This is a genomic window from Butyricicoccus sp. AM05-1, assembly GCF_003474415.1.
In the GTDB taxonomy this organism is placed as follows: domain Bacteria; phylum Bacillota; class Clostridia; order Oscillospirales; family Butyricicoccaceae; genus Agathobaculum; species Agathobaculum butyriciproducens.
Genome location: NZ_QUDG01000001.1, coordinates 278533 through 504236 on the forward strand (window position 1 = coordinate 278533; position 225704 = coordinate 504236).

The window sequence follows — 225704 nt, forward strand, 5'->3', positions numbered from 1 at the left end:
AGAGTTATACAGCCAAGCGCCGGTAGCGTCAACCTTGAACTGCATCACACCGTCATCATTCGGAGCCTCGATTACCAGACCGTTACCGATAAGCAGCTTGCCGCCGATGATGTCGGCATTTACGCCCCAGTGATCGCCCAGTTCATCAGTTGCAAAGTGCCCGATGGCAACTTTTGCGCTCTGGAAACCGTCGTCGGACATGGCAATCATGCCGTTAATAATGCGAATCTGATACGGAGAGTCGGGCTCGCCGATATGCAGACCAGCGCCGTCAATGCGGACACTCTGGTTCTTTGCGCCGATGATAGAATTGACCGCCGCGTCCAGAGAACTGTTCATGAACTCGGAAACCTTAGAAGCCTGATTCGCCGTCTGATTGTAGGTATACTTCGCCGCGTCAAAACTGCGGCTTGAAGAATAGCTGTTCTCAATCATCTCTTTCAGGTTCGCCACGTTGTCATGACGCTTAAACCTGTTGGAGAAGGTGAGCGACAGCTTTTCCTGATCCTCAAAGTCGAGATCGAATCCAATCAGAACAGGGGTGATAACCTCATCATTGTGCAGACGCAGGTAAACGCCTTTGCCGAGTTCCAGCCCTTTTCGGAACGGCTCGAACTCCTGCGCCCAAATGAAGTTGCCGGTTTCAACGCTGAACTCATAGGTCGGCGAAGCAACGTCGGCGAGCGTCTTGACTGCATGGTCGTAAAGCTCCATCTCGACGGAATACTTCTGGTAGTCCGACACATTGGTTGTCATATAAAGGTCGGCCGCCGTGATATCAAACGACAGAGATGTACCCTCATAGGTAATGACCTCTTTGTCGTTTACCTCGTGAATATCATTCTTAAGGTTGGACAGCGTACCGGTCAGCGTAATCAGACCGCTCGGTGCGGTTTTTTCGCCGATTTTCATTTCGCCGCAGTATAAACTGAGTACAAACTCGTCGCCGGCCTTGTGTTCCAGAGTACCACGGATAATTGAAACGGACATTTTGTTCGCCGCTGTTACTACGGCAGTGCCACCAGCGATGGTGTACATCTTCTTCTTGATCTCGCCGAAGTCAACCTGCGCGATTGTAGAATTAGAAATAGCAATCGCGCCGTTTGTAACCTTTGAACTCTCTCCGGTCACGGCGGTGTCAACATCGGAAGCAACAAATGTATCATCCGAAAGCGGCTGCTCGATAAAGTAGTGCCGTAACAGCGCATACTCGTCTGCGGTAAAGAAAGCCGTCAGCTTCAGCTCGTCATTCACGGCTTTGATTTGCGCCGGATAGGAGTCGGGGTTGGAAGCGTCGAGCGTGGTCTTGATATCTGCTACCACAGCTTCTTGGTCGGCGACCTCTTTCTTTTTCTTCTCCATGTTGGCGTTGATCTCGTCGAGCTTTTTCTGCTGCGAAGCCTTACCGTCCGCGGTCGTTTCCAGAGCCAGAGCCTGAATGGTTACAGACTGCTGATTCGTCAGGTCGTCCAATTCGGATTTTCGGTCAACCAGCTTAGCTTGTTCGGAGAGCAGCCGCGCTGTTGCAGAAGCTCGCAGTCCGACCAAACCCTTGTAGTATTCCTGACGGTTCAGCACGCTTTTCTGCCACTCTGTCCATTTTTCAGCCAGAGCAGAAGGAATATCGCCGTTCTCAATGAAGTACGAGATGTCGTAAATCCAGTTCGTGCCGGTCGGGTTTACTTGTCGTATGTCAAGGTCGTCCGCGCCGCTTGGGGTCATGGCAGTTACTAACTCATCAGTCAGTTCTGTGATATCAAGGTCAGTCACGAGGTTGTCGAACCCGAGGTAAATCGGCAGGGTAGACACATCATCGTCCGCATCATAAGCGTTGATCGTCTTATTATACACGTCGAATACAACCACGCAGCGAAACGTATCCATTGCGTCATCATACAGAAAACTCAGCGCGTAGTCGTCATACTGGTCGAACGTGCGGTAACGTCCAATTAAAGACGGCGCAACATATCCTGCCTTCCAACCCGGAGATACTTCCAGAATTCGCCCCAGAATGGTATCATCCGGCGTTGCGGGATTCCAAAAATTGAACGTGCCTTCCTCAAGGAAGAACTGCTTGTTTTCCAGTTTCTTCTCCAGAGAATATCCGGTCACCGACTTAATCTCTTCAATGCCGTCACCGGAGATTTCCGGCTTCATCAGTAAGAAGATTCCGTAATGTTCGGTGCGAATCACTTTGTAGCCAACCACTTTATCATAGAGCGGCGTCGGCACGCCGTCAGAATAGGCGGGAAGGTCAAAAGAGATTTCGCTTGTCTCGGAAAAGTTAACTGTGATTTTCAGATTCGCCACGTTGGGAAGCGTGCCAATCGTGCGCTCGTCAGCCGTTTGGAGCAGCAGGGTAGGCGGCTCCGGCCGACCAAATTTGTCAAAGGCGATTTGCGTATAATCGAGATACATACACAGACCTCCTTTATGCGCCCACGTTGTACAGCATTCTGCCGCTGATTGTGAGCTTGCCGCTGCCAGTGATTTTCAGGTGATTATCACCGCGAACCAGCCGGAAAAAATTCATATTGAACTTGTCATACAGGTTTGTATCGTGGGATTCGGTGATGATACCAGCGTTGTTATCCACTGTAATGATAGAGTCAGCTGCGGGTACGCCCGTCAGCTTAAACTCGCGCCCATTGTCATCAGCGTTCACGATAGAGAAATCAGCCGCCGTCGGTTCAATGGTCAGCACGGGTTTGATATACTCCCGAACAGAGCTGTTGTTCCGAAAGACGATTTCAGTTTCGTCGACCACTTCGTATGTCTCTGTGAAAGGGAAGCCGTAAGCGTAAGGGCAGTCGCAGGTGACTGTAGCCTCAAATGCGAATGGCAGCCAGCCAACAGAGATTGGCTCGAGGTTTGTAATCAGGCAGCGGTACTGATAGTCTTCCATGTCGGGCTGACAAATGGAGAGCCATTGGTATTCCTGATAGCCGGTCAGCCAGAGTTGAACCTCTTGAAAATCGTAACGGTCGAGCGGCGTTTCCGAACCAAAGACAAGGTTAAACTCCAGAGGCTTCTCGTGGTAGTTTACGCCTTGATGAATTGGCTGAACGCGGCCGGTCGTTCTCGTTTCGATGATACTGGCTTCGTTACCGAACGCCGTGTCTTCGTTGCTTTTGCTGTCCAGATCACAGATAAAAAGGTTATATGCCAGAGACGACTCTCCGGCGAACGTGAATTCGTAGGTGTTAAACAGGTTAAGCACCTCCTATAGAAAGGCGCGGCATGTTTCCATACCGCGCCGGCCATTATTTTTTGATTTTGAGAACTTCGATAATGTCGTTTACCATGCGGCGGGATACAGCTTCATGCTGCTTAACCGTGTCTCCGTCCGCACCCTTGATGATTGTGTCGCCGAAGGTAACGTTCGTGACGTTTTCACGCGGGATCGTGACAACTTCACGGTTTACGCCGGAAACAGGCATCTGAGCGGTCTTGGACAGGTCAGGCAGGGCAGAAGCGGATAAACCGCTGGTAATGGCGGACATTACCTTGAGAATGGAGTCGAGCGACTGCTGTTTAGGCTTGTCGAGCACAATTTCGCCCTTCTGCAGAATCGCCACCATCTCGTCTTGACGCAGGGTAGAGGCATCGCCGACAACGCCGCCGGTGTGGTATATACCGAGGTACTTATCATAGATGTTATTGCCATACTTGTCATACCAAACACCAGTGTGGCCATCATAGTGAACACCGAGATCGTACTGGCTGTTGAGTTGACCAGCATAGTCGGCATTCTTTTGATTGAGTGCTTTCTTCTGCTCCGCCGTCATATTGGCAGACCAAGTATCACTGTTTTTCTTCATCTTCGCCACGATTCGAGCGATCCCGGCCACATCTGCGTCCCCAGTGCCGTATTTATTCGAATTACCGATAATGTTGGAGTTGGAACCGCTCGAGGAAGAACCAGAGCCATCTGTGCCGATTGCATCAAGCGCAGCCAAGTAGCTTCCGTAGCGTTTTGCCGCCTCAAGGGCATTGTCCCACGCCGAGCAGATCTGTTTATTGATGACGCTGCCACTCTCAGTATTCCATTCGATGAGTTCGTCGTACAATGTGCTCCAATTTTTCTCAATGTAGTCGCGTGCTTGACGATATAATTTCTCTTGGGATGAAATGGAATCTTGCAGCTTCTTAATCTCCTCGTCCTTCTGCTTTTCATAAGCCTCCTGCAACTTGTCCAAGTTTTCAGTTTGCTTATCATAGGCATAGTCCGCCTGAGAATTTTGCAATTCCTTTTGGAGATCAGCCATTTGTTCCTCGAGTTCTTTACGCTTAGCGATGGACTCGCGGCTGTCGTCCAAAGACAGAGCATTGAGCTTTTCTTGGATTTTTGCAAGTTCCTTGACTTTGTCGGCTACATCTTCCTGATAGTCGTTCTCGTCTTTGGTTAACTGCAGGCTTTCCTTCTTCAAATCAATAATCTCGGCGTATTTATCTTTAAGGTCTTCCAGAGCATCAACCTGCTTGTCGATTTTATCCTTAATCATGTCTTCGACATAACCAAGGAGATCATCCACACCAGATTTCATATCATCAAAGTCGACACCGGTTCCGTCTTTCACGTTGGCCAGAATGCTGCGGTACGCATCTACATTCTTAACAGCCTGCGCATAGCCTTCCTCAGTGAGGTCGAGCATAGCAAGCTGTGCATAGACGGAACCCCACTGAACCTCGGTCAGATCGGCCGTCGCGTTCAGCAGATTATTCAGAGAAACAACGTCGTTCTCCTGCAGAGCCAGACGCAGACGTTCCACATAAGCGGAGGCACTCTCCAACGCCATCTGCTCAGTTTTAGCTTTAATAACACGGTTGATCATTTCCTCATTGATGGTCAGAAGACCATTCTCGTCTTTGAGGTATCCCATGTATTCGACGCCAAGTTTGGAGATTTCTTGGAAGGTATCGACGGAGATAAATCCACCATTTGTCGAGTATTCCTCGGCAGCCTTCTTGAACGTGTCGAGAACGTCCTGAATCGTATCAACAGAGTCGCTTGCCGCATCAACAATATCAGAGAGATAGTCGATAACTTTCTGCTTAACATCCTTAACAGCGTCTTCGTATTCCCACCACTGATCTGAGAGGTCGGCCACTTCGTCGCTAAGGTCGGAATATCCCATGCCACGGTAATACTGCGCTTCCTTGTGCAGGTTCTTCTGAGCTTCGCGATAATGGTCAATGATGCCGTTGAGCGTAGACTCAATTGCGTCGCCATCGATAGACGAGAAGATAGTATCAACAGTCTTGGTTTCGAAACTGTCTGCAATGCCGCCGAAGATGCCGGCCAGAGGATTGCCCTTCTTGGCGACACCGTTCAGAATATTCTGCGACAGCTTTGCCGAATTGAAAATCTTACGCTGAGCACGAGTGAAAGAGCGTTCGAGCTTATCAGTATCGAGCAGACGGTCAAGGCTTCGCTCGGCCAGTTTAACAGCATTTTCATGTTCCGACGTGATCTTGTCGTACATGTCCTTCATCGTGTCGATGATGCTGTCATGCGCTTCCCACCATGTCTTTTGCTGTGACCTCACATACTCTGATGAATCCTTTTGGCCTTGGGCGCGAAATCTATCGGCAGCCTTCTTGGCTTCATTTTGAATCTGCTTATAATATGCAACAATCTGCATCGGGTCGCCACGCTGCTTTTCGACGAGGTAGATCTTATGCTCAATCTGGTCGATAATGTCTTCGACTTCTTCTTTAATCTTGTCGAGAGCTTCCTTTGCAGAATCTGAAAGCTGAGAGGTATCAGCAGAGACTTTGACGGTGGCATTAGATTTTTTAGAGGAACTGGAAGATGTCCAGTTTCTGAATTTACCGCCCGTACCATAGTTCAAATTACTCAAAGGGTTACTTGCGCTAACGCCGCCCCAAGTATTATATGCTTGATGGGGAATACCGCCGTGCATCAGACCAGCAGTCAGATTAGCAGGAACAATCGCGTCACCGGGTTTAGTGTTGATGACTTCCATTCCATGCAAGCCAACAAATTTACTATGCTTGCCGTCTCGAGAAATCCACTGTTCGGGTCCAAGTTCACCGACAAGTGTCTTGCCTCCAATCGCATTGCCACCAGAAGCGTATTGAGCCATTTTGCCAACGTGCCCTGTATAGAACTGTTTTGGATTTCGACGTGGAGAACCAGTAGCGCTTGGATAGCTATTTGATCCACTGTAAACTGGAGCTTTTGGGACGCTACCAGTAGTAAAATTGATAGCATAACTCAGATGGCCTAGTGTACTATCTAACGTTACTTTCAGTGAGTTTATCGCTCGATTAGCGTTTGCCGTCTCAATTTTTATTCCGCGCTCGCGTTCGATAGGAGCGAGCGCTTCATCGATAGCGTTGCCCTTTTGTTCAGCTTCAACGGTGTTTCCCTCAATGGTGAGCTGAACGGGGTTACCAGACTCATCTTGGATTTTAGCCAATGTGTTCAGCACTATCTGCGCTTGCTCGTTCGTAACACCAAGACTACCCGCGAACGCATCCAAGTTGGTTACGTTAATCGACCAGCCGCCGTCGCTAAGACGTTCAACACTTGCCGCAGCTTCACCTGACGCTGTCTTAACACTTTCAAGTGAGGCTTTCAACCCATCGAACGTAGGTGTGTCTCCACCTATACTTGCTTTGAACCGATTCATAGCAGCCACGAGAGAATCAAGTTCGGTTACAGACATATTCTTAACGTCAATGTCCATACCTTCAGTCAACGACTCGAGTGCGACCTTGGCACTACTACTCATGTGCTCCCAAGCCTTAGTGGTTGATTGGTCTGCTTCATTCACAGATTGTTTGATACGATAAGTCTCATTATTCAATGTCTGAATACTTGACACAACAGAACCAACCGTTTTGGGAACATAGTCCGAATAAGTAGAAATTAAGTCGAGAGACTGTTGCAAAGAAGCCGCCGAAATGCCAAAAGCATCGGCTAGGGCGACAACATCATGTTGCGCAACTTGCATGGAACCGGTGTTCCAATCTACGTCCATTAGTCCATCGACGGCTTTTTTCTTGTCAGCACTCAGTTCGTTGTACTTCTTATGAAGGGTATTAAGCGTCCCGGTCAGGTCTTGACCGACATTATCCTCGTCTGTACCTGTCAAGAAGAGACCCTCATTGTCCTTAACCCACTGTTTCGCTTCTTTCAGGCTAACAACCTTGCCGATGAGAAGCTCCATTTGGTTGCGAGCTTCCTCTGTGTTGATTTGTCCTTTATTTACTGATTCTGCGAAATCATCATAAATTGAAACCATGCTCTCGTGGTCTTGAACGTGGTCGGTCACACCTTCCATCGATGTCTCGTATTCTGTAAGAGCGCCGGAAACTGTATTCAATGATTCCGCCTGAGTATCCAACGATTTAGAGATTGCATCCAGAGCTTCAGGAAGAGCTCCTGCTTGAGCGAGGGTCGCGAGACGGACAGCAAATTCTGAAGCCCGTTCACCGGTGTCAATCAGGGCTGAGTTTAGAGCAGAAAGCTGATTCTTAGATAACTTTTCAAGGTCTAACCCATTGAGCAAAGCCTCAAGCGAAGTTCCATCAAATTCTGCACCACTGAGAGCTTCGGTAAAATTACTGCGGATGGCCTCTCGCATTTGCTTCATATCTTCCTCAAATTGAGTAAGCCCGAAAATTTTCGAGAGGTCAACACTTGCCATCTCATTATCTGTCAAATAGTTAGAAAGCTGGGCGCGGATAATATCAAAAAGTTGAGTCGCTTGTCCTTCGAATTGGTCGAACGGCATACTGTCACGTTTATCAAGCAATTTGTAATAAGAATCGATAGCGTTCTTGCCAGCATCAGTTTCGGTTACGACCTTCATCATCGCATTTGCATAATTCAGCGCGGCTTTTTCGCCTTTGCCTTTTAACATAGAAGTGTCAATGCCGGAGACGTAATCAGAAAGAAATGCCTGTTGTGACTGTGAAAGGTCGTAGTATTGAGCGTTTGCCTCAAGAGCTGCTTGCATAACTTGCTTCAGAGAACCGCTCGCGTTATCATAAGTATCCATTGCAGCAGACCAAGTCCGTTCGACATTAACTCCTTCCGAGGCGAGATCTTTAGAAAGCAAGTTGGCATCATTTAATTGATTGATGATGTCTTGAATATTATCTCCAAATTTGTCGCTGTTTCCGAGAATAAAGCCATCCATTCCAACTTTTTTCGAGCCTTTAGCTTTCCAGTAATCGGCATATTCGTTGAACGTCTGACCGGCTGCAGATTCTAATATTTTTTGAAATTTTGATGCTTCACCTGTTCCAGCTTCAGCAGCTTCTTTGTATGCTTTTTTGAGGAAAGAAGCTATGCCACCCTTAGCATTGTCCAGTTCTTGATTTGCCTGATCAATCTGGCCTTCCATGTCGATATAAGCGGCTTCGTAATTTTGTTTGTGGCCATCGTTTGTCGAAGAACCGCCATAAACCGTTTCGTTTGCTTCCTGAATACGCTGTTGCTTGAGTAGATCAATTGTCTGCTGAATAGCTTCGTTCTTATTGATGATAGCTTGCTGTTCATCGTTGTATCCTTGAATAAGAGCTGGGTTGATGGACACAAGCTGGGATACCATATCCTGATATTCCTGATATTGCTCAGCGGAAAGAGAAACGTTTTTGCCGCTTTCGGTTACACCTTTAGACAATTCTTCAAACCGCTCGCGCATATTGTCCACAGACGAAAGATTATTATCAATTTCGGACGTAGCTTTGGAATAGTTACTCAGCACAGTTCCGGTTACTTCCGAGGCTTCTTTTGCGGACATAATCGCTTTATCAATAACAGTTGCAATTCCGGTTATTGCAATTTGAATAGCCATAACTGCTGCCATCGAAACGGCCATACTTGCAATAGCAGACCCAATCCCCTTAAAAGTCGATGTAATCTTAGCTCCGAGGGTTCCTATTTTTTCTTGCTTTGCAGTGAAGTTATCGATTTGTCCGGTAACAACATCATACTCATTCCCAACGGTGTCAAGGGATTTAGCGAACTCACGGCTTTGAATAGTTGCACCAGAAAGAGCTTTTTCAAAATCAGCACCGCGGAGTTTTTGCTTCATCTGAGCGTAGCTTTTCAGAATATCATTTTGTTCCTTCCAGTAGTCGTGATTTTTGGTGTTATAATTTTTAAGCCAACTGAACAAACCACTTCCGTCCAAAGTGTTTTCTCCAGATTCTCCTTTCCCTCCGATAATGCTTTTCCCGTTCATTGACAGAAGCAGGGAAGCTACAGGGGTGATAAGTCCCGGAAGGACGCCAAGTTTATCAATCAGAGTGTTGAAGAACCCGAGAATGCCAGAGCCGGCGTCGATTGTGCCTTTCACAAAGCCTGAGTCAAGAACACTCGTGCTTGCGGACTGGAATTGCGCTTGGAACTGTGCAAGTTTACCTTGAATAGAATCAAGATATTTTGCGTTCTCGGCATCAGCTGAGCCAGTTGCGTTTTTAGTTGACTCGATGACGTCCTCAACGGTCGACCAGTTCTGGATGAGCGCTGAAGTTGTATTCGCCATTCTCTTCGTTTGTGTTTACAAGGTTTGCAAAGCCTTATGTTGTATCTACAACCTCATGTTTTCACATGAGACCCGACTATTTCTTCACCCTTGCAACCAAGGGGCATACCTTTTCCATTTAAGGGATTTTCACCCACGCCTTTGCTTGCGCCGTACTCCTGTTGCTCATAAAGAGCCGAGGGATAGTCTGTGAACCTTCTCCGTGTCATGAGACCGATAGGAGCTTGGCTGCATGATCACCCATTGTTACTGCACTTAGGCTTTTGACCGTATGCAATCCGCACGTTGTTTCTGCTTTCGCACCGTCATAAACTGCTTTCGCGCTTATTGTGGTGTGCGGCTTTAGGGGGTACCTGCAATTAAATATGTTGTTATTGCACATTACTGTACAACCGGGCAAGGTTGATCTACCCGAAATGGTTTTGAGCAAAGCGGCCTGATCCACGTCGCTGAGGCTGTCATAAACTTCTGCAATTTCACGCATAATTTGCGTAGTGCTCTTAAATTGCGTTCCAGCCTCATCAGACATAATGTCCACTTTGTCGTGAGTTAAAGTTTCGATGGTTTCGCGAAGCTCACTTACAGAGTTTGCCATACCATCCGTTTCGATTCCGGCCTCTTCAGCATCGGCTTTAGCGGCACGGAGGTACATACTAAGGGTTTTAGCCCATGTCAATCTGTTACTTTCGGCGGGTCGCCTACTGACCACTTTTGTGGCGGCAAGGCCGTTAAACCTTGCTCTCGCGTTTCGTTGTTAGATTATAGCGCGAGTTCGGACTGTATCTTCACCCCAGAGCGGGGGAATGGCGAAGCCCCGCTTGTTACCAAGCGGGGCTTTACAGTCTCTACGGATTTTGAATTAGCTTAAAGGAATATAGATAGGTTCATTAAGCTCACAAGATTCATGGTTATCATCAAAATATTTTGTTATGGCAAACGCCACAATTTTGTCTCGTTTGTTCCACATATCAAAAGTATCGTCTATATAAACAGCTGTACTAAACTTACGACTTGGCTCAACTGTAGAACCACACGGAGCACCTAATGTAGTCAATGTGCGTCCTTTTTTATCAAGTAAATCAACTAAAAACCCAGCATTCTCTAAGGTATCCTGAGAAATATTTTCTCCGGTAAACCAATATTCAATAGAACCATCGTATGGAGATTTCTGCGAATCAAATTCTATTTTTAGGGGAAAATAACAGTCAGCATTAGCGTCGCCGCTGCCACTTCCGGGTTTAACTCTACTGGAACAACCACATAACACTCCCAACAACATAACGATGAGAGCAATAATACTAATATTCCTTTTCATTTTCATCCACTCCTTTACCTCAATTATACATTAAGATAGAAGAGAATGGAAGCTAAAATTCAATCTTTCCTCGGTCTGAACCGTCTCCGGCCTTTAACCGATATAGCCATTTGCTTGCTCGCATATTACTATGCGGCTGGGCGCATGGATTCACCCACTGTATCAGGATCTTGTCGTTTCTGTTACTTGTTAGCGCTGATATACCACTAATCTGACCGCAAAGCGGCGGCAAGGTCTTTCGGCCTTACTCTCACGTTTCCTTTCATTATTGCGTGAGTCCGGACTGTATATTACACCCTTCCCAGAGGAGTGGGGTGGATTGGTTCAGCTCTGGTGTTACCATCAGAACCCCGCAGTCTCTACGGATATTGCTACCCACGGTCTCTGCTGTCGCCAGCCTTTGACCGTTTTACCAATCTGCTTGCGAACGTATTACTACGCCGCGTGGCAAAGATCTACCACTTCGTTTGCTGCTGTTACGAGGCCCAAACTCTCATCGAGAGAGTTGCCGCCTGCGTACAGAGCTGCTGCTGATCTTTTGAGGGCTTCGCCAAGCCCTTCTGCGTACCTTTAGCGCGGGTCGTTACTCCGCACCGACATAAAGTCCTCCGTCTTTCAACGGAGCCGAGATCATATCTTCACCCCATAGGGTGCCTACCACTTTCAGAGCACTTGCTCCTACTTTGATCGTTGAACCTTCCTCTATTCGAGGCTTGGCTGCTGATTATCCATTGTCACGGCGTTTAGGATTTAACCTTGCGCCATCTCTCATTTTTTTCTGCTTTCGCCGCATTCACGTCTGCGCCTGTTCGGCACTGCGTTGTAGCATGAGAGCTTTAGGACGTCCCAGCAATTCAATAGGTGATTTTACGAACACATTTCTGTGAACGAAGTCCAATGATTAAACTTATCGCGTAGTTGTTTCCGCTGTTTGTTACTTTTTCGCCTTAAAAACGAAAAGAACAGGTCATTTCTGCCTGTTTCTGCAATTTTATTATTCGATTATATTTGCAGACCCGACTATATCTTCACCTCCAGAAAAGGAGGGGATGGCATGACCTCACACGTTACCGTATGAAATCGGTTAGTCTGTACGGATTCTTGTGGTCAAGCACAAGTCTTTCCTCGGTATTGCCCATCTCTGGGTGTTCACCGATATAGCCATCTTTTACGCTGCACATCGCTGTGCAGGGAGGCCGGTCAAAACCTCATTGAAACGGTCTACAACACTTCCAACATCATCAGCAGCAAGATGGAAGCCCTGCAGAGTAGAAACAAGCGACTGTGCCGCGTCCTCAATATTCGTGTACTCCGACACGTTCATATATTTGGTTGCCCAGTCGCCAAGATTGGAGGCATCCTCCAAATTAAATCCGAGTCGGCTAAACTCAGATGTTGCTCCAATTACATCCGTAATCGAAGCGCCGAGGCTCTTCGCGCGTTCACCAGCACTATCAAGATAATTAGCGTAATCCTGACTTGAGCCTTCCGAAACCTTTTTCAGGTCGGTCATCGCCGTGTCAACGTCGATAACATTCTGGAGCGTCTGCTGTAAGCCATTCTGCAATAAGTGCAGTCCTGCCATTGCAATAGCCGTGTTAAAGTGATCTTTGAACAGACGAGTCAGCTTCTGCCCGACAGTTTCAGACGTAAACCCGAGTTCTTCCATACTGGAGCGAACTGCCGCGAGGTCTCTTTGAAGTCCCTCAACGCTATCACCTTCGCCTGGGTTTCTCGCACGGCTCATAATGTTCCGCAGTTCACCTTGAAAATAAGAGCCCGCCGCTTTGGGGTTATTTTTAAGCGTTTCGCTGGCCTGCCGATAAATGTTCGCCAAATGTTCCTGCGATCTCTGAGAACGAACGGTCGCAGTTTGCTTAGCATTAAACAAATCCGCCTGTGCGCTCGCATCAGCCCACGCGGAACGGAGTCCATTCAGGCCCTGCGCCAGCTCATAAGTACCGGCCGCCGCATTCTGGAAAACAGATTTTGCATTCTTGAATGCCGTCCAGTCATAATTCTGCAGCGTCCCTTTATCTTTTAGAGCCTGAAGCTGCGTTATATATTTCTGGCCGGATGCCAAAACATTATCAGTAACCGACTGAGAGTTCTGTCTGGACACTGTAGTCCACATCTTCTTGATGCTTTTCTCAAGCGCATACTTCTCTGGCGTAAAATCCGCCATGCTCTTGTACTGTTTGAGCATCTTATCAAGGCTGGCTACATTCTCCTCACCAAAAAGGTTGCCCTGCTTGAGCTTTCCAAACTTAGAGCGAATCTGCTGAACATCCAACATAGATCGCTCGGCCTTTTCCGCAGCCTTCAAATTGTTGCGAGAGAACGCAATATTGGTCGCCTGCTGTGCCTCTTTCAGCGCGTTAACGCTTTCTACAGTTCCCTTGGTCGTTGACTCAAACTTCTTCATCGCGGTTTCAGCCGCCGAGATAGCCTTTGAATCGATAGGACTCGGCATGTTCTTCAGATACGACATCGTCTGTCTCAAGCCGGTTGCCTGACGCTCCATTGTGCGCAGCTGCCGTTCCGCAGCTTTTTCTGCGTCTGTTTTGCCCGATGTGGAGCTTTTAGACGAGATTCTCTTCGTGGTAGAAGAGCGAGTTGAAGCCGCAGAAGACTTAGCTTTGCCGGAGCTGTTTGTTCCAGTTCCGGCCGCCGAGATAGCCTTTTTAATCTGAGCAGTGATATTGGCAGTATCAACGTTTACTTTCAGCTTGGTTGAGGAAGCGTTTTTGATTGCTGAACTGATACTTTTCTGCAGAGCTGCAGCATCAACTTGAATTGGAAAATCCTTGTAGTTACTGAGGGCGCTTTCGAGTTTGTCAAAATTAGGGATAAGTTCGACAGTAACGCCTAAATCAGCCATAAATTCACCTTCCTTATAGCAAAAAAGCCGCGGAAAGGCGCGGCTAAAATAAAAGAAGCACCACGGAAACGTGGTGCTTGGGAATCTTCTTAAATTTTAGAACTGTTCTTGGGATATTTAATTTCGACCCGAGAAATTTTCGCAGTGTCTAACGCAATTTTTCGAGTGTCGTCTTCTTTGTAATCAAATATCGGTTCATCCGCATGTGATTCGCTACCCTGATATTTTTTGTAATTAGTTAAAACAATCCACTGTCGGCCATCCTCGCTTTTGTGATCTTCTGTAAAATATCCACGATAAGACACATCAGAATCACTTAGATATACGCGGAGCGTAGTTCCTTTTTCGAAGTCGGATATTGCATACCAGACATCTTCTTCGAGCGTTTTATAGAAGAATTGGTCGAGAATACATGATACAAATTCAGAATTGCGGAGAATGCCACCAACGAACCCGAAAGCAAAAGAAAATGCAAGGATTGCTAAAATACTAATTTGAGGATAAACAGAGCGAAGAACGACAGTCAGAACATAGCTCCAAATAATTGTAGTTGCGGAGAAAATATCTCTTTTAGCCGAATAGCGTGCTGTCAGTTTATATGCGAACATAAAAACAGTAGCAGGCACAAAATATACCATTATTTTGTCGAGATTTTCTAAAATATACTCAATGTTCATAGATGCTCCTATTCATCATCGATAGGTTTGCGACGCTTTCCACCACACACAAGGCGTGCGGGCTTTGTAAATCCACGGCGAGCATGTCGTTTGCATTGCCCTTTGAAGCATCCGTAAATACGGATATTGGAAGTCCTGCGATGATTATCGCTCATATACCAACCGTGCATATTGCTGCTGGTTCGAATTCTTCCTCTAACAGTCTTCCGTTTCATAATATCTCCGCCAATCTTTATTTCTGGAGACATTATACATCTTTCCGTTTCGCCTGTCTACTTTATTTGAACAGCTTAGCGAACAGTTTACTTGCGCTGCTTCTTACATCCTCATCAAGGTAAATGCACCCGAAGGACTTCTCGCCGCGCAGTTCATTACACATCTTTACCAGTGGATTGTTCGCAGTTCTGTCCACCAGTGACTGACCATAATCGCCGCTCAAGAAAATACGGCTGTTCTGGCCGAGACGGGTTCCTACAAGTCGAATCTGTGCTTCAGACAAGTCTTCCGCCTCGTCCACAAGCATAATCGTGTCGTTGTAGGTCGTGCCCTTCATATAATATGGGATGTTCGTATCAAGCTGGCCGCGCTGACGAAGAGCTTCAAGCTCAAACTCGCCGCCCTTCAGCTGCTGCTCAATCGGCAGGAAGAAGTTGCGCGTCTTGTCTTCGAGCGTTCCTTTCAAATAGCCGACCGGAGCGCCTTCCCCGGCAGGCTCGCGGATTCCCAACAGCTTGCTCTGGTTTCCCTTTTCGAGCACATGGTACAACCCCATCTGTGTGGTCAGAAAAGACTTGCCGCTGCCGTAAGTGCCGAGAATTGCCACAATGTCAATGTCTCGGTTCATCAGCAGGTCAAGCGCACAACGCTGAAGCGAGTTCTTCCCCTTTAGATAGCCGGAATGCGGCAAGCGCAGTTCAACAAACTTCTCGCCGTCGAATCGCATTTCGCTCGTCTTGCCGGTCTCCGTGTCTGTCAGCAGAAGATACTGATTCGGGAACATAGTAGCAGTGTCGAGCCGCTCCATGTACTGGTTGATTTCATCAGAAGTACCAGCGAACTGAACATATCCGGTATAGACATCATCCTCTACGTCAGAAGATGCTACTTCCATGTGATACAGCCCCCGCGCAATACAGCGACAGGAGAGGTCATCCGTCACGAATACAATCGGCTCTGCCGCGCGGGTTTGTGCCGCATCATAACAAATAAGGTAATCCGGGGAACCGTCATGCAGAGCGATAGATGTGCTCGGGATCACGGTAGCGTGGTTTGCCACCGTGTACATCTCTGGGTGACTATCCAGCAGTCGGGTCACCTTACGAGCCTTATGCTTGACCTCGGCATCCTTGCTGCGGCTGGTCTTGATATTCTCCAGTTCGCGTAGCGTCACCATAGAGATGTAAAAAGGCTCCGCGAACGCACGTTCACCGGCGTTCAGCAGAGCACAAGTGTCATAGAATTTCTTCATGCGCCAATTACCTCATCCACAAGACCATACTTGAGCATATCATCCGAGTCCATGTACCATTCGTAGCGTTCCATGCGCTCGTATTCATCCTCCGTGATTTTGGAATGAGAGAGTGTGTAGTCGCGAAGACGCTGTTCAAAGCGTTCCGTAAACTTAAACGTATCCTTCACCGATGAGCTCGTGCCTTCCATATAACTGGAGCCACCGTGCAGCAGGGCAGTAGAGTGCTTGAAGCACTTCTTGGTTACGTTTGGGTTGCTGTATCCGGCCATCAGAAAATAGCCGCCCATCGAATAGGCGTGGCCGGTCACCAAAATGGTTGTCGGAGTCTTGAGATTGTCAATAATATCACAAAGAGGCATGCCGTCAAACAGAGAGCCACCGCAGGTATTCAGTACAATCGTGATTGGCTTGCCGCTGCCGTCGTTGTCCATCTCCAGCAAGGGAAGCATGACGCTCTCGACAATACGGTCGTCAACCTCATCATTGAATACGATGCGGCGATCCTGCAAACCCTTAAAATACTGATAGATGGTCGGGTCCATTGCGTCTTTTGCAATATTCTCCAGAAAAAGTTCCATTTGGTTTCTCCTTAAATTTTAGAAAATTTGAGCGAATGCTCATTGGTGTGAGGGAACCCCTCAAATGTTGGCTAAAAAGCCGGCGCGAACCACAGAAATAAGCTCGCTGGAACCGTCAAGAGCCTTGACAGTTTCATCATAAAAGCGGCGCGGATGCATCCACGGATAGTCGGCATTATTGAATACGTTCGGCGCACCAGTATCGTTAATCATCTGGGCGAAATATCCTGGGCCCGGAGGATTGCCGCTTCTTTGCGGCGTGTTTGCGGAGTTAATATCAAAGATACGGAGTGTGTAAGTTCCGGGAATTTCCGCAAATACTGTACCCAAACCACCTCGGCGAACATACTGAGTAGGAGAGTAGCTATCATAAACTACTTCCTGTGCCTTTTCTCGTATTTTCTTCTCCACAAGGTCTTTCACTTGATAGTTCAGTGTTTTTCTTGCCGAAGCCTTGGCGGCAGCTTCCAGAGCTGCAATACTCTTAAAAGTCTTCATAGGTCGCCTCCAATCACTTTTCGGCTTTTTCTGCCTCCGCAGCGCGTTTGTTCTCAAAGAACTTGCTCAGTCGCTCGCTAGCTGGCACATCGTTATAAACCTGTACCATCGCGCTATTCGCCCAGCCGACTACATCGGTAATATCACTCTCAGACATACCGTCACGTACCAGATTGGACACGAAAAGATGCCGCATAGAGTGCCAGTAGAACGGCTTAACCGTGAATCGGTCAATCGTCTGTGCCCAGCTGTTCAAAGTCTCGGCCGAAGCTTGCTCGTAACCCTTATCGGTTTTTGTCACGAACAGCCACTCGCTGTTAATGCTGAGGTCTTTACGCTGCTGTAACCAGCGTTTCAGGTACGGGTCAAATCCTGATTTTATAACGTAGCAGTCGATCATCTTAGCACCCTTGGTCAAAACCTTCTCAGGAGTGCAGTAAAAATAGTCAAAAACCACGTTTTCAGGCTTAAACCAGTCCACTTTGAATCGAGTCAGTTCCGCCTTTCGGCGACCGCTGTAGACCGCCAGAGCGAGAGCACAGGCAATCTGAAACTTGCCCGCCTCGGTCAGCTTCTGCAGAATTACCTCCATCTCCTCGGTGGAGAAGACGCTCTTCTCACGGACGGGCGTATTCTGCGGGTTCTCAATCTTGCGGATAATCGGACGGAAGTCCTCGTATTCATCGTCAAGAATGTTCTCGATGTAGTTTGAGAGAGAAGAAAGCGCCGCCTTTACACGGCGCACACGGGCAGGGGAGTTGCCGTTCTCGTTGATAAGCCAGTTCTGGAGAGAAACAATTTCTCGCTTTTTCAAATCAATAAACGACTTATTCCCGCAGTTCTGGAGCACATAAGTGAATACGATAAGCAAGTCGCTCTTGTATCCTTTAATCGTGCCTTCACTGCGTTTCAGAGAACGAAGATACTCCAGAAAATCATTCATCAACTGAATGTTCTCCGGATTTATCTGCTTCGTCAGCTCCGGAGAGGTCAGCTTGTTCATCTGTGTCTGGCGTCCCATCTTCACCCTCCTTTCCGAAAAGGCCGTAGACGAGGTTGTCCGCTGCGGAATCATCCAGTGTGCCGGACAGCAGTGCCTTCGCAGTATCAACATCAATGCCGGTAATCACATTCTTCAGACCACTCATCAGGTCAGTCGCCGCGTCTGCGATGCGGTCAAACGGGTTGGACTGGGTCATTGCCTGCATCAGTACCAATTCGGTATCAATCGCGGCGTTAATCTGCTTGTAACAAGCCTCTTCCAGCTCAGCCAGCTTATCCTCGCCGATAACCTCTGCAATCAGAGCATAGATATCGGTCTTATACAGCAGAGCAGCTTCAAAGCCGCCATCCAGTGAGATATGCAGGTCAGTGCAAACCTTCACGACAGCGGAGCGGAAAGCCCAGTCAACCAGGCCAAAATTGCGGCCGTCACCGTCATCAATATGCTGGCCGACCTCGTTTACAATAGTCGCACGCATCTTCGGGGTAATCAGCGGCTTAATCTTGATTGGAATAATAGTCTCGCCGATAGTGAGATCCTTGGTTACAGACTCTACATACGGAGTCAGAGCCGCCATAATATCAGTCTTCTTGGACATTTTTCTTTTGTTCCTCCAAATTTTTAAGATACGCCAACGCGATGCAAAGCGCGTCGGCTTCGTCCGTCTCCACGGACAGGTTATAGGTTTCGCGAATCAGGTCGATAGCCTGTTGTTTCAGATTTTCGCGAGTGACGCGCCCTTGCTTAAAGCCGAGCACCTTGCGCCACTGAGTAGGCAGGTAAATCGTTACGGGAACCTGAAAAATGTGACAGTATCCCAGAATGACACCCTGCAGTCGGGCAAGAACAATAAGCGCCTGCGCCGACTTCATGTACATAACATCCTCGACAACCACTTGGTCGGGCTTGTATTTTGTGATGACATCACGAATAGCAAGACACATCTCCGTAAAGCGTATACTGCCATCTTTCTGGCTGTGCAAGTCGATCATTCCGTGACGGACATATTCACCGTCATCGAAAACAGCCCAGCCGGTTATCAAGGTTGATTGGTCAAAACTTAATACGCGCATTGGATTCACTCAACCTTTATTCAAAACACGCGCAATGACCGCTGCGAGTTCCTCTCGGGTTACAGCAGCCTTTGGTCGGAACTTCCCGTTCGCGTCTCCCTGCATAATGCCGGATACAACCATCTTCTCAACATAGGGTCGTGCCCAGCTTGCAATCTCGTTCTGGTCGGCCAGCTTCGCGAGCGGGTCTTCTTTCAGATACACACAGAACACATTGTCAACCGGTCGGTTTTCAATCGGCGTATTCACAACCTTGTTCTCGTGCATCTTGCGGACAGAGCCGCCGCCATCGAGGTTCATCGCATACTGTGCATCGTATTCAACGAAGATTTTCGCCATCTCGGCAAACTTCATGCCCGGTTTGTCTACCGTCAGGATGAGAAGCGTTCCATCCTCACGAACACCCACCGCCGATCGCAAGGTTAAGTAGTTGAGGTTAGAAGCATTGCCGTAAACGGTGTTTGCCTTGCCGTTAATAACGAGCATAGGGTATGCGGTCATGAAATATTTCCACTTCCGCGCCTTGTCAGTTCCGTATACCAACTTCGCCGGGTCGCTGCCAAGCACACCCATACCTGTAAAGCCGTTCTGGTAGTTCTGCTCCTTTCCGTCGCAGACAAAGGACATAACGTTGTGCCCGGTGGACATGTTGAAGAGACCGCCGTTAATCATGATCTGCGGTTTCTTTTCCTTACTGGAATAGTAACCGCCGAGTGTCTCTTTCGGGTCAGCGCATTTTTCAAAAGCCACAGCCTCAATCGAGCTGTGCGGCACGATGTCAAGCTGTGTATAGCTGTTGATCTTTACCGTCTGAAACGGTTTATAATCGGTTAAAGCCATTCGCGTTCGCCTCCATTCAAAAAATTTTCGTTTTATTTGCAAAATGTAAAGAAACCGAGGACAAAAACGGTCATTCCTCGGTTGATACACTTACATCCGCGTCATATACATCCTCAGCAGGACGCGAATCCTCATAGGTGATGGTCGGAATCTCTTCGACAACGGGAGTTTCTACGACCGGTTCCTTCGCCGCAGCTTCAGCGGCTTTGCGTGCGCGAACAGTGTCTACCCAGATGTTCCAGCATTCGGGCGAGCATGCTACAGCACGCCAGCTGCCGATCTGTTCACACTTCTCGCAATGGTGATACTTTTTACCGCAGACTTTGCAGACTGCGTTCAGATATTCAGCCATAATAGTTTCCTTTCTTATTTAATGTGGCACGAGTGCTTCGAGTCGAACGAAGATCATACGGTTTTGGAGACCGATAGCGTACCAATTAGCCCACACTCGCATGTATGGCAGAGATGGTTGGATTCGAACCAACGAGCGAGAGCGTTACCTCCCTTGGCGGAGTCAAATTCCGCTGCCTTACCGCTTGGCCACACCTCTGTATAAAAAGGGAGGCTCGAAAGCCTCCCGATGAATCAGATAACTTAGGCTACCAGATAGATGTTCCAGAGGGTCTTATCCTTGGCGCATACGTCGGTCAGAGTCTTAGCGCTGAACGCATGAACAGCCGGCTCGTCGCCGATATCCAGAGTGTAGTTGCCGTCGATCTTAGCCTTCGGAATCTCGAGAATTGCATGGTGCTTGATGTTCTCGTCGCACTTCTCAGCAACGGTGCAGTCAACCAGAATGCGAGCATTCTTCGAGAAGTTGTCTGCGATGTTGGAAATCTTGCGGCCCTCGGTGATCTCGTGGTCGTAAGCAACGTAGATCTCGGAACCCTTCTTCAGGTCATCAGCTGCGAAGGTGATGGTCTTCTCTGCAGCATTAACAGTGAAGGACTTGCCCTTAACCGGGGTGTCAGCAACAACAGTGTACTCAGCACCCTGCGTGCCATCGCTTGCAACCAGCCAGATGCGCTTAACCTCAGCACCCTCAACGCCTACCGGAACGTAGGACAGCTTAGCGGTAGTGTCGGTGTCCAGCTCAACGCGCTCGAAGTTCGGAACCTGAATCTTGTTGTCCTCAGATGCCTCTTCAATGTCGGTACCAGCCTGAGCAGCCAGCAGACCGGCTACGAGGAATGCGTTGTTCCAAGTAATCGTTGCAGCCTTGTTACGGTCGAGGGATGCGAGCAGCATGCCCATCTTACCGGTAACATCGCTGGAATCAACGGTGTTCTCCAGAGAACCATCCTTAATCTGGTCGCACAGTGCGTACAGCTCACCGGTGGTGATGTCGTAGATAGACGCCAGATCGAAGGACTCCAGAAGGAAATTCTCCATATTCATAGTGTGTCTCTTCCTTTCTTTAGTGTAAGTTAGTAAAGGAAACCTCAACTCAGGTTCCCTAACCAGTTCAGAGCGTCATCGCTGATGCTCTTTTTATCCAACGTGCCGGCATACAATCCGGCCGTCAGTTGCCTTGCTTCGGTGATTTTTTGTGTCCGCTTTAAGCTGTCATAAAACACAAAAATCCGCACATCCCAAACCGTATCGGGGTTGTATTTGAACCCCTCATGGTTGCAGAGTGCGGAAATCAAAGGGAACAGGACAGATTCAAAGTGCTGGTGGCGGCGAGCGTACTTTGCAGCACGTCTCTCCTTAGCCAGCATATATTCTCTGTCATGCTCGGTTACCGTCTTGACGATCTTCTTCGTCATCGAATGCATCTGACGAATGAATGACGTGATCTGTTGATAGACCGCATTGTCAACGACGGATTGTGTTTTAGGATTGTATAAGCGAAGCTGACCGTCCTGCGGATTGAGCTGCGGCTCATAAGCAGATAAGTCTAAATCTCCGAGTAAAATACGGGTATCATCTGGTGTTAAGTTGCGAGTGAGCATCAAGAACAGTTGAAAGTCCGTGATCTCCTCGTATCGGATACCCATGTCATCAAGTGCCACCATAAAGTCGCTCGGCGAACCACAGATAGCGGAAAGCATCTGAAAATAACGCTCTTCGCCAAAATCTGCAATCTCTCCGAGTGTCGGCTGCCGCACTTGGATTAAGTCATTGATGACCAAAGGGTCGCCTCGGTACATTTTCAGGTCATTCAATGAATATTGGCCTGCCCCTTCTTCAGGTCATTTCCACGAATTGCAGTGAACTGCAGTGTTCTGAAATAGTATTGCTGGGCAGACATAACGCCTTCCTGCTCATTTACGAGTTTCAAACGGAACATGCCGAGGCTGCGGTTCCAGTTGAGCGTTTCTGAAATATCTCCGGCGAGAATATCAGTGCGCGTACCTTTCTGTCCTTTTACCTGCATATTGGTAATCGGGCAAAAGGCCGTCACTGTTACAAGCAACTGCTTGAATCGGTCGTTCTCCAGCGGGCCATTGGAGTCAATGGTCACACCGATGAAAGTGCCAACCTCCTCCTGAATATTAGCCAGCTTTACATACGGGAAAATACAAACCCATTCAGCGGTATCTGGGCAGTCAGGGTCAACCTGCTCGTTGTCCAGAATTTCAATGATTTCAGGATTGGAATACAGCAGCTTGATGATCTCTCGCTTGAGCTTCGTTACTTCGGACTGCTTGTCTCCGTTTCTCACGAAACCACCTCCACATCCAGACTTCCTTCAATATCGCCATGCTTAGCGATAAGCTGAACCACTGCGCCTTGCAATTCGACAAAATCCATAGCCGCCAGACGAGCAAAAGCGCCGCTCGGTGTCAATGTGAATTTGTCCATTAGCACTCCGTCTACAGCAATACTCCACTCAAACTCAGCATCGAGAATCTCATTGTCCGCACCGTCATACAGATGCGCGGTGAACTTCTTAGCTGAACCACCTTGACGAATCGTTGCGTTACCGTTATAGGTAAACGTAATTTTCCCGTCATCGGCAGGGGATGGTGTTGGGTCTGGCATTTGCGCCGGTTCAACATAATCGCAAAGGAGCAAGTCCTTGCGGTCGGTCTTGGGGTTGTAAAGGTCTTGTGTTAAGTTGAGCACCAAGAATCCGCGAATCTCGCCGCTCTGGTAAGAACGCGCGGTAATGGTATCGACAGCAGTAACCTTGTACGTTTTTGGGCTTTCGCCGATGATTTCGAGCATGAATCGCTTGTCTACGTCGATAAGAGAGGTCTCTTCGTCGAACGTAACCTGAATCTTGTACTCACGACTGGAAACTGTGAGCGGTTTTGACTCATCCAGATTGGAGTAATACGGCTTTTCGGCCGTAATCCAGCGGCGAAGAATCTCGCCGGTATGGCGATTCTGCCAGATAAGCTCGCGGTTGCAGAGCTGCATAATGCCCTTGGTGTATACTTCTTTGTTCTGATCAACTTCTGTGATCAGCCACTTGGCATTAAGTGCATCTACCACATCACCCGCATAAAATGTTTCGCCCGGATAAGCGTAAATACGGCGGGTGTTGGTAACGCTCTTGTTTTTTGCCACAATTAGTTCTTGTTGTTTTCCATTGACCTTCGCTTCCGGCTGATAATCAATCGAATCTTTGAAGTGATTTGCAAAGTCCTTTTGAAGAGCAGCAATACGCGAGTCTTTGGCATAAGTGGCTTCTTTGCCGAAACAAATCCAACGGTTTTTTTCCAGCGCGTTCATCAACTTTCCTCCGTTTCGTAGGAGGTATAGTCAATACTGCGCTGCTTACCGGTCGTTCGGTCTCTGCGAGCATAACGGTCGAGCTTTACCTTGTTCTCCTCTACGACCGTATTGTACATAGCCATAAAGGTCTTTCGGTCATTAGCAGGGGAGAATACCTGAAGGTCGCTCGGCGTATATTGGTGCTGGAATGCACGGAGCTTGGAAATATCTCGCTTCAGATAGCCCTCATACATCAGGTTGGCGAGAAGGTCGATTTCGAAGGGAGTTAAGTCAGCAGTGAAAAACTCCTTTTGTTTGCGCCCTTCGCCTTCCGTATAGGTGTCAGTGAAGTCGATTTCAGCATCGCATTCCATCTGCATTCTGATTGCGGCGTCGCGGAGCAGAGCTTTCGCTCGCTGAAGGGCAAGCATGTAACTCTCTTCATCAGTCGCTTCATAGTAGTTGAAAAAGTCACGATCTTCTTCGATCAGGTCGAAAAAAACATCGTAGACAGATTCACAAGGAGTGGACATTGGGCGTACACCTCCTCGTGCTTACTCAGCGTCGGTCTTTGCAGCCGGAGCAGCCTTCTTGCGAGTGGTCTGCTTCTTCGGTGCGGGCGCAGTCGCAGTCTGCGATGCAGTCTGCATGGCCGCCAGCTGTGCCTGAAGTGCAGCCATCTGCTCCATCATTACCGAGATACGCGGGTCTTCGTCCTGCATTGCGCGTTCTTTGGTCTTGCCGAGGTTGACCTTGGTGTTGCGAACGCCGTGGTTAATCTCATCATAGCGCTGGTCGATCAGGTCGATCATGCGCTTGGAGATATCCAGATTGTCGTCGTTTGCCAGAGCGACCATGTGACCGCGAACACGATGAATCTCAGCAACAGTAGTCAGCTTGAGGAACTTCTCAGCCGCGTCCATATCGTTTTCACGAATAATGCGGTCGATTTCCTCATCGAACAGAACGGTATCACGCCAGTTGTCGAGATACAGCGCACGATAAACATCCTCGCGCTCTGCCTCGCTGAACTGTACCGTGCCGTTGCGGAACACAGGCGAACGAGAGTTGATGTACTCTACATCCGAGAACGGCATCGTTACAACGGTCGGAACACCGCGCGTGCCATCAAGGTAATATGCACGGAACTGACCGGGCAGGTTGATTGGGCTGACGCTGTGGTTATATACCTTTACTGGGGTATCTGCTTTATAAGTCAAGATATTGTCTCCTTGAAAATTTATTTTTTGGGCGGGCTGTTGCCCGCCCTACGCGAGGGCAGATTACTGATTGTAAACTACCTTTGCAGCCTTGGAAATGTCGGTAACAACAGTACCGAAAGAGTAACCGCCGACCTTAATGTGGATCTGCTCGTTGTTGATGTCAGTCTCCTGATAGGTGCGGGTCTCGCCGCGGGTGATGACCTTACCAATCTTGCCAGCAGCTGCGAACAGACGCTTGTCAGGAATGATGAGATTGCCGTTAGCCAGCTTCTTAACACCAGACAGACCGAACAGACGGCAGCCAGCATACATATCCAGCTTGCCAACCTTGTTGTACTGGTTCTTTACAGCATCAGAGAAGCCGTACTGAGCGGACTGCAGACCAGTCATGCCAACGATGTACTTGTTCTGGCCGAAAATAGCCGGGGTCTCGCCGTTGGTTACGTCCATCAGATAGGTAGCCAGCTTGCGGCAGATTTCCTCAGTCGGGGTAGCGCCGGTCTCGGTGAATACGTTCTCGCCGCCAGCCAGAGCCTTGTCGAGGATTTCCAGAATGCGGGTAACGCGAGCCAGCTCGAAAGCCTCGTTGATGTTGGTGATCATGTTTGCAACAGACTTGTAGCCGCCGCGACGGATGTCCTCCAACTTCAGAGAGGTCTCAGCCTGCAGAAGGCAGTAGGTCGGCTTCAGAACCTTGTGGTCAATGAAAGAACGCGGTACGTTGCCGCCGGTGATTGCGTCATATACCTCGATGGTGTTCTTCGGGTCAACGGTTACACGGTAATCGTCAAACTCACCGATGGAATCGGTGTCGAACAGCATATCGATCAGCTCAGACGGAGCAGAAACGGTCTCCGGAGTGAAGGTCTTGGTAATCAGAGCGGACAGCTCGTGATCCTTGTCATAGCCGGTCTTGCCCAGCTCCTTTACCCAAGCGTCGGTAACTGCGGAGATTTCCTTGTCCTCAGCAGACAGCTCAGCCGGGGAATACTTTACAGCATTAGCCCAGTCCAGAACACGGCCAGACTGATCCATAATTGCACTGATTTCAGTGTTCATGTGTATCTTCCTTTCTTTGAAAAATAGAAAAGAGGAGTACAAGACTCCTCAAATGTAGTTGGTTTACAGGGTTTACGCTACGGTAGAAACCTCTACGCGCACGATCTTGCCCATCTTGATACCGGTCGGATCAGAGTAGATGCCGCGGTACTCGTAAGCGTACTGACCAGCAGTTGCCTTTACGAACTTGCCGTCCTTAGCCTGCAGCTTGTCGCCAGCCTGCAGGGTCTCGGTGTCCAGCTCGGAAGTAGCATACATCTCGCCCGGCAGGGTCTGGATAACGCGAACGTGCTCGCCAGCTGCAGCCTTCTCGAACTCGCCGTCGGTCGGCTCAACGATAGAGTAGATGCCCTCGTACTTTGCGTTTACGTCGCACAGCTTGGTGCCAAGACCTTCTGCGGTTGCCTTTACGGTCTGGTCCTCAGAGTCAACGTCTACCGGCGCGCCCTTCTTAACAACTGCGGAAGTCAGAAGCAGCTCAACGGGCTTGCCCTGTACAGTTTCAAGCTCTCGAATCATGTCAATTTCTCCTTTTCTTTTGATTTTAGTGGCGCAGGAACGCACGCATCAGAGATACGCCGTCTGCGGACGGTTCATTGACCGTCAGGTTGGAAGTATTGGACAGCTGAACCTGCGGTGCAGATACAGTTGCCTGAATCTGCTGCGCCTGTGCGGAAACCACACGGTCAGCAATCATCATCTTCAGCGCGGACTCATCCAGTTCGCTGAAAATCTTCGTCATTTCCTCGCTCTGCAGCTCTTCTTCGGTGAACTGCTTGGAATTCTCTGCATAAGCGCGGAGCTTTGCCTCAGCCGCATCGTGTTCTGCCTTCTGAGCAGCTTCACGGTACGGAGTCAGCGTCTCAACCTCAGCCGTCAGGTCATTCACCTTCTGGTTGAGAGAAGCAATCGTATCCGTCAGTTCAGCGACCTTGCTGTTGATTTCTGACACGGAAACAGACAGCTTTACGTCAACCGGGTCAGATACGGTAACGGTATCGTCGTCGTTTACAACGTAAGATACCTGCATATAGGACAGTTCGTCGCTGCCTTCTACGCGCAGAAGTGCCTTGTGCTCCTCCGGGAACAGATAAGCCACCCAGTACCAGCCGTCAATCAGGTCTCGTGCACCCTGATCTACCTTTCGCTGGATATCCCAGTCAGTCAGGGAAGCAACTACCGGCTCGCCCTGCGGCTCTTCCGGCTGCGGTTCTGCAGGCTCTTCTGGCTGTGGCTCAGAAGCGGTTTCCGGTTCTGCGGGCTGCGGTTCTGCAGGCTCAGTCTGTGCCGGCTCAACGGCCGGCTCAACAGGAGCTGCCTGTGCAGGCTCAACAGCAGGCTCGGTTGCCTGCGGGTCAACCTGAGGGTCAACCTGCGGCTCAACCTGTGCAGAAGTCTTATTCTTCTTCAAAGTTTCGTCCTCCTTACTCGATTTTTGGTCGATCAGGTCGCGGCTCAACGCTTCAGCAACCATCAGCTCATCGGTCTGTGACAAAGAAACAACCTTCGCGTCCTTGCCATAAGCAGGGTCGGCAAATTCATAGCCGAGGAAGGTATTGCCCTCAAATTCATAGCCGGTGATGGTCTTTACGCCATCTGCAAAGCTGTATTCATAGCTGGCAATCTCCCACGAATTGTGGAGTTTACCCTCGGCAAATAGCCGTTTTATAGCCGCTACAGCGTTTTTATTGCGCTTCCAGATCTTTTGAGTTGCAAAAAGGCAGGGGAGTGTCTCCAGCTTCCCGTTTACGTCCACCGTGTCATCTTTAATTTCAACAGCTGTGTGAACACCAATCGGAGTCGTGTCGAAGAACAGCTCTCCATCTGCATCCAGTGCAACTTCGTGACTGCCGAATGTCGGCTCGCCGTCTGCGTTCGTGCGGCATTTTGCATATACCGGCATGTCAATCAGCGACTGAGCGCACTCTTCAGCAGTATCGGAGGGAAGCAGAACCGAGTTCAGATTTGGCTCATCGTAGTAGCAGATACGGTTGACAAGCGTAAGAAACTGAGAATTCTCTTCGTCCTCGCTCAGTTCAATCGTGCTACTGGTCAGAAATGTCTTTTCTTTATTCATCGGTCTCGTTCACCTCCTTCGTCACGCCAAACTCCAGGCCGCGCTCTTTCAGCTTTTGTGCGATCAGTTCAGCGTTTTCTTCTTCAAAAAAGGCATCTGCTGGTTTGCAGATGCCTGATTTGCATAATAGAAAGTAGTCCCGCTTGCAATGCGGGCAAACCAGTTTCAGCTTTATTCCCATGGCTTACTCCCGTGTGTCGTTGTAGGTTTCGTCGTATCCCTGTTTGTCCGGGTCATTGGAATCAGCCGGTCGGCCGGGTTCGCTCTCGCCGTCAGCGCTGCCATCAGAATTATACGAGGTAGCATACGGCAGGAAGATATCGCTAAGCCCATCAGCCTCTTCCTTTTCGCGCTTAACCCGTTCATCCTCAAGGTCGATGCCGACCATGCCGAGGGCAGTCTCACGGCTGACGGCAAACGTGCTGTACAGCAGCTTACTAAGCTCCATACGCATATCCATGTCGAGCAGCTCAGAGTCGATAATCTTTACACTCGGGATATACTCGGCACCAATGCCGTTGAGCGACAGAACCTGACGGTAGAAATGCTCCAACATACGCTCTACCTGCTCAGAGATAGAGTTGATGCACTTGAGCAGCTGTGACAGGTTGATGTTAGCCGTAGAAGCCGTCTGGGACTTATCTGCCGCCAGAAAGGCAACACCCAGAGACGAAAGAACTTTGTTGCGGTACAGGTTTACCGTTTCCGCGGAGGTTTCGTTTACCTCCGGCTCAACATACTTGATTTCCTTAACGGATGGACCAGTGGTAACAACAACCGTGCTGGCTTTCCACGCCTGCATCAGGTTGTCATGGTTATATGCCTGCTCTTCAAAACAACGGCGGTCAGCACTGGGGCCAAGACATTTCTCATTCATCACCTGATGGATGATTTTCTTAGCCTTGCTTTTCGCCGTGGTCTCATCTGCGTTGCGGTAAGTCTCCAGCATCAAAACGGAAGACATTGCACGGAAGATAGGGGAAACACCATATTTCTTGCCAAAATTGTTGACGCGAACCATGTAAGTGTAGTTGTTGTCAAGAATAGCATAGGTCTCCTTAGCCTTCATCGCTTCACCGACCTCTTTCGGGAAGGTTGCTTCAACCTCTTCCTGCGTGTCGTTGAAGAACAGAGGCTTGCGCTGCTTGTTCTTGAGCATGGTCTTCTGCAGTGCAGACTTCAGGTTTTCGATGCCCACCAGAAGAACCGGATTGCCATTGCTCTCATAGCCGGAGTTCTCGATGATGTCCAACGGGAGCCAATCAATCTGCCAGTTCTCCGTGTTATTGCGAAGCACAGCCGCGAAGTTGCCCTCGATATATGCCGTGATGATCGCTTCTCGGATAAACTGCTCAACGCGCACCTGAGAGTTGAAATCATTCAGGATAGCCTGTGCCTTTTCCAGCGTTTTGGTCTTGTTGCGGGCACCGTTGAAATTACGGTACGACAGCCGGATATCCGTGTTGATATTGTTCTGGATGGACTGCACGACCATGCCGACAATGTCATCAATGTTGATGTACTTGCGGATAATAGCATTGATGCTCTGGACGCTGGACAGATTGGACTGTGCTCCTTCACCCAGAGAGGAGATCGTGCTGGTAGTCAGCGTACTTGCTGAAGCGCCATCGTTGAGATATGCGCTGTACATGCGATTTTGCGGGTCATATGTCGCAACAGCGTGCTTGTATCGCTCCGCAGTTTCGCGGTCGGCAAATGAGGTGACGATAGTTGCACCATCTTCCGCCTCATCAATCAGCGGCTTTGGATTTTCAGCCATGATGTCACCTCCAAGTTAAAATTCCACGGTCGAAACGCACCGTGGCGCGTATTTGAATTCATCCGTTGACCGTCGGCGCAGGTCGCGCTCTAGTTCGGATGCGATGTAGTTGGCATAAGCCAGACTCGAGTAACGGTCTTTACGCATACCGGATACTTCGTACACCCTGATGTTCTGACCAGCCATCTCGTATTCGAGGTTGATCGTCTCGTTTACAAAGGCGGTAGTCTGGTAGTACGGATGCTGGTATGCAACCTGCTCCTCGACGGACAGCTTGCGGTAAGCCTTGCTCTTTTCGAGCAGCTCAACGCCATCAATTTCGTTGATGAGCAGACGTAGTTTGCCTCGCTTGATGCAGTCTCGAAGGGAAACTGCCATCTCAGAGTTCTTACTAGCACTCGCTTTAATGGAGTACACAACACGCGGCGCATTCGGATTACGGCTGCGGGCAGCCATATTCTCATCGTTAATGCACGACCACGCTTTGTATTCCACTCCTCGGGTCTCGTCATAAAGGTCTTGAACAAGCTGGTCGAAAATTGAGATGCCTACACCATTGGTATCAACTACGACATAATCCACATCCAAATCGTCATAAAGCTGACGGATGCGGATTGCTTGATCTTGACCATGACCACCATCAATGGTCTCCATGTAACACTCATTACGGATATACTGTCCGGAGTTGTTAGGCAGGAGCTGCAACAGGGTGATCGCTGTTGCGTCGTTCTTCGCGCCGCCGGAGGTTGCGATATCGCAGCTCAGCAGGCGAATTTCCCCCGGTTCCTTGCTTGGGTACTTCAGCTTGGGATCGCCAAGTGCCGCATACATAGGCCGCGGATAGATTGGGCGCGTGATGCGCCGTACAGAGTTCAGGTCTGTAAAAGAGAAGAATGCACGTTCAGATTCGCCATAGAATTCTGAGCACATTTCCATGCTCCATGAGATTTCGTTGAAATCATCTTCCTGCATCTCTTCTCGAATCTGTTCCATCGGATAATATCCTGCAGAAACAGGCAACTGATAAGGGAAACCGCACACGATATACGGCTCGCTCTTGATCATCGACTTAAAATAAGCCTTAAATTTCGCCCAGCTGTAATGCCATTTGAAGTATGCCGAGCTGATATAGGTCTCCGTGTTACGTTCCTTTGGATAGTTCTTGTATTTCGGGAAACTGTAAAAGCCCGGGGTACGCTCGCCAGCTTTGAACTTTCTGAGCACCTTATCAATAATATCCTTCGGAATCTGCACGAATTCGTCCGCAATCATCCAGTTTGTACGCGCAGAACGTGAAGAATCACGTGCTGTTACAACTTTGACCACGGAGCCATTTTTGAATTTGATATACGCCTCGCTAGGCGTCACCTTGTAATCTTCAATCTCGTTCGTTAGATTGGGCGAGTCAGGCATGAACTTTTCGACTATCTTGTTCAATAGGTTCGTTGACTGACTTCGGACGCCGGCTGCGACAGTGACTTCCAGACCGGGATACAAAATGCATCGAACACAAATAGCCGCCGCCACGATCATGGACTTACCCATGCCGCGAGAAGCGATAATCATCACATAGGTGTTCAGACAGATTAAGTCCAGTAGAATGCACTGGAACATCGCCAGCCATTTCATGCCGAGATAATCCTGAGCAAAACGATGTGGATTAGCTCGATAGAAACTAACCCACTTGCACATACCTCGTTCAATTTTTTCAGCTTTGGTGGCATCCATCAGGCATCACCGCCGTTCTCTTCTCCGGCTTCCTTTTCTGCCAGAAGGTCAACACCCTCCATAGCGCGATTCATAATGGCGTCAAAGACGTCCTCATCATCGAGATCCTCCAAATCAGGGTCATCGACGCGATATTTGTTCATTTCGTCCTCGTACATCTTGGCGTGTCGGTTCTTAATGCCAAGCATATGGCACAAATGGCCGAGGAAGTAAATGCTGATGAGACGGATGATACCGTCCACATCCTTCCACTCTGGAAGCGGTTCCGGAATCGGGTCGTGATCCTCGAATCGTTTAATCATCTTTCCGAGCGGGATTTCCGACTCTCGATCCTTTGCTTCAACGATTTTCGGCGTCAGAGCAGCACGGTCGAGTGTCTTCTGATAGGTGTCGGTCAATTTCTGATAGACGTCCACCTTGCCGTCCAACAGCATCTTGTTCTGCTGCAGCTTGATGATACAGAGCTCGCGAACCAGAGATTGCTGTGATTTGCCTTTAACGACACACTTCGCCAGCCAGTCCTCATACTCATTCTGCAAGAATTCATACTCGGTGGCGGTAAAGTTAAGCCCCCACTCATTCATCAGTTCCTTGGTTACTTGGAAATCTGTCTGCTGAGTAGGGGTTTCGGTATCTTCATAGGTCTGCAAAGCCAAGTCCTGTTCCTCACGAATCGTCGAATCGTAAGTCTTGCTGTCATAAGCGTTAAGGTTCAGTTTTGCGATATAAGCCGACATACGGCTCTTATGTGCTCCCATCTCTTTGGATGCTTCAACCAGAGTAGGGGAGTAGTATAGATCAAACTTCATGCAGATACGCCGAATCGCCGTGTCTGCATCGAACATTTCCTGATAGCGGTCGAACAGCGCATCAATACAGCCGCGGCAGACAGGAAGTCGGCCGCTGTTGTTGCGATACAGCATTGTGTTCGGTGCATTGTAAAAATCAGTCGCGCGGGAATATTCCGTCCCGCAGCAGACGCATCGCTTAATCTGGTGCGGCTTTACTGCGGGTGTGAGCTTGTCTTCTTTTTTAGGGATGGTGGGAATCTTAGGCACTAATGCCATTAACCCTCACCACCTTCCGCCTCCTGCATCGTAGCGTAGAACTGGTCGGAGGCTTCGTTCAGCTTCGGGAAAGCAGTGAATCGTACCGTGTGCTTAGTCGGTACAATGCGCTTCTTGCCATCAGAACCCGGGAAGTTGTCTACCATCTGGTAGGATTTACGCTCGTGGTTTTCAAACTTGCCGAAATCCGGCAGCGAGAGCACCTCGCATTCCTTGAGAAGCTGCTTAATGCTATCCAGCACGCTGTTTACAACCTTCTTGCTGTCTTCGTAAGCCATCTCATACAGTTCGGAGTGCTTCGAATACAGCGCAGCGTAATACAGCGTGTTCTTATCTTCTTTCTTCTTGGCTCTTGCCATGCTTTAATTTTCCTCCAGTTTGAGATAATACACGGCATCGCGGCCATAGTCCTGCTCGAAAGTCATCAGGAGCTGGCTCGGCTTAGCATAAAGTCGCTTGCCATGTGCATGATTATCCGAACCGCAAAGAGCCGGCGCGATCATGCTGTCCACACCGAATCGGTCAAGCGATTCTGCATGGTGCTTGTCACCCATGATGGCAATATCCACCGGAGTGCCAAGGTCGCGCGACAGCAGCATATTCGCCGTCACGCCAAAGTCTCGAACAGTGTCCAGATCGCCGTGTGTAGAAACAACGGTCTTGCCGCCGATGAAGTCTGTGATGAACTCCTCGCACATCGGGCAGACGTTGATGGTATCGTCATCCTTGAGTCGTGTTGCCAGCCACCAAGGTATGATTTTCTCCATGTTATCGGCGTGGATGCTTTCTTTTTTGTTCTGGACGGTTCGCATATGATTGCCGTAAGTAGAAAACACATCTACACGGTCTACAGCCGCAGAGATCTCATGAATTGCCTCGGCAAGAATTTCTGAGACGCGCATCAGCTGGTCACAGGTGTTCTCGACTGATTCCAGTCGCACCGTAGGATGAATTGCTCCATGAGCAAAATCGCCCAGCAGATGAATGTGCAGGTCGGTGACCTGATGCATCAGCAGACGCTCTACCGTCTCATCAACCAGGCGGCGGACACGCTGAGCGCATACCTCTGGGTTATAGCTATTGAACGGGTTGTCGCATACCATGCCATAGTGCCAGTCGGTCAGGACAAGCAGGGCTTCCGTTCCGAGGCGATGGACTTCTCCCGCTCGAGACAGCGGAACCAGTGGTTTGCTCATATTGAGCTGCTCAGCTGAGCGGATAATACACTCGTGCAGGCTTTCTTCGCGTGCCTTTGCGTTGACTACGCGGGTCAGTGCCTGACGCTGGTCGTAGAACTTGCGCTGTTCCTTGCGGAGCTCAAGCTCGCGCTGTTCAATCTCGTGAAGCTGAACACTGTTATCGGTCAGCTTATCGCGGTTGGCTTCAAAGAGTTTGCAGAATGCCGCATAGTCCTTGCGGTACTTGCTCTCGGTGTACTGGTAGCCAAGCTGATAGTTCAACAGGTCAGCGACGTCCTGCCAAGAACCAATCTGCTCTTTGATGTTACCGATACGATAAATGTAGGCGTACTCGCTCTCATCTTCTTTTCTGAGCCAGTCAGTCTTCACGCATTAGCCTCCTCGGCAAGGGCAGCCAGTCGTGCGCGGCGACGGTCGATAACGTCAAGCAGTGCAGCGGCGTCCTTGTTATGTGGAATAACGCGGAGGTACTTCTCTTCTTCGCACAGCCAATACTTGCCGGTGGCGGTACGCGGAACACGAAGCTCGGGATAAAGTTTGTAGATAGTGGCTCTCTCAGCCTTGGAAATTCGGATCAAATCGTTATGTCTCCTTAATTTTTGATAGGTTAGAACGACGAAAAATCGCTTTCTATACCACTTTGGAGAAAAATAAAAAATGGGGCGATTCCCGAAATTTCGGAATATCGCCCCATTTTTATGTGTCATACTTCTCTCGATTTTTTATGTCAACTTGTCATTTTCTGCTTTTTCTCGATGTTCGCTCGGAGGATCTTCGCAATTTCCTGCATAGTGTGAGGTCGATTTCGTTCTTTGCGACGTTCTTCTTTTTCTGCTTCGTAGAGCTCTTCGAACACACGGCGTTTTGCCTCATACGCCTCAAATGTATAACCGTACAGCTTTACACTACCTGTCAGGCATTCGGTCGCGATCTGAATTGGCTCACGGCTCGTCTCGAGCATCTCGTAGAACGAAGAGTTCGCCGTCCCGAACAAAGAATCGAAGAGCAGCTTACTCACGTCTGAATTTTCTTCTTTCTCCATGTCACGCAAGATAACATACATAGTAGCCGTATTGCATTTGTATTTTCCAACATATTCAATCAAATCTCGCTTAATTTCCTTGATTTCATCCCAGTATGCTTCGTAACGTTCATTGGCATCATGATTATCTCCATCTTTAACAGGAGATGCCAGAGCTCCATAAATGGAAGCTATCTGTCTGCGAGCATCCCGGACAGCTTCGATGAACTTCCGTGCCAGCTCATACCGCGCTCCGGCCGTACCGACCATTACCGGGTCGATTACATAACTAAAGGGCTTGTTTGCTTTGTACGAGCCTCTCCAAAACCGGCAGCGGTTGATTGTGTGCTGAACGTAGTCCATCGTGGTTTTGTGAAACAGATAGGCTTTCTTTTCGCTGTCGTAGTATCCTTTACGGCGAGCCAGCGTCCCGAAGAAGTTCGGTTTAATCGCGCGACCCTTGTCGTCGCGGCGCTCATACTTAGCCTTCAGTCGCTTATACTCGTCGCGGTTGTTTACCACGAATTCTTTTTTTGCTTTGTCAATTTCCAGGCCACTCATGACATCCAGCATAGACGTGTCATAGTAAATCTCAGCCACATCCTCAAAAGCCGCGCCGCTGTTGAGCTTATCCCAAAGCAGACTGTTAAGCTCCTGAGAAAGGTTGATAATCTCGCCGATCATATTTTCGCTAGTTTTGATGTCGAGGTCTGTCTGCTGGGCACTGGTATAAGCACGCTTGGTTTTTTTAGACTCAACCAACGAAGTCGGAACTTTGAAGAGGGAGTAATTCTTCTCAGCCGCTTTAATCAGCATTGGATCGTCAGTCAACATACATGTGTCCGAGTCAAAATCAGCGCCTGACAATCTTTGTAAAATATTTTCGCCGATAGAATTCAAGCATACGATTTCTTCTGTTAAGTTCATATACCGGCGCACTTCAGGCACATACAGGTTGTCCGCCAGCAAGATATTCCCCTGACACACATGCGGACTGCGCGACCCCAACAGACGCTGACCTTCATCAAACCGCAGTGACATCACATGACCGGCCGGGATAGACGACTCGCCGTCGAACTGCCCGATAGACGCTTTCAGCATTTCCAGTGGATTGCCGACCAGAGTCGAATAATTACCGTTGACCAAAACATGTCCGCGACGGATGTTGTTCTGATACGCACGAATCAGCCCGTCTCGGAACTCGGCATACATCTGCGTCTGTGCGAATCTGTCGTTGATACCCAACAGACGGAAGATAATGTCGTTTCTGGTCAGCAGGGGAGATTTCATCTCACTAGCCGCCGACTGCTGTTTCAGATGATAGCGCATAACCGCCGGATTGTTCTTCAGCTGTCGCATGTACTCGATGGACGGCTCGAGGAACTCATCCACCTCTTCCTGCGACATCTGCAGAGTATTCAGCAATTGATAATGGGTAGACACCATACGTCCGTCAAAGAAGTGCGTCTTCTTCTCATGCTTTACCACACCGAACATAGGGTCGGTGCGCTTCAGCCACTCGCGCAGCCGGCCAAACTTCAAATACTTAATGCTGGACGGCGTAGTTATCAGCTTGATGTCCTCTATGGACTTCGCCAACGTGAATCCGTTCAGCTGCTCGATTTTCGTAATCCCGTGGTCAGCAAGGAACTGTTGAATGTTCGCGTTGAAGCAGCAGGACTTGAAAAATCGGTTCCGGAGCAGCAGCATGCCGTACTGCTCGTACTTGGGGCCAAACAGGGACTTGTCCATCAAAGACTGACCGTCCCAGATGCTGTTCGTGATCTCGACGTGCTCGGGGCCAGACACCAGATGACCGTCTTCACGCACTCTGGTCGCGATAACGTCATCCGTAAACGTGCTCTCAAAATCATCGATTACCAGAAAGTTCTCCGGCCGCACCTCCAGCGTGTCCACAATAGAGCTTGCCGTCAGCGCGATATAGCTTTCCAGAGCAGCGAGGTCAATCGCCTGTCCCGGCTGCACTTTAATGCCGCACATCTCCCACTTGTGCATAGCAGGGTAGAGGCGTTCGTCGATGTACAAACATTTGCCGACACGAGAGGAACCGGCCGACCGCTTGTAACGAACATAATGGATGCCGTCACAATAGAAGCCTTTTTCGTAAAGCTCCTCGCGGATGTCAGCAACACTAACCTCAGTGGCAATGTTAATCTTCGCTTTGTACTGGCCGTCTTCCAGATAAAAATACTTGCCGAGTACGGAAGGGGGTAGGGGGTTCTGGACATTCGTGTCACACTGGATGGCAATCAGCTCGCCGTCGACAACATACGCACAGTCATCCATATTCTCGGCAATCTCATCGTATCGCCAGCCGTTTTTGATGTACAGCGTCTTGCGGATACGATTGAATGCCTTGACGGCGTAATGCGCCGTCACGTTGATAACACGGTGGGTGTATTCCTTACCGCCCAGCTCAAAAGAGAAATTCCTGCGGCGGTATACCCGCTCGTAGACATCTCTCAACTTGAGCAGGTCGAGCGAGTAATCCAGCGTGTTTCTGAATCGCTTCAGATTGAACCCGCCGTCCGAAGACCGGATGTTGTATCCGATCTCGGTTGGACGGTCATAGTGGTTTGCGAGGTAGACATCCTTGCCGTCCACACTTGGAATGTATACGGCATTCGTCATTCAGTCACCTCGCCACTGTACTCGGCGCGGAGACGATCACGCATAGACAAGTGCGCGTCAGGGTCGCCCGCTTGGTAGTAACTCATTTCGAGCCAATATTCACTTGGCTCAAGATCTACCTATACAACTGCGTACCCGCAGACATCATCTGCTGTCATGTTGCAGGAGTTGTAGCGCGAGCAATACTCGCAGTCATCGTGGATGCAGTGGTTTTTCTTCATTTGGTTTTCTCCTTTTATTGGTTTTCTGGCGGCAAAAGCGGCCGCCTCGCTCTCCTTATTTGTGTTTGCGTTCATAATATTTTGCACTTCCTTGAAAATTAGTTTTCTGGTTTCTTGCGTCGTTTTTTATATTTGCCACGCTTCCGCACCAGAAACAGAGGTTCAAGCTCGGCGGCTATCGCTTTGTTGCCGGTGTAAAATACGCGGGGGTTTAACATAATGCTTCCGACCGGCAAACCGTGGAACGGTTCTTTCAGCCGGGTCATAATCGTCTCCGTTCCTTTGCTGGTTCGGATGACTTGGTTGTAATAGAGGCTGGTCAACTCTCCGTAACCGCTTCGCTCATAGCCGCCAGCGGCACAAAGCCGAGCGGCGGTAAGAGGAGCCACCAGAAACGGATCATCCTGAAAGGGGTTCAGACAAAACACGTTGAAGTCCTTATGCAGATAAGGAAGCATCGGAAGCAGGTATTTCAGCCCCAGACTCATGGACTCAGTCCTATACATCTGTGCGATAGAGGAGAAATACATCCTCACATACCTGAAACCGCTTTGCTCCGCTTTCGTAGACTCGCGTCGTGTAATCTCACCCCTGCGAAACAGGTCTTGGTTGAACAACCACTCGCCGCGGTCATTCTGCCAGATGAAGTCTCTCTCTCGGAACGTCCTCAGCATCCCTTGAACAACTGGCGCGGTCAGTTGGAACACCTTTGACAAATAGTTCACGATGTCCGGCGGATACACATCAGCCGCAATCATCAGGTGCTTATCCGTAGTAGTCAGGAGCATCATCAGCTTTTGCGCCTCGGTTGGTGTGACGTCATAATAGCTCCCGCCTTCGAGCGGGACGCGTAGCCAGACGAAAGAGCCATAGGCCGGAGTGGCTGTTGAAACATCTCGCTGATAAGGTTTCGCGACTGGATTGGCTCCGATATCTCTAATGCGTGCTTCAAAGAAGTCCGGGTCGAGATAACGGATATCCTTTGGCTCAAGTCTCACCTTGGGGTTGTAGTACCGCAGCACCGAGGTCGGAATATAAGCCCGCTGTCCATTGCCCTCCAGCGTGAAGGGAACAACGGCGGCGAACTCATGTAAATCAGCCCCGGCGTTGGCTATGTCACGCAGGGTCAGCTCGGCCAACTGCGTTTTTTCTGGCTGGGATTTACCCATGTTGCTTCCCGTCCTTCCAAATCGAACTCGCGTCCTTCCAAATCAAACTCGTCGTCCTTCCAAATCAAACTCGTCGTCCTTCCAAATCAAACCCTAATCATAAATACACTAATCATAAATACACTAATCATAAATACATAATCAAAAATACTTAATCATAAATACATAGGCTGAGCTGGGCAGATTTTGAAAATGCCAGCCAGAGAAATGGAGAAATGGAATCACGCGGAATGAGGCTCACTCAGAATGAGGCTCACTCAGAATGAGGCTTACTCAAGAGGAGCGTCACGCTTCGTCTGAACGATTGGTCGGTATATAAATGCGCGGGGTAGAGAACTGACATTGGCTGTGTCGGCGAATCAGATGTGCTTCTTCAAGTTCCTTAAATATCTGCAGCGCTTTCTTCTCTCCACAAGAGATGTCGTTCATAACATCTTTGAGAGAGTAATAGATGAATGGCTCGCCATCTTCGTCAATCCATTCTGGCCGGCTTTTTGATAGCTGCATTCGATAGAGCATGAGAGAATACAGGATCTTCCCAGCCGGAGAGACAGACTTGAGGTCAGGAGTTACGGGGATAGGGATGAAATCGAATCCGCTGCGGCCATCGTAACTGCGGAACTTCGGGTTATTCTATGTCGTGTGGATAGCTGGTCGTTTTGCCATCTGGATACCTCCTCCGCGGGGTAATTGGATTTTTTTGCTTCTATTAACTACTATACAAAAAAGGCGTTTTTGGGACGCGGAGTTGAAGAAAAAGATGCATAAAGATTGAGAATTCTTTTGTGCATGTTGCTTAATGGAAAAATAGCTAGCTGAAGTAGGTCTTCTGGCTGGCTTAGACCTATGCAGCAATACTGAAATAGATAAAGCCGACCATTAGACATTGGCCGGCTGTATTTATGACTGGATACGCCCCTGGGATAGAGTAGGTATGGATAGATGCGCCTGCTGTCGAAGAACCATTTTTGTTCTGGCGGCAGAATTGAGCTGTAATCGCTTTTGACATATTGATGGGAAATTATACCACGAGAATACAAAAAGCCAGTACGGAGCATCCTGAGGCGAATACGGGGCATTGTAGGCAATATGTGGAAATACAGGAGGATAGAAGCAGTGCACAGGCGGCTTATAGAGGGTGTATGCGACGGGTCGCTCGGGGCAATTATTTAGTAGACTGTAAGCTATGGGAATACAAGCGAGTGTGGTGCTGTGTAGGACTACGGTAATAGTATTTCCTTCTGGCGGGAGATAAGGAAGCAATGGGTTAGCTACAGGTTTGTTTAGCAGCTGTATGACAGGAGCTGTGGTAGAGCTTGCGTAGAGCTTCTGCAGAGCTCCAGTAGAGCTTCCTGGCTGGCTATACTCGAGCTGACGGTTACAGCAGATTATAGGAATGCACCTTTTTCGAGTGTTCGGGAAAAGAGAGATGGCGAAAACTCGGGAACAGCGCACGAAATTGAGGAAACGGGGTTTGAAGAAGGGAAAAGGGAGGGGAAGGAGAGCGAAAGTTCGGGGAAAGAGGGGGAAAATATGGGGTAGAGTGAGATGAGGCAACTACCCTTCCTGAAACTGGTAAAATATCTGGAAAAGTGTAAAATATGCCCCCTATGATAAAAAAGAAGCATTTACACTGCTGAAAAGTACCGGAACGCTGTTTTATAGTATACTCGAAAAGTCGATTTTCGGATCAGGCCCGTTCTGTGTATTTTTGTGCATTCTGTGCTTTTCTGTGCTTTTTCGCCCTGTGGGAAACCCTGTGCATAACTGCTTTTCCTTGTGGATAACTCCATACAATATAGTTTTCAATACTACGTCGCTTGGTGTACTCTGTCCGCATATGCAGGGCGTGACAGAGGGCGAAAATTTCAAAAAATCGGCGCGCAGCACGACAGAAAAAATCTTTTTTGCGCGCTTTTTCTGATTTTTTCAAAAAACTTTTCCGCGCTCAAAACCCCTGTTTTCGCCTGTTTTCGCTTGTTTTGCGAACCCCTACGCGCGCGTGCGTTTTCATTATCTTTGAAAAAATTGCCCCAAAAATTTTTTGAAAAAAAGGGTTGACAAGGGGGTACACCCGCGCTATAATGGAGACACTCCAAAAGGGGGGTACACCCCAAAGACACCCGCTGTGCGGTGTACGGTATCCGGTTCGAGAAGTCGAACGTTTAACTGTGCTACGCCGTTCACGGTGAAAAGGGCGGTTAAACTCCGTTAGGTGTCCACCTTGTGAGAAGTCATAGCCCCCGCGGACAGCATTCCGCGGACAGGCGTCGGGTATAGCACCCCGAACGTGCACGCCGAAAGTCGGCGCGGTATCGGAACGCGTATAGCGTGCATTATGACGAGCGCGGACACGGTGTAAACCGTGTAGCGCGGACAGTGCGAAAGACCTGTGAACCACAGCGTACACAGTACGGGCACACAGTGCCAAGCGGAACGCAGTTCGGAAACACCGCCCAAAGCACCTTGAAAACTTAACAGGCGTGAAAGCTACTTTTCAAGCGCGGAATGCACCGCGCGGATAAAGTAGCAATGCGAAAACCTTAACCCTCTTTTTATATGAAAAGTCGCGCGGGGACATTCCACCGTTGCAATGCTCATTTGCAAACCACGGCGGAAAACCCCTGTAAAGTGAATGTGCGGTGTAGCTATCATCTGGTAAAGCCGTAAAGAAAACCTGTCAAGCGCGGAAAAGCGGAAAAAATGGTTAAGTAGTAGCGTGGAAAAAGTAGCGTCTCTGGTAGTCCGTGCTATACCGGAAGTACGACAGGAAAGACTTAACGCCTGCCCCTGTTCCGCTCTGTGAAAACAGCTAAGTCCGGTTTGAAAAACACGCTTTTCCCGTGTATGGATGAAAGCCTATGCACGAACCGCGTCCAAAGTGGCACTTGGGGCGGGGGCACTACGAAAGCGGGGTGTAAACCCCTTTAGGAATCGGCGGACGCAAAAACCTAAAAGCGCAACAGTACGATATTTTTGTATCTTTTACAAGCGCACAAGCTACGACTTGTGCGCTTTCTAAAGGACACAAGTCCCGACACAGAAAACCATATACACAACAGAAAGAGGTATTTATTATGACTAAGAACAACACTACTGCAAAGGCAACCTTTAGCGCAAAGACCCTAAAAGCTATGTCCCTGTCCACCCTCGAAACCCTGTATAACAGCGCAGACACCAAGCCCGCGCAGAAAGAGAAGGTAAAGGCTGTCTACACTGATAAGGTAAAGGAAGCAAACACCAAGACCCGCGCCGACTTTATCGCTGAGTCTGCAAAGGGCACGGCTGAGGAATTCCTGCGCAAGCAGTTTATCACGGCACAGCGCGTAAAGGACGACGATAACGGCCTGCGCACCGTAGAAGTAAACGTTCGTATTCCGTTCACCGCTATTGACGCCTTTATGAAGAAGGAAAAAATGCCGGAAAAGACCCTCGCACATGACGCGGAATACTTCGAGTATATTCAACGGTTCGCTGACAATATCGCCCTGTATCACGGCGATATGCTGTCCGATGAAAACCGCCCTGCAAAGGTGTCGCACCTGCGTTACGGCGTGAATAAGAAGGGCGAAGCGCGTATCATCGACTTCACCGCGCATGATGACAAGGCATTGTATTCTCAGCTTGACACAATCTTCATGATGATTCTTGGCAAGGATACCAAGATTCACCCGACGAACGCAAGCCTTCACTTCATCAAGACCTCTGCGGGCAATGCCAAGCGCAATGTGAACGGCGTCATGAAGATTGATCGAGATAAGTCTATCCTTGGCCTGATCCAGAACGTTATCGCAATGCGCATTGAAGAAAAGTCCTTTGCAGTAGACACCGGCGTAAAGGAAAAGAAGGTATCCGCGCCCAAGCAGACCAAGGCCGAGAAGAAAGCTGAGGACGCAATCGCCAAGAAGGAAACCGGCACGCCTAACGCGCTTTCTGGCAAGGTTGAAGAAGGCAAGAAGGAATCCGTAGCAACCGAGAAGTCCGTGGCCTGCGCACGCAAGAATTCCGTTATCACTGCCAAGCCGGACGCCAAGACCGCACGCAAGAACCGTGCAATCGTAGAAAAGGCACGCAAGACCACCGCCAAGACCGCCAAGTAAACGCAACCGCTTTTTCATAATCTGAAAGTATACGAAAACAGTATGCAATACATAGCAAAAACAGGCGTGTCGCAATAAACCGGCACGCCTGAAAACACAAGCAAAAAGACCGCAGGGAAAGTGCACCCTTTTTTAGAATAAATCACCGTCTGCACAATTTGAAAAATCCGCGCAAGCGTGATATAATACGCCTATACCATAATTTTAGGCGGTGATACTGTGAGTAGTGAAGCATACAAGAAAGCAAACTATGAACGTGTAGTTTATCAAGTTCCAAAAGGAAACCGTGAGGTTTTGCAAAGAGAAGCAAACCTTCGCGGAAAATCCGTAAACGCGCTCATAACCGAAGCGTTAGAGGCTCAATACGGTCTCGATCTCAGCAAGAAAACAAAATAAATCCATTCACACAAGCACCCAATCCGGGTGCTTTTCTTTTACCCAAAACCGACACATAGAAAGGAAGTTTCACCTATGAAAACCGCATTATCTCTTATTCTCGCAGCACTCACCACGACCGCAACCGCAACTGCAACCGTTCCGGCAGCAAATCCGATTGAAAATAAACCGGAAACGCGCACAATCGCTGGCGAAATCTATTCGGTTTCGTATCCAACCGATGACCGCGACTACTGTGTAACAACCATCGAGACGGAAGACGGCAACTTCTGGAACATCGAGGACTACGTTGCACCGCGCAGGCATGCCGTGACCGTTCCGACGTATTTATCACGGACGATGCTGTCCGTGACGAAAACGGCCGTATCATCGGCTGTAAGGCAATCGCCCGCATCTGATGATCTGCAACAAATGAAATGAAAGGAGTGTTGCCTATGATTGCCGAGCATGGGAAAAAGCCTGTGCCCAACAATAGAAAAGGCCGAGCCTTTCAGGTCTTGCAATCTGCACCGCAGGGCGGAGAACAAGAAACCGAAAGGTAAGTAATTTGAAAATGATTCCTGCCGGAAGGTTCTCGAGGGTTCATCCTTAAAGCCCTCATCCGCGCCGAAAGGCGGTGATAATCTGGTTGTCACAAAATAAAAACACCGACAAGCGCAAGCCTGCCGGTGTTGTCATCAACCGCACTTGATTGCCAGTACGATCAGTGCAAAGCAAAGCACGAAGACGTTCTGCTCCACAGTGACCCCTCCATTTCATTATAAAAATCTGCGGCTATGTATCGTAATGCCGCACACATACTTTCAGTATGTAAAGATTTATATCACTGGCCGGAGCGGATCAAAAGTTGGTGACAACCAGATTATATCACAACAAACGGAATAAATCAAATGCCCGCAGCACCCGAAAAGGGTGCATTTTTTATACCCAAAATCGAAAATAAAGGAGTCTGAACCTCATGAAACACTACTTTTCTACCGCAATGTTCGCAGGTCTCGCTATCATGGCAACCGTAGCAACGGTTGCAACCGGCGAGGATAACTTCCTCGGAACGGTTGTATTCGGAACGTTTGCCGTGGGCAATTTCTGGAACACCACAAATGTACTCTGGAAGCGTTATCAAGCGGAGATAAATTACCGCGGCAAACACAGCCGCCGCGCAGCCTGAAAGGAGAATACATATGGCAGATGTTAACACGAAACGAATCCTCGACGTTCTCGGGCACGCAATCGAGCTTGCCCAAAACGAACTTGAGAGCAACCCGCCGGAACTTATTCCGGAGCCGGTCTTAAAGCCGGTGCCGAAACGAACGGGAACGAAACTGAAACCGATTCTGCCAGAAAACAAAATCGAAAAGTTTTTCCACCCGGAATTTGGCACGGTCGAAGCAACCAGAATTGGAAATATTCCGTACTTCAAGGCGCTCCCCGTCTTGAAAGCATTGGGATACAAGAACCCCGCAAGCATTGCAGAACTTTTCGAGGATAAACGAGTTATCCTCGCACCAAAAACAAACGGAAGTGTTGATTCCGTAACTTATCTATCGGTCTACGATGTTCATAATCTCATAAACCGGCGAAAGGTTGATCTGGTTTTTGAATTTGAAAAGTGGGTCGATGACGAAATAGTTCCGACACTTTGCGGCAAGAGTCCGGCAAAAAAGAAAAAGTATCCGCCACTGAAAGAATTCACGCACAGTGAATACGGAAAGGTTCTCGTCGCTTTCTCTGATGGCGAGACATACTATCGTGCAATCGATGTTTGTAAGATGTGCGGTTATAACCGCAGCGTAACCGCAACCATCGAGAACAAATATAGTTTTGCAACCAACGGCACTTCCTGCGCGACGAATTCAAGTTTCATCAAAGCAGATGAAGTCCGTAAGATATTTAGCCGCAAAAATCTGGACAAAATTCCAGTCACTCGCAAGATGATGGAGTGGCTCATTTACGATATTTCGGAACAAATGCGTTCCGAATTCACCGACAGCGATTCCACAATCGCCTAATTACCATAAATTACAACGTCCCAAATCAGGGCGATTTGTATAGTAAATAATGTAGAGGTTCTCGCGGGTTCATCCATAAAGCCCGCAGCCAACATAATTTAAGAAAGGAAGTAATCAAATGACGAAGAAGGAAATCAAAGAACAGTTGTCCCGTATCGAGCCGGACAAAATCGTTGACATTCATCAAGTATCAGGGGTAGTTGAGGTAATTACTATCCGCAATCACACAGTTCGCCGTAAGCGGTATGTTGTAACCCATGAAGGTAAATTGCATTTTTACGAAAGTTATTTGCTGGATTTCTTTGGTGGAAAGGAAGTCTAAAAATGGTACACGAAGTAGTAACCTTCCGTAACGGTAAGTGCGTATACGTTTGAGGACACCGGACGGTTCATTTTCGAACCGCAAGAAGGATTCATCATTGAAAAGGAGGAATCAGCAGTATGAAAACATTAGTATTCGAGGGTGCCGGCTGGTCTGGTGCCGAGCGCAGCAAAGAAACAATCGGCAACTGCCGCATTCGCACCGCATTCCATCTGGTAGATGGCCGTGCAGTGTACCTTGAAATCACCTGTTGTAACACCAAAACAAACGGTGTCTATGACGGATTCATTAGCTATTGCTTTTATATTACCAGCGATCCGGATGATTGCAACAAGAATCGCGTTAAGTACCTCGGTAATCGGATTATTCCTTACACCCAAGAAAGCATACTGGCGTTTGCAAACGGTCTTAACGGTGACTTTGATGCAATCGTTGTTGCTCCCGATCTGGGCGGCTATCGCGTTTTCTCTGAACTCGGATATTTCAATTACGGCGATGAGTTCGAGTATGACGAGGAGCTGATTACGAAGCGTGATGTAATCCACGATACGCTGCACACGGAAGAAAAGAAGTGGGATGAATTCCCGCTCTGTATCCTCTATGTAGATGAGGCAGACAAAAACGTCCTGCATTACACCCGCCAGCGCGGAGAAAATCGCGGCAAATTCCTCATCAACGTGAACGATGAGAACTGGCGCGATAATATGCAAATCGTTCCTAAGCCAGACAACATCACGTTGGCCGACGTAATTCGCTGGGCAGCTCGTAACGATCCTAATGGTGAGTGGGACGAAGCACTCGCCATTGCAGATGGTGGTCACACCCGAGAGAGAGCACATCTTGCACAGGATATGTGCAACACGCTCCGCCAGTGGAAAATAGACAGCGAAAGCACAACCGTACTTATGGAGCAAATGATTCAGCGCTGCACCGAAGATTCCCGACGTTGGTAACCACAAAACCGTCATTTGCAAGGGCGAAAGTCCTTGTTATTGTACCTTGACAATGTTATAATGGCAAGCAAAAGGAGGCAAAACATGGATCATTATGCATTCCACAGCAAATTTACGGACAAATACGGTATGGGGCTGGTGACCGCAATCGCTCGTATGGATTTGAGCGATGAACATATCGCAATTTATAGCAAATGGGCAGACGAAGTAGGCAAACCGACCAGTGACTTGGACAAGATGTTCGGTCGCGGAGAAACTGCAACCCTCGAAGACTGTCTCGAGGATTGCCATACAGAAGTATTCCGTCTTGTCCAAAAGGAATTCTTTACTCGGTTGACCAGAGAAAACGCAGTAGCACTCTGCAACGCATTGTTTCTCGCAGACAGCAAAATCGAAATCTGCGAAAACGAACCCGATCTTCTCCTCAATGCGGAAAATTTCGCTTATGGATGGAACCGATTCCATCCAGAGGAAAAGAAAATCACCAAATATATGGATTACATCGTATAATCAAATATCAACACAGTAAGAGCTTGCAACAACCTGCAAGCTCTTCTTTTTTACCCAAATTGCCGAACAAATGTTTGGACGAACGCTTAAAAAGGAGCGAATACATATGAAAAAGAAAGTAATCTGGAGCAATTACAATCTCGATTATGAAGATTGGAAGGATTTCTTTGACGATGAGTATCCCGATCTGGATGAAGATAAGCGCATCGACCTGATGTACGAATTGAATAACGAGCATCTTGACGACGAGCGCATGAACCTTGACATTCCCGTGGATGAAAAGATTGTCGTAATCGCCGATCTCGGCCGCTGGCACGGTCGTATTCCGGGGTATAAAGAAATCCAAGGTCGCTCGATTAAAGACTGCCTCGTTGCAAATACCGATTACGCAACATGGTATCTCGACGGCCGCGGCGACCTTTGCTGTGAAGCTATCCACCATGACGGAACCGACCACTATCTGTACCGAGTGTTCAAGCCTGACGTAAGCGACACCCGAAAGGAAAACTTCCTGAATAAAATCTGTCGCGGAACGGTAACCAGAGCAGATATAACCCGCATTACACGGCGTCTCGGTGACAAAATCGCCGAGGTATACGGTTGGAGGATTTGAAAGGAGCGTCATTTATGAAAACAGAATTTGAAGTTACGTTCGAGAAGAACAGCGTATATCAGGCAAGACTTATTCTTGCTTCTGATGAAAAAGCGGCGGAAGCCTACTTTCGTACTATCGAACCGGAAGCCCGGTTCATCGATGTGTCCGAGAATCAGGGCGGACATAAGCCCGGAATTCCCATCGAAGAAGTTCCGGATAACTGGAACAGAATTGCTTTTGATGAGCGGTGCGACAGTGATGTGTACAACACGACCACGTTGTATTTCACCGCGCCCCGCATGTTGCTAGGTGGCAAGTATCCGGAAGCAGTATCCGCAGAGATCAGCATTGAGTTTCCGGTTGATTATCCGCTTTACCAAGAAGCAAGTGTCATGATTTCTCCTACGAATGCAGAAGGTAGTGATTATGACTGGTGCGAGTGGTCGATTGACGCCGAGTTCTTTGATAAATTGATGCGTCTCGCAAGCGAAACTCCGCGTCATTCTATCAATGTCGGCTTCGCCACTTCCGACATTGAACATGACGAAACCCAGTTCGATTTGGAAGACCCGAGCAATACGGTCGAACTGGTAAATCTCATCGTACATTTTTTCGCAGAAAACCACTTCGACAACCCTGTTGTAACCTACATTGAGGAGGCATAACAAAATGGACATCACAAAACTTCCTCGCTGGAACATCGAAGAAGTGTGCGGCTACAAGCCGTTCACCACCTTCTGGGATGATTTCAGCATCGCAGATAATTTCGGTGTTGACGCGGTTTGTGATACATATAACCGCGCTTTTCAGGAATGGAAAACCGATTATAAGTACCTGACCGAGCTGGTCATGGTGCTCAACTGGAAGATCTGGCAGCACTACGAACACAATGAACCGCTCGCCAGACTGTATAACACCATCTGGGAGCGTGCCGCACAGTACGCTCAGGAAAACCTCAAGGGTGACGAACTCACATATTTTTACCAGACAACGGATTAAGGAGATTTTTATGGCTATCAGTTTTGAGAAAATGGCAAACGAATACAAAATGCTCCGTGAAGCAGCCGATCTTGCATATCATAGCCTTATTGACAATGCTCATGATCGTTTTAACGAGAACCTCAAATGTTTCGTTGGCAACAACACCCTTGAATATGACGACATCGACTGGCTAATTGCTGGGCGAGGCGATGAAATTGATCGTATCGTTGCTGTTTACACCAGTCCGGAGGCCGCCGCAGAGAACCTTGCAAGGGGTTTAGGCTTGCTTTCCGACGACAACGAAGCATATTTCAACCTGTCTGGGTTCCGAGACGATGAGATCACTCTCAGAAACGGTTACATTGAAACACCGCGTGGAGATGTCGTAGAAGTTGTTTTCAAACGTAAAATGTGAATTTGGAAGGAGAAAACATAATGAAAGTAAAGGTACCGTTCGGGTTTGATTCTGTTGGCTACATCGAAGTAGAGGCGACCAACCGTGAAGACGCATTCGCGAAGGCTCGTGATATCCTCGCGGAATCCGATCTGAGTGAATGCGTAAGCATGGCAGAACCGCTGTGGGATTCTATTGATGCTGACGATGAAGGGTTGATTCTTAACGAAAACGGCGAGATCGTTATGAACTACTAAGGAAGGAGTACAAATCATGGGATATTATGCAAATGGCAGCGGTTTCGCAACTCTTAAAAGAGATGCGGATATTACAGAATTAAAGGACAAACTGGATGCGCTCGATGTCCGTTTTGATTGGAACATCGACAAAGACAGTGTAGATTTCTACGAAAGCGATAAGTACTATGAAGACGAAACCATTGAGTTTCTTGACACCTTAGCACCGTATGTCGCAGAGGGTGAAGCAAATTATATCGGCGAAGATGGTTGTATTTGGCGTTTCCGCTTCGACCCAGATGAACAGGAATGGGTTGAAGAAACCGCCACGATTGACTACAACTTCGAGTCTTATACAGACGAGCAGATGATCGAAGAATTGGACAGACGCAGCTATCTCGTACAGAAAAAGCCGCAGAGCAACTAAGAAAAGGAGAGTATATCATGGGAAACAGAGCAATCATCAAAGGCGTCGGTACTAACATCGGCGTATATGTTCACTGGAATGGCGGGTACGATTCGGTACTCGCCTTTACTCAGTATTGCAAGCTGAAGGGTTACCGCAGCCCTGAAAGCGATCCTGCATACGGTACGGCACGACTCGCACAGGTAATCGGCAACTACTTTGGCGGTAGCTGCTCGGTCGGTATTGAAAACATGAGCGGCACGACCGTTATGACGCCCGAGCTTGTCAGTGAATTATATCTTGACAATGGCGTTTACGAAATTGAAAAATGGAAAATTGTGAAGCATTGGAATCCCAATGTGATCGCTCTCGAAAACGAGTCCCATGAGGGCTACGACCTCACCGAAATGCTTTGTGCAATCGACGAATGCCAGCCGAAACAGGAGCAGCTTGGCACGGAATTCATCACGGCTGAACTGGTAGACCCGAAAACGCTCAACCTCTATGATGAGGTTTTCATTCAGGATTTTACCGGCAAGGTTGAAAAGCATACCGTTGTAGGGTTTGCCCCGGCAAACACAAAGATGAACGGTCATTACGTAAGCAACCTGCCATTCATAGATAAATGGGGCGCTCCCGACTACGAAAACAATATAAACAATTACCTGACGGACAAACTCGTCAGAAAAGCAAAGAAAGGGGAATAAATATGGGATTGGATATGTACTTAATGAAAGCTCCTCGACTGGACAGCGTAACAATTCAACAGGTATGTGCTACTGAAGAATGGTTCGGCTACTGTAAACGGCCGAACGAATATAGGACTTCTTCTTTTGAAGAATGGTGCGGCGCAAGCCAAGATGATCTTCCTTCGAAAAAAGTCATGGAATTGCTTCGTCCGTACTATGTCGAACGGTTTGCAAGTTGGGACACAAACCATGTATATCCGCATAGTGACATTATCCAGAATGTTGGCTACTGGCGAAAAGCAAACCAGATTCACAGATGGTTCGTCGATAACGTTCAGGCCGGCGATGATGACTGCGATTATCACGAAGAATGCACGAAAGGTATCCTTGAAGAGCTGCTGAGAACCTGCAAACGAGTGCTCAATTCTTCGAATCCTGTGTCGGAAGCGAAAAGATGGCTGCCGGTTCAGGAAGGATTTTTCTTCGGCAGCTACGAGTACGACGAGTGTTACTTCGATGACCTCCGACACACTGTCGAAGTCATTGAAAATGTTCTCGCAACCACAGATTTTGATAACGAAATGCTCTATTATGTGAGTAGCTGGTAAGAAGGAGGTGTCAAACATGACTGAATACCGCCACGAAGCAGTTGAGGTTTGCCCTCATTGCATGGGAGAAAACACGGTGCCCGACTGGGCACCGGAAGACGGCTGGCGCACAACCTGCAAGCATTGCGGTGAACGAATTCTCTTGTGTGATGAATGCATCCACAGGGAAGACAATCCGAGAGCGTTTTGCGATTGGGGTAATGGCCGCTGCTTCCGTGATATGGGCAACGACCCGATGGTTGAATGGTTCGAGGTTATCCGGAAGGGTGTAGGTCATGACCGCAACGCAGCTTACTGGTCAGATATCCAAGGAGAAATCCTTTGTGCAACCGAAGGGTTTGCTGAGTTGATGGCAGACCGGATTGAAGAGCTGTACAGAAAACAGGGCGAAGAAGTGATGCTCTCTACCGGCTACTATGACCCGGAGGAAGATAAACGCAACCATGAAGAAGATGAATACACCGGTTGGTGGTATGTTGAAATCATCTAAATACGTGTTTCATAGGAAAGGAGAAATAATTATGACAGTATATGTACTTACAGTAGAAGATGAAGTTGTTGGTGTCTTCAATAAATACATGAAAGCATATGATATTGGATGTTCAAAATATAATGGAGACTTTGATATTGAAGAATTTGAAGTCGAATGACCTTACGTTGCTGTTTCCAAGAGGAGCTGAAATCTACGCTCCGGATGGGAACGAACGAGCAGAATGGAAAATTATCAACGAATCGGAGGATTCTGATGTAGAAGATCTCTGGGACAATCTAACCGATATTCCCTTTAACCCCGAAACAGAAGAACTTGACGAACCTTATTACATCTGGCCAAAAGGAACCAACAAGGAAGATATTTGGTCTTGGTTCGATGAGCATCACAGCAAGGGCGTTGCATATCTTCTGGGATTCGCAGACTAAATAGTTAAGAGGTGAGATATTTATGACACTGATGGAAAAACTCGAAGCAGCCGGTTATCCGCGAGAAGAGATGTACCATCACGAATCTGATCTCTATGTGTTCCTCACTCCACTGACCAAGCGAGTGATTGACGAATGGTTCAAAGAAGAGGGTCTCACACGAAGCCTGTTCGTCAGCACATTCAGAGATCAGATTACTGGTAAGCCGATGTATGATGTTGCTTTCCAGTACACGCCAGCGTTTAATCAAAGAATTTGATATTCAAGGAGAGTGCATAGTAATGTATTTCAAAACAGTCTGGGGCTTTAGCGGAACTGATGAGCAGAAGGATCTGCAAAAAGAACAGCTCCGCGACGTGCTGACGAAGTTAGGCGCTGATGTAACGATAGACGATGTTGATCTCGACGGCGAAAAGGCGTTCGTGATCACCATCGAATCGTGAAGCGGGTATCTGAAAGGAGAGAAGACTATGAAAATCGAAGAAAAGATTGAGGAAATCCGCAAGCTCGTAAAGGAAATCAATTCCTACGATGATCTCCTCTTTATGTATGAGGGCGACCGTATTGATCTTGAATGTGCAAAGTACGATTTGTGGGAGCTTCTGCAAGACTTATAAACGCAAAACAAGAGTCTCATAAGGAAGGAGAAAAATAAAATATGAAAATAAATGATAGATATGAAATTAGAGTGGTTGTAGTAGAACGGAAAGATGGAACTACTGGTGATGCATATGATAATTTCGAAGATTTCAAAAGAGAGCATCCTTTCAGTTCATATGAATTTGGATACGTAGTCTTTGATACTGAGTATGGATATGTTCCAGATAGTTGCAATGATTGGAATGATAGTCCAGAAGAAGCAATGTTTGATTATGAGGAAAATTGTAAATGAAAGAAACGATGATTTCAAAAGTGGATTAAGAGGTGCAAAATGAGATTACCACAAGAAATATTTGCAGAAGCATTATGGGTAGAATGGTTTATTACTCACGGTAGTGTTCGTAAAAAGAAATTACCGGATTTATTAAGAAAGTATAATTTAAAACTCAAAAAAGAGAAGACCTTAGATGATGTTATATTATCAATAGGTAGAGCTTTTAAAAATACTTCTTGTGTTTCTTCTAAGCAAAGAGAACGCATTGCAGAGGAAATAGACAAGGTTTGTATCATAGCTAACTGGGAAGATGCAGTTGCAAAATATAAGAAGTCCTGATGTATCCAACTCGCACAGATGTTAGAATTGCAAACGATTTCAGTCAAGATCGATATTCGAACGTTAGGAATAAGCAAACAAGAGTTTGGAGGTGATAAGATGGGACGAAAAAAGAAACAGCCAGAAGAGTATCGTCTTCTGCCGGACGGTCAGATTTCGATGCGCTGCGGTGTTCCAATGCCGAGAAAATATCTCCGACCGAATCAAGAAAGGGTTGACAAGCTGGTTGCCAATATGGTTGATTATGCAATCAAATGCCAAAACGAATATGTGATAAAAGAATTATCCGACATGATTAGGGAGCCGAATTTCGATAAGGCGATGGAGCATTTTCAGAATGTGTCTGACATGAACGCATATTTTGAAAGGCTGTTAGCTATCGTCAATCCCTCAGTGTATGAGGAAATCAGCAAAGAAAACGGCAATCCAGACCAATAAAACGATGAACAGAGAGGAGAAAACACCATGGATGGAGCTTTCCAGAACAAATGCTTTGGCCTACCCGATGATTTTGATTGTGATAGCTGTCATTACAACGTTGGTTTTCAAACCGGCTGGGGCGGTGTTGTAGGTCCTTGCGGACAGCAGAATTGCTGGTACTCCTGCACAGCTTGTATGTATAACAACGGCGGTGAATGCTATGCAGAAGATATAGTTGAAGACGGCGATGAATAAATACGATTGGGAGGTGACTCTACATGATCAAAAACAGATACTGCAAGCGATGCGGCCATAAAGTCAAGCGAGAAACCACGAAGGGATTACGGAAAGAATATCCGTATTATTGCCCTTATTGCGACGAGAACATGTACAGGTTTGAGACTGTGAAACATCGTTCTGAGAAGACGAATGGAGTGGAAATCAGAGTTTAAGATTTTCACAACAGCATAAAGCGAATGTTTGGATAAAATTCGTTTCCGGAATATATATATAGAGAGAAAGAAACAAATAAAGGAGAAAAAAGATATGAAGGATGAGCTTTGGCAGTATATTTTGGATAATTTTACAATTGATAATGATGGAAGAAAGATAATCTGCAATATCCTTGACTGGATTTGGCTTCAGTCGATTGATAAAGAAGATACAGTTAATACATTACTGATCCTTTTAGATGGAATTGGTATCGAAAAGGAAGAGATTGAGAAATTTGTTAACTGGGATTAAGCAATAAAGTGCGTATTGGGCATGAAAACGATGTTTAGGAGGTAATTATGAATTACATTGCATTACAAAAAGCTCAGGAAGAGCTCAATCTCACGCCAGCAGAAAAGGAACGCTACGACACTCTGACTGCAATGCACCATCTCGTAATGTGCATGAACGATGAAACTGCATACATGACGTGGATTTGGTCAGTTCCAGATGAAGCAAGCGCATATGACCTTGCCGATATTGCTAAGGAAAAGGACGAGTTTGACGGTGTCGTAAGACTTTTCAAAAAGCTCTGGAAGAAATACGCCGCAAGCGATTCCGGTTTATGCATCGGAAGAACAACCTATTAAAATTGAATCCGTATAAAATAATGACACAAGCAGGAGCCAACAGCTCCTGCTTTTTATATCCAAATAGGAGGTATACATCATGAATAATAACATCAAGGAAAAAATCGCAAAGCTCCTCGCACTGGCAGAGTCCCCGAATGAAAACGAAGCGAAAGCCGCTCTTCTCAAGGCTCGCGCCCTCATGGCTCAGCATAAGCTCCGTCCGGAAGAGTGCACCGGCAAAAAAGAAAAGGTCGTGACCAAGGTTCTTGCCGATATCAAGTGCACGACCATGACCGACTTCTGGATTTACAAGCTGAGCGACGTGATCGCCAAGCATTATTGCTGCAAGAATTACTGCCGCAAACCGCCGCGCAGCAAGGCACTCACGATTATTTTGATGGGTCTTGAAAGCGATATTGAAATCGCCGAGCGCATCCTCCGCTACGCAATTGACTGCGTCAAGAGGGAACAGCGCACCATTCATCACACGAGAAAGTGGCAGGGTTACAGCGCAACCGATATCCGCCTTGCCTGCAACGCTTACGGCGACGGCTTCGTTGCCGGTCTCGATCAGGAATACCAGAAGCAGGACGCCGAGCATCAGGAGTGGGGACTGGTCATGATGACGCCGAAGGATGTGCAGGACGCCTATGGCAATCTCAGCATGAAAACGAGCACGTCTCATGCAAGAACCGCCGGAGCCTGGGCGAATAAGTACCGCGATCAGGGTGTAGAGCACGGACGTTCTTTCAAACCTGACCAGCGCCTTCACAATACCGCAATCGCAAGATAAGGAGGAATCGTTATGATTGTATTCGCAGTATCTCAGCTTCGCAGTTATTACGACTGCGGAGAACGATATTTTGGCACCGAAGGTATTTTTCTTACTTACAAGGAAGCAAAGGAATTTATCAAGCAGGAGATTGACGATATCATCTCCGGTTCTAACATAGACGACCATGAGACATTCTTCGGCTCGGACGACGAATTCGAGGACGAGGTGTCTTTGACTGATAATTCCATCTCGAGTTTCGGTCACAAGTTTCAATGGGATATTTCGCCTGTTACATTGAAAAAATCTGTGAAACAGAAGGTTTTCGAAACCATCCAGCACGAAAACGATATTGAAGATATCAAAAATACTATCGAGGTCGAAGACGATCTGATCTACGACCATATCCGCGATATTTCGATTGACACCATGAACCGTATGGCATACCTCAAACGCGAGAAGGAAGACAACGGCATGGCGTGGAACGATGCCGCATCCGCAGCATTCCATGAAGTAATCAACCAGCAGTAAATAAGGAGTGTATACATTATGACTATCAATACCAATATTAAGATCAGCCCGGGCAATTCCAAGATGGGAGCAATCCCGTCCGTCAGCCTGCCGGCCATTAAGACCTGCCGCGACTGCAAATGCAAAGAGAAGTGCTACGCAGCTAAGCTGGAGCGTCTGAGACCGACCGTAAGAAACGCCTACCAGCATAACCTCAAGGTGCTCCAGAGCGACCCTGAGACGTTCTGGAGAGAAGTAGAGGCAACCGTAATGCTTAACCGGTACTTTCGGTTCCACGTCAGCGGCGACATTCCGAGCAAGGATTATCTGCTCCGCATGATCGGTATCGCCGAGCGCAATCGGCATTGCGAAATCCTGTGCTTCACCAAGCGATATGATTTTGTAAACGCTGTCTTGAGTGACGGCAAGCATATCCCCGACAATTTACATCTTATTCTTTCCGGCTGGGTTGACCTTGAAATGGTCAATCCTTTTTCTTTACCCGAAGCGCACGTTCGCTTCAAGGATGGCACGACGACCGCAAGAGCAGATGCAAAGCCGTGCAACGGCAACTGTGCCGAGTGTGCAATGACTGACACCGGCTGTTGGACGCTGAAGCGCGGCGAGCAGGTTGTGTTCAACGAACATTAAAACGACCGAACGAAAACAACAAATCCGACCGATTGGAGGAATCAAAATGAAAAAAATCTATGTTCTGCGCTACTGGTACGATAATGAAGATAATTCTGGCGGCGAAGTAATCGCCGCCAGTGAGAATCTGCACACGCTGAACAGCATTATGCGTGACAGCGTAAAGCGCAGCGGTGTTCTGGATGAGGAGGAAATCGAGTGGGACGAGGACGAAACCGAGTTCCTGACCGACGATCCCAACCAGATGTATGTCTGTTACTCTTTTTATTGCAGTCCCTGCAATTACGCAAAAACCGTGTGGGAAATCACCGAAACCGAAGTGAAATAAGGAGGGAAAGACATGAAAAAGATTTACAAATGCACCGAGTGCGGCAAGCCGTTCACGCTTGACGATTGTGAGCTTCCCGAGCCGCGCACCATCAACAATGACACAAAGCACGAAAGAATTGTCTGCGACACTTGTTTTGATAATATGTGGGACAACGATGACCTCACTCATTGTGATAACTGCGGAATCTGGTTTGAGAACAAGCTCATTCATGAGGAAATCATCAGCGACCATTGTTTCGCTCCGTGTCCGAAGTGTGACCGCGATATCATCGACGGCATGACTCGAGAAGAGCTCCTCGACGAAGAGAACCCGAGCTTCGCAGCCACTTTTGCCTACGATGACGGCGACAATGCCACTTATCTCTTCCCGACGGAAGAAAAGCGCATCGTGTTTATCGACCAGAGGATCAGAGACCTCAAGGAGGACGGCACCTATCTCGGTTCGGCCAGCATCCATCCCGATGCACTCGTTGTCATCACCGAGGATGCAAACAGGAAAAAGCACCGTATGCAGATCATTAAGAGCAACATTTATCGATAAGGAGAATATTTATGAACGACAGAGACATTCGCCGCGGCGACATTTTTTACATCAAGAATGACGACAACGCAGTAGGCTTCGAGCAGAAGAAAACCCGACCGGCAATCATTGTATCCAATAACGCCAACAATCGCGCTTCCGGCGTGGTAGAGATCGTGTATCTTACCACATCGCAAAAGCATCGTCCGCTTCCGACTCACATTCGAGTTCGCGGTTACGTTCCGTCCATTGCTCTCTGTGAGCAGGTTGTGACGGTCGATGTGAGCCGCCTGATGGAGCGAATCGGCTCCTGCAGCTACGATGAAATGGAGGCGGTCAATTGCGGACTGGCGGTTTCGCTTGGGTTAAAGAGTGTAAATAGTTACTCGTATCAGCAGGTTAGAAGTGAAAAGCCGTGGTTATTTGCCAAATAAATTGTTCACAAATTATTAACAGGTTTCCGCGTCCTTTTTTCGGGTCAGACGTATAGTAGATAGTATAGGGAAAAAACTCGGAGGACAAAGAAAATGAAAGAAAATACCAATCGAGTGAGCGACTTTCCGTTCATTCGCTTTCCGGCAGCACTGGTCAAGCTGCCCTGTTTTAAATCACTTTCCGCTGATGCCAAGCTCCTATACGCATTAATTGTAGACCGGTTCAATCTCTCTATCGCGAATAAATGGCGAGATGAAAACGGTACGCCGTATGTCTATTTTTCCATTGACTCAGTGATGGAAAGCATTGGCTGTGCAAAGGCAAAAGCGGTCAAGCTGATGGATACGCTCGAAGATTGGGGTCTCATTCGCAGAGCAAAACAAGGGCTCGGCAAGCCGAATCGTATCTATGTTCTCGACCCGGCCTTGCTCGACCAGTTCGAAAACCGAACCACTTTATCCACAAGCTCATCCACAGACCAGTTCGATTCTGATACCAGTTCGGAAATCAAACCGGTCGGAAATCAAACCACTTTACCCACAGACCAGTTTGATTCTGAAACTACTTTATCCACAGACCAGTTCGATAATCAAACCAGTTCAGACCAGTTCGATTTTGAGACTAGTTCGATTATCAAACCCAAGAAGTTTGATTTTCAAACCCCAGAAGTTTGGAAATCGAACCCTAATCAGACTAAGTATAATCAGACTAAGTCTAATCAGACTGAAAGGGAAGAGAGAGAAACGAAAGTCCCGGCTCTGGTCAGCGGCGTTATGAACCAGAATGCAAAGGAAATTCTTTGCAGAAGTTTTGACGAAGCCTTAGTGAAACGGACAACCAGTCTGCTCTATGAACTCGTTGCAACACCAAGCCAACACGTTCGCATTGATAACACACTGACAAGCGGCTACGCTCTCAGCCAGCAGTTGGCTAATATCAGCGTAGAGCAAATCCAGTCGGCGCTGAATAACTTCACAGCAAGAACATTTCCTGTAGCAGAGGAACGAGATTACTTACTGACAGCATTGTATGACGCAAGCAAGAATAACAGAACAGCATAGGAGAATGACACATGAACAAGATGAATCGCAAGCAGCTCAGTGACCTGATCAGCCGTATCGAAACCATCCACGAGGAACTGGATGAAATCAAGGACGGTGAGGAAGAGAAGTTCGATAACATGCCGGAGAATCTGCAGGACAGCGAGAAGGGCGAAGCACTTTCCGAGATCATCGACTTCCTCGATTCCGCATCGGAGAGTCTGAACGAATGCGTCGAGAGCATTCAGAGCGCAATCGACAACTGACACATAAGCAGCGAAAGGAGATTACACAATATGGCAGCGGAAGTAATTAAACTTTATCAGGACGAGAACGTAGAGCCGTTGCAGAACATGACGAGGTATGCAGCGATTGACTACAATCTCCTTGCCTCCGCTCTGGCTGACGAAATGGAGCGCCGCCAGAAGGCAGAGCAGGCTCAGAAGAAAGCCGCCAGAGCAGAAGCCTCGGTCAAGCGCCGTACAACAGTCGGCGCGAACGGTACGGTCGATCCCATCCGCAACAAAGAAGACATCCTCAAGATTGCACAGTATTTCTACGACAAAGGTCAGCTTCGCAACGCACTGATGTTTCTCATTGGATGCAGTATAGGTTTACGATGTGGAGATCTCTGTAAGGCTAAAATCGGGGATATTGCAGAAGACGGTAAATGCCGCTTAAAAGAAGAAAAAACCGGTAAGTACAGGACAGTAGTGCTTAACAATTTTGCAATGCAGTGCTACCGTGAATTAGTGGCTTCGATTCCAAATCACACGAATGAAACACCACTGTTTATCTCTCAAAAAGGGGAAAATCAGAGTATTGAGCGCGGCTCGTTCGGCCGTATCCTCCGAAATGCCGGCAAGGATTTGAATCTCCCGTACAAGCTCGGCACGCATAGCATGAGAAAAACGTTCGGTTATCACCTGTTCATGGATAACCAGCAGTCGCCGGAGATTCTGGCGTATGTGCAAGAGATACTCAATCATACAAGTGGGAGGACAACGCTTCGTTACATCGGTCTGGACGAAGAAAAGAAAAACAAGCTGTACGAGAACCTCGACTACGGCTTCACACTGGATGATATCAAAGGCAAAGACATTACAGAGAACGAGGAGAAGTGAGCGCAATGGCAAAAAAGCGAGTACCCGAGCGCGGCTCTGAAGAAGAGCGCCGCTATTATCTCACGAAAGAAGGTCTCAAAGATTTCGACAGCTACAAGGAATTCGATTGGCGTCGGGCGTTGGAGCTTTTGTTCGAGGATGCGCCTGACGTAAACTGGCAGAATTGCAGCGCAAACGACTTCAAGGAGCTCCGTGACAAAGGAGTGATCACTGAGGAAGAGTGCGATATGGCGCTTAGCATTGGTTCCAGAATGCTTTCGCAGGCACTTCATTTCCCGGAAACGCCGCTTCACGAAAAAATTCTGATTGTGCTGTTCGGAGGCCCATGGTCGATTTACCTTTGGGTGTTCATTGCGGCCTTCGTGATTCATTGTATACTTTTGGGCTGAATAATTACGATAATGACAGATTTACGATAAGGAGATAATTTTTATGAGTAAGAAAGTATTGAAGAGAGGTTCGGCAGAAGAACGGTGGTATTATACCACCAAAGAGGGTCTTGACAGCGTTGACATCGATGATGATTTTGATTGGCGGAGAGGGTTGGAATTGTTGTTTGAAGATGCCCCGGAAGTCAACTGGGAGCATTGCAGCATGGAAGATTTTCAAACTCTTCGTGATGCAGGTGTTATCACAAAAGAAGAATGTGATATTGCCTGTGAAATCGGAGCAACTATGATCGCTCATAAATTCTGCAGTGCACAGGCGAAAATGCCGCTTTCTGAAAAGATTCTGGTTGCCTTTTTCGGCGGCCCTTGGGCAGTCTGGACTTGGATGATTGTTCTTATCATTATCAGCGCTATTGTCCAGTGTATGAATAACTAAGGAGGGATATTATGTTACCCGGTTTCAAATTGATTCTCGGCTTGGGTGCTCTGTTTACAGCAGATGTACGCCAGCGGGCTGAACAGGCTAACAGACCAGATCAGGCCACGCCGGAGAGTATGGCTTTGTTCGATAAATATCTGGACATCAGATCGAAGTCTATTGAGTATCCAGACGAAGATTGGCCCAGATATCGTATCGCTAATAAAGGATTCAAAACAAACTGGAAGCGCCTCGCAGGGTATTGGAACACCAGTATCCACGGATTGCAGATTGAATATTTCGAGTGGAAGTGCGAGCAGCTCGGAATTGAATTTAATTATAAACTAGTGCATCGTGTCTATCACCGTGATGACGTAACGGGCAGAGGATGGCATTATCCGGAGTACGACATTGAGCCGTACTATCCGATTGATGAATCCATCGATCCCCGCGTAAAAGAAGACAAGGAGAAGAAACGCAAGGAAGAGGAGGCTGTGCGAAAGCAGGAAGCCTACTTGAACAGCGACGAGCGTAAAAAACTTGACGATGAAATTCGTCAGCGCCGCGCCGCTCACCGGGCGGAACGTCTGGCCAGAGAAGCAGCAGAAAAGCAAAAGTAAAAGAAGCAGAAGCGAGAAGTCCCTATATTGGGACTTCTTTCTTTTGCATGAAAAACTTACCATTGCATAGACAAGGTAAAAATGGTATTATAAGCATATCGGAAAATACGAACACTTGTTCGATAAAATGGAGGAGCAGCCATGACCACAATTTTCTTTAATGACTGGAGAAGTTTGAATCATTTTCTCCAAGAGGGGAACTTCATCAGCCTCGAGATGGAGCTTTCCCATCACGAAAACGATACAGCCGCAATCGAAATGATTTGCGATTCGGTTGAACCTCTGGAAAACGGCGTGTACTTGGCAGCCGTGATGACCGGCAAGGTCTTCATCGAAGGCGACCTGCTCTGGGCGGTTGCGAAAGAAACCGAGCCGGACATTTTCTTTCTCAGCCTCCGCGTAGCAGGACAGTCTCCGTATTATTTCACGGTCGGCGTCGGAGAAGACGAAGACTGCTGATAGCCTTGTTAAATTCCTCGTATTTGTGTTATAATAGCCGTATCAGTATGAATGCGAGGAATTGCAGTATGGACGGTAAAAGCGATTACAAGCCATTGAGAGAAGCGTATATGCAGTCGTTGGAGCACGAAGACTGCATCAAAATCAAAAGAATATTTGACCGATCTAAACCAATAGAGTTTGCAACCAGCAAATCGGTTGAAGAGTTTTCTGGAACGGAGTGGAATCAGCTTCTGAAAAACTCCGTCTGGGATAGACCGGAAACTGCGAGTAACGTGCGGTATGACGTGCGAAAGTATGCGGAATTTCTTCAGGAGCACAACGTTCCAAACACGCTGAATGCAATCGATGAGACAGTCGGTCAACCGGCTGGAGCATGGTCAGAACAGTTCTTTGATTCATTTGAAGAGATGAGCAACGTGCTCGCCTCAATCCCATTCCGTTCCGGCAGGAATAATAAAAAGGCTCTCGCTTTGGCTATGTTCGCCTTGGGTTTGTCCGCTGATGAAATCGCGGAATTAACGACGGACGATATGGACGAGGACAGAATGCAGGTAAAAACAAAATCTCGCGTGATTAAAGAGGTGGAGCCTTTCATTTTTCGATTTGTTCCTTTGGAGAAAGGGCGGTTAATTCAACTCAATTCTTCCCGACCAGTCACCGCGGCGGCCATTCAAAATCTTGTTTACCGACTGGATCGCTATCAGAAGTTTGAAGCGCCGCATTCTCTCGTGCCGCAATTTCTGGCGAAGTCTTATCTGTTTCTCAAAATAGAGCAGTATGAGGAAATGTCCGGTGAGATTATAGGAGAGCTTAGCAAAAAAGCATGGTTCTTTGAGCAATGCCGAAATTGGAGCGGAATCGTCACCAATGAAAATCGTTTTTTATCGCTGATTCAAGAGTTCAACAGGCTTCAAAAGCTAAAATAATATGTGCAATATAGATAAGGACGGCTAACATTAGCCGTCCTTTTGTTGTGCAATCATACAAACCGAAAAAACTTTCAAAATTCGCGTCCCAAAATCGCGATTTTTGTATAGTAGATAGTGTAAGGGAAAACACATGACCGGCGGACACCAAAAGGAAGAATGAGTATTGCATAGCAGCACAAAAGGAAGAACGAGTATAAATCCCTTGCGAGAAAACCAGAATCGGAGGGATTGCAGATGATTGATGAAAGCCAATATCAAAAAGCGCTGCTCTTGTTTGAGCAGCATGACAAGATCAGATATTTCGTTATCCGCAAATATTACCCGACCTTGCTCTACAACGAGGATGTGGAGCAGGCGACAAAATGCGGATTGTGGCGAGCGGCCGTGACATACGACCAGAATAAGGATTGTACATTTTCCCATTATGCAATTTCCTGCATCATGGCGGAGATGGTTCCCTACACCAGAACCATCAATAAGCACAATAAAGCTACGGATAACGCGATCAAATGTTCCGATAAAAATCGCCGCCCAATGAATTCGCCGGATGACGTCCTCTGCATTGACCTGCTGGACTTCCTCGCTCGGCTTCCAAGTGATCTGAAAGTTGTAGTTGATTACCGAAAAGTCGGCTATCGCTCTGAAGAAATTGGTCAAATTCTCGGAATTACAAAGCGGTCGGTTGACCGCCGACTGGTAAAGGCTCTGAGAATGTGGCACGACTTTATCGATGATTCGTCCGCGGCATAACCTCGCGGGGCGAAAGCCCCGCAAAATATGCGCTTGTGTTGTAATGGCAGCAAATCAGCTTCCCAAGCTGAGAGTGCGGGTTCGATCCCCGTCAGGCGCTCCACCCCGAAAGGGGTCATTGTTTAACTCTCCGACAATCCGGAAAGACGGACGGCGGCGTGGAATGCGCCGCAACACGGGTCTTTAGCGCAACTGGTTAGTGCTTTCGGCTCATAACCGAAAGATTTTGCGGGTTCGAGTCCCGCAGGACTCACCACCGACGCAAGTCGGCAACTCCTTTCAATGCTGGGAGGCGGCAACGCCTCCAAACCACCCATTAACTCAACTGGCAGAGTAATCGGCCTTTAACCGATAAGTTACGAGTTCGAATCTCGGATGGGTGACCACGTCCGCCGCGCAGGACAAAAATAATTCAAATTGGAGGAACTCCCAACCAAGGTTTCCAAGCCGCGCGGGGCACGACGTTGCCCAGACGTCAACAATTTCATAAACGGGTTGCCCGCCCCGTCAGCGGGTGATCTGCTCTCGTAGCTCAAAGCAGAGCAGGGAGATACCGGTTCAACTCCGGTCGAGAGCAGCAAAATGGGGGAGTGGTGTAACGGTCAGCACATTGCGTTTCTAACCCCAAAGGAGTGAGTTCAAGTCTCACCTTCTCCATCAGCAAAAAGAAAGGAAGATTAGCGATGGACGAGAAGCAGTATTGTTTATTTTCACCATCCAAGATGGCTTATATCGCGGTAGACGGGAAATCACGAGCAACGATTACAACAAACCGCGATCTCGCTAAACGCTTCAGCCAGACGGCAGCAAGAAATTTTCTCAAACATAATGTAAAGCCATCGTTCGGTGCGTTTTGCATCACAGAGATCGAGCCGTCAGCCAGTCAGATCATAAACAAAAAGCCAGCCGCACAGGTTCCGAGCAAAACAAGACAGACCCTCGGCCGTGATTCTGTTCGCACCGTTCGCGGCGAATCCAAACTCCGTGAAATGATGGACGAGCTTAAAGATGAGCAGAGTCAGTATGACATGCAGCTCAGCGACCTCTACCATTACGCCGGAGATCACCCAAGGCTTTCCGCCTGCAAAGGCTATAAGCTGTATAAAAAGCTGGTTGAAATCGTTAAGAAGCGGGCGGAAGTCAAGCTGCAGATTGCAGCTATTGAAGAAATGCTGCTCCGCGAATTTCAGCCGTACAAACCCAGAACCGAGCTTTATAACGAGCTCGACAAAATGTGAGGTGATTAAAATGCCAACCCTTGTCGTAAATTTGTTCGGTGGCCCCGGAAGCGGTAAATCTACCGGTGCGGCGTATGTTTTCGCAAGATTGAAAATGCTGGGGTATAACGCTGAACTGGTAACCGAGTTTGCGAAAGACAAAACTTGGGAGAAAAACGAAGCTGCTCTCGCCGCACAGGACTACATCACAGCAAAACAGCATTACAGACTACGGCGCTGTGCTGATCAGGTAGATGTCGTTATCACAGATTCTCCGTTACTTCTCGGACTGGTTTATCTTAATAAAGATGACCCATGTTACGGAGAGGCGTATAAGCAGTACACGCTGAACATTTGGAACACCTACAACAATCTCAATTACTTTCTTGCTCGAGTGAAGGAATACAACCCGGCAGGACGCAACCAAACAGAGGCTGAAGCTGATGGTGTCGCCGAGCTCATCCTGAAAACCTTGAACCAAAACGGCATCGAATTCCAATACACAACCGGAGATATGATCGGATATGACCGTATTGTAGAGGATGTAATCGACCAACTGAAGAACAAAGGAGACTGAATATGAACAAGTACGCACTTCGACGAGCGGCGGCCGCAGCCGCCTGTTTGACCACTGTACTTACCGTAAGCGCCGGAGCAGTAAGTTCCGTGGACATCAAGAAGGATCTTGATACGGCGCTACAGCAGCGCAATGCAGCACACCAGCTCGCAGAAAATGCCCGCGCACTCGGCGCAGAAGAGCATCATTACACCATCTGGTACGCAAAGCAGATGTGGAATGAGCATAACGAAACCGTCATCGACCTGATCGCGCAGTACAACGCAGCGATTGCTGAGGAAAAGAAAAAGGCCGAGGAAAACTCCAAGGGTCGGCTTTTGGGAACTTTCCGCTGTACTGGCTACTCGAGTGACCCTTCGGAGAATGCAGGCTACAGCGTAACCGCAACCGGTGTACCTCTGGCTGGCAACGAGTGGGCGATCTGCGCAGTAGACCCGTCTGTTATTCCTCTTGGAACGAAAATCTATATTGAAGGTGTCGGAACTATGACCGCATGTGATACAGGTGGGGCGATTCGTGGCAACTCTGTTGATATTTTGATGCCGGCTTCCCAGATGAATTCTTGGGGTGTCCAGTACAGAAAGGTGTATATCAAGAAATGATTCACAGAGAAAAGTATTTCCTCGGCGGCTTAATCGCCGTAATGATGGCACTCGGATTGACTGCATGCGATGTACAGCCTGCGGCAGCGGGCTTCGAAGACTCAACCAGTCTGCAGGCAAAATTCATAACAGTTTACGAAGCTGTGGATTACAGCATTGTGTATAACGCAGCAAATCGAGTTATGTATTCGGTGGTTAATCACAATAGAGGAGCGGCCGGGGTTTTTACCCTGTTGGTTGACGAAAACGGTTCCCCAATGATTTGGAAGGGCTGATCCCATGAGTAAAAGCGTATATCTGGCTGCCTCCATTCTGGTTTTATTCCTGTTGGCGGCAACCGCAGTAAGTGTTATTTGAGGTGAGTCATTATGAAATCTGAATTTGGCATCTTAGGCGATGGCGAAAAGCACACGGTTACAGTTCTCGTCGATGGTTTCCGGTTATTCAAGATCGAAAATCCAGAGATTGAAGTAACTGTTGATAAGACAGAAGCCGTAAAGCAAATCGCTCCGGGCGTTTTTGAGAAAAAAATACTCGCAGACTCCGTTATTGCCAAAGTAGAAATCAAGGGCAGAATTGACATGACCACAGAGATTACGTTTGGAGGCGATTAAAGTGGAGCTTGGAAATGTCGCGTTCGACAGAATGGATCATTGGGGTGGCAATACGGAACTCTGGTTCTTCGCACCATCGGAATTATTTCCAAATCCTCCGGAAAGGATGCGTCGTGTGGTTCTCCAAATCACTTATCCGCACAGGATTATTCCTCATGCGAGGTATCGCCGGTCGGAAATAGAACTTGTTGCATTGGATTATGCAGATTATTTTTTGGCTGCGGTTGATTTTTCAATTACGGAAAAGTTTTTTAACCAACTCATCGAGTTAGCGGTAAGGGAGGTAATTTGAAAGTGGACTTTCATGTAGGTGAGTATGTAGAACTTCTCACAGGAGAGTGTGGCTATATTAGCGATGTGAGTTCATTCCATGATATCACAGCTGAGTTGGGGATGGTGCTTACAATCAGCCTGATTTTTCCGGAGAGCATGAAGGGTGCCGAGATAAAGGTAAAGGTCAAACACAACGAATCGGTTTACGACCATTTTGCTCAAATCGGTTGCAGTAGGTTTCCAAAAGCAAAGGTTTCTTGCGAACCGATTAAGACGATTAACTTCGACGGCGTTTTTCTTGATACGGCCGAGCGTATGCTCGCGCAGAAGGTAGACGAGTTAGTCGACGCAGTCAACAAAATCAACAAACAGTTAGCGAAGGAGCGATAAAAATGGCAGAGAAGAAACCCACGTTCTACATGATGGTCGGCGTGCCGGGTTCCGGCAAAACCACCTACGCCCGCCAGATTCCGAATGCAACCGTGCTCTCCAGTGACGATATCCGTGCTGAGATCGGAGCAGACGGCGGCGACAAGAAGATGCACAAGCAGGTCTTCGATATCCTGCATGAGCGCACAAAGGAAGCACTTTCCGCTGGCAACGATGTTGTTTACGATGCAACGAATCTGCGTCATACGCGCCGCGCCGAAAGAGTTCCTGATGATGCAGTTCATGGGGCTCTGCGAGGAAGCCTCTCGTCGGCCGCAGCCAATCAAGCTGAGAATGATTCGCTATGAAGAAGAATGGAATCAGCTTGAGCAGCAGGTCAAACGGCTCGAGTTCAGCATTGAGTTCCGCAACAACAAATTCGGAGGCTGATTATGAGAAGACAAACGTTAAATCGACTGGGCGACATCGCCGCAGGGATGCTCTTCGGCGCAGTAATGCTTATTCCGATGTTCCTCTACATTTGGGGCTACGGTGTATGAGCGGCGAGATTTTCCAATCGTTTCCGAATTTCACCCAGAATATGTGGAATGGAAACGAACCGAACTGCAAGGGTCATGATATGGTCGGCGGCGGGCAATCGCAGAAGTGGACATTCCGATACGGCAATGCAGAAACCTTTGAAGACCGTATCCTGTGTGCCAGCTTCAGCCTAAGCCCAAAGGTAACGATTTCAATCGTCGGTGACACGCTGAATATCTTGGATTTTCGTTACAGCGGAAAATTCGACGAATGGAGTTACTGTAATAAGCCGACCGGCCGTATTCATGAAACATTTATGGCTGCTCACCAGCACGAACTGGAGCCTGAGCGGATAGAAAAATACCTGAACACAAACATCTCAGACTGTAAAATTTGGGATATGATTCAGGCAAGAGCAAAAGAATTGTACAACCAAAGTCAAGTTTGAGAGGAGAACGAGTTTACGAAACATCTGGGAGATATCACAAAGATAAACGGCCGCGAAGTTCCGGTCGTTGATTGCGTCATCGGTGGCAGTCCTTGCCAAGATGTTAGTATCGCAGGATCTAAAGCGGGATTTGGTTTCCGCCTGTTCCCATGCGGGCTTGGAGTGTCGGCACACGCTGACCGCATTCTCTGATGACATCACAGGCGTGCGTCATATCAAGAATTATGCAGTCTTCGACTGGATCTCCAACGCTAGCCGCAGATACTCCGGAAGCTCCTTCTTGTTTCGTTCTGCTCTCTTCAGAATTCCCTGACACGCCTTTGCGCTCAAAAAGTATCTCGGGAGCGGATTCTCCTCCAAAATCTGCGACAAGTGCGATTCTACGGCGACTCTGGGGGACTCCCCAAAACTGTGCATTGAGTACGCGCCAAGCGATACTCCATCCGTCTCCCATGACGCATCCGGCAGTTCTCCATTTGCCCTTCGGAGGTTCAGGAATAACGGCATTTGGTTCGACGATCCTCGCGATTTCTTCGAGGACTCGTCGGAAATCTTCTCCTTTGTGGCTGCTGAAAGCTCCGACGACGTTTTCCCATACCATGTATCGAGGACTTGCTGTCCCTGAAGCTGCTTCACTGTGTTCCCTCATTTCTCTTACAAGTCGTGTCTGTTCGAAGAAAAGAACTGATCGCTTCCCCTCAAATCCCGCTTTTGTTCCGGCCGGTTTGCGTAGGAAATGGACAGGCACACATTGCGACACATCTCACGCCGGATGTGTGCCAGACACTGAACTGCATGCACGACCCAATGGCGGTGATTGAAGTAAAGCCAGGCAGGGATAAATTCATTCGACGGCTGACGCCACTTGAATGCGAAAGATTGCAGGGATTTCCGGATAACTGGACTGACATCGGAGAATGGATAGACTCAAACGGGAAGGTACATAAGGAGAGCGCAAACACGGGGCGATACAAGGCAATGGGAAATTCGATTGCGTTGCCGCCCTGGCGATGGGTGCTTAGCAGACTGTATAAACAGTTTGACCGGCCGGCAACGATGGCAAGCCTGTTTGATGGAGTTGGAGGTTTCCCTCTGATCTGGAGAGAGCTCGGGGGCGAAACACTGTGGGCAAGCGAAATTGAAAGCTTTCCAATAGAGGTCACCAAGAAACGATTTTCAGAATGATTTAGGAGTGAGTGTATGAGCAAGTATATTGAGCGAGAAGCAGCAATTATGAAGGCTGAAAAATATGGACTTGGATATGGCAGCGTGCTTGGACGCCATTCCGGTATTGCCGATTGTATAGCATCAGAGATTGCGACTTTGCCTGCCGCCGACGTTGTGCCGGTGGTACATGGACGGAGGTACAGAATAATGCGAAATCCGTGCAAGGACTGTATCTACTACCACAAAGCGAGTCAAACTTGCCAGTCGAAGAAATGTGCTACGGGCAACGACGGAAAAGTATCTTGGAATGACAGGATGTTTTGTTCTCCGCGAAAAGATGAATGGAGGCGCAGACAATGACTGAAGTGATTGGGCAGAAAACCGTTAAAATACGGAAAGACCATATGTGTTTTGGCTGCGGACGAAATTTTCATAAAGGAACTTTAATGGAACGCAGTTGCGTAATTGATAGCGACGGTATATGGACCTGTTATCTATGCCCCACTTGCAAAAAAATTTCCGCTTCGCTGAAATACGGCGATGAATTTGGTTTCGGTGAACTACGGGAAGAAGCTTTAAAAAAGGACGGAGGTGCGGACAATGGCTGAGTATCATGTTGGCTGTGGCGCTTTTGGCATCTACGCAGGAACACTTGAGCCAAAGAACAAATCCTTGTGGCGTAATAAGTCAGACGTTACAGAAGAAGCGATTGAAGCTGTTCGTGACCATATGGTGATGGAACTACTTGGTGGTTTTGGTTGCTCTAAAGCGTCCTCAAGCGGATGGGCGTGGAAACTCAAAGATGGTCGAACGGTTGAATTGCGCGTGACGATCAAGGAGGAAAACAATGGCGATAAGTAAGAAAATCCGCGAAGAAGTATACCGCAAATACGACGGACACTGTGCTTATTGCGGAAGAGAGATGGCATACAAAGATATGCAAGTAGATCATTTTCTCCCACTGAGGGCATGGGGAATTGAAGATGCGGGAACAGATGATATTTCGAATCTCATGCCGTCCTGTCGAATGTGTAATCATTACAAGAGAGCCAATACGTTGGAAACATTCCGGCGCTATATCGCAGAAATTCCGAGAAAGCTGCGTGAAAATTACATCTATAAGGTTGGCGTAGTTTACGGGAATGTGATCGAGAACGAAAAAGCGATTGAGTTTTACTTTGAGAAGCAGAAAAGTACAACTCATTGGAAAAATGGTGCGAAAATGGCTGAATACATTAACCGTAAAGCTGCGTTTGATGCTATAACCGATCTTGCAGGGAAAGCCCCGACGCGCTCAGCTTATGAAGCTATATGGAAATCAGCGAGAGTGTTGAAGAAAATCCCTGCCTCCGACGTTGTGCCAACTTCACAGGAGAGAATCTACAAAGATCTTTTAGATGCTCTGTTTGAAGACGTCAGAAGTCTTGATACCACGCTAGCCGATGAGTGCTGTATGTGCAGCAAAGGGGAATGCGACGACTGCAATTTGCGCACATTTGAGGACGAACTATTAGCAATCCTCGGACGCGCGTCCGAGAGGAAGAAACGAGTTACAGACTGAAATGTTTATTTAACGGAGAAACGAAAGTAGTTTACGGCCGGACATTGCATATCTTCGTGATGAAACGCTTATAAAACCATTGTTTAAGAGGATAAGAAAATGACAAATTATCGGTATATTTGCAAAGATTGCAAGAACATAATCGTCTACGATCCAGCATGTCTAAAATGGCAGAAAGCACAAGGTTTTGTGGTTTGCCGAGAAACTCAATCCCTATTTTGCCCGTATTGCGGCTATAAAAATACAATGCAAGATATCGTATATGCCAATGAGGTGAACCAATGATCGGCACAATTATCGGAGATATTGTCGGCTCACGATTCGAGTACGATAACATTAAAACCAAAGACTTTGAGTTGTTCACGGATGACTGCCACTTCACCGACGATACAGTTCTGACAGTTGCTGTCGCAGGTGCATTGTTAGACGGTGGCAGACCAAGTTATTCACAATTACAGAAGAGAACAAGAGTGTGGCTGCGCGGTCTTGCAAAGAAGTACCCCGCCGCAGACTATGGCACACGGTTTGAAGATTGGGTTAATAGCAAATCCGATGAGCCGACCAACAGCTATGGGAATGGAGCTGCGAGTCGAATTTCTCCTGTCGGCTTTGTTACCGCAAGCCGTGAACAGACGATAACGCTCGCGGATACGATTACCGGCGTAACGCATAATCATGTTCACGCGCTCATTGGTGCCAGCGCGGTGGCTGTGTCAACGTATTATGCGCGAATCGGGTGGCCAAAAGAGCAGATCAAGAAACACATCAACGAATATTTTTACCAAATGGACTTCACTCTGGATGAAATTCGGCCAACGTATTCGTATTCTCTGGCGTGCTGGGATACCGTCCCGCAGGCGCTCGAAGCGTTTTTTGAATCGACCAGTTTTGAGGATGCTATCCGCAACGCGATTTCAATCGGTGGTGATAGCGATACGATTGCCGCAATTACCGGCGGTGTAGCCGAAGCATACTATGGCGTGCCGCAGGAATTAAGAGAAAAGGCCGAATCTTATCTGGATGAACGACTTCTTCGTGTTATCCATGCCTTTGAAAACCTATTTGAACGATGAGGTGTTTGTAGCGTGACGTTAGACGAAGCCATTGAATACTGGCGCAAGAGAACAAAAGATTCTAAAGAAAACCGTTCTTATCAGTCAGCCAGTCTAAGCGAGCAGCATGTAAATTGGCTCGAGGAATTAAAAGAACTTCGTGCTGAAACGCAGAGAAGCAAAGATGCTCGGCCACTTACCCCATATGAACTGATGAGTATGGACGGCCAAGAAGTCTGGGTGGTTCTAAAAGAAACTCCTGATTATCCAAAAGAGATTGTCCCATGCTTTGTCGATTCCATTAACATGAATATGATTGGAAACCGAGAAGAATATGTGGATTATATGTTGAGTTTTGCTCCTCAATCAGGCCGGTACTGGAATGAGTGGGTAGCTTACCGTAACAAGCCGGAGGTTCGAGAGAAGTGAAAATACTTAAACACGGGTTTGATAGGGAGTTTACAGTCATCTGTGAAAGATGTGGTTGTATTTACACAATCACCAAGGACGACGTTGAAATCGAAAAAAGCATGAAGCGCGGAAGAATGGTATATTCTGCAATCACTATCCATTGTCCGGAGTGTAACTGGGATCAGTGCCTTGATACCGACGTTGAAGAAGGAATGCGGCGGATGTTCGTGTGCGATAGGGGGTAAATAAGAATGTACTATAAGGCAGAATGCTTTGTAATGCTATTCAGTTTGTTGGCCCGCGCCGAAGTCGAAGGAGTGGAACTGTGAAAGTAATCACTCACGGAAAATTCGGCGCACGAAGACATAGATGTGTCGGGTGCGAATGTGTATTTGAGTACACGACGGACGATATCCATCACGCGGGCACAGACGACTACGAGGGCACAGACGACGGCCGGAGATTATTCGTTCTGTGCCCCGAGTGCGGCAGACCAGTAGCAGCTGTGTGGAGGAAGAGATAAACATGTGGGAAGATAACGACTACTGTTACGAATGCACCGGATACGGTGATGACTGGTACGAGGATGAGAACGGCGAACTTCAATCTCGCTGCGGTGACTGCCCGTTTAATCCGTCATACGATCCCGAGGAAGATTGGTAATGTACGACAGCTTCATCGACATTTGGGAGGGAAGCCCTATGTGGGGACAACACATCGAAGACTGGAAAACATCAGAAGAACAGAACGACGATTCATCCAACCGCTGGATTGTCGAGCTGGCGGATAACGGCTGGATGGATCACATCTGTCCTCGATGTCATTATAAGCGCAATCTGGACAACCATGTAATCAACACATATAGGTATTGCCCGTACTGCGGCAAGCGACTTTATGGAGGAGGAAACGACGATGGGCCTCGACGTTACGATTAAGGAAGTACAAGAGTTCCGCTGTCCAGACTGCGGCAAGCTCGTAACGACAAAGGATGTCAACGAGGTCAACGCCGGAGGGCCTGACTGGTACGATTTCTTAAAGTCAATCGACTATTACGCTGAGGGCGGCGATAGCGATTGGTACGGCAAAGATATGGTACTTACGGATGAACAGGCTCGTGAGCTTGCCAAGTATTCTGTCAAAAATGTTTACTGGCCGAACAACGATATCGAAAAGCTCGTGGCAGTCGCTCTGCTGAAAGGTCATAAGGTGGTTGTCAATGCAGACTGGTGATACACAAATCATTTATTGCCGAGACTGCAAGTTCTACGGAGTAGGAGAGGGAGGCATTAAGGATTGTCTTAATCCGTTTGGATTACTTATCGCCAAAGAATTTGATTTTTGCAGCTTAGCAGAGTTAAAAAGTAATAGCGAAGGAGAACAAAATAAAAGCTGGCTTAATGCTCGCGGTTAATCCACAAGTAAAAGGAAGAATGAAGGAGAAAGAGCAAAAATGAGTTTTCCATATCGAGAAAAAATGAACAATCTCAGAACTGGCGATATTTTTGAGAAAGACGGGGTTATTTATGCAGCGTTAAGTGGACCCTCATATTTCGTGGACCTATCTTGCTGCACAATGATCGTGACAATACCAAAAATTATGAAAGAAAAAATGATTTTTGATGGCGATTTCGACTTCATTTTAGTCGTTCCGGAAGAAGAAGTTGAAGTAGTAGGCGTAGATATAAACGTGATAGCAAAACATAACGAAGTAGTTTGTCAGCAATCTAAAAAGAGGTAATTCAAGATGGACTTTCCACAGACAAAGAAAATGCGTGATCTCAGGACTGGCGACGTTTTTGTGCGAGACGACTTTACATATGTAGCAATCGCCGACCCATACTACGGCACAGTCTGGGTGACAAAGCCGGAATTCGTAAACGAAAATGGAGTATACAGCTGCACATCGGCTGATTTGCTGCAATACAAGCCAGACGATGAGGCAGAAGTCATCGGCCAAGATGAGCGCCCTCTGAAGATGTTCCGGCGAAAATACACTTATTCTAACGAAAAGGAGTAACCTAAATGCGACTTTACTGGCTCTTACTTATTATTCCGTTCTTTGTTCTGTCTGTCATAGACGTAAAGAAGACATGTAAGAAGATCAAAGAAACCCGCAGGAACCCGGCAATTCGTGATGACGCACTGAATCTCGGACTCTCCGTGTATGCGCTGATTGTCTGCACGGTGCTGATGATCCTGATGATGCTCGGGGTGGTCGGATGATCTTCTGGGTCTCGCTCTTCGTTATAACTGTGACAATGGATTGGCTTATTGTTAATGCGTCAACAGAAGAAGAAGAACTAGTCGCAGCAGTTCTCGGAATCATAGCAATGATTATGATACTTGTGTACTTTGCGCGGTAAGGAGATTTTATGACAGCAGGAATTATTGCACTCTTATTCGGTGTGGCCGGGTTTATCCTAAACACGTCCTCTGGCCGAGTAAAAGGTGACCGAATTCTACGATGGCAGCTTAGAAGTGCCGCAGAATCGTGTTTCATCTTCTCGGTTTTGTTCTGGATGGCTTTCGCATTCCACTTGATTTGTACGATGAGAGGTGCGTAACGTGAAAAAATATGTGAATACGGCAATGATTACTTCTGGTTCCGCGGACGATTTTAATAAACGCTTAGCGAGTACGATTGAGGATTTTCAGAATCATGGCTGCGAAGTTGAGGTTCAGTATCAAACTGTGTTCAGAAAGTCTTCAGAACATTTTTTATACACCGCGTTGGTTCTCGCATATCGAATGGAGTGATTGTTATGTTTTTGAGATGGTATCGCAGAAAAATCGCAGAAGCAGTTGAAGCAAGAATGTCATATATGGCAACTTGCCTGAATGAGCGTGACATCATTTTGAACATTATCGCCCCAAAAGATTACAAACGAAAGGGTATACCACATTGTAGCACAGATTGCCACAACAAATCATGTTATTCCTATCGTGCCAATAAGAAAGGCTGATTTGATTATGCAATACGTTCCAAAAATTCAAAAAGGTGATATTACTGACATATATGTGGCTGGCATGAAATTATTCTCGGTCAGACTCGGAGAGATTGATTGCTCTTTCGAAACGGCCGAAATCAGGAATGAAGTCAGGCCGGGTGTAGTTGAAGTGACAATTCCTGCGGATTTTGTACCTAACTGCAAAATCACAATAGAAGGAACTGTCCAGTCAGACGTAGAACTCTCCTTTACAAAATCCGTTTCGCCCGAGAGGGCCACTACGGCTGACGATATGATCAGCGAATTACAACAATTCATTATCGAAAAGTAAATCTGAGCGTGAAAGGAACTGAATCAGGTGGCAAATAATAATTATTGGATAGGCAAAGAGGCACGAGCTAAAAGGGCTGCCGAATGGACAACTAAGAATACGAGAGAACACAGCGAGGAAATAAGACGAAGCGTTGCCAACGCTAAGATCTACGATGATGAGGATGGACGCAAGCGCGTTTTCATGCCAGGCGCACCCACCTCTGTGCCGGTTCTTCGCTTGCTCGCAGAAGATTCTGTTACGGCACTTTGTAATTGCAAAGCAAAGCATCCCTCGCAAAAGGTCGCCGTGCTCAATTTCGCGTCCTACAAGAACCCCGGCGGCATGTTCCTAAAGGGCAGTCGTGCACAGGAAGAGTGCCTGTGCCACGAGTCGTTCTTGTATAATGTGTTGCGTGAGTTTGAGGAAGAGTATTATAGTCAGAATCGAAAAACGCTGCGCCGAGCAATGTACACCAATCGCGCCATTTATGCCCCTGATGTACACTTTTACCACAACGGGGGAGATGTGACCTGCGACGTCATTACATGTGCAGCTCCCAATTTTTCTGCAGGTGCTAAGTACGCGAACGTAGATCCCGCAACTAACAGCAAAGCCTTATTTTCTCGTATTCGCTTTGTTTTGGACGTTGCCGCAGTGCAGAAAGTAGATACGCTGGTTCTTGGCGCGTTCGGCTGCGGTGTATTTGGACAGAACCCAACGGAGGTAGCTGAGATCATGCGAGACCTTGCAGGAAAATATCCTTTTGCTGAAGTCATATTCGCAATACCTGACCCAAACCATGAGAATTATGTTTCGTTTGCTAAGGTTTTCGATAATCACTGATTTTCGGATGAGTAATGACATCGAGTACATCGACATCTGGGCATCAGCACCGCCGAGTGAAGAATATGCGTCTGAACTTTGCAGAATGTTCCTCGTAATCGAAAGAAACCTTAAAATTCCGAAACTGGCAGGAGAAATTCCGCAAGAGACACTCGATAACGGTTTGGAGCTCTTGATGGATAAAATATATCAAGAATGGGTGTTCTGATGAAAACAAACAAGGAAATCCAAATTTACAGAAGCGCGAGTATTTTTCGAAGAATGTCAACTGTTCGATTTGCCGAGGAATACATGGGTATACAGTTGTTCCCTTATCAGAAGTTGTTGCTGTATCTGTTGGATGCAAAATATTACTTCGAAAAAGACTGGCCGATTCGACCGTTTGGACTCAACAGAAAGGTTTGGTGGAACTGATGTATATCAAGAAAAGCGAATACTCGGCAATGCAGGAAGAACTGAAAACCCTTCGTCTGCAGGCGGAGGTAAATAGTGCCTGGACGGAAATGAAGAAGATTGACCCGAAGCCGGGGGAATATGTAATAGTAAAGTTCAAATACGGCCGAGTTAAATGGGATTCTCTTCAGTTTTTCATGAATAACTGCAAGAAGAAATTCCCGAACAATAAGGTATACGCGATTATCGATGATATGGATATGCAGGTTTGGGACGCCGGCAGACTGAACGAGTTTATTCGTAAGCTCAGAGAGGATGCAATTTCGAATGGAGCGTTCGATGACTGATAGAGAGCTCGAAAAACGCCTGCGAGCTATCCGAAAAGAAGGCCGCAAACGCGCAAGACATCGTAGTAGCATCCCATTGCTGACCAGACTGCGGCTGAATCTTCTCTTCTGGCTGTATATGGCGTGCCCGTATGGGTGGACAAACACCAGAGAGAGAATCAATAATCGCTGGACTGCGATATATCAGTAGAAGTTATAAACGAAAATAGAAAGGGAAATAGCGAGTGACTTGTGTTGCGTTTTGCCCGCAATGCGGGAAAAGTGTTTCGTATGACAAAGTGATAAGACCACAATGGGTGACAATCAAAGGAATAACTTTTTCTTATAATGAAAGACTTGCGCTCTGTCCAGAATGCAGAGAAGAGGTTTATGTTGCCGCAGTCAGTGATTTGAATGTGAGAACCCGAGAGCAAGCATATTTTCGAGCTTTAGAATCTTCCCGGACAAAGAAATGAGGTTTTTATATGGACTTTTCTGAGCGATTCCCTGACATGAAAGTCGGAGAAGCAAAGCACACACTTCTCAAGCATCAGATCAGCTTGCCATGCTGTATCTGTGGGAAGAAAACTCCATTCTCCGATCTCCGTTTTGGGCGACGATTTTGCAGTTCAGACTGCTTCAACATATTTTACGACGAGGTATACGAATGAGAAAAGTTTTTGTTGCCGCTATGATTATTTGCTTATTCTTGGTGACATTAACTGGCTGTTCGGTTACGGTGCGAGAGTCATCTGAAAATCCAGATGCCATCTCGACTACTGGACTTAGATCAAGCCAAGGAAGCGGAACGTTTTGTGATATCTGCGGTAAAGAGTTGAGTAACCGAGAACGCGGCGAAAAATATCAGATTACGTTCTTCAGTGGGCGTATCGTGGAGGAGACATACAACTTAGTATGTCCAGATTGTGCAGACAACATTGAAGCATACATTGAACAATTAGGGAGTGAACAATAATGACCAGAGTATTTTGTGATATCTGTGGGAAAGAAATTTACCATGGATTGACGAAACCGCTATATGAGGTCAGTGTAAGTGCTGTGGGCGGATCTCTATCCAAGGAAGAAAGAGTGTATGTTCATGAGGAAGTTTGTTCTGAATGTGCAAAAGCCATCGAGTCTCATATAAAAGAAATGGCCGGATCAATATCAACTAAGTTTCGATAACACAAAAGGTTAATTTGGAGTGACTCACAATGGGTGAAGCAAAACGAAAGCCCCGTCCATCGGTTCCGCACTATGTCTGGTTCGACCGTGACGACTGCTGGTTTTGCAAGAACCCAAACAACTGCAACCAGTGCAAAGCAAATCGCAAATGGTTAAAAGAGAACGTGCCGAAGAAAGAGAAAGGGTATCACACTTGATTATAATGTTCAGAATTTTTCTATGCCTTATCGGTGTCGCTCTGTTCTTTGCAGGAATTCATCTCGTGGGAGATTCAGATGTTGAATGGCTGCTCGGGGAAAATGACAACAAAGCGCTTCTGAAACAGGCTATTGGACAGTTTTGTGTGATTGGCAGCATCTTAATTCTTGCAGTATTGGGGTGGACATGCGGATGACAAAAGGCACATACACGCGCGATTTCTACATTCTGCCGACCATCTTGTTCCATAACGGTGAATGTTACGTTAGCATTGAACTGGCATGGCTTAAATGGTATATCGGCATTGTTTTAATGGAGGACGACTAATGAATCGCACGACTGTTAACATCTCGGATTTGAGCCCCAAAGCACAGGAGCTTTACCACAAGATTATGAGAGGCGAATATCTCACAGAACAGAGCGAAGACATTCCTCTGCCGATGCGCCGCTATTTTTGTCAGGCGCTCCATCTGGTTCGTGGATGGTTTGAAAGTCATCAAGATCAGCTGAAGCGGTACTGTATGAACAACACAGCCGGAACAATCGCCATCCTAAAGGAGATGGAGAAAACCCCGGACGAGTTGATGAAGGGCGACTTCGCGGAGTTTCCAGTGCCGGAACCGTTTAACACAAAGTTCAATAAGATAGCAAAGAAAATGCGAGAAAAACTCGCAAAAAGAGAAAAGAGTGATTAAAAATCGGAATTCCACAGTTTATTGTCCTCGTATGGACAGTATTAGAACTCTACATTGGGTGGTATTATCATGGACAACCGCTGCCGGGCAAAATTGATTTTCGCGTACAGGGAATTTCGTGCGCGATTAAACTCATTGTACTGGCAGCCGGCGGATTCTTCGATTAAAAAAAGTTGACGTCAATCGTCAGCTTTTAAGGTTTGAGCGAGTTTCTTTTTCTCGCGGCATTTCTTTATTCGCATTGAGTTCACAGTAGCGGCCCAATCTTTGCGTGGGCCTTTGCTGTATGGGAGGTAGGAAGATACAGTGCTGGTTGAAATTTTCAAGTGCTCGGCGATGGTTTTAATCGACATACCCGTAGCATAGAGATGTTGAATTTGTTCAGCACGTGCTGAAGTAAATAAACCGGCAGTAATGAGAGCTCTCCGGACAGTTAGATGAGAAATGTTCAACTCCGCGGCAACCATTTTCATGCTTTCTAATGCTCTGTATCTTTCTAAAATGTCCGTATACTGACTCATTATCTCACCTCTTTATTGAATTATACCATAAATAAATTACAAAAACAAGGAGTGACAACCAATGGCAACATATGTAATGTCCGACATCCATGGCGAGATTGACCGCTATCACAAGATGCTGGAACTTATCAATTTCAGCTCGGACGACCAGCTTTACATCATCGGAGACGTTATCGACCGTGGTGCTGATGGTGTCTCGATTCTTCTGGAAATCATCGATAAAGGAAACGTGCATTTTATCATCGGAAATCACGAAGATATGATGCTCGGAACGCTCAGCAAGGACTCATATCCGGAGGCTCGTTCGCTGTGGAGACAGAACGGCGGAGCAAAGACGCGCCGCGAGCTGCTTTATCATCGTACGACTGCCGAGCGAATCAAAATTCTGAAATACTGTTACTCGCGGCCAGCAATGGAGTCAGTTGAAGTGAACGGTATGATGTGGACGCTTGTTCACGGCCGACCCTCAACCAAGTTCCTCGACATGATCTGGGGCAGGGTGGAAGCCGATGACGATTTCGGCAACGCACATTATATAGTAGGGCACACGCCGACTTGCTATCTGACCAAGCGATACAAAGAGCCGTACCACATCTTCCACGGCAAGGGATTCCTTTGCATCGACTGCGGATGCGGGAACCTGACGAATCCATACCGCCGACTGGCTTGTTTGAGGCTGGACGACATGGCTGAATATTACGTCTAAAAGACGCCGCACAACTGTGCGGCGTTCATTTTCCCCTCATTCAAAAATATTTTCAAAAAATCAAAAAAGTTTGGATTTTCGCGTCCCAAAATCGCGATTTTTGTATAGTAGTATATGTAGAGAAAAAACGAGAGCGACCACAGAAAGAGAGTGAGCACATGAGAGAATACCACAAAATCGAAACCGTTTTTGAGCGAAGCACCGAGGGTGATAAGCGTCTGCAGCTTGGCAAGTTCCGTAACCCGACGGTTAAGTTTCTGAAAGACCTACCGTGGCAGTTTACCGAGAAGTTGGACGGCACAAACACCCGCGTGTACTGGGATGGCCATAAGGTTTCCTACGGCGGCCGCACCGACCGTGCCCAGATGCCGGTACCCCTGATGAACTACCTCGTCTCCGTGTTCGGCACGCAGGAAGTTGAGGAGCTGTTCGAACAGACTTTCGGTGAGCGTGAGGTCATTTTGTTCGGCGAGGGCTATGGCCCCAAGATTCAGAACGGCGGCGCGTACCGAGATGATGTGTCCTTCATGCTGTTCGATGTACTGATCGGCGACAATTATCAGCCGCGCGAGATGGTCGAGAAAACCGCGAAGATGTTCGGCATTGACGTTGTTCCGATTGTCTGCGAGGGCACCATTCAGGACGGCATCGACTTCGTGACAAGTCATCCGAAGAGCACAATGGGAACCGCCATGATGGAGGGTGTTGTCGGGCGACCGGCGGTTGAGCTGCGAGACCGCTGCGGTAGCCGTGTGATCGTCAAGATCAAATGGAAAGACTTTAAGTATTTTGCCAAAAAGGAAGAATGAGTATGAGAAATCCGGCTAGAATTGACGAGTTCTGCGACCGTCTGAAGGTCGCGTGGAAGAAACTGCCTGATTGGCGCTTCGGTCAGTTCATGATGAACTGCTTGGGGTCTATGCACGTGCTAGGCTGCGACCCGTTCTTTTCGGAAGAGCCGGAGATGATCGAGTTCATCGAAAAATACGCCGAAAAATACGGAGTCGGCGATTAAACAACCCAATAGAATTGCGAAAAGAGGGATTTTTTTATGAGATTAGCGAAGGGAACACGCGCGAAAATTATTCATCCGTTCTTCAATTGTGATCGGATTGGAGACGTTTTCGAGGTTGCAGAATGTAATTCCGAGTCTATTACGTTGAATCGGTGCTATTCCGATTCAAGATCTTGCCTGCAGGCGTCATACACCCTGCCGACAGACGAGTTCGGCGTTTTCTTCGAGATCATCGGCATGGAAGAGCCGGAAAAAACGTCCGACGACAGGGTAATTACACTCAGTTTATCCGAAGACGAGCTTGATGCTCTCTGGGCGAAGTCCACTTCCTTCGAGCACTTCAAGAAGAAGCTGAAGCTCGCGGCTAAGAAAAAGGACAAGCCGCCGAAGGGAAAGCGACAGTGGACCCCGTGGACTACTCATCCGCTCACTGGTTTCACCTATTCGGTAAGCCATCCAACCGGGAAGTCGGCAAAGGTAAAGGTCGAGTCCTGCGGTTTTGTCGGTATTGCGTCTTGCAATCCGGAAGATGTTTGGGATCTTGATCTCGGAATTGAACTGGCTGCCGCACGCGCAGAAGAAAAGAGAGCCAGATTTTTGGCTACAAAGGCTGCAGACAATTATTTAGAGAAGATGGATGATCTTCACTTCATTATGAACCGTATTTACGGAAGGGTGGGGAAATAATGGCGGACAAAACACAGTTTTTAAGCCCGGAGCAGTTGGCAGATAATCGGAGAGCGTTTCTTCAGGTTCTGCGCGACAACGTAAAGCGTGATGGCCTCGAAGACCTGATTACCTATCTGGAAAACAGTGACTTCTTCACGGCTCCATCTTCAACCAGATTCCACGGCAACTACGAAGGCGGCCTCTGCGAGCATTCGTTGAATGTTTATCAGTGCTTGTGTGAACTTCGCAAGAAGTATGATGTGGCCGAATACAGCGACGAAACCATCGCTATCACCGCATTAGGGCATGATTTTACAAAAATCCGCGTCTACTCAAAGCAGCCTGCCTTCCGCAAAGATGCAGATGGTCGCTGGGAGCAGTACATGTCGTATAAGTTCGACGAGGTGTTTCCGGGCGGCCACGGCGAGAAGTCTTGCTTTATCATTCAGCAATTTATGGAACTGACACCTGACGAGTATCTGGCAATCCGTTGGCACATGAACGGTTTTGACAGCGCCGTCAAGGGCGGCGACCGGGCAATGAGCGCGGCAGCCGAGAAGTGCAAGCTCGTGCCGATGCTTCAGCTGGCCGACATGGAAGCCAGCCACATGAAGGAAATTACAGTGGAGCACTGATAAATATGGTAAAGAAAGAGATTTTAGACACCGCTCCTAATAATCAGCTCATTCGGAATACATTACAGAAAGCTGACCTATTACTGGACAGCTATAAAAATCCGGTGTGTTCTATTAGCGGAGGCTCTGATAGCGATGTAATGCTCGATCTGCTGGAACGAGTTCGGAATGGGCGGAAGATTACGTATGTGTTTTTTGATACGGGTATCGAGTATCAAGCTACGAAGAATCACCTGAACGATCTGGAAGCCCAGTACGGCATTGAGATTGTACGGCGGAGAGCGAAAAAAACTGTGCCGGTTGGGTGCAAGGAATATGGCGTGCCGTTTTTATCCAAAATGGACGCAATGTATATCGGACGTTTGCAAAAAAAGAATTTCGATTGGCAAGATGATACGTTCGATGGAATGGCTAAAAAATACTCAAACTGCGTTTCGGCGCTAAAATGGTGGGGCAACGGATACGGTGAGAAAGGGCGCTTTCAGATTTCGACACACGCCGGACTGAAAGAATTTATGTTGGATACCCCCCCCAACATTTGCAATTAGCAATAAATGTTGCAAGGGCGCAAAAAAGGATACGGCGTACGACTTTTTGAAAGAACAAAATGCTATGCTGAACATCGTTGGCGAACGCCGCGCAGAGGGTGGAATGCGAGCGACAAGCCATACGTCTTGTTTCGAGCCACTGCACAGTTCAGGCATTGCGCGGTATATGCCACTGTACTTTTGGTCTGACGAGGACAAGCAACAATATAAGGAGCATTACGGCATTGTGTATTCGGACTGTTACGAAGTTTACGGATTAAAGCGCACAGGCTGCGCCGGTTGTCTGTTTAGCAGTAAGTTCGAGGAAGAGTTGGAGATTATCCAAAAATATGAACCGCAGCTTTATAAAGCAGTGAATAATATTTTCGGAAAATCTTATGAATACACTCGAAAATACCGCGAATTCAAGGCTAATTTTAAGGGAACAAGAAAGAAAAACGACACATCTGAAGCCGAAACCTCGGGAGATAAATCCGAGCAAACTGACTTTTAACCAACACGCCCTGCAAGGGGTTATATAAATATCTTATTACGAGGAGTGAACAACATGGGAATCCCAAAGCACAAACCCAGCGCGAAGCAGAAGTCTCGCGCAAAGTATCAGAGCGAGAACCGTCTCGCAAAGAATAAGGAGCGCCGCCAGAAGAAGCACGAGAAGCGTCTCGAGTATTTCAAGAAGCGCCGCGAAAAGAAGCAGGAGGCAGCTAAGTGAGCGAAGCAACAAAGAGCATTTTCCAGACGCTGTATGATGCAGATGTCACCGGAAAGGTAAAGAAGAAGAACGGCTTGTCGTACATCAGCTGGGCAGCTGCGTGGGCAGAGGTCAAGAAGCGTTATCCTGACGCGACCTATCATGTCTACACCTGCCAGCCCGACCCGTATGAGGAAACCATTACGGAGTATGAGGACGGCGTTCCGGTTATGTCCCGCACTGTCAAGCGCACGCCGCAGCCGCGTCCGTGGTTTGACGACGGAAAGAGCGCATGGGTTGAAGTCAGCGTGACCATCAATGGTCAGGAGGCGAAGGAAACCTATGCCATCATGGACTTCAAGAACAACGCTGTGAAGGCAGATCAGGTCACCTCCACCGACGCCAACAAGGCAAAGATGCGTGCGCTGGCTAAGGCTTGTGCACAGCACGGCCTCGGATTATTTATCTACGAGGGCGAGGACATGCCGGAAGGCGTCAAAAAGGAACGTACCGGTCTGGCCGACGCTCGTAAGAAGGTCGTTTCCGCCGCGCAGGCAGCCGTTAAGAAGGGCGTTGACCGCGCCAAGATTTACGCGCTGATTGCTGAGAAGAACAACGGCAACGATTCGCCGACCGAAATCCCGACCATCGCACTCTGCACCGAAATCACCACCGCCATTAAGGCGATGAAGTAAAACACCAAGAAGGAGATATAAATTTGAACAAGATCGTAATTATTGGCCGCCTGACTCGCGACCCGGAGCTCAAGTCCACCAACGCAGGCACTTCCGTATGCAACTTCTCTGTTGCCGTAGACCGTACTTACCGTGACAAGGAAGGCAATCGCCCGACCGACTTTTTCGACATTTCCGTTTTCGGCGCAACCGCTGAGTTCGTGTCCAAGTATTTCAAGAAGGGCAGCTCTATCGCTGTTTCCGGTGCTATGGAGTCCCGCAAGTTTGTGGACAAGGACGGTAACAACCGCATTGCTTGGTCGCTCCATGCCGACGAAGTAAATTTCTGCGGCAGTAAGTCCGAGAACAACGGCGGCAACCAGAAGCCGAGTATTGACGAGGGCTACTCCGGCGACCCGGTTGAGTCCGACGACGTACTGTTTTAAGTGAGCGAATTCACCGAAAAGCTGAAGAATAGAGTCTGGAGCTGGTCTTCTGCGGCGCAAGCGCACGAATGCCCCTACGGCTTCTATCTTCAGCGGCTCGCTGAGCCGAGGATTAAACAGGACGAAAACGTATTCGCCCAGTATGGCAGCCAGATGCACGAATGGCTCGAACTGGTATTCAAAGGTATCATGCAGCCGGAGGAGCTTCTGGAACTGTATCTCACCGACTACGAATCAAAAATAACGCTCAAGTGGCCGTTTAACCGCTATGTAGACCTTGAGAAATCCTACTATGAGGACGGTCTCGCGTTCGCCCGTCATTTTAAGGGACTCTCGCCGAACTATGAAGTCATCGGTGTAGAGCTTGAGATGAAGGCGGAAATCGAGGGTTACAAGGTCATCGGTTATATCGACCTGCTGGTCAAGAACAAAAAGACCGGCGAGTACATTATCGTAGACCATAAGAGTAAGAAGAAGTTCGCCAGCAAAGCAGAGGAGAAGAAGTACCGTAAACAGCTTGAGTTCTACGGTTATCTTGTCCATGAGAAGATGGGCGTCTGGCCGGCTTATACAGACCTCGACCTGTTTCGAGGGCAGAAGCATTACATCGAGCCTTGCACAGCAGAGGACTGCATCGCGGCCAAGGATTACTTCATTGAGTCTGTAAAGACCGCCTGCGAGACCGAAGAGTGGCTGGACAAGCATTCCATCAAGGCGCGTGAGAACTTCAAATCTGCCAAGGACGCGAAAAAGGCTGGAAAGGCTGACTTCTTCTGCACTGAAATCTGCTCCGTGCGTTCTCATTGCCCGATGTCCTCCGCTTATGTGAAACCGAAGAAAGAGAAAAAAAGTAAGAAAGCAGGTTAAATTTGAACGTAAACGTAAACGACATCAAGAGCACAGAAAGCGAGGCCGGCGTTATTTCAACATTGTTCATTCATCCGGAATTCTGCTTCCATTCGGAAAACTTAAAGCCCCGCCATTTTACAGATCCGGAGAACGCCTGCCTCTATTATGCGATTACGGAACTTGCGAAGAACAACGTCGAAAAGGTTGATCCTTACAACCTTATGAACGTTCTAAATTCCAAGGAAAACATGAAAAAGTGGGCTGAAGAGTTCACTCCCGGCAAACTGAACGAGCTGATGGAGATGAGCCGTATGGTTGCCCGCAGCTCGGTTGCTGAGTATATGCTTGCGGTCAACAACGTGTTGGATAAAGCGTTCCGGCGCGACGCTTATAAGAAGCTCGCCGAGTGCCAGAACCTTTGCTTCAGCGAGAACGAAGACCATATCGAGGAAAAGATCTATAACATTCTGGACGGCGTGCTCATGGATTATTCTTCGACCAACGAACTACCGGCTTATAAGGACGTCGTTGACGAACTCTGGCAGGAAATCGTAGACCGCCAGAATAATGGAATGGCCGGCGTGCCGTTTAAGTTCCCGGCGCTGAACAACTACGTTCAGCTCGAAGCAGGCGAATTAGTGATCGTTGGTGCGAATGCTAAGCAGGGTAAAAGTATGTTTTTATTGAACGAAGCGGTTGACCTTTTGAAGCGAGACTACAGCGTTCTGTATCTGGACAGCGAGCTGAGCTCTCGAATGTTCACGCAACGCCTTATGTCGAATCTAACCGGCATCGAATACAGTCGCATTTGTTCCGGTCAATATACTGCCGAAGAGAATGACCGTCTTGAGCGGGCGAGAAGCTGGCTCAAAACCAGAAAGTTCACCCACAAGTATATGCCGATTTTTGACCCGAATGGAATTTACGCAGCCGCGAAGAAGTCTATTCATTCGCAGGGGACGCAGGTTCTGATAATCGATTACTTTAAGGGCGGCGGAAGCGGTGCTGGTGGAGGCGGCGTCGGTTCCGATGACGCATTCGCCACATATCAGCAGCTCGGACGTCTGGTCGATATGGTCAAGAATGTTCTTTGCGGTGACATGGGACTGATTGGTCTCGGAGCCGCGCAGACAACTTCAACTGGCAAACTGGCCGATAGCGCAAAGATTGCTCGAAACGCCTCTACGATTCTCACCATTGAGAACAAAACCCCGCAGGAGATCAGCCAAGACGGCATTGAATGCGGAAACAAGAAGCTCCGCGTAGTTCTAAACCGCAACGGCGAACAGATGTCCTCTGATGAGTATATCGACCTGCAGTTCAACGGCAACCTTGTTTCCTACAAACAGGCTGCCAAACAGCACGACCCAAACGCCCCATATTAAAGGTAAGGAGTAACTATGGAAATCAGAGATGTGGTAGAACAAATTGATATCGTGGACTACATCTCCCAGTACCTCGAGGTCGAGCGGCGCAGCGAGAACGAATACGTCGCACTGTGTCCCTTCCATGACGAGAACACACCATCCTTCACGATTACGCGCTCCAAAGGGTTGTATTACTGCTTCGGCTGCGGAGCTCGCGGCGATGTTGCCGATTTTGAGGTGCTGTACAACCATGTATCTCTGCGAGAAGCGGTCAAGCGACTCAAAGCCTACGCCGGAATCACAGAGGGTGTGTCACTGCCGTCTACCCATCTGGCGGCTGTACAGGCCCTCAAGAAGTACGCGCCACGAAAAGAGCAGAAAAATGTGTGTGAACCACACAAAATCCTAGGGGAAAATGTGATGGAACAGTACGAATGGAGACCGGAGAAGTTCCAGTCTTGGCTCGATGAGGGTATCCCTCTCGACCAGATGAAGCGATTCGGCTACCGCTATGATGCGCTGTCAAACCGTATTGTTCACCCGATCCGATTGCCAGACGGCCGGATTTTCAGTATCTGCGGCCGCACACTCGACCCTGATTTTAAGGAGAAAAAACTCCGCAAGTACACCTATCTCGTAAAGCTCGGAGCGCTCGACACGCTGTTCGGGCTTTACGAAAACCGCGAAGCAATCCTCCGGAAGAAAGAGGTCATCCTGTTTGAGGGCGCGAAGTCTGTACTCAAGGCGGCGGGCTACGGTTTCGATAACTGCTGTGCCGTACTGACCTCGCACATCAACCCTTACCAGACCAAGATTCTCCTGCAACTGGGTGTCCGTATTGTCATCGCATTCGATGAGGAGGTTGACCCGCGGCAAGATGGAGAAATCAAAAAGCTGAAACGCTTTTGCAGGGTGGATTGGGTTCGTAACCGTGACAACCTGTTGGGCGAAAAGATGGCTCCCGTAGATAATGGAGCGGAAGTTTGGAATGAATTGTATCAGCGAAGGGAGCGGCTATCATAATTTTTCAGAACTACCACAAACACACAACCTACAGTAACCCTCGCGTCAGCGACTCGGTCGTGACCTACGAGGATTACGCCAAACGTGCCGTCGAGCTCGGACATTCCATTCTGTCCAGCTGCGAGCATGGCTGGCAGGGGAGATATATCGAGTGCTACGACCTCGCAAAGCAGTACGGTCTGAAGTTCCTGTTCGCCGCTGAGGCTTACTGGGTCTGGGATCGTCACGAGGAAGACCGTTCCAACTGTCATATTTGGGTTGGCGCGAAGAACGAAAACGGCCGCGAATGGATTAACGAGGTTCTCAGTCAGGCGAACGAGGATGGTTTCTACTACCAGCCGCGACTGGATGAAGAGCTTCTCGACCTGCTTCCGGCGGGCGACGTTTGGATCACAACTGCCTGTGTTGCCGGATGGAAGTATCTCGGCGAAGAAGAAGAACGGCTCAAGGCTCTATGGAAGAAGCTGTACGACAAACATGGTGACAACTTCATGTTTGAGGTGCAGTACCACCCCTCTGAACGGCAGAAAGAGCTGAACCGTTACATTCTGAATCTGCGAAAAGAGATTCCCGCACCGATTATCATGGGCTGCGACAGCCACTACATCGAGGAAAACGGCGCAGAACTCCGCTCCGACTTTCTTCTTTCCAAAGAAGACCGCAAGGCTTACGATGACGAGGAAGAATGGTTCATGGATTACCCGGATGGCGACACTGCCGTCCGACGCTTCCGCGAGCAGGGTGTCTTGACAGAAGCTGAGATCACGGAGGCAATCGACCGGACAAACTGTTTCCTCGAAGTTGAGGAGTACGAGTGCGATATCTTCGACGACAGCCTGAAGCTGTTCTCACTCCACCCAGATTGGACACAAGAGCAGAAAAATGCCGAGTATCTTCGTTTGGTTGATGAAGGCTGGCAGAACTACAAGGCCGAGGTTGCCACGGATCTGCTTTCAAAATATGAAAAAGAGATCAAATCCGAAACCGACACGGTTGTCGAGTGCCACATGGCAGACTACTTCATTGATAATTACCACGTCATCAGGCGAGGAAAAGAGCTCGGCGGCCATTTGACTAATACTGGTCGAGGAAGCGCGGTTAGTTTCTTTACCAACAAGCTGCTCGGATTTACTGAGGTTGACCGAATCGCAGCCAAGGTAAAGATGTATCCTGAACGCTTTATGACCGCAACTCGAATCCTCGAAACCCACAGTTTGCCGGATATTGACTTCAATGTAGCTGAACAGGATATCTTCGCAGAAGGTCAGGCTCAGGTCTGCGGCCGTGACCATGCGGTTCAGATGCTTGCTTACGGCACGCAAAAAGCGTCAGCTGCGTGGAAGATGTTTGCGAAGTCACAGAATATCGACTTTGCTACGGCGAATGAAGTGTCCGCCCAGATTAAACGATATGAGAACAAGCTCCATACCGTTGATGAGGAAGAGAAGGACACCATCGACATCATGGACTACATCGACAAGCGATTCCATGACGTTTACCTCCGTTCGACCGAGTATCAGGGCATCATCACGAGCTGGTCCCCAGCACCGTGCGCGTTCCTGTTATATCAGGGCAGTATTCGCCGCAAGATTGGTCTTGTAAAGATCAAAGACAGAATCTGCTGCGCAATGGATGGTCACTGGGCGGAGAAGAATCACTTCCTGAAGAATGACTTGCTCCGTGTTGCCGTGGTTGACCTTATCAATAAAGGGTACACTCGTGCCGGTCTTAAAGTCCCGACCGTGAATGAACTGCTCGCTATGTGCCCGTCGGAAGACCCCGTGTGGGATATTTACCGCAAGGGCTGTACACTCGGTATCAATCAGGTTGAGCAGCCGGGAACTGCCAGCCGAGTAGGCGTTTACGCGCCGACCAATATTTCCGAGCTTTGCGCGTTCATCGCCGCAATTCGCCCGGGATTTAAGTCAATGTATAAGATTTTCGAATCTCGACAGGACTTTTCGTATGACGTTAAGCCGTTCGACGACCTGCTTCGCACGGAAGAGCTACCGCAGTCGTTCTGCTTGTATCAGGAACAACAGATGGCAGTGCTGAACTACGCCGGCTTTCCGATGTCAGAATGTTACGCGGCGATTAAGAACATTGCTAAGAAACGTAAAGAGAAAGTTCTTGCTTATCATGAGCGATTTATCAACGCATTCTCAAAACGACTGGTCGAACAGGAAAACATCAATAAAACTGATGCCGCTGAAAAGGCTAAAAATGTTTGGAAAATCATCGAAGATGCTGCCCAGTATGCCTTTAATAGCAGTCATTCGTACAGTGTTTCTTTGGACTCCCTTTACGGTGCATGGCTCAAACAGCATCATCCTCTCGCGTTCTATGAAACCTTCATGCGTATCATGGACGAGAAGGGAGACAAGGACAAGCTCGCCGCCGCCAAGGATGAAGCCGAAAGCTACTTTAATATCAAGTTCCCGCCGTTCAAATTTGGTCAGGATAACCGAAAGGTAACCGCAGACGAAGAGAACAACGCAATCAGCAACGCGCTGACCTCTATCAAGGGATTCAACAAGGCTGCCGCCGTTGCTCTTTATGAGCTCGGGCAGGAGCCGCCGAAGTACCTTTCCGACGTTCTTCTGGCTCTCCGACCAAAGAGCATTATGAAGTCCACCACCGAGCCTCTGGCTCAAATCAGCTACTTCTCAAGCTACGGCAACGACCGCGAGGTTCTAAACATCATCGCTCTGTGCGAGGAGTTCGGATACGGTGCAAAAGCATCCATGCCGCGAGAGCGCGTTGATAACAGCTTTCTGGCTGATATTGTACCGAAGTACGCCGACGGTCTCAAGAAGGACGGCCAGCCAGCGACAAGATATACGTTCACGAGCCTGCAGATGAGTACCTTGAAAGACGAAAAAAAGCGGCTCGCGGCCGCTCTTAAAAAGAACCCAACGCCGGAACTGGAAGAACAGCTTCTCGCTGTCGAGCAGGAAATTGCTGAGGAACTGAAGCGAATCGTCGCTCAGGTGCTCCGCGAATGTGAAGACCGTGTACTGGCGGCAGGTATCGAAGACCTTCCGTTCCGCGTGAAGATTGAGAACCAGCAGGAAATTCTCGGGTATGTGGACATCCGGACAGGCAAGGAAGAAGACCGCAGACTTGTTCTCGTGTCGGATTTTCGGCCACTTTTGAGTAAAGACACCGGAAAACCGTGGGGTTATGCTTGCTTTACACAGTCACTTGGTTCTGGTAAGCGCATTCGATTGACGCTTCGGTCGCGGCAGTACGACCAGAATCCAATCAAAAACGGCAGCATCATTTACGTTGACCGATGCACGAAGAACAAATCCGGCTATTGGTATCTTGACCAGTATCATCTGGTCGGTTAAGGAGGAAGACATGATTAAGAGACACATAGTAGAAATCATCGAAGAATTGGACAAGGACGGGAAGGTTGTCTCCCGAACGACGACTACCACGGATGAGACAGACGACAACCATTACGGAAGTTATTATCCGCCGATTACGCAGAACCCGTTTTACGCGGAAACGCCGGAGGACTCAAAGTACGCCGTATGATTCCTAAATTCCCAAACCCTAAGAACCCACGAGATCCCGATTATGTTCCGGAGATTATCGGCCGCTGTGAAAACTGCGGCAATGAGTTATCTCCGGATTGGGAGCTCTGGAAAGATAAAGACAGCAACCTGTTTTGCTGCGAAGAATGTGCCATCTCGTATAATGGCATCCGCGAAATCGACGACCTGTTTTAAGAAAGAGAGTGATGAGAATGGAAGAAATGTCAAAGACCGCGATGGAAACCATCGTAGACTACAACCAGCAGGACGACACAGCACATGTGTTCACATATGACCCTGCGCTCCAGAAGAAGATGGACAAGCTCTGCGCCGATCATCCCGAAGAGGTTTGTATGACAATTGAGTGCAACGGTTCTAAGAACTACACGTTCCCAAAGAGCTGGCTCAAGATTACCGCACCGCGCAAGAAGAAGGTGACCGCGTGAACGTAAAGTTACTCGCTTGGACACCAATGCCGGAACTTGTTGTCGCGGCGGCCGGCAAGGGTTGTTACTCTTCCGGCACGGCTGCGGATATTCTGGGGGACATTACTCCGGAACAGGCGGCAAAGTTCATCCGACAGATTAAACGTTCCGGTCATACTTCTGTTCTAGAGCATGCGTCTTTTACGTTCGGTATCGACGGGATATCCCGCTCTCTGCTTGCACAGATTACGCGCCATCGTATCGCATCTTTTTCGGTGCAGAGTCAGCGCTATGTCAATATGGCAAAGCCGGAGTTCGTGATGCCGGAGGCTGTAAAGAATAATCTGGCCGCCAAGCTGATGTTCGAGAACTGCATGGAGACGATCAGAGCGACCTACAGCGACATTCACGCAACACTCATGAGCGAAAAGCTCCGTGAGAAGTACGCGCAGTACGCAATCGGCGACTTCAATATCGAGTTCCGCAACAGCGGCCAGTTCTTCTATCTGCAGCTTGACGCCATTATGGAGCAGAAGAAGAACGAGGACGAAGCGCTGTATAAACAGTACAAGAAAGATCGCTCGGCGGCTGAAAAATACGCTAACGAGAATGCCCGCTGCGTGCTCCCAAATGCCGCAGGAACGTCGTTCTCTGTAACCATGAATGCACGCGAATTGCTCAGTTTCTTCGCTCTACGGTGCTGTAATCGCGCACAGGACGAGATTAGAGAGCTGGCGGAGCAAATGTTAGTTTTATGCCAGAAGGTTGCGCCGACTATCTTTGAAAACGCCGGTGCGCCGTGTGTTTCCGGCTCCTGTCCCGAGGGTGTCATGACATGCGGACATCCGAAGACCCGCCAGAAGGGAGAATAAGTTGGCACATATCATCATTGTAAATGGACCCGCGAGAAGCGGAAAGGACACATTTTGTTCTTTGTGCCGAGACCGGGCTTATTTCTACGATATGCTGATCGCACAGATCAGCTCTGTAGATATCATCAAGGAAGTCGCTCGACGGCTTGGCTGGAACGGTGAGAAGGACGACAAGTCCAGAAAGTTCTTGTCTGACCTGAAAGACCTGTCGACGCAGTATTCCGACGCGCCGCTTGAGTATCTGACCAAGGAATTCAATCGGGTAAAGGATCACGACAACGTCATGCTGTTCATGCACATCCGTGAACCGGAGGAGATTCAGCGAGCCAAGGAACGTTTTGACGCTCTGACGCTGCTGATTAAGCGACCGGGTTACGAGCCAATCCAGAGCAACCACGCCGACCGTGATGTTGACCAGTTCGATTACGATTATACGATTGTAAATAACGGCACGATGCAGGATCTGGAACAGCAGGCCAGCGATTTCATCGAAAAGGTAAAGGGCGGCTACTTTGAAAAACGCCGCGAGGAAGTTAAGTAAGAAGGGTGCCTATGCTAAAAATCCAGAAGAAAGATGGTTCTATCGAAGCGTTCTCCAGTCAAAAGATCGTTTCCGCGATTCGTAAGTCCGCTAATCGTGCTATGTATGACCTGTCCGATGAACAATGCCGCCGCGTTGTTGATTTGACGTTGACTCACCTTGCAGAGCATGGCGGGGACGTTGCTCCGGTTGCAAACGTACACAATGCAGTCGAGAGAGCTCTGGACGATGTAGCTCCAGATGTGGCCAAGTGTTATCGCGATTATCGCAACTACAAGCAGGATTTTGTCCATATGCTCGATGATGTCTACCGCAAGAGTCAGGCAATTCGTTATATCGGTGACCGAAATAATGCCAACACGGATTCCGCTCTGGTTCCGACTCAGCGTAGTTTGATTTACAATGAGCTGTCCAGTGCATTGTATAAGAAATTCTTCTTGAATCGAGAAGAGCGCGAGGCTATGAAAGACGGTTACATCTACATTCATGACCGATCTGCACGACTTGACACGATGAATTGCTGCCTTTTCGACATGGAGAACGTCCTAACTGGCGGCTTTGAGATGGGCAATGTCTGGTACAATGAGCCAAAGACGCTTGACGTGGCGTTCGATGTTATCTCCGATGTTGCAATCAGCGCGGCCGCTTGTCAGTATGGCGGATTCACCATCCCTGAAGTAGACAAGATTTTGGCTCCTTATGCCGAAAAATCGTACCAGAAATACTTTGAGGAGTACACAGAAATTGCGGTTTACAACAATCTTGGCGACCACGAGGATGTACTGACCGCCGCCGATGAGTATGCTGTGAAGAAGGTTCAGCGTGATATGGAACAGGGATTCCAGTCTTGGGAATATCGTTTCAACACGGTTGGTTCCAGTCGCGGTGATTATCCGTTCATTGCGGTTTCGTTTGGTCTTGACAATTCTCGCTTCGGCCGAATGGCATCCATGACTTGTATGAACGTTCGAGCAGGCGGACAGGGAGCTGCTGGGCATAAAAAGCCAGTGCTGTTCCCGAAACTGACGTTCCTTTATGATGAGGAGCTTCATGGAGAAGGGAAACCGATGGAAGACGTCTTTGAGTGTGGAGTAGATTGCAGTACCAAGGCCATGTATCCAGATTTTCTTTCGTTGACCGGCGAGGGCTATATTCCTTCTATGTATAAGAAGTATGGCCGTGTCGTGTCACTCATGGGTTGAGAAAAGCACCGTAGCCCATGTAAAATTCCGCGAACCTGCAAATGCAGGGTGTGAGGGCGGCGTTTAGTGTGAGTAGGAAATGACTCGTTAACGTCCTTGCTAACAGGGAAGGCTTGTGAAAGCAAGATAATCGCTGTGCTATGAAAATGTGAAACGACTACCGAAAGGGTATCTGAGGCGAAAGTAGGGTTGCCTCAGAGAGTAACCGAGTAGGGTACACAGTAGGTGAGAATCCTGCTGTGGAAGCGCGGAAAGCTGACCTAACAGCTATGATATAGTCTGAGCGGCATAGTCCGCTTGTGCAGAGCTTCGCTCTCGCCTTGGTTTGAACGAGGAGGAGAGCACCCAGAAGACGAGAACGACAAGCCCGTCTTCGTTGGCCGATTTAATCTCGGCGCAATTTCCCTTCATTTGCCGATGATTTTGGCAAAGTCCCGTCAGGAGAACCGCGACTTCTACGAGGTGCTTGACTACTACCTCGAGATGATTCGAAATCTCCATAAGAAGACCTACGATTATCTGGCCGAGAAGAAGGCTTCTACCAATCCACTTGGTTTCTGTCAGGGAGGCTTCCTTGGCGGCCATCTTGAACCAGAGGAGAAGATTGGCAAGCTGCTCCCGCCAATGACCGCATCATTCGGTATTACTGCTTTGAATGAACTGCAGGAGCTGTATAACGGCAAGTCTATCGTCGAGGATGGCGCGTTCGCGCTGGAAGTGATGCAGTACATCAACAAGAAGGCCGAGGAGTTCAAAAGGGCAGACCACATTCTGTACGCTCTCTACGGAACGCCGGCCGAATCCCTTTGTGGATTACAGATTGAACAGTTCCGCAAGAAGTATGGCATCGTAAAGGGCGTATCCGACCGACCGTATGTATCGAATAGCTTCCATTGCGGTGTTTGGGAGAACATCACTCCGCCGCAGAAGCAGGATCTCGAAAATCGCTTCTGGGATTTGTTCAATGGCGGCAAAATCCAGTATTGTCGATACCCGGTATCTTACAACAAAGGTGCCCTCCGTTCGCTGATTCGCCGAGCGATGAAACTGGGATTCTACGAAGGCGTAAACCTGTCGTTGGCGTACTGTGAGAAGTGCGGGTATGAACAGCTTGATATGGATGTCTGCCCGAAGTGCGGATCGACTGACGTCACAAAGATTGATAGGATGAATGGCTATCTTGGTTATACTCGTGTTCACGGCAAGACACGATACAACGACGCTAAGAACGCAGAAATCAAAGACCGCGTCAGCATGTAAGAGGTGAAGCATGAATTATCATAACATTACCAAGGATGACATGCTGAACGGAACCGGCCTGCGTGTCGTATTATGGGTATCGGGGTGCGCTCATGCGTGCCCCGGTTGCCAGAACCCACAGACGTGGGAACAGATGTCTGGTATCCCATTTGACAAAGAAGCGATGGACGAGATTCGTGTAGAGCTTCAGAAAGATTATATCGACGGAATTACACTGTCTGGCGGTGACCCTCTGTTCCCGGGTAATCGTGGAGCGGTAACTCGCTTGCTCCAGACAATCCGTGAAGAGTTTCCGGATAAAACCATTTGGCTGTATACTGGCTATTCGTATGAGCAGGTATGCACTTTACCTGCTGTGGAACTGGCCGATGTCCTTGTCGATGGAGAATATCTGGAGACCAAAAGAGACGTAAACGCGCCGTGGGTCGGAAGTACCAACCAGCGCGTAATTGATATTAAAAAGACCGCGACGAGCGGGAAAATTACCTTGTGGGAGGACAAACATTGTATTTAACCGTAGCAGAATTTGACACCGTGAGCTATCCGCAGTTCACGGCAGACGTAAAAAAATGCAACCCGCTCATTTCGGAGGGTTGCATCGAAGATATGTGGCGCGACCTTGTTTTCCCTGATCGCGCGACTGAAGGCAGTGCAGGATATGACTTCCGCGTGCCGTATGACATTATCCTTGAACCGGGTGAGTCGGCACTGATCCCGACCGGTATGCGCTGCCAGATCGAAGAAGGCTGGGTGCTGATGCTGTTCCCACGTTCCAGTATGGGCTTCAAGTACCGTATGCAGCTTGATAATGGCACAGGTATTGTGGACGGGGACTACATTTTCGCCGAGAACGAAGGTCACATCATGGCAAAGATTACGAACGACAGCCGCGAAGGCAAGACAATGCACCTGCGAGCGGGTGACCGATTTATGCAGGGCGTGTTCGTTCCTTACGGCGTCACGGTTGATGACGAGCCAAGAGGGAAGAGAACCGGCGGCCTCGGCTCCACTGGCAATTAAAAAGAGACGTCGAGGTACCTTCTCAACGTCTCGGTGGCAGCCAGTTACTTGTTGCCAAAGAACTTTCGCTCAATCCAGAACCATGCACCCGCCGAAGCGATGCCGATTATGAACTGAACTACCATTAGTTGCAGTGACATGAGTTTCCTCCTTTCGAAAAAGGAGAATAGCAAATTGATCCGTATTACCAAAGGCCACCAACGGCATTATACTGCAGTGGATAGCGAATAGTCAAATAAAAAGAGCCGGCTCACTAACAATTACAACAACGTGCTCGCGACTGCCTTAAAGATCGCAAACAACAAAGAACAGCGATTCAAGAAGAAAAAAGGAGCGGCTTTGCCGCTCCAAGCACCGAAGAGACTTCAGGTAAGCTGTTCAATGAAGAATTTCAGCGCGCCCCAAAGGGCGGCCGCAAGCACTCCATACGCTACCGTAGCAGCGGAACAGCAAACTTTAGATCGAAAGTCTCTCATAGTAACCTCCTTTTACAGAAGGCGACGCAGTCGAGTAGGTAAGAGACTGCGAAAATCCGCCGAATTGCGGGTGATTCTGGTGGTGCAATACCAATCATACCGCGTTTTCTAAAATTCGTCAAGGTTCGCTGTATCCGTAAAAAAAAGGCACCCGAAAAGGGTGCCTCACCTATTGGGATGGATATACCACACGCCCTCGGGCGTTTTCCAAACCTTCGTCCGATGATTGCCGATTTTAACCCCGTACTCGGTAGCACGAAGGTCTTTATTGAACATGCAGCCGGTGACGAGACGTATACGATAGCCTTTGTTGAGATAGCTTATCAGCTCTGGTTGTGATGTGTGCGGATTGAGTGTCACACTAACTTCGGCAAACCCTGCGCGCTGTTCAATCGGCGGCAGAGTAACCGGAGAATACTTTGCATATGCGGCGTTGCCGCTGATGGGGTCGTACATAGTATCACCTCAAACCCATTATAGAACAAATGTTCGATAAAATCAAGCGTACAATTAAATAAAGGTTTAGGGCGCTTCGCACCCCATTTTTTTCGAATTATTGTAAACCTTATAAAAGTATGCTATTATAAAGAAAGGTTCTAATAGATGAAAACTTATAAATTGCTGACTGCCGATGAAGTGTCCAAGTCATTAGGCGTTTCGGTGTCCTATGCTTATAAGATTATCCGCCAGTTGAATGATGAACTTCAAAATCAAGGGTATCTTACAATACATGGGAAAATCGATTCGTCATATTTTCAGAAGCGGTTCTTCCCCTCTTTTGGGAAGGAGGATATTTATGCCTCAGTATAAGTACACTACAAAAAAAGGAGTGAAGTGGTACTCAAAGTTCAACTATCTCGATGCTCAAACTAATAAGTTTGTAACTACGCTGAAACGCGGATTTTCATCAAAACGAGAGGCGAGAGCGTTTGAAGAAAATTTTTTGGATGAACTAGATTCTCAGTCTCAGTCTTCGACAACGCATACCATAACGGATATTTATAACGAATATCTTTCTTCGTTTAAGCGTTCGGATATGAAACAGTCTACTCTGCAGACCAAACACAACATATTTGCCAGCTATATCGCTCCGTATTTTGAAGGCATCCCAGTTGAAGAAATTACAGCCGCAGACATCGCCGCATGGCAGAAAAATGTCAAGGAAACAAAAAAGTCAAACGGTCAGCCGCTTTCTCCGGCTTATCTGCGAACGGTACAATCTCAGCTCAACGCTTTGATAAACTATGCAAGTGGCAAAGGGTATATTTCTATCAACCCTCTGGTTGACATCAAGAACATGGGAGTGAAAGGTAGACGACTTCTTTTCTGGAGTTACGAAGAATATGAAAAGTTTGCATATGAAGCTATGAATTTTCCAACTTACTATTATGCTTATGAAGTCTTATATTGGTGCGGCATTCGAGAAGGCGAATTACTCGCTCTCACGCGCGAAGATATAGACTTAGACAATCAAACGATTCGCATCAATAAGACATATAGCCGAGTTGGGCGAAAAGACATTATCACAACTCCTAAAACACAAAGCTCCGTAAGAACGATTAGCATTCCTCGATTTCTTTGTGATGAATTGACGGAATACTTTGCAATGAAGTATGATTTAACGCCAGACCAGCGTATCTTTGTTTTTACAAAGCACGGATTATCGAGCAATTTCCATTCTTTGATTGCAAAAGCTAATGTCCCAGATATGCCAATCCACGGATTGAGACATTCTCATGTGTCCCTTCTTATCAGTAAACAATATAACATTTTTGAAATTTCAAAACGTATTGGCCATAAATCCATCAGTACAACACAAGATATTTACGGCCATTTGTTTGACAATGTTCAAAAAGCTATTGCGGACGATCTCAATTCAATGAGGAGTGTTAGAACGGATGTCTAAGAAAAACTGCGATAGAGACGGTCGCGTGAGGACAAAAACATGTGCGTTTCGCGTTTCACCCAAAGAATATGAACAGATCGAACTAGCTGTTTCTCTCAGTGGAATGATGAAACAAGATTACCTTCTAAATAAGGCGCTTGATCGGCAATTTGTCATCCAAGGTAATTGTAAGGTTCACCGAGCTGTTTGCGATAGACTCGACGCTTTGTTGGTGAAGCTACAAGCATTAAACGACCTGAACGGATACAATGACTATTTATCCGCTGATATAAAAATGATTGCTCAGCTAATAAAGCAACTGTATTCGTCGGGCGACAGTGAATAACTTCTTCTTTTTTGATACATTTTTTGATACAAAAAAATGTGTACTCAGAATAACATGGATAATACAAATAATATACCACAAAATATAGAATATATGTGCGTATGGACACCACAAGATATATTCTTGAAATTGAGTGGGAATAATCTTCTCTGGCTAACATCTTGAAAACGCAAAAAAATTTTTGCAACACTTTTGTAACACGTTAGTAATTTTCGAATACGAAACATCCTAAAAAATTGGCCGCCAACTCGCTTGCCCATTCCGAGTTGGCGGCTTCTTTTTTGTGTTAATGTGTATACACACAGTCAAATTATTATACAGACGAGTGAGATCCCGTCAAGATTTATGCGAAAAATTATTTGCAGACTCGATAAGGTACAATAAGTTACGCAAACTAAAAAGATAGCGTATAATCAAGTTCGCAAAAGCAAATAGGCAATAGCCAAGCCATCAGGGCTCTTGTAAAATGAGATAGTTGTCGAAAAAAACATGATGTAAAGGAGAGACCCTAATGGCTCACAAAAAGAATACCACAAATCTGACAGAATTGCTACTGCAATGTGTGACGCGGTCATCCAGGCAGGGATTGCTGCACTATGCTGTTATGAGAATGCAATATATATATTGAAGAAAAAGTACAGCGGTTTGCAAAGCAAGCAGCGGGACTATCCCGAATTCTGTGTAACCGCCCAAATGCGGTATAAAATAGAACTTATATTTCAAGGCGGGAGCGGCGTTGGCTGCGCCCGCCTTGTTTACAACATAACGCCGACATGGGCGGAAGTCAAGGGACACCCTCGTCCATTGGAGCCTCGCCGGCGGCGTAGCGCCCCTTGACCTTCGAGCCGGGTTGTTAATCAGGCATCCGATCCTCAAAATAGATTGCCAGCTGGGCATGAATCATACTCCAGTCCTGTCTGTGGCCGGTCCACTTCCGGGTAATATCCATCATCGCCAGATACAGCATCTTAAACAGGCTGTCATCGGTCGGAAATACAGATTTTGCTTTTGTCACTTTGCGAAGCTGACGGTTGAAGCCTTCGATAGTGTTGGTCGTATAGATCAGCCGCCGAAGTTCTTGAGGAAACTTAAAATAAGTGCTGAGATTTGCCCAGTTATCCCTCCATGACTGAGAAATCTTAGGATACTTCTTGCCCCAGTGTTCTGCAAACGTGTCTAACGCGTCCAAAGCAGCCGGTTCATCTACCGCTGCGTAGACTGCTTTCAAGTCAGCCATAAGTGCCTTCAAATCCTTGTAGGAGACATATTTGCTGGAATTTCGAATCTGGTGAATAATGCGGTTTTGAATCTCAGTTTTAGGGAAAACTGCCTCAATCGCCGCAGAAAACCGGTCAAATTATCCGTACAGGCAATGAAAACATCCTCGACACCCCGATTTTTCAGGCTGTTCCGTACGGTAGCCCAGAATTTCACACTTTCGTTCTCGCCAACCCACATACCGAGAACATCCTTATGCCCGTCCAGATCAATGCCGATCGCGATATAAACGGCCTTCTTCACGATATATCCCTCACTGCGTACATGATAGTGAATCGCATCCAGGAAAACAACCGCATAAATGGACTCCAGCGGCCTCTGCTGCCACTCTTTCGCTACGGGAAGGTTTGGAAGGTTTTATCTGTGATACGGCTTACTGTGGTATCAGAGACATCTACGCCGTAAATATCCTGAATATGTGCTTCGATATCGCTGGTCGTCATGCCCTTGCATACATCGACAGGATCTTCTCCTCGATGTCCTGGCTGACGCTGGTCTGATTTTTCCGCAGCACCTTGGGTTCGAATTCGCTCTTGCGATCCCACGGCACAGATACCTCTACATCGTCAAAACTGGTGCGCAGGGTTTTGATGCTGTGCCCGTTCCGGCTGTTATCCGTGTCCTTGTTCTTGTAGTCATACCGGCTGTAGCCCAGCTGATCGTCCAGCTCGGCCTCCAGACCGTTTTCCATGAACTCCGCGATAGTGTCATTGAACAGTTCCTGAATGTCATCCATGCTGCCTACATTCGCCAGCTGCAGCAACTCACGAATTTTTCACGACGTGTGTTTTCTTCTGGGGTTTTTCCCTTCTTGCCATTGTGATTACCTCCGTCATCCTACTTCTATTCTACACCTTGTTGGAGGTTTACACAAAGTTTGGGATGGAGTCACAACAGCAGATAAAACTTGGCAGTTCCGCCTAAATTTTCGGCAGCACTACCAATTTTTACTTTGCAATTTCGGTGATACTGCCAGATGCTCTGTGCTTGACATTAACCGATCCGTTGCGTTATAATTTTTATGCAAAGTTTATTAGCCGAATCGGGGGCGTAGCTCAGCTGGGAGAGCGTTTGACTGGCAGTCAAGAGGTCATGGGTTCGATCCCCACCGTCTCCACCAAAATGTGTTGATGAAAGATGCAACGCCGAAAACGCCGCACGAAAGTGCGGCGTTTTCGCATATAATGTGCCACTTTTGGAATGAAAAAGTTGCAAAAACTCGATTTTTCAAAATTTCAGTTTTCCCCCGCGAGAGGCGACATTTCAGAGATGCAGCCGGTCGTTTTTATGGACTGGTGTAACTCGAACACCGAGGCTTAAAAAAGAATAAAGAATAAGAAGGCAGGCCGCCGTTCGGCTCCCTATGTGGGAGCGGACGGCGGCCTTTTTCGTCTCATTGGTGCTTATGTTGCTTTCGCTTCGTTTGTCTGCCATTCCTTGGTGGTGTTGGTAATAGCTTTCTCGTAACCTTTCGAGTATGCTTGCGTTACAAAAAACGAAGGAGGTATCCGAGAATGGCAACTACCAAAAACTTGTGTGCTCAGATTCCCATCGACCTACATGAGCGGGTCAGCGAAGAACGGGAACGGCTGGGCCAGACCACCAGCGAGTACATCGCCAACCTCATCCAAGGCTATTACAACATGATGGAAAATCAGAAAGGCGGCATTCAAATGACTGAAAAAGGCAGAACCATGGCATTCCAGATTCCCGAAGAACTCTTCCAGCGCATCAAGCGTCACTTGGAGCGCGAGATGCTCCGCAGCGGCAAAAAGCTCACTCAGCGAGACTTCGTGCTGAACCTGATCACGCAGGCGCTGGACGAAGCGGACGCTGAGAACGCCGCAGAGCAGAACGCCCCCACTGAGCCCCCTGTCGCGCCCCATGTGGCCGACGTGATCACTCCAGCGGACACGGACACCCCCAACGAAGATAACGCCGTGTAAGCCTGCAAACGCCGAAGTAAAAAAACGAATCATACATGGAGAAAGCCGCCCTGGGCATCTGAGATCATCAGATGCCCAGGGCGGCTTTTTGCGTTTCATCAAAGAAAGAAGGAGGCACACATCATGGCAAGCGAGATCAGAAATCGCTTCACAGACACAGAAATGCAGATCGCCAGAGAGACGGACCTGCCAGAGCTGCTCTCCCACCTCGGCTATCAGGTCAAGCGCGTGGGACGCTTCCATACTACCGCGGAGATGGACAGCCTGCGGATCAAGGACCGGCGTACCTGGTTCCGGTATTCCCAGAATACCGGCGGGGATGCCATCACCTTTCTCCAGCAGTTTTGCGGAAAATCCTTTCCGGAAGCGGTGGAGTACCTGCTGACCTTCCACGGGAAAGCCAGAGACGCACCCGCTCCACAGCCAAAGTCAATCAGCCAGAAGCAGGCGCTTTCCCTGCCGCCCCGCAATGCGGATGACAGAAGGGTCTTCGCCTATCTCCGTAAGCGGGGTATCGCTGCCCAGGTGATCCGACAATTTCTGAATGCCGGTCTGCTGTATGAGGATGCGGTACATCATAACTGCGTCTTCGTCGGCAGAGATGAGTCCGGACAGGCAAAGTTCGCGGGGCTGCGCGGCACCTATGATCTGGACAGCCCCGGCTTCAAGGGGGATGCACCCGGCAGCGACAAAAGCACAGGCTTCTCCCTCCCGCACGATCCGCGGTCAGATCTGGTGCGTGTTTTTGAAGCGCCCATCGACCTGATGAGTTACCTCACGCTCCATAGAGACGCAACCAACGCCGTTGCTCTGTGCGGGCTCTATGACGGCGCACTGCAGACCTATTTGCAGGCGCATCCGGAGATCCGCCGTATTGCACTGTGTCTGGACGCGGACGAGCCTGGGCAGAAAGCCGCTCGGCAATTACAGGAAAAGTATCAGTTACAGGGGTATGCCGTTGTCGTGGAGAAACCGCGCTGCGGCAAGGATTGGAACGAGTATCTGCAAAGAAAGATTTGCAGCCGGGAAAGGGGGCGATAGCCAAAAGAACAGCATTTTCAACGCGGATAAAAAACAAAAAATATAAGGAGGATCTATGAATCTGAAACAGAACCATTATTCCCGCAGGGCGCTGGCACTGCTGCTGACGCTGGTCATGTGCGTGGGCATGATCCCCACCGCCTTTGCCGCGCAGCAGAACAGCTACCACGACCCCGCCGAGCACTGGATGCAGGCATCCGGCCGCACCAACGAGCTGGACGCCAACAGTGTCGTGACCCGCGAGACCTTCAAGTGCGGTGAGTGCGGCAAAGCCACATCTTTTGAGGTGTTCCGCGTTCCCGAATATACCCGCAATGGTCAGCCGGCACTCAGCCGCAATGTGAAATATTCGGACGGCACGATGGTGGATGGCGTCGGTAAGGGTGATACAATGGACGGTATTCCCGGCAAGGACGCCGCCTACACCGGATATCACTACACCAAAGCCGTCTGCGAAACCTGCGGCGGCATCAACACAAATATGAGCAAAAGCGAGTACGGCTATCTGAAGAATGTCTACTGGCTGTACGACTGTGCCGCCGCATTTACGCAGGAACTGGATGAAACCGTGACCTACGAATACACGGATGATACCTATCACACTGTCACCACTAAAGGCGGCACCTACTGCGCGTTCTGCTACGGTACCAATCATACGGTCAGCCGCAAGCTGGAGCGCCACGATATGGTGACGGAAGTCCTGCCCCAGCCGGCGAATGGCCGCTTTGCAGTGGTGGAGAAGTGTAGCCTGTGCGACTACGTCCACTATGACTACACGGCGGCAAAGGCGGTTGTTGCGGACTATTACGGCGTGGTTGACGGAAAGCCCCACACCATCACGGTCAGCGATCTCTCCGAAGCCGGTGTCCGCACCTCTATCCGCTACGGCAACAGTGCGGATAGCTGCACCATGACCTCCGCACCCAACTACACGGAGGAAGGTCAGTACATGGTCTACTACGAGATCACCTACAGCTACAAGGGCGTGGAGATGACCGAGAACGGCGTAGCGAAGGTTTGGCTCCGTGACGAATCCACCAAGGATGACGGCTCTTGTGCCTGCGGCTGCGGGAATCCAAACTGCGGCTGCCAGAACAAGAATTGCAACGGAAATTGCTGCACCGACAAGGGCTGCGGTGAAAACCACAAGTATATTCTGCTGGACAGCACCAAGGCCGGCTGCACCACCCTCGGCTATGACCGCTACCTCTGCACGGACTGCGGCAAGATCGAAAAGCGCGACTATGTGGACTCCCTCGGTCACGCATGGCAGAGCATCGTCATCCGCGACGCCACCTGCGAAACGGACGGCAAGCTGCTGGAACTGTGCTCCCGCTGCGGCGAAATGAAGCAGACTGCCACCCCCAAGGGCGAACATAAGTACAGAACCTATCCCGTAGCTGCTACCTGCACGACTCCCGGTTACACCGTCCGAGAGTGCTCCGTCTGCGGCGACCGTCATATCGAGGACATCACGGCGGCGCTGCCTCACAATTACGAATCCCATGTCATCGCCGCTACCTGCGAAACCGGCGGCAAGACCATCCACCGCTGCGACGGCTGCGGCAGCAGTTTCGTCACAGACTACACCGATGCGCTCGGTCATAGCTGGGATAAGGGAACCCTCGTCACCAACGCCACCTGCACCGGCGAGGGCGTGATGGAATACCGCTGTACCCGCTGCGGCTATCACCGCATCGAGGGTAACAAGGCGGCAGGTCATGTGCCCGGTACGCCTGCGACTTGCACAGAACCCCAGCTTTGCACCAAGTGCGGCGCAGTGCTGAAAAACGCGCTGGGACATGATTACAAGTCCGAAGTGACCGCCCCCACCTGCACGGAGATGGGCTACACCACCAACACCTGCACCCGCTGCGGCGATACCACCAAGACCGACTATACCGAGCCTGCCGGTCATAAACCCAGCGACTGGATCGTTGACAAGCAGCCGACCACCGACTCTGAGGGTAGCAAGCACAAGGAGTGTACCGTGTGTGGCGAAAAGCTGGAGACACAGCCCATTGAAAAGATCTACAACAGCGCCACCACGGACAGCAGGGGTGAGGCCATTGTGGGCGGATACCTTGTGACCGTCACGGATACCGACACCAAGAATCCCGTAGCAAACGCCGCCGTGGCGCTCCATAAGGATAACAGCATCTCCATCCGTCTGCCGAACAGCCGCCTGCTGGACTACGCCGACCAGACCACCGTGACCGTGCAGCTTGTAAAGGACAAGAGCGCTGTGCCGAACATGAGCATCGCTGTCACGGACAAGAACGACAACTATGCCACAGACAAAACGAACAAGGCAGGTCAGATCACCGTTCCCACCGGCAGCGGCGTGACCAATGAGGACGGCAAGGTCACTACTGGCTATGAGGACGCGGACGGCGACCGCTGGACGCTGACCGTCAAGGTCATCCGCACGGACACGAAGCGCCCCATCTCCGGCAGTGCAGTGTCCATCGGCAAGACCGGCAATATCACAGTGAAGCTGCCGGACGGCGCGGATCTGGACGCCAAGCATCAGGTGACGGTCATTGTCACCGACCACAAGAAGGCTCCCCAGCAGGGCAAAAATGTTGCGGTCAAGGGCGATCTCGGCCAGTCTGCCGCAGGCAAGACCGACAAAAACGGTGAGCTGACCGTCCCCGAAGTGGAGCAGACCGAGCGCCACGGCGTTTACATCGTCGGCTACACGGACGGCACCTTTGGCCCCAGCCGCAGCATGACCCGCAGTGAAGCCGCCGCGATTTTCGCAAGACTGCTTGCCGAGAAGAACGGCGATACCATTTCCACAGCCGCAACAACCAAGTTCGCGGATATTCCGGCTCATGCCTGGTATAGCGGCTATGTGAAATACCTCGCCAACAACGGCATTACCTACGGCAAGAGCAAGACCATCTTTGCCCCCAACGATGCCATTACCCGTGCTGAGTTTACCACGATGGCTGTCCGTTTCTTTGATGTGTACGGCGACGGCGATGCGGAGATCATGGAGCAGTTCAGCGGCTTCCACGATGTTTCTTCCGGCTATTGGGCGGCTGAATACATCAAGTACGCGGCGCTCCACGGCTGGATCAATGGCTACGGGGACGGCTCGTTCCACGCAGAGCGCGAGATCAACCGCGCCGAGGTTGTCACCATCGTCAACCGCCTGCTGGGACGCGAAGCGGACGAGGACTACATCGCGGACAATCTCCGTAAGCTGAACACCTTCCCGGATGTCAGCCGCAAGCATTGGGCGTATTATGCCGTCATGGAAGCCGCCAACGCTCACACTGCTGTGCTTGGCGAGAGCGAAAGCTGGAACAAGTAAATCGTATCCCTCTGCGGGTGGTCTGATAGCAGACCACCCGCATTTTTATCCAAATCTAAAAACACTCAAAATAAAGGAGAACTGAATATGCTGAAGATCACTGCCATTGGCAACCTGACCCACGATGTGGAACTGAAGATGAACGAGAATACCGGCAAGCCCTACGCCATCCTGCGGATCGCCTCGGACCGCCGCTACAAGGATAAGGCCGGCAACCGTCTCACCGACTTTATCTCCATCAAGGTGCGCGGCCCTCTGGCCGAGCGCTGCGCTGAGTTTGCCTGGAAGGGCTGCAAGTTGGCGGCGTTCGGTGATTTCGAGACCATCACCTTTGAGAATGAGCCGGAGCGTCAGCCCGGTTTCCTCATCAAGGCCAGCGATGTGGAGTTCCTGTCTCCCCGCAAGGCGGAGGACGCGGCACAGGCTGTGGATGCTGAGACTGTCTGTGAGGATGCCGCCTGATGAAAAATACCGGGATCACATATACCAGTGCTGAACGCAGCCCTGTGATCCTGCCGGAGATGGCCGAGCTGCTCCCGCCTTTGAGCGCGGAGCAGTCTGCCGCTCTGGAAGAGGATCTGCTGCGAAACGGCTGTTACGCCCCCATCATCGTCAATGAGGACATGGTGATCATCGACGGGCACAACCGTCAGGCGCTGTGCGAAAAGCATGGTCTGCTCTATATGATGGCGGTGTTTTCCTTTGAGGATTTGCTGGAAGCCAAGCAGTGGGCGCTGGACACACAGAAAAATCGCAGAAATCTGGAAAAGTGGGAGCTGGGCAAGATCGCCCTGAAGCTGAAGCCGGAGATTGAGGCAAAAGCCAGGGCAAATATGGTAGCCGGTGGGCAGAATTATCGTCCGAAGGAAGGTTTGACAACATTGTCAAACCTTCCTTCAGTAGAAACTGCTGTCAATACTCGTAAAGAACTGGCGGATGCTGTTGGTATCGGTGAGGTCACGATGGGCAAGGTCATGCAGATCGATGAGAACGCCCCGGAGGTCATCAAGGAGGCTCTGGATAAGAAGAAACTGTCCATCAACAAGGGCTATGACCTGACCCGGCAGCTTCAGGACCTTCCGGAAGAGCAGCGGGAGCAGGCGGCCGCCGAAGCGCTGGAATACGAAAAAGCGAAAAAAGAACTGAAAAAGCAGGATGCCGAGATCGACCGGAAAGGAAAGATCGCGGCGCTTTTCTGCAAAGCGTATGAAAAAGCCGTCCTGCTGACGCCGTCCGAAGAAAATATCCGCTGCTGGACGGACGGGACGCGAATGACTCCGGAGGAAATGCGGGATACCGTGAAGGAATCCCGCGAGCTGGCGGAGGTGTTCCGGACGATTGCGGATATCATCGAGCAGAAGATCCTGCCCGCGGATTGGAGGTGTGCCGATGCAGAAAGCGAAGAAAACGATGCCCAGCCGGACGGGAATCCCGCCTGACGCGCAGGCGGAGATTTTGCAAAAGCTGTCCGCCGAGACGAAGATCACTTCCTGTGAGATCGCGGAGATCTTGAAAAAGCATGATGTCTGCGGAGATATGTATGCGCTCCAGGACGCCTACCGGAAACGGCTGGGACAGCGGCTCCTGTCCAGCATCCGGGACGAGAACGGCAAGCGGGAAATCCTCTCCACCAGCGGCGGCGAGTATGTCATCGTAGATTGCTGCAATGACCCACAGAAGTTGAAAGCCATTCAGCGCCGCATTCAGGCGCAGATGAATGGGCTGGATGTGTCTGCCGGGAAGGTGCATGGGCGCGTTCACTTTTTAGAGCGTTTTGCGGGCTGGGTAAGAAAGGAGCGGTCAGATGGAGCAGCATGAGGAAATGCTGTCCCCGGAGGAACAGTACGCGCAGCTTGCACCGACGCTGGACACAGACGGTTTCTCGCTGTATGCCGCCGCGGAAGAAGTCACCGGGCTCAAGGTCTGTGAGGAATTTCCCTATGAGGGTAACCGGGGAATGTTTGAGCTGGCAGCCGGACACACGCTGCTGCGGTATCTGGAAGCGGCATACTTTGGGACCGTTACCTGGGAGATCGTCCCCGGCACACCCTATGAGCGTGCTATTCTCGGTGAAGTGGACAAAACCACACCGGAGTATCGCGCGTTTTATCAGAAGATCTGCGCGGGTGCAGCAGCGCACATCAAAAAACGTATTGGGAAGGAGACACAGAATGTGAAGGAACCGATCTCAGAGATCAACAAAGAATCCTTCTGGGACCTGATCCATGAGGCAAAAAACGCCTGCGGGCAGGACATGGATGCCATGCTGGCCTATCTGAAAGACCGGCTGGTTTCTATGGGCCCCACGCAGGCGCAGAATTTTCACGACATCATCCACGCCTATGAAGATCTCGCGGACAAGTTCGGCTTGTGGGACGCGGCAGGGATCATGAAGGAATACGGCTGCAGCGATGATGGGTTTATCGACTTCCGCGCCTGGCTCATCGCACAGGGGCGCGAGGTCTATTTTGCCGCGCTGGCAGACCCGGACAGCCTTGCAGATGTCGTTCCCTACGGCGATTGCTGCTTTGAGCAGTTGAGCTATGTCGGGGACTATGCCTACGAGCAGCTCACTGGGAAAAGCGCCTATGATCAGACAGATTGGAGCGCATATGAAGCTCTTTTGATGAAGCTGGAACAAGATATCGTCTATAAGGACGGCATCGAGTTTCCCAGAGAGGGCGCGGATCTGAAGAAATATCTGCCCCGGCTCTGCGCGAAGCATCCGGAGTGGGACGGTCAAACGCGCTGGAATCTGCAGCTGAAGGAGATCCGGGATCTGATCCATGCCGGAAAGGACTATGACCGACGCCAGACATCAAATAAGAAGAAACGCAGCCGTGGAGGTGAGGCAAGATGAGCGAGTCCATGATTGTTGGTGTTGACCACGGCTATGCCGCTATGAAAACGGCCCATTTCTCGTTCCCCTCCGGTCTGGTGGCATATGAGCATGAGCCATATACGCTGAAGGACGTGCTGGAATACGGCGGAAAGTTCTATGTGGTAGGCAGCGGGCGGCAGGCGCTGCAGAAGAACAAAACGCGTACAGAGGATTATTACCTCCTCACGCTGGCCGCTATCGCAAAGGAGCTCTCCTTCCGTCATGCGGAGCCTGCGGCAGAGATCCATCTGGCGGCCGGACTGCCCCTCACCAGCTTTGGACGGGAGAAAAACGCATTCCGGGACTATCTGCTCCGAGATGGGAAAACGGTGAATTTCCGCTATGAAGGACAGGACTACTCCATCGTCATCCGTAAGGTGTCACTGTTCCCGCAGGGCTATGCCGCAGTCTTGACCCAGAGCATCCTGCTGGATGAGCCTTCTGTGATCGTGGCGGATATCGGTGGATGGACCGTGGATCTGATGCGCCTGGACAACCGTATTCCCAATGCATCGACCTGCCGCAGTCTGGAACTTGGCATGATCCGCTGTCTGGATGAGATCGGCGAGCAGATCCGCCGCACGCTGGGCCTGTCTATGACGGCGGCACAGATGGAAAGCGTGCTGCGCGGCGATGCTGTCCATATCAACGAGGATGCCAGAAAAATTATTGACCGGCAGGCAGACGCCTATGTCCATCGCCTGCTCTCCGCCATTACGGAGAGCGGACTGGATACCCGTGCCATGCCTGCTGTTTTTCTGGGCGGCGGCGCGGCGCTGCTGAAGCGGAATGTATCCGCTGCGGACGGCCTTTGCCGCCCAGTCATCCTTGACGATGTATCCCTCAACGCCAAAGGCTATGAGCGGCTGGCAGAGCGGCTCACAAAGAACGATGAGCAGTAACAAAAAGCGGATCAATCTGTCATTTTCCATGTCCTCACCCATCCAGCGCAGGGCGTGGAAGAAGCTGACGGAGATTCCCGCAGGACAGCGCACCGCCGCGGTCTGCCGCATGGTCTGTGAGTATAAGGGACAGCAGGAATTGCTGGATGCCGTTCGCCAGACCATCCGGCAGGAACTGCGGGGTGCGCAGCTTACCAAAGAAGAAGCGCAGGATAGCGGCAGCGCCGTGGATGTAGATGAAAGCGTCCTCGGCTTTTTGCTTGCCCTGCAGGAAGGAGATGAGATGACCTGATCCGATATTTTGATATGTTCGCCGGCATCGGCGGCTTCCGCACGGGATTGACCCGCGCGGGCGGTTTCCAGTGTGTAGGACACTGCGAGATCGACAAATATGCCAATGCCAGCTATGAGGCCATTTATGAGCCGGGAAAGGAGGAACGATATTATCCCGATGCCACAAAAATCGACCCCGCAGATCTGCCGGACTTCGACCTTCTGTGCGGAGGATTCCCTTGTCAGGCATTTTCAATCGCTGGCAGAAGAAGGGGCTTTGACGATACCCGCGGCACTCTCTTCTTTGAAATCGCCCGATTGGCTCAATCCAAACGACCTTCGTATCTTCTGCTCGAAAACGTTCCAGGACTGCTGTCGCATGACAAAGGCCGGACGTTTTCTGTCATCCTCGCCACGCTTAATGACCTGGGGTACCGCGTGGAATGGATGGTGCTTAACAGCAAACATTTTGGAGTCCCGCAATCCAGAAGGCGGCTGTTCCTTATCTGCTATCTTGATCCCCGATGCGCCGGAAAAATATTTCCTATCTTCGGCACAGGTGGAAAAGCTCTTATACAAGTCCTCGGAGGCTCGCAAGGCTCCCGTGTCTACGACGCAGACGGAATAGCCTGCACGCAGACTGCCGGCGCTGGAGGTGTGGGCGGCAAAACAGGATTGTATATCATTCCGCAGGACAGACCCTTTGTGGATCTATGTGCAGGGGAGGCGAGACAAACGGAGGCCGCCCGCTGTCTCACTGCCCGTTACGGTCAGACAACGCTGTCCAATCATAGAGCAGAGCGTTCCGGCGTTCTGCTCATCAAGGAAGCCACGAAAAAAGGCTATAAGGAGGCGAATCTCGGTGACAGCGTTGATCTCGGCTTTTCCGGGAGCAACACCCGCCGTGGTCGTGTGGGACAGGATATCGCACACACATTGGAGACGAGCTGTATCCAGGGCATCGTGGAACGTGGCGGACGCATCCGGCGTCTGATGCCGCGGGAGTGTCTGCGGCTCCAGGGCTTTGAGGAATGGCAGATCGACCGCATCCTCGCCATCCAGTCCGACGCACAGGCGTATAAGCAGGCAGGCAACAGCGTCACCGCCAATGTCATTGAAGCCATCGGACGCCGTATCCGGGAGGTGGATGCGGAACTGAAAGCCGGTGCTGCCGCATGATCGGGCTGAAGGACCAGTGCTTCGGCGTGGAAGTGGAAATGACCGGCATCACCCGTGAACAGGCGGCAACAGCGCTGGCCGCGTATTTTGCAACGGACGCCCGCTATGTGGGCGGCGCTTACGATAAATGGTGTGTGACGGATCAGGACGGCAAAGAGTGGACGGTCATGAGCGACTCCAGCATCCACGGGGAGCAGAAGATCGGCAGCGGCTATCGTGCAACGGGTGACTACAGATACCGTGTGGAGATGGTAACGCCAAAGCTCACCTATGCGGAACTGCCCAAGCTGCAGGAGTGTGTCCGGCAGGTACGCCACGCAGGAGCCAAGGCCAACAGCTCCTGCGGCATCCATGTCCATGTGGACGCAGCCAATCATAACAGGCAGAGTCTGAAAAATCTCATCGGCATTATGTACTCCAAGGAGGATATCCTGTTCAAAGCGCTGCAGGTCAATGAAAGCCGGGCGTCCCGCTGGTGTCAGAAGGTGCGGGAACCCATGCTGAAGCAGGCACGCAGGCTTTCGTCGGATGAGACAAGGGACCTGACGCAGCTGGAGAATATCTGGTACGAGGGGGATAACGGCAGCGCAGACCACTATAACTGGACCCGCTATTACGCGCTGAATCTGCATTCGGTCTTTTACCGGGGGACGGTGGAATGGCGCTGCTTCAATTCCACACTCCATGCGGGAAAAGTCGCCGCCTATGTGAATCTGTGCCTTGCCATCTCCGCCCAGGCTATTGCCCAGCGCAGCACGGTCATGCGCAAGACCCACAGCGACAATGAGCTGTTTACCTTCCGGGTCTGGCTGGTGCGGCTGGGACTCAACGGCGAGGAATTCAAGCATACCCGTGACCACCTGTTGGCAAATCTGGACGGTGATCGGGCGTGGCGTTTCGATAAGGACAGCTATGCAGTCAATCAAAAGAAGAAAAAATCCAGAGAAATGGAGAGGTGAAGCCTTTGAAGATTCAAATTGAAGATACCGTGTACGAAGGAACCGCAGCCGGGATCATGGAACAGCTTCGGGATCTCAGCTTTGATCCCACAGAGTTCCCGGATGTGGAGACCTACATCTGGTTTGTACAGAACAATGTCATGCGCACCACGGGAATGGACTGTCCGCTGCCGGATGGCGATGCGGAGACGCAGGCGGCAGCCCTGCTCCGTCATCTGGAACGCTTTGGCGCTCTGACGATGCCGGAGGTATGACGTGGAGGAAAACCTGTATTTTGCCTACGGCAGCAACCTTGATCTGGAGCAGATGGCGCAGCGCTGTCCGGATGCTGAGATCGTGGGACCGGTCAGGCTGGAAAACTACGAACTGCGCTTCCGCGGCAGCGGCTTTGCTACCGTTGCGCCGAAAAAAGGCAGTACTGTCCACGGACTGGTGTGGAAGCTCACGCCAAACTGTGAACAGTCTCTGGATCGGTATGAGGGGTATCCCCGCCATTACACGAAAGAAACCGTGACTGTTAAAGACGCGGCTGGCGCTGAGCTCCCAGTTATGGTCTATATCATGGCGGAGCCGTATTGCCGCCAGCCTGCACTGCCGTCCCCATATTATTACCGCGTGATCCAGCGGGGCTTTGAAGCCAACGGCCTGCCGGTGGACTCCCTTCGGGATGCGTGGAGCAGGACCATTGACGAGGTGTGGAGCGGCAGGATTGACAAGCCAAAGCGAGCGCCTGAGCGAAACAGAGGACCGGAGCGGTAACTCAGAGCAGCGCCGGCGTCTGTGCAAGAAAGAAGATCACCAGAATAGAGATCACAAAGGCCAAGATCCCAACGAGCAGGAAAACCTTTTTGCCGGGGCGGATTTTTGCCGCCTTGCTGATCAGCGCGGCCGCGGCGACGCATACCGCGGAAACCAGTAAAGCGACGCCAAGCATCTTCCACAGCCATGAAAGCTCCCAATACCATATCATCACAGCCGCCTCCTCATATTTTTGTTCATAAGCACAGTGTATCACAGGCGCGGTATCCGCGCAACAGACAGTCGGAGTGAAAAAAGAGGTGTTCATTTTCCACGGTCTGTGTTACAATATCCCCTGTTTGTGGAAGGGGTGCGGATATGTTTTACACGATGGAGGAAGCAGCTGTCCTCGGCGGATTTCTGGAACTGTATCTGGAACGGGATAGTGTTGACCCGGCGGTGCGGGAACGGCACCGGAAATTCCGGCAGGGACTGCTGGGCGGCGCACTGGAACGGACCGATTATGAATGGGCGGCTGCGGCGCTGGGATTCCTGCGTCCCCAATGGTGGTCAGAGCATGAAGATCATCGGGCGTTGGAGAATGCCCTGCTGAAGACCCGGACATTGGCATCCAAAAAAGAATAAGAATCACCATTTGCGGCAACGGCAGAGGAATCTGCTGCTGCCGCTTTTCTTTTGAAGAAGGAGGAACCCATATCAGCACAGAAAAAATGAAAGTCCTTGTGGTGCGCCCCATGGAAATGCCTGAAGTGCAGGAGATCGACCACACTCTTTCTGCCATGCAGGAGCTCGTAGGCGGCACCATTCAGGCAGTTTACCCCTTCGATGACCCGGTGGCGCTCATCGCAAATGACGAGGGCAAGCTGCTGGGCCTGCCGTGGAACCGCGCTCTGACCGATGATCACGGTGTGCCGTATGACATTGTCTGCGGCACATTTTTTGTTGCCGGTCTTAAAGAGGATGATTTTGCCTCGCTGACGGAGCAGCAGATCGAAAAGTACAAGGACAAATACAGCCATGAAATGATCCTTTCTGTTCCGAAACAGCCGGAGGCACATAAGAAACCGATGAAAAAGGAGAAACATGAATATGAAAGATAACTGCATTTTGACCGCCGAGTCAGTCACCGAGGGACATCCCGACAAGCTCTGTGACACCATCGCGGACGCGGTGGTGGATGCCTGTCTTACGCAGGATGTTGCTGCCCGCGTTGCCTGCGAGGTCATGGCCACAGCCGGAAAGATCATCGCCGCAGGCGAGATCACAGCAGCGAAGATTCCGGATATCCCTGCCATTATTTGCAGGACGGTGCGGGAAGCCGGATACGGCGGCAGTGACTATGAGGTGGAGGTCATCACCCATGAGCAGAGTCCTGACATTGCGGAAGCTGTGTGTGGCGGCACGGAGACCGGCGCAGGAGATCAGGGAATCCTGTACGGCTTTGCCTGCGATGAAACAAAGGAGCTGCTGCCCCTGCCTGTGGTGCTGGCCCATCGACTGACCCGCCTGTTGACCGATACCCGCAGGCAGGGCATCATCCCCGGCCTGCGTCCGGACGGCAAGGCGCAGGTGTCTGTGGAATACCGCTTTGGAGTTCCGTACCGCATTGCCGCAGTGGTGGTATCCTGCCAGCATGAGGAGGAGCTGCCCCTGCCGGAACTGCGCCGGGACATCCTGCGCCATGTGATCCGACCCGCCATGCAGGAACTTCCGCTGGACGAGCATACCGAAGTGCTGGTCAATCCCTCCGGTCGATTTGTCCAGGGCGGTTTTGAAGCGGACACCGGACTCACCGGACGCAAGCTGATGGTGGATACCTACGGCGGCCTCGTCCCTCATGGCGGCGGCGCGCTGTCCGGCAAGGATGGAACGAAGGTGGACCGCAGCGGCGCGTACATGGCCCGTTATATTGCCAAGAATATCGTGGCGGCGGGACTGGCAAAGCGCTGCACCATCAGCCTTGCCTATGCCATCGGTAAGGCACAGCCTGTAGCGGTGACGGTGGATACGGAGTATACCGGCATCTATTCCGATGATGTGCTGGAGCAGGCTGTCCGTACCGTATTCAACCTGACGCCGGACGGCATGATCGGAACGCTGGGACTGGATCAGTCCATGTTCCAAAAGTTCTGCAATTACGGACACTTCACCCATGCGGACGCGCCCTGGGAGCGCACGGACATGACAAAAGTGCTGGAATGTGCCTGCCGCGCCAAAGATATGGGGGCATCGGAGCGATGAAGCATATCGCGTCCTGCTCCTTCGGCAAAGACAGCCTTGCCACGATCCTGCTGGCGCTGGAGCACGGGGAACCGCTGGATGAAGCGGTTTACTGCGAGGTGATGTTCGATAAAAGGATCTCCGGCGAGGTGCCGGAGCATCGGGCATTCATCTATGAGACTGCGCTCCCCAGACTGGAACAGTTGGGGGTTCCTGTCCGTGTGCTGCGTTCGGATAAGACCTATCTGGACCTGTTTGCCGGAACAGTTACTCGCGGCCCGAAAAAAGGACTTCGGCGCGGATTCCCTCTGTGCGGGCATTGCTACGTTCAGCGGGACTGCAAGCTCCGTCCCATCCGCCGGTATAACAGGACTCTGACACCGGATACTGTGCAGTATGTGGGCATCGCCAGCGATGAGCCGGTGCGCTTGCGCCGCTTGCAGGGAGATCAGGTGTCCCTGCTGGAAAAATATCACTACACCGAAGAGGATGCAAAGCAGCTCTGCCAAACGGCAGGGCTGCTTTCACCTGTCTATGCGTTCACAGACCGTGGCGGCTGCTGGTTCTGCCCGAATGCCAAGCGGAAGGAACTGCGGCACCTTTATGACCACCATCCGGAGCTGTGGGCAAGAATGCTGGAGCTGCAGGCCATGCCGGGAAAGGTGTCCGAGAAATTCAACCGCACGGAGCGCTTTTCCGACATCGATGCGGCATTCCGAAAAGAAGATGCCCTGTGCCAAAAAGCGGCATAAAAAAGGAAAAGGAGATGAGAACCATCAGCAATCAGAAATATGAGATCACAGACATTGCCCATGAGGAATATCCGTTCCTGCACCGCATCCGTGCGCTGCGGGATATCTGCGGCGAGATCTGCGCAGGCGACATAGGTGGCTTCGTGGAAAGCGAAAGCAACCTGTCCGCGGAGCCGGGAGACTGCGCGTGGATCTTCGATGACGCCATTGCAGCGGGTGACGCCTATGTGGATCGGGACGCCTGTCTGCGGGGCGACGCCATTGCCTGTGGCAGCGCCTATGTTTCCAAAGGCAGCGTGATGAGCGGCCACAGCCGCGCCGAGGACAACGCCTATCTCCGCGGGGCCTCCATGACCGGAAAAGCGCTGGCTTCCGGAAACGCGCAGATCATTCACGATCCCCATACGATGGGGACTCCCATCCTGTCCGGCAACTGCAAGGTGTATGGCACGGTGCAGGGGGATATCCGCATCACCGGTTCTGCCGTGATCCTGCCCTGCGAGGAAGTCCGCAACGATACAAGGGATACCTTTGTCCTGAGCGGCAAGAGCCGGAGCGTGATCCGCGGCATCGGGCGTGAGACTTTGAAACCTCTGCAAAAAGAAGTAAGTCCCATGAAAACAAAAACGCCAAAGAAACGAGGTGTGGAGCGATGACCGTGTATGAGCAGGAATTGCGAAAGCTGTTTGAACACGGCGATCTCGTGGATCGGCCTCAATTCTCCGGGCGTGTGTGCGTGGGAGATCTCGGAAAGGACCTGCGTGTACGGGCGGAGTTTCTCTCTACCCATATCTCCAGCCAATATGACGCCATCCGCCTCACGGTGCTCAACCGCACGGAGGGCGTGGTGGACCGGACGCTGCTGCGCTTTCAGGATGTCTGGGGTAAAAAGCAGGTGCCGAACAATCCCAACTTCCGCAGCGGCGTCATTCCCCACCTGTGGGATGACTACGGAAAAGTGGAATGGTACGCCTATCATCCCACTGCCGCGGACTATGCCGCTCTGCGGGATGCCGTCGGACAGTATCTGTCCGCATTCCGGGAGCGCACGCCGGAGCTGGAACGGAGCGGCCCTAAGCTGGTCTATATCTGTGCTCCGCTGCGGGGCGATGTGACAAACAATGTGGAGTTTGCGCGGCAGAAAGCGCAGGAGGTGTTTGTGGAGGGAAATATCCCTATCTGTCCGCATCTGCTGTTCCCACCTGTCGCAGATCCCGACGATCCCGCCCAGGACGAAAAAGCCAGGGCGATGGGACTGCGCCTGCTGGAATCCTGCCAGCAGATGAATGTGTACGGTCCGGTCTGGACGGATGGGATGTGGCAGGAGATCTATAAAGCCGGCGAGCTGGGCATCCCCGTGTTGACGGATCAGAAGACCATTGGACGGACGCCGCCTGCAAGACGCCTCGGCAGAAAGGAGCGATAAATGCCGATTGAAAAGATCACCGCGGACGATCTGCGGGATATGGAGCATCAGGAAGGGCTTGTGCTGCAGGGCTGCGGCGGCGAGGCGCAGGAGTGGCTGGATGGCATCAATGACCTGCTGACGCAGGACGGCATCCTGCAGAATGGCAGCCGCTTTGAGACGGTCAAGGTTTTTCAGCACGATGGACTCAACAATCTGCTGTTCCCCTTCGAGAACATTCAGGTGGATATGGGAAAGCTGGCGATGTGGCGTTTGCAGACCCACGGCGCATTCGGCGGCACATGGCTGTCCGACTATGTTCCCAACAGACTGGGTGGATTTCGCTCCGCCCGGCAGGAGAAACCTCGTCCCCTCTGCCCTCTGCTGGGGCAGGACGGCAACATCTTTAATCTGATGGGTATTGCCGCCAGAGTTCTTCGGCAGAATGGCATGGCGACAGAAGCAAAGGAAATGCAGACCCGCATCATGGGCGGAGCGTGCCACAGCTACGAGGAAGCACTGGGAATCATCAGCGAATATGTGGAAACGGAGCTGTCTCCGCCCCGCGAAAATCGAACGAAAAAGAAGGAGAAGCATGAGTATGAGCGATAATCAGAAATGGAGCATCCTCCAGGGGGATGCCCTGAAGGTGCTGGGGACCTTTGCCCCCAACACCTTTGACGCTGTGATCACCGATCCGCCCTATGCGTCCGGTGGGCGCACCCAGGCGGAGAAAAACAAATCCACCGCCCGGAAGTATTCCAGTATGGGCGAGAACGCGCCGCCCCCTTTCGATGGGGACGCCAAGGACCAGCGCTCCTGGACCCGTTGGGCGGCGGAGTGGTTGTATGAAGCGCGAAAGGTATGCAAGAGCGGTGCGCCGGTATGTATGTTTATCGACTGGCGGCAGCTTCCCGCGGCGACAGACGCTCTCCAGTGGGCCGGTTGGATCTGGCGAGGCACCGCTGTCTGGGATAAGGGCAACAGCCGCCCGCAGAAGGGGCGCTTCCGCCAGCAGGCGGAATATATCGTCTGGGGCTCCAACGGCGATATGCCTATCAGCCGTCCGGTCCCGTGTCTGCCGGGGGTGTTCAAATACGGCAATCCCCAGAGTCGCATCCATCTGACGGAGAAGCCGCTGCAGCTGATGCGGGACATCGTGAAGATCACGGAACCGGGCGGGCATATTCTGGACCCCTTTGCTGGCAGCGGTACCACGGTGCTGGCGGCTGTGCAGGAGGGCTATACCGCCACCGGCATCGAAGTCACAGACACCTATGCGGAGCTGGCACGGGAACGTATCCGGGCCGAGCTGGAAAAGGCGGCATGATCTATTGGGCTGTCTGGCAACACTACTTGCTAAAACAGGGATAAGTCGGTATAATAAAAACAATAGAATGGTGTTACAAGCGAGGACGCAGGTATGAATGATCGAAACGCACAATATGATCCGGAAACGGGAAAGCCGCTGGACCAGTCCTATTTGGAATGTGGACTGCCGGAAGACCTCCACGAATCCATCCTGAGAATGGAGGAATCATGGAACATCATTGATAGCGGCAGGCAGGATAACCATTGGGATCTTTGCTGGTGTGACCTGAATGCGCTGATCAATTCCTATGAAGTAGAGCAGGTCATCTCATCAGAACAGGCATGGTATCTGAGAGAAAAATATCTCCGTATGGGAAAGGAGTGAGTATTGTGCTTGATTTTACAGCCTTACCCACCCGCAAAAAGTTTTATGCAGGAGCGAATGGCGCAAAGATCGCTGTCATTTACGACGGTGAACAGTATATGCTGAAATTCCCGGCACCCGCTCCTAAAAATAAAGAGTTGAGTTATGCCAATAGCTGCATTTCAGAATACATTGGCTGCCATATTTTCAACAGCGTTGGTATTGCCGCACAGGAAACGCTTTTGGGAATCTACAGAAAAAACGGTGCGGAAAAAATTGTTGTTGCCTGCAAGGATTTCACTTCACCAGGAATCGTGCTGCAGGACTTCGCATCTCTGAAAAATACGGTGATCAATTCCGGACACAGCGGCTATGGTACAGAACTGTCTGATATCACACAAGCTATGGAGGACCAGACAGCCTTTTCACCCGCGCTGCTGAAACAGCACTTCTGGGATATGTTTATCGTAGATGCCCTGATCGGCAACTGGGATCGGCATAATGGCAACTGGGGATTTCTGTATAATACCATGACGGATGAGATCCACTTGGCTCCTGTATATGACTGCGGCAGCAGCCTTTACCCACAGGCTGACGAAAGCATCATGCGAAATACACTGGAAAGCCAGAAGGAGCAGGATCTTCGGACCTTTTCTCTACCTCTCTCCGGCATAAAGATCAACGGACAGAGAATCAATTATTTTAACTTCATTTCGTCGTTGTCTTATCCGGATTGCAATGCGGCACTGAAGCGAATCCTTCCGAGAATCAACATGGAGCAAATATTTACGATCATTGACGAAACGCCATTTGCGTCTGATTTGCAAAAGCAGTTTTATAAGACCATGCTGCAGGTCAGAAAAGAGCGAATTCTTGATTTCTCAATGCGAAAATTGGAGAAACGGGAGCGTTTGGCGCACGATCATGATTTTGAACGGTAATAATGACAGGCAGGGTGTCATCAAGACACCCTGCCGTTTCTATTTTGGGTGTTACATTGACACCCTGTGCGGAAGGACCCTGCGAAACCGGATGTCTGGCGCTGCTGCCAGACATTTCTTTTTCTGGAAAAGGTGCGGACCGTGTCCGCCTGTATTGGGATCAATCTACCTCTCAAAAAGCGCCCCGCCGACGGCGGGGAACAGCCAACGCCGCCGATGGCGGCGCTGGCGCAAGCATCGCGCAAATGTACATTTGCACAGCTTGCCGAGGATACCCCGGTCCCCAATGCCGCCTGCTGGCGGAAAAACTTGCGGCTATACGCCGCAGGAAGGAGAAAAATGTGGATGAGAACAAGAAAGAACACCATCTGCACATCGTACTGACAACACAGCAGTATCAGCTGCTGTGCTGTCAGGCCAAAGAGTGCAGGCTGACAAAACGGGCATATCTTGCACGGCTTATTGGGGGACGACCGGTCAAAGCCCGCCCTACAAAAGAAATTAAAGAGCTCCGGACGGAAATACATCATATCGGCAACAACATCAACCAGATCGCCCGCAGCGTCAATGCAGGAATTGCGAAGCCGGAGGATGCCAAACGGGGACTCTATCTTCTGGATCAGGTATATGAGCTTATGTTCCGGATAGCGAATAAGTAATGGCTGTTACGAAAATCCTGCCCCGTAACGGCGGCTTAAAAGAAGCCATTGATTATGTTCTGAATGGTGACAAAACGGATGGGCATATTTTAACAGCACATTTTAATTGCGATCCAGGGAGAGAGTACCGCGAGATGATGAAAACAAAGCTGGAAACCGGACGATTGGATAAGCGTCAATGCTATCACATCATTCAATCGTTCAAGCCTGGTGAAATCACACCTGAACTGGCGTTGGAGATAGCCAAAGAATTTGTGCGGGAACACCTGGACGGGTTTGAGGCGGTCATCGGTACGCACGTGGATCGACACCATATCCATTCGCATATTGTATTTAATTCGGTGAATGCAGATACCGGCGAAAAGTATCACAGCACGCAGCAAAGCTACTACCAGCAGATCCGTGCCATTTCAGACCGGCTCTGCCGGGAGCATGGATTATCCGTCATCGTGCAGGGCGAGCCTGCCAGGTCGGTCAGCTACATTGAGTGGCTGCGCCAGTCCAGGGGGCAGCCCACCTTCCGCTCCATGCTGGAGGCGGATTTGCGGGATGCCATCCGGGACGCCAACGACCTCGGCCACTTCTTTCTGCTCATGGAGCATAAGGGGTATGAGATCCATCATGGCGGCAGGCTCGGTTTCCGCCTGCGGGGACAGGATCGTTTCCAGTACCCCGGCAGGCGAGATTCTCTGTTCACAGAGGACGGAATCCGTGCTGCCATCCAGGGCAACCTGGAACAGATCGAAGCGGGGCTGCGGCCTGTCTTGCCTGCGCGTCCAGCGTATCAGCCGTACCGGAAACATCCCAAGCACAGTGGCTTCCTTGCCCTCTATGTCCATTATCTCTATCTGCTGGGCAAGATCGAAAAGCGGCAGTACCCGCCCCGTATGACGCCGCATCTGCGGCAGGCGGTCATGCGCTTTGAGCGGTATCAGGCACAGTTCGCGTTCCTACGGGAAAATGACATCACAACGCCTGCTGACATGGCGGCATTCGAACAACGCACAGAGGAAACGCTGGGCAGATTGACAAAGCAGCGGACCCTCCTCAATGTGCGGAAGAAGAAACGCCAGCCGCTCTATGCGGCGCTGACAGACGCGGAGGCGCTGGAACCCAGCAGGGCGTTATACGAGGAAGGGTTCACCGGAATGGAAGAGGAATTCGAGCAGTATATGAAAGCCGTGAAGCTGCTGGAGGATAGCGGCATTCCGCAGGAGGTGCTGAAGAAAGAAAAGGCAGAAGTGTATGAGCAGCTCTCAGAGGTAAATCGGAAGATCCGGGCGGAGCGGGAAAAGTGGAAGCTCTGTCGGGAAATCTGCCAGCAGACGCCTGCAATGGAGCAGGACATCCAGAAAACAGAAGAACACCAGAAGGAGGTGCAGGAACATGAACATCGGAGGCGGTGAAGCGGCGGACCAGCTGGTACGCATGATGCTCTCCGGCAGCGAGGTCGCTGTCCGGCTGAGCGGCTCCGCCATTAAAAATATGCTGGCGCTCACTATGGCGTTGGCGAAAAACCACAAGACCATTTCCGGCAAAGTCAATCTGGCAAAGATGCTGAAGGAGACCCGCGATGTGCGGCGGTTCGCCATGTCTCCGGAGCAGTATCAGCAATTCAGGCAGCGGGCAGGAAAACAGAAGATCCTGTTCTCTGCCATCCGTGATTCGGATAACAAGGGAAAAGTCGTGGATGTGATCATGCCGGTAACGGAGATTGACCGCGCCAATATGATCTTTGAGCGCATCCGATATACCGGGCAGCCGGAGCAGGCGCGGCAGGATGCCCCCTCTAAGGAGCAGGAAGCCCGTGTGGGACAGGAGGCGCCGCAGCGCGAACAGCAACGCCCCCGGCAGGGGGAAACGCCTGTGACACCGCCTGTGGGCAAGCGGCAGGAGGTGGCGCCCAAAAAAGAATCTCGGTCGGGAACAGACTTGCCAGATACCAAAGGCAGATCGACCTCATCCAGCGGCAGGGAAACGGCTGCCGAGACGATGACGAGTGAGCGGCCTTCGGTTCTGGAACGGCTGAAAGGCTATCAGGCGCAGCTGGATACCCGGCAGAAGTCTGCCCCGGCCAAAGAAAAGGTCCATCAAAAAGTACGACCGGGCAGAACAAAGTAAGAAAGCCGTTTCGTCAGCGAGGCCGGCAGAGCATTCTACTCTGCCGGCCTCGTATTTTTTATGCAGGAGGTGATGCGGCTGAAAAAGACATCCCAAACAACGGATCTGGTACTTGCTCTGTTCCTCTATATCCCTGTGGTATGGGCGGCGCTGCTGATCGTCCAGTCCCTTGGCGGCGGTCTGCCGGAGCTGCTATCAAACTTAACTGCCGCGCTGGAACAACCCTTCCAGATCCAATGGACAGACAAGAGCCTGTTGTCCATTCTCGTCTGCACCGGCGCGTATCTCATGGGACTGTGTCTCTATGCTTCCGGACAGGGCAGGACACGGGACGGCGAGGAACACGGCTCCGCCGCATGGGGTTCGCCCCGGCAGCTCAACGCGCAGTTCCGGCAGAAGCAGAACAAGATCCTCACCCGCCATGTGCGGCTGGGGCTGGATACCCACAAGCACCGGCGCTCACTGAATGTGCTGGTCATTGGCGGCAGCGGCGCCGCTAAGACCCGCGGCTATGTCAAGCCTAACATTCTGGAAGCAAACAGCAACTATGTGATCACGGACCCGAAGATGGAGGTGCTGACCGCCACCGGAGGGTATCTGAAACGGCAGGGATACGACATCCGAGTGCTGAATCTGGTGGATCTGTCGCAGTCGGACGGCTATAACCCGTTCCGCTATCTGCGGGATGAGAAGGACGCGCTGAAGCTGGTCAACACGCTGATCCAGGCAACGACGCCCAAGGGCAGTCACGAGTCCGATCCGTTCTGGTCGAAGTCCGAGACAGCACTGCTGCAGGCTATCATCCTCATGCTGTTCCAGGAAGCGCCGGAATACGAGCAGAATTTTTCCATGGTGATGCGTGTGCTGGAATATGCCGAAGTGAAGGAGGACGATGATGAGTATGTCTCCCCACTGGATCTGCTGTTCCGGGCAATGGAGTATGAGAACCCGGAAAGCGTTGCCCTGCGGCAATATAAGGTTTTCAAGCAGGCGGCGGGCAAGACAGCGAAAAGCATTTTGGTGTCTGCCGCTGTGCGGCTGGCGCCCTTCAATCTGCCGCAGATCAAAGCTGTCACCGACCATGACGATATGGACCTGTACACGCTGGGAGAGCGAAAGTGCGCTCTGTATGCCGTGATCCCGGATAATGACACGACCTTTACTTTTTTAGTGAGTCTTCTGTACTCCCAGATTTTCCAGACCCTTTACTACTGCGCCGACCAGATCCACCATGGGGCACTGCCGTGTCACGTCCACTTTATCTTGGACGAAGCGCCATCGGTCAATCTGCCGGGGCTGCCGCGGGAGCTTGCGACCATGCGCTCTCGCAACATCTCCTGCAGCACCATCATCCAGAACATGGCGCAGATTAAGGAGCTGTATAAGGATTCCTGGGAAACCATCCCCGGCAACTCGGACACGCTGCTCTATCTGGGCGGCAACGAGGCAAGCACCCACAAGTACATTTCCGAGGCGTTGGGCAAGTCCACCATCGACACCAAGACCCACGGGCAGACCAAAGGGCGGTCCGGGTCTTACTCCACCAACTTCCAGATCAGTGGGCGGGATATGCCATAATTCATGGTGACGAGTTCAGTTGCCTTGAATAACAGATGAACAGGGACACGATCAACTGGATTCGGATAAAACGAAAACAGGAGGTCGCTATGGAGAAATTGAAAAAGCATATCCATGATGACAGTAACGGTCTGGACTATGTTCTGGTCGGAGACTACTATATTCCAGACTTACAGCTGCCGGAGGAAAGCCGCCCAATCGGACGGTGGGGACGGATGCACAGGGAATATCTGCAAGAGTATTGTCCCGACCGGTACAATGAATTGCTTCTGTCTGGAAAGCTGTGGACATATCTTGCCGATCTGGATGAGCAGGCACAGAACCGTCTGGATTGTATCATTGCCCAGATAAAAGAAACAGAGGGAGTCACGGAGGAATTGAAAGCAAAAGACCAGCTTGCATGGGTCGGTCACATGAACAGCATACGCCACCGGGCAGAGGAAGTCATTCGGTCTGAGATGATTTTCGTCTGAGAAGGTGGAAAAACTGAGGCCATTCACTTTTATAGTGGATGGCCTTTTTGCTACCTGCGCTTTTTCTTTTTTGGCATATAATACGGCTGTGACTTGGCTTTTCCCCGCATATTGTTTGGGTTTTTAAGCAGTTTGGACAGGCTCAGTATCCGCAGAAAAGCCGAAAAGTCCTCGGATGAAATTTTTTCAAAAGGAATCTGCATTTTATCACAGAACTCATGGATCATAGCTTCTGTGTCGGTTCCCATCTGTATGGCCTGTTCAAAATTCTCTTTGACCTCATCCAGTGTTGGCTGTGGGTCGGCTGTGGTCTTGTCTTTCAAATGGGCTTCCCGTATATCCCGGACAATGCTGTCCAGATCATCATGAAGGATATGGCTGTAAAAATCGTTCTCCTGTACCTGACCCAATTCCAGCGTCCGCATATACAGATCATTTTCTCCAGGTGCGTGTTCTTTAAGAATGGTCTGCCGGGTAGCTTCCAGAATCAGATTCATCTGGTTCACCCGCATATCAGCGATCTGGTCAATAAAGATTTCCATATCAACCATCAGCCGCAAAAAATTTGGATGAGTCGCCAGTTCACAAAGCAGGCGGTTGTTGATCTTTCCGCTGCTCAAAAGTTCCACCATAGCGTCACTCAGATGCAGAGCTTGAAGCTCCGTGTTTGGGTGATTTTTATTTTCTGACACGCCCATCAGATAATCAGTGGACACTCCGTAAAACTTTGCCAGTGTCGCAATCGCAAATGGGCTGATGTCTTTGTAGTCATCGCTCTCATATTTCCCCAGTGCCGACTTAGACAGGCCGGTCTGTTCTGCCAGCTGTTCCAGCGTCAGGTGCTTATCCACCACTCGCAGGTCTTTGAGCCGTTCCGGGATTGACAGTTTTGTGTACATCAAAGCACCTCCTTGCCATCGGTTTTTGTTTTTCATTATAGCACATTTCCGAGAGCGTGGAAATATGCGGTTTTCATGTGTTTTTCCTGCGTCTTGGACATACGGGAGCAGCCCTCTTTTTTCGGTAAACTGGTTCTTGTCAGGAGACATAGAACCTTGAAAAATGAATGACCGACTGCAAGGGGGACGACCTCCGGGGAAGTGACGCCACGATAAGAGCGCACCAAAGAGGACAATACGCTGGGAGAGAATCCGGGCAGGAATATTTTGCAGACAGACCGGCAGACAGAAAAATAAACGATGCGGAACATACCGCATCAAATGAATGGAGGTAGATCATTATGAAACTGAATATGAAGGAAAAGAAAATTCTTTACGCTTACGCCTGCCCCAGCCATCACAACACAGTGACAAGGCTGAAATGGCTGACAGCATTGACTGTTGACCCGGAGGCGAAAAGCCAGATGCTTCATCTTGCTCGTAAAATTGAGACAGAGACAGAGGAAAGGTGGTACGAAGCCTTTTACCATCATCTGCGTATGGAGATGGACGAATACCGCCGGATTAGACGCAGTCTGCGTGCGCTGAAAGCAAACACCGATTATGAGGAGGAACTGTATGAGGAAGCTGTCTAAATATGAAAAAGAAACCATCATCAACTGGAATGAGGGCGAGACGATTGCCAGTATCTACACCTTCAATGCCAGCTTGAAACGCAGACTGGAGGATTTCAGCCGGAAGTACCCTCTGCTGTGCCGCTTGGAACGCAGTACGCCGGAAGGTAGCGTGACCTATGTGATGGACAAGTCACGACTTTCGATCCGGCTGGTGCCGCCGTACAGCGAAGAACGGCTGGCAGCTGCAAGGGAGTGCGCAAAAGAGCATGGCTTTCAGGTCATACAGACAGAAGAAAAAATCGCTTAAAATGAGGGCGATTTACGAAAAAATATCGGGTCTGCACCCGCTGTTTTGATCGGCAATTTCCGCAGGCGTATTCTGTATCCACTTCTCGCCTATGGGCGTAAATGTACGGATACGGAGCCGGTGAAACTGGCAAAAACCGCTTCTGCGGTGAAGGCCAGCTTCGCCGGTGCGGGAGTACAGAGGGCAGCCAGCCCTTTGTGCCGGGGTGCAGGGGCGGCAGCGCACTGCTGGGGTCAAGGGGCAATGCCCATTGGCGGGTTGAGGGCAGCCAGCCTCATCGGGTCAAGGGTGAAACGCCTTGCCCAGGGAAAGTTGATGCCTGCGTCAACTTGTACTGGGTATTACCTGACGCAAAACTTCGCAGGTCTGGCGGCTTTGCCGCCCTCCCCAGCCCAGAACATCTTTGCAGGAAGGAGGAAAAATATTTGAAATTAACAAGACACAATGGACGATCTGGGAAGCATGGCACTTACAATCCCCGGCACAATGACCGTCGGTTCGATGTAGAAAATAGCGAACACATTGACGCTGAGCGTGCCAGACAAAATGTGTACTGGGACTGTTACCGGGGCTTTACCACCCACGACTTTCGGGAAAACTCAGAGCAGCCGGATTTCAGCTTTGAGGAAATTGAACAGATGTATTACTACGAGCATTATGCCGACCATGTCAATGCTCAGAACGCCCGGAACGAGAAAACCCGGCACATTGAGCGCAATCGCACTGTGGATGATCTTTTGAAAAATAACAAGACCTGTCCAGAAGAAAGCATCTACCAGATCGGCACTATGGAAGAATCCGTTCCGCCAGAGACTTTAGCGCTCATTGTCAGTGAATTTTATGAGGAATTTGAAAACCGTTTCGGTTCTCATATCCACATTTTAGACTGGGCGCTCCATCTGGATGAAGGAACTCCGCACATCCATGAGCGCCATGTATTTGACTGTGAAAATCGGTATGGAGAGCTGTGCCCCCAGCAGGAAAAGGCGTTGGAGGAACTGGGTATCCCTCTCCCTAAACCGGAACAGCCAAAAGGAAAGCACAATAACCGGAAACAGACTTTTGATGCAGTCTGTCGGATAATCTTATTTGACGTTGCCAAACGGCATGGGCTGCATCTGGAACAGGAGCCGTCTTATGGTGGGCGTGACTATTTGGAAAAGCAGGATTATATCCTGATGAAGCAGAAGGAGCAGCTGGCGACACAGGAGCAAAAGCTGGAGGAACTGACGCTAAAAATTGAGGATGTAGAAACCTTGCTGGAAGATGTTTCCGGTGCAGCCTATGACAAGGCGGTGGAGGTTGTGACCGACAAGGTTCGGGAACAAACCCAGCTTGAAGATATGGAAGTAATTGAGAAATATCGAAAGAGCGTGGTATCGCCCAATGCCAAAAATTCGCCAGAAGTTGTGAAGATAGCGAACACTCTGCTGAGTAGGGTGCGAGAAAAATTACAGCAGTCTGCTGAAAAAGTTCTCAAAAAGGTACAGGCGGTGCTGTTAAAACCGGAGGTCAAACAGGCTGGCAAAGAGCAGATCAAAAATAAAGCCAGAAAATCCATTAAGGAGAAGCTGGCACAAGGCAAACTGGACGCTGATCGGGAGAACCGGGTGCGCTGGGAGCGTGAAGGACGGATTGCTCCAACAAGAAAACAGGATATGGAATTGTGAGGCATCTGATTTTCTATGGAAACCGGATGCCTTTTGCATTGTTTGGAGGTGGAAGAAACGAATGTATTTGAAGCAGTAAAACAGTCTGTTACCACAAGGCAGGCTGCTTTGGTTTATGGAATTTCAGTAGGACGCAACGGGATGGCTTGTTGCCCGTTTCACGATGACAGGCATCCCAGCATGAAGGTGGACAGACGGTTCCATTGTTTTGCCTGTCAGGCAGATGGAGATGTGATTGATTTCACTTCCCGTCTTTTTGGACTAAGCAGTAAAGAAGCTGCCTTAAAGCTGGCAGAGGACTTCTCAATCAGCTTTGACCGCAAAGGCCACGATCCGCCACAAAAGAGAGTAATCAAAAGAAAAATCAGCGAGGAAATGCGATACCGGCAGGCAGAGCAGAAATGCTTTCGGGTGCTGTGCGACTACCTGCGTTTGCTGGAACGATGGAAAGAAGAATATGCGCCCAAACAACCGGAGGATGACTGGAATCCTTTGTTTGTGGAGGCTCTGCACAGGCAGCCATATATCGAATATCTGTTGGATCTTCTTCTGTCTGACAGCATAGAAGAACGAGCTTTTGTAGTTGCGGAGTATGGAAAAGAGGTGAGGAAAATTGAACAGCGAATATCAGAGTTTATCGCCAGCCACCCAGCAGGCTGTGATGAGCGCAGCCGAAGCCATAGCGCCGGAACAGAGCGTTGATAAGGTGCGGCAGAGCCTTTCTGTTACCGACAAGGGAAAAACAGCCAACACCATCGACAACTGCCGGATTGTGTTCTGCTGCGATCCACTCCTGCGGGATGCCATCCGGCTTAATCTCCTGACAGACCGGGTAGACATTGTACAGGACTTGGGCTGGCGCAGGAATACCAGCGCTCTGACGGATACTGATGTGAAATATCTTCTCCTCTATTTTGAGAGAAACTATGAGCTGACCAGTGAGAAAAAGATCACGGCTGCCCTTTCTATCGTAGCAAACGAAAATTGTTACCATCCAATTCAGGATGTGCTGAACAGTCTTGTCTGGGACGGTACACCACGCATCCGATCCTGTCTGCACCATTTTCTTGGTGCTGATGAAAGTGACTATGTGGAAGAAATGCTGAAACATTTCCTGCTGGGTGCTATACGCCGGGTATTCCGTCCCGGTTCCAAATATGAAGAAATGCTTTGTTTGGTGGGCGGTCAGGGTGCCGGGAAGTCCACATTCTTCCGACTGCTGGCGATCCGGGACGAATGGTTCTCTGATGACCTGAAGAAGTTGGATGACGACCGGGTATTCCAAAAGCTACAAGGTCACTGGATCATTGAGATGTCAGAGATGCTTGCCACCAGCAGCGCAAAGAGCATTGAAGAAATCCGTTCCTTTATTAGCCGACAGAAGGAAACCTACCGGACACCTTATGAATCTCAGCCTAAAGACCGGCTTCGGCAGTGCGTGTTCGGTGGTTCCTCGAATACCCTGGACTTTCTGCCGCTGGATCGAGCCGGGAACCGGCGCTTTCTCCCAATCATGATTTACCCGGAGAAGGCAGAGGTTCACATTTTGGAGGACGAGGACGCTTCCAGAGCGTATCTGTTGCAGGTATGGGCAGAAGCTATGAGCATTTACCACAGCGGCAAGTATTCCATGAAATTCAGCAAGTCCATCCAGCGTCAACTGGTGGAGGTGCAGAAAGACTTCATGCCGGAGGACACCGAAGCTGGACAGATACAGGGATTTCTGGAACACTACACCGGAAACATGGTCTGCTCAAAACAGCTGTTCAAGGAGGCGCTGGGACATACCTTTGATGAGCCGAAGCGGTGGCAGCTCCACAATATCAATGAGATCATGAACACGGTCGTGACCGGTTGGAAGCCTTTTTCCAATCCCCGGATGTTTGCCGGATATGGCAGACAAAAGGGCTGGGAACGGGACACTTCCGGCAACGAACTACCCAGCAACGAAGGTGGATTTGTAGAACTGAGTGAAGAAGAATGCCGTCAGCTGGAACTTCCGCAGGAGTGGATCGCCTGACAAGGACGGTCTGTTGCCGGGATAGTTGCCAGTTGGTTGCCGGGTTCGTTGCTGATAAATTTATGGTTTTGATATGGAAAAAGCCCGTAAATAAAGGATTTTTATTATCTATCTATGTTTCCGGCAACGAAAGCAACGAGATTTTACAAGAAAATTTGAAAAGTAAGAAATCAGGGTCAGACGATAGTTTACAGGTTTTTTGATGTCCGTTGCCGGACTTCGTTGCCACAGCTACCGTCTGATCCCCTATTCTATGGAGGTAGCCTATGGAGAAAAACAAGAAGCAGAATAAAAAAGTCCAGTTTGTAGTGGTTCGTGAGTTTTCTGGGGACAAAACCATGCGGGAAGCCTTTGAGCAGCTGATCGAGCGTCAGACCTGCGAACACTTCGAGGAATGGTTAGAGCATCAGGAAATGGCACGAAAAGCGGCGTAAAGCAGTTGAATCATGGACAGGGGCATGGTATTATAATGGTATCGTGTCCCTGTTCATAGAAGGAGAACACTATGAGCAGGAAAAAACAAGTGAATCAGAAAATCACAGCCCTTTATTGCCGTATCTCTCTGGAGGATGGCGGCGATAATGAGAGCATGAGCATCAGCAACCAGAAACTTATGCTCCGGGACTTTGCCGAAAAAAACGGAATGTTCCAGTATGAGTATTATGTGGATGACGGTTATACAGGCCGCAATTTCAACCGCCCTTCTTTTCAGCGCATGATTGCCGATATTGAGGCGGGAAAGATCGGCTGCGTTATCACCAAAGACCTGTCCAGACTGGGCAGGAATTATATCGAAGCTGGCAGCTATATCGAAATCTTTTTCCCAAAACACAATGTACGCTATATCGCCATTACAGACGGAGTGGACAGCCTGACCCGTCAGGAAATGGACATTACGCCGTTTAAGAATATCCTGAACGATATGTACAGCCGGGATATTTCCAAAAAGGTGCTGGCAGGGCGTATGACCCGTTCCCGGCAGGGGAAGTTTTGTGGTGGGCAGCCGCCCCTCGGTTTGATGCGTGACCCGGAGGATAAGGGGCATTTGATCCGTGACCCTGAGACAGCACCGGTAATCCGAAAAATCTATGATATGGCGCTGGATGGCTGGGGATGTATGCGGATTGCAAAGCAGCTCATGGATGATAAAGTCCCAATCACCAGAGTAAAAAGTAACACAGAATGTGATGTAAATTACTATTCATGGGGAAGTGCAAGAATCAGCCATATCCTGCGGAATCCCTTTTATAAGGGCGCACATCTGGTCTGCCGGACACATCAGAAAGGGATTCGCTCCAACACCTATGATATTATCCCTCGTGAGGACTGGGAAATTATCGAGGATTGCCATGAAGCAATCATCTCCCCGGAAGAATGGGAGCAGGTGCAGGAAATCATTGACCGCAGACCAACCATTATGAAGGGCAACTCCTGCCCCTTTTATAACCTGTTCCACGGTATCATTTATTGTGCGACTTGCGGAAAGTCCATGCAGGTGCGGTATGAAAAGGTTGGCAGAACCGGAAAGAACCGTTTTACCGGCGAACAGCGGGAACCGATTGATAAGGCGTATTATATCTGCCAGACCTATAACAGGCTGGGCAAGAACGCCTGTACCAGCCACAAGATCGAAGCCAGAGATTTATACAATCTTGTGCTGAAAGATATTCAGGAGCTGGCAAAGACTGCGCTCAAAGATGCCGATGCTTTTTATCAGCGGCTGAGCAGCCGGATGGAGCGCCGGTATCTTCTGGACGCTTCCCAGACACAGAAGGAATGTCAACGACTGGAAAGCAGGAATTGTGAAATTGATGAGATGTTTCTGAGCCTATATACCGATAAGGCAAAAGGAATCTTGACTGAGCAGCGTTTTATGAAGCTGACAGCAACACTGGAGCAGGAGCAGGAAGCTAACCAGAAGCGCCTGCGAGACCTGCTGTTGATGATGCGCCACTCTGACGAACAGGAAAATGAAGTCCGCACCTTTATCAAAGAAATCCGGCGTTATGCAGCCATTGAAGAACTGGATGAAGCGGTGCTGAACCGGCTCATCAGCAAAATTTTGGTGGGCGAAGTCAAGAAGATTGACGGACAGAAGGTGCAGGAAGTCAGAATCGTTTATAACTTTGTCGGAGAAATCCCGGAGATTACAGCATAATCATTTCGCCTCATCTCTCAATCAGCGAGGGATGAGGCTTTTCTTTTTGTAAAATTGCAATAGATATATTCATAATTTATTTACAATTAAATTCCTAGCCGTACAGCAGAAAAATGATGACGAAAGATGATGCAAATGCTATAATGTTTGCATATAGATATGACAATTTGACCATATCGGAATCTTTATTCAAACAGATGATTGGAGATATTGCTATTATGAGAAATCCATGGCCAATTTTCAGCATTGCGGCTCTCTCCGGAGTTGCGTGCCTGATATATGATCACTTTTTTTCTTACGAGACTATGTGGATTGCTGTTGTAGTGTTCCTTGTGCTGCTGGCTCTATGCTTTTTCGCATATTGCAAATATGAACACTGGCTGGCAAAGAAACTTAACCCCTATGTGGTGGCATATCAAAGCGATCACAACCTTGAGAATTTGAAACATGGATTGGATCGCTGGCGTCCTTGGGCACTCAGCAAGCATTCCAAAAACATCATTACAGCGAACTGGTTCTCCGCTCTGCTGGAACAACAGCGCTGGACAGAAGCGGAAGAAACTTTGGAGCAGTTTTTGCATCGAGCAAAAAATACGCAGGATAAACTGGGGTATCACCTACTTCGTGAAGATTACGCAAGGGCGATCGGAGACACTGAATTAGAGAAGCAGGAACGACTTCTAAGCGAACAGCTAAAAACCCAGCTTGGAAATAAAAAGGGAGAATCAAGAATACCCGCAAGCGCCAAAGAGAGTAAATATGCTTTCTTTTGCTGGCTCTCTTTCAGCGTTGGTCTGGCACTGTTCGGAATCATCAGCAATATCGCCACCGGGGACTCAATCCTTGGATCGTTTGGAGCCGGAGTTTTTATTTTGGGCTTGTTCTCGTTCCCAGTCTGCTTGATCTGGCTGATTCTCTGGTTGATCCGGCGCAGAAAGGAGGCTGCTAAATGACTTATATCCTCCCGGTACTCTATGTAATTGTGTCTTATACATTCTTCCTTTTGGCAGGCTGTTTTGACAATGCGATCAAATTGCAGATATTATCGATCCTTCTGCCTTTTATCATGGGAATCGTCAATTTGATTGTTGTGCTGACCGTAGGAAGAAAGTGGTCAAGAAAGACATTGCTGAACTGCACTTTGATCATCAAGTATGGACTGATCCCGTTCTACCTGGTCGGAGGGAGCATCACCGTATATGTAACGCTGATGGCATTCTTCCCATTGCCGCTGATGGCGTTGTTTGGACTGGTAACCATTGTTTTTTTGATTTTTGGATACGGGATTCTATTAGGGGCAGCTCCCTATGCTATCGCTTATCTGATAAAGTCATGCAAAGACGGCATTCATCCGAAATGGTTGGCGGTTTTAGCTGGAATCTGCCAGTTCTTCTTTTCCTTTGATGTACTTGCAATGATGGTTCTGACATTAAAGGAGCGGCACAGGGTCAAAACGACGATTGCCGTTTTCTGTGCAATGTGTCTTGCGCTCCTGCTTATCGTACTCTATGTGGTCATGACGCTGATAGGAGCATAATCGACCTTTATATAGGATATGAGTTGTTCATACATAAAACAAATTTGATAGAATCGCAGAAAGGATTTACGCTTATGAAAAAACAATGGATTGCTTTACTGACAGGATGTGTGCTGGTATGCAGTATGCTGGCCGGATGCGGCTCAAAACCTCAGACATCAGCTCCGGCAGCTGCGGGCAGCGATAAAGGCTGTACGGATGAGGCCATTCTGTCTCAGCTGAAAAATGACGGGACACCTGAGTTCGTACTGGATGGCACTTACTACACACTTCCTTTGGAAACTTCCCAGCTGATACAAGTCGGCTGGAGTTTGGAAACGGAAGAATATGATGCAGCAGAGGTTTCTCTGCAACCCGGCGAGCGTATTTATGGGGAACTTTCCAAAGACGATCAGGAAATAGATGTTGCAATCGTAAATGCCGGGACAGAGCCATGCAAGCCTGCTGAGGGCGGAACGGTGGTAGAACTGGAATACTCTGCCGATAAGGATCAACCAAATCCTGATTTCTTTGTAACGCTCAATGGGATCAACTGTGCGATGTCCAACGCAGCTTTACAAAAGGCGCTGGAAGGTGTAGACGGATATAAACTGAATTCCGCAGGAAATATCGACATCAATCGTACTGTTGATGATGATGAAATTGCTGTTTATAAAGTCATTCTGGATGATGACTACACAGCAATCACGCTTGCTTCGGACAATGTTTTTGAATACAAGGATTATCAGCCGCAAGAGGTAAAAGAACAGGCATCTAATGAAAAGATTGCCGCTTACAAGGATACTACAAAAGCCGAGATGGAGCCGTATGCTCAGGATTTCAATGCGATCATCGAGGGATATGAAGAAAATATGGTCGTTGGATTTTACAGTGAAGGTACTATTTGGGGCGAAGAAGTCGGTGAATATAAATCTATTGCCGGAACGCCGCTCGCTTCGGATGTGTCTCTCTACATCGCAGAGGATACAACCGGCCAGCTCTACTGTATTGCTAACCAGATTTTGAATGAAGATGGTACTGTAAGCACTGCCATTGAGCTTGAGGAAGGCGATCAGGTCAAGGTTTGGGGTTATGCTTCACAGTATCTGGAATTGCAGGAAGGTCTGAAAATCGTCGTGGTTCAGCCTGGTATCATTGAACGCAACGGCGAACTGGTGATCCTGGACAAAAATTTGAAAGCAGACTAATGCTTTTGAACGCCGGGTGCATCTATCAAAGGATTGCATCCGGCGTTCTCAACTTAAAACAATAATTAGGAGGAACAATTATGCTTACAATGAATGAAAAAGATAAAAATGAAATGCTGGAAGCCATTTTGAAGGAAAACGAAGCCTATCAGTGCAAGTTATGGGCGGTCATCATGGCCGGAGCTGATACCTATGCACTGATTGGAGGACTTTCTACACTGACGGGGGGTGCTGCCGCTGCATTAGGCGCACTGAGCAATGCTTACTGCTATCTGGGAGTTACCGAGAAACACCTGAATATGGTCATTGTAAATTCCGTCAATGTCTCAAAAATTGAAAACCGGCTTTCTCTGCCCTTAAGCAGCATAACAAAGGCAGAAGTCAAGGGTGGGCTGCTGCCCGGAAGAAAAGTCGTAATGCTGCATTTTGGAAAAGAAAAAATGAAAATTTCTTTGATGAACAATGCGATTGGCTCTGATATTCAGGGGCAGAAAGAAAATGTTGAGATGTTCTGCCAGATTGTTTCCAAACTCGGATAACCAGTATTATAAAGTGAGAGGAATCAGAGTATGAAAAAAATCTTAATTGTGTTATTAACTATGGTGTTGCTCCTTGCTGGATGCGGCAAAAATGGGGCTTCATCGCCACAATCTCCCTCTGATGAATCTGTGGCGGATCGGCAGAAACCCTCTTCTTCCGAAACCGAAATATCATCTGAAGATCATGCGATTCCCGGAAGTTATACCGTCCCGGAGGGATGGGAGAAATCTGAGAAGCATTCTACTGATTCGCAGATTTTCTACATAGAGGAAGGTCACGAAAATGATGAAAAGCCGGACAACATATCCATCCATGTAGGAAAGAACAAATATAGTCTGGAGGAGCATGAGCAGTTCCGGGATGCGATCGTCCAACAGATTTTGATGCAGCTGGATGGTATTGAAGCACAACTGAACGGGGATGGAACCTATACCGAGCAGGGAGATCTACTGTATATCTTTACTATCGACGAGGGCGATATTGTCACCACGCAATACTATATTGTAAGGGATTACGGGTTCTGCCTGATCCAGCTTACAAATTTCAGCGGATCAGAAACCACTGAACAGGCCGCCAGGGACATGGTAGATAGCTTTGTTTGGGATACAGAAGGATAAATTGACACAGGAACCGTGATTTTATAGGAAAACGACGAAGATGGAGAAACGAAAACTTTCAGGAAAAACAATTTTGAAGCTGGCAGGGGCACTTTTGGCTCTGGCTTATTTGGGATTCTATTTTTATGTAGGTATTACAGGAAAACTTCCTTATATGCACGAAACTGTACATATCATGCGATACGGAGATCGTAAAAAATGGGTGGCAGGTGGTATGACAGCAGCCATGATTCTTGGTATATGTATCAACTCTGCGCTTAATGACTTAAATCTCAAGAGGATACGCAAGGAGTCATTTCTACCCTTGTTTTTCACTATGATTTTTCCGATTATCCTCCTTCTGCTTCTGGAAGCTTTTCTGGATAATGGCTGGCTTGGGATTGGCATTTATGCCAGTGTTGCAATCTTCATGTGTGCGACTGCATGGATTCCACTGATCCTAAGAAAATGGATCACCCATCTACTTTTGCGTGACAAACCTATGAGTGGCAAACAGCAAGTGCGGATCATTGAGTGGATTCATTTTCATCCACTGAAAAAGTTGCTGGTTTTCGGGCTGTGGGGCTTTGGCGTTGTACTGGTTCTGCGTGGCATCTGGGTAACGGCAACCGGGAAAATCGAAATGGATGGAGAGCTTTTTCTGTTTTTACTTGGCACAGCAGTTCTGGCTGTAGCGCTGTTTCAGAAAATGAGACGCTATATCTGCACGCCTTACCGGAACATACCGGTACTGAATCAGATTCTCAGCAAAAATCAGCTGGAACAGCTGCTGGATGGAGAACATTTTGAACCAATAGAGTTTGAAGATGAGGGCATGAAAAAGTATCTGGAAATATACCAAAGCCAGAACTGGATGCTGATTGGCGGTAAGCTACTCTCAAAAAAGCTGGCTTTATGGTTCACAATGAATCGGTTCAGGAACCATACTTCCCTGAAGGTACTTTACCTGAACGGCATGACTGCCAAAGCAAAGGTCGATCTGGATATTCGAGGGGACCGGTACACGGAGTTTACTGCTGTGCTGAAAGAATTGATTGGATACGAAGGCACACTTAAGCTGTATGAAAAAGAAGAACAGCTGGCACAGAAATTTGCATCCTTTTTCCCAGAGCAAACTTCCGAACAGGACCGTGTCGCTGCTTTTCTTTCTCAGGATGTGACAGCGATCCGGCAGGACTATATTCAGACCTTCTCTCCACCGCCAGATCCCCGAAAGAAAAAACGGAGTAGACGGGAACGGGAATAAAAGGTTTTCTTCAATTTCAATGGAGAAAGGCTTACGAAAATAAAGAGGATATAACTTGGAGGTTACCTATGAACTATGATATGAATATGATTAAATACCGCAAAAGTGGGTTTTTCAGAATTGCAGCAGCTATTCTGATGATCTGTTTTACACTATTTGGGCTTACCGCTTGCGCCGGTACTACTGACAGCAAAGATAATAACGATGATAATGCACTGATACAAGGGACATGGGAAATAGATACCGGCTCTGGTGCTGGTTATAAATTCGTTGACGATAAGTTTATGTGGTTAAAATCCATCGAGAATGTTAACGATAACTACTGGTACGGAGATGTTGAGTATTATAAAGGTGCTGAAGCAATGGAAATAGCAGGACTAACAGAGGAGGAACTTCAAAGCAGCCTGCCAGGTCTTAAACCTGAAAACATTTTTGTAACAAAATTAGATCCCGAAAAAATCATTACCGATGGTGAGGATAAAACTGCTACCAATATGAACGACCAAACCTTATGGACTCGCTTATGGCTTATTGAAGAAAATGAGGACAGTGTTGCTGCGGTAGTGTTTGATTTAGAAACTTTTAGTATGGAGAGCTACACTAAAGTTAAGTAAAACCAGAAATTTGAAGTTGTGTAATTGAAATGTCACAGATGTATTGGGAGAAAGAGTTATGGTTATAAAGAACTGGGAAGGAGAAATATTATGGCTGTTGATAACGCAAGTCAGATTGATGCAATCGCAAACGATAAAGAAAATGCTTGTTTGGTACTCCTTATTACCGACCATTTGAATTGGGACAATGAGTTTGAACACTTGAAGATTTTACAAGATAAAATCAATGCGTATGTGGCTTTTATCGAAAGCGAACAGTACGATGAAATATACCCCAATGCTGATTTTAAGATGGCTATGATAGAAATCCATTTCAAGTATGATATAACAGATAACTGCCAGAAATTTTTGCAAGTAGTTCAAGATCAATTAGGACGGATAGGGATAAAAATCAAGGCACAGATTAGCTAACAGTTTCCAGTTTGTAGAACTTAGTAAAACAAAATTCAGTTTGCATAGCAGGCAGCCCAACCACAATTAAATCTTCACAGCTTTACTAAGCAGGAGATCCGAAAAGGTCTCCTGCTTTTTTGCACCCTAAATTAAATGTATCACAGCTAAAACTATCGAAAACAAAATAGGCAGATACCATAAAAGAAGTTTTTCTTTGGATAGTGCTTGTCTTTTTTGAATTCATCACTTGACATTGTGGCAAAGAGCTGATGACTCAGGACGAGATCGCGGTGATGGACGGAGGCAAGTGTATCTTGCAGCTTCGAGGGGTGCGGCCGTTTTTCAGCGACAAGTTTGATATAACCCGCCATCCCCGCTACAAGTACCTTGCTGATGCCGACAAGAAAAATACCTTTGACATTGAACGGTACATGAAACGCAGACCGGCCATTGTGAAGCCGGACGAGCCTTTCGATCTGTACGAATTGAAAGCCACCGACCTTCAACCCAACAATTCAACTGAACGAAAGGAAATGTGAATATGAGCTTTTTTACTAACGCTATCGACGTTTTGCAGACTCTGGTCATCGCCCTGGGCGGCGGCCTGTGCGTGTGGGGCGGCATCAACCTTCTGGAAGGTTACGGCCAGGACAACCCTGCCTCCAAAAGCCAGGGCATCAAGCAGTTCATGGCTAATTAAAGGGAACAAAAAGAAAGGAAAAGCCAATCCAGACGGTATCAGCGGCAGGCTACAAGAATAAATTGTGATTTCACAAGATTGGTGCTATAATAAGAGAAAAGTTCCTGCCGGGGCAGCCGCTCCGGTGGTATGGATAGAAAGGCAGGAAAACAATATGCACATCAGCTATAAACCACTCTGGCACACACTGTTAGAGCGTGATATGAGAAAAGAGGATTTAAGGCTTGCCGCTGGTATGACAACAAATATGATTGCCAACATGAGCAAAGAGGGAAAGCACATCAGCATGGATACATTAGCCCGTATCTGCGAAACGCTGAATTGTGAGATTACCGATGTGATTGAGTTAGTACCAGACGAGCCTGCTTCCACAGGAGGTAAGGAACATGAGCGAATTGAAACCAAGAATAAAAGAAAACGGAATTGATTATATCCTTGTTGGAGATTACTACATCCCGGACTTGAAGTTGCCGGAGGAACACCGCCCCATCGGAAAGTACGGACGGATGCACCGGGAATATTTAAGAGAAGTCTGCCCAGCCAGATTACACACATTGACCCTGACCGGGGAATTGTGGACATATCTTGCAGACCTGAACGAACAGGCACAGAAACGGTTAGACACCATCATGGAGCAGATGAAAGCTGCCGAGGGCGTGACCGAGGAATTGAAGCGTACCCGTCAAATGGAATGGGTGCAGCGTTGCAATAACATTCACAACCGGGCAGAAGAAATTGTTTTACATGAGATGATTTATTCATAACGGTATGGTAGAATGATTATTACAAATTAGAAGTTGTAAAGGAGACTTTGTATGGGTAGAAAAGAAATAACAACAAAAGAAGATTTAATGAAAGTAATAGAATTATTCGAAAATACTGGAATTACATACTGGTTGGATGGCGGATGGGGTGTAGATATTTTAGCTGGTAAACAAACAAGAATTCATAGAGATATAGATATAAATTTTGATGCTCAACATACGGAAAAATTGTTAAATGTGCTTTTGAATCTGGGCTATAAAATTGATACAGACTGGAAACCGGTTAGAATAGAGTTATATAGTGATGAACTTGGTTACTTAGACATTCACCCGTTCGTTTTAAGTGAGGACGGAACTTCAAAACAAGCTGATTTAGAGGGTGGCTGGTATGAGTTTGAAAAAGATTACTTTGGTAGTGCTTTTTTTGAAGGAAAAACAATTCCTTGTATATCCTTAAAAGGCCAAAGAGTTTTCCATTCAGGTTATGAATTAAGAGATAAAGATAAGCATGATATTTCAATTCTTGAAAGTTTATCAAAATAACATTGCTGTAATTTCTAAGATAAATTCCACTTTATCGCTTTGAAATTTTAACTGAATAAGTATAGCACCAACCGCTGCTACATGGAAGCAAACACAACCATGCAACAGCGGTTTTTCTTTACCGTTTTTTCCTTTGACTGATAGGAGTTCCTGTTTTCTTTGATTTTTGTAGAATCCGAATGAGCCAGCGAAATTCTTCGTCTGACAGATTTTTATAGTTGATGCCGAGCTGCTTGCAGTAAAGGACAACCAGCTTTTCATCCCGACTGCCCTTGAAATTTTCAACCGCTTCCAAATTTTCTTTCAATTCATCGGCAACGGTGGTCTGGGGCGCACTCTCGCTGTCCTTTTTGTGGGCTTCCCGAATATCCCGGATAATGAGATTGAGGTCATCAAGAACCATGTGGCTGAAATATTCATCATCGCTGATATGGGCGGCTTGCAGCACTTTCAAATGCGGGTCGTCTTCGCCGGGGCGATACCGTTCAATGATTTCATGCCGGACAGTATCGACAAGGGCGTTGAGGTTTTGAATCTGCATGGTGGCAATCCCATCTACATAAATCTCAATGTCCGCAAGAAACTTGATAAAGTCCTTATGAGTGGCAAGCTCACAGAGCAGACGGTTGTTAATCCGACCGCCTTTCAGAAGTGCCACCATCTCATCATTCAAATGCAGCTCTGTTAGTGGCGTGTTGATCTGCTCCCGGTTCTCTGTCCGGCACAGCAGATAATCAACGGAAACCCCATAGAAGTCTGCCAGCGTGATAAGGTTGCCATGATTGATTTCCTTATAATCCTCTTTTTCATAACTGCCAAGAGCTGATTTGGAAATGCCCGTCAGCTCTGATAATTCTTCCAGATTTAAGCCTTTGTCCTTGCGGAGTTCCCAAAGGCGTTCCTGTATGCTTGTCGCTCCTTTCATGGGCGCACGCTCCTTTCCGGCGGTTTCATTACTGCCGCTTAACTGGATTATATCATACTTTCCGCAATCGTGGAAATTTCTGATTTTTACCCTTAATTCCTACTTTGTGGACATACGGCACAGGGCACAAAAATGTTCTATGATACAGGTAGTTCATCGATGGATTATTCCAATCGAATGACCAGCCTGTGTGGGATATGCTTCCCCGGCGATGTAGCGCCATGACTTTTGGCAGGGATATGGAGGAACCCTGACCGAAACGAGCGTACCAAAGGGAGCAATACGCCGCTGTGAGATTCAGGGGAGGAACGACACCGGGGAGAACTGGCGAACTGATACCGAAATGATACCGAAACACGACAATCTGATAGGGGGATAGTCTACCCTATTGCTGATACTTCTGGAGATTTTAGACGGCTCTATGACCGTAATTTTGCCGAAAATCGCCCCGAAACTATACACTAAAACGGGAGGAAACGCAATATGCCGAGAATGAGCAAAAAGAGGAAGCATGAGCTTTCTTTTTACCTCAATGACCGGGGGCGTGTCACTTACAACGAATTATGCCGGAAATGCAAGCATGGGTGCAAGCAGAGCTTCCGGGCGGTTGTGGTTGACTGCCCCCGTTATTTATCCAAAAGAGCAAAGAAAAAGGAGGAACACACCGAATGAATTTTGAATTTATGACGATAGGCACACCGTTGCCGCCCTGTATGCCCTTTCCCAGAGCGTTGACAGGATTTCCAGTCAGCAGCACCGCAAAGGTCATGTACTGCCGGATGTTGGACGCTATGCTATCCAACGGACAGGAGGACGAGAACGGAATCCTGTTTATCTGCTTCCCTGTCACAGCCATTGCCGCAGTCCTGTCCCGCAGCCCCATGACGGTCAAGCGTTCTCTGAATGAACTGGAAACCGCCGGACTGATCATGCGAGTGCGTCAGGGCGTTGGAGAACCAAACAGGATTTATGTGCTGATACCGGGAAAGGAGGACGCTGCCCTTGCCTGATACCTCAAAGCTGGAAAAGCTCAACCGAGAGTTGGAAAAGAGTGAAAAGAAACTGCGGAAAGCCATCAATGATGAAAAGGCATTGCAGCACCAGCTAAAGCAGCTTACCCGAAAAGAACGGACACACCGGCTCTGTACTCGTGGCGGTATGCTGGAAAGTTTTCTGCAAGAGCCGGAACGCCTGACAGATGATGATGTCATGCTGTTGTTGACACTCATTTTTCACAGGCAGGACACGCAGGAACTATTGAAGAAACTGCTGGAACGTGAGAAGCCGGAAACCCCTTAGTTTACTAAGGGCGCAATTATACACCACCCAAAGGTTGGTGCATTGCGTTCTCCGAAGGCTCCTTGCCGGAGGGCTGTGATTTTTCGCAGTCATGGTCTGCTCCAAATCATACAGGGGACGCTACGCTTCCCCTGCGCTGGCTACCGCCAGCTACCCTTTTGTGGACTTGTCATCTGGGGACACCTTGCGTTGCAAGCTGTTCCCAGCCGACAAGTTTCATAAAATATGCTATCTTTTCGATAGGCAATAAAGTATAATAAAGTCAGCAATAAATCGGAATTTTACGGTCAGTAAGGAATGCGTAAAGTTATATGATTGTATTATAAGCGATTTGTTAAATTTTTATAACCACTTGTATTTGCCTGCGATTTATGGTATAATATTTTGAAATTTAGAAAGAGGTGGGAAGATGATTAACTTTTCTTGCAAATAAAATCAAAATATGCGGTAGTGCTATACTTTGGCATTATTGTGTCTATTGCAAGAAAGTTATATGTCTATCTTACTCAATATAGTGCTGTTGCCACTTTTGCTTAGTGGTGTTATTTTATGCTATGACGAGCTGCAAGGATAAACTTTCTTGTGGCTCTTATTTTGTTTTGGAGGTGCTTTATGAATAGTGCAGAACAGATAGTTACACATGATTCACTCCGTATAGTGTCGGTTCCTTTTGGTGAAATCTATACGTAGTAAACATTCACCGAACCGACTTTGTATCGTATGACATGCAAAGGAGGATAATATTTATGTCAATGATTAAAATTGAAAACCTTACGTTTTCATATCCGACAAGTTATGATAATGTTTTTGAAAATGTCAGTTTCCAGGTTGATACCGATTGGAAGCTTGGTTTTGTGGGCAGAAACGGACGAGGTAAAACAACCTTTCTGAATCTTCTGCTTGGGAAATATGAGTATAGTGGAAAAATCCTATCATCCGTACAGTTTGATTATTTTCCTTATCCCGTTTCAGATAAGAATCGTATTACAGAGGATATATTGCAGGAGATTTGCCCACTTGCGGAAGAATGGGAACTTATGCGAGAACTTTCTTATCTTGATGTTGATGTCGATGTGCTTTGGCGACCTTTTGAAACACTTTCCAACGGAGAGCAGACAAAGGTTTTGATTGCCGCTCTTTTTCTTAATGAAGGGCATTTCCTACTGATTGATGAACCTACCAACCATTTGGATGCCAAAGCGAGAAAAAGTGTGGCGGCATATCTGAAAAAGAAAAAGGGATTCATCTTAGTTTCTCACGATCGTCGCTTTCTTGACGATTGTGTTGACTATATTCTATCGATTAACCGAGCGAATATCGAAGTGCAAAGAGGAAACTTTTCATCATGGATGTCAAATTTTGAGCGACAGCAAGAATTTGAACTGGCTCAGAACGAACGTTTGCAAAAGGACATCAGACGATTACAGCAGTCGGCAAAACGCGCTGCAGTATGGTCTGAACGTGTAGAAGCTTCCAAAATTGGGGCAGCAGATAAAGGTTATGTCGGTCATAAAGCCGCCAAAATGATGAAGCGTTCAAAATCTATAGAAGCGAGACAACAACAGACAATCGAACAAAAATCAGCATTGCTGAAAAATATGGAAACCGCAGAAGCCCTCAAGATACAACCGCTTAATTACCATACAGATTTGCTTGCATCATTATCGAATGTAGTAGTTTATTATGATGGCATTTCAGTTTGTGAACCCGTTTCGTTTGAAATAAGACAGGGAGAACGCATTGTGCTTGATGGAAAGAACGGCAGTGGCAAAAGTAGCCTGTTAAAGTTGGTAGTCGGGCAGTCCATAGATTATACGGGTACAGTAACACTTGGCTCTGGGCTTGTAATTTCTTATGTGCCACAGGATACATCGTATTTATGTGGAACCCTTTCCGAGTTTGCAGAAGAAAACAACCTTGATGAAAGTTTGTTCAAGGCAATTCTTAGGAAAATGGACTTTGAGCGTGTACAGTTTGAAAAGGATATTAAAGACTTTTCTGGCGGGCAAAAGAAGAAAGTCCTAATTGCGAAAAGCCTTTGTGAAAAGGCACACTTGTATGTATGGGATGAACCGCTCAACTTTATTGATGTGTACTCACGTATGCAGATTGAACAACTCATAACGGAGTTTGCCCCGACCATGCTCCTGGTAGAACATGACAGTGTTTTTCGAGATACTGTGGCAAGTAAAATTGTGAATATCTAAATTGGTTCTTCCGCAATTTTACGTTTTTCGCTTTAATAAAAATGGAGAATGCTGATTTACACTGGCATTCCAGTATTGAAAAATTACAAAATACGGATAATTGCGTAAGAACCTCTAAATTAAAATAATTGTATGGGTTAATTCCAGCTTTACAGAGACTCAAATTCCAGTTTGTAGAATTAAGAAAATCGTAATTTGTGGAGGTAAAATATAGATGAATCAAGGTAGAATTATTGTAATCACAGGTGCGCCGGGGACAGGAAAAACTACAACGGCATCTGCTGTTGCAAAAGAATCAGATTTGGAAAAGTCTGTGCATATGCACACAGATGACTTTTATCATTATTTGAGTAAAGGGGCAATACCACCGCATTTGCCAGAATCAAATGAGCAAAATTTGATTGTCATTGAAGCGTTTTTAGAAGCTGCGAAGCGATATGCTCGTGGTGGATATGATGTAATTGTTGACGGTATTATCGGACCGTGGTTTTTAAAGCCGTGGCAAAGTCTTGTTCGGGAACATTATGAGGTGCATTATATTATTTTAAGGGCAAGTAAGGAAGAAACCTTGAAGCGAGCTGTTGAACGCTCAAAGTTAGACCGAAAGACAAATATCGAATTGGTAGAAACCATGTGGGAGCAATTTTGCAATCTGGGAATATATGAATCGAATGTTATAGATACGACCACTTATTCCATTCAAGAAACTGTTTCCGCAGTACAAGAAAAAATCGCAAGTAGGGCAGCGTTGTTGTCTTAGATTGTTTTGGTGCAATTCCAGTTTGTTAGCTTTACATCGGGTCAACTTGTCCCGAACTTTTACAACTAAATACCCGCCGCTCACACAGTGGCACACCGAGCAGGAAATCTGAAAAAGGTCTCCTGCTTTTTTTCTGCCCAAAATGAGGTGGTAAAACGCCACCCCATCCACCAATTAGCGAAAGGAGGGACACGAAATGCCTTGTCCACACAACGAAATCACGATTGTTCAGCGCAGCCAGCGGCAGTCTGCGGTTGCCGCCGCTGCTTACCAAAGCGGCGAAAAGCTGTTCTGTGAATACGACCAGCAAGTAAAGCACTACCCGGAAAAGCGTGGTATCGTCCACAATGAAATCCTGCTCCCGGCAAATGCTCCACAGGAATATGCAGACCGCAATACTTTATGGAATGCCGCCGAAGCGGTGGAAAAGCAATGGAACTCCCAGCTTGCAAGGCGGTGGGTGCTTACCATTCCCAGAGAGATACCGCCCGACCAGTACGCTGTCCTTGTACGGGAGTTTTGTGAACAGCAGTTTGTTTCCAAAGGCATGATTGCTGATTTTGCCATCCATGACCCCCATCCGCCGGGACACAATCCCCACGCCCATGTCCTGCTGACCATGCGGGCAATGGATGAACATGGAAAATGGCTTCCCAAGAGCCGCAAGGTTTATGACCTTGACGAGAATGGGGAACGGATAAAGCTGCCGTCCGGCAGGTGGAAAAGCCACAAGGAGGATACGGTGGACTGGAACGACCAGAAGTATTGTGAAATCTGGCGGCATGAATGGGAGGTTATCCAGAACCGCTATCTGGACGCCAATGACCGCCCGGAGCGTGTGGACTTGCGTTCCTATGCCAGACAGGGGCTTGATATAGTCCCCACTGTCCATGAGGGGACTGCTGTCCGGCAGATGGAAAAGCGAGGTATCCAGACGAATATCGGCAACCTGAACCGGGAAATCAGAGCCGCCAACCGCCTGATGAAGTCCATCCGGCAGCTTATCCAAAACCTCAAAGGCTGGATTACCGAGCTGGGAGAAAAACGGAAGGAGCTGCTTGCACAAAAGGCGGCGGAGGAAGCGACACTTCTTCCCAATCTGCTGATGAAGTATATGGAGATACGAAAGGAAGAACGGAAGGACTGGACAAGGGCTGGACAGAACCGGGGAACTTCACAGGACTTAAAGGCAGTCAGCGAAGCCCTGTCCTATCTCCGGCAAAAGGGGCTTTCCACTGTGGAGGACTTAGAAGCGTTTCTGGAATCTTCCGGGAAATCAGCCGCAGATTACCGCAATCAGATGAAGCCAAAGGAAGCCCGGAGCAAAGTGATTGACGGGATTCTTGCCAGCCGGACAGACTGCAAGGAATGTAAGGCTGTCTATGAGAAGTACCAGAAGATATTTTTTAAGAAAATAAAGGGGAAATTCAAACAGGAACACCCGGAGGTTGCCCGGTATGAGAAAGCCGCTGACTACCTTGCCAAGCACCCGGACGATAAGGATAAAACGAAAAATGAGTTGCAACAGGAGCAGGAAACGCTTCTCAGCGAAATCGCAGAGCTGAAAGTACCACTGACCGAGGTACAGGAGGATTTGAAGAAGCTGCGGGACATCCGCTACTGGGTACGGAAAGCCACACCCGGCACAGAGGAAAGCAAAGAGCCGCCCAAGAAGCAGCCCATCAAAGAAGTCTTGCAGGATAAGACTGACGAGAAAAAAGCACAAAGAACCGCCCCGGCACAGGAGAAACACAGACAACAGGATATGGAACTTTAACAGGCACTTGCCATTTTCAATTAGAGAATGTCAGGTGCTTTTCTTATTTTCAAGGAGGGATAGATTTGAATGTATTCGAAGCTGTGAAGCAGTCCGTCACAACAAGACAGGCTGCGGAGTATTATGGAATCCATGTAGGTCGGAACGGGATGGCTTGCTGCCCGTTCCATAACGATAAAACCCCAAGCATGAAGCTGGATCGGCGTTACCATTGCTTCGGCTGCGGTGCGGATGGGGATGTGATTGATTTTGCCGCCGCCCTGTATGGGCTGGGAAAGAAAGAAGCCGCCGTACAGCTGGCACAGGACTTCGGGCTTTCCTATGAGGACTGGAAACCGCCGGGAAAGGTAAAAAAGCCCAAGACCCGGCAGAAATCCCCGGAGGAACAGTTTCAGGAAGCAAAGAATCGCTGCTTCCGTATTCTTGCCGATTATCTCCATCTGCTGATGGCATGGAGAACGGACTACGCCCCGCACTCCCCGGAGGAAGCCTTTCATCCCCGGTTTGTGGAAGCCTTACAGAAGCAAGCCCAAGTGGAATATCTGCTGGATGTGCTGCTGTTCGGGGAAACAGAGGAAAAAGCGGATTTGATTACGGACTACGGAAAGGATGTGATACAGCTTGAACAGCGAATGGCAGAACTTGCAGCCGCAGACGCAGCAAGAACTAAAAAACACTATGAACGCCATGCAGCCGCCCCAGAGCGTTGAGGAAATCAAGGCGGGGCTGGAAACCACCGAGAAAGGCGGTGTCCGTCAGAGCATACGGAACTGCCTGACCGTATTCCAACGTGACCCTCTGCTTTCAGGGGCTATCGCATACAACATCCTGACTGACCGCAAGGACATCATAAAGCCCATCGGTTTTCACAGAGAAAGCACCGCCCTGAACGATACGGACATGAAGTATCTGCTTCTTTATCTGGAAGAAACCTACGGGCTTACCAATGAGAAAAAGATTGATAACGCCATCGGGATTGTGGCGAATGAAAACAAGTACCATCCCATCCGGGACTATCTCAATACCCTTGTGTGGGACGGGACAGAGCGAATCCGCTTCTGCCTGCGGCACTTTCTGGGGGCTGACGCAGACGATTACACCTATGAAGCGTTGAAGCTGTTCCTGCTGGGTGCAATCTCACGAGCCTTTCAGCCGGGGTGCAAGTTTGAAATCATGCTCTGTCTGGTAGGCGGTCAGGGGGCTGGAAAGTCCACCTTCTTCCGGCTGCTGGCAGTCCGGGACGAGTGGTTCTCCGATGATTTGCGGAAGCTGGACGATGACAATGTGTACCGCAAGCTGCAAGGTCACTGGATTATTGAAATGTCGGAAATGATGGCAACCGCCAACGCCAAGAGCATTGAGGAAATCAAGTCATTTTTAAGCCGGCAGAAAGAGGTCTACAAGATACCTTATGAAACCCACCCGGCAGACCGCCCCCGTCAGTGCGTGTTTGGCGGCACTTCCAATGCCCTTGACTTCCTGCCCCTTGACCGTTCCGGCAACCGCCGCTTTATCCCGGTCATGGTGTACCCGGAGCAGGCGGAAGTTCACATTTTGGAGGATGAAGCCGCTTCCAGAGCCTATATCGGGCAGATGTGGGCGGAAGCGATGGAGATTTATAAAAGCGGCAGGTTCAAGCTGGCTTTCAGCCCCGCCATGCAGCGGTATCTCAAAGAACACCAGCGGGATTTTATGCCGGAGGACACCAAAGCCGGGATGATACAGGCGTATCTTGATAAATACACCGGGAGCATGGTCTGCTCCAAGCAGCTCTATAAGGAAGCCTTGAACCATGCTTTTGACGAGCCGAAGCAATGGGAAATCCGGGAAATCAACGAGATTATGAACCAGTGCATTTCCAGCTGGCGGTACTTCCCAAACCCAAGAATGTTTTCCGAATATGGCAGACAAAAGGGCTGGGAGCGTGAAAACCCGGCAACGGACTCCGGCAACCCGTCTGAAAAAACGATGGACGGTTTTGTGGAGGTCACAGAACAGATGGAGCTTCCATTCTGAAAAGGACAGCCCGTTGCACCCCCTGTTGTTATCCCGTTGCCGAGCCGGTTGCCGGGAAAAACCCCTTATTTCCGGGCTTTTCTCCCTTATAACAACCAAAACAACAAAAAAATAAAAGAAAAGTATAAATAGTAACCATCGCCAGATTGAGATTGTTTGCAAGGTCTTTTGAAGTCCGTTGCCGGACTTCGTTGCCGACACCCTCTGTCTGGCTATTTTCATGTATGGAGGATAACTGCCTATGGCAAAAAACAAAACAGAGATTCATGTGACCACTGTATTTGACGGGGAGCTTGACGCCACTGATGTGTTCGTCAGCCTGATTTCCCAGAAATACGGAAAGACAAATGCAAAAGAATATCTTGCTAAAAAGAAAGATATAGGCTATAATGAAGATGAGGTTCAAAAGAGCCAGATACCGTCTGGATTGTGTGGGTAAATGGCTATGATGAACGAAATGGAATACAGAACAATCGGTTCGGCACTTGCCGGGGGTTATCGTGCGGCGGTCTATTGCAGGCTGTCAAAGGACGATGACCTGCAAGGCGAAAGTGCCAGTATCGCAAACCAGCGTGATATGCTGGAAAAATACTGCGAAAAGCAGGGATGGGAGGTTGTGGCAGTCTATCAGGACGATGGCTTCACAGGTCTTAACATGGAGCGTCCTGACCTACAGAGAATGTTGAGAGCCATTGAGCGCAGGCAGATCAACCTTGTCATCACGAAAGACCTCAGCCGACTGGGGCGTAATTATCTGCAAACCGGGCATTTGATTGAGGACTTTTTCCCAAGAAACGGTGTCCGCTATATCGCCATGAATGACGGCATCGACACCCTGCGGGATAACAACGACATTGCCCCGTTCAAGAATATCCTGAACGAGATGTACAGCAAGGATATTTCCAAGAAAGTCCATTCCTCTTATCTTCTGAAAGCGCAGAAAGGACAGTTTACCGGGTGTCTTGCCCCGTTTGGGTATCGGAAAGACCCGGAGGACAAAAACCATCTGCTCATTGACGAGGAAACCGCCCCGATTGTGCGGCTGATTTTCGGATATGCCCTGAACGGTCATGGTCCGAACTATATCCGCAGACGGCTGGAGAAAGAAAAAATCCCCTGCCCTACATGGTGGAACCGGGAACGGGGGCTTCGCAATACCCGCACCAAATGGGAAAAGAAAGACCCAGAAAACGGGCGGTATATGTGGGACTTCTCCGTTATCAAAGACCTTTTGATGAATCCCGTCTACACCGGGGCGATTGCTTCCCAGAAAAAGGACTACCGCTTCAAAATCGGCACGATTGGGGAAAAGAAGCCGGAGGACTGGATTGTGGTGGAGGGACAGCATGAACCGCTGATTGACAGCATGAGCTTTGACATTGTGCAGAACAAGCTGAAATCCCGCCAGCGTCCGGGGCAGACCAATGAAATCAGCCTGTTTGCCGGACTGTTAAAATGCGGCGAGTGTGGGAAGTCGCTGACGGTACGCTACACAAACGCTAAACATCCCCAGCGGATTTACTCCTGCAAGACCTACAATGCCTTTGGAAAGAACCACTGCACCCAGCACCGGATTGATTATGACACCCTTTACAGCCATGTGCTGCGGAAAATCCGGGAATGTGCCAGAGCTGCCCTGATGGACGGGGAAGCGGTTGCCGACCGCCTGACCAATACCTGTGAAGCCGAGCAGCGGGAACAGCGGGAAGCAATGGAACGCTCCCTTACAAGGGACGAGGAACGGATTGAGGTTCTGGACAAAATGGTCATGCGGCTTTATGAGGATATGATTGCAGGGCGTATCAGTGAGCAGAATTTCAACACCATGCTGGAAAAGACACAGACCGAGCAGACGGAGCTTAAAACAAAAGTGTCCGAGGGCAGAAAGCGGCTGTCCGATGAAGTCCAGCTTGCCAATGATGCAAAACAATGGGTGGAAGCCATTCAGGAATACGCCAACATCACAGAGCTGGACGCAGCCACCCTCAACCGCTTAATCAAAGAAATCGTTGTGCATGAGCGCATTGACGAAGATAAAACAAGACACATTTCTATCGAAATTCATTTTAATCTCAAACCCATCCCGGAGGTGGAACAGGTCACTGCCTGACCTGTCCCGCCGGGACGGTTCTCTTAACAACACCATATAGATTTTTTGTACGCCGCCGCCCGCCATCGAGCAGAGTTTTTACACCTAATTGGGGATGAAACAGCTCATGGCGGGCGGCGGCGTTGCCCTCATCGGCATCACCCTGATCCCTCTGCTGTCCGGTCTGCTGTCCACCACCTAATGATTCTCCAAAACCGGCGGGGGCTTTCGCTTGATAGCGGGAGCCCCCGCAAAGGAGGTGATCTCCCTTGATATTGGATATGATCCAGGAGTGGTTCAAGGAACTGCTCATTGACGGTATCATTTCAAACCTGACCGGGATGTTTGATACCCTGAATACAAAGGTGGGCGAGATCGCCGGGGAGGTCGGCATGACGCCCGCCGCCTGGAACAGCAGCATCTTCAACATGATCCGAAACCTCTCGGAAACGGTGATTGTCCCCATCGCTGGCATCATCCTCACCTTCGTCATGTGCTACGAGCTGATCCAGCTCATCATCGAGAAAAATAACCTCCACGACTTTGACACCTGGATTTTCTTCAAGTGGATTTTCAAGACCTTCTGCGCGGTGCTGATCGTCACCAACACCTGGAACATCGTCATGGCGGTGTTCGATGTGGCGCAGAATGTGGTCAGTCAGTCGGCGGGGGTCATCATCTCGGACGCAGGCATCGACATTTCCGGCGTGGTGGGCAATCTGGAGACCCAGCTTGCCGACTGGAGCGTGGGCGCCCTGCTGGGGCTGTGGTTCCAGAGTGTGTTCGTGGGGCTGTGTACGCAGATTCTTTCCATCTGTATCTTCCTGGTGATCTACGGCAGAATGATTGAGGTGTATTTGGTCACCTCCATAGGGCCGATTCCCTTTGCCACGATGGTCAACCGGGAATGGGGCTCCACGGGGCAGAACTACCTTCGCTCCCTGCTGGCCCTGGGCTTCCAGGCCTTCCTCATTATGATCTGCGTGGGCATCTATGCCGTGCTGGTGGAGGGCATCTCCACATCCGGCGACAACATATCCGCTGCCATCTGGGGGTGCATGGGCTATACGGTTCTGCTGTGCTACACATTGTTCAAGACCGGCAGCCTTGCAAAATCCCTGTTCGGCGCCCACTAAAGGAGGCAGATATTTGAGAGTAGGCCTTATTGATGTGGACTCGCACAATTTTCCCAACCTGTGCCTGATGAAGCTCTCGGAGTATCACACCAGACACGGGGATCGGGTGGAATGGTGGGACCCTGCAAAGCAATATGACCTTGTTTATAAAAGCCGGGTATTTACAGACACCTATTCCAAAGACACCATACAGGTGAGCAATGCGGATAAGGTCATCCAGGGCGGTACAGGTTACGGCCCCGGCGAAAACCTCCCGCATGAGATCGAGCATATTCGGCCGGACTATTTTCTATATCCGCGGTTTTTAGGTACAGCCTACGGCTTTTTAAGCCGTGGCTGTCCAAGGAACTGCGGATTTTGTATTGTCAGCAAAAAAGAAGGGCGCAGGAGCGTCCGGGTGGCTGATCTTTCCGAGTTTTGGAATGGTGAGGAAGAAATCAAACTGATGGACCCGAACCTGCTTGCCTGTCCCGACCATGAAAGGCTCATTGAACAGCTAATTGAGAGCCGGGCGCTGGTGGACTTTACCCAGGGGCTCGATATTCGCCTTATCAGCCGTGATAATGTATCTCTACTGAACAAAGTGCGGACAAAAGCGGTGCATTTCGCATGGGATAACCGGACGAGGACCTGACGGAGTATTTCCGTCGCTTTCGTGAACTTACTTCCATAAAGAGCGACCGAAACCGCCGTGTCTATGTCCTGACCAATTACGGCAGCACCCATGAACAGGATTTGTACCGGGTAAACACCTTGCGGGCATTGGGATATGATCCCTATGTGATGATCTATGAGCGTCCCACGGCTCCACGCATTACCCGCCATCTGCAAAGATGGGTAAATAATAAACGGATTTTTCATTCCGTATCAGATTTTAAGGACTATGCGCCGATGAAGAAGGAGGTGTGAAACATTGGCTTATGTAACAATCCCGAAGGACCTGAGTCGGATACAGAGCAAGGTCCTGTTCGGGCTGACCAAACGACAAGTGATCTGTTTCGGAGCGGCGGCGCTGGTAGGCGTGCCGCTTTTCTTTTTGGCAAAGGCGAGCCTGGGAACTACCACGGCGGCGCTGTGCATGATCCTGGTGATGCTGCCCTTTTTCCTGTTCGCCATGTATGAGAAGAACGGGCAGCCGCTGGAAGTGTTCCTGGGGCATCTGATCCAGAACAAATTCATCCGGCCGAAGGTACGCATCTACCAGACAAACAATCTCTATTCCGCCCTGGTGCGGCAATCCCAACTGGAACAGGAGGTGAAGCGGATTGCGAGAAAAGGCAGAAAAACCGGCAAAGCGTAAGCTCACCCGTGCCGAGCGCAAGCAGATCGAGGCGGTGATCCGGCAGGCGAAGGGCGACGGGAAAACCCATACGGTGCAGGACAGCATCCCGTTTCAGAACATGTTCCCCGACGGTCTGTGCAGACTGGAGGGCGGCACCTTCTCCAAAACCATTGCCTTTGAGGATGTGAATTACCGCCTGGCTGGGCCGGAGGACCAGCAGAGCATCTTTGAAAGCCTCTGCGACTTCTATAACGGCTACGACCCCTCCATCGGCGTCCAGGTCTCTTTGGACAGCCGCAGCGGAGGCAGCGCCGCCGATGAAATGTTCGGCATCACCCGGCAGGGCAACGACCTGGACCCCATCCGGGACGAGGCGGTGGACATCCTGCGGATGCAGTACAAGCGGGGCAACAACGGCTATGTGAAAACCAAGTATGTCACCCTGACCATCGAGGCGGAGAACCTTCCCGCGGCACGGGCGCGATTTGCCCGCATTGAGACCGACACCCTCAATCGCTTCAAGGTCATGGGGGCGGCGGCTCATGTACTGGACGGAAAGGAACGGCTGGAGCTGCTTTACAACATCCTCCACCCGGAGGGCGGGCAGTTCGCCTTTGAATGGGACTGGCTCCCCGCCAGCGGCCTTTCGGTGAAGGACTTCATATCCCCGTCCTCTTTCCACTTTGGGGAGACCCGCACCTTCCGCATCGGCAGGCGGTACGGGGCGGTGTCCTTCCTGCAAATTCTGGCGCCGGAGATGCACGACCGTATCCTCACCGACTTCATGGAGGCGAACGGGAATATCATGGTGACCATGCACATCCGGGGCATCAACCAGAACGAGGCCATCAAAATGGTCAAGCGGAAGATCACCGACCTGGACGCCATGAAGATACAGGAGCAGAAGCGGGCTGTGCGCAGCGGCTACGATATGGACATACTCCCCAGCGACTTGTCTACTTATGGCGGCGCAGCGAAAGACCTTCTCACCGACTTACAATCCCGCAACGAGAGAATGTTCAACATGACTTTCCTGGTGCTGCACACGGCGGAGACCCGGCAAAAGCTGGAGATCGCCGTGTCCCAGGCGGCCAGCGTCGCCCAGACCTATAACTGCCTTCTGACCCGGCTGGACTTCCAGCAGGAGGACGGGCTGATGTCCTCTTTGCCCCTGGGCCTCAACCGTATCAAGATTGAACGGAGTCTGACCACTTCGGCCCTGGCGGTGTTCGTTCCCTTTGTCACCCAAGAGGTGTTCATGGGCGGCGACGCCATGTACTACGGGCTCAACGCCCTTTCCAATAACATGATCCTGCTGGACCGCAAGCAATCCCGCTGTCCCAACGGTCTTGTGTTCGGCACCCCCGGCAGCGGCAAATCCATGAGCTGCAAGCGGGAGATCACCTTTATCATGCTGATGACCCAGGATAATGTCATCATCTGCGACCCGGAGGACGAGTATTCGCCCCTGGTGAAGCGATTGGGCGGTCAGGTGATCCGGCTGTCCCCGTCCAGCACCGACTATGTGAACCCTCTGGACATCAACCTCAACTACTCCGAGGAAGAAAACCCGCTGGCGCTGAAAAGTGATTTCGTCTTATCCTTCTGCGAGCTCATCATGGGCAGCAAGACGGGGCTGGAGGCCATCGAGAAAACCGTCATTGACCGGGCGGTACAGATGATCTACCAGCCCTACTTTGCCGATCCCCGGCCAGAGAATATGCCCATTCTGGGCGACCTGATGAACGCCCTTCTGTCCCAGCACATCCCGGAGGCCGACCGAGTGGCCCAGGCGCTGGACCTCTATGTGAACGGTTCGCTGAACTTCTTCAACCACCGTACCACCGTGGACATCTCCAACCGCCTTGTCTGCTTTGACATCAAGGGCCTGGGCAAGAACCTGAAAAAGCCGGGGATGCTCATTGTTCAGGATGCGGTGTGGAACACCGTTACCATCAACCGGGCTATCGGGCGCTCCACCTGGTATTTCGTGGACGAGTTCCACCTTTTGCTGAAGGAGGAACAGACCGCCGCATACAGCGCCGAGATTTGGAAACGGTTCAGAAAATGGGGCGGTATCCCTACCGGGGCGACCCAGAACCCCAAAGACCTGCTTTCCTCCCCGGAGATCGAAAACATCCTGGAAAACAGCGACTTCATCTATATGCTCAACCAGGCGGCGGGAGACCGGAAGATACTGGCGGAGCGGCTGAACATTTCATCGGAGCAGCTTGCCTATGTGACCAACTCCGAGCCGGGCCACGGGCTGCTGTTCTTCAACAATGTCATCCTGCCCTTTGCGGATGACTTCCCGAAAGACACCGAGCTCTATAAATTGCTCACCACCAAGCCCAGCGAGGTTGCACACGAAACTGTGGACGACGAAAAGGAGGACCAGAATGGATAACAAGATGGCGGTTTTCAATAACCGCGAATTTGGCAGCATCCGAGTGATCGAAGAAAACGGCAATTATCTGTTTTGCGGATTTGATGTTGCGAAAGCCCTGGGATATGCAAAACCGAGGAACGCCATCAATACGCATTGTAAGGGGGCCCTGAAACGGGGCGCCCTTACAGAAGGAGGCGTACAGGAATTGACATTCATCCCGGAGGGTGATGTGTACCGCCTGATCGTTCATAGTCGGCTGCCTGGTGCGGAACGCTTTGAAAAATGGGTGTTTGACGAAGTTCTCCCCATGATCCGCAAGACGGGCGGGTACATGACTGCCTCCCTTCTGGAGCAGGCGGCGGAAAAACCGGAAATATTGCTGGCTTTTGCCGACCAGCTTCTTGCCGAGCATGAGAAAAACCGGCAGCTCTCCGGCGAGGTGGAACGGCTGCGGCCGAAAGCAGATTTTTATGACGCCTTTGTCCATGAAGAAAACTGCACCAATATCCGAGCCACGGCGAAAGAACTGCAAATCGGGGAGCGTGCGTTTTGCCGTTTCCTGATGGACGCGGGATTTCTGTACCGCTGCCCAGCCGGATACCTTCTGCCCTATGCCAAGCCCTCCAATAACGGATTATTCCGTGTGAAGGACTTCTGGAAATATGGGCATTTTGGACAGCAGACCTTGATTACGCCCCAGGGCAAAAATGTGATCCGTCTGCTGCTGGATGATGGGCAAATGCGGCTGGAATGGAAGGAAAGGATGGGATAAGGATATGGAACAGGAAAAGCTGTATGTCATCGAGGAAAAGACCTATGAGGCACATATCGACGAGGAAGTGCATCTCTACGGGCTGCTTCATCAGCTTGCCTTCCTTGCCGGAAAAATCAAGGACCGGGAGGATGTGGAGGCGTTCATTGCGGCGGCGAAGCGGTACGGCCAGATCGCCGATGACAAGTTTGACGCCTGGAACATTCCCGGCCGTTACCTGGTGTTCGGCGACAAGGCGGACCTTGCCGGGATGAAGGCGCGGGAGCTGTGCGAGCTGGACGCCTTCTATGTGGAGTGTGAGGACGACGAACCCGAACCGGGCGGCGGCCGCCAGGAGGAACACTATCTGATCCCCGGCAGCGGATTCCGGCTGCTGGTGAGCGAACTGCACATGTTCCTGGTAACCTGGTACAGCATCGCCAAGTGTCTGTCGCAGGCACAGAACGAGAAAGATTTTCTCCGACTGCAAAAGAAATACGGGAACTATGAAAAGACGCTGAACAGGCTGCGCCGCAAGCTGGGTCTTTCCGCTGACAGCAACTTTTGTCAGGATGAATTGGAGGCGGCGGTCATCAAGCGGTTCCGGGCGGAGCTGATCCCTGGGGAGCAGATCAGCCATGAATAAGCTCACCCATGTCAGCCTGTTTTCCGGCATCGGCGGGCTGGACCTTGCGGCGGAGGCGGCGGGCTTTGAAACGGTCTGTCAATGCGAGTGGGCGGACTATCCCTATTCCATCCTGCAAAAACATTGGCCGGATGTGCCGAAGTTCCGCGACATCACCACATTCACGAAGGAGGCGTTTTTTGAAAAAACAGGACTTGAAACCATTACCATCCTCTCCGGCGGATTCCCGTGCCAGCCTTTCTCCACCGCAGGAAAACGGCGGGGCTTTGCGGATGAACGCTACCTGTGGCCGGAGATGTGCCGCGTTATTGCCGAACTGCGGCCCCGTTGGGTGCTTGGGGAAAATGTTGCTGGCTTCATCAATATGGGGCTCGACAAAACGATTTTTGACCTGGCAAAAGCGGGATACGCTGTTCTCCCATTCGTATTTCCGGCTTGCGGCGTCGGCGCATGGCATGAGCGCCAGCGAACTTTTATCGTCGCGGCTGATGTTTCCCACACCCCTTGCCTCCGACAAATCCACGGGGCGGGATGCTGCCAGCCTGGATGTGTTCCTGTCGGACAATGGGATATTCCGCAAGCGGAACAAGGACGGGTCGATCTGGAGCCTGTCCCTGTCGGCGGCGGTGTTCTATCTGACCCCGGCAGCATCGGAGGGCTACCGTTCCACCCTGAAACCGGCGGCCTTCCGGGACAAATCCCCGTCCTCCAACCTGTCGGCTCAGGTGATCCGGCAGGAGCAGCCCCTTTCCGAGAAAGCGGCGCTGAACCCGGACTGGGTGGAATGGCTCATGGGATTCCCCCCGAAATGGACGGACGCATCCTTTGGCGTGCCGAGCCCGAAGGAGTCCCCCGCATGACCGAGGACACGGACAACCGGGCGCTGCGGCTGAAAACCCTGGGGAACGCGGTCTGCCCGCCCCAGGCCTATCCCATTTTCCAGTACATCGCCATGATCGAAACCGGGGCGTGTGCCGACATCTGCCCCTATGGAACAGGAGGTGACGCACCTTGAAAGAATGGAAAGCCCCCGAAAAGGAGGCGCAGAAGATGACCCGTGACGGGGCAGTATCCGTCAATCTGGTTACGGGCGAGACGACCTATCCCTCTGACCGGACGCCGGAGCAGGACCATTCCGCCTCCGGCGACACGGCGGGTGCCGCTGGGAAAGTAGTGGATCGTGTGGAACTGCACCGGGAACAGGCAGCAGCCAAGAAGAAGCGCCGGAAACAGCGCAGAACCTATCGGGAGGGCGAGGCGGCAGCGGGCCGTCCATCCTCCCGATTGCAGTTTTCCGAGGCGGACCAGGCCAAGCCGGAGCTGCAAGGGGCCATCCGCAAGTCGGACAAGGCGGCGGACCGGCTGGACGCGGCAAAGACCGCTGTTCCATCCAAACTGCCATCCCCCCAACATGCCAATCCGCTGTCCCGCCCCATCCAGGAGGCAGGCGCAGCCATCCACGGCAAGGTCCGAGAGGTGGAGCAGGAAAATTCCGGCGTCCAGTCGGGCCACCTGGGGGAACGTAGCTTTGAGAAGGCTGTGGGCTACGGAAACCGCCGTGTCCAGAACTGGCGGGCGGAACGCAAGCTGAAACCCTGGCGGGACGCGGCAAAGGCGGAGCAGGCGGCGGTCAAGGCCAATGCGGATTTCTACTATCGGAAAGCCGTGGCGGAGAACCCCCAGCTTGCATCCAATCCCATCTCCCGCCTGTGGCAGAAACGGAAGCTGCAAAAGCAATATGCGGCGGCATACCGGGCGGCGGGCAAGACCGCCCAGGCCGGGAAAACAGCGGAGACCACGGCAAAGGCGGCCAAGAAAACCGCCCAGGAGTCCAAGCGCACCGCCCTTTTCCTGAAACGGCATTGGAAGGGCGCGTTGATCGTGGGCGGCATCGGTCTTCTGCTGGTAATGCTGCTGGGCTCCCTGCAATCCTGTTCCTCCATGTTCGGCGGCGGGGTGTCCAACATTATGGCGTCCTCCTATCTCTCCGAGGATGCCGACATGCTGGCGGCGGAAGAAGCCTACTGCGCCAAAGAGGATGAATTGCGGGAGTATCTGGATACCTACGAGGCCACCCACGACTATGACGAGTATCACTTTGATCTGGACGAGATTGAGCACGACCCCTATGTGCTGATCTCCATTCTGTCGGCACTCCATGAAGGGGTGTTCACCATTGACCAGGTACAGGGCGACCTTCAAACCCTCTTTGACAAGCAATACATTCTCACCGAAACCGTGACCACGGAGACCCGCTATCGGACGGAGACACGGACGGACAGCGAGGGCAACACCTATACGGTTCGGGTGCCCTATACCTGGACCATCTGCACCGTCACGCTGGAAAACTTCGACCTCTCCCATGTGCCTGTCTACATGATGGGCGAGGAACAGCTTTCCTTGTATGCCACCTATATGTCCACCCTGGGCAACCGCCCCGATCTGTTCCCGTCCTCCGGGTATGTGAACAAGTACATCGACAACCCTCCCACCGCCTGGGAGATTCCCGCTGAATACCTGACGGACGAGCGGTTCAACACCCTCATTACCGAGGCGGAAAAATACCTGGGTTATCCCTATGTGTGGGGCGGCAGCAGTCCCAGCACTTCTTTCGATTGCAGCGGATTCGTCAGTTATGTGCTGACCAACAGCGGCCTGTGCAATACCGGGCGGCTGGGCGCACAGGGGCTCTACAATATTTCCACCCCAGTATCCGACCCCCAGCCCGGCGATCTGGTGTTCTTCGTGGGCACCTACGACACAACCGGCGTATCTCATGTAGGCATTTATGTGGGCGACGGGATGATGCTGCATTGCGGCGACCCCATCCAGTATTCCAACCTGAACACGAGCTACTGGCAGTCCCATTTCTACGCATACGGCAGACCGCCGTACAACTGATGGAGGTGATGAAGCATCAATATGGTTTCCTATGGGGGCGGCGCCAACAGCACCGCCCTTTTGATCGGGCTGCACCAGCACCGTATCCCGGTGGACCTGATTCTCTTTGCGGATACGGGGGCAGAGCATCCCCACACCTACGCCTATCTGGAGGTGATGGACCGCTGGCTGAAGGACCACGGGATGCCTCCCATTATCAGAGTGTATAAGACCACCCGTGACGGGAAACGGCTGACGCTGGAGGATGAATGTCTGCAAAGTTGCAGCCTACCGTCCATTGCCTACGGCTTCAAGCGGTGTTCCCTGAAACACAAGATCGGGCCGCAGGAAAAGTTCTGCAACCATTACCCGCCGTGTCAAAAGGCGTGGGCGGCGGGCAAACGGGTGGTCAAGTTCATCGGCTACGACGCGGGCGAGGGCTACCGCAGCGACAAGGTGCTGCTGGGAGACCTGGCCGACCGAAAATACAGCAAGTGGTATCCCCTGATGGAATGGGGATGGACGCGGGACGATTGCATCCGGCAGATCGAGGCGGCAGGGCTGCCCCAGCCGGGAAAATCGTCCTGTTTTTTCTGTCCCAGCATGAAACCCGACGAGATCACCGCCCTGCGGGAGCAGCATCCCGATTTGTTCCGCCGCGCCCTGGCGCTGGAGGACAACGCCCGGAAAAACCTGAAAACGGTCAAGGGCCTGGGGCGGAACTATTCCTGGAGAGAACGATTTGGAAAGGAGTTTTGCACACATGGCAACGGTTGAGAAGATTCGCAAAGACATCGAAAAGACGAAGGAGAAGATCTCCGCCCAGCAGAAGCGACTTCGGGAGCTGGAGGCGCAGCTCACCGAGGAAGAAAACCTGGAGATCGTCCGCATGGTCAAGGCGGTGCGCATGGACAACAAGGAGCTGACCGCCTTCCTGAAGGCCTACGCCAGCGGCCTTATCACCCTGCCCGACGGGATGATGGAGGCGGAGGCGGCGCCGGACCCCGACGACGAGGATATGAAAGGAATGGAGGACGGCGAAGATGAAGCGTAACAGAGTTTTCCGCCTTTTGGCGTCCCTGACGGTGGTGGTCCTGTGCATGACCGCCTTCTCCGTCACCGCCTTTGCGGGCGGTGGGGATGGCGACTACTACACGGGAGAGTCCGCCGAGACGACGCCGGAACCCACCGAGGAACCCGCCACCGGGGGCATGGAGCCGGAGGGCCAGCCCCTTACCCCGGAGGGCAACGCCACGCTGGTGGACGATTATTACGGCGACAAACAGCTTATCACCGTGACCACAAAAGCGGGCAACTATTTTTACATCCTGATCGACCGGGCCAACGAGGACAAGGAGACCGCCGTTCACTTCTTGAACCAGGTGGATGAAGCCGACCTGATGGCGCTGCTGGAGGACGGACAGACGGAGGAAAAGCCAGCTGCTTGTACCTGCACCGAGAAATGCCAGGCTGGTGCGGTAAATACCGCCTGTCCGGTCTGCGCGGTGAATATGAGCGAGTGTGCCGGGAAAGCGCCGGAGGTGGAGCCGGAGCCTGAACCGGAGCCGGAGAAGGAGTCCGGCAGCGGCGGCGCCCTGGTGCTGATCCTGCTGCTGGCGGCTCTGGGCGGTGGCGGAGCCTTCGCCTACATCAAGTTCATCAAGCCCAAGCAGGGCGCAAAGGTCAGCGCCGACCCGGACGACTATGAGTTCGAGGACGAGGAATACGAAAACGAGGACATTCCTGAACAGGGAGAACAGGAGGAGCAGAATTGAGCAAATTGGTGATCTGTGAAAAACCGAGTGTAGCAAAGAGTATCGCATCGGCCCTGGGTGTCACATCCAGGGCCGATGGCTATTTTGAAGGCGGCGGCTGGCTCATTTCCTGGTGCATTGGTCATCTGGTGGGACTGGCGGACGCGGCCGCCTACGATGACCGCTATAAGAAGTGGCGGTATGAGGACCTTCCCATCCTGCCCGCCCCCTTCCACTATGTGGTGTCCGAGGAAAAGGCTGACCAGTTCCACATTCTCCGTTCCCTGATGGAGCGCCCCGATGTGACGGAACTGGTCAACGCCTGCGACGCGGGACGCGAGGGCGAGCTGATCTTCCGGCTGGTCTATGAGGCTGCCGGATGTTCCAAGCCTTTCTCCCGTCTCTGGATTTCTTCGATGGAGGATGCGGCAATCCGGGAGGGCTTTGCCGACCTGCACCCCGGCGCGGACTATGACCCGCTGTATCAATCGGCGCTTTGCCGCCAAAAGGCGGACTGGCTTATTGGTATCAATGCCTCACGGCTCTTTTCGGTGTTGTATCATCGAACGTTAAATATTGGGCGGGTGCAGACGCCCACCCTGGCGATGCTGGCCGACCGGGACAGTAAGATCGTCCTGTTCCGCAAGGAGAAATACCATTATGTGCGGCTGGCGCTGGAGGGGGCCGAGGCGGTCAGCGACCGCATTGTTTCCCCGGAGGACGCCCAGGCCATCCGGGATGCCTGTGACGGGCAGCGGGCCGTGTGTGTATCCCTGGTGCGGGAGAAAAAGACGGAGAACCCGCCCAAACTGTACGACCTGACCACCTTGCAGCGGGAGGCGAACCGGGTGTTCGGTTACACGGCCAAGCAAACCCTGGACTACGCCCAATCGCTCTATGAAAAGAAGCTGCTGACCTATCCCCGCACGGACAGCCGGTATCTGACCGGCGACATGGCGGAGACCGCCTCCGTGGTTCTGCATCTGGCAGCACGGGTGACGCCCTTCGATGCCTGCCCGGAGTTTTTCCCCGATGTTCTGGCGCTGGTGAACGACAAGGAGGTATCTGACCATCACGCGATCCTGCCGACGCTGGAACTGGAGAAAGCGAACGTTCCGGGGCTGCCTGTGGGTGAGCGCAATATCCTTCTGCTGGTCTGCTGCAAGCTGCTGTGTGCGGCGGCGGAGCCTTTCGTGTATGAGGCGGTCACGGCCACCTTTGATTGCGGCGGACATACCTTCACGGCAAAAGGAAAGCAGGTGCTTTCCCAGGGCTGGCGCGCCATCCAGGAGGTGTTCCGTTCCTCCCTGAAGGAGAAGCCGGAGGATGAAGATGCCGAGGGTGTTCTTCCCGCCTTGACCGAGGGGCAGGTCTTTGAGCCGGTCTCCGCCTCCGTCACCGAGCACTTCACTTCGCCCCCCAAGCCCTACACGGAGGACACCCTTCTGTCGGCCATGGAGAATGCGGGCAAGGAAGATATGCCGGACGAGGCAGAACGCAAGGGCCTGGGCACCCCGGCGACAAGGGCGGCCATCATTGAAAAGCTGGTGTCCGGCGGGTTCGTGGAGCGCAAGGGCAAGAACCTGATCCCTACAAAGGCAGGCGTTAACCTGGTCACGGTGCTGCCGGAGCTGCTGACCTCTCCCAAGCTCACAGCGGATTGGGAGCAGCGGTTGAACGAGGTGGCAAAGGGCCAGGCGTCGCCGGAGGACTTCATGGACGGGATCGAGGCAATGGCGGCGGAGCTGGTGCGGAAATACTCCCACATTTCCGAGGATGGGCAAAAGCTGTTCCAGCCGGAGAAAGAGACGGTGGGCCTCTGCCCCCGCTGCGGCAAGCCGGTCTATGAAGGCAAGAAGAATTTCGCCTGTTCGGACCGGGCCTGCCAGTTTGTCATGTGGAAGAATGACCGTTTCTGGACCAGCCGCCGCAAGGAAATGACCCGGAAGATGGCGGCCGACCTTCTGAAAAAAGGCCACACTTCCGTCAAGGGGATGTGGTCGGAGAAGAAAGGTTCCACCTATGACGCCGTGGTGATCCTGGACGATACCGGCGGCAAGTATGTCAATTTCAAGTTGGAGTTTCCCAAACGAAAGGATGGTGTGCATGGCAAAAAGTAAAACCGAGGTCAACTTCATGGAGCATTTGAAGCCGCTGCTCCCCGCAGGCGGTGACGCAAGCGAACTGGAGGCAGCGGCCCAGGCGCTTGCCGGACTTTCCCCGGAGGACCGTGACCTCCTGGCCGCTGTCCAGGAGTCTCCCTTCCGACTGACCACCCTGGAGCAGTTCCGGGAGTTTCCCGCGAATACCGAGTATTTCATTCTGGAGCCCAACATCCGCAAGGTGGAGGATGTGGGCTGGCGCTATCTGGCGCAGCATTTGGATGTCCTTCTGCCCCCGGAGCTGCTGGACGCCATTGATCCCGTTCCTTTCGGCAACCACGCCATGCGGGAGGAACAGGGGTGCTTCACCAGTAAAGGGTATCTCACCCTTTCCGGCGACGAGTGGGAGCATGAGCGTCCCAGGGAGAGGCAGACGGAGAAAAAGCCCTCCATCAAGGAGCGGCTGGAGCAGAGCCGGAAGGAATGTGCCAATCAGAGCAAGGCGCAGCCCCATCGGGAAAAGTCTGCGCCGGAACTGTAAGGAGGTGTCGTTATGCCCCATTATGACTATGACAAAGATTATCCCTTTGCCGCTTTCATCACCAACCTGGGCAAATATAACGAGGGTGCCCTTGTGGGCGAATGGGTGAAGTTCCCCACCACGGCGGAGGAACTGAAAAAGGTCTTTGAGCGTATCGGGATCGGTGCGAAGGACGACTTCGGGCAGACCTATGAGGAATGGTTCATCACGGACTACGACTGCTATGTGGACGGCCTCTATGACCTGCTGGGTGAGTATGCAAACCTGGACGAGCTGAACTACCTGGCTTCCAAACTGGATGATATGAGCCAGGATGAATATGAGCGGTTTCAGGCGGCTATGGAGATCGGCGATCACACGGGCAGCATCCAGGAGCTTATCAACCTGACGGAAAACCTGGACTGTTACGATGTTTACCCCGACATCCATGACCACGATGATCTGGGCCGGTATTATATCGAGGAACTGGACGCCATGCAGGTGCCGGAGCATCTGCGCAATTACATCGACTATGAAGCCTACGGGCGGGACATCGCCCTGGAGGAAAGCGGCCAGTTCACCGACCTGGGCTATGTGCGGGATACCGGGGACAGCTTCCATGAGTATTACGATGGTGAGCGCGGTAGCATCCCGGAGGAATACCGAGTAATGACCTTCCAGGATGACATCCCCGAAGAAGAAATTTCGGAATGGGCCATGGACCTTGCCTACGATATGGACGAGTTTTTCCGGCAGAACGATCCGCAGTATGCCGCCGAGCACCCGGAGGAACACGCGGCAAAGGAAGAAATCTACGAAAACCTGATGGCCGGGCGCATCTCCGCCCTGGACGAGAAACTGGCCGCCCTGGGGCAGACCCAGGAGGACTATCTGCCTTCGGAGATCGAGAAGTTCAAGGACGCCACCGGCTATGAGGAATTTCTGGATGTGGACCCCCAGGCGATCCGGGAGGCCATTGAAAACCCGGATCAGTCCCATGTGGACGAGATGCTGTCCTTTGCGGAGCAGGCAAACCGGGAGTATGAAGCGGAGTTGTACGGGCAGCAAGCGGCGCCCACCCCGGATGACCGAGAGACCGGCGAGACGGTGCGGACTCCCAGGGGCACCTTCCATGTGACGGATATGAGCCGGGAACAGATGGAGGCGGCCGGATACGGTTTCCACCACGAGTCCGAGGACGGAAAGTATCTCATCATGGCCAACGGCAGCCGCGCCTTTGCCATCCCCAGCGGAGACGCACCCGAACATACCGCGCCGGAGAAGTTGACTGTCCTGGTGGTGGAGCCCATGAAGGAACCCTATGTGAAGGAAATCGACCCCGGCCTCCATGCGCTGCAAGCGGAGGTGGGCGGCGACATTGCCGCCTCCTATCCCTTTGACGATCCGGTGGGGCTGGTGCTGAACGACGAGGGCAAGCTCATCGGTCTGGACCTGAACCGCTCTCTCCGGGACGAGCATGGGGAGATTTACGACATTGTGGCAGGCACCTTCTTGGTGGTGGGCCTGGGGCCGGAGAGTTTTGCGTCCCTGCCCCCGGACATGATCCAGAAATACACCGAGCAATTCAAGCGGCCGGAGCTGTTCGCCAGCATCAACGGGCAGATCGTATCCGTTCCCGTGGAGCCGGAAAACCCGCTGCGCACGGCGGAAATGACCCTGGAGGATGACTACGGCATGATCGACGGGATCATCAACAACGGCCGCCGTGGTGAGGAATTGGAGAAAGCCCAGACCGAGGCGCGCAGGACCACGCCGGAGAAAAAGCCTTCCATCCGGGAGCGACTGGAGGACGCAAAACGGGAGTGCGCGGAACGGAAAAGCCCGGACAAGCCTGCCCCGCAGAAGAAGCCCCCGGAGCTGGGCGACTTATGAGCCGGAGCAAGAAATGGCGTCTGGAATGGGCGTTCTTCCTGGGCGAGAACGGCAGACGCCAGTATAACAAGCTATGCAAGGGCTGTATCCATCCCTGCAAGCAGAGTTTCCGGGCGGTGGTGTTGTCCTGTCCGCACTATCTTTCCCTCCGTTCCAAAAAGTGCGGGAATTAGGGTTCAAAACAGTCAAAGAAACCGGCTGTGACGGCTTTTCCGTGTAGGGGCAGTATGATTTCCCATGTGGAGCGGCAGGGCGTTTCTGCATAGGAAAAACGCCGGATTTTCACCTTTTATCAAGCAAAATGGGAGCGTCAACATCGGATGCAGTTATCCGAGGTTGGCGCTCCCATTCTTTTTTTGTTCTGGCTGCGTCGCAGTCGATCAGTCATCCTCTAACAGCTTGGAGGGCGGGATTTTCAGCACTTGGGCGATCTTGAACAATGTTTCAAGAGATACGCCACGAACCGTACCTGTTCCTTCTACCTGACCAACGAAGTTGACACTTTTCCCGATCCTCTCCGCAAGGACCTCCTGTGTCATCCCCGCCTTTTTTCTGTAATATGCGATCTTCAAGCCCAAAGTGATATAGCGTTCTGGAAACTCCGTTTGCATAATATCACCTCCTGATATTATGCTACCAACAAAACAGGTAAATTATAATTGAGACCAATTAAAGAATTATTTACTTTAAGTCAATGTTTGTATATAATGAGAAGTGGATTGTTTACTTTGTTGGAGGGACTGGCTTGAAAATGGCGAAGATAGAACCGTGAACATATTTACTGTTAGTTTTTTTGGACACCGGATCATCCCGGAGTTTCGTGAGGCGGAGGATCGTGTGGAGGCGCTGGTTCATGCGCTGCTTTTGGAAAAGGAGTATGTGGAGTTCCTGGTCGGACGGGACGGAGATTTTGACCAGATCGTTTCCTCCGCTGTCAAACGCCAGCAGCGACTTGTTCGGGATGACAACAGTTCCTTGATTTGGATACTGCCATATCCCACGGCGGAGCTGCGCAACAATATGGAAAACTTTGAAACCTATTATGATGAAATCGAGATATGCGGCAGCGCGGCCAGCAGCCATCCAAAAGGCGCTTTTCAAATTCGCAACCGGCAGATGGTGAAGCGAAGCAATCTCGTTGTATTCTATGTGGACCATACAGGCGGCGGAGCTTATCAGACCATGCGCTATGCGCAGAAAGAAAAAAAGAATATACTAAATCTTGCTGGGGAAGGATACGGAGAAAAAGAATGAGCGCCATCATCTTTCGGTGATGGCGCTCATTTTCAGTAGCAGTAGTAGGCGCTGTGGGAATGTGTGTAAACGGTCAAAGGGGCGGCGCTGTGGGAAACAGTGTTTGCGGGCTGTGGGAAAGCTGACAGCTTTTCCATCAGGTCGTAAATATTTGTTTTCCATCGGTGGAGCGGCCGTTTTCCACATTTCCATAGTGCTATTCTGGAATATAGGAAGTCCCTCTTGTTATGAACAGTCGATAGATGGTCAAGGGAATATACCAGGTAGACACCAGCAGTCGCCAGACCAGGACGAAACCGCCGATCACTCCGCCAATAATAAAGTTCAGCAGAAACAACGGAAGGGCGGTTCCCAAAGAGCCGCCCGGCACGATCCAGGCAAACATCCGTGGGATGCCAAAAGGCAGACCGCAAAGGATGAACAGCCATACATAGTCGGTGACTCCATCTTTTGTGCAGACGGATTTGAAAATGCAGTACAGCAAAGCCGCCACCGCCACGGGCAGCACGCTCTTTTTGAAAAACTCTTTGATTACTTCGGATTTCGTCACAGTCAGCACCTCCATCCCTGGTTCCATTATATCAGCCGGATAACCATGCGCCCAGGGGTTTTGCAAAGACTGTCAAAAGCGCCCAATCCCCGTTACTCCAAGTCGTTGCTCCGCTGCCGCTGCTGTTCCTGTTCCTTCGGCCTTTCCAGCAGGGCGTCCACATTCTGGCGGAGGGTGTCATATTCCTTTTCCTCCCGTTGTATCTTCCGAAGTTCCGTTTGCAGGGCGGCCTTGCGGGCGGAGAGTCCTTCCAGTTCTGCTTTCACCTTATCGGAGGAAGGAAGTTTGGTGAGCCCGGCCTTTTTGATTTCCCTGGCGGCCGCCTCGAATAAGATAATCTCGCTCTCAAAGCCGCGCAGGAATTTTTCCTTGTCCTTTGATGCCTTGTATCGGTCATAGACAGGTTTCAGCTTGCGGTAGGTGTCGATCTGCTTTCCCAGGAGGGCAAGGTCGGCGATCCGCTGTTCCGTATCCCGCAGACTTTCCCTGGTACGGATGGAGGCGGCGGCAACGGCGTCACACCGTTCCACCAATTCCTCATAGCTGCCGATGCCGTGTTCGGTGAGAAAGTTCATGGTGGCGGCCGCCCGTTTCAGATTCTCGATGGTTGCCCACCGCTGGTATCCGGCACTCTGCTGGGCCTTGATATTGTTCTGAATGTCAATGAGCAGGCTGACCTTCCCGCTGCGCTGTTGGGGCTGTCTGGAGGGCCTGGGACCTCCGGCAATGCGGGAGACAACGGCTGCTTCCGTGTAATCGGCGCCCAGGGTTTTGAGCCGGGTGAACCTCTCCTGGTCCGGCGCCCTGGCGGAGATATACTTTCCCCGCTTGATTTCGTACCCTTCCCGCTGCAACCGGGCAAGCAAATCTTCCAGGCTGGAGGACACGGGGATCAGCCGGTCGATGGCGGCTTTCAGCTTTGCCTTGTAGCTGGTGCCGTTCTGTGCGGCCTGATGCTCAATGTAGCTCTTGCCCTTATCCCGGCCAGGGACGATGACGGACAAGCCGTGTTCTTTGCACAGCCGGTCGCTGGCCCGGCGTATCTCGTGATAGCTGCGCTTGTTGGAATGGTAGTGCTTGTGGTCGGTGAAGCTGACCGCATTGAAAATCAGGTGATTATGGACGTGATCCTTGTCAATGTGAGTGGTGAGGACAAATTCATATTTGCCGCCCAGGACCTCCCGTGCCAGTTCCATGCCGATCCGGTGGGCTTCCTCTGGCATGACCTCCCCAGGTTCAAAGGCTTGGATCAGGTGACGGCCCAGGTGTGTGCCCTTGTCGATGGAATGGCGGCGTGTCCATTCAAATTCAATGTCGGCGGTCTCGGCGGCGCAGCCGAAGGAGGACACCAACAGCTTCCCGTCCGTCTTGTCAGGATTGCAGATATAGTCAATCGCAGCTTTCAGCGTTGACTTAATAGGATGCGTCTTTGTAACTGCCATATCTGATCCAGCCTTTCCCGGATTTCCTCCATGTCGGCCTGATAGGTGGGGCCTCCGGCGTTGACCCGCTTGGCAATCTGATTGATGTTCCGGCCAATGGCGGACAGAAGTTTGTTCATCTCCTTAATGTCCCTGGTGTCCACCTGGATGATATATCCGTCAATCGCCATCTTCCGCAGGTAGGCGCCGATCCGCTTTGTCTGGAGCTGGGCCATCTTCTGTTCCATCAGTTCCTTTTCCTCGGCGGTCACATAGAACTTCACCTGGATATTTCGTTTTCGGTTTGCCATCGTGGTATCTCGCCTCTTTTCGTATCAGGGTTTGGGATGTTCCCAACAAGCATTTTTCGGGTTTAGGGAGAGGGTTCCCTAAAGCCAAAAATCGCAAGCGGGTACTCGTTTGCTGTGCTTGCTATCTACTCCATACCCCCACCGAAAGGCGGTATTTGTTGCGCGTTCCTTTGATTTTGGACGCAAAAAAAGATTGCAGCCGCCATGCGCTGCAATCTCCCGATTTCTCATATTGTGAGGTTAATCCTCTGCTTTTTCGACTTCCGTTATCTCCCTTGCTGTTGCGGTTACAATCCGTATGCCTTTATCGCTCATACCGTCCAGCAGCGCGTCAAGCTGCCGCCGCCCGGTGGATTTCTCCGCATTGCTGTTCGGGAAGAAAAATTGATCTACCGAAATATGATACCGGGTTACAAGGTCATAGAATACCTGTAAACTCGGCTGTTGTCCCTTGTTCTCGATATTCGCAAGGTAGCGCGGGGAAATATATAACTCGTCGCTTACCTTTTTGCGGCTCTCGCCGTATTCATTTCTCGCGGCTTTTATAGCTGCCCCGAAAGCCTTAAAGTCGTACAATGGTACGGGTCTTTTTGCCATTTTCATTCACCCTGTTACATTTTACAGTTCACCTTTCTTTTTGGATATGTCCACACAATTCATATCATTAGGTTAAATACTTCCTGTTGTGTATTGACAGTAGACTGATTTTCTGATAAAATAAAATTTATGTAAAAGGAGGCGGCGTTTATGTTGCATAGCATGCGTATTAGATAAGCATTGAAAAAAAGGATTTTCCCATTTTCAACATGGGCTTTTTTGTCATGCTTATTTTGCGGATGCTATACAAAAAACTAACGACGTATAGATATAGTATAGACATAGTGCAAGCTATGCCTTAGTTTTGTTGTACTGCTCTGTGCATTATAAATGCAGGTCAATGCTCATGTTGAGGATTGACCTGCATTTTTTTGTGTAAAAAGGACGAGTGAAATATAATGCTTAAAAAATATTGGATAAAATGTCCGATTTGTAACGGAAAGACGAGAGTTCAAGTATTTCATAATACTGTATTAAAAGATTTTCCTCTTTTCTGCCCTAAATGCAAATTGACGCATATCATTGATGTAGAAAAATTAGAGATTGTAATCAAAAATACAGAAAAACAAACTTTTATTATTTAGAAGAAAGGATATAAAAATGAAACGTTTACCTAAATATACGCCTGCGGAAGTACGGAATGATCCATACGGATTTACTTACAAAGAAATGTCGGAAGTTATTGGCGAGAATGAAGCAAAAGCCTTATATGAAGAATTATATAAGCAATTACCACGCAAAAAAAATCTATCAATGTTGGTAAAAAATATTTGCAAAAGCAGTGATACTGAAAAGTATGTTTACGAACTGAAAGACAACAAATACATTGAAACGGTTTTTATCAAGCGGCGAGATGGTGGAACTGTTTGCGTGAGCACACAAGTCGGTTGTCCTGTTGGTTGTATTTTTTGTGAGTCCGGGCGAAATGGCTTTGTTCGTAATCTAACATCGTCAGAAATCGTACAACAGATTATATTGTTGCGTCGAAAAGTAAACCGTATCGTTTTTATGGGTATGGGAGAGCCTTTATTCAATTATGACAACTTGATAAAAGCAATCCATATTCTCCGAGATAGATATGGGCTCAACTTTCCAACCGACGGCATTACCATATCAACAGTTGGTCCGGTCGATCAATTAAAAAAATTGCGCGAGGAACATCTTAAAATTCAGTTGACAATATCTTTACACGCAGCAACACAATCTGCAAGAAATCGTATTATTCCTCACATGCGCATATATGCTATTGAAGATGTTGTTAAGCAAGCCTTATCCTATTCTGAAAGGCATAATCGCAAAATTGTCTTTGCGTATTTGCTTTTACCGGGTATAAATGACCGGCCCTCAGATGTAAGACAACTTGCAAAATGGTTTCGGGGCAAAAAAGTTATGATTAACGTGTTACAATACAACCCAACAAGCAATTCAAGAATTAAAGCACCACAGAAACGGGAAATAGTTGCATTCAAACATCAATTAGAGCAAGCAGGACTTGAAGTTACTATGAGAGTTTCTCATGGCAGAGAGATTAACGCGGCTTGTGGACAGTTAGCTAACACATATAATAAATTCAAAAAAAAATGATTAAAAGTGCCAGACGCATAGACGCAGAGCCGATAACGCATTAGGTCAAAAAACCTATGTGTTATCGGCTTTTTTATTTAATATTGCGCAAAAGCCGCTGTTCCCTATTATAGAATGGATTGCGGGTAGTGTATTAAAGTCGCCCTTTTTTAAGGATACGGCGGTATCGGGGAGGTATCGCCGTGTCCATTTTTATTTACTGTAACCCGCCTAATGCTTTGCGGTCAAAAAAAGCTATGCTCCGCAAGCGGGATATTCCGACTATGAGTATGAACTGTCAATACATCTAAATACTTCTTACATTTCCTTTGCGCTCGTCCGCGTCTTGCGGACGGGCGCATTTTGCTTTTTTCAACTTTTTTCTGAAAAACGCACTCAAGAGCCATCTCCCGAACGGGTACGGAGCGAAAGGGGCAGAGAGGACAAGCCCTTAACTCCCGTCCTCTACTCCACGCGGGAAGGAGGTGAACTCTATGGAGCTATCTTCTTCCGACAAGGAAAGAATACAACATCAGTACGACGCATTAGCAAAGAAAACTTTGGTTGGCGAAGCGAAAAGCCACCGCCGCACTCTTGCGAAACGCGCAGCACGCGAAGTACCTTTTTCGGATTTGAGCGAAAGCGAACTCGCGCAGCTTTTCACAACGGACGAATACGAAAGCGATTATTTCCGTTTTCAAGTGTCCGGCTTTGATGTACTCGTCAAAAATGAACTGCTTGCCGAAGCCCTTACCGCTTTGCCTGAAAGAAAACGCGATATTGTTCTCTTGTCCTACTTCTTGGATATGAGCGACACGGAAATTGGCGAACTGCTGAATGTTGTACGCACGACGGTTTTCCGGCATAGGAAATCCGCGCTTGCGAAGATCAAACAATATTTGGAGGGAAAAGCAGATGATGAACACCGTTAGGAAATCTGAAAATCTGTTGCCGTTCCCTGTCATTTCCGCAGCGGCAAACGGCGACACAAACGCCATGTGCGCGATCTTGAAGCATTATGAGGGTTACATAGCGAAACTTTGTACCCGAACGTTGAAAGACGACGCGGGCAATACTTACTCCTATGTGGACGAAGAAATGCGTAACAGGCTGCAAGTGCGCCTTATTACCCGCACTCTTGCGTTTCATGTAGGCTAACTCTTTAAGCCCATGCGGGGAGCGTATACCCCTTTCCACGCTTCCCGTTATGGGCTGTTTGTCGTTCCGTAAAAGCATATCGGAAACGGTATGTTTTTACAGGCTGACAAAGCCTTATTGTTCCTTGACAAAGAAAGCCTTCGGGCAGAATAAGGCAGACGGATACAATTTGTCTGTGTGGAGCCGGTCGGCCGGTGCGCCATGACCCTGTTGCAAGTCCGCAGGACGGGACCCCTACCAAACAGGTGAGCGACAAAACCAGGCCGCAAAACAGGTGTGGCAGCCTGTGGGCGAGGATACGCAGACAGGATAATGAGACTCCCGCGTTGAACGCCCTCAAAGCATTGCGCGGCGCACCCATCAGCATGGGCCGGGGTGAGATTCCCGTGGAGCTGCGGCCAGCAGCCGTCCGTTTTCTGCCTCTTTTATGGTTTTAATGAAATGGCATGAAAGGGGCCTTATTATGCAGAAAATTCAATCTGAAAATAAATATGCCCCGCCTATGCGGAGCAAAAAGAAGATCGGCAACACGACCTTTATCGTCAATTCTTTTTTCCCTCAAACGGGAAATCAGACGATAGCCTCCAAACTGGAGAACCTGATAAAAGCCGATGTTCAGAAACAAACTGTGACTTGAAAACCTCTTAACAGGCAGACAGGGAAAAGAAAGCGCGGTATAATGAAGTTGGACTTCAATATCGTGTTTGACTGCCAGATAGGAGGTATTTATGTATTATCAGTCAAACACCGCTGCCGCGCTTCAATTCCCTTACACGGCTATGAGCTCCGAAGAACTTACAGCTTTGTATTGTCGCTTATCCCGTGATGATGAATTGCAGGGTGACAGCAATAGCATTGTAAACCAGAAAAAAATCCTGGAAAAGTATGCCCGTGAGCATGGATACAGCAATTTCAAATTCTATGTTGATGATGGCATCTCAGGTACGACCTTCAACCGCCCAGGCTTTCAGCAGATGATTGCAGACATTGAGGCTGGCCTTGTCAAGAGGGTCATCATCAAGGATATGTCACGTTTCGGACGTGATTATCTGCAAGTCGGCATGTATACGGAAATCATGTTTCCCGAACATGATATTCACTTTATTGCGGTGAATGATGGTGTGGACAGCACTCAGGGTGACAACGAGTTTATGCCCTTCCGCAATATCATCAATGAATGGTACGCTAAAGACACCAGCAAAAAAATCCGTGCCGTTATGAAAGTGAAAGGCAATGCAGGAGAACATTTGACTGTTTTGCCTCCGTATGGATACATGAAATCGTCTGATGACAAAAAGCAATGGGTGAAGGATGAAGAAGCCGCCCAGGTAGTTTATGAAATTGGTCTCTATATCATGGATGGTTTGGGACCCTCGCAGATTGCAAGAAAACTGACGGAAAGAAAAATTCTTACTCCGGCTGCTTACTATGCGAGCAAGGGCAGAACAACCAATGTCACAAAGAAAGGTTCTCCTTACGCTTGGGATTCTTCTACGATTGCCGACATCATGGACCGCTGGCGTGAATACCTGGGGCACACAGTTAATTTCAAAACCCGTAAAAAATCCTACAAGAGTAAAAAGACCTTGCACAATCCAGAAAGCGAATGGAAGATTTTTGATAATACCCACGAAGCCATCTGGACGGAGGCGATTGCCGATGCAGCAAGGCTCGCAAGGCAGACGCGGCGCCGACCCACAAAGATGGGAGAAATGGGTATGTTCTCCGGCATGATGTTCTGTGCCGACTGCGGCTCCATTATGTACCAATGCAGGGCAACCAATTTCCGGCGCGATCAGGAATACTATCTGTGTTCCGGCTATCGGAAAAGCCGTGATGTATGTGGGCAGACACATTCTATCCGAACTGTTATCCTGGAAGAATTGGTTCTGCAAAATCTGCGCGAGATCGTTTCCTTCGCATCACAGCGCAAAGACGATTTTGTGAAGATGGTCATGGATGCGGATATGCGCCAACGTAACCAAGATTTGGCAAAACGGCAGAAAACATTGGCCGATGCCGAAAAGCGGATTGCAGAGCTGGACACCATTTTCAAGCGGCTCTACGAAGATACTATTTCGGGAAAACTTTCTGACGAGCGTTTTCAAAAGCTCTCTACCGATTACGAGAAAGAGCAGCATCAGCTTCAAGATGTAGCGGCTGCTCTCCGTGATGAAATCGAAGCAGAGGAACAAAAAAGCGCCAATGTGGAAAGGTTTCTCTCCGTTGTAGAACGGTATACGGAAATTCCTGAATTAACCCCATGTATCTTACATGAGTTTGTCGAGAAGATCGTTGTCCATGCCGCCAGCGATCCAAAGGGCAAGAACCGCACCCAGGAAATTGACATCTACTATAAGGGCATTGGAGCCCTGGAAGTATCGAAAGTTACTTCATCAAGGCAAGAATGAGAAAAACGGCATAGCCGAAGCTATACCGTTTCTCTCTTGCCCCACGATGTTTTCTTATCGGGAGGCACCTTTTGGATGTCCTCTTTTGATTGGTGCCCCTTCGATTTGTTTCGCAAATCGCCCGCCTGCGGCGGGGGTTATTGAAAAGCAGGGGAAACCCGGCCAAGGTTTCCCCTGCAAACATCCCTTCCCTTGCGGATGGCGGATGAATGACCCTACCCAATCCGAACAAGTCGATGGGACTTGCGGATCGTGTAGGGTCGTTTTGTATCTTAAAAGCCTTGGTATGACAGCGCTTTTTGAGATTACCACGCCAAAACGGATATGAGACACTCAAATTCAAACCTCTTCAAATCGAAGTAGAAAACGCAAAAGCCTGACGATTCGAACACCGATGTCTCATTTGGCGTTTTTGTAGAAGTTTTCTTCCATCTGGCATGGCGTCAGATTTTTCAATGTTCGATGCGGCCTTTTGGTATTATAAAACTCAATATAGGAAGCGATGCTGGCCTGAAATGCTCTATCGGAAGTAATATTTCTTCGGTAGAGCTCTTCTTTTTTCAGTGATGCGAAAAACGACTCTGCTACCGCATTGTCATATGGCTCACCGGGGCGCGAAAAAGACTGCTGTACTTTATGCTCATGTAAAAGCTGTTGGAACCGATGAGATGTATATTGTGCGCCGCGATCACTATGAAAAACAAGGCCAGTTGGAGGATTTCGCTCCTCATAAGCCATCTTAAACGTGGCCGTGATGAGCTGGGTACTGTTCTTCTTTGAAATCTTATATGCGATCACTTTGCGGGAGAAAAGATCAATGATCACGCAGACATAGAGATAGTGATCTCTGAGTTTAAAACAGCTAACATCGCTGACCCACCTCTGATTTGGCTGATCAGCAGTAAATTGCTGCTGTAGGAGATTTTTCTTCCTCTTCGGCTCACGCAGCTTCAGATATTCCTTCTTTGCTGTCATCCGAACGCTGCGCAGTCCCATTTCACTCATGAGCCGTAAAACATACTCCTTACTGACTTGATGACCACGCTGAACAAGAATCGTTTGAGTTTTCTCCGCGCCCAGCACCTGCTGATATTCATCGAACACATCGCGGATCAGTTGGCAATACTCTTGTCGGCGTTTCTCAAACCAGGCATTTTCACGTTTGTTGCGTATCATATGGTTGTAAAATGTACCACGGTCGACATCCAGTGCTTCACATATTGTGTGGACCTCATACTTCCCATAAAACGGTTCCAGCGCGTACAGCCGTTCCTTTAATGGCGCAGATACCAAGCAATCGGCGGACTTCAGAATCGTGATGACATTTTGTAATTTTTCAACTTTACGCTGGAGCAATGTGTATTCTTGATAGGAAAACTTCAACGGTTTTCCAGCACTGTCCGTAGGAAAAGATTTGAGCCATCGATATAAGGTACTGCGTGAGATAGCAAGCTCATTGGAAAGAGCGGCGACGCTTTCCCCTTGCTGACAGCGTGCAACAATGGATAGCTTTTCTTTGTTTGAGTATTTCATAGTAATATCCTCCTTTATTATTAGGTTAGGATATCACGGGAAATGAAGCGAGGAAACTTGCAAGACTTCGGCGCTAATGTGATGTACGAGATTAGCACCGATGTAAAAAACTGTATTTAATCTACAAAGTAAAAAATCAAAACCTCCAAAGGACAAACATAGGGCGATAATATTGCTTATTTTTCGTATAAATGATATAATTTTTTATAGATAGGTCACAGCTAGTTGAGAAATATTTCTTGGCACTGGAGGTAACTATGATAGATTTTTCAAAACGAATTAAGAATGGAACAAAGGTCAAAAAAATAGATCCAGTTGAAATTTATAACACACTAGACCGTTCAAGCGTTACGGGACCCTTGCGGCCAATTCAGTTTAATATTCTCACCAAATGGCATAAAGAATGTCGTAACAAAAAAGATTTGATTATCAAACTTCACACTGGTGCAGGAAAAACATTGGTAGGCCTACTTATTGCTTTGTCATACATTAACAATGGTGAGGGCCCTGTTGTTTATGTATGTCCTAACATTTATCTCATGCAACAAGCATGCCTTGACGCACAAAAGTTTGGTATACCATTTTGTATTATTAACAAAGACAATGAAATCCCAAATGACTTTTTAGATGGCAAGCGTGTTTTGATTACATATGTCCAGAAAGTCTTTAACGGGCTATCTATTTTTGGGACAGGGAACCAATCTATACAAGTTGGATGTATTATTCTTGATGATTCTCATGCATGTATTGATTCAATGATTGGTTCATGCACTATTCAGATCTTATGTGACTCGCCAGCCTACCAGCAGATTCTAGAACTTGTTGAACCGGATTTGCGTGATCAGGGAGTTGGAACATTTCAAGATATACTTAATAAGCACTCTAATGCACTTATGCCTATCCCGTATTGGTGCTGGCAAGATAGAATTGATGAGATAACAAGAATTGTTTCAAAATATACAGACGATAATCACATAAGATTTGCTTGGCCTTTATTAAAAGACCATCTAGTAGATTGTAAAGCATATCTATCCAGCAGTAAAATTGAAATCGCCCCCGCATGCTTGCCGATTCAACAATATAGCATTTTTAATAATGCAACGCATAGATTATTGATGTCTGCTACCACGCAAGAAGATACATTTTTTATTAAAGGCTTAGGATTGTCAGTAGATGCTGTACAGCATCCTTTAGTTGATAAGAGTTATACATGGTCTGGAGAAAAAATGATTCTTATTCCTGACTCCATTTGCGAAAATGTTGATACGGACGATTTGCTTAAATATGTGTTAACAGCTGAACATGATTTTGGAATTGCCGTATTAACACCCAGCTTTGAAAAAAGCAAAAAATATGAGAAAATGGGTGGAGTATTAGCAAACAGCGGATCTTCTGGAAAATCAATATTTCAAACACTACAAGAATACTTGAGTAATCATAAAAATAGGGCCATTATATTTGCCAATAGATACGATGGAATTGACTTGCCAGATGATACTTGTCGTATACTTATAATCGATTCTGTTCCTTATTATGACTCGCTATCAGACAGGTATGAAGAACTATGTAGAGCTGAGAGTGAAATTATCCGCATAAAAACTATTCAGAAAATCGAGCAAGGTCTAGGAAGAAGTGTGAGAGGTGAGAAAGACTATAGCGTGATCCTAATTACGGGAAGTGACTTGATTAAATATATTAGAAGTATTACTAATCAAAAACTTTTTTCACCACAGACACAGAAGCAAATTCAAATTGGTTTCGAGATTGTCGACATGGCGAAGGAAGATCTTTCAGCAAATAGTGCTCAAACCGAAATCGATCTTTTCTTCAGTACGATTAGTCAGTGTCTAAATAGAGATGAAGGGTGGAAAGCTTACTACTCTTCAGAAATGGAGGATATTCAATTATCTCAGCTTGATAGAACACAATTATATCATATACTTCAGCAAGAACGTAAAGCATATGATGAAGCAACCGCCTGCAATTATGATGCCGCATCCGAAACAATGCAACAAATTGCTGACACTTGTTCAGATCCCTCTGAAAAAGGCTGGTATTTGCAAGAAAAAGCAAGATTTTTGTACCGAATAAGCCATTCTGAAGCTAGTAGAGTACAGGCATCCGCCTTTAAAATGAATACTCAACTGATGAAACCGCGAACCGGAATTGTTTATAATAAACTTAGGTATCCATTAGATAATTCTAGAAATTTGCGTATTATAAATGAATTGCGGTCTCTCGGTAACTACGAAGAGCTGAGTGTTCAGGTGGAAGATACGTTAAGTAATATGTCCTTCGGAGTCGATGCAGAAAAGGCAGAAAGTGCATTTTACAGGATTGGCCAACTCCTTGGGTATATGTGTCAACGTCCAGATAAAGAAATTAGACGAGGGCCAGATGTACTATGGTGTACGGCAAGCAATAAGTATATATTAATCGAATGCAAAACAGAAGTATTACTTGATCGGAAATCTATTAGTAAGTCAGAAGCAGGTCAGATGGAAGAACATTGTGCTTGGTTCGGAGCAACATATGGGGAAGGCACTTTATTTGAACCGATACTCGTAATTCCAACCGAGAGACTGGCAAAAGACGCATACTTTTCACACGATACAAAAGTGTTAAAGAAGGAGGGTTTGCAACGGTGTACAAAGGGAACATAATAAAAAACTTAATAATGGACTGCCAATCTTACACAAAGTACCGCCCAAACGAGACTACGGGCGGTATTTTTGTATCATGGCGGAGAAAGGAGGAACTTCCCACGGGGGCTTGACTGAAAAGTTGAGCCCCTTTTTTCATGCCAAAAAACAGGAGGTAAATGCTTATGGCAGATGATAAAACCACAAAAACGCCGGAACAGCCGGTAACGGATAGCGGGCCGGGCAAGGAAACGCCTCCCGCTCCCCAAAAAGAGCCGGAGAAGGTTTCCGTTTCCCCGGAGCCGGAAAAAAAGACGGAACCAGAGGTAAAGACCCCACAGGTTTCTGTCTATAACTTCGCTGAAATTATGAAGGAAAAGAAAGCCGAGGAACGGGCGGCAGCTCCCGGCGTGGAAAAGCCTGACCCGGCAAAAACGGAGAAACCGGAAAAGCAGCCGGAGGCTCCGAAAAAAGCAGAGGAAAAACCCAAAGAGCCGGAACAGCCGAAGCGCCGGGGCCGTCCCCCGAAAGCAGATAAGGACAAGGCCGCAACCCCGAAGCCCAAAGCTCCTGCACAGAAACCGGAAAAGGCGGTCAAAAAGGAACCGGAGAAAAAAACGGCTCCAACGGTACAGGCCGCTCCCGCTCCGAAGGAACCCGAAAAACCGAAGGATGCACCACGCCGGGGCAAGGAACAAATCGTCTATATCAAGCTGAACGAGCTCCACGCCTTCAAGAACCATCCCTTTGAGGTTAGGGATGATGAAGAAATGCGGGCTATGGTGTCCAGCGTCAAGGACAAGGGCGTGACCCAGCCCGCTATCGTCCGTCCCCGTGAGGATGGCGGCTATGAGATCGTGTCCGGCCACCGCCGCCAGAAAGCCAGCGAGCTTGCCGGATATGCGGATATGCCCTGTATCGTCCGAAACCTGACAGATGATGAAGCCATCACCCAGATGGTCGAGGATAATCTGAACCAGCGTGAAGAAATCCTCCCCAGTGAGCGGGCCAAAGCCTTGAAAATGCAGCTTGAAGCTATCAAGCACCAGGGCTCCCGCACTTCGGGCCAGATTGACCCGAAGGACGCAGGCAAACGCTCCAACGAGATTGTGGCCGAGCGCAATAAGATGGCGGTCAAGCAGGTGCAGCGGTATATCCGTCTCAATGAGCTGGTTCCCGACCTGATGAAGCTGATGGATGAAAAAAAGCTGGGTTTTACTACGGCGGTGGAGCTTTCCTATATCGGCAAGAAGAACCAGAACTATATCGCCGTCGCCATTGACAGCCAGCAGTCCTCGCCTTCACAGGCGCAGGCAAAGCGTATGCGTGAGCTGGACGAAAAGAAGCTGCTCAACGGGGATGTGATCGACGGCATTATGATGGAGGACAAAAAGGAGGTAGACAAAGTGATTTTGACAGGTGCGGAACTGAGCAAGTATTTCGGCAAGGAAACTACGCCGAGGGAAATGAAGGACCAGATCATCAAGCTGCTGGACGACTGGAAGGGTCAGCAGAAGGAACATGAAAAGCCGGAGAAGAAAACCGAACAGGAAAAGTAAGCCCAAACTTCGGGTCAGCATGGCCCGAGGATTGCGGGGCTCTGCCCCGCGCCCCGAAGCTCTGGAGATATAAATTATTCCCCGTCGCCAGTTATTCCGTAGCATAGCCGGGAAAATCAGTCAAGGGCAGCGCCGCCGCAGGCGGTGCCAGAGGCACCCTTGACGGATTTCTCCCGGTTATGCTTTTTCCCGGTCAAGCGACGGGGATATAAATTCTCCAGAGCCGTTCCCCTTTCCCGGGGGAAGGGGCGGAGGGGTTGGGCGAACTCTTGCTTTTCCCTAAACCAAAACAGAAATGGAGGCTCAACCAATGAAACGACCTTTAGCATACCTGACCGCCGCATGGAGCGGCGAGCCGGATGTTGATATGGAGCTGGCGGCCCACTACTGCCGCCTTGCTTATGAGGCGGGCTTTTCCCCAATCTGCCCGCTCTTGTACCTGCCGCTGTTTTTGAATGACAGCGTTCCCGAGGAACATAAGGCCGGGATTGATATGCGCCGGGATATGCTGCGGCGCTCCCATACCCTGATCGTCTGTGGCAGCGTTGTGGACGAGGATGTAAAAAACGATATTGCGGTTGCCGGGCGGCTGGGCATTGCGGCGACAACGCTGGAAGGGGTGCTTGCCGTGAAGGGACACGGCACCCCGGGCCATGCCGGACATTAAGCTGGGAAGCCTTTTCGACGGGATCGGCGTGTTCCCTCTGGCTGCTTCCCGGTGCGGTATCCGTCCGGTATGGGCCAGCGAGATTGAAAAAGCGCCCATCTCCATAACCAAAAGGCACTTTCCCGATATGGCGCATTTGGGAGATATTACGAAGGTGGACGGCGGGAAAATCCCGCCGGTCCATGTGATAACCTTCGGCTCTCCCTGTCAGAACCTTTCTCTGATCGGCAACCGCTCCGGCCTTGCCGGGGCAAAATCAAGCCTGTTCTATCAGGCGTTTCGTATCATACAGGAAATGAGGGATGCTACTGATAACCTATATCCAGCTATCGCTGTTTGGGAAAACGTCATGGGAGCGTTTTCTACAAATGACCGGATGGACTTTAGAGCCGTCCTATCCGCCTTCTCGGACACCGAAGTTCCAATGCCTCCTTCGGGAAGATGGGGAAACGCCGGAATGGTGCGAGGGGGAACGCCTGATGTGTGCTGGCGGCTCATGGACGCCCAGTATTGGGCAGGCTCCCGAAGGCTGGCACGAAGGCAGCGGATTTTCGTCGTGGCGGATTTTGGAGGCAGACGTGCCGCAGACATACTATTTAAGCCCCGTCCAATGCTCCCACTTCCTCCGCCTTGCGGAGAGGGCGGGTGGGCCGCCGCCGAAGGAGATCGAACAGCTTCTTTTGAAACAGGGCGGCAGATACCAGTCATCCACCCCTTTCAGTGCTTCCGTATGCGGGGAGCGGCAAAAAGGCAGGAAGAAACGGCCTTCCGAAACAGCTTCGGATTACCAACTGACCCTTTTCCCACTCTTTTAGCCAGTGATGTAACGCCCTTTGCCTTCTGGTATGAGGGCGACCCGGAGGGCGGCTGCATCCGTTTTCTGACGGAAACGGAAAGCGAACGGCTGATGGGGCTGCCGGAGGGCTGGACAAAGTACGGGGCGGACGGCATGGAGATCCGGCCTCTGCAACGCTACAAGGCGCTGGGAAATGCGATTGCCCTCCCTTGCGCCGATTACATTATGGCCGGGATCTATGAGGTGCTGGCTGGCAGGGCCGGAAAGGAGGAATAAGCCCATGTTTGAAGCCTATATAACCAATACAGCCCTGTACCCCTTGATGGGGATCGAGGTAGGGACAACGGTACATTTCCCCATGACGACACAGGAGTTGCAGGCCGCCCTTGCCAAAATCGGGATAGACGGGAAACGGTACAGCGAAGTGTTCTTTACCAGCTTTGACAGCGATGTGCTGGGACTCTACGATCATCTCTACGAATGTGAGAACATCGACGAGCTGAACGAGCTGGGCCTCGCCCTGCTGGAAGTACGGGATAAGGGCGGACTGGAAACCTTTGAAGCCGCTCTTGTCTTGGGAAACCACACAAGGAGCGTGAAGGATTTGATAAACCTGACGCAGAACCTTGACCTTTACCGCTTTTACCCGGATATTTCCGATGATGAAGGGCTGGGCCGTCTTTACGCCGACGAGTTTGGGACCATCGACATACCGGAGCACATTCAGAACTACTTCGATTATGAAGCATACGGGCGGGATGTGCGTATCAACGAGGGCGGCGTATTCGCTCCCGGTGGGTATGTGTCGGCAGTCCCGGAGGGCTTCAAGGAGTATTATCACGGGCCGCAGGACATCCCGCCGGAACACCGGATATTTGCCTATCCCGAAAAGGCCGAGCCTGTCCACTCCATTCTCGCCGCACTCAAACGGTTTCAAGAGACCCCGCCCGCTCCGAAAAAGGACAAGGCGGGACCTTCCCATGAAGAACGGTAAGACTTCGGGCCAGCATGGCCCGAAGCATGAAGGAGGTGCATACCATCAACTATTACCCTATCAATGAAGGAGCCGCCCGCCGGGCAAAGGAAATGAACAGCTTTTCCGACTACAAGGAAGGGAGCGCAACGGCGGAATACCGGGCAATGGTGGATAAGGCCGCCGCCATAGCCGAACAGCAAAAATCCAGGGTGGACCCCATGTACCATGAGAAGATCGACCATCTGTTAGACACCTACGCCCGCAAGCTGGCCGAAAACATGAACCAGGGCTTTGCCATTGACGCGAGGGTTCCCTCTGTGATGATCGCCGGACCTGCCAACTTCCCGGTAGGAAAAAAGGAAAAACAGAACCGGGCCCGAGACAGCAACATGGAGGAATGGCGGTATATTCAAGGGCTGCTGGATAAGATACGCAGCACCGGCATGGGCGGGATCAGTGCCGATGACCCGGCAGCGATTGAAAAGCTCCAGAAGAAGCTGGACGGGCTGGAACGCTCCCAGCTCATTATGAAGGAGGTCAACGCCTATTACCGCAAGCATGGCAAACTGGACGGCTGTGCGCTGCTGTCGCCGGACCAGATCGAAAAGCTGAAAGCAAGCATGGCGTCAAGCTGGCGGAGCGACCCGAGGCCCTTTGAAAGCTACCAGCTTACCAACAACAATGCGGAGATCCGCCGGGTAAAGGCCCGTATCGAACAGCTTTCCAAACAGGCACAGCAGGAATTTTCCGGCTGGGAGTTCGATGGGGGCCGTGTGGAAATGAACCGGGAGGACAACCGCTTGCAGGTGTTCTTTGACGGAAAGCCTGACGCGGACACCCGGGCCGAGCTGAAAAGCAGCGGCTTTCGCTGGGCTCCCAGCGTAGGTGCATGGCAGAGGCAGCTCACGGACAACGCCATCCGGGCGGCTGACCGTTTGGAATGTATCAAGCCGCTGTCCGGCGAAAAGCCCTCCCAGCTTCAAAAGAAGCCCTCTATCTTGCAGACCATGCGGGAACAGGGCGAAAAAGTCCAGACGGAGCCGGAAAAGAAAGCTCCGTCCGGCAGGGATGCCGAGCGGTAAGCCTCGGGCCACATTGGCCCGAGGTTTTCTGTTCCCCGAAACTGTACGGGGGCCTCCCGGATAGCGGGGACCCCGACGGAAAGGAGGTTTTATGCAGGAAGAAGTAAATCAAAAAACGGTTGCCCTTTCGATCAGGACAACAAAGCTCACAGGAAAAGTGCTGGCTGCCGCTCTTGGCAAGGTGGTTCAGGCGCTGCAAAAGCACCACCGGAAGGCGCTGACCCCGCAGGGACGCCAGAGCGTGAAAAAGCTGATGAACCACTATGGCGGCAAAAGTGCCATGCCCTATGTGGGAGTTCCAAAGGATTTTGACCGGATCGCGAAGGAGTTCCATGTGGACTACGCTTTCCATAAAGTGAGCCCCGGTCATTACCTGCTGTTTTTCAAAGCCAATCAGGCAGACGCTATCACGGCGGCCTTCCAGAAGTACAGCGCAAAGGTGCTGAACAAAGAGCAAGACAAGGCTTCCATCCTCGGCCAGCTTCGGAAATTCACGGAGCAGATCAGGACACAGGCAAAGGAAAAGCAGCGAACCAGAGAGGCGGTGAAGGACGGACGTTGAGTGACAAGATCAGAAAATATGTGCTCCCAAACCTGCCGTACCTCTTTGTGTTCTGGTTCTTCTCCAAAATCGGGACGGCCTACCGTATTGCGCCCGGCACAGACTTCGGGACAAAGCTCATGGGGATGCTCGATACCTTCCCCAAAGCCTTTGAAACCTACTGGCCGGGGCTGGGAGGTATTGACCTGCTGGTGGGCCTTGCCGGTGCGGCTGGGGTGTATCTGCTGATACAGTCAAAGATCAGGCAGGCGAAAAAATTCCGGCGGGATGCGGAGTACGGCACCGCCCGCTTTGGAACAAAGGAGGATATAAAGCCGTTTGTTGACCCTAAATTTCAGAACAATGTCATTCTGACCGGGACGGAGTACCTTACCATGAACACCCGCCCGAAGATTCCCGCCAATGCCCGGAACCTAAACGCCTGTGTCATCGGCTCGTCCGGCTCGGGAAAGACAAGGTTCTGGCTGACCCCGCAGCTCCTTCAAGCCCATTCCTCGTATGTGGTGGTAGACCCGAAGGGCGGCACCCTCGACCAGTGCGGACGGTTTCTGCAACGGGAGAAATACAGGGTGCGGGTGTTCAACAGTATCGACTTTTCAAAATCCATGCACTACAATCCGCTGGCCTATATCAAGACAGAAAGCGACGTTTTGAAATTTGTTACCGCCCTGATTGCCAACACCAAAGGCGACGGTAAGGAGGGCGACGAGTTCTGGACCAAAGCCGAAACCCTCTTGTACTGCGCCCTTGTGGCCTACATCGTCTTTGAGGGGCCGGAAGAAGAACGCAACATGAATACGCTGGTGGAAATGATAAACAGCATGGAAGTCCGGGAGGATGACGAAACCTTCAAAAATGCGGTGGACTATATGTTTGACGGGCTGGAACGCCGCAGCCCCCAGCACTTCGCCGTGAGGCAGTATAAGAAATACAAGCTCGCCAGCGGCAAGACAGCCAAAAGCATTTTGATTTCCTGCGGTGCAAGACTGGCTCCCTTTGATATTCCCCAACTTCGGGAGATCATGTCTTATGACGAACTGGAGCTGGATAAGCTGGGGGATGAAAAATCAGCGCTGTTCTTTCTTATCAGCGACACGGACACCACCTACAACTTTTTGGTTGCCCTCGCTTTTTCGCAGATGTTCAACCTTCTGTGTGAACGGGCTGATAACACCTATGGCGGGCGTCTGCCCTACCATGTGCGGGTGCTGTGGGACGAGGCAGCCAACACCGGACAGGTGCCGGGGCTGGAAAAGATCGTGGCCGTCATCCGCTCCCGTGAGATCAGCCTGACGCTTTTTTATCAGGCAATGAGCCAGTGCAAGGCATTGTACAAAGACCATTCCGAAACCATCATGGGCAACATGGACAGTATCGTATTCCTCGGAGGCCGGGAGGCTTCCACCCTAAAGGATATTTCGGAAAACTGGCTGGGCAAGGCCACCATCTCCATGCAGACCGAGGGCCGAAGCCGTGGGCAGTCTGAAAGTTACAGCCAGAATATGCAGCGGCTTGGCCGGGAGCTGATGACCACCAGCGAGATCACCACCATGCCCGGGGATAAATGTATCTTGCAGCTTCGGGGGCTCCCGCCCTTCCTGTCTCCGAAGTATGACTTGAAAAAGCACCCGAATTACAAGTACACAGCCGAATTTGATAAAAAGAAAAACGCCTTCCGCTTGGAAAGCCTGTTCCGCCACCGGCCATTGAGACTAAAGCCGGAGGACGAATACACGGTGTACGAAGTGGACGGCTCCGACACGGACGAAGAAGCTGACCTGTTGAATTTCGATGATCTGGACAGCGACGAGTTTGTGTAACTTCGGGCCATGTTGACCCGAAGCGCCGCCGATGTGGGCGGCTTTTTTTGTACCCAAAATCATCAAACAAACAAAATGGAGGAACGTATATGGAATTTTTCAATCAGGCAATCGACATTCTCAAAATTCTGGTCATGGCTCTTGGCGCCGGTCTGGCGGTATGGGGCGTCATCAACCTTCTGGAAGGTTACGGGTCGGACAACCCTGCGGCAAAAAGCCAGGGCATTAAGCAGCTGATGGCGGGCGGCGGTGTCGTTCTGATCGGTCTTCAGCTTATCCCTCTGCTGTCCGGGCTGTTCAGCTAAATGTCACCCGTTGTCCCTTTTTCCAGAAAAGGAGCTGATGTATGGACTTTATCATCGACGCAATCGTTGAATGGCTGAAAGGTCTGCTCGTCGATGGTATCATGGGAAATCTGGACGGCCTTTTCGATAACGTCAATCAGAGCGTTGGCGAAATCGCCACACAGGTAGGCACGACCCCGGCGGACTGGAACGCCGGGGTCTTTTCCATGATACGACAGATCTCCGAAACTGCCATTCTGCCAATCGCCGGGGTCATCCTCACTTTTGTCATGACCTATGAACTGATACAGATGCTCATAGAACGCAACAACCTCCATGAAGTTGACACATGGATGTTTTTTAAGTGGGTGTTCAAAACCTTTGTGGCTGTGATGATCCTGACGAATACCTTCAATATCGTGCTGGCGGTCTTTGATGTGAGCCAGCATGTGATCCAGCAGTCAGCGGGCATTATCCAGAACGGGACAGAAATCACGCCGGATGTGCTGGACAGTCTGCGGACAGAGCTTGAAGCGATGGAGTTAGGCCCTCTGTTCGGACTCTGGCTACAATCCTTCCTGATCCAGCTTACCATGATTGCCTTAAACATCGTGATCTTCGTCATCGTATATGGCCGTATGATTGAAATTTATTTACTCACAAGTTTAGCGCCTATCCCGTTTGCCACCGTCCCCAACAGGGAAACCGGACACATGGGGCAGAACTATTTCCGCTCCCTCTTTGCGGTGGGCTTTCAAGGTCTGTTGATCTTAGTCTGTGTTGCCATCTATGCGGTGCTGATCCAGAGTATCGCCGCCGACGGCGACCCCATCGGGGCGATCTGGGGATGCGTGGGATATACGGTGTTGCTGTGTTTTACCCTGTTCAAAACGGGCAGCCTTGCAAAATCCATCTTCGGCTGCCATTAAGAGACTTCGGGCCATGCTGACCCGAAGCGGAAAGGAGGCGGTATGCCCCGGCGTTACAAACAGGGTGCGGACGGACAGCCGCACCCGGCTTTCTACGGAAAGCTCCCCGAAGAATTTTCTAAAGCAGACACCATGCGCTTTATGGTGGAAACCGATCTGAAACTGTCCGGGTGCGTATCGGCGGACACGCTGGCGGCACTCCGGGCGGAAGGCTATGACTACAAGGACGGGAACCTTGTTCCCGCCGGAAAGGAGAAATCCATGCAGGAAAAAACTGCGGGCGGAACACCAGCCGCCCCTATAAAGCTGGATGTAAGCGTGCGGGTCATCGAACCTGTGAAAAATCTCATGGGCTTTGCCAGCGTGAAATTCAATGACTGCTTTGTGGTGGAAAATCTGAAAATCGTACAGGGCAGCAAGGGCCTCTTTCTTGGGATGCCCAGCCAGCCGGACGGCAAAGGCGGCTATCGGGATATGGCCTACCCTGTCACAAAGGAGTTCCGGGAACAGCTCAACACCGCTGTTCTGCAAGCCTATGAGGCAAAGCTGGAACAGATGGCGGAGCGCGGCTCTGTGGGGCGTGCGTCCATCAGCGACCAGCTCAAAGCCGGAAAAGCGGCTGCCGAACAGGCAAAGGCAGAACGGCCTCCGAAGGAAAAGCCCAGCCGCAGCGCAGAGCGTTGACCTCGGGCCATGCTGGCCCGAAGCAGAAAGGAGGCGAAACCCATGCCACGCAAACGGACGGGCTATGATGCGGCCTGCTATTACGACGGAAAACTGCTGGGCCGCTGTACCAAAGCGGACAGCGACGCCTATACCCTGTTGATGAACGCCTGCGGCGGGGAGGCCGCCCGTGTCCTTCGGGAATATGCCTATTTTTCCCCGGAACTGAAAGCCATCTTAGAAAAGGCAGCACTCATGCAGGCAGACCGGAGCCGGACGGGCGGAATGTTCCATGCGCCGAAAAGCTCCCCGTGGGGCGAGGTGCAGAGCTGTGAAACCCTCTGTCCGGGAGTGTTTCTGGTATCTACCGCCAGCCACGGCGGAACGATGGTGGCAAACGAGGTAGCCGCCGTTCTCTCCCCAGCGGCCAAAAAATGCGGCTTCAAGGACAAGGGCTATATTTGCTATGAGGAGGACGCACAGGAAAGCGTAGTGCTCCGGGAGCTGCTGGACAAAAAGCTGTGGAAAATCCCTGACCGCATTAAGGACAAAGGACAGTTTGAAGAAAAACTCAATCAGTCCATCCGGCAGTATCACCCCGAATACTGGCGGGCAAGGCAGAGCGGACGAGAGGCCGCCGAAGCTGCCCGCAGCACAGCCCCGGCCAAAGAGGCCGCAAGATAACCTCGGGCCATGCTGGCCCGAAGCAATAAAGGAGGTGTACCAAAATGGCCTATGTGCCAGTACCAAAAGACCTTTCCAAAATCAAGACAAAGCTGGCCTTCAACCTAACGAAGCGCCAGCTTGTTTGTTTTTCCAGCGCGGCGGCGGTGGGCCTCCCGGCTTACCTGTTTTCCCGTGGCAGTATCGGGAACAGTGCCGCCATGTTCCTGATGATCGGCCTCATGCTCCCGTTCTTCTTTCTGGCTATGTATGAACGAGACGGTCTGCCGCTGGAAAAAGTGCTGAAAAACATCATCCGCACACGGTTCCTCTATCCCCGTGTGCGGCCTTACAAAACCGAAAACTTCTATGCGCTGCTTAGCGCCAGAAAGGAGGCGCAGCCGATTGCGAAACAGCAGAAGGGCCGGAAAGCCCGCAGGCAGAAAGCCTGAAAAGCAGGGCCTTACCGGCCTGTTCACGAAAGGAAAGAACATTCCCACCACCGCCCAGCAGACCCTCCCTTACCGGGAAATGTACCGGGACGGGGTGTGCCGGGTAGCGGACCGCTATTACACCAAAACCATTGAATACGAGGACATCAACTACCAGCTCGCACAGTCCGAAGATCAGGCAGCCATCTTTGACGGGTGGAGCGCCTGCCTCAACTACTTTGACAGCAGCCTTCCGTTCCAGCTTTCCTTCCTCAACCACCGGAGCCGCCCGGGCAGCCGGTACAGCGTGAACATCCCCATGCAGGACGATGATTACAACAGCGTCCGGTGTGAGTATGTGGAAATGCTGGAAAACCAGATCGCCAAAAGCAACAACGGCATTGTCCGCACAAAGCTCCTGACCTTCGGCGTGAACGTGGACGACCTTCCCACCGCCAGGGCAAGGCTGGAACGTGTAGAGGCGGACATTTGCGGGAACTTCAAAAAGCTGGGCGTCAAGTGCCGCTCCCTTTCGGGGCTGGAACGGCTGGAGCTTCTTCACGGGCAGCTCCACCCCGGCAGCGGCTCCCCCTTCCGGTTTTCATGGGATATGATCCCCAAAACCGGGCTTTCCACCAAAGACTTTATCGCCCCGGACAGCTTCGACTTCCGTTTCAGCCGTCTGTTCCGGGTGGGGACGACCTGGGGCGCTGCCTCTTACTTGCAGATTTTGGCCTCGGAGCTCTCGGACAAGCTGCTGGCGGAGCTTTTGGAAATGGATGCGGAAATGACCATTACCCTCCATATCCAGACCGTCGATCAGGCCGCCGCCGTAAAATCCATCAAGGCCAAAGTCTCCGACATTGACAAGATGAAAGTGGAGGAACAAAAAAAGGCAGCCCGGTCAGGGTACGACATGGACATACTCCCGCCTGACCTTGTAACGTACAGCAACGACGCAAAGACCCTCTTGGAAGATTTACAGAGCCGGAATGAAAGAATGTTCCTTCTGACCTTCCTTGTGGTAAACATGGCCCCGACCCGCCGGGAGCTGGACAACGACCTGTTCACGGTGTCCGGTATCGTCCAGAAATACAACTGCACCTTGAAGCGGCTGGACTTCCAGCAGGAGGACGGTTTTCTTTCCAGCCTTCCGCTGGGCCATAACGGCATTGAGATCAAGCGCGGCATGACCACCAGCTCCACGGCCATTTTCGTTCCCTTTATGACGCAGGAGCTCCGCATGGATGGCGAAGCCGTCTATTACGGGCTCAACGCCCTTTCCCATAACGTCATCATGGCAAACCGGAAAAAGCTCAAAAACCCCAACGGCCTGTTCCTCGGTGTGCCGGGCTCCGGTAAATCCTTCGCCGCAAAGCGGGAGCTTGTGAACGTGTTCCTTGCCACAAAAGACCGCATTATCGTGGTGGACCCGATGGGCGAATACTCGCCCCTTATCAGGCGGCTGGGCGGACAGGTCATCGAGATTGCACCGGACAGCCCCCACCACATCAATCCGATGGACATTGACCTGAGCTTTGACGAGGAAAACCCGATGGCGCTGAAAGCCGACTTTATCCTGTCGCTGATGGAGCTGATCGTTGGCGGCAAGGATGGCTTGCAGCCGGTGGAGCGGACCGTCATTGACCGCTGTGTACGCCAGATGTACCGGGAACATTTGCAGGACCCGGAAACAAGCAAAATGCCGACCCTCCAAACCCTGTATGACCTGCTCTGTTCCCAGCCGGAGGGCGAGGCGGTACGGCTGGCAACTGCCCTTGAAATCTATGTGTCGGGTTCCCTTAACGTGTTCAACCATGAAACCAATGTGGACTTAAACCGCCGTCTGGTATGCCTTGACTTAAAAAAGCTGGGGGCCGGGCTTCGGACGATTGCCATGCTCATTATGCAGGACTTGGTAAACTCGCAGGTGTCCATGAATTTCCTCCGCGGTATCGCTACATGGTGCTACTTCGACGAATTTCATGTGCTGCTCCGTGACCGTCTGACGGCAAGCTATTGTGTGGCGATCTGGAAAATGCTGCGAAAAAAAGGGTGCGTTCCCAGTGCTTTAACGCAGAACGTAAAGGATTTTCTGGCAAGCCCGGAGATTGAGAACATCTTTGAAAACTCGGACTTCCTTGTGCTGCTCTCGCAGGCACAGGGGGACCGGCAGATTTTAGCCAAACAGCTTGGGATCAGCCCCCACCAGCTTTCCTATGTGACCCATACCAATTCCGGCGAAGGGCTGCTGTTCTTCGGGAATACCACCATCCCGTTTGTTGACCGCTTCCCGCAGAATACCGAGCTGTACGCCATTATGACCACCCGCCCGGAGGACAAAAAACAGGAAATGAACCGGGCATAACGCACTTCGGGCCATGATGGCCCGAGGTTTGGAAAGGAGGGATACATCATCGGAAAGAAACCGGATAAACGGAATTTTCAAAGGCCGGGGCCGACGGAGGATACCGGGAGCAATCGCCCCGGACCGGCTGAACGGGAAGGGCCTTCCCCCGCACCATCCCGACGCCTGCGGTTTAAGGACGAGGATACCGGGCAGGACAGTCCTTCGGGCCACAATGGCCCGAAGTCCAAAAGCGGCAAGTTTCAAGAGGACAGACGGAAAAGCCGTCCCTCTGACCGCATGAGGCAGGAGGATGAAGCGGGCGGGCCGCAGGATACCGGCAAGGCACAGGAGCCGGAGGGCTCCGCCGAGAAGGCCGGGAGCAAAAAGGACAAGTACCAGAAAGCACAGGCAAAAGCGGAACACGCCGGGGGAAAGCTGGGAAAGGCCCGGGAGAAACTGGACAAGACCGAGGCAAAACGGGCAGCGAAGAAGCCGCCGTGGCTTGCAAAAAAGGCAGTCCGGGGAGCCCGCACAGAAGCGTGGTTCTATGTCCACAACAAGATACACGAGGTCGAGCATGAAAATGTGGGTGTGGAAGGAGCCCATAAATCCGAGCTGGCCGCAGAGGCCGGAACCCGGAAACTGACCCGCTATGCCAAACGCCGCTGGCGGGAACACCCGGCCCGGAAAGTGGCAAAGTGGGAACGGAAGGACATAAAAGCCCGGGCCAATGTGGATTTTCAGAAGATGGCCTCCGAGCACCCGGAGCTTACCAGCAATCCGCTTTCCCGTGTGCAGCAGAAATGGAAACTGAAACGCCGGTATTCCAAAGAGGCAAAGGCGGCTGCAAAACAGGGTGCAAAGGCCGCAAAGAAAACCGCTGCCGCTTCGGGAACTGCGACCCGTCGGGCGGCGCAGTTTGTGACCCGTCATCCCGTGGCGGTGCTGGTCCTGCTCCTGCTGTTGCTGCTCTGTTTTCTTGTGTCGGCGGTAAGCTCCATCTTTCCCACGCTTGGCAGCGGCCTTGCCAATGCGTTATCCGGCACCTCCTACGCCTCGGAGGATACGGACCTGCTGGGGGTGGACGAGGACTACACAGCGTTGGAAAACGAGCTGGCGCAGACGGTGGCAAACATCGAAAGCACCCATCCCGGCTATGACGAGTACCGCTATTCGGTGGACGAGATCGGCCATAACCCCTATGAGCTGGCGTCCTATCTCTCGGCAAAGTACCATGTCTATTTCCGGGAACAGGTGCAGGACGAACTGCGAGAAATCTTTGAGGCACAGTATGAGCTGACCTTGACGGAGGAAGTCGAGATACGCTACCGCACCGAAACCAGCACCGACCCGGAGACCGGGGAAACCACCACCGAGGAAGTCCCCTATGAGTATTACATCTTAAATGTGACCCTCACAAACAAAACGCTGCCTGCCGTGATCCTGCCGAGGCTTAACGAACAGCAGCGGGAAATCTACACCATTATGCAGCAGCTCAAAGGCAACAAACCCTATCTGTGGGAAGGGATTTACAACGGTGGCGAAGATACCGGCCCCAGCTATGAGATACCCGGCGAGGCGCTGGATGACCCGGCTTTTGCGGCGCTCATGGAAGAAGCCACAAAGTACATCGGCTGGCCCTATGTGTGGGGCGGCTCCAGCCCGTCCACCTCCTTTGACTGTTCGGGCTTTGTCTGCTGGGTGTACACGGCCAGCGGCGTCCACAACCTGCCCCGTACCACGGCGCAGGGCATTTATAACCAGTGTGCTATCATTTCCCCCTCCGAGGCAAAGCCCGGCGACATTATCTTTTTCACGGGAACCTATGACAGCCCCGGCCCTGTGTCCCATGTGGGGATTTATGTGGGCGACGGGATGATGCTCCATTGTGGTTCGCCCATCCAATACGCAAACATCAATTCAAGCTACTGGCAGACACATTTCTATGCCTTCGGGCGTTTGTGAGCCAGAGGAAAGGAGTCCTTGCATGAACAAGATCGACAAGCTCGATAAGGAATTGGAAAAAGCCCGGGAGAAGGCTGCCGAATGGCAGGCAAAAATCCGGGAGCTGGAAAAGCAGAAACAGGAGGAAGAAAACAGCCAGATCGTGCAGGCGGTGCGCTCGCTCAAACTGACCCCCGCCCAGCTTATGGCTTTTCTGAATGACCCCAAAAACAGCCTTACCGCTTCGGGCCATACTGACCCGAAGCCGGAGGCACTCGAAAAGGAGGACACAGCCCATGAAGAAAATTAAATACCGCAGGCTGGCGGCGATGGCTGCCAGCCTTTTGTGTTGCCTGAGCTTTACGGTCCCGGCCTACGCCCAGAGCAGCGAGCCGCAGCCGGAGACAACGCCCGCCCCGGTGGAAACCGAAGCGGAGCCGGAAACCCAGAACCCCTTTACCCCGGACGGGACGGGAACCGTGGTGGACAACGCCACCGACGCGGATGGAAAGGAGTTCTACACCATCACGACCGCAGACGAGAGCGTGTTTTATCTGGTGATCGACAAACAGAAAACCAGCGAGAACGTCTATTTCCTCAATACCGTTACCACAGACGACCTTCTTCCTCTTGCCGAACAGGGTAAGGAACCGCCCAAAGAAGTGACCCCGGAGCCAGAGCCAAAGCCCACCGAACCGGTGGAGGAAGTACCGGAACCCGAGCCGGAGAAAAAGGACAGCCCCCTTCTCTCTCTGCTCCTGATCGGTGCGGTGGTGCTGGCCGGCGGTGGGATTGGTTACTATTTCAAGATTTACAAGCCGAAGCATGAGGCCCCGGATTTGGAAGATGATTACTGCGAATATGAGGACGGGGAGCTGGAGGAGATCGCAGAGGAACCCGAGGACGAAGATACCCCGCCGTGGGAGGAAGATACGGAGGAATGAGAATGAATTTTACAAGCAGCCCTTTTGAACGAATGATGAAGGAAGTACCGCACCCCGGCTGGGACAATGACGACCCTTGTAAGGGATGCCGTTATTACAAGGAGTGCAAAGGAAAGAAAAAACAGTGCCGGAAGAAGTTCCGGGCGCTGATCGTGGAGCCCCGCCCTTCGGGCCATCGTGGCCCGAAGTCTTAAATGGACGCCCGGGAGCTGACCCGTGACGAGAAGAAGAAAATCCGTTCTCTGGTCACGGGGATGTGTGCCAACTATGACAGGGAAAGCGGCCTGTGCCTTCCTCTGGACTGTGCCTGTTATATGCTGCACAAGTGCTGGACAGGGGCGTACTGCCGTTACTTCCGTGAGGCTGTCCTGCCCCTTGACCCGGAGCTTCAAGCGGCGCTGACAACGGAAGGAATCTCCCCGGAACTGCGGGCCTGTGCGGTCTGCGGAAAGGCATTTTGGCCCGAGGGGCGTCAAGCCTACTGCTCCGACGTCTGCAAGGCCGAAGGAAACCGTCGGAAAAGCCGGGAACGCATGAGGAAAATGCGGGAGAAAAGGCCGGGCGGCTGTTACGATTTGCCGCCTCCAAAGGCTTGACATTCCGGGCTTTTTTGAGGGTGTTTCCGGGGTGGGAATATCTTATTACATTTCTCCCCGGTCTGCCCTCTTATTCCGTAACATCCAGCACTTCGGGTCATGTTAGCCCGAGGCACAGAAAGGAGGTATCTCTTGGAGACAGTACAAGGATATGTGATTTTGAAAGCTGCCACCTTTGAAACCGGACACGGCTTTGCGCTGGGGCATAATCCGGGAGCGCCGAGCCCCTTTGTGACCTGGCAGTTTACCGAGGGGGAAAACGGCCATCGGGATTACTACTGGGGCCGCTATGGAACCAGTCAGGCGTGGGCGCAGCGGGACTTTGACCGCCGAGTGGACGACTATCAGCAGCTTTACCATGCGGCGGTCAAGCATACCGAGCTGGGACCGGAGGGCGTTTACCGCTATTATTCTACCCAGCGGCCCGTGGACATAGGAACTTACCCGAAGCCGCCGGATAACCAGCCTCTTTCCATCGTCAACTACGACGATGACAGGCGGCGTCCTGTGGCAGACGGCAGGCTGATGGCATGGGGCGAACTGACCTACGCAAAGCCGCTGACCGAAAAGCAGATGGAGGATTATGAGCTGAAACCAGCACCGGGCAATCCTGACCGGGTGCGCCCATCCATTACCGCCCGGCTCAAAGATGAAACCAGAGGGCAGGAACCCCCGAAGGAGCCCGGCCAGAAGCGGAGCCATAAAAACCATGAGGAACGATAAAGGAGGATCGCCATGCACGAAAAAGACAACTATCTGAAAACCGCCGAGCTCTCCACAGAGCAGAACTGCAACATGATCGACGGCGTACCCAACAACACGCCCATCCCGCCCACGCCCCCGGAGTTGGACGCAAAACCGCTGGATAAGGTAAAGGAGCCCAAAGAACGCCGGAAAGGCCGGGAGCTGGAACGCTGATGGAGAACCGCAAGCGGAATGTCCATCTGCACGTCATGGTAACACCGGACGAGCTGGCGGCCATCCATGAGCGGATGGCCGAGGCGGGCATTTCCAACGCCGGGGCTTATGTACGGAAAATGGCTCTGAACGGGTATATCCTGCACATCGACCTTACGCCCGTAAAAGAGCTGATCTCTCTGCAACGGCGCTGTTCCAACAATCTCAATCAGGTCGCCGTACACGCACACACCTATGGCGTGTACCCGGAGGAAATCGACGGATTGAAGCGGGACTATGAAAAGCTGTGGGGCGAGGTGTCAAAGGTGCTGCGGGAGCTCTCCGAGCTGGTGGCAAAGTAAGACGAGGGCGGCAGGCTTCCGTTGCGGGGCTTGCCGCCCTGCTCTTTTTTTACCACTTCGGGCCAGTATGACCCGAAAGTTTGGGACAGGATTTACTAATCTTTCGCAACATTTATGTCCCCGGGCAGGCATGATAAAATAGAGGTAGGAAGGATAGATAAAGGAGGTTTTGAAGATGAAGATACTGCTGAAAATATTGGTTGCTCCCTTTGCTTTAGCGTTGTCCCTTCTGGCGGCTCTGCTGGTGTTCCTATTTGATATTTGTGCCGTCCTGCTGACGATTGCCTCTGTGATCCTGACGGTGCTGGGTGTCGCTCTCTTTTTCACGCCGACGCCCATAGGCGGGATCGTATTTCTGTTTCTTGCCTTCCTTCTTTCGCCGTATGGACTGCAAGCGGCGGCGGGCTCCCTTCTTTGGGCGCTGGACGGAGGCAAATCCGCTCTGTACCGGTTTCTGGCAAGTTAAGCAGCCTCGGGCCATACTGGCCCGAAGTCGGGGCGGTCTGAATGGGCCGCCCCTTTCTCATGGAAAGGAGGAATGATTTTTGGCTACCACAACTTTGTTACAGCGCCATGCGGGCGAAGGCGAAACGATTGCTGAGGCTATCCGGGATTGTCTGGACTATGGCAAGGACCCGGAGAAAACAGAAAGCGGAAAGTATATCTCCGCTTATGAATGTGATCCGGCCACCGTGGCGGACGAGTTCCTTTTGGCAAAGGCCAGCTATGCCGCTATGACGGGCCGGGAACAGAAGAAAGAAAATGATGTGCTGTGCTATCAGATACGACAATCCTTCTATCCGGGCGAGATCACCCCGAAGGAGGCGAACCGTATCGGCTATGAGCTGGCTATGCGCTGGACAAAGGGGCGGCACGCTTTTATCGTTACCACGCACACCGATAAGCAGCACATCCATTGTCACATTTATTACAACTCCACCACCCTTGACTGCACCCGGAAATTCCGAAATTTTTGGGGCTCCAGCTTCGCCCTTCGGCGGCTCTCTGACAGGCTGTGCCTTGAAAACGGGCTGTCCATCGTGGAGAACCCGAAGCCCCGGAGCAAGAGCAAGTATCGGAACTATGGGGAGTGGCAGAAAGACCGGAAAGGGCCGCTTTCCTATCAGGACCGACTGCGCCTTGCTATTGATACTGCGCTGGCGGAACGCCCCGCTGATCTGGACGAATTTCTCAATTTGATGAAGCGGGCCGGGTATGAGGTCAAGACGGTTCGGGGCGGCGGTATCAGCTTCCGGCTGACCGGGCAGGGACAGGAACGCTTCACCCGTCTGCGTGCCTCCACGCTGGGGGACGGCTACGACTTGCAAGATGTTCTGTCCGCCATTGAGGGCAAAGAAAAACGCCCCGGGCGCTCGGAGCGGAAAATCAGTCTGGCGGTGGATATTCAAGCAAAGCTGGCTGCCGGTAAGGGGCCGGGATATGAACGCTGGGCGAAGGTATTTAACATTAAGCAGATGGCCGCCGCTCTTGCTTATATACAGGACAATGGCCTGACCGATTATGAGCAGTTGGCACAGAAAGCCACCGAGGCAGCAGACCGTTTTCATACCATTTCCGAGCAGATCAAGCAGACGGAACAGGCCATGAAAACCAATGCCGGGCTAAAGGCCGCAACGGTTCAGTATGCCAAAACCCGCCCAGTCTTTGAGCAATATAAGGCGACGAAGTACAGCCGGAAATTCCTTGCGGAGCATGAGGCCGACCTTGAACTGTACCGGGCTGCACAAGCGGAAATGCGCTCTCTGCTGGGTGGGGCGAAGCTCCCTAAAATGGATGTGCTGAAGGAGGAAGGCCGCAAGCTCACAGCAAAGAAAAAACAGCTCTATGGAGAATACCAGAAGGCACGACGGGATATGCAGGAGATCGTCACGATCAAGGCGAACATTGACACTCTGATGGGCTACACCGAGCCGGGAAGAAAGCAGGAAAAGGAGCGTTAAGGTTATGAAAATAAGGAGCAAAGCGACGCTGACACTTCGGGCCATGTTGGCCCGAAGATACGGGTTTGGGGCGAGCCCCAACAAGCCGCCTTTGTGCCACTTGTGGCCACAGAGGCATTGCTTGCCACTTAGCGGCAGCCCCTAAAATGGCGCAAAAAAACAGAGGCCCTTATTCTGGAACCTCCGTTTCTCTGGCTTTCTTAATGCCCTCGGCTGTGGCTTCTATCACGACAAGCTCTTTTTCATTCATGGAGTTTAGAAGTACATCAATGTGCTTTCTGCAAGAGCTTGACCTTGCCCCTCCGTCCGCATGAATAAATTGGTCAACTGAAACGTCAAACATGGTAATGAGTTTAACAAAAAGGTCGAAACTGGGATACTGACCTTTGTTCTCAATATTCATAATGGTACGGGAGTCACGGTCTACTAATTCCGCAACATAGGCTTGTGTCCAGCCCTTTTCTTCTCTGGCTCTTTTGAGAGCCGCCCCGAGGCCGTGAAAGTCAAACCTTCTTTCATCTTGGTTCATTCTCATATCACCCTATATCATTGTACATTTCGGGTTGGATTATGAAAATGTAATGAAATATGATGTAAGGTGGTATTTTATTTCCGCTATGTTTTCTTGAACCTTGAAAACACAAACATCCATTCATTCATTGACATTATTTTTTCTCTGTGTTATACTGTTATACACAACATCATAACAGTTAAAACACACGGAGGATGCAGAAATGAAACTGATTATTTCAAATGTATCTGGCGTCCCCATATACGAGCAGATTAAACAGCAGATCAAGGCGGCTATTTTATCTGGCGAGCTTCAAGCCGAAGAAACTTTGCCCTCCCTTAGAACACTTGCCAAAGACCTAAAGATCAGCGTCTTAACAGTGACAAAGGCATACACAGAATTAGAGCAAGAGGGCTTTGTTAAAAATGTGCAGGGGCGCGGATGTTTCGTAATGGGGTCTGGTTCAGAACTGATTAAGGAGCAGCTTATTTGCAAAGTAGAAAACAATCTCACCGAAGCAATAAAAGCTGCAAGAATGGCAAATCTATCCACAGAGGAATTACATCGCCTTTTGGACATTTTAACGGAGGTAAAAACAGATGACTAATTATTTAGAGGTAACGAATCTTTCAAAATCTTTTGATTCTTTTCAACTTCACAATATCAGCTTTACTTTGCCAAAGGGGTATATTATGGGCTTGATCGGCCCGAATGGTTCTGGCAAAACAACGACAATCAAACTGATTTTGAATATGCTCAAGCGCACCGGCGGCACAGTCAAAGTGATGGGGCTGGATAATATCGCAGAAGAACAAAAAGTAAAATCAGAGCTGGGCGTTGTTTTCGATACAAATTATTTCAGTGATGATTGGAAAGTGTCGCAGGTTGAAAAATCCATTTCGGTATTTTATCCAAATTGGGACAGCCAGAAATTTGCGGATATGTTACGGAAATTTCACATTGCACCAACCAAAAAGGTAAAAGAACTTTCCAAAGGTATGCAGATGAAGTTAATGCTTGCCTGTGCGTTTTCATACGACGCCAAACTGCTGATCCTTGACGAGCCGACCAGTGGACTTGATCCGGTTTCCAGAGATGAACTTTTGAAAATTCTTTCAGAGTATATTGAAGATGGCGAACATAGTGTTTTGTTCTCCACCCATATCACAGGCGATTTGGAGCGTGCAGCCGATTATATTACCTACATCAGTTATGGCGAGTTGTTCTTTACTGGCAGCAAAGATGATTTTGTAGATATGTTCCGCATTGTAAAAGGTGGAATTGAGGAACTGTCCAATGATCTGAAAAATAAGGCGGCTGGTATTCGTACATTCCCTACGGGATTTGAGGCTCTGATGAAAACCGAAGATATTAACGATTTCTCCAACCTGACTGTTGAGCCTGCCACTATTGATGAAATTGTAGTGTTTACAAGCAAGAAAGGTGACGATTATGAGTAATATTTTGAAATCCACAAAATTAGATATTGCATTGGTAAAACCATATTTTAAGACAATTTGTTTCACCCTGCTTCTGCCGATTGTGTTTGCCGCAATCAATCGTTCTTTACTGACAGGGGTATCATTTGCTATGTGCTTTATTGCCATGACGACGGGATATACCTTTTCCATCACAGAAAAAAACAGTATGGATCGTCTGTTTGGTATTTTACCTGTTCGGAAAAGCGAGCTTGTGATCGGACGCTATGTTTTCGTCCTTGCAATGGGGCTTCTTTCCTTGATTATTTCTTTGATTGCACAGCCGCTTGTCTTGAAAGTGCTGGGTGAAACAGTTGGCGTATTTGACATTGTAACCGCCGCTATTGCAGGAGTATTCTTATTTGCACTCTATACTGTGTTCCAGATTCCGGGATATTACAAGTACGGCTCAATCAAAGGACGGGTATTTATGTATATTCCAGTGGCCGGTTTTTTGGTGACTTTACTTCTTCTCTCTAAAATGCCAGCTATCGGGAAATCAATTATTTCAGTCGTTGAATCTTTTCCGATACTTCTCGTTTTCTTTGCGGTTTTTGCTATTGTCGTGATGTATGCGGTTTCGATCTTCTTGTCCATTCGGATTATGAAGAACAAAGAAATGTGAGGTGATTGTATGGATTTCACAATTTTGGCAGTTGTGCTTTTGCTTGGTGTTGGCGTTCCTATCCGTAATAAACTCATACGGAAATATCGGGATAAGAAAAAGAATGATCGCAATTCGGAGTGAACAATATGGAGAAAACAGAGTTCATCCGCTGCCCAGTCTGCGGGAATAAAACACGCGACAAAATTCGGGAAGATACCGTACTTAAAAATTTTCCTCTCTTTTGTCCAAAATGTAAAAGTGAATGTCTAATCGACATTGAACAATTAGACTTACGATTAGCATTATGGGAATACCGTCGTTACTAATGACAGTATTCTGTTTGCTTTATGAGAAAATGCTCAATGCTGGAATGGGCAATAAATTTGAATTTGACAAGGAGATAATAATGATACCAATTTCTGATATTCTCATCCGCTCAATTAGTGGGTATGTGTTTATGGTTCCAGTCTTCGTACTGTATTTCTTGTGGCTCAAAAAATTGGGGAGAACACAAAGTTTTCTCCATACCGCTGCAGTGTTTGTTTTTGGTTATTATTTATTCGGACTTTTGACCGTCACAGGCATCGGCTTTACAAGCACAATGACCTTTCGCCCGAACATTTCTTGGACTCCATTTATCGGTATGATAACTGGGCCAATTGATACCATTCTGAATATTATTCTGTTTGTCCCGTTGGGATTTTTCCTGCCGCTGCTGTACAAGAAATATCATCACATGAAGACGGTTGCATTGACTGGCTTTCTGTTTTCTTTGGCTGTTGAAATTGTCCAGATGTTTGGCTGGGGTTCTTCCGACATCAATGACTTGATGACAAATACCGCTGGAGCCTGTATTGGATTTTTAGTTTATTGTCTGCTGTCAAGAATCTTGCCTGCCAATCTGAAAAAGCAACTTCAATCCAGCCGTGTCAATGCTGTGGCTGAAGTACTTCTCTTTGCTATTTGCACATTTGCCATTATGGTCACGGCTCAGACTTGGTTTGTCCATGATGTGCTGAATGTTCCATAAATTGTATCGGAAACAATCGGTCTCAGATATAAAAAAATAGTGTCTTCTGTTTGACACACCTGCAGACCGATTTTTCCGTATTGAACTTAGTCGCGTCAACGAAGCCACTACCTATGGAATTTCAATCTTTTCCTTCCTGTTATGCTTGGACAGATTGAATAATTCTCTTTGTGTTATATCTATTATTTTTAGGTAATAGTCCACAACGGCTTCTAACATGAAGGTACAAAAAATAAAAGTTGATCCTCAATCAACCCTATTATTGTACTCTTCAATTCATACTTTTCGATCTCAATGGTAGTATGGTTAGATAGACATCTGTTGCCGCTATCCCTTGGTAAGTTACCCGTTCAGCTTACCTACAAATTTAGAATACAATAAATGGCATCATTTGAACAGACTATATTTTTGGGATGAACTGTTCTACTATGAGAGCTTCGGTCTGTTTGCTGTGCTGATTCTGGTACAGTTGGCGGCCACCGGCGCAGCAGCGTTCCGCTTTTACTACAAACAAAGAAAAGGCTGAATAGAAAATAGGTATCATCAATCAAAAATATCATTGGAGGTATAACTTATGGAAAAAGAAACAATGGGAACTGTAATTTCAGTTACAAAACAATGGTGGTTAAAAGTGAATCGTAAACCTGCCCGCGTTCATGCGATGGATGGCGCAGCCTTTCCGCATACTATCAAGGTCAAATATACGATAGACGGCAAAGATTACATCTGCCGAAAATGGATTGGCGCAGGAAACAAAGTCCCTGACAAGGGAACAACGATTAAAGTTACTTATTGTAAAGATAAGCCATCGAAAGCAAGAATTGAACTCTAATTCAAATTGAATGACTAACACGGTATGTTTTGGCCTTTGCGGCATGAAACATACCTACATATTCAAACATCTGCCTCCACAGCGGGGAAAAGAAAAAAACCGCTGACGGGCAGAGGATTTCGTGCGCTTTTCTGTATCATCGACTGATACGGCGGTTTTGAGAAAATCAGAGCCGCCGTTTCTTTTCGTCTATCCTAAACCAACGACGACCTAACACCGTGTAAATCCACGGCGGCATATAGGAGGATTGCCGCCGTGTCTATTTTTGCCTTTTTTCATAGCACCCATGACCTACATCAGTTAAAAAAAGCATAGCTCCGCCTCCGGGTTATTCCGGCTATGTATGCGAAATTTGTTGGAACCTTAATTATTATGTCATTTCATGCGTCCGTGTGGCTTCATGCCGCCCGGGCGCTTTTGCGTTCTTATGCGTTAGCTTCGGGTCATGTTGGCCCGAAGTCATTCCCCGGTGCCGCTCCCCGCCGCCTTCGTTTCGGTCACTCGTCAACCAACAACCGAAACGGAGGTCAATATGGCTATTATCAATTTGCGGGACTATTACCCATTTTATACATCGGATTGCTTCATGGAAGTATCGGAAGAAGTTGCAGAAATGTTCAAAGAGTTTGAGCGTAAAGAGGCTGCTTATCGGCTGCGTACATACCGCCACAAAGCCTACTATTCCCTTGATCGGGACGACGGGCTGGAGCACGAAGCTGTCTTTGTCGCCTTATCGCCCCATGAACTGTATGAGCGGAAAGTGACCATGCAGGAGCTTCACGCAGCGATTTCCAGTTTGCCGGACAAACAGGCAAAACGGATTTATGCTCATTTCATTCTCGGCATGACCAAACAGGACATTGCCCGGGCAGAGGGCGTCCATGAAAAAGTGGTTCGTGTCGCAATCGAGCGAGGTCTGCGGCGCTTAGAAAAAATTTTGAAAAATTCTTTGTAAGGCGTACCGATTTAGGCCGGAAAATGAAATGGCTTATGAGAGGCAAAACACTTCGGGTCACAATGGCCCGAGGTTCAGACAAGCCTCATGCAGATTGAAAATTGAATAAAAAGACACCCGGATACGAAGGGGAACGCGCTGTGTGACAGACCCGCCATGACCTCAGATTTCAGAGAATACAGTCTTTGTAAAACTGAGCGAGCGAACAGGTCCATGCCATAGGTGGGGCAAGGCTGGCTCCACCGGAACAGGCGCAGAACCCGGATACTTGCGTTTAGTCACAGTCCGAGCGTTGAAGCGGCCTTGCAAGCCGTGAGCCGTCGCAGGCAATGAGAACGCCTTGCCATCAGAATGGGGAGAGTTGAAATACTATGGGGCATGAAGCCTATGCCCGTCCGGTGTGTCTGAAATGAAGTGAAAACCTATGGGGAGCCCCCGGCAATGCTGTCTGATGATAGGCCAACCAATCCGGCGTGGCTCCCCATCTTTTCAAAAAAGGAGCACTTTATGGGAAATGCGTTTGGAATGATCCCCGGCTTGGAACCGGACGAATGGAGCAATGACGCCTGCCGTGGTTATGTCATTATGGCAATGGAGGACTGCGGATTTTCAAAGAAGGATATACGGCGTGTTGTGGGGCAGCTTTATGAAGTATTCGACCTCAACAGCGTGGAGGACGCCAAAGAAAAGTACCTTTCCAGTCCTTACTGACCTCGGGCCACATTGACCCGAAGTGGAGAAAGCTCAAAGGGCGGCACCTGCTGGGTGCCGTCTTTTGACATTTCCCCACGGGACAAGTGGGAAAGGCTGGCATATACACGCACTTTCGCAAAGGAGGTTTTCAATGACGCAAGCTGTCACTTATGAACGAGAAACAAAGTCTGTCGCATTTCAAGGGAAGATCATTGTGCTGGAAAGCCTCACGCCGGTACTTCCCCCGAAGGAGAAAGAACAGCGCAAAAAAGAAATTGAGCGTTGTCTTTACGAGGTGTTCAGTAAATATGGGGACAGATTTCCCTAATCATTCGCAACATTGTTGTCCGGGGCTGCTGATGGTATAATATAGTTGTAAGGTTGGTAGCTCCATTCCAACAAGGAAAGGAGCCCAATATGGAATTTATCAGAGAAGATTGTATTTACGCAAGACAGTCAGTAGACCGCAAGGACAGTATCAGCATTGAAAGTCAGATCGACTTTTGCAAGTATGAATTGAAAGGCGGGAGCTGCCGGGTATTCAAGGACAAAGGGTATTCCGGTAAGAATACGGACAGACCGGAGTTTCAAAAGCTGCTGGGCGAGATCCGCAAGGGAAAGGTTCGGCGGGTCATCGTGTACAAGCTGGACCGTATAAGCCGCTCTATTCTGGACTTTGCAACGATGATGGAGCTGTTTCAAGAGTACGATGTGGAGTTTGTATCCTCCACGGAAAAGTTTGATACTTCGACCCCGATGGGCCGGGCCATGCTGAATATCTGCATTGTATTCGCCCAGCTTGAACGTGAGACAATTCAGAAGCGTGTCACAGACGCCTACTATTCCCGGTGCCTGAAAGGCTTCCACATGAGCGGGCAGGCGCCATACGGTTATCAGTTAGAGCCTACTGTGGTAGAGGGTATCCGCACAAAGAAAATGGTTGCCGACCCCGTAGCCGCCGACCATGTTCGGCTGATGTTTGAAATGTACGCTGAACCGGAAACCTCCTTCGGAGATATTACCCGATACTTCGAGGAACATGACATAAAAATTTATGGCAAATCCATGTTCCGTACATTTCTTTCCCAGCTTTTAAGAAACCCCGTTTACGCACAGGCCGATTTGGAACTGTACGAATTTTTCAAGAGCCAGGGTGCAGCGATTGTGAATGACGCTTCTGACTTTGCTGGAACAAACGGCTGCTATCTCTATCAGGGGCGGGATGTGAAAGAGGACAAGGACAGGTGCTTAAAAGACCAGATACTTGTTATCGCTCCCCACGAAGCACTCATTTCCTCTGACACATGGCTGAAATGCCGGAAAAAACTTATGGCAAATACCACCTTCCAGCAGGGACGGAAACCGAAAAATACTTGGCTGGCCGGAAAAATCAAATGCGGTCATTGTGGGTATGCTCTGAAAGCCACCCATGTACCAAACAGCACCGGATATTTCCGCTGTACCAAACGGACGGAAAACAAAGGCTGTCCAGGCTGCGGGAAAATTCGCAAAGAAGAATTTGAGCAATTCATTTTCTCGGCCATGCAGGAGAAGTTCAAAGATTTTCAGATACTCCACGGCAAAGAGGAAAAGGTCAATCCGAAGCTGACAGCCTATCAAGTAGAGCTGGCACAGGTGGAGGCAGAAATTGAAAAGCTGCTGGACACACTGACCGGAGCCAATGCGACCTTGCTTGCCTACGCCAACAAAAAAATTGAAGAACTGGACACCCGACGCCAGACCATTTCAAAGGCAATCGCCGAATTGAGCGTTGAAACCATATCGCCCCAGCAGATAAAGAAGTTATCCTATTATCTCGACAACTGGGAGAGCATAGATTTTGACGACAAAAGAAAAGCCGCCGATGGTTTGATCTCTACAATCAAGGCCACCAGCGACCGTGTTCAGATAGAGTGGAAAATCTGACATTTCCGCTCTATCGCCCCTCATTTCTATTTTATCTTGTTTGTACCCCTTGTACACCGATGTTTGGTGAAGTTAAAGAAACAAATTCGAGACTTCTTTAAAGAATTTAAAAAATTTGATTTTTCTGGTTTAGATGCTGACTTAGTCAATCAAAAACTTATTGCGCATAATCTACATAATGATAGCTTCATACAGAATTTTGTAGTAGATCCCCAAAAATAAACCCGATTGCCTATAAAGGAGCCCGGAAGTTAATTGAGACAAACATTTTTTGTGATCTGATCTTTAATCTAAAGCAAATTGATAAAACTTTACGCCACAAGACCTTTGTAGTGCATCTTTTTCATCAACACTATCCATATTAGACAAAACCCGTGTATAACTTAAGTTATACACGGGTTTTGTCATTTTTGACACCAAATAAGACCAATTAACCTTGCCGACTGTGCAGAATGACAGCACGAAAGAAAACAATATATTCTATATTCCTATGTTTTGCCTCTCGGGTGAGGCGGCAGCATAGTAATTCTTATTTTTTAGGAGGGGCAAAACATGAGAATACCATATGGTTTTACTTTGACCAGTAGCGGGACACTTGAAATCAATAGGAGTGAAGCAAATGTTGTGCGTATGATTTTTGATTTCTATATGGCAGGAGCAAGTTTGGGAAAGGTCGTGGATATGCTTCATGCAAAACAAATATCTTCTCCGACCGGAAAAGCCAAATGGACTCAGCTGCGGTAGATCATCTTCTTTCTAATGGTAAATACATAGCTGTTATTGGCATGGAGAAGTTCATGGATGCACAGTTTGAGAAGTCTGCCTGCTGCAATGTTGATTACGATAAGGAAGGAACATCAAGGAAAGGCACACGCTATGTTTCCCCTGCCGTGATTCAGATTTGATTTATCTTTCATATTTCTACAAGTTATGCTACAATAGCCTCAAGAGGTGAGGCGTGTGGCAAGGAAAATCAGCATGATAGATTTAGCTGGCATTGGAAATTTGTTGGAATACCTTGTGGCAGCGGATAATATCACCTGCGAGGAACGAGATCGAATTATACTGCGAATCGCAAAGGAAAATGATATTGCTGAATATACGCTCTCCGCTCTCGCTGGCTATGGCAAGAGTAAGAGTGAGGTATTGGAAAGTGTTGCACGGAGAAGAACTCGGTATCACAGGACAAGAAGCAAGATGAAAGTTATATTTCTCTTACCGAGATTGCTCGAGCACATAGTGAGGATGCTCCAGGATATGTGATTCAGAGTTGGTTGCGAAGTGGAAACACCTTAGCCTTCCTCAACCTGTGGGAACAGGAAAATAATCCTGATTACAGCGAAGCCGGTTATGAGGAGCTTTTAGAAAAGAAGAAAGCCGCTTCTTTTACATTGACACCAAAGCTGTGGATCGACCGAACAAAGGCAATCGGCATTGTTTCTAAGCAAGGTAAAGCCAGAGGAACATTTGCTCATCCGATGATTGCTTGCGAGTTTGCTTCATGGATTGCACCAGAGTTTAAGATGCTATTGATTAAGTTATCTTTGGGGAGGACGCACCTAAAGTAACAATTTGAATCATGTATAGAAATTGACGGATGATGCGCATAAGCCATTCAATTCATCAATAAAATATTCCTTAAAATTATAGAGAGGAAACTTGAATTATGAGTAACTCTATTCTTTATTATCCGACAATTGAGTTTCGCCACGAAGATTATCAATGGCTCTGGAATGCAGCTCTTTTTGCGGATAAAATATATAGAATTGTGCCCCCTGGATATGAATTGAATGAACCGCGAAATATTAGAGAGTTGTGTTCTACCGGCGAAATTGGAATCCCACTATCTCCTGTTCCGTATTCAAAAGAAGCGAGTGAAGAATTTTCGAAGTTTATGGATGAGAATCATAGAAAAGCAGCTGCGCTTTCGCTGATTGAGGATGATGAAACAGAATATATCCGAATTCATTCTTCAAAAATGGATGTCAAACTCTTGCAGGATATTTTCTTCAAGCTAAAACATATTGACGAGGATGAAAACTGGCTGTATGCAAGCCCCCACACTGTGAACTTCTATATGACCTTTTTAGCAAATCACATTGCAAAAAAGAATTCACTATCTTTGTGGACCAGAAATCAAGAGTTGTGGACAACATCAACCTACTTTTTATACGGAGGAGCTCTTCAGGATGATTATCGACTGGGGAAAGAATACATTGAACCGAGCACCGAAGCATTAGTATCGATTATGATTCCAGATATTTTTCCACAAGATCTTTTGCATGTTCCTCCCACAGATATTCTTCGTTTTCGTGAAAAGCGAAAAGATGAGCGCAATCAATTTTTGAATGCCATTAAAACTCTTCGCAATGAGCTGGCTCAAGCAGATGCTCCTGAAGTGATAGAGGCAATTATTAATGATGAAAAGAAAAAAATTGATTCTGCAGCGAATGAATATAGAAAAAGTATGGATATTTTAAGGGTTGCTAAGTTTGGTGGTATATTGACAACTGTAATTACTGTAGCTGCGGATGTATTGGGGTATTGTAGTAATTTCCCTGATTTATATAAAGGCGCAATTGAGTCTTCCGGCTTGTGGGCCGGAATCTTGACTGGGATTTTTGAGAAAAGAGTAGGGAACATTAATAATCCATATACTTACTTAGCACAAATCAAGTCTACTTTTTCGTATTATCCAGGAGCCTCCAAACTCTTTGGAGGGCAACCGCAAATTGCAAAGTATAACTATACTTTATACCGCGGATTTGAGGAATTTATAAACGATTAGTTAATATGTCTGGAGTAACATAGAAATTCACATAAAGCTTGCTGTATGATATTTAAAACAGAACTTTTTTCTTCTTTTTAGCCAAGAGAAAACTCCGCACTATCTAAAGGTGGTGACCAGATGGAATTCATTGTTCGAGAATGTCCCAACAATGGTATACTTGGTGGACCGTTCGAGAAAACGATTACAGCCTATATAGGCCAACAACATAGTTTGGCAGAGATTTCCATAGAGCAATTTGGTGAACGTATCATTACGGTTCATACTGTAGAAGATGCCTCCATATACGACCTTCATCATTTATACTTTGATTTGAAGCGTCTAATAATGCTAATGGATGGGCAGTTTTATCCAATCACATCGGTTACTCAGGATGGAGTCGAAATCACCACAAGCATTCAGAAAAAGTTGCTTCCTAATTATTTTTCTGCTGATTTTATGATTGGAGAAAATAACCGTTTGATTAATTTTGATGAGGTGCTTTCCGAAACACTTTTTTCAAATTGGTGTCTGATTCAAGAGGAATTAGATATTGTTCACAATACGGCTTTATATTGCCTTTCCAGAGTTGAAATGCCTGTGGACATGAAATGTGCTTTCCTAATTGAAGCCTTTATTGGTGTGGGCGAGATTATTCAGAGCAAAAAGAGCGAATTTGTTTTGCCAAAAAGGAAGAGTCGTGAGGAGTCCCAATTAGGTTTGGATCTTAAATATATAATAAGCCATTATGGGCAAGAAATTTTTCGGGGTGAGTACCAAAAAGACTTGGAAGGTTTTGTGCAAATATTAGTAAATAGTAGGAATCGAATTGCTCACATTAAAAGTAAGCAGAATAGAAAATTCTTGAATGGTGATGAGAGTGTGCTTTACCTACACAAGCTTTCACTCATGTATAGAATTATTTTATTAGATTTGCTCGATATTCCACTAAACCGATACAAGGAGAGATTGTCTAATCGTATTGAAACTATAAATTGCTGGTGGGCAGATAGATGCGACCAATGATTTTCTCTGCAAATTGAGGTTTGGACCGATATCTATAGTGTTTCGCTATTACACGTCGGAGCAAGCTTTATATCGCTTGCTCCGACTTTTTTATCAAAAAAGTCAGAGCGCACTCATTCCGCTGCTCCTCCTTTTCAAGCCGCAAACGCTCCGCTGGTTTGCGGCTTGATGAGATGGGGCTTTGGATTGGTGCATCTTTTTCGTCAACATAGTTCATACAAAACAGGGACAAGAGATAAAACCTCTTGTCCCTGTTTTGCTTTATCTTACCCGGAAATACCAAACAGCTGTCTGCCGTTTTCGGTTGTAATCCGTTCAACCTCTGCGGCACTCATGCCCTTGATTTCCGCGATAGTCTCAGCCATGCGATGCACATACAGCGAGGAATTACGGCGGCCGCGAAACGGCTCGGGTGCCATGTAGGGCGAATCGGTCTCGATCATCAATCGCTCAATCGGCACTTCACGAATGACTTCCTTCGCCTTTTTGGCATTTTTGAATGTGATAACACCGGTAAATGACAGATAATAGCCGAGTTTCAGCAGTTCGCGTGCCATTTCGACGTGACTGGCATAGCAGTGGTATACGCCGATCACATCCGGATACCGACGGGTGATCTCCATGCTGTCGGCGTGCGCATCGCGGTCATGCACGATGACAGGGAGGTGCAGTGCACGCGCCAGCTCCATTTGGCGGGCAAATACAACCTGCTGCCGCGCACGCGCACGCTCATCTTTTTCCCAGTAATAGTCAAGACCAATTTCGCCGATGGCGCGAACCTTGCTTTCGTTCTGTGCCAGTGCGCGGATGGTCTCCAGATCAGCCTCCCAGCCGTCCTCGATGTTCTCCGGGTGAATACCGACCGCCGCATATACAAATGGATATTTATTCGCGTAGCTGACCGCTTTGCGCGAGCTTTCCACATCGCAGCCGGGATTGAGAATCAGGCCGACATTGTTCTCGGGCATGGAAACCAGCAGCGTATCGCGGTCCTCGTCGAACCGTTCATCGTCATAGTGTGCATGTGTATCAAAAAGCATAGTAAACCTTCCTCAAATCCAGCCGAAATGCCTGCAGGCGTTCCAAAGTCCGTCCTTATCCACGTCGGTTGTGATGTAATCCGCTTTCTCCTTGAGCGCGGCGCGGGCATTGCCCATCGCAATAGACAGCCATCCCTGACCGAACATGCAGATGTCGTTCATGCCGTCGCCAAACACCACAATATCCTCATCTGGAATGGATAAAAGCTGCTGAAAATAGCGAATACCTCGCTGTTTTTCCTTCGGCTCAACGAAAATCACATGAGGATTGTACCGCACAAGCGGCAGACCGCCCGCGTCAATATGATTCTCCTCATCAGGCGTGCAGACGTAGTAAACCTTGTACAGATGCTCCAGCCTGTGATAATCAAAATGCGGGTCCCACAGAACAGGGAAGTAGTTCTCCGGTGCATACGGAAGATAATTTTTATCCGTTGTTACGCATAGTTTCTCATTCTCCGGCGACACCGCCCACGGAATACCGGCCTGCTCAAGCCGCTCGATCAGCGCAATGCAGTCGGCCGTCGGCAGCGACTCCATCTCGACAATTTCGCCGTTGTGCGTTACGCTCCAGCCGCCGTCCGCTACAATGTCCGTGAAGCCGTAGCGCGCGGCAACGGCTGCTGCAGATGCCTGCAGCCGTCCGGTCGCAATGGCGGTAAAGTGGCCGTTAGCACGAAGCTGCGCCAGTGCCTTTACTGCGCTTTCCGGCATCATGGTGGTGAGACCGGTGGAAAGCGTGCCGTCAATATCAAAAAAGAAGTATTTTTTGTGCATGTAAAACCCTCAATAACAGAGTGAAGAGTGGAGAGTGCAGAAAACATAAATCTCCACTCTTCACTCTCCACTCTGTTCTTAAGGCAACACCGCACAATTAAAGCGGCGGCTCCTTGTGCAGGCTCCGATCGCACTGCCGCGGTGCTTTGCGGAAATTTTGTGTCCTGACTTTGGCTTCGGTTCCTTGCGCGAGTTCCGTCCGCGCTGCCGAAGTTTCACGGTAATACATCAAGTATTACCGCAAAACTGTGCCTCGTCAGTACGCAAAATTTACTCGCAAATCACTCTTGTTCAATTATGCGGTATTGCCTTAACTCTTTTGCTTAAAATATATCACAGAATCATAAACAGCGTGCCTGCCGCAATCAGAATGCCGCCGATCACGCCCTTGACCGTCACGGTCTCATGCAGGACAACAAACGCCAGAATCATCGTGATAACAACGCTCAGCTTGTCGATTGGAGCCACACGGCTGGCTTCGCCCATCTGCAGGGCCTTGTAGTAAAACAGCCACGAACCACCGGTCGCCAGTCCGGACAGGGTAAGGAATACCCAGCTTTTGGCGCCGATTGCGCTTACGCCGCCCTGTTTTCCCATCAAGAAGACCATGCCCCATGCCATCACGAGCACCACAGCGGTTCGGATAGCAGTAGCAAGCGTGCTGTCCACGTTTTCTACGCCGATTTTGGCTAAAATCGTTGTCAGTGCGGCAAATACCGCAGAGAGCAGCGCATAAATGATCCACATTGCATTTCGCCCTCTTGTCATAATTTTCGCTTCCTAAATTGTTGATTGTAGTGTGTGCGAAATTATACATGGGATAACACATCTGTTAACCCATTCGTAGGGCGGGCTGCCCTCAGCCCGCCGTTGCAACCGAGTGTTCCCGTTTATGTGCGGCGGGGTGAGGGCACCCCGCCCTGCGGAATCCGTTGTAAAGTGTGTTTATTTTAGCACAGCTTGGCGCCAGCCGGAATGCTGTCGTCCAGCATGAGCAGGTTGAGCTTTTCGTCCTTTTCGGCGGAGAGCAGCATGCCGTTGGACTCCTGACCCATCATCTTGCGCGGCGGCAGGTTGGTAACGGCGACGACCGTCTTGCCGACCAGCTCCTCCGGCTTGTAATACTTGGCAATACCGGACAGAATCTGACGCGGCGTGCCCGAGCCGTCATCCAGCTGGAACTTGAGCAGCTTATTGCTCTTCTTGACGTTCTCGCATGCGAGCACCTTGCACACGGTCATATCGACCTTGCAGAAATCGTCAAACGGGATATCCGGCAGGAACTCAACTGCAGGCTTCTGCTCTGCCTCGGCAGCCTTCTTTTCCTCCTCGATCTCAGCGAGCTTCTTCGGAATGTCGATGCGCTCGAACAGGATGGAGGCTTCGCCGACCGGCTGTCCCGGCTGCATGCCGTCAAACGAGGTCAGGCTCTCGACGCCCTTGTTTTCAACACCCAGCTGTGCGAAAATCTTGTCGGCGGTGTCCGGCAGATACGGCTTCAGTTCAACCGCCGCAAAGCGGATCGCTTCGAGCAGGTTGTACAGCACCGTGCCCAGACGCGCCTGCTTGCTCTCGTCCTTGGCGAGCGCCCACGGCATGGTCTCGTCGATATACTTGTTGGAGCGGCGCAGCAGTGCGAATACCTCGTCGATGGCATCTGCAACGTGCAGGGTGTCCATCTTCTTCTCAACAGCCGCCGGCAGACCGAGTGCGACTGCCTTCAGCTCGTCATCAAGTGCTTCCGGTGCGGTCGGCGCCGGAACAATGCCGCCGAAATACTTCTTGGTCATGGCAATCGTGCGGTTGACCAGATTGCCGAGCACATTTGCCAGATCAGAGTTAATGCGCTCGCAGATCAGCTCGTAGGAGAGTACACCGTCATTTGCGAACGGCATCTCGTGCAGAACGTAGTAGCGGATGGCATCCACACCGAACAGGCGAACCAGATCGTCCGCATAGATAACGTTGCCGAGCGACTTGGACATCTTGCCGTCGCCGACCAGCAGCCACGGATGGCCGAATACCTGCTTCGGGAGCGGCTCGCCCAGAGCCATCAGGAAGATCGGCCAGTAGATGGTGTGGAAGCGGATGATATCCTTGCCGATCAGGTGCACATCAGCCGGCCAGAACTTCTTGTAGTGCTCATCGTGGTTGCCGTCCGGATCGTAGCCGCAGAAGGTGATATAGTTGGTAAGCGCATCCAGCCAAACATAGACAACATGGCCCGGGTCAAAGTCTACCGGAATGCCCCAGCTGAACGAGGTGCGGGAAACGCACAGGTCCTGCAGACCCGGCTTGAGGAAGTTGTTTACCATCTCGTTCTTGCGGCTCTCCGGCTGAATGAACTCGGGGTGCTCCTCGATGTGCTTCATCAGGCGGTCGGCGTACTTGCTCATGCGGAAGAAGTATGCCTCCTCCTCGGCGTCTACGCACGGGCGGCCGCAGTCCGGGCAGCAGCCGTCCTTCAGCTGGCTCTCGGTCCAGAAGGACTCACACGGCTTGCAGTATTTGCCCTTGTACGCACCCTTGTAAATATCGCCCTGATCATACAGCTTTTTGAAGATCTTCTGCACCTTTTTCTCGTGCATCGGGTCGGTGGTGCGGATGAACTTGTCATAGGTGGTGTTCATCAGATCCCAGATGGTCTTAACCTCACCGGCAACCTTGTCAACGTGCTGCTGCGGCGTGATGCCGGCTGCCTCGGCCTTCTCCTGAATCTTCTGACCATGCTCGTCCGTGCCGGTCTGGAAATAAACGTCGTAACCGGTCATGCGCTTGTAGCGTGCGATAGCGTCGGCCAGCACGATCTCGTAGGTGTTGCCGATGTGCGGCTTCGCCGAGGTATAGGCGATCGCCGTTGAGATATAATAGGGTTTCTTGTCCATTCGTGTATTCTCTCCTTACATATATAAATATGTTTTATGCGTGACAGCAGGGAACAGGAAACAAAAAATCCTCCGTTCCTGCAATGGCCTGTATTTTGCCACTGCAAGGACGGAGGACAAACCTTCCGTGTTACCACCTTGCTTTACGCCTTCCTCGCGGAAAGGCGCCTCAGCGGGTAGAATGCTACCCATCGTCCTCGATAACGGCAGGACTTTGCCGCCGCAGCCTTGCATACTATTACAAAGTAAGTTCGGTGCGAAGCTCCAAGACCATGTTCGGCAGTGCCCTCCGCGTTCCGCTTTCACCGCCCGGAACTCGCTTTGACGTACTTCACTGCGTACTCTTCTCTTCACTGCTTTTAACAGATGTGCTCAGGAAAACAGCGTTTTCCTGTATACAGTGTTATTTTACTATATTGGAGAAGGTTTGTCAAATCTGTTTGCGGTGCAGTATGCCCGGCGCTGCCTTAAAAAAAGTCTTGACAACAGCGGCTCAGAGGTCTAATATAAAAACATATTGATAAAGGTGATGAACGGGTAAAGTAATTGTCACCCCTGTCCGCAGAGAGCTGCCGGTTGGTGTAAGGCAGCGTCAGGAAGCAGTGAAACTCGCCCGGGAGCTGTCCGCTGAAAGTCCTTCGGACCGGTAGGAGGGAACGGATACCCACCGTTACAGGGGAGCGCATTGTCAGATGTGCATAGAGGGGTCGCACCATACTGCGGCAACAAGAGTGGTACCGCGGAGCTTTCGCTTCGTCTCTTAATGATTGGATTAAGGGACGGAGCTTTTTTTGTCCCTGTAAACCCGGTAAAATTCTGAATAGGAGAGGACAAGATACCATGGGAAGAACAGTTAAGATTTTTGATACGACGCTGCGTGACGGTGAGCAGTCCCCCGGCTGCAGCATGAACCTGAATGAGAAGATCGAGGTTGCAAAGCAGCTCGAAGCCCTCAAGGTAGATATCATTGAAGCAGGCTTTGCGGCTGCTTCTCCCGGTGATGCTGCTGCTATCGCAGCAATCGCTGATACCGTGCGCGGCGCTACCATCTGCTCGCTGGCACGCTGCCGTGAGCAGGACATCGAGGCGGCATGGAACTCCATCCGCCGTGCAGAGTCTGCCCGCATTCACACCTTCCTCGCGACCAGCCCGGTACACATGGAGTACAAGCTGAAGATGACGCCGGATGAGGTGCTGGAATCCGTAGCGCACAACGTGGCCTTCGCCAAGAAGTTCTGTTCGGACATCGAGTTCTCCGCCGAGGACGCAACCCGCTCCGACCTCGACTTCCTGTGCCGCGTTGTGGAAACCGCCATCAAGGCCGGTGCTACTACCATCAACATTCCGGATACCGTCGGCTACATGATCCCGCAGGAGTACGCATCCCGCATCAAGTATCTGCGTGAGCACACCGAGGGTATCGAGAACGTAATCCTGTCCTGCCACATGCACAACGACCTCGGCATGGCAGTTGCAAACTCTCTGGCAGGCGTTGAAGCCGGTATTGACCAGATCGAGTGCACCATCAATGGCATCGGCGAGCGCGCAGGCAACGCCTCGATGGAGGAGTGCGTTATGGCGCTCAAGACCCGTGCTGACCACTTCGGCATCGGCTGCAACATCGAAACCACCCAGATCTACCGTGCAAGCCGCATGATCCAGACCATTACCGGCGTTGCTGTTGCACCGACCAAGCCGATCATCGGTGCAAATGCGTTCGCACACGAGGCAGGCATCCACCAGCACGGCGTGATGGCCAACAAGGAAACCTACGAGATCATGACTCCGGAATCCGTCGGTATCCCGAAGAACGCGATCGTGCTCGGCAAGCATTCCGGCCGTCACGCCTTCGAGGAGCGTCTGCATGAGCTGGGTTACACGCTCGACCATGAGAAGCTCGAAAAGGCATTCGAGAAGTTCAAGGTTCTGGCCGACAAAAAGAAGGTCATCAAGGACCGCGACCTCGAGGGTCTGATCGGTGCTGTTCCGGTTTCCGGCGAGGAGCGCTATACGCTCGACCGCTTTGTTATCAACTCTGGCAACACCATTACCTCTACCGCTGTTATCCGCGTCAAGAAGGGCGACGAGATGTTTGAGCGTGCTGCCGCTTCCGACGGCCCGATCAACGCATCGTTCCATGCAATCGACAAGATCATCGGCAAGGAAATCGTTCTGGAGGACTACTCGCTGCGCGCACTGACCGACGGCGAGGACGCACAGAGCGAGGCTATTGTCAAGATCCGCGTAGACGGCAGCAACGAGGTTGTTACCGGCCGCGGCGTATCGGTTGACGTTATGGAGGCGTCCATCAAGGCGTACATCAACGGCATTAACAAGTATTTTAACGACTAATTCAGCAGGAGGAACGCTGTTATGGGTATGACAATGACGCAGAAGATCCTCGCAAAGCATGCGGGTCTGGAAAGCGTAACGGCAGGTCAGCTGATCGAGGCAAACGTAGATCTCACGCTGGCAAACGATATCACCGGTCCGGTTGCCATCCGAGAGATGGAGAAGGCGGGCTTCGACAAGGTGTTCGACAACACCAAGATTGCGCTCGTAATGGACCATTTTGCACCGAATAAGGACATCAAGTCCGCTGAGCAGTGCCTCGAATGCCGCGAGTTCTCCAAGAAGTACAACATCGTAAACTTCTTCGACGTTGGCGCAATGGGTATCGAGCACGCGCTGCTGCCGGAAAAAGGTCTGACCGCTCCCGGTGAGCTTATTATCGGCGCGGACAGCCACACCTGCACCTACGGCGCACTGGGTGCATTCTCGACCGGCGTTGGCTCTACCGACCTCGCCGCAGGCATGGCGACCGGCAAGGCATGGTTCAAGGTGCCGAGCGCCATCAAGTTTGTGCTCACCGGCAAGCTGAACCCGTGGGTATCTGGCAAGGACGTCATCCTGCACATCATCGGCAAGATCGGCGTGGACGGTGCGCTGTACAAGTCGATGGAGTTTGTCGGCGAGGGCGCACACGAGCTGTCCATGGACGACCGCTTCACCATCTGCAACATGGCGATCGAGGCCGGTGCGAAGAACGGCATTTTCCCGGTGGACGACAAGACGATGGACTATATCAAGAGCCGCGTAAACCGCGAAGTTACCGCATTTGAGGCCGACGCTGACGCAGAGTACGAGCAGACCATCGAAATCGACCTGTCTGCACTTCGTCCGACCATCGCATGCCCGCATCTGCCGGAGAACACCAAGACCATTGACGACCTCGGCCATATTGAGGTTCAGCAGTCGGTCATCGGTTCCTGCACCAACGGCCGCATCGACGATATGCGCGTTGCAGCTGAAATCCTCAAGGGCCGCAAGGTAAATCCGAATGTGCGCACCATCATCATCCCCGCAACACAGGAAGTTTACCTGCAGTGCATCGAGGAGGGCCTGACCAAGATCTTCATTCAGGCTGGCGCTATCGTTTCCACGCCGACCTGCGGCCCGTGCCTCGGCGGTCATATGGGTATTCTGGCGCACGGCGAGAAGGCGGTTTCCACCACCAACCGCAACTTTGTAGGCCGTATGGGGCATATTACCTCGGAAATTTATCTGGCAAGCCCGGCCGTCGCTGCCGCAAGTGCGGTAGCAGGCTATATCTGTGCACCGGACGACCTGAAGTAAGGGAGGAAACACATACCATGAACGCAAAAGGCAAGGTTTTCAAGTACGGCGATAATGTCGATACCGACGTTATCATCCCCGCACGTTATCTGAATATCGCAGACCCGAAGGAGCTGTCCACCCACGCAATGGAGGACATCGACGCGGATTTCGTAAAGAATATGCACCCGGGCGATATCGTTGTTGCGACCCGCAACTTCGGCTGCGGTTCTTCCCGTGAGCACGCGCCGCTTGTTCTCCGTGAGAACGGCGTTTCCTGCGTGATCGCGTCCTCGTTCGCGCGTATCTTCTACCGCAACGCCATCAACATCGGCCTGCCCATCCTCGAGTGCGAGGCAGCGGCGAACGGCATTGATGCAGGCGACGAGGTAGAGGTAAACTTCGACACCGGTGTGATCACCGACGTTACCAAGGGCGAGAGCTGGCAGGCAGCTGCATTCCCGCCGTTTATCCAGAACATCATCAAGGCAGGCGGCCTGCTCAAGTCGCTCAAGGAGAGAGAGGCATAATCCTATGGAATACAATATTGCTGTTGTCAAGGGTGACGGCATCGGCCCGGAGATCGTATCCGAGGCTATGCTCGTGCTCGATAAGGTCGGCGAGAAGTTCGGCCACAAGTTCAATTTTCAGGAGGTCCTCGCAGGCGGCTGCTCGATCGACAAGAACGGCATCCCGCTGACCGATGAGACCATCGAGATCTGCAAGAACGCGGATTCCGTGCTGCTCGGTGCAGTCGGCGGCCCGAAGTGGGACGATGTGCCGAGTGCAAAGCGTCCGGAGAAGGCACTGCTCGGTCTGCGCGCCGCACTGGGCCTGTTCGTCAACCTGCGTCCGGCGCAGATGCACAAGGCACTCGCGGATGCGTGCCCGATCAAGCCCGAGATTATCGGCGACGGCTTCGACATTCTCGTTTGCCGTGAGCTGACCGGCGACGTTTACTTCGGCAAGCACTACCGCCGCGAGAGCGACAAGGGCTGGGGCGAGACCGGCGCGGACGACATGAACTACTCGGTATATGAGGTAGAGCGCATCGGCCGCCGTGCTTTTGAGATGGCGATGAAGCGCAATAAGAAGGTCTGCTCGGTAGACAAGGCAAACGTGCTTGAAACCAGCCGCGTATGGCGCGAGACCATGCACCGCATCAAGGACGAGTACCCGGAGGTTGAGTACACGGATATGTACGTTGACAACTGCGCGATGCAGCTCGTCCGCAATCCGGGTCAGTTCGATGTTATCGTAACCGGCAACCTGTTCGGCGATATTCTGTCCGATGAGGCTTCTATGATCACCGGCTCTATCGGTATGCTGCCGTCCGCCTCCATGAACGAGAGCGGCAAGGGTATGTACGAGCCTATCCACGGCTCCGCGCCGGACATTGCGGGCAAGGGCATCGCGAACCCGATCGCGACCATCCTGTCGTGCGCGATGATGCTGCGCTACTCCTTCGGCCTCAAGGACGAGGCAGACGCCATCGAAACCGCTGTTGAGAATGTCCTCAACGCAGGCCACCGCACCGCGGACATCGCCGCAAAGGGTGAGAAGGTACTGTCCACCTCGGAGATGGGTGCACTGATTCGCGAACAGCTTTAAGAATAATCAGGAATGAGTAATCCGTAATTACTCCGTGAATTTTTCCTATCAAGAAACCCGGTTGCGATTAGGCTGCAACCGGGTTTTTCGATAGTCTTGCGGCTTCGGTTTTTCGAAGCCGTTTTTGTTATATGGAGAATCGGCTTTACGCGTTCTCGCTGTTTCTCTAGCTCTTGGCATAGCTCTTGAACGAGTGGATAACGATCGTCAGACCGAGCACAATCAGCAGTACCGCAAGGATAAGCTGCAGACCGTTTGCGATGAATACCGCGCCCCAGGTGGTTTCACCGGCCGGAATAGCCGTTGAGGCGGCAGCAGAGATCGCCTTTACCATAGCAAGGAAACGCTGCACCAGCGCGGTGAAGGTAACACACAGCATGATGATCAGCGGCGGGAAGATCATCTTGTTGCTGCGGCCGGTAACCTTGAGGAATATGCAGAGCGTGATGAGCACCAGAGCGCTCAGCAGCTGGTTGGCCGAACCGAACAGCGGCCAGATATTGGCATAGCCGATCTTGGTGAGCAGGAAACCAAATGCTAGCGTGATAACCGTGGAGAAATATACGTTACAGAACAGCTTGCGCCAGCCCTCAGCATGCTCCATGTCATCGACGGAGAACAGCTCCTGAAAGCTCATGCGGCCGATACGCGCAACCGCGTCCAGACTGGTCAGCGCCAGTGCGGAAACACACATGGTCATAAATGCAGTAGCAACATAAACCGGAACGCCGAACATCTCGAAGAAGCCTGCGACACCGCTGCTGAATACCTGGAACGGCGTGCCCGCTGCCGGCGTACCGTCAGCTGCTGCAGCAGCACCGGCAACGCACAGTGCCAGAACAGCCAGCAGGCTTTCCAGCACCATTGCGCCATAGCCAACCTTGGGCATGTCCTTTTCGTTCTCGATGGTCTTGGAGGACGTACCCGAGGAAACCAGGCTGTGGAAACCGGAAACCGCACCGCATGCAACGGTTACAAACAGGATCGGGAACATCGTGCCGAGCTTCTCATTGGTAAAACCGGTGAATACCGGCAGATTCATAGTCGGATGTGCAACAACCAGACCGACGACTGCGCCTGCGATCATGCAGATGAACATGAAGGTGGTCATGTAGTCGCGCGGCTGCTTGAGCAGCCACATCGGAAGGACAGCGGCGAAGAAGATATAAACGAAGGTGATATAGCTCCATGCTGCCTTGCCGAAGATAAGCGGGCAGTTCATGCCGATTGCAAAGGAGGTAACGATGCACACAATACCGACAACGGCTTCCTTCCAGCCGGTCAGGTTAAACTTTTTCTGGATAAGGCCGAGCACAACCGCGAATACCATAAACATGATGGAGATCATGCCTGCCGCACCGTTGGTGGTTGCGGCAGCAGCCAGCTCGGTAACGCCTGCGTCAGTGACAGTGTAGGCGTTGAATGTGCCCGCAACCATATCTGCGAATGCCGCAACAACGATGCAGCAGAAGATCCACGAGAAAATCAGGAACAGCTTGCGGCCGGTTTTGCCGATGTACTTCTCAATCAGCATACCCATCGACTTGCCCTTGTTCTTAACCGAAGCGTACAGCGCGCCGAAGTCGGCTACCGCGCCGAAGAATACGCCGCCGATCAGCACCCACAGCAGTACCGGCAGCCAGCCGAACGCCGCAGCCTGAATTGCGCCGGTTACAGGGCCTGCGCCCGCGATGGAGGAGAACTGGTGACTGAATACCGTCCAGCCGTTGGTCGGCACAAAGTCCTTGCCGTCATTAAATTCAACGGCAGGCGTCTTGGCTTTCGGGTCGATACCCCATTTGTTCGCCAGCCAGCGTCCGTAGAAAACGTACGCGCCGAACAGAACAACAGCCGCGATCAGCACAATTACAAGTGTGTTCATGTTTTTTCGTCTCTTTCTTGAAATGATTTGCGTTTCCGCAGCCAAAGGTACGCAAAAAAGCCTTCGTCCATGCAGGAGGATCACGAAGATGATCCTGCAAAGACGAAGGCATATACATTGCTATTGCTGTATTTACTTCCGCGTTACCACTTTGCTTGCCGACAGTACGCTGCCGACCTCTCATTGCCGCCCGGTACCGCATTCTTCCGGAGGGCTTTTCCTGTTAACGGTGGATATCCGGCCTCGACTACTCGGCATTGCCTTTGATCGAAGCTGCTCGCAGGGGATAGCGAACCCGTGCCTTGCTGCCGTCTTGCACGACCGACGGCTTTCTGTGAGCGGTGATACGGATACGTCATGTCCTGTTCAAAGCATTTGGCTACTGAACGATTCGTATAATAGACCTCTTTTTGCCGTTTGTCAACCGGACAGGAGACGAAAAATGCAATTTTGGCAACACCTGCAAATCCGGCAGTATTGATAAATGAAAATTTGTTTATTTTTTAACGGCGTATCATATACAGCAAGATTCTATACTTGACAAATGCATTTTACACGGCTTATACTGATATTATATAAAAGACAAGCAAGGGTGCTGTGATGAGCG

272 protein-coding genes, 7 tRNA genes, 7 pseudogenes and 1 other annotated feature (1 of these 287 running past the window's edge) are annotated in these 225704 nt (G+C 49.9%); of the genes and pseudogenes, 229 read left to right on the plus strand and 57 right to left on the minus strand.

The window, feature by feature from the left end:
* The 37 genes from DW088_RS01545 to DW088_RS15655 form a co-directional block, all read right to left on the minus strand.
* Positions 1–2418, minus strand: the 5' portion of a protein-coding gene (locus tag DW088_RS01545) for an alanine-zipper protein (protein ID WP_118358989.1). It extends 1032 nt beyond the left edge of the window; only the first 2418 of its 3450 coding nucleotides appear in the window; its start codon is at positions 2416–2418; its stop codon lies off the left edge, out of view.
* Between the two features lie 13 nt (positions 2419–2431).
* A complete protein-coding gene (locus DW088_RS01550; RefSeq protein ID WP_118358991.1) occupies positions 2432–3220 on the minus strand; it encodes a phage tail domain-containing protein in 789 nt (262 codons plus the stop codon).
* Positions 3221–3263: 43 nt separating this feature from the next.
* Complete coding sequence (locus DW088_RS01555) at positions 3264–9527, minus strand: hypothetical protein (protein ID WP_118358993.1); 6264 nt, start codon at positions 9525–9527, stop codon at positions 3264–3266.
* Between the two features lie 205 nt (positions 9528–9732).
* Complete coding sequence (locus DW088_RS01560; RefSeq protein ID WP_118358995.1) at positions 9733–10203, minus strand: hypothetical protein; 471 nt, start codon at positions 10201–10203, stop codon at positions 9733–9735.
* A 183-nt stretch (positions 10204–10386) separates the two neighbouring features.
* The gene (locus DW088_RS01565; protein ID WP_118358997.1) at positions 10387–10842 is read right to left on the minus strand and encodes a hypothetical protein; all 456 of its coding nucleotides are present in this window, start codon (positions 10840–10842) and stop codon (positions 10387–10389) included.
* 1168 nt (positions 10843–12010) lie between these two features.
* Entirely contained in the window at positions 12011–13723 is a 1713-nt protein-coding gene (locus tag DW088_RS01570) for a phage tail tape measure protein (RefSeq protein WP_118358999.1), read from the minus strand.
* An 89-nt stretch (positions 13724–13812) separates the two neighbouring features.
* Positions 13813–14400: a hypothetical protein gene (locus DW088_RS01575; RefSeq protein WP_118359001.1), complete on the minus strand. Its 588-nt coding sequence runs from the start codon at positions 14398–14400 to the stop codon at positions 13813–13815.
* 277 nt (positions 14401–14677) lie between these two features.
* Positions 14678–15868: a PhoH family protein gene (locus tag DW088_RS01580; protein WP_118359003.1), complete on the minus strand. Its 1191-nt coding sequence runs from the start codon at positions 15866–15868 to the stop codon at positions 14678–14680.
* A complete protein-coding gene (locus DW088_RS01585; RefSeq protein WP_118359005.1) occupies positions 15865–16449 on the minus strand; it encodes a ClpP family protease in 585 nt (194 codons plus the stop codon). The genes DW088_RS01580 and DW088_RS01585 overlap by 4 nt, the downstream gene beginning before the upstream one ends.
* A gap of 60 nt (positions 16450–16509) precedes the next feature.
* Positions 16510–16947 (minus strand): hypothetical protein, encoded by a 438-nt coding sequence (locus tag DW088_RS01590; RefSeq protein ID WP_118359007.1) that lies wholly within the window; start codon positions 16945–16947, stop codon positions 16510–16512.
* 13 nt (positions 16948–16960) lie between these two features.
* Positions 16961–17968: a tyrosine-type recombinase/integrase gene (locus DW088_RS01595; protein ID WP_158574578.1), complete on the minus strand. Its 1008-nt coding sequence runs from the start codon at positions 17966–17968 to the stop codon at positions 16961–16963.
* Positions 17883–18548 carry a hypothetical protein gene (locus DW088_RS15770; RefSeq protein ID WP_158574579.1) on the minus strand — a complete coding sequence of 222 codons (666 nt, stop codon included), beginning with the start codon at positions 18546–18548 and terminating at the stop codon, positions 17883–17885. Before DW088_RS15770 ends, DW088_RS01595 begins: the two co-directional genes overlap by 86 nt.
* The gene (locus DW088_RS01600) at positions 18532–19023 is read right to left on the minus strand and encodes a crossover junction endodeoxyribonuclease RuvC (RefSeq protein WP_118359011.1); all 492 of its coding nucleotides are present in this window, start codon (positions 19021–19023) and stop codon (positions 18532–18534) included. Before DW088_RS01600 ends, DW088_RS15770 begins: the two co-directional genes overlap by 17 nt.
* 9 nt (positions 19024–19032) lie before the next feature.
* A complete protein-coding gene (locus DW088_RS15990) occupies positions 19033–19863 on the minus strand; it encodes a phosphodiester glycosidase family protein (RefSeq protein ID WP_199720389.1) in 831 nt (276 codons plus the stop codon).
* A 70-nt stretch (positions 19864–19933) separates the two neighbouring features.
* Positions 19934–20215, minus strand: coding sequence for a hypothetical protein (locus DW088_RS01610; protein ID WP_118359013.1), 282 nt, complete (start codon positions 20213–20215; stop codon positions 19934–19936).
* 24 nt (positions 20216–20239) lie between these two features.
* Positions 20240–20315, minus strand: a tRNA-Trp gene (locus tag DW088_RS15775).
* Positions 20316–20320: 5 nt separating this feature from the next.
* Positions 20321–20413 (minus strand) — tRNA-Gln (locus DW088_RS01615).
* A gap of 44 nt (positions 20414–20457) precedes the next feature.
* The gene (locus DW088_RS01620; protein WP_118359015.1) at positions 20458–21261 is read right to left on the minus strand and encodes a hypothetical protein; all 804 of its coding nucleotides are present in this window, start codon (positions 21259–21261) and stop codon (positions 20458–20460) included.
* Between the two features lie 44 nt (positions 21262–21305).
* The gene (locus DW088_RS01625; RefSeq protein ID WP_118359017.1) at positions 21306–22031 is read right to left on the minus strand and encodes a hypothetical protein; all 726 of its coding nucleotides are present in this window, start codon (positions 22029–22031) and stop codon (positions 21306–21308) included.
* Positions 22028–22531, minus strand: coding sequence for a hypothetical protein (locus DW088_RS01630; RefSeq protein ID WP_118359019.1), 504 nt, complete (start codon positions 22529–22531; stop codon positions 22028–22030). The genes DW088_RS01625 and DW088_RS01630 overlap by 4 nt, the downstream gene beginning before the upstream one ends.
* A complete protein-coding gene (locus tag DW088_RS01635) occupies positions 22528–23547 on the minus strand; it encodes a hypothetical protein (RefSeq protein WP_118359021.1) in 1020 nt (339 codons plus the stop codon). Before DW088_RS01635 ends, DW088_RS01630 begins: the two co-directional genes overlap by 4 nt.
* Complete coding sequence (locus DW088_RS01640; protein WP_118359023.1) at positions 23547–24062, minus strand: hypothetical protein; 516 nt, start codon at positions 24060–24062, stop codon at positions 23547–23549. Before DW088_RS01640 ends, DW088_RS01635 begins: the two co-directional genes overlap by 1 nt.
* 21 nt (positions 24063–24083) lie before the next feature.
* Entirely contained in the window at positions 24084–24749 is a 666-nt protein-coding gene (locus DW088_RS01645; RefSeq protein WP_118359025.1) for a hypothetical protein, read from the minus strand.
* A 63-nt stretch (positions 24750–24812) separates the two neighbouring features.
* Complete coding sequence (locus DW088_RS01650; RefSeq protein ID WP_118359027.1) at positions 24813–25811, minus strand: hypothetical protein; 999 nt, start codon at positions 25809–25811, stop codon at positions 24813–24815.
* A 72-nt stretch (positions 25812–25883) separates the two neighbouring features.
* Complete coding sequence (locus DW088_RS01655; protein ID WP_118359029.1) at positions 25884–26330, minus strand: hypothetical protein; 447 nt, start codon at positions 26328–26330, stop codon at positions 25884–25886.
* 25 nt (positions 26331–26355) lie between these two features.
* Positions 26356–27888, minus strand: coding sequence for a hypothetical protein (locus DW088_RS01660; protein WP_118359031.1), 1533 nt, complete (start codon positions 27886–27888; stop codon positions 26356–26358).
* Positions 27881–28069 carry a hypothetical protein gene (locus DW088_RS01665; RefSeq protein WP_118359033.1) on the minus strand — a complete coding sequence of 63 codons (189 nt, stop codon included), beginning with the start codon at positions 28067–28069 and terminating at the stop codon, positions 27881–27883. The genes DW088_RS01660 and DW088_RS01665 overlap by 8 nt, the downstream gene beginning before the upstream one ends.
* A gap of 3 nt (positions 28070–28072) precedes the next feature.
* A complete protein-coding gene (locus tag DW088_RS01670) occupies positions 28073–29668 on the minus strand; it encodes a hypothetical protein (protein WP_118359035.1) in 1596 nt (531 codons plus the stop codon).
* Positions 29669–29683: 15 nt separating this feature from the next.
* Positions 29684–31396: a hypothetical protein gene (locus DW088_RS01675; RefSeq protein ID WP_118359037.1), complete on the minus strand. Its 1713-nt coding sequence runs from the start codon at positions 31394–31396 to the stop codon at positions 29684–29686.
* Complete coding sequence (locus tag DW088_RS01680; RefSeq protein WP_118359039.1) at positions 31396–32463, minus strand: hypothetical protein; 1068 nt, start codon at positions 32461–32463, stop codon at positions 31396–31398. Before DW088_RS01680 ends, DW088_RS01675 begins: the two co-directional genes overlap by 1 nt.
* Positions 32463–32822, minus strand: coding sequence for an HU family DNA-binding protein (locus DW088_RS01685; protein ID WP_118359041.1), 360 nt, complete (start codon positions 32820–32822; stop codon positions 32463–32465). The genes DW088_RS01680 and DW088_RS01685 overlap by 1 nt, the downstream gene beginning before the upstream one ends.
* Before the next feature lie 3 nt (positions 32823–32825).
* A complete protein-coding gene (locus DW088_RS01690) occupies positions 32826–34031 on the minus strand; it encodes a hypothetical protein (RefSeq protein WP_118359043.1) in 1206 nt (401 codons plus the stop codon).
* On the minus strand, positions 34028–34240 hold the full coding sequence (locus DW088_RS01695) for a hypothetical protein (RefSeq protein WP_118359045.1): 213 nt from the start codon (positions 34238–34240) through the stop codon (positions 34028–34030). The genes DW088_RS01690 and DW088_RS01695 overlap by 4 nt, the downstream gene beginning before the upstream one ends.
* A gap of 149 nt (positions 34241–34389) precedes the next feature.
* Positions 34390–37335, minus strand: coding sequence for a hypothetical protein (locus tag DW088_RS01700; protein WP_118359047.1), 2946 nt, complete (start codon positions 37333–37335; stop codon positions 34390–34392).
* Between the two features lie 319 nt (positions 37336–37654).
* Positions 37655–38725, minus strand: a complete 1071-nt coding sequence (locus DW088_RS01705; RefSeq protein ID WP_118359049.1) for a hypothetical protein — start codon at positions 38723–38725, stop codon at positions 37655–37657.
* Between the two features lie 285 nt (positions 38726–39010).
* Positions 39011–39310 (minus strand): replication initiator protein A, encoded by a 300-nt coding sequence (locus DW088_RS16675; RefSeq protein WP_442861167.1) that lies wholly within the window; start codon positions 39308–39310, stop codon positions 39011–39013.
* A 1105-nt stretch (positions 39311–40415) separates the two neighbouring features.
* On the minus strand, positions 40416–40658 hold the full coding sequence (locus DW088_RS15655; protein ID WP_147356531.1) for a hypothetical protein: 243 nt from the start codon (positions 40656–40658) through the stop codon (positions 40416–40418).
* Between the two features lie 1144 nt (positions 40659–41802).
* Here DW088_RS15655 and DW088_RS01715 point away from each other — a divergent pair.
* From DW088_RS01715 to DW088_RS16680, 57 genes are all read left to right on the plus strand, one after another.
* Positions 41803–42825 (plus strand): hypothetical protein, encoded by a 1023-nt coding sequence (locus tag DW088_RS01715; RefSeq protein ID WP_118359052.1) that lies wholly within the window; start codon positions 41803–41805, stop codon positions 42823–42825.
* A gap of 219 nt (positions 42826–43044) precedes the next feature.
* The gene (locus DW088_RS01720) at positions 43045–43221 is read left to right on the plus strand and encodes an antitoxin (protein WP_243029722.1); all 177 of its coding nucleotides are present in this window, start codon (positions 43045–43047) and stop codon (positions 43219–43221) included.
* A 75-nt stretch (positions 43222–43296) separates the two neighbouring features.
* Positions 43297–43641: a hypothetical protein gene (locus tag DW088_RS01725; protein ID WP_118359056.1), complete on the plus strand. Its 345-nt coding sequence runs from the start codon at positions 43297–43299 to the stop codon at positions 43639–43641.
* A gap of 538 nt (positions 43642–44179) precedes the next feature.
* Entirely contained in the window at positions 44180–44389 is a 210-nt protein-coding gene (locus DW088_RS01730) for a hypothetical protein (protein ID WP_118359058.1), read from the plus strand.
* Positions 44390–44402: 13 nt separating this feature from the next.
* Complete coding sequence (locus DW088_RS01735; RefSeq protein WP_118359060.1) at positions 44403–45230, plus strand: BRO family protein; 828 nt, start codon at positions 44403–44405, stop codon at positions 45228–45230.
* Between the two features lie 118 nt (positions 45231–45348).
* The gene (locus DW088_RS01740) at positions 45349–45552 is read left to right on the plus strand and encodes a hypothetical protein (RefSeq protein ID WP_118359062.1); all 204 of its coding nucleotides are present in this window, start codon (positions 45349–45351) and stop codon (positions 45550–45552) included.
* Positions 45553–45671: 119 nt separating this feature from the next.
* Positions 45672–46505: a hypothetical protein gene (locus DW088_RS01745; protein ID WP_118359064.1), complete on the plus strand. Its 834-nt coding sequence runs from the start codon at positions 45672–45674 to the stop codon at positions 46503–46505.
* Between the two features lie 84 nt (positions 46506–46589).
* Positions 46590–47015 (plus strand): hypothetical protein, encoded by a 426-nt coding sequence (locus DW088_RS01750; RefSeq protein WP_118359066.1) that lies wholly within the window; start codon positions 46590–46592, stop codon positions 47013–47015.
* Between the two features lie 106 nt (positions 47016–47121).
* On the plus strand, positions 47122–47628 hold the full coding sequence (locus DW088_RS01755) for a hypothetical protein (protein WP_118359068.1): 507 nt from the start codon (positions 47122–47124) through the stop codon (positions 47626–47628).
* A gap of 14 nt (positions 47629–47642) precedes the next feature.
* Entirely contained in the window at positions 47643–48275 is a 633-nt protein-coding gene (locus DW088_RS01760; RefSeq protein WP_118359070.1) for a hypothetical protein, read from the plus strand.
* 4 nt (positions 48276–48279) lie between these two features.
* A complete protein-coding gene (locus DW088_RS01765; protein WP_118359072.1) occupies positions 48280–48609 on the plus strand; it encodes a hypothetical protein in 330 nt (109 codons plus the stop codon).
* 10 nt (positions 48610–48619) lie between these two features.
* Positions 48620–49006 (plus strand): hypothetical protein, encoded by a 387-nt coding sequence (locus tag DW088_RS01770; RefSeq protein ID WP_118359074.1) that lies wholly within the window; start codon positions 48620–48622, stop codon positions 49004–49006.
* Between the two features lie 20 nt (positions 49007–49026).
* On the plus strand, positions 49027–49242 hold the full coding sequence (locus DW088_RS01775; protein ID WP_118359076.1) for a hypothetical protein: 216 nt from the start codon (positions 49027–49029) through the stop codon (positions 49240–49242).
* 16 nt (positions 49243–49258) lie between these two features.
* Positions 49259–49648 carry a hypothetical protein gene (locus DW088_RS01780; protein WP_118359078.1) on the plus strand — a complete coding sequence of 130 codons (390 nt, stop codon included), beginning with the start codon at positions 49259–49261 and terminating at the stop codon, positions 49646–49648.
* 17 nt (positions 49649–49665) lie between these two features.
* A complete protein-coding gene (locus DW088_RS01785; protein ID WP_118359080.1) occupies positions 49666–50334 on the plus strand; it encodes a hypothetical protein in 669 nt (222 codons plus the stop codon).
* 2 nt (positions 50335–50336) lie between these two features.
* Complete coding sequence (locus tag DW088_RS01790) at positions 50337–50924, plus strand: hypothetical protein (protein ID WP_118359082.1); 588 nt, start codon at positions 50337–50339, stop codon at positions 50922–50924.
* A 16-nt stretch (positions 50925–50940) separates the two neighbouring features.
* Positions 50941–51414 carry a hypothetical protein gene (locus DW088_RS01795; RefSeq protein ID WP_118359084.1) on the plus strand — a complete coding sequence of 158 codons (474 nt, stop codon included), beginning with the start codon at positions 50941–50943 and terminating at the stop codon, positions 51412–51414.
* 31 nt (positions 51415–51445) lie between these two features.
* Positions 51446–51574, plus strand: coding sequence for a hypothetical protein (locus DW088_RS16520; protein WP_270554606.1), 129 nt, complete (start codon positions 51446–51448; stop codon positions 51572–51574).
* Entirely contained in the window at positions 51552–51842 is a 291-nt protein-coding gene (locus DW088_RS01800; RefSeq protein ID WP_147356532.1) for a hypothetical protein, read from the plus strand. Before DW088_RS16520 ends, DW088_RS01800 begins: the two co-directional genes overlap by 23 nt.
* A gap of 22 nt (positions 51843–51864) precedes the next feature.
* Positions 51865–52101: a hypothetical protein gene (locus DW088_RS01805; protein WP_118359088.1), complete on the plus strand. Its 237-nt coding sequence runs from the start codon at positions 51865–51867 to the stop codon at positions 52099–52101.
* Between the two features lie 22 nt (positions 52102–52123).
* Positions 52124–52285 carry a hypothetical protein gene (locus DW088_RS15780; protein WP_158574580.1) on the plus strand — a complete coding sequence of 54 codons (162 nt, stop codon included), beginning with the start codon at positions 52124–52126 and terminating at the stop codon, positions 52283–52285.
* 27 nt (positions 52286–52312) lie between these two features.
* Entirely contained in the window at positions 52313–52459 is a 147-nt protein-coding gene (locus DW088_RS15785; protein ID WP_158574581.1) for a hypothetical protein, read from the plus strand.
* A gap of 41 nt (positions 52460–52500) precedes the next feature.
* A complete protein-coding gene (locus DW088_RS01810) occupies positions 52501–52734 on the plus strand; it encodes a hypothetical protein (RefSeq protein WP_118359090.1) in 234 nt (77 codons plus the stop codon).
* Between the two features lie 39 nt (positions 52735–52773).
* The gene (locus tag DW088_RS01815) at positions 52774–53055 is read left to right on the plus strand and encodes a hypothetical protein (RefSeq protein ID WP_118359092.1); all 282 of its coding nucleotides are present in this window, start codon (positions 52774–52776) and stop codon (positions 53053–53055) included.
* Positions 53056–53154: 99 nt separating this feature from the next.
* Positions 53155–53493, plus strand: a complete 339-nt coding sequence (locus DW088_RS01820) for a hypothetical protein (RefSeq protein ID WP_118359094.1) — start codon at positions 53155–53157, stop codon at positions 53491–53493.
* Positions 53494–53520: 27 nt separating this feature from the next.
* Complete coding sequence (locus DW088_RS15660; RefSeq protein ID WP_147356533.1) at positions 53521–53730, plus strand: hypothetical protein; 210 nt, start codon at positions 53521–53523, stop codon at positions 53728–53730.
* Between the two features lie 291 nt (positions 53731–54021).
* Positions 54022–54219: a hypothetical protein gene (locus DW088_RS01825; protein ID WP_118359096.1), complete on the plus strand. Its 198-nt coding sequence runs from the start codon at positions 54022–54024 to the stop codon at positions 54217–54219.
* Positions 54220–54266: 47 nt separating this feature from the next.
* Complete coding sequence (locus DW088_RS01830) at positions 54267–54557, plus strand: hypothetical protein (protein ID WP_118359098.1); 291 nt, start codon at positions 54267–54269, stop codon at positions 54555–54557.
* A gap of 79 nt (positions 54558–54636) precedes the next feature.
* Positions 54637–55332 (plus strand): DUF7168 domain-containing protein, encoded by a 696-nt coding sequence (locus tag DW088_RS01835; RefSeq protein ID WP_118359100.1) that lies wholly within the window; start codon positions 54637–54639, stop codon positions 55330–55332.
* 12 nt (positions 55333–55344) lie between these two features.
* On the plus strand, positions 55345–55842 hold the full coding sequence (locus DW088_RS01840; protein WP_118359102.1) for a hypothetical protein: 498 nt from the start codon (positions 55345–55347) through the stop codon (positions 55840–55842).
* 18 nt (positions 55843–55860) lie between these two features.
* The gene (locus tag DW088_RS01845; RefSeq protein WP_118359104.1) at positions 55861–56472 is read left to right on the plus strand and encodes a GP88 family protein; all 612 of its coding nucleotides are present in this window, start codon (positions 55861–55863) and stop codon (positions 56470–56472) included.
* A gap of 46 nt (positions 56473–56518) precedes the next feature.
* Positions 56519–56800, plus strand: a complete 282-nt coding sequence (locus tag DW088_RS01850; RefSeq protein ID WP_118359106.1) for a hypothetical protein — start codon at positions 56519–56521, stop codon at positions 56798–56800.
* Positions 56801–56812: 12 nt separating this feature from the next.
* Positions 56813–57343: a hypothetical protein gene (locus DW088_RS01855; protein WP_118359108.1), complete on the plus strand. Its 531-nt coding sequence runs from the start codon at positions 56813–56815 to the stop codon at positions 57341–57343.
* Between the two features lie 11 nt (positions 57344–57354).
* Positions 57355–57756: a type II toxin-antitoxin system PemK/MazF family toxin gene (locus DW088_RS01860; protein WP_118359110.1), complete on the plus strand. Its 402-nt coding sequence runs from the start codon at positions 57355–57357 to the stop codon at positions 57754–57756.
* 93 nt (positions 57757–57849) lie between these two features.
* Positions 57850–58818, plus strand: a complete 969-nt coding sequence (locus DW088_RS01865; RefSeq protein WP_118359112.1) for a replication initiator protein A — start codon at positions 57850–57852, stop codon at positions 58816–58818.
* A gap of 11 nt (positions 58819–58829) precedes the next feature.
* Positions 58830–59063 carry a hypothetical protein gene (locus DW088_RS01870; RefSeq protein WP_118359114.1) on the plus strand — a complete coding sequence of 78 codons (234 nt, stop codon included), beginning with the start codon at positions 58830–58832 and terminating at the stop codon, positions 59061–59063.
* Between the two features lie 30 nt (positions 59064–59093).
* Positions 59094–59921, plus strand: coding sequence for a tyrosine-type recombinase/integrase (locus DW088_RS01875; RefSeq protein WP_118359116.1), 828 nt, complete (start codon positions 59094–59096; stop codon positions 59919–59921).
* 5 nt (positions 59922–59926) lie between these two features.
* Positions 59927–60310 carry a hypothetical protein gene (locus DW088_RS01880; RefSeq protein WP_118359118.1) on the plus strand — a complete coding sequence of 128 codons (384 nt, stop codon included), beginning with the start codon at positions 59927–59929 and terminating at the stop codon, positions 60308–60310.
* A gap of 43 nt (positions 60311–60353) precedes the next feature.
* A complete protein-coding gene (locus tag DW088_RS01885; protein ID WP_118359120.1) occupies positions 60354–60746 on the plus strand; it encodes a hypothetical protein in 393 nt (130 codons plus the stop codon).
* An 11-nt stretch (positions 60747–60757) separates the two neighbouring features.
* Complete coding sequence (locus DW088_RS01890; protein WP_118359122.1) at positions 60758–61348, plus strand: hypothetical protein; 591 nt, start codon at positions 60758–60760, stop codon at positions 61346–61348.
* Positions 61349–61489: 141 nt separating this feature from the next.
* Positions 61490–61807 carry a hypothetical protein gene (locus DW088_RS01895; RefSeq protein WP_147356534.1) on the plus strand — a complete coding sequence of 106 codons (318 nt, stop codon included), beginning with the start codon at positions 61490–61492 and terminating at the stop codon, positions 61805–61807.
* Between the two features lie 68 nt (positions 61808–61875).
* Entirely contained in the window at positions 61876–62736 is an 861-nt protein-coding gene (locus DW088_RS01900; RefSeq protein ID WP_118359126.1) for a phage lytic cycle repressor MrpR family protein, read from the plus strand.
* A 237-nt stretch (positions 62737–62973) separates the two neighbouring features.
* Positions 62974–63489, plus strand: a complete 516-nt coding sequence (locus DW088_RS01905) for a sigma-70 family RNA polymerase sigma factor (protein WP_118359128.1) — start codon at positions 62974–62976, stop codon at positions 63487–63489.
* Positions 63490–63518: 29 nt separating this feature from the next.
* Positions 63519–63592 (plus strand) — tRNA-Gly (locus tag DW088_RS01910).
* Between the two features lie 74 nt (positions 63593–63666).
* A tRNA-Ile gene (locus DW088_RS01915) sits at positions 63667–63745 on the plus strand.
* Positions 63746–63799: 54 nt separating this feature from the next.
* Positions 63800–63875: transfer RNA gene (locus DW088_RS01920), tRNA-Lys, on the plus strand.
* Between the two features lie 198 nt (positions 63876–64073).
* Positions 64074–64146 (plus strand) — tRNA-OTHER (locus DW088_RS01925).
* Between the two features lie 26 nt (positions 64147–64172).
* Positions 64173–64727 (plus strand): hypothetical protein, encoded by a 555-nt coding sequence (locus DW088_RS15790; protein WP_158574582.1) that lies wholly within the window; start codon positions 64173–64175, stop codon positions 64725–64727.
* Between the two features lie 10 nt (positions 64728–64737).
* Positions 64738–65283, plus strand: coding sequence for an AAA family ATPase (locus DW088_RS01930; RefSeq protein ID WP_158574583.1), 546 nt, complete (start codon positions 64738–64740; stop codon positions 65281–65283).
* Between the two features lie 2 nt (positions 65284–65285).
* Positions 65286–65885 carry a 3D domain-containing protein gene (locus DW088_RS01935; RefSeq protein WP_118359132.1) on the plus strand — a complete coding sequence of 200 codons (600 nt, stop codon included), beginning with the start codon at positions 65286–65288 and terminating at the stop codon, positions 65883–65885.
* The gene (locus DW088_RS01940) at positions 65882–66160 is read left to right on the plus strand and encodes a hypothetical protein (RefSeq protein ID WP_118359134.1); all 279 of its coding nucleotides are present in this window, start codon (positions 65882–65884) and stop codon (positions 66158–66160) included. The genes DW088_RS01935 and DW088_RS01940 overlap by 4 nt, the downstream gene beginning before the upstream one ends.
* A 93-nt stretch (positions 66161–66253) precedes the next feature.
* Positions 66254–66499, plus strand: coding sequence for a hypothetical protein (locus DW088_RS01945; RefSeq protein WP_118359136.1), 246 nt, complete (start codon positions 66254–66256; stop codon positions 66497–66499).
* A 1-nt stretch (position 66500) separates the two neighbouring features.
* Complete coding sequence (locus tag DW088_RS01950) at positions 66501–66791, plus strand: hypothetical protein (RefSeq protein WP_118359138.1); 291 nt, start codon at positions 66501–66503, stop codon at positions 66789–66791.
* 2 nt (positions 66792–66793) lie between these two features.
* Positions 66794–67162, plus strand: coding sequence for a hypothetical protein (locus DW088_RS01955; RefSeq protein ID WP_118359140.1), 369 nt, complete (start codon positions 66794–66796; stop codon positions 67160–67162).
* A 2-nt stretch (positions 67163–67164) separates the two neighbouring features.
* On the plus strand, positions 67165–67509 hold the full coding sequence (locus DW088_RS01960; RefSeq protein WP_118359142.1) for an ATP-binding protein: 345 nt from the start codon (positions 67165–67167) through the stop codon (positions 67507–67509).
* A 188-nt stretch (positions 67510–67697) separates the two neighbouring features.
* Positions 67698–68129: a hypothetical protein gene (locus tag DW088_RS01965; protein ID WP_118359144.1), complete on the plus strand. Its 432-nt coding sequence runs from the start codon at positions 67698–67700 to the stop codon at positions 68127–68129.
* Positions 68130–68153: 24 nt separating this feature from the next.
* Positions 68154–68321, plus strand: coding sequence for a DNA cytosine methyltransferase (locus DW088_RS16680; protein WP_118359646.1), 168 nt, complete (start codon positions 68154–68156; stop codon positions 68319–68321).
* Here DW088_RS16680 and DW088_RS16685 read toward each other — a convergent pair.
* Positions 68248–68889, minus strand: a complete 642-nt coding sequence (locus tag DW088_RS16685; RefSeq protein WP_118359146.1) for a DNA cytosine methyltransferase — start codon at positions 68887–68889, stop codon at positions 68248–68250. The genes DW088_RS16680 and DW088_RS16685 overlap by 74 nt on opposite strands.
* Before the next feature lie 47 nt (positions 68890–68936).
* Here DW088_RS16685 and DW088_RS01980 point away from each other — a divergent pair.
* The 22 genes and pseudogenes from DW088_RS01980 to DW088_RS02090 all read left to right on the plus strand — a co-directional run.
* A pseudogene (locus tag DW088_RS01980) lies at positions 68937–69128 on the plus strand (DNA cytosine methyltransferase); the annotation flags it as partial.
* A 57-nt stretch (positions 69129–69185) separates the two neighbouring features.
* Positions 69186–69311, plus strand: a pseudogene (locus DW088_RS16155) (DNA cytosine methyltransferase); the annotation flags it as partial.
* Positions 69312–69329: 18 nt separating this feature from the next.
* Positions 69330–69656: a hypothetical protein gene (locus tag DW088_RS01985; RefSeq protein ID WP_118359148.1), complete on the plus strand. Its 327-nt coding sequence runs from the start codon at positions 69330–69332 to the stop codon at positions 69654–69656.
* Positions 69653–69904, plus strand: coding sequence for a hypothetical protein (locus DW088_RS01990; protein ID WP_118359150.1), 252 nt, complete (start codon positions 69653–69655; stop codon positions 69902–69904). The genes DW088_RS01985 and DW088_RS01990 overlap by 4 nt, the downstream gene beginning before the upstream one ends.
* Positions 69897–70157 (plus strand): DUF7446 family protein, encoded by a 261-nt coding sequence (locus DW088_RS01995; protein ID WP_118359152.1) that lies wholly within the window; start codon positions 69897–69899, stop codon positions 70155–70157. Before DW088_RS01990 ends, DW088_RS01995 begins: the two co-directional genes overlap by 8 nt.
* A complete protein-coding gene (locus tag DW088_RS02000) occupies positions 70144–70857 on the plus strand; it encodes an HNH endonuclease (protein WP_199720390.1) in 714 nt (237 codons plus the stop codon). Before DW088_RS01995 ends, DW088_RS02000 begins: the two co-directional genes overlap by 14 nt.
* Positions 70858–71138: 281 nt before the next feature.
* Positions 71139–71930 (plus strand): ADP-ribosylglycohydrolase family protein, encoded by a 792-nt coding sequence (locus DW088_RS02005; RefSeq protein WP_118359154.1) that lies wholly within the window; start codon positions 71139–71141, stop codon positions 71928–71930.
* Between the two features lie 12 nt (positions 71931–71942).
* A complete protein-coding gene (locus DW088_RS02010) occupies positions 71943–72338 on the plus strand; it encodes a hypothetical protein (protein ID WP_118359156.1) in 396 nt (131 codons plus the stop codon).
* 507 nt (positions 72339–72845) lie between these two features.
* Entirely contained in the window at positions 72846–72983 is a 138-nt protein-coding gene (locus DW088_RS15795) for a hypothetical protein (protein ID WP_158574585.1), read from the plus strand.
* Positions 72983–73255 carry a hypothetical protein gene (locus DW088_RS02020; RefSeq protein WP_118359160.1) on the plus strand — a complete coding sequence of 91 codons (273 nt, stop codon included), beginning with the start codon at positions 72983–72985 and terminating at the stop codon, positions 73253–73255. Before DW088_RS15795 ends, DW088_RS02020 begins: the two co-directional genes overlap by 1 nt.
* Positions 73233–73550 (plus strand): hypothetical protein, encoded by a 318-nt coding sequence (locus tag DW088_RS02025; protein ID WP_118359162.1) that lies wholly within the window; start codon positions 73233–73235, stop codon positions 73548–73550. The genes DW088_RS02020 and DW088_RS02025 overlap by 23 nt, the downstream gene beginning before the upstream one ends.
* Positions 73537–73731 carry a hypothetical protein gene (locus tag DW088_RS02030; RefSeq protein ID WP_118359164.1) on the plus strand — a complete coding sequence of 65 codons (195 nt, stop codon included), beginning with the start codon at positions 73537–73539 and terminating at the stop codon, positions 73729–73731. The genes DW088_RS02025 and DW088_RS02030 overlap by 14 nt, the downstream gene beginning before the upstream one ends.
* 39 nt (positions 73732–73770) lie before the next feature.
* A complete protein-coding gene (locus tag DW088_RS02035) occupies positions 73771–74058 on the plus strand; it encodes a hypothetical protein (protein WP_118359166.1) in 288 nt (95 codons plus the stop codon).
* 6 nt (positions 74059–74064) lie between these two features.
* Positions 74065–74337: a hypothetical protein gene (locus tag DW088_RS02040; RefSeq protein ID WP_118359168.1), complete on the plus strand. Its 273-nt coding sequence runs from the start codon at positions 74065–74067 to the stop codon at positions 74335–74337.
* Positions 74338–74342: 5 nt separating this feature from the next.
* Complete coding sequence (locus tag DW088_RS02045) at positions 74343–74543, plus strand: hypothetical protein (protein WP_118359170.1); 201 nt, start codon at positions 74343–74345, stop codon at positions 74541–74543.
* A gap of 741 nt (positions 74544–75284) precedes the next feature.
* Positions 75285–75599: a hypothetical protein gene (locus DW088_RS02060; protein WP_147356535.1), complete on the plus strand. Its 315-nt coding sequence runs from the start codon at positions 75285–75287 to the stop codon at positions 75597–75599.
* Positions 75600–75626: 27 nt separating this feature from the next.
* Complete coding sequence (locus tag DW088_RS02065) at positions 75627–76424, plus strand: TIGR02452 family protein (protein ID WP_158574586.1); 798 nt, start codon at positions 75627–75629, stop codon at positions 76422–76424.
* 413 nt (positions 76425–76837) lie between these two features.
* A complete protein-coding gene (locus DW088_RS02080) occupies positions 76838–77164 on the plus strand; it encodes a hypothetical protein (protein WP_118359184.1) in 327 nt (108 codons plus the stop codon).
* A gap of 646 nt (positions 77165–77810) precedes the next feature.
* Positions 77811–78119, plus strand: a complete 309-nt coding sequence (locus tag DW088_RS15665; RefSeq protein ID WP_147356536.1) for a hypothetical protein — start codon at positions 77811–77813, stop codon at positions 78117–78119.
* 357 nt (positions 78120–78476) lie between these two features.
* A complete protein-coding gene (locus DW088_RS16120; protein WP_207663030.1) occupies positions 78477–78722 on the plus strand; it encodes a hypothetical protein in 246 nt (81 codons plus the stop codon).
* Positions 78719–78853, plus strand: coding sequence for a hypothetical protein (locus DW088_RS16525; RefSeq protein WP_270554554.1), 135 nt, complete (start codon positions 78719–78721; stop codon positions 78851–78853). The genes DW088_RS16120 and DW088_RS16525 overlap by 4 nt, the downstream gene beginning before the upstream one ends.
* A complete protein-coding gene (locus DW088_RS02090) occupies positions 78853–79221 on the plus strand; it encodes a hypothetical protein (protein ID WP_118359188.1) in 369 nt (122 codons plus the stop codon). Before DW088_RS16525 ends, DW088_RS02090 begins: the two co-directional genes overlap by 1 nt.
* 179 nt (positions 79222–79400) lie before the next feature.
* On the opposite strand, the gene DW088_RS02095 is transcribed toward DW088_RS02090, so the two are convergent.
* Positions 79401–79742 carry a helix-turn-helix domain-containing protein gene (locus tag DW088_RS02095; RefSeq protein WP_118359190.1) on the minus strand — a complete coding sequence of 114 codons (342 nt, stop codon included), beginning with the start codon at positions 79740–79742 and terminating at the stop codon, positions 79401–79403.
* Positions 79743–79803: 61 nt separating this feature from the next.
* On the opposite strand from DW088_RS02095, the gene DW088_RS02100 reads away from it, so the two are divergent.
* From DW088_RS02100 to DW088_RS02200, 23 genes are all read left to right on the plus strand, one after another.
* The gene (locus tag DW088_RS02100; RefSeq protein WP_118359192.1) at positions 79804–80448 is read left to right on the plus strand and encodes a metallophosphoesterase; all 645 of its coding nucleotides are present in this window, start codon (positions 79804–79806) and stop codon (positions 80446–80448) included.
* Between the two features lie 158 nt (positions 80449–80606).
* Positions 80607–81257 carry an RNA ligase family protein gene (locus tag DW088_RS02105; protein WP_118359194.1) on the plus strand — a complete coding sequence of 217 codons (651 nt, stop codon included), beginning with the start codon at positions 80607–80609 and terminating at the stop codon, positions 81255–81257.
* Between the two features lie 2 nt (positions 81258–81259).
* Positions 81260–81463 (plus strand): hypothetical protein, encoded by a 204-nt coding sequence (locus DW088_RS02110; protein WP_118359196.1) that lies wholly within the window; start codon positions 81260–81262, stop codon positions 81461–81463.
* A 36-nt stretch (positions 81464–81499) separates the two neighbouring features.
* Positions 81500–82150, plus strand: a complete 651-nt coding sequence (locus DW088_RS02115) for a hypothetical protein (protein ID WP_118359198.1) — start codon at positions 81500–81502, stop codon at positions 82148–82150.
* On the plus strand, positions 82150–82767 hold the full coding sequence (locus tag DW088_RS02120; protein ID WP_118359200.1) for a hydrolase: 618 nt from the start codon (positions 82150–82152) through the stop codon (positions 82765–82767). Before DW088_RS02115 ends, DW088_RS02120 begins: the two co-directional genes overlap by 1 nt.
* A 5-nt stretch (positions 82768–82772) precedes the next feature.
* Entirely contained in the window at positions 82773–83315 is a 543-nt protein-coding gene (locus DW088_RS16160; protein ID WP_243029727.1) for a phosphoadenosine phosphosulfate reductase domain-containing protein, read from the plus strand.
* Positions 83311–83808, plus strand: a complete 498-nt coding sequence (locus tag DW088_RS16165; protein ID WP_442861168.1) for a phosphoadenosine phosphosulfate reductase domain-containing protein — start codon at positions 83311–83313, stop codon at positions 83806–83808. The genes DW088_RS16160 and DW088_RS16165 overlap by 5 nt, the downstream gene beginning before the upstream one ends.
* 54 nt (positions 83809–83862) lie before the next feature.
* Positions 83863–84027, plus strand: a complete 165-nt coding sequence (locus DW088_RS15800) for a hypothetical protein (protein ID WP_158574587.1) — start codon at positions 83863–83865, stop codon at positions 84025–84027.
* Positions 84024–84701: a Sak single strand annealing protein gene (locus tag DW088_RS02130; RefSeq protein WP_118359202.1), complete on the plus strand. Its 678-nt coding sequence runs from the start codon at positions 84024–84026 to the stop codon at positions 84699–84701. Before DW088_RS15800 ends, DW088_RS02130 begins: the two co-directional genes overlap by 4 nt.
* Before the next feature lie 23 nt (positions 84702–84724).
* Positions 84725–85126, plus strand: a complete 402-nt coding sequence (locus DW088_RS02135; protein WP_158574588.1) for a single-stranded DNA-binding protein — start codon at positions 84725–84727, stop codon at positions 85124–85126.
* On the plus strand, positions 85127–85993 hold the full coding sequence (locus tag DW088_RS02140) for a PD-(D/E)XK nuclease family protein (protein ID WP_118359206.1): 867 nt from the start codon (positions 85127–85129) through the stop codon (positions 85991–85993).
* Between the two features lie 2 nt (positions 85994–85995).
* Positions 85996–87360 carry a DnaB-like helicase C-terminal domain-containing protein gene (locus tag DW088_RS02145; RefSeq protein ID WP_118359208.1) on the plus strand — a complete coding sequence of 455 codons (1365 nt, stop codon included), beginning with the start codon at positions 85996–85998 and terminating at the stop codon, positions 87358–87360.
* Between the two features lie 15 nt (positions 87361–87375).
* The gene (locus tag DW088_RS02150; RefSeq protein ID WP_118359210.1) at positions 87376–88365 is read left to right on the plus strand and encodes a CHC2 zinc finger domain-containing protein; all 990 of its coding nucleotides are present in this window, start codon (positions 87376–87378) and stop codon (positions 88363–88365) included.
* Positions 88365–91718, plus strand: coding sequence for a PHP domain-containing protein (locus DW088_RS02155; RefSeq protein ID WP_279217327.1), 3354 nt, complete (start codon positions 88365–88367; stop codon positions 91716–91718). Before DW088_RS02150 ends, DW088_RS02155 begins: the two co-directional genes overlap by 1 nt.
* 10 nt (positions 91719–91728) lie before the next feature.
* Positions 91729–91908 carry a hypothetical protein gene (locus DW088_RS02160; protein WP_118359214.1) on the plus strand — a complete coding sequence of 60 codons (180 nt, stop codon included), beginning with the start codon at positions 91729–91731 and terminating at the stop codon, positions 91906–91908.
* Entirely contained in the window at positions 91905–92102 is a 198-nt protein-coding gene (locus DW088_RS02165; RefSeq protein WP_118359216.1) for a hypothetical protein, read from the plus strand. Before DW088_RS02160 ends, DW088_RS02165 begins: the two co-directional genes overlap by 4 nt.
* Before the next feature lie 17 nt (positions 92103–92119).
* Positions 92120–92353, plus strand: coding sequence for a hypothetical protein (locus DW088_RS02170; RefSeq protein ID WP_243029731.1), 234 nt, complete (start codon positions 92120–92122; stop codon positions 92351–92353).
* Positions 92350–93204 (plus strand): FAD-dependent thymidylate synthase, encoded by an 855-nt coding sequence (gene thyX / locus DW088_RS02175; RefSeq protein WP_118359218.1) that lies wholly within the window; start codon positions 92350–92352, stop codon positions 93202–93204. The genes DW088_RS02170 and thyX overlap by 4 nt, the downstream gene beginning before the upstream one ends.
* Before the next feature lie 61 nt (positions 93205–93265).
* Positions 93266–93745 carry a hypothetical protein gene (locus tag DW088_RS02180; protein WP_147356537.1) on the plus strand — a complete coding sequence of 160 codons (480 nt, stop codon included), beginning with the start codon at positions 93266–93268 and terminating at the stop codon, positions 93743–93745.
* 11 nt (positions 93746–93756) lie between these two features.
* On the plus strand, positions 93757–94947 hold the full coding sequence (gene nrdD / locus DW088_RS02185; protein ID WP_118359222.1) for an anaerobic ribonucleoside-triphosphate reductase: 1191 nt from the start codon (positions 93757–93759) through the stop codon (positions 94945–94947).
* Between the two features lie 297 nt (positions 94948–95244).
* Complete coding sequence (gene nrdD / locus DW088_RS02190; protein WP_442861162.1) at positions 95245–96207, plus strand: anaerobic ribonucleoside-triphosphate reductase; 963 nt, start codon at positions 95245–95247, stop codon at positions 96205–96207.
* 10 nt (positions 96208–96217) lie between these two features.
* Complete coding sequence (gene nrdG / locus DW088_RS02195) at positions 96218–96721, plus strand: anaerobic ribonucleoside-triphosphate reductase activating protein (protein ID WP_118359226.1); 504 nt, start codon at positions 96218–96220, stop codon at positions 96719–96721.
* Positions 96712–97227: a deoxyuridine 5'-triphosphate nucleotidohydrolase gene (locus DW088_RS02200; RefSeq protein ID WP_243029734.1), complete on the plus strand. Its 516-nt coding sequence runs from the start codon at positions 96712–96714 to the stop codon at positions 97225–97227. Before nrdG ends, DW088_RS02200 begins: the two co-directional genes overlap by 10 nt.
* Positions 97228–97868: 641 nt before the next feature.
* Here the strand turns inward: DW088_RS02200 and DW088_RS02205 are convergent.
* On the minus strand, positions 97869–98159 hold the full coding sequence (locus tag DW088_RS02205; RefSeq protein ID WP_118359228.1) for a hypothetical protein: 291 nt from the start codon (positions 98157–98159) through the stop codon (positions 97869–97871).
* Positions 98160–98499: 340 nt separating this feature from the next.
* Here DW088_RS02205 and DW088_RS02215 point away from each other — a divergent pair, with 340 nt between their 5' ends.
* The gene (locus tag DW088_RS02215; protein WP_158574589.1) at positions 98500–99609 is read left to right on the plus strand and encodes a site-specific integrase; all 1110 of its coding nucleotides are present in this window, start codon (positions 98500–98502) and stop codon (positions 99607–99609) included.
* Positions 99602–99934 carry a plasmid mobilization protein gene (locus tag DW088_RS02220; protein WP_118359234.1) on the plus strand — a complete coding sequence of 111 codons (333 nt, stop codon included), beginning with the start codon at positions 99602–99604 and terminating at the stop codon, positions 99932–99934. The genes DW088_RS02215 and DW088_RS02220 overlap by 8 nt, the downstream gene beginning before the upstream one ends.
* An 853-nt stretch (positions 99935–100787) precedes the next feature.
* Here DW088_RS02220 and DW088_RS16690 read toward each other — a convergent pair.
* Positions 100788–101524, minus strand: a pseudogene (locus tag DW088_RS16690) (IS256 family transposase).
* A gap of 23 nt (positions 101525–101547) precedes the next feature.
* Positions 101548–101948 (minus strand): annotated as a pseudogene (locus DW088_RS16695) (transposase).
* 308 nt (positions 101949–102256) lie between these two features.
* On the opposite strand from DW088_RS16695, the gene DW088_RS02230 reads away from it, so the two are divergent.
* From DW088_RS02230 to DW088_RS02295, 14 genes are all read left to right on the plus strand, one after another.
* A tRNA-Ala gene (locus tag DW088_RS02230) sits at positions 102257–102332 on the plus strand.
* Between the two features lie 394 nt (positions 102333–102726).
* Positions 102727–103158, plus strand: coding sequence for a translation initiation factor 2 (locus tag DW088_RS02235; protein ID WP_199720392.1), 432 nt, complete (start codon positions 102727–102729; stop codon positions 103156–103158).
* 123 nt (positions 103159–103281) lie between these two features.
* Positions 103282–104199 (plus strand): toprim domain-containing protein, encoded by a 918-nt coding sequence (locus DW088_RS02240; protein WP_243029736.1) that lies wholly within the window; start codon positions 103282–103284, stop codon positions 104197–104199.
* Between the two features lie 55 nt (positions 104200–104254).
* The gene (locus DW088_RS02245; RefSeq protein WP_118359236.1) at positions 104255–107521 is read left to right on the plus strand and encodes an S-layer homology domain-containing protein; all 3267 of its coding nucleotides are present in this window, start codon (positions 104255–104257) and stop codon (positions 107519–107521) included.
* 87 nt (positions 107522–107608) lie between these two features.
* Positions 107609–107983, plus strand: coding sequence for a single-stranded DNA-binding protein (locus DW088_RS02250; protein WP_118359238.1), 375 nt, complete (start codon positions 107609–107611; stop codon positions 107981–107983).
* A complete protein-coding gene (locus tag DW088_RS02255; RefSeq protein WP_243029738.1) occupies positions 107983–108960 on the plus strand; it encodes a hypothetical protein in 978 nt (325 codons plus the stop codon). The genes DW088_RS02250 and DW088_RS02255 overlap by 1 nt, the downstream gene beginning before the upstream one ends.
* Positions 108911–109339 (plus strand): synapsin-1 (Synapsin I), encoded by a 429-nt coding sequence (locus DW088_RS02260; protein ID WP_118359240.1) that lies wholly within the window; start codon positions 108911–108913, stop codon positions 109337–109339. The genes DW088_RS02255 and DW088_RS02260 overlap by 50 nt, the downstream gene beginning before the upstream one ends.
* Entirely contained in the window at positions 109326–110381 is a 1056-nt protein-coding gene (locus tag DW088_RS02265) for a DUF4240 domain-containing protein (protein WP_243029740.1), read from the plus strand. The genes DW088_RS02260 and DW088_RS02265 overlap by 14 nt, the downstream gene beginning before the upstream one ends.
* Positions 110378–111304, plus strand: coding sequence for a ParM/StbA family protein (locus DW088_RS02270; protein WP_118359242.1), 927 nt, complete (start codon positions 110378–110380; stop codon positions 111302–111304). The genes DW088_RS02265 and DW088_RS02270 overlap by 4 nt, the downstream gene beginning before the upstream one ends.
* On the plus strand, positions 111294–111596 hold the full coding sequence (locus DW088_RS16175; RefSeq protein ID WP_243029742.1) for a hypothetical protein: 303 nt from the start codon (positions 111294–111296) through the stop codon (positions 111594–111596). Before DW088_RS02270 ends, DW088_RS16175 begins: the two co-directional genes overlap by 11 nt.
* 14 nt (positions 111597–111610) lie before the next feature.
* The gene (gene dcm, locus DW088_RS02280) at positions 111611–112756 is read left to right on the plus strand and encodes a DNA (cytosine-5-)-methyltransferase (RefSeq protein ID WP_118359244.1); all 1146 of its coding nucleotides are present in this window, start codon (positions 111611–111613) and stop codon (positions 112754–112756) included.
* On the plus strand, positions 112753–113715 hold the full coding sequence (locus DW088_RS02285; RefSeq protein WP_118359246.1) for an amidoligase family protein: 963 nt from the start codon (positions 112753–112755) through the stop codon (positions 113713–113715). Before dcm ends, DW088_RS02285 begins: the two co-directional genes overlap by 4 nt.
* A gap of 5 nt (positions 113716–113720) precedes the next feature.
* Positions 113721–113969 carry a hypothetical protein gene (locus tag DW088_RS02290; RefSeq protein ID WP_118359248.1) on the plus strand — a complete coding sequence of 83 codons (249 nt, stop codon included), beginning with the start codon at positions 113721–113723 and terminating at the stop codon, positions 113967–113969.
* Position 113970: 1 nt separating this feature from the next.
* Positions 113971–114474, plus strand: a complete 504-nt coding sequence (locus tag DW088_RS02295) for a gamma-glutamylcyclotransferase family protein (RefSeq protein WP_118359250.1) — start codon at positions 113971–113973, stop codon at positions 114472–114474.
* A gap of 1 nt (position 114475) precedes the next feature.
* Here the strand turns inward: DW088_RS02295 and DW088_RS02300 are convergent, their stop codons facing one another.
* Positions 114476–114685: a hypothetical protein gene (locus DW088_RS02300; protein ID WP_118359252.1), complete on the minus strand. Its 210-nt coding sequence runs from the start codon at positions 114683–114685 to the stop codon at positions 114476–114478.
* Between the two features lie 146 nt (positions 114686–114831).
* Between DW088_RS02300 and DW088_RS02305 the strand changes: the two genes are divergently transcribed.
* The 15 genes from DW088_RS02305 to DW088_RS02375 all read left to right on the plus strand — a co-directional run bounded on the left by DW088_RS02305 (position 114832) and on the right by DW088_RS02375 (position 126298).
* Positions 114832–115098 (plus strand): hypothetical protein, encoded by a 267-nt coding sequence (locus DW088_RS02305; RefSeq protein WP_118359254.1) that lies wholly within the window; start codon positions 114832–114834, stop codon positions 115096–115098.
* A 110-nt stretch (positions 115099–115208) separates the two neighbouring features.
* On the plus strand, positions 115209–115574 hold the full coding sequence (locus DW088_RS02310) for a DUF3846 domain-containing protein (protein ID WP_243029744.1): 366 nt from the start codon (positions 115209–115211) through the stop codon (positions 115572–115574).
* Positions 115564–116715, plus strand: a complete 1152-nt coding sequence (gene metK, locus DW088_RS02315; RefSeq protein ID WP_118359258.1) for a methionine adenosyltransferase — start codon at positions 115564–115566, stop codon at positions 116713–116715. Before DW088_RS02310 ends, metK begins: the two co-directional genes overlap by 11 nt.
* Positions 116712–117446 carry a phosphoadenosine phosphosulfate reductase gene (locus tag DW088_RS02320; protein WP_118359260.1) on the plus strand — a complete coding sequence of 245 codons (735 nt, stop codon included), beginning with the start codon at positions 116712–116714 and terminating at the stop codon, positions 117444–117446. The genes metK and DW088_RS02320 overlap by 4 nt, the downstream gene beginning before the upstream one ends.
* 14 nt (positions 117447–117460) lie before the next feature.
* Positions 117461–118102, plus strand: a complete 642-nt coding sequence (locus DW088_RS02325) for a hypothetical protein (protein WP_118359660.1) — start codon at positions 117461–117463, stop codon at positions 118100–118102.
* On the plus strand, positions 118099–118872 hold the full coding sequence (locus DW088_RS02330; protein ID WP_118359262.1) for a DUF7768 domain-containing protein: 774 nt from the start codon (positions 118099–118101) through the stop codon (positions 118870–118872). The genes DW088_RS02325 and DW088_RS02330 overlap by 4 nt, the downstream gene beginning before the upstream one ends.
* On the plus strand, positions 118873–119463 hold the full coding sequence (locus DW088_RS02335; RefSeq protein WP_118359264.1) for a hypothetical protein: 591 nt from the start codon (positions 118873–118875) through the stop codon (positions 119461–119463).
* A complete protein-coding gene (locus DW088_RS02340) occupies positions 119453–120181 on the plus strand; it encodes a DNA-methyltransferase (RefSeq protein ID WP_024723025.1) in 729 nt (242 codons plus the stop codon). The genes DW088_RS02335 and DW088_RS02340 overlap by 11 nt, the downstream gene beginning before the upstream one ends.
* Before the next feature lie 93 nt (positions 120182–120274).
* Positions 120275–120547: a hypothetical protein gene (locus tag DW088_RS02345; RefSeq protein ID WP_118359266.1), complete on the plus strand. Its 273-nt coding sequence runs from the start codon at positions 120275–120277 to the stop codon at positions 120545–120547.
* Between the two features lie 5 nt (positions 120548–120552).
* Positions 120553–121467 carry a HipA domain-containing protein gene (locus tag DW088_RS02350; RefSeq protein ID WP_118359268.1) on the plus strand — a complete coding sequence of 305 codons (915 nt, stop codon included), beginning with the start codon at positions 120553–120555 and terminating at the stop codon, positions 121465–121467.
* A 341-nt stretch (positions 121468–121808) separates the two neighbouring features.
* Complete coding sequence (locus DW088_RS02355; RefSeq protein ID WP_118359270.1) at positions 121809–122126, plus strand: plasmid mobilization protein; 318 nt, start codon at positions 121809–121811, stop codon at positions 122124–122126.
* Positions 122126–123532, plus strand: coding sequence for a relaxase/mobilization nuclease domain-containing protein (locus DW088_RS02360; protein WP_118359272.1), 1407 nt, complete (start codon positions 122126–122128; stop codon positions 123530–123532). The genes DW088_RS02355 and DW088_RS02360 overlap by 1 nt, the downstream gene beginning before the upstream one ends.
* Positions 123513–124247 (plus strand): DUF3801 domain-containing protein, encoded by a 735-nt coding sequence (locus tag DW088_RS02365; protein ID WP_118359274.1) that lies wholly within the window; start codon positions 123513–123515, stop codon positions 124245–124247. The genes DW088_RS02360 and DW088_RS02365 overlap by 20 nt, the downstream gene beginning before the upstream one ends.
* Positions 124248–124319: 72 nt before the next feature.
* A complete protein-coding gene (locus tag DW088_RS02370; protein ID WP_243029746.1) occupies positions 124320–125825 on the plus strand; it encodes a VirD4-like conjugal transfer protein, CD1115 family in 1506 nt (501 codons plus the stop codon).
* 89 nt (positions 125826–125914) lie between these two features.
* Positions 125915–126298, plus strand: a complete 384-nt coding sequence (locus DW088_RS02375; RefSeq protein ID WP_002593334.1) for a TnpV protein — start codon at positions 125915–125917, stop codon at positions 126296–126298.
* A gap of 50 nt (positions 126299–126348) precedes the next feature.
* Here the strand turns inward: DW088_RS02375 and DW088_RS02380 are convergent, their stop codons facing one another.
* A complete protein-coding gene (locus DW088_RS02380; protein ID WP_002594259.1) occupies positions 126349–127197 on the minus strand; it encodes a helix-turn-helix domain-containing protein in 849 nt (282 codons plus the stop codon).
* Positions 127198–127538: 341 nt separating this feature from the next.
* Between DW088_RS02380 and DW088_RS02385 the strand changes: the two genes are divergently transcribed.
* The 20 genes and pseudogenes from DW088_RS02385 to DW088_RS02480 all read left to right on the plus strand — a co-directional run bounded on the left by DW088_RS02385 (position 127539) and on the right by DW088_RS02480 (position 142110).
* Positions 127539–127832 carry a hypothetical protein gene (locus DW088_RS02385; protein ID WP_002594258.1) on the plus strand — a complete coding sequence of 98 codons (294 nt, stop codon included), beginning with the start codon at positions 127539–127541 and terminating at the stop codon, positions 127830–127832.
* Complete coding sequence (locus DW088_RS02390) at positions 127816–128121, plus strand: hypothetical protein (protein ID WP_002594257.1); 306 nt, start codon at positions 127816–127818, stop codon at positions 128119–128121. The genes DW088_RS02385 and DW088_RS02390 overlap by 17 nt, the downstream gene beginning before the upstream one ends.
* A 101-nt stretch (positions 128122–128222) precedes the next feature.
* The gene (locus tag DW088_RS02400; RefSeq protein WP_442861163.1) at positions 128223–129791 is read left to right on the plus strand and encodes a serine/arginine repetitive matrix protein 2; all 1569 of its coding nucleotides are present in this window, start codon (positions 128223–128225) and stop codon (positions 129789–129791) included.
* 15 nt (positions 129792–129806) lie between these two features.
* Positions 129807–130493, plus strand: coding sequence for a CHC2 zinc finger domain-containing protein (locus DW088_RS02405; protein ID WP_004612786.1), 687 nt, complete (start codon positions 129807–129809; stop codon positions 130491–130493).
* Positions 130453–131811, plus strand: coding sequence for a virulence-associated E family protein (locus DW088_RS02410; protein WP_118359278.1), 1359 nt, complete (start codon positions 130453–130455; stop codon positions 131809–131811). Before DW088_RS02405 ends, DW088_RS02410 begins: the two co-directional genes overlap by 41 nt.
* A 266-nt stretch (positions 131812–132077) precedes the next feature.
* Positions 132078–132245, plus strand: a complete 168-nt coding sequence (locus DW088_RS16000) for a hypothetical protein (protein WP_004612784.1) — start codon at positions 132078–132080, stop codon at positions 132243–132245.
* A 71-nt stretch (positions 132246–132316) separates the two neighbouring features.
* On the plus strand, positions 132317–133969 hold the full coding sequence (locus DW088_RS02415; protein WP_118263090.1) for a recombinase family protein: 1653 nt from the start codon (positions 132317–132319) through the stop codon (positions 133967–133969).
* Between the two features lie 116 nt (positions 133970–134085).
* Positions 134086–134922, plus strand: a complete 837-nt coding sequence (locus tag DW088_RS02420; protein WP_243029748.1) for a ribonuclease III — start codon at positions 134086–134088, stop codon at positions 134920–134922.
* Entirely contained in the window at positions 134919–135506 is a 588-nt protein-coding gene (locus DW088_RS02425) for a hypothetical protein (RefSeq protein ID WP_002592080.1), read from the plus strand. The genes DW088_RS02420 and DW088_RS02425 overlap by 4 nt, the downstream gene beginning before the upstream one ends.
* 74 nt (positions 135507–135580) lie before the next feature.
* On the plus strand, positions 135581–136693 hold the full coding sequence (locus DW088_RS02430; RefSeq protein ID WP_118359664.1) for a hypothetical protein: 1113 nt from the start codon (positions 135581–135583) through the stop codon (positions 136691–136693).
* A gap of 80 nt (positions 136694–136773) precedes the next feature.
* Complete coding sequence (locus DW088_RS02435; protein ID WP_002592082.1) at positions 136774–137232, plus strand: hypothetical protein; 459 nt, start codon at positions 136774–136776, stop codon at positions 137230–137232.
* Positions 137233–137262: 30 nt separating this feature from the next.
* Positions 137263–137850 (plus strand): hypothetical protein, encoded by a 588-nt coding sequence (locus DW088_RS02440; protein WP_073382916.1) that lies wholly within the window; start codon positions 137263–137265, stop codon positions 137848–137850.
* Between the two features lie 40 nt (positions 137851–137890).
* Positions 137891–139096 (plus strand): hypothetical protein, encoded by a 1206-nt coding sequence (locus DW088_RS02445; protein WP_118359282.1) that lies wholly within the window; start codon positions 137891–137893, stop codon positions 139094–139096.
* A gap of 68 nt (positions 139097–139164) precedes the next feature.
* A complete protein-coding gene (locus DW088_RS02450) occupies positions 139165–139710 on the plus strand; it encodes a hypothetical protein (RefSeq protein WP_118359284.1) in 546 nt (181 codons plus the stop codon).
* 90 nt (positions 139711–139800) lie between these two features.
* Positions 139801–140121, plus strand: coding sequence for a DUF6572 domain-containing protein (locus DW088_RS02455; RefSeq protein WP_025489039.1), 321 nt, complete (start codon positions 139801–139803; stop codon positions 140119–140121).
* Between the two features lie 239 nt (positions 140122–140360).
* Positions 140361–140642, plus strand: a pseudogene (locus DW088_RS02460) (type IV secretion system protein VirD4); the annotation flags it as partial.
* Between the two features lie 2 nt (positions 140643–140644).
* Positions 140645–140797: pseudogene (locus DW088_RS02465) on the plus strand (Maff2 family mobile element protein); the annotation flags it as partial.
* 70 nt (positions 140798–140867) lie between these two features.
* Complete coding sequence (locus DW088_RS02470) at positions 140868–141230, plus strand: helix-turn-helix domain-containing protein (protein WP_007887891.1); 363 nt, start codon at positions 140868–140870, stop codon at positions 141228–141230.
* The gene (locus DW088_RS02475) at positions 141190–141567 is read left to right on the plus strand and encodes a TnpV protein (protein WP_002584333.1); all 378 of its coding nucleotides are present in this window, start codon (positions 141190–141192) and stop codon (positions 141565–141567) included. The genes DW088_RS02470 and DW088_RS02475 overlap by 41 nt, the downstream gene beginning before the upstream one ends.
* A 51-nt stretch (positions 141568–141618) precedes the next feature.
* The gene (locus tag DW088_RS02480) at positions 141619–142110 is read left to right on the plus strand and encodes a nucleotidyltransferase domain-containing protein (protein ID WP_002584332.1); all 492 of its coding nucleotides are present in this window, start codon (positions 141619–141621) and stop codon (positions 142108–142110) included.
* Positions 142111–142228: 118 nt separating this feature from the next.
* On the opposite strand, the gene DW088_RS02485 is transcribed toward DW088_RS02480, so the two are convergent.
* A complete protein-coding gene (locus tag DW088_RS02485; protein ID WP_002584331.1) occupies positions 142229–143035 on the minus strand; it encodes a helix-turn-helix domain-containing protein in 807 nt (268 codons plus the stop codon).
* A gap of 483 nt (positions 143036–143518) precedes the next feature.
* On the opposite strand from DW088_RS02485, the gene DW088_RS02495 reads away from it, so the two are divergent.
* The 26 genes and pseudogenes from DW088_RS02495 (at position 143519) to DW088_RS16005 (ending at position 168709) form a co-directional block, all read left to right on the plus strand.
* Positions 143519–143707, plus strand: a complete 189-nt coding sequence (locus tag DW088_RS02495; RefSeq protein ID WP_002584330.1) for a hypothetical protein — start codon at positions 143519–143521, stop codon at positions 143705–143707.
* Entirely contained in the window at positions 143704–144045 is a 342-nt protein-coding gene (locus DW088_RS02500; protein WP_002584329.1) for a DeoR family transcriptional regulator, read from the plus strand. The genes DW088_RS02495 and DW088_RS02500 overlap by 4 nt, the downstream gene beginning before the upstream one ends.
* Positions 144038–144334, plus strand: a complete 297-nt coding sequence (locus DW088_RS02505; RefSeq protein ID WP_002584328.1) for a DUF3847 domain-containing protein — start codon at positions 144038–144040, stop codon at positions 144332–144334. Before DW088_RS02500 ends, DW088_RS02505 begins: the two co-directional genes overlap by 8 nt.
* Before the next feature lie 746 nt (positions 144335–145080).
* Entirely contained in the window at positions 145081–146541 is a 1461-nt protein-coding gene (locus tag DW088_RS02510; protein WP_002584327.1) for an Lsa family ABC-F type ribosomal protection protein, read from the plus strand.
* 214 nt (positions 146542–146755) lie between these two features.
* Entirely contained in the window at positions 146756–147301 is a 546-nt protein-coding gene (locus DW088_RS02515) for an AAA family ATPase (RefSeq protein WP_002584326.1), read from the plus strand.
* Between the two features lie 196 nt (positions 147302–147497).
* Positions 147498–149078, plus strand: a complete 1581-nt coding sequence (gene mobQ, locus DW088_RS02520; RefSeq protein ID WP_002584325.1) for a MobQ family relaxase — start codon at positions 147498–147500, stop codon at positions 149076–149078.
* Between the two features lie 65 nt (positions 149079–149143).
* Positions 149144–149788, plus strand: coding sequence for a CHC2 zinc finger domain-containing protein (locus DW088_RS02525; protein ID WP_002584324.1), 645 nt, complete (start codon positions 149144–149146; stop codon positions 149786–149788).
* Positions 149757–151094 (plus strand): virulence-associated E family protein, encoded by a 1338-nt coding sequence (locus DW088_RS02530; RefSeq protein WP_002584323.1) that lies wholly within the window; start codon positions 149757–149759, stop codon positions 151092–151094. The genes DW088_RS02525 and DW088_RS02530 overlap by 32 nt, the downstream gene beginning before the upstream one ends.
* Before the next feature lie 241 nt (positions 151095–151335).
* The gene (locus DW088_RS02540; RefSeq protein ID WP_002592708.1) at positions 151336–151533 is read left to right on the plus strand and encodes a hypothetical protein; all 198 of its coding nucleotides are present in this window, start codon (positions 151336–151338) and stop codon (positions 151531–151533) included.
* Complete coding sequence (locus tag DW088_RS02545; protein ID WP_002584321.1) at positions 151534–153204, plus strand: recombinase family protein; 1671 nt, start codon at positions 151534–151536, stop codon at positions 153202–153204.
* Between the two features lie 91 nt (positions 153205–153295).
* Positions 153296–153385: pseudogene (locus tag DW088_RS02550) on the plus strand (Maff2 family mobile element protein); the annotation flags it as partial.
* Between the two features lie 79 nt (positions 153386–153464).
* Positions 153465–154319: a VirB6/TrbL-like conjugal transfer protein, CD1112 family gene (locus DW088_RS02555; RefSeq protein WP_118235807.1), complete on the plus strand. Its 855-nt coding sequence runs from the start codon at positions 153465–153467 to the stop codon at positions 154317–154319.
* 13 nt (positions 154320–154332) lie between these two features.
* Positions 154333–154953: a hypothetical protein gene (locus DW088_RS02560; protein WP_229101819.1), complete on the plus strand. Its 621-nt coding sequence runs from the start codon at positions 154333–154335 to the stop codon at positions 154951–154953.
* A gap of 279 nt (positions 154954–155232) precedes the next feature.
* Entirely contained in the window at positions 155233–155619 is a 387-nt protein-coding gene (locus DW088_RS02565) for a PrgI family protein (RefSeq protein ID WP_059004499.1), read from the plus strand.
* Entirely contained in the window at positions 155585–158008 is a 2424-nt protein-coding gene (locus tag DW088_RS02570; protein ID WP_118359286.1) for a VirB4-like conjugal transfer ATPase, CD1110 family, read from the plus strand. The genes DW088_RS02565 and DW088_RS02570 overlap by 35 nt, the downstream gene beginning before the upstream one ends.
* Positions 158001–158762, plus strand: a complete 762-nt coding sequence (locus tag DW088_RS02575; protein WP_117515655.1) for a BRO family protein — start codon at positions 158001–158003, stop codon at positions 158760–158762. The genes DW088_RS02570 and DW088_RS02575 overlap by 8 nt, the downstream gene beginning before the upstream one ends.
* 4 nt (positions 158763–158766) lie before the next feature.
* Complete coding sequence (locus DW088_RS02580) at positions 158767–159387, plus strand: hypothetical protein (protein WP_059004496.1); 621 nt, start codon at positions 158767–158769, stop codon at positions 159385–159387.
* Positions 159380–160402 carry a DNA cytosine methyltransferase gene (locus DW088_RS02585; RefSeq protein WP_117515657.1) on the plus strand — a complete coding sequence of 341 codons (1023 nt, stop codon included), beginning with the start codon at positions 159380–159382 and terminating at the stop codon, positions 160400–160402. Before DW088_RS02580 ends, DW088_RS02585 begins: the two co-directional genes overlap by 8 nt.
* On the plus strand, positions 160399–162288 hold the full coding sequence (locus tag DW088_RS02590) for a C40 family peptidase (protein WP_226973347.1): 1890 nt from the start codon (positions 160399–160401) through the stop codon (positions 162286–162288). Before DW088_RS02585 ends, DW088_RS02590 begins: the two co-directional genes overlap by 4 nt.
* A 15-nt stretch (positions 162289–162303) precedes the next feature.
* Positions 162304–163044, plus strand: coding sequence for a phosphoadenosine phosphosulfate reductase family protein (locus tag DW088_RS02595; protein WP_118359288.1), 741 nt, complete (start codon positions 162304–162306; stop codon positions 163042–163044).
* A complete protein-coding gene (locus DW088_RS02600) occupies positions 163010–163321 on the plus strand; it encodes a DUF4315 family protein (protein WP_442861164.1) in 312 nt (103 codons plus the stop codon). Before DW088_RS02595 ends, DW088_RS02600 begins: the two co-directional genes overlap by 35 nt.
* The gene (locus DW088_RS02605) at positions 163311–164042 is read left to right on the plus strand and encodes a DUF4366 domain-containing protein (protein WP_117515660.1); all 732 of its coding nucleotides are present in this window, start codon (positions 163311–163313) and stop codon (positions 164040–164042) included. The genes DW088_RS02600 and DW088_RS02605 overlap by 11 nt, the downstream gene beginning before the upstream one ends.
* Positions 164039–166141 carry a DNA topoisomerase 3 gene (locus DW088_RS02610; RefSeq protein ID WP_118359290.1) on the plus strand — a complete coding sequence of 701 codons (2103 nt, stop codon included), beginning with the start codon at positions 164039–164041 and terminating at the stop codon, positions 166139–166141. Before DW088_RS02605 ends, DW088_RS02610 begins: the two co-directional genes overlap by 4 nt.
* On the plus strand, positions 166128–166664 hold the full coding sequence (locus tag DW088_RS02615) for a hypothetical protein (RefSeq protein ID WP_117515662.1): 537 nt from the start codon (positions 166128–166130) through the stop codon (positions 166662–166664). Before DW088_RS02610 ends, DW088_RS02615 begins: the two co-directional genes overlap by 14 nt.
* Before the next feature lie 12 nt (positions 166665–166676).
* Entirely contained in the window at positions 166677–168536 is a 1860-nt protein-coding gene (locus DW088_RS02620) for an antirestriction protein ArdA (protein ID WP_117515664.1), read from the plus strand.
* A complete protein-coding gene (locus tag DW088_RS16005; RefSeq protein ID WP_166462245.1) occupies positions 168533–168709 on the plus strand; it encodes a hypothetical protein in 177 nt (58 codons plus the stop codon). Before DW088_RS02620 ends, DW088_RS16005 begins: the two co-directional genes overlap by 4 nt.
* A gap of 207 nt (positions 168710–168916) precedes the next feature.
* Here DW088_RS16005 and DW088_RS02625 read toward each other — a convergent pair whose 3' ends face one another.
* Positions 168917–169147: a helix-turn-helix domain-containing protein gene (locus DW088_RS02625; protein ID WP_059004488.1), complete on the minus strand. Its 231-nt coding sequence runs from the start codon at positions 169145–169147 to the stop codon at positions 168917–168919.
* Positions 169148–169373: 226 nt separating this feature from the next.
* Here DW088_RS02625 and DW088_RS02630 point away from each other — a divergent pair, with 226 nt between their 5' ends.
* Positions 169374–169790, plus strand: a complete 417-nt coding sequence (locus tag DW088_RS02630; RefSeq protein ID WP_442861165.1) for a hypothetical protein — start codon at positions 169374–169376, stop codon at positions 169788–169790.
* Positions 169791–169986: 196 nt separating this feature from the next.
* Here the strand turns inward: DW088_RS02630 and DW088_RS02635 are convergent, their stop codons facing one another.
* From DW088_RS02635 to DW088_RS02650, 4 genes are all read right to left on the minus strand, one after another.
* Positions 169987–170340, minus strand: a complete 354-nt coding sequence (locus DW088_RS02635; RefSeq protein WP_117515666.1) for a DUF6050 family protein — start codon at positions 170338–170340, stop codon at positions 169987–169989.
* A 92-nt stretch (positions 170341–170432) separates the two neighbouring features.
* Entirely contained in the window at positions 170433–171782 is a 1350-nt protein-coding gene (locus DW088_RS02640) for a relaxase/mobilization nuclease domain-containing protein (protein ID WP_117515668.1), read from the minus strand.
* Positions 171743–172072 carry a plasmid mobilization protein gene (locus tag DW088_RS02645; RefSeq protein ID WP_117515670.1) on the minus strand — a complete coding sequence of 110 codons (330 nt, stop codon included), beginning with the start codon at positions 172070–172072 and terminating at the stop codon, positions 171743–171745. Before DW088_RS02645 ends, DW088_RS02640 begins: the two co-directional genes overlap by 40 nt.
* Positions 172073–172312: 240 nt before the next feature.
* Positions 172313–172669: a helix-turn-helix transcriptional regulator gene (locus DW088_RS02650; RefSeq protein WP_002584957.1), complete on the minus strand. Its 357-nt coding sequence runs from the start codon at positions 172667–172669 to the stop codon at positions 172313–172315.
* A gap of 398 nt (positions 172670–173067) precedes the next feature.
* Between DW088_RS02650 and DW088_RS02655 the strand changes: the two genes are divergently transcribed.
* From DW088_RS02655 to DW088_RS02685, 6 genes are all read left to right on the plus strand, one after another.
* Complete coding sequence (locus DW088_RS02655) at positions 173068–173253, plus strand: cysteine-rich KTR domain-containing protein (protein WP_003431289.1); 186 nt, start codon at positions 173068–173070, stop codon at positions 173251–173253.
* A gap of 16 nt (positions 173254–173269) precedes the next feature.
* Positions 173270–174253, plus strand: a complete 984-nt coding sequence (rlmN, locus tag DW088_RS02660) for a 23S rRNA (adenine(2503)-C(2))-methyltransferase RlmN (RefSeq protein WP_002584956.1) — start codon at positions 173270–173272, stop codon at positions 174251–174253.
* A 473-nt stretch (positions 174254–174726) separates the two neighbouring features.
* Positions 174727–175164 (plus strand): sigma-70 family RNA polymerase sigma factor, encoded by a 438-nt coding sequence (locus tag DW088_RS02665; RefSeq protein ID WP_118359292.1) that lies wholly within the window; start codon positions 174727–174729, stop codon positions 175162–175164.
* Positions 175148–175390 (plus strand): helix-turn-helix domain-containing protein, encoded by a 243-nt coding sequence (locus tag DW088_RS02670; RefSeq protein WP_003431293.1) that lies wholly within the window; start codon positions 175148–175150, stop codon positions 175388–175390. Before DW088_RS02665 ends, DW088_RS02670 begins: the two co-directional genes overlap by 17 nt.
* 463 nt (positions 175391–175853) lie before the next feature.
* The gene (locus DW088_RS02680) at positions 175854–176027 is read left to right on the plus strand and encodes a transposon-encoded TnpW family protein (protein WP_158565266.1); all 174 of its coding nucleotides are present in this window, start codon (positions 175854–175856) and stop codon (positions 176025–176027) included.
* A 91-nt stretch (positions 176028–176118) separates the two neighbouring features.
* Positions 176119–177801 (plus strand): recombinase family protein, encoded by a 1683-nt coding sequence (locus DW088_RS02685; protein ID WP_199720393.1) that lies wholly within the window; start codon positions 176119–176121, stop codon positions 177799–177801.
* Positions 177802–178200: 399 nt separating this feature from the next.
* Here DW088_RS02685 and DW088_RS02690 read toward each other — a convergent pair whose 3' ends face one another.
* Entirely contained in the window at positions 178201–179334 is a 1134-nt protein-coding gene (locus DW088_RS02690; protein ID WP_118359294.1) for an IS3 family transposase, read from the minus strand.
* A gap of 257 nt (positions 179335–179591) precedes the next feature.
* On the opposite strand from DW088_RS02690, the gene DW088_RS02695 reads away from it, so the two are divergent.
* The 23 genes from DW088_RS02695 (at position 179592) to DW088_RS02820 (ending at position 201462) form a co-directional block, all read left to right on the plus strand.
* Positions 179592–181997 carry a DEAD/DEAH box helicase gene (locus DW088_RS02695; RefSeq protein ID WP_118359296.1) on the plus strand — a complete coding sequence of 802 codons (2406 nt, stop codon included), beginning with the start codon at positions 179592–179594 and terminating at the stop codon, positions 181995–181997.
* A 158-nt stretch (positions 181998–182155) separates the two neighbouring features.
* Positions 182156–183535 carry a ParB/RepB/Spo0J family partition protein gene (locus DW088_RS02705; RefSeq protein ID WP_118359298.1) on the plus strand — a complete coding sequence of 460 codons (1380 nt, stop codon included), beginning with the start codon at positions 182156–182158 and terminating at the stop codon, positions 183533–183535.
* A gap of 310 nt (positions 183536–183845) precedes the next feature.
* Entirely contained in the window at positions 183846–184202 is a 357-nt protein-coding gene (locus DW088_RS02710) for a DUF7768 domain-containing protein (RefSeq protein WP_009901612.1), read from the plus strand.
* Positions 184189–185274 (plus strand): DNA cytosine methyltransferase, encoded by a 1086-nt coding sequence (locus DW088_RS02715; RefSeq protein ID WP_117854411.1) that lies wholly within the window; start codon positions 184189–184191, stop codon positions 185272–185274. Before DW088_RS02710 ends, DW088_RS02715 begins: the two co-directional genes overlap by 14 nt.
* 4 nt (positions 185275–185278) lie before the next feature.
* Positions 185279–185992, plus strand: coding sequence for an antirestriction protein ArdA (locus tag DW088_RS02720; protein ID WP_118359300.1), 714 nt, complete (start codon positions 185279–185281; stop codon positions 185990–185992).
* Positions 185993–186018: 26 nt separating this feature from the next.
* Positions 186019–187056 carry a hypothetical protein gene (locus DW088_RS02725; RefSeq protein ID WP_243029751.1) on the plus strand — a complete coding sequence of 346 codons (1038 nt, stop codon included), beginning with the start codon at positions 186019–186021 and terminating at the stop codon, positions 187054–187056.
* A gap of 91 nt (positions 187057–187147) precedes the next feature.
* Complete coding sequence (locus DW088_RS02730; RefSeq protein WP_118359304.1) at positions 187148–187618, plus strand: PcfB family protein; 471 nt, start codon at positions 187148–187150, stop codon at positions 187616–187618.
* Positions 187615–189438 (plus strand): VirD4-like conjugal transfer protein, CD1115 family, encoded by a 1824-nt coding sequence (locus tag DW088_RS02735; RefSeq protein ID WP_118359306.1) that lies wholly within the window; start codon positions 187615–187617, stop codon positions 189436–189438. Before DW088_RS02730 ends, DW088_RS02735 begins: the two co-directional genes overlap by 4 nt.
* A gap of 89 nt (positions 189439–189527) precedes the next feature.
* Complete coding sequence (locus DW088_RS02740) at positions 189528–189743, plus strand: Maff2 family mobile element protein (RefSeq protein WP_016306504.1); 216 nt, start codon at positions 189528–189530, stop codon at positions 189741–189743.
* 41 nt (positions 189744–189784) lie between these two features.
* On the plus strand, positions 189785–190651 hold the full coding sequence (locus DW088_RS02745; RefSeq protein WP_117762130.1) for a VirB6/TrbL-like conjugal transfer protein, CD1112 family: 867 nt from the start codon (positions 189785–189787) through the stop codon (positions 190649–190651).
* A 42-nt stretch (positions 190652–190693) separates the two neighbouring features.
* Positions 190694–191335: a septation protein SpoVG family protein gene (locus tag DW088_RS02750; protein WP_158573025.1), complete on the plus strand. Its 642-nt coding sequence runs from the start codon at positions 190694–190696 to the stop codon at positions 191333–191335.
* Between the two features lie 42 nt (positions 191336–191377).
* Positions 191378–191998, plus strand: a complete 621-nt coding sequence (locus tag DW088_RS02755) for a DUF7007 domain-containing protein (RefSeq protein WP_256880809.1) — start codon at positions 191378–191380, stop codon at positions 191996–191998.
* 44 nt (positions 191999–192042) lie between these two features.
* Positions 192043–192429, plus strand: coding sequence for a PrgI family protein (locus tag DW088_RS02760; protein WP_003500106.1), 387 nt, complete (start codon positions 192043–192045; stop codon positions 192427–192429).
* Positions 192347–194776, plus strand: a complete 2430-nt coding sequence (locus DW088_RS02765; protein ID WP_050574704.1) for a VirB4-like conjugal transfer ATPase, CD1110 family — start codon at positions 192347–192349, stop codon at positions 194774–194776. Before DW088_RS02760 ends, DW088_RS02765 begins: the two co-directional genes overlap by 83 nt.
* Positions 194777–195055: 279 nt before the next feature.
* On the plus strand, positions 195056–196723 hold the full coding sequence (locus DW088_RS02775; RefSeq protein WP_118359310.1) for a C40 family peptidase: 1668 nt from the start codon (positions 195056–195058) through the stop codon (positions 196721–196723).
* A gap of 22 nt (positions 196724–196745) precedes the next feature.
* Complete coding sequence (locus DW088_RS02780) at positions 196746–197012, plus strand: DUF4315 family protein (protein ID WP_117861113.1); 267 nt, start codon at positions 196746–196748, stop codon at positions 197010–197012.
* Complete coding sequence (locus DW088_RS02785) at positions 196999–197646, plus strand: DUF4366 domain-containing protein (RefSeq protein ID WP_025543445.1); 648 nt, start codon at positions 196999–197001, stop codon at positions 197644–197646. The genes DW088_RS02780 and DW088_RS02785 overlap by 14 nt, the downstream gene beginning before the upstream one ends.
* 194 nt (positions 197647–197840) lie before the next feature.
* The gene (locus DW088_RS02795; RefSeq protein ID WP_064786966.1) at positions 197841–198242 is read left to right on the plus strand and encodes a cysteine-rich VLP domain-containing protein; all 402 of its coding nucleotides are present in this window, start codon (positions 197841–197843) and stop codon (positions 198240–198242) included.
* 99 nt (positions 198243–198341) lie between these two features.
* Positions 198342–198965, plus strand: a complete 624-nt coding sequence (locus DW088_RS02800; protein WP_118359312.1) for a hypothetical protein — start codon at positions 198342–198344, stop codon at positions 198963–198965.
* A gap of 12 nt (positions 198966–198977) precedes the next feature.
* Positions 198978–199160: a DUF4316 domain-containing protein gene (locus DW088_RS02805; RefSeq protein ID WP_003500078.1), complete on the plus strand. Its 183-nt coding sequence runs from the start codon at positions 198978–198980 to the stop codon at positions 199158–199160.
* Positions 199160–199501: a plasmid mobilization protein gene (locus DW088_RS02810; RefSeq protein WP_005927607.1), complete on the plus strand. Its 342-nt coding sequence runs from the start codon at positions 199160–199162 to the stop codon at positions 199499–199501. The genes DW088_RS02805 and DW088_RS02810 overlap by 1 nt, the downstream gene beginning before the upstream one ends.
* Before the next feature lie 175 nt (positions 199502–199676).
* A complete protein-coding gene (locus DW088_RS02815) occupies positions 199677–199967 on the plus strand; it encodes a CD1845 family protein (protein WP_005927606.1) in 291 nt (96 codons plus the stop codon).
* Between the two features lie 79 nt (positions 199968–200046).
* Positions 200047–201462: a relaxase/mobilization nuclease domain-containing protein gene (locus DW088_RS02820; RefSeq protein WP_118359314.1), complete on the plus strand. Its 1416-nt coding sequence runs from the start codon at positions 200047–200049 to the stop codon at positions 201460–201462.
* Between the two features lie 169 nt (positions 201463–201631).
* Here the strand turns inward: DW088_RS02820 and DW088_RS02825 are convergent, their stop codons facing one another.
* Complete coding sequence (locus DW088_RS02825) at positions 201632–201997, minus strand: helix-turn-helix transcriptional regulator (RefSeq protein WP_004064252.1); 366 nt, start codon at positions 201995–201997, stop codon at positions 201632–201634.
* Between the two features lie 199 nt (positions 201998–202196).
* Here DW088_RS02825 and DW088_RS02830 point away from each other — a divergent pair, with 199 nt between their 5' ends.
* The 16 genes from DW088_RS02830 (at position 202197) to DW088_RS02900 (ending at position 213287) form a co-directional block, all read left to right on the plus strand.
* Positions 202197–202580, plus strand: coding sequence for a GntR family transcriptional regulator (locus DW088_RS02830; RefSeq protein WP_002578893.1), 384 nt, complete (start codon positions 202197–202199; stop codon positions 202578–202580).
* A complete protein-coding gene (locus DW088_RS02835; protein WP_118359316.1) occupies positions 202573–203433 on the plus strand; it encodes an ABC transporter ATP-binding protein in 861 nt (286 codons plus the stop codon). The genes DW088_RS02830 and DW088_RS02835 overlap by 8 nt, the downstream gene beginning before the upstream one ends.
* Entirely contained in the window at positions 203426–204076 is a 651-nt protein-coding gene (locus DW088_RS02840) for an ABC-2 transporter permease (protein ID WP_117502866.1), read from the plus strand. Before DW088_RS02835 ends, DW088_RS02840 begins: the two co-directional genes overlap by 8 nt.
* Positions 204077–204204: 128 nt before the next feature.
* Complete coding sequence (locus tag DW088_RS02845; RefSeq protein ID WP_074021989.1) at positions 204205–204384, plus strand: cysteine-rich KTR domain-containing protein; 180 nt, start codon at positions 204205–204207, stop codon at positions 204382–204384.
* 14 nt (positions 204385–204398) lie between these two features.
* A complete protein-coding gene (locus DW088_RS02850) occupies positions 204399–205088 on the plus strand; it encodes a VanZ family protein (protein ID WP_223385979.1) in 690 nt (229 codons plus the stop codon).
* A 391-nt stretch (positions 205089–205479) separates the two neighbouring features.
* Positions 205480–205614, plus strand: a complete 135-nt coding sequence (locus tag DW088_RS16530) for a hypothetical protein (RefSeq protein WP_256186109.1) — start codon at positions 205480–205482, stop codon at positions 205612–205614.
* 48 nt (positions 205615–205662) lie between these two features.
* Positions 205663–205920 carry a DUF3592 domain-containing protein gene (locus tag DW088_RS02855; RefSeq protein WP_117502867.1) on the plus strand — a complete coding sequence of 86 codons (258 nt, stop codon included), beginning with the start codon at positions 205663–205665 and terminating at the stop codon, positions 205918–205920.
* Between the two features lie 532 nt (positions 205921–206452).
* Positions 206453–206875 (plus strand): RNA polymerase sigma factor, encoded by a 423-nt coding sequence (locus DW088_RS02860; protein WP_015564337.1) that lies wholly within the window; start codon positions 206453–206455, stop codon positions 206873–206875.
* Between the two features lie 441 nt (positions 206876–207316).
* The gene (locus tag DW088_RS02865) at positions 207317–207586 is read left to right on the plus strand and encodes a hypothetical protein (protein ID WP_015564338.1); all 270 of its coding nucleotides are present in this window, start codon (positions 207317–207319) and stop codon (positions 207584–207586) included.
* Between the two features lie 133 nt (positions 207587–207719).
* A complete protein-coding gene (locus DW088_RS16010) occupies positions 207720–207896 on the plus strand; it encodes a hypothetical protein (protein WP_015553872.1) in 177 nt (58 codons plus the stop codon).
* Positions 207897–207985: 89 nt separating this feature from the next.
* Positions 207986–209494 (plus strand): recombinase family protein, encoded by a 1509-nt coding sequence (locus tag DW088_RS02870; protein ID WP_015564339.1) that lies wholly within the window; start codon positions 207986–207988, stop codon positions 209492–209494.
* A 552-nt stretch (positions 209495–210046) separates the two neighbouring features.
* A complete protein-coding gene (locus DW088_RS02875) occupies positions 210047–210238 on the plus strand; it encodes a recombinase family protein (protein WP_118359318.1) in 192 nt (63 codons plus the stop codon).
* 216 nt (positions 210239–210454) lie between these two features.
* Positions 210455–210757: a hypothetical protein gene (locus DW088_RS02885; protein WP_147356538.1), complete on the plus strand. Its 303-nt coding sequence runs from the start codon at positions 210455–210457 to the stop codon at positions 210755–210757.
* Positions 210718–211062 carry a KilA-N domain-containing protein gene (locus DW088_RS02890; RefSeq protein ID WP_243029763.1) on the plus strand — a complete coding sequence of 115 codons (345 nt, stop codon included), beginning with the start codon at positions 210718–210720 and terminating at the stop codon, positions 211060–211062. Before DW088_RS02885 ends, DW088_RS02890 begins: the two co-directional genes overlap by 40 nt.
* 98 nt (positions 211063–211160) lie before the next feature.
* A complete protein-coding gene (locus DW088_RS02895; protein WP_118359326.1) occupies positions 211161–212282 on the plus strand; it encodes a hypothetical protein in 1122 nt (373 codons plus the stop codon).
* A gap of 120 nt (positions 212283–212402) precedes the next feature.
* A complete protein-coding gene (locus DW088_RS02900; protein ID WP_118359328.1) occupies positions 212403–213287 on the plus strand; it encodes a HEPN domain-containing protein in 885 nt (294 codons plus the stop codon).
* A gap of 266 nt (positions 213288–213553) precedes the next feature.
* On the opposite strand, the gene DW088_RS02905 is transcribed toward DW088_RS02900, so the two are convergent.
* The 4 genes from DW088_RS02905 to metG all read right to left on the minus strand — a co-directional run bounded on the left by DW088_RS02905 (position 213554) and on the right by metG (position 217989).
* Positions 213554–214327 (minus strand): TatD family hydrolase, encoded by a 774-nt coding sequence (locus DW088_RS02905; protein ID WP_118359330.1) that lies wholly within the window; start codon positions 214325–214327, stop codon positions 213554–213556.
* A gap of 12 nt (positions 214328–214339) precedes the next feature.
* Positions 214340–215104: an HAD hydrolase family protein gene (locus DW088_RS02910; protein WP_118359332.1), complete on the minus strand. Its 765-nt coding sequence runs from the start codon at positions 215102–215104 to the stop codon at positions 214340–214342.
* A 333-nt stretch (positions 215105–215437) separates the two neighbouring features.
* The gene (locus DW088_RS02915) at positions 215438–215851 is read right to left on the minus strand and encodes an EamA family transporter (protein WP_118359334.1); all 414 of its coding nucleotides are present in this window, start codon (positions 215849–215851) and stop codon (positions 215438–215440) included.
* Between the two features lie 203 nt (positions 215852–216054).
* Positions 216055–217989, minus strand: a complete 1935-nt coding sequence (gene metG, locus DW088_RS02920; protein WP_117752003.1) for a methionine--tRNA ligase — start codon at positions 217987–217989, stop codon at positions 216055–216057.
* 520 nt (positions 217990–218509) lie between these two features.
* Positions 218510–218753, plus strand: a binding site (T-box leader).
* Positions 218754–218829: 76 nt separating this feature from the next.
* Here metG and DW088_RS02925 point away from each other — a divergent pair.
* The 4 genes from DW088_RS02925 to leuB are packed head-to-tail and all read left to right on the plus strand — an operon-like array spanning position 218830 to position 223215.
* Positions 218830–220341 (plus strand): 2-isopropylmalate synthase, encoded by a 1512-nt coding sequence (locus DW088_RS02925; RefSeq protein ID WP_118359336.1) that lies wholly within the window; start codon positions 218830–218832, stop codon positions 220339–220341.
* A 21-nt stretch (positions 220342–220362) separates the two neighbouring features.
* Positions 220363–221625: a 3-isopropylmalate dehydratase large subunit gene (gene leuC, locus DW088_RS02930; RefSeq protein ID WP_199720394.1), complete on the plus strand. Its 1263-nt coding sequence runs from the start codon at positions 220363–220365 to the stop codon at positions 221623–221625.
* 17 nt (positions 221626–221642) lie between these two features.
* Complete coding sequence (locus tag DW088_RS02935) at positions 221643–222134, plus strand: 3-isopropylmalate dehydratase small subunit (protein WP_117488093.1); 492 nt, start codon at positions 221643–221645, stop codon at positions 222132–222134.
* Positions 222135–222138: 4 nt separating this feature from the next.
* Entirely contained in the window at positions 222139–223215 is a 1077-nt protein-coding gene (gene leuB, locus DW088_RS02940) for a 3-isopropylmalate dehydrogenase (protein WP_117488091.1), read from the plus strand.
* A 166-nt stretch (positions 223216–223381) separates the two neighbouring features.
* Here leuB and DW088_RS02945 read toward each other — a convergent pair whose 3' ends face one another.
* Positions 223382–225097: a carbon starvation CstA family protein gene (locus DW088_RS02945; protein WP_118359338.1), complete on the minus strand. Its 1716-nt coding sequence runs from the start codon at positions 225095–225097 to the stop codon at positions 223382–223384.
* Positions 225098–225704: the final 607 nt, after the last annotated feature.

Bases quoted from the DNA above. Each gene is read 5' to 3' on its own strand.
- DW088_RS02090 (WP_118359188.1), top strand. From the start codon at position 78,853: ATGAATCGCACGACTGTTAACATCTCGGATTTGAGCCCCAAAGCACAG.
- DW088_RS01745 (WP_118359064.1), top strand. From the start codon at position 45,672: ATGAAAACATTAGTATTCGAGGGTGCCGGCTGGTCTGGTGCCGAGCGC.
- DW088_RS01965 (WP_118359144.1), top strand. From the start codon at position 67,698: ATGAGCGGCGAGATTTTCCAATCGTTTCCGAATTTCACCCAGAATATG.
- DW088_RS01565 (WP_118358997.1), bottom strand. From the start codon at position 10,842: ATGAAAAGGAATATTAGTATTATTGCTCTCATCGTTATGTTGTTGGGA.
- DW088_RS01595 (WP_158574578.1), bottom strand. From the start codon at position 17,968: ATGGGACGCCAGACACAGATGAACAAGCTGACCTCTCCGGAGCTGACG.
- DW088_RS15780 (WP_158574580.1), top strand. From the start codon at position 52,124: ATGTATTTCAAAACAGTCTGGGGCTTTAGCGGAACTGATGAGCAGAAG.
- DW088_RS02480 (WP_002584332.1), top strand. From the start codon at position 141,619: ATGGGTAGAAAAGAAATAACAACAAAAGAAGATTTAATGAAAGTAATA.
- DW088_RS01890 (WP_118359122.1), top strand. From the start codon at position 60,758: ATGTTACCCGGTTTCAAATTGATTCTCGGCTTGGGTGCTCTGTTTACA.
- DW088_RS02360 (WP_118359272.1), top strand. From the start codon at position 122,126: ATGGCTGTTACGAAAATCCTGCCCCGTAACGGCGGCTTAAAAGAAGCC.
- DW088_RS02670 (WP_003431293.1), top strand. From the start codon at position 175,148: ATGATGAACACCGTTAGGAAATCTGAAAATCTGTTGCCGTTCCCTGTC.
- DW088_RS02580 (WP_059004496.1), top strand. From the start codon at position 158,767: ATGGAACAGGAAAAGCTGTATGTCATCGAGGAAAAGACCTATGAGGCA.
- DW088_RS02845 (WP_074021989.1), top strand. From the start codon at position 204,205: ATGGAGAAAACAGAGTTCATCCGCTGCCCAGTCTGCGGGAATAAAACA.
- DW088_RS01640 (WP_118359023.1), bottom strand. From the start codon at position 24,062: ATGTCCACTCCTTGTGAATCTGTCTACGATGTTTTTTTCGACCTGATC.
- DW088_RS01990 (WP_118359150.1), top strand. From the start codon at position 69,653: ATGACTGAAGTGATTGGGCAGAAAACCGTTAAAATACGGAAAGACCAT.
- DW088_RS01820 (WP_118359094.1), top strand. From the start codon at position 53,155: ATGGGACGAAAAAAGAAACAGCCAGAAGAGTATCGTCTTCTGCCGGAC.
- DW088_RS01680 (WP_118359039.1), bottom strand. From the start codon at position 32,463: ATGGCATTAGTGCCTAAGATTCCCACCATCCCTAAAAAAGAAGACAAG.
- DW088_RS02785 (WP_025543445.1), top strand. From the start codon at position 196,999: ATGAAGAAAATTAAATACCGCAGGCTGGCGGCGATGGCTGCCAGCCTT.
- DW088_RS02645 (WP_117515670.1), bottom strand. From the start codon at position 172,072: ATGGCAAACCGAAAACGAAATATCCAGGTGAAGTTCTATGTGACCGCC.
- DW088_RS02620 (WP_117515664.1), top strand. From the start codon at position 166,677: ATGCCCCATTATGACTATGACAAAGATTATCCCTTTGCCGCTTTCATC.
- DW088_RS16520 (WP_270554606.1), top strand. From the start codon at position 51,446: ATGACAGTATATGTACTTACAGTAGAAGATGAAGTTGTTGGTGTCTTC.
- DW088_RS02455 (WP_025489039.1), top strand. From the start codon at position 139,801: ATGGCTGTTGATAACGCAAGTCAGATTGATGCAATCGCAAACGATAAA.
- DW088_RS02665 (WP_118359292.1), top strand. From the start codon at position 174,727: ATGGAGCTATCTTCTTCCGACAAGGAAAGAATACAACATCAGTACGAC.
- DW088_RS02555 (WP_118235807.1), top strand. From the start codon at position 153,465: ATGATCCAGGAGTGGTTCAAGGAACTGCTCATTGACGGTATCATTTCA.
- DW088_RS02080 (WP_118359184.1), top strand. From the start codon at position 76,838: ATGTATATCAAGAAAAGCGAATACTCGGCAATGCAGGAAGAACTGAAA.
- DW088_RS02095 (WP_118359190.1), bottom strand. From the start codon at position 79,742: ATGAGTCAGTATACGGACATTTTAGAAAGATACAGAGCATTAGAAAGC.
- DW088_RS02370 (WP_243029746.1), top strand. From the start codon at position 124,320: ATGCGGCTGAAAAAGACATCCCAAACAACGGATCTGGTACTTGCTCTG.
- DW088_RS02375 (WP_002593334.1), top strand. From the start codon at position 125,915: ATGGAGAAATTGAAAAAGCATATCCATGATGACAGTAACGGTCTGGAC.
- DW088_RS02380 (WP_002594259.1), bottom strand. From the start codon at position 127,197: ATGTACACAAAACTGTCAATCCCGGAACGGCTCAAAGACCTGCGAGTG.
- nrdG (WP_118359226.1), top strand. From the start codon at position 96,218: ATGAATTATCATAACATTACCAAGGATGACATGCTGAACGGAACCGGC.
- DW088_RS02400 (WP_442861163.1), top strand. From the start codon at position 128,223: ATGTACGGATACGGAGCCGGTGAAACTGGCAAAAACCGCTTCTGCGGT.
- DW088_RS02435 (WP_002592082.1), top strand. From the start codon at position 136,774: ATGCTTACAATGAATGAAAAAGATAAAAATGAAATGCTGGAAGCCATT.
- DW088_RS02650 (WP_002584957.1), bottom strand. From the start codon at position 172,669: ATGGCAAAAAGACCCGTACCATTGTACGACTTTAAGGCTTTCGGGGCA.
- DW088_RS01655 (WP_118359029.1), bottom strand. From the start codon at position 26,330: ATGATTCGAGAGCTTGAAACTGTACAGGGCAAGCCCGTTGAGCTGCTT.
- DW088_RS16000 (WP_004612784.1), top strand. From the start codon at position 132,078: ATGGAGAAAAACAAGAAGCAGAATAAAAAAGTCCAGTTTGTAGTGGTT.
- DW088_RS02860 (WP_015564337.1), top strand. From the start codon at position 206,453: ATGGCTATTATCAATTTGCGGGACTATTACCCATTTTATACATCGGAT.
- DW088_RS02305 (WP_118359254.1), top strand. From the start codon at position 114,832: ATGTTTTACACGATGGAGGAAGCAGCTGTCCTCGGCGGATTTCTGGAA.
- DW088_RS01770 (WP_118359074.1), top strand. From the start codon at position 48,620: ATGGCTATCAGTTTTGAGAAAATGGCAAACGAATACAAAATGCTCCGT.
- DW088_RS02680 (WP_158565266.1), top strand. From the start codon at position 175,854: ATGCAGAAAATTCAATCTGAAAATAAATATGCCCCGCCTATGCGGAGC.
- DW088_RS02335 (WP_118359264.1), top strand. From the start codon at position 118,873: ATGCCGATTGAAAAGATCACCGCGGACGATCTGCGGGATATGGAGCAT.
- DW088_RS02545 (WP_002584321.1), top strand. From the start codon at position 151,534: ATGGCTATGATGAACGAAATGGAATACAGAACAATCGGTTCGGCACTT.
- DW088_RS02625 (WP_059004488.1), bottom strand. From the start codon at position 169,147: ATGCAAACGGAGTTTCCAGAACGCTATATCACTTTGGGCTTGAAGATC.
- DW088_RS01855 (WP_118359108.1), top strand. From the start codon at position 56,813: ATGAAAAAGATTTACAAATGCACCGAGTGCGGCAAGCCGTTCACGCTT.
- DW088_RS02165 (WP_118359216.1), top strand. From the start codon at position 91,905: ATGATTCCTAAATTCCCAAACCCTAAGAACCCACGAGATCCCGATTAT.
- DW088_RS02805 (WP_003500078.1), top strand. From the start codon at position 198,978: ATGCACGAAAAAGACAACTATCTGAAAACCGCCGAGCTCTCCACAGAG.
- DW088_RS02120 (WP_118359200.1), top strand. From the start codon at position 82,150: ATGGCGGACAAAACACAGTTTTTAAGCCCGGAGCAGTTGGCAGATAAT.
- DW088_RS15785 (WP_158574581.1), top strand. From the start codon at position 52,313: ATGAAAATCGAAGAAAAGATTGAGGAAATCCGCAAGCTCGTAAAGGAA.
- DW088_RS02300 (WP_118359252.1), bottom strand. From the start codon at position 114,685: ATGATATGGTATTGGGAGCTTTCATGGCTGTGGAAGATGCTTGGCGTC.
- DW088_RS02345 (WP_118359266.1), top strand. From the start codon at position 120,275: ATGAATGATCGAAACGCACAATATGATCCGGAAACGGGAAAGCCGCTG.
- DW088_RS02255 (WP_243029738.1), top strand. From the start codon at position 107,983: ATGAAAAATACCGGGATCACATATACCAGTGCTGAACGCAGCCCTGTG.
- DW088_RS16160 (WP_243029727.1), top strand. From the start codon at position 82,773: ATGGTAAAGAAAGAGATTTTAGACACCGCTCCTAATAATCAGCTCATT.
- DW088_RS01840 (WP_118359102.1), top strand. From the start codon at position 55,345: ATGATTGTATTCGCAGTATCTCAGCTTCGCAGTTATTACGACTGCGGA.
- DW088_RS02715 (WP_117854411.1), top strand. From the start codon at position 184,189: ATGCCGGACATTAAGCTGGGAAGCCTTTTCGACGGGATCGGCGTGTTC.
- rlmN (WP_002584956.1), top strand. From the start codon at position 173,270: ATGAAACGTTTACCTAAATATACGCCTGCGGAAGTACGGAATGATCCA.
- DW088_RS01585 (WP_118359005.1), bottom strand. From the start codon at position 16,449: ATGGAACTTTTTCTGGAGAATATTGCAAAAGACGCAATGGACCCGACC.
- DW088_RS01765 (WP_118359072.1), top strand. From the start codon at position 48,280: ATGGACATCACAAAACTTCCTCGCTGGAACATCGAAGAAGTGTGCGGC.
- DW088_RS02025 (WP_118359162.1), top strand. From the start codon at position 73,233: ATGGGCCTCGACGTTACGATTAAGGAAGTACAAGAGTTCCGCTGTCCA.
- DW088_RS15770 (WP_158574579.1), bottom strand. From the start codon at position 18,548: ATGTCCAAGAAGACTGATATTATGGCGGCTCTGACTCCGTATGTAGAG.
- DW088_RS16120 (WP_207663030.1), top strand. From the start codon at position 78,477: ATGGTTAAAAGAGAACGTGCCGAAGAAAGAGAAAGGGTATCACACTTG.
- DW088_RS02530 (WP_002584323.1), top strand. From the start codon at position 149,757: ATGAACGCCATGCAGCCGCCCCAGAGCGTTGAGGAAATCAAGGCGGGG.
- DW088_RS02390 (WP_002594257.1), top strand. From the start codon at position 127,816: ATGAGGAAGCTGTCTAAATATGAAAAAGAAACCATCATCAACTGGAAT.
- DW088_RS02005 (WP_118359154.1), top strand. From the start codon at position 71,139: ATGATCGGCACAATTATCGGAGATATTGTCGGCTCACGATTCGAGTAC.
- DW088_RS01940 (WP_118359134.1), top strand. From the start codon at position 65,882: ATGATTCACAGAGAAAAGTATTTCCTCGGCGGCTTAATCGCCGTAATG.
- leuB (WP_117488091.1), top strand. From the start codon at position 222,139: ATGGAATACAATATTGCTGTTGTCAAGGGTGACGGCATCGGCCCGGAG.
- DW088_RS15795 (WP_158574585.1), top strand. From the start codon at position 72,846: ATGTGGGAAGATAACGACTACTGTTACGAATGCACCGGATACGGTGAT.
- DW088_RS01715 (WP_118359052.1), top strand. From the start codon at position 41,803: ATGACTAAGAACAACACTACTGCAAAGGCAACCTTTAGCGCAAAGACC.
- DW088_RS02040 (WP_118359168.1), top strand. From the start codon at position 74,065: ATGGACTTTCCACAGACAAAGAAAATGCGTGATCTCAGGACTGGCGAC.
- DW088_RS15665 (WP_147356536.1), top strand. From the start codon at position 77,811: ATGAGAAAAGTTTTTGTTGCCGCTATGATTATTTGCTTATTCTTGGTG.
- DW088_RS01810 (WP_118359090.1), top strand. From the start codon at position 52,501: ATGAAAATAAATGATAGATATGAAATTAGAGTGGTTGTAGTAGAACGG.
- DW088_RS01620 (WP_118359015.1), bottom strand. From the start codon at position 21,261: ATGAATATGGAGAATTTCCTTCTGGAGTCCTTCGATCTGGCGTCTATC.
- DW088_RS02035 (WP_118359166.1), top strand. From the start codon at position 73,771: ATGAGTTTTCCATATCGAGAAAAAATGAACAATCTCAGAACTGGCGAT.
- DW088_RS02840 (WP_117502866.1), top strand. From the start codon at position 203,426: ATGAGTAATATTTTGAAATCCACAAAATTAGATATTGCATTGGTAAAA.
- DW088_RS02220 (WP_118359234.1), top strand. From the start codon at position 99,602: ATGTCTAAGAAAAACTGCGATAGAGACGGTCGCGTGAGGACAAAAACA.
- DW088_RS02585 (WP_117515657.1), top strand. From the start codon at position 159,380: ATGAATAAGCTCACCCATGTCAGCCTGTTTTCCGGCATCGGCGGGCTG.
- DW088_RS02710 (WP_009901612.1), top strand. From the start codon at position 183,846: ATGAAACGACCTTTAGCATACCTGACCGCCGCATGGAGCGGCGAGCCG.
- DW088_RS01945 (WP_118359136.1), top strand. From the start codon at position 66,254: ATGAAATCTGAATTTGGCATCTTAGGCGATGGCGAAAAGCACACGGTT.
- DW088_RS02775 (WP_118359310.1), top strand. From the start codon at position 195,056: ATGAGGCAGGAGGATGAAGCGGGCGGGCCGCAGGATACCGGCAAGGCA.
- DW088_RS02730 (WP_118359304.1), top strand. From the start codon at position 187,148: ATGCAGGAAGAAGTAAATCAAAAAACGGTTGCCCTTTCGATCAGGACA.
- DW088_RS01660 (WP_118359031.1), bottom strand. From the start codon at position 27,888: ATGAATAAAGAAAAGACATTTCTGACCAGTAGCACGATTGAACTGAGC.
- DW088_RS02340 (WP_024723025.1), top strand. From the start codon at position 119,453: ATGAGCGATAATCAGAAATGGAGCATCCTCCAGGGGGATGCCCTGAAG.
- DW088_RS02910 (WP_118359332.1), bottom strand. From the start codon at position 215,104: ATGCACAAAAAATACTTCTTTTTTGATATTGACGGCACGCTTTCCACC.
- DW088_RS02405 (WP_004612786.1), top strand. From the start codon at position 129,807: ATGGAAACCGGATGCCTTTTGCATTGTTTGGAGGTGGAAGAAACGAAT.
- DW088_RS16525 (WP_270554554.1), top strand. From the start codon at position 78,719: ATGACAAAAGGCACATACACGCGCGATTTCTACATTCTGCCGACCATC.
- DW088_RS02485 (WP_002584331.1), bottom strand. From the start codon at position 143,035: ATGAAAGGAGCGACAAGCATACAGGAACGCCTTTGGGAACTCCGCAAG.
- DW088_RS02205 (WP_118359228.1), bottom strand. From the start codon at position 98,159: ATGTACGACCCCATCAGCGGCAACGCCGCATATGCAAAGTATTCTCCG.
- DW088_RS02870 (WP_015564339.1), top strand. From the start codon at position 207,986: ATGGAATTTATCAGAGAAGATTGTATTTACGCAAGACAGTCAGTAGAC.
- mobQ (WP_002584325.1), top strand. From the start codon at position 147,498: ATGCCTTGTCCACACAACGAAATCACGATTGTTCAGCGCAGCCAGCGG.
- DW088_RS02795 (WP_064786966.1), top strand. From the start codon at position 197,841: ATGGACGCCCGGGAGCTGACCCGTGACGAGAAGAAGAAAATCCGTTCT.
- DW088_RS01790 (WP_118359082.1), top strand. From the start codon at position 50,337: ATGGGATTGGATATGTACTTAATGAAAGCTCCTCGACTGGACAGCGTA.
- dcm (WP_118359244.1), top strand. From the start codon at position 111,611: ATGTTCGCCGGCATCGGCGGCTTCCGCACGGGATTGACCCGCGCGGGC.
- DW088_RS02100 (WP_118359192.1), top strand. From the start codon at position 79,804: ATGGCAACATATGTAATGTCCGACATCCATGGCGAGATTGACCGCTAT.
- DW088_RS01850 (WP_118359106.1), top strand. From the start codon at position 56,519: ATGAAAAAAATCTATGTTCTGCGCTACTGGTACGATAATGAAGATAAT.
- DW088_RS01895 (WP_147356534.1), top strand. From the start codon at position 61,490: ATGACCACAATTTTCTTTAATGACTGGAGAAGTTTGAATCATTTTCTC.
- DW088_RS02575 (WP_117515655.1), top strand. From the start codon at position 158,001: ATGGATAACAAGATGGCGGTTTTCAATAACCGCGAATTTGGCAGCATC.
- DW088_RS01555 (WP_118358993.1), bottom strand. From the start codon at position 9,527: ATGGCGAATACAACTTCAGCGCTCATCCAGAACTGGTCGACCGTTGAG.
- DW088_RS16010 (WP_015553872.1), top strand. From the start codon at position 207,720: ATGACGCAAGCTGTCACTTATGAACGAGAAACAAAGTCTGTCGCATTT.
- DW088_RS02160 (WP_118359214.1), top strand. From the start codon at position 91,729: ATGATTAAGAGACACATAGTAGAAATCATCGAAGAATTGGACAAGGAC.
- DW088_RS01880 (WP_118359118.1), top strand. From the start codon at position 59,927: ATGGCAAAAAAGCGAGTACCCGAGCGCGGCTCTGAAGAAGAGCGCCGC.
- DW088_RS02765 (WP_050574704.1), top strand. From the start codon at position 192,347: ATGCGCTGCTTAGCGCCAGAAAGGAGGCGCAGCCGATTGCGAAACAGC.
- DW088_RS02690 (WP_118359294.1), bottom strand. From the start codon at position 179,334: ATGAAATACTCAAACAAAGAAAAGCTATCCATTGTTGCACGCTGTCAG.
- DW088_RS02430 (WP_118359664.1), top strand. From the start codon at position 135,581: ATGAAAAAACAATGGATTGCTTTACTGACAGGATGTGTGCTGGTATGC.
- DW088_RS01730 (WP_118359058.1), top strand. From the start codon at position 44,180: ATGAAACACTACTTTTCTACCGCAATGTTCGCAGGTCTCGCTATCATG.
- DW088_RS02875 (WP_118359318.1), top strand. From the start codon at position 210,047: ATGAGAATACCATATGGTTTTACTTTGACCAGTAGCGGGACACTTGAA.
- DW088_RS02865 (WP_015564338.1), top strand. From the start codon at position 207,317: ATGCTGTCTGATGATAGGCCAACCAATCCGGCGTGGCTCCCCATCTTT.
- DW088_RS01815 (WP_118359092.1), top strand. From the start codon at position 52,774: ATGAGATTACCACAAGAAATATTTGCAGAAGCATTATGGGTAGAATGG.
- DW088_RS02800 (WP_118359312.1), top strand. From the start codon at position 198,342: ATGTTAGCCCGAGGCACAGAAAGGAGGTATCTCTTGGAGACAGTACAA.
- DW088_RS02420 (WP_243029748.1), top strand. From the start codon at position 134,086: ATGACGAAAGATGATGCAAATGCTATAATGTTTGCATATAGATATGAC.
- DW088_RS01740 (WP_118359062.1), top strand. From the start codon at position 45,349: ATGACGAAGAAGGAAATCAAAGAACAGTTGTCCCGTATCGAGCCGGAC.
- DW088_RS02895 (WP_118359326.1), top strand. From the start codon at position 211,161: ATGAGTAACTCTATTCTTTATTATCCGACAATTGAGTTTCGCCACGAA.
- DW088_RS01665 (WP_118359033.1), bottom strand. From the start codon at position 28,069: ATGGGAATAAAGCTGAAACTGGTTTGCCCGCATTGCAAGCGGGACTAC.
- DW088_RS02780 (WP_117861113.1), top strand. From the start codon at position 196,746: ATGAACAAGATCGACAAGCTCGATAAGGAATTGGAAAAAGCCCGGGAG.
- DW088_RS01675 (WP_118359037.1), bottom strand. From the start codon at position 31,396: ATGGATGCCACCAAAGCTGAAAAAATTGAACGAGGTATGTGCAAGTGG.
- DW088_RS02740 (WP_016306504.1), top strand. From the start codon at position 189,528: ATGGAATTTTTCAATCAGGCAATCGACATTCTCAAAATTCTGGTCATG.
- DW088_RS02325 (WP_118359660.1), top strand. From the start codon at position 117,461: ATGAGAACCATCAGCAATCAGAAATATGAGATCACAGACATTGCCCAT.
- DW088_RS02760 (WP_003500106.1), top strand. From the start codon at position 192,043: ATGGCCTATGTGCCAGTACCAAAAGACCTTTCCAAAATCAAGACAAAG.
- DW088_RS02150 (WP_118359210.1), top strand. From the start codon at position 87,376: ATGGAAATCAGAGATGTGGTAGAACAAATTGATATCGTGGACTACATC.
- DW088_RS16005 (WP_166462245.1), top strand. From the start codon at position 168,533: ATGAGCCGGAGCAAGAAATGGCGTCTGGAATGGGCGTTCTTCCTGGGC.
- DW088_RS02170 (WP_243029731.1), top strand. From the start codon at position 92,120: ATGGAAGAAATGTCAAAGACCGCGATGGAAACCATCGTAGACTACAAC.
- DW088_RS02720 (WP_118359300.1), top strand. From the start codon at position 185,279: ATGTTTGAAGCCTATATAACCAATACAGCCCTGTACCCCTTGATGGGG.
- DW088_RS01775 (WP_118359076.1), top strand. From the start codon at position 49,027: ATGAAAGTAAAGGTACCGTTCGGGTTTGATTCTGTTGGCTACATCGAA.
- DW088_RS02615 (WP_117515662.1), top strand. From the start codon at position 166,128: ATGGCAAAAAGTAAAACCGAGGTCAACTTCATGGAGCATTTGAAGCCG.
- DW088_RS02825 (WP_004064252.1), bottom strand. From the start codon at position 201,997: ATGAGAATGAACCAAGATGAAAGAAGGTTTGACTTTCACGGCCTCGGG.
- DW088_RS02240 (WP_243029736.1), top strand. From the start codon at position 103,282: ATGGCAAGCGAGATCAGAAATCGCTTCACAGACACAGAAATGCAGATC.
- DW088_RS02515 (WP_002584326.1), top strand. From the start codon at position 146,756: ATGAATCAAGGTAGAATTATTGTAATCACAGGTGCGCCGGGGACAGGA.
- DW088_RS02320 (WP_118359260.1), top strand. From the start codon at position 116,712: ATGAAGCATATCGCGTCCTGCTCCTTCGGCAAAGACAGCCTTGCCACG.
- DW088_RS01835 (WP_118359100.1), top strand. From the start codon at position 54,637: ATGAATAATAACATCAAGGAAAAAATCGCAAAGCTCCTCGCACTGGCA.
- DW088_RS15990 (WP_199720389.1), bottom strand. From the start codon at position 19,863: ATGGCTTTAACCGATTATAAACCGTTTCAGACGGTAAAGATCAACAGC.
- DW088_RS01700 (WP_118359047.1), bottom strand. From the start codon at position 37,335: ATGACGAATGCCGTATACATTCCAAGTGTGGACGGCAAGGATGTCTAC.
- DW088_RS01845 (WP_118359104.1), top strand. From the start codon at position 55,861: ATGACTATCAATACCAATATTAAGATCAGCCCGGGCAATTCCAAGATG.
- DW088_RS16175 (WP_243029742.1), top strand. From the start codon at position 111,294: ATGAGCAGTAACAAAAAGCGGATCAATCTGTCATTTTCCATGTCCTCA.
- DW088_RS15660 (WP_147356533.1), top strand. From the start codon at position 53,521: ATGGATGGAGCTTTCCAGAACAAATGCTTTGGCCTACCCGATGATTTT.
- DW088_RS02330 (WP_118359262.1), top strand. From the start codon at position 118,099: ATGACCGTGTATGAGCAGGAATTGCGAAAGCTGTTTGAACACGGCGAT.
- nrdD (WP_118359222.1), top strand. From the start codon at position 93,757: ATGCTAAAAATCCAGAAGAAAGATGGTTCTATCGAAGCGTTCTCCAGT.
- DW088_RS02725 (WP_243029751.1), top strand. From the start codon at position 186,019: ATGAAGGAGGTGCATACCATCAACTATTACCCTATCAATGAAGGAGCC.
- leuC (WP_199720394.1), top strand. From the start codon at position 220,363: ATGGGTATGACAATGACGCAGAAGATCCTCGCAAAGCATGCGGGTCTG.
- DW088_RS02810 (WP_005927607.1), top strand. From the start codon at position 199,160: ATGGAGAACCGCAAGCGGAATGTCCATCTGCACGTCATGGTAACACCG.
- DW088_RS02815 (WP_005927606.1), top strand. From the start codon at position 199,677: ATGAAGATACTGCTGAAAATATTGGTTGCTCCCTTTGCTTTAGCGTTG.
- DW088_RS01750 (WP_118359066.1), top strand. From the start codon at position 46,590: ATGGATCATTATGCATTCCACAGCAAATTTACGGACAAATACGGTATG.
- DW088_RS01600 (WP_118359011.1), bottom strand. From the start codon at position 19,023: ATGCGCGTATTAAGTTTTGACCAATCAACCTTGATAACCGGCTGGGCT.
- DW088_RS01705 (WP_118359049.1), bottom strand. From the start codon at position 38,725: ATGGGTAAATCCCAGCCAGAAAAAACGCAGTTGGCCGAGCTGACCCTG.
- DW088_RS02755 (WP_256880809.1), top strand. From the start codon at position 191,378: ATGCCACGCAAACGGACGGGCTATGATGCGGCCTGCTATTACGACGGA.
- DW088_RS02640 (WP_117515668.1), bottom strand. From the start codon at position 171,782: ATGGCAGTTACAAAGACGCATCCTATTAAGTCAACGCTGAAAGCTGCG.
- DW088_RS02745 (WP_117762130.1), top strand. From the start codon at position 189,785: ATGGACTTTATCATCGACGCAATCGTTGAATGGCTGAAAGGTCTGCTC.
- DW088_RS02105 (WP_118359194.1), top strand. From the start codon at position 80,607: ATGAGAGAATACCACAAAATCGAAACCGTTTTTGAGCGAAGCACCGAG.
- DW088_RS01670 (WP_118359035.1), bottom strand. From the start codon at position 29,668: ATGGCTGAAAATCCAAAGCCGCTGATTGATGAGGCGGAAGATGGTGCA.
- DW088_RS01935 (WP_118359132.1), top strand. From the start codon at position 65,286: ATGAACAAGTACGCACTTCGACGAGCGGCGGCCGCAGCCGCCTGTTTG.
- DW088_RS01900 (WP_118359126.1), top strand. From the start codon at position 61,876: ATGGACGGTAAAAGCGATTACAAGCCATTGAGAGAAGCGTATATGCAG.
- DW088_RS02440 (WP_073382916.1), top strand. From the start codon at position 137,263: ATGAAAAAAATCTTAATTGTGTTATTAACTATGGTGTTGCTCCTTGCT.
- DW088_RS02425 (WP_002592080.1), top strand. From the start codon at position 134,919: ATGACTTATATCCTCCCGGTACTCTATGTAATTGTGTCTTATACATTC.
- DW088_RS01610 (WP_118359013.1), bottom strand. From the start codon at position 20,215: ATGGCTGAATATCTGAACGCAGTCTGCAAAGTCTGCGGTAAAAAGTAT.
- DW088_RS02705 (WP_118359298.1), top strand. From the start codon at position 182,156: ATGCTTATGGCAGATGATAAAACCACAAAAACGCCGGAACAGCCGGTA.
- DW088_RS01870 (WP_118359114.1), top strand. From the start codon at position 58,830: ATGAACAAGATGAATCGCAAGCAGCTCAGTGACCTGATCAGCCGTATC.
- DW088_RS02900 (WP_118359328.1), top strand. From the start codon at position 212,403: ATGGAATTCATTGTTCGAGAATGTCCCAACAATGGTATACTTGGTGGA.
- DW088_RS02510 (WP_002584327.1), top strand. From the start codon at position 145,081: ATGTCAATGATTAAAATTGAAAACCTTACGTTTTCATATCCGACAAGT.
- DW088_RS01725 (WP_118359056.1), top strand. From the start codon at position 43,297: ATGAAAACCGCATTATCTCTTATTCTCGCAGCACTCACCACGACCGCA.
- DW088_RS02415 (WP_118263090.1), top strand. From the start codon at position 132,317: ATGAGCAGGAAAAAACAAGTGAATCAGAAAATCACAGCCCTTTATTGC.
- DW088_RS01780 (WP_118359078.1), top strand. From the start codon at position 49,259: ATGGGATATTATGCAAATGGCAGCGGTTTCGCAACTCTTAAAAGAGAT.
- DW088_RS01760 (WP_118359070.1), top strand. From the start codon at position 47,643: ATGAAAACAGAATTTGAAGTTACGTTCGAGAAGAACAGCGTATATCAG.
- DW088_RS01575 (WP_118359001.1), bottom strand. From the start codon at position 14,400: ATGAACATTGAGTATATTTTAGAAAATCTCGACAAAATAATGGTATAT.
- DW088_RS01825 (WP_118359096.1), top strand. From the start codon at position 54,022: ATGAAGGATGAGCTTTGGCAGTATATTTTGGATAATTTTACAATTGAT.
- DW088_RS01580 (WP_118359003.1), bottom strand. From the start codon at position 15,868: ATGAAGAAATTCTATGACACTTGTGCTCTGCTGAACGCCGGTGAACGT.
- DW088_RS02655 (WP_003431289.1), top strand. From the start codon at position 173,068: ATGCTTAAAAAATATTGGATAAAATGTCCGATTTGTAACGGAAAGACG.
- DW088_RS02915 (WP_118359334.1), bottom strand. From the start codon at position 215,851: ATGTGGATCATTTATGCGCTGCTCTCTGCGGTATTTGCCGCACTGACA.
- DW088_RS01830 (WP_118359098.1), top strand. From the start codon at position 54,267: ATGAATTACATTGCATTACAAAAAGCTCAGGAAGAGCTCAATCTCACG.
- DW088_RS02905 (WP_118359330.1), bottom strand. From the start codon at position 214,327: ATGCTTTTTGATACACATGCACACTATGACGATGAACGGTTCGACGAG.
- DW088_RS01570 (WP_118358999.1), bottom strand. From the start codon at position 13,723: ATGGCTGATTTAGGCGTTACTGTCGAACTTATCCCTAATTTTGACAAA.
- DW088_RS02945 (WP_118359338.1), bottom strand. From the start codon at position 225,097: ATGAACACACTTGTAATTGTGCTGATCGCGGCTGTTGTTCTGTTCGGC.
- DW088_RS01590 (WP_118359007.1), bottom strand. From the start codon at position 16,947: ATGAAGACTTTTAAGAGTATTGCAGCTCTGGAAGCTGCCGCCAAGGCT.
- DW088_RS01685 (WP_118359041.1), bottom strand. From the start codon at position 32,822: ATGGCAAGAGCCAAGAAGAAAGAAGATAAGAACACGCTGTATTACGCT.
- DW088_RS01995 (WP_118359152.1), top strand. From the start codon at position 69,897: ATGGCTGAGTATCATGTTGGCTGTGGCGCTTTTGGCATCTACGCAGGA.
- DW088_RS01805 (WP_118359088.1), top strand. From the start codon at position 51,865: ATGACACTGATGGAAAAACTCGAAGCAGCCGGTTATCCGCGAGAAGAG.
- DW088_RS02365 (WP_118359274.1), top strand. From the start codon at position 123,513: ATGAACATCGGAGGCGGTGAAGCGGCGGACCAGCTGGTACGCATGATG.
- DW088_RS02245 (WP_118359236.1), top strand. From the start codon at position 104,255: ATGAATCTGAAACAGAACCATTATTCCCGCAGGGCGCTGGCACTGCTG.
- metK (WP_118359258.1), top strand. From the start codon at position 115,564: ATGAAAGATAACTGCATTTTGACCGCCGAGTCAGTCACCGAGGGACAT.
- DW088_RS02445 (WP_118359282.1), top strand. From the start codon at position 137,891: ATGGAGAAACGAAAACTTTCAGGAAAAACAATTTTGAAGCTGGCAGGG.
- DW088_RS02605 (WP_117515660.1), top strand. From the start codon at position 163,311: ATGAAGCGTAACAGAGTTTTCCGCCTTTTGGCGTCCCTGACGGTGGTG.
- DW088_RS01905 (WP_118359128.1), top strand. From the start codon at position 62,974: ATGATTGATGAAAGCCAATATCAAAAAGCGCTGCTCTTGTTTGAGCAG.
- DW088_RS02115 (WP_118359198.1), top strand. From the start codon at position 81,500: ATGAGATTAGCGAAGGGAACACGCGCGAAAATTATTCATCCGTTCTTC.
- DW088_RS01785 (WP_118359080.1), top strand. From the start codon at position 49,666: ATGGGAAACAGAGCAATCATCAAAGGCGTCGGTACTAACATCGGCGTA.
- DW088_RS01865 (WP_118359112.1), top strand. From the start codon at position 57,850: ATGAAAGAAAATACCAATCGAGTGAGCGACTTTCCGTTCATTCGCTTT.
- DW088_RS02020 (WP_118359160.1), top strand. From the start codon at position 72,983: ATGTACGACAGCTTCATCGACATTTGGGAGGGAAGCCCTATGTGGGGA.
- metG (WP_117752003.1), bottom strand. From the start codon at position 217,989: ATGGACAAGAAACCCTATTATATCTCAACGGCGATCGCCTATACCTCG.
- DW088_RS01795 (WP_118359084.1), top strand. From the start codon at position 50,941: ATGACTGAATACCGCCACGAAGCAGTTGAGGTTTGCCCTCATTGCATG.
- DW088_RS02540 (WP_002592708.1), top strand. From the start codon at position 151,336: ATGGCAAAAAACAAAACAGAGATTCATGTGACCACTGTATTTGACGGG.
- DW088_RS01960 (WP_118359142.1), top strand. From the start codon at position 67,165: ATGGCAGAGAAGAAACCCACGTTCTACATGATGGTCGGCGTGCCGGGT.
- DW088_RS02250 (WP_118359238.1), top strand. From the start codon at position 107,609: ATGCTGAAGATCACTGCCATTGGCAACCTGACCCACGATGTGGAACTG.
- DW088_RS02215 (WP_158574589.1), top strand. From the start codon at position 98,500: ATGCCTCAGTATAAGTACACTACAAAAAAAGGAGTGAAGTGGTACTCA.
- DW088_RS02830 (WP_002578893.1), top strand. From the start codon at position 202,197: ATGAAACTGATTATTTCAAATGTATCTGGCGTCCCCATATACGAGCAG.
- DW088_RS01875 (WP_118359116.1), top strand. From the start codon at position 59,094: ATGGCAGCGGAAGTAATTAAACTTTATCAGGACGAGAACGTAGAGCCG.
- DW088_RS02450 (WP_118359284.1), top strand. From the start codon at position 139,165: ATGAACTATGATATGAATATGATTAAATACCGCAAAAGTGGGTTTTTC.
- DW088_RS02695 (WP_118359296.1), top strand. From the start codon at position 179,592: ATGATAGATTTTTCAAAACGAATTAAGAATGGAACAAAGGTCAAAAAA.
- DW088_RS02285 (WP_118359246.1), top strand. From the start codon at position 112,753: ATGATCGGGCTGAAGGACCAGTGCTTCGGCGTGGAAGTGGAAATGACC.
- DW088_RS02260 (WP_118359240.1), top strand. From the start codon at position 108,911: ATGCAGAAAGCGAAGAAAACGATGCCCAGCCGGACGGGAATCCCGCCT.
- DW088_RS01930 (WP_158574583.1), top strand. From the start codon at position 64,738: ATGCCAACCCTTGTCGTAAATTTGTTCGGTGGCCCCGGAAGCGGTAAA.
- DW088_RS01860 (WP_118359110.1), top strand. From the start codon at position 57,355: ATGAACGACAGAGACATTCGCCGCGGCGACATTTTTTACATCAAGAAT.
- DW088_RS02235 (WP_199720392.1), top strand. From the start codon at position 102,727: ATGGCAACTACCAAAAACTTGTGTGCTCAGATTCCCATCGACCTACAT.
- DW088_RS02410 (WP_118359278.1), top strand. From the start codon at position 130,453: ATGAGCGCAGCCGAAGCCATAGCGCCGGAACAGAGCGTTGATAAGGTG.
- DW088_RS15800 (WP_158574587.1), top strand. From the start codon at position 83,863: ATGGGAATCCCAAAGCACAAACCCAGCGCGAAGCAGAAGTCTCGCGCA.
- DW088_RS01885 (WP_118359120.1), top strand. From the start codon at position 60,354: ATGAGTAAGAAAGTATTGAAGAGAGGTTCGGCAGAAGAACGGTGGTAT.
- DW088_RS15790 (WP_158574582.1), top strand. From the start codon at position 64,173: ATGGACGAGAAGCAGTATTGTTTATTTTCACCATCCAAGATGGCTTAT.
- DW088_RS02270 (WP_118359242.1), top strand. From the start codon at position 110,378: ATGAGCGAGTCCATGATTGTTGGTGTTGACCACGGCTATGCCGCTATG.
- DW088_RS02935 (WP_117488093.1), top strand. From the start codon at position 221,643: ATGAACGCAAAAGGCAAGGTTTTCAAGTACGGCGATAATGTCGATACC.
- DW088_RS02495 (WP_002584330.1), top strand. From the start codon at position 143,519: ATGCCGAGAATGAGCAAAAAGAGGAAGCATGAGCTTTCTTTTTACCTC.
- DW088_RS02045 (WP_118359170.1), top strand. From the start codon at position 74,343: ATGCGACTTTACTGGCTCTTACTTATTATTCCGTTCTTTGTTCTGTCT.
- DW088_RS02925 (WP_118359336.1), top strand. From the start codon at position 218,830: ATGGGAAGAACAGTTAAGATTTTTGATACGACGCTGCGTGACGGTGAG.
- DW088_RS02855 (WP_117502867.1), top strand. From the start codon at position 205,663: ATGGAAAAAGAAACAATGGGAACTGTAATTTCAGTTACAAAACAATGG.
- DW088_RS01985 (WP_118359148.1), top strand. From the start codon at position 69,330: ATGAGCAAGTATATTGAGCGAGAAGCAGCAATTATGAAGGCTGAAAAA.
- DW088_RS02110 (WP_118359196.1), top strand. From the start codon at position 81,260: ATGAGAAATCCGGCTAGAATTGACGAGTTCTGCGACCGTCTGAAGGTC.
- DW088_RS02265 (WP_243029740.1), top strand. From the start codon at position 109,326: ATGGAGCAGCATGAGGAAATGCTGTCCCCGGAGGAACAGTACGCGCAG.
- DW088_RS02385 (WP_002594258.1), top strand. From the start codon at position 127,539: ATGAAACTGAATATGAAGGAAAAGAAAATTCTTTACGCTTACGCCTGC.
- DW088_RS02310 (WP_243029744.1), top strand. From the start codon at position 115,209: ATGGAAATGCCTGAAGTGCAGGAGATCGACCACACTCTTTCTGCCATG.
- DW088_RS01755 (WP_118359068.1), top strand. From the start codon at position 47,122: ATGAAAAAGAAAGTAATCTGGAGCAATTACAATCTCGATTATGAAGAT.
- DW088_RS02685 (WP_199720393.1), top strand. From the start codon at position 176,119: ATGTATTATCAGTCAAACACCGCTGCCGCGCTTCAATTCCCTTACACG.
- DW088_RS02750 (WP_158573025.1), top strand. From the start codon at position 190,694: ATGCCCCGGCGTTACAAACAGGGTGCGGACGGACAGCCGCACCCGGCT.
- DW088_RS02475 (WP_002584333.1), top strand. From the start codon at position 141,190: ATGAGCGAATTGAAACCAAGAATAAAAGAAAACGGAATTGATTATATC.
- DW088_RS02030 (WP_118359164.1), top strand. From the start codon at position 73,537: ATGCAGACTGGTGATACACAAATCATTTATTGCCGAGACTGCAAGTTC.
- DW088_RS02500 (WP_002584329.1), top strand. From the start codon at position 143,704: ATGAATTTTGAATTTATGACGATAGGCACACCGTTGCCGCCCTGTATG.
- DW088_RS02000 (WP_199720390.1), top strand. From the start codon at position 70,144: ATGGCGATAAGTAAGAAAATCCGCGAAGAAGTATACCGCAAATACGAC.
- DW088_RS01635 (WP_118359021.1), bottom strand. From the start codon at position 23,547: ATGAACGCGCTGGAAAAAAACCGTTGGATTTGTTTCGGCAAAGAAGCC.
- DW088_RS02835 (WP_118359316.1), top strand. From the start codon at position 202,573: ATGACTAATTATTTAGAGGTAACGAATCTTTCAAAATCTTTTGATTCT.
- DW088_RS01735 (WP_118359060.1), top strand. From the start codon at position 44,403: ATGGCAGATGTTAACACGAAACGAATCCTCGACGTTCTCGGGCACGCA.
- DW088_RS01650 (WP_118359027.1), bottom strand. From the start codon at position 25,811: ATGAACACTGAAATCAGTGCAATTATGGATCAGTCTGGCCGTGTTCTG.